Annotated in this window: 190 protein-coding genes, 5 tRNA genes and 2 rRNA genes (1 of these 197 running past the window's edge); 90 read left to right on the top strand and 107 right to left on the bottom strand. The window is 42.4% G+C overall.

The genetic code is table 11. The annotated features are described in order from the left end of the window. Nucleotides 1-71 precede the first annotated feature (71 nt). The 4 genes from F946_RS04280 to F946_RS04265 all read right to left on the bottom strand — a co-directional run bounded on the left by F946_RS04280 (nt 72) and on the right by F946_RS04265 (nt 5,167). Nucleotides 72-2,965 (bottom strand): 23S ribosomal RNA (locus tag F946_RS04280). 382 nt (nt 2,966-3,347) lie between these two features. Continuing rightward, nucleotides 3,348-3,423: transfer RNA gene (locus tag F946_RS04275), tRNA-Ala, on the bottom strand. Nucleotides 3,424-3,491: 68 nt separating this feature from the next. Beyond that, nucleotides 3,492-3,568: transfer RNA gene (locus F946_RS04270), tRNA-Ile, on the bottom strand. A 61-nt stretch (nt 3,569-3,629) separates the two neighbouring features. Continuing rightward, nucleotides 3,630-5,167, bottom strand: a 16S ribosomal RNA gene (locus tag F946_RS04265). Together the 16S and 23S rRNA genes with 2 tRNA genes alongside form the textbook arrangement of a ribosomal RNA operon. 549 nt (nt 5,168-5,716) lie before the next feature. Here F946_RS04265 and F946_RS04260 point away from each other — a divergent pair. The 5 genes from F946_RS04260 to F946_RS04240 all read left to right on the top strand — a co-directional run bounded on the left by F946_RS04260 (nt 5,717) and on the right by F946_RS04240 (nt 9,937). Further along, nucleotides 5,717-6,622, top strand: coding sequence for an MlaA family lipoprotein (locus F946_RS04260; protein ID WP_004979229.1), 906 nt, complete (start codon nt 5,717-5,719; stop codon nt 6,620-6,622). Nucleotides 6,623-6,720: 98 nt separating this feature from the next. After that, nucleotides 6,721-7,689, top strand: a complete 969-nt coding sequence (gene gigA, locus F946_RS04255) for an RsbU family protein phosphatase GigA (RefSeq protein WP_004692240.1) — start codon at nt 6,721-6,723, stop codon at nt 7,687-7,689. Nucleotides 7,690-7,801: 112 nt separating this feature from the next. Continuing rightward, the gene (gene gigB, locus F946_RS04250) at nt 7,802-8,323 is read left to right on the top strand and encodes an anti-anti-sigma factor GigB (RefSeq protein ID WP_004979226.1); all 522 of its coding nucleotides are present in this window, start codon (nt 7,802-7,804) and stop codon (nt 8,321-8,323) included. 23 nt (nt 8,324-8,346) lie between these two features. Beyond that, a complete protein-coding gene (locus F946_RS04245; protein ID WP_004979224.1) occupies nt 8,347-9,171 on the top strand; it encodes a carbon-nitrogen hydrolase family protein in 825 nt (274 codons plus the stop codon). Between the two features lie 340 nt (nt 9,172-9,511). Next, a complete protein-coding gene (locus F946_RS04240) occupies nt 9,512-9,937 on the top strand; it encodes an organic hydroperoxide resistance protein (protein WP_004979220.1) in 426 nt (141 codons plus the stop codon). Nucleotides 9,938-9,980: 43 nt separating this feature from the next. Here the strand turns inward: F946_RS04240 and F946_RS04235 are convergent, their stop codons facing one another. After that, nucleotides 9,981-10,559 (bottom strand): hypothetical protein, encoded by a 579-nt coding sequence (locus tag F946_RS04235; RefSeq protein WP_035326390.1) that lies wholly within the window; start codon nt 10,557-10,559, stop codon nt 9,981-9,983. Between the two features lie 117 nt (nt 10,560-10,676). Then, a complete protein-coding gene (gspE, locus tag F946_RS04230) occupies nt 10,677-12,164 on the bottom strand; it encodes a type II secretion system ATPase GspE (protein ID WP_004979214.1) in 1,488 nt (495 codons plus the stop codon). A gap of 114 nt (nt 12,165-12,278) precedes the next feature. Between gspE and F946_RS04225 the strand changes: the two genes are divergently transcribed. Together F946_RS04225 and F946_RS04220 are read left to right on the top strand one after the other, a co-directional pair. Next, the gene (locus F946_RS04225; protein WP_017396988.1) at nt 12,279-13,091 is read left to right on the top strand and encodes a hypothetical protein; all 813 of its coding nucleotides are present in this window, start codon (nt 12,279-12,281) and stop codon (nt 13,089-13,091) included. Between the two features lie 9 nt (nt 13,092-13,100). Beyond that, the gene (locus F946_RS04220; RefSeq protein ID WP_004692251.1) at nt 13,101-14,024 is read left to right on the top strand and encodes a mechanosensitive ion channel family protein; all 924 of its coding nucleotides are present in this window, start codon (nt 13,101-13,103) and stop codon (nt 14,022-14,024) included. Nucleotides 14,025-14,072: 48 nt separating this feature from the next. On the opposite strand, the gene F946_RS04215 is transcribed toward F946_RS04220, so the two are convergent. Continuing rightward, the gene (locus F946_RS04215) at nt 14,073-16,769 is read right to left on the bottom strand and encodes a DUF2339 domain-containing protein (RefSeq protein ID WP_004979211.1); all 2,697 of its coding nucleotides are present in this window, start codon (nt 16,767-16,769) and stop codon (nt 14,073-14,075) included. Between the two features lie 162 nt (nt 16,770-16,931). On the opposite strand from F946_RS04215, the gene polA reads away from it, so the two are divergent. Continuing rightward, entirely contained in the window at nt 16,932-19,697 is a 2,766-nt protein-coding gene (polA, locus tag F946_RS04210) for a DNA polymerase I (RefSeq protein WP_004979208.1), read from the top strand. A gap of 141 nt (nt 19,698-19,838) precedes the next feature. Here polA and F946_RS04205 read toward each other — a convergent pair whose 3' ends face one another. The 5 genes from F946_RS04205 to ppx are packed head-to-tail and all read right to left on the bottom strand — an operon-like array spanning nt 19,839 to nt 24,954. Further along, nucleotides 19,839-20,408: a YggT family protein gene (locus F946_RS04205; protein WP_004979206.1), complete on the bottom strand. Its 570-nt coding sequence runs from the start codon at nt 20,406-20,408 to the stop codon at nt 19,839-19,841. A 25-nt stretch (nt 20,409-20,433) separates the two neighbouring features. Next, nucleotides 20,434-21,264 carry a pyrroline-5-carboxylate reductase gene (gene proC / locus F946_RS04200; RefSeq protein ID WP_004692257.1) on the bottom strand — a complete coding sequence of 277 codons (831 nt, stop codon included), beginning with the start codon at nt 21,262-21,264 and terminating at the stop codon, nt 20,434-20,436. 28 nt (nt 21,265-21,292) lie between these two features. Then, on the bottom strand, nt 21,293-22,639 hold the full coding sequence (gene tilS / locus F946_RS04195) for a tRNA lysidine(34) synthetase TilS (protein WP_080632287.1): 1,347 nt from the start codon (nt 22,637-22,639) through the stop codon (nt 21,293-21,295). Beyond that, the gene (locus F946_RS04190; RefSeq protein WP_004979202.1) at nt 22,576-23,400 is read right to left on the bottom strand and encodes an acetyl-CoA carboxylase carboxyltransferase subunit alpha; all 825 of its coding nucleotides are present in this window, start codon (nt 23,398-23,400) and stop codon (nt 22,576-22,578) included. Before F946_RS04190 ends, tilS begins: the two co-directional genes overlap by 64 nt. Nucleotides 23,401-23,430: 30 nt before the next feature. Then, nucleotides 23,431-24,954, bottom strand: a complete 1,524-nt coding sequence (ppx, locus tag F946_RS04185) for an exopolyphosphatase (RefSeq protein WP_004692262.1) — start codon at nt 24,952-24,954, stop codon at nt 23,431-23,433. A 263-nt stretch (nt 24,955-25,217) separates the two neighbouring features. Here ppx and trxA point away from each other — a divergent pair, with 263 nt between their 5' ends. The 3 genes from trxA to F946_RS04170 all read left to right on the top strand — a co-directional run bounded on the left by trxA (nt 25,218) and on the right by F946_RS04170 (nt 27,812). After that, the gene (gene trxA, locus F946_RS04180) at nt 25,218-25,544 is read left to right on the top strand and encodes a thioredoxin (protein ID WP_004692264.1); all 327 of its coding nucleotides are present in this window, start codon (nt 25,218-25,220) and stop codon (nt 25,542-25,544) included. Between the two features lie 330 nt (nt 25,545-25,874). Beyond that, entirely contained in the window at nt 25,875-27,143 is a 1,269-nt protein-coding gene (gene rho, locus F946_RS04175; protein ID WP_004692266.1) for a transcription termination factor Rho, read from the top strand. 411 nt (nt 27,144-27,554) lie between these two features. Beyond that, complete coding sequence (locus F946_RS04170; protein ID WP_004979199.1) at nt 27,555-27,812, top strand: hypothetical protein; 258 nt, start codon at nt 27,555-27,557, stop codon at nt 27,810-27,812. Between the two features lie 142 nt (nt 27,813-27,954). Here F946_RS04170 and F946_RS04165 read toward each other — a convergent pair whose 3' ends face one another. From F946_RS04165 to pheS, 3 genes are all read right to left on the bottom strand, one after another. After that, on the bottom strand, nt 27,955-28,251 hold the full coding sequence (locus tag F946_RS04165) for an integration host factor subunit alpha (RefSeq protein ID WP_004649746.1): 297 nt from the start codon (nt 28,249-28,251) through the stop codon (nt 27,955-27,957). Further along, nucleotides 28,248-30,629 carry a phenylalanine--tRNA ligase subunit beta gene (gene pheT / locus F946_RS04160; protein WP_004979196.1) on the bottom strand — a complete coding sequence of 794 codons (2,382 nt, stop codon included), beginning with the start codon at nt 30,627-30,629 and terminating at the stop codon, nt 28,248-28,250. The genes F946_RS04165 and pheT overlap by 4 nt, the downstream gene beginning before the upstream one ends. A 132-nt stretch (nt 30,630-30,761) precedes the next feature. Further along, on the bottom strand, nt 30,762-31,742 hold the full coding sequence (gene pheS, locus F946_RS04155; protein WP_004979194.1) for a phenylalanine--tRNA ligase subunit alpha: 981 nt from the start codon (nt 31,740-31,742) through the stop codon (nt 30,762-30,764). 157 nt (nt 31,743-31,899) lie between these two features. Between pheS and F946_RS04150 the strand changes: the two genes are divergently transcribed. Then, entirely contained in the window at nt 31,900-32,916 is a 1,017-nt protein-coding gene (locus F946_RS04150) for a hypothetical protein (protein ID WP_004979192.1), read from the top strand. A gap of 61 nt (nt 32,917-32,977) precedes the next feature. Here the strand turns inward: F946_RS04150 and F946_RS04145 are convergent, their stop codons facing one another. Further along, complete coding sequence (locus F946_RS04145; RefSeq protein WP_004692273.1) at nt 32,978-33,190, bottom strand: KOW domain-containing RNA-binding protein; 213 nt, start codon at nt 33,188-33,190, stop codon at nt 32,978-32,980. Nucleotides 33,191-33,319: 129 nt separating this feature from the next. Beyond that, nucleotides 33,320-33,871: a P-loop NTPase family protein gene (locus F946_RS04140; protein ID WP_035326386.1), complete on the bottom strand. Its 552-nt coding sequence runs from the start codon at nt 33,869-33,871 to the stop codon at nt 33,320-33,322. 192 nt (nt 33,872-34,063) lie between these two features. Between F946_RS04140 and F946_RS04135 the strand changes: the two genes are divergently transcribed. Next, entirely contained in the window at nt 34,064-35,272 is a 1,209-nt protein-coding gene (locus F946_RS04135; RefSeq protein WP_004979188.1) for a hypothetical protein, read from the top strand. Between the two features lie 29 nt (nt 35,273-35,301). On the opposite strand, the gene rplT is transcribed toward F946_RS04135, so the two are convergent. Further along, complete coding sequence (gene rplT / locus F946_RS04130) at nt 35,302-35,661, bottom strand: 50S ribosomal protein L20 (RefSeq protein WP_004692276.1); 360 nt, start codon at nt 35,659-35,661, stop codon at nt 35,302-35,304. Between the two features lie 11 nt (nt 35,662-35,672). Further along, a complete protein-coding gene (gene rpmI / locus F946_RS04125; protein WP_004278281.1) occupies nt 35,673-35,867 on the bottom strand; it encodes a 50S ribosomal protein L35 in 195 nt (64 codons plus the stop codon). 221 nt (nt 35,868-36,088) lie between these two features. Between rpmI and F946_RS04120 the strand changes: the two genes are divergently transcribed. Continuing rightward, nucleotides 36,089-37,342, top strand: coding sequence for an MFS transporter (locus F946_RS04120; protein WP_004979186.1), 1,254 nt, complete (start codon nt 36,089-36,091; stop codon nt 37,340-37,342). 104 nt (nt 37,343-37,446) lie between these two features. Then, nucleotides 37,447-38,178, top strand: coding sequence for an energy transducer TonB (locus F946_RS04115; RefSeq protein ID WP_004979184.1), 732 nt, complete (start codon nt 37,447-37,449; stop codon nt 38,176-38,178). A gap of 112 nt (nt 38,179-38,290) precedes the next feature. On the opposite strand, the gene F946_RS04110 is transcribed toward F946_RS04115, so the two are convergent. From F946_RS04110 to F946_RS04100, 3 genes are all read right to left on the bottom strand, one after another. Next, on the bottom strand, nt 38,291-38,719 hold the full coding sequence (locus F946_RS04110) for a YqaA family protein (RefSeq protein WP_004979182.1): 429 nt from the start codon (nt 38,717-38,719) through the stop codon (nt 38,291-38,293). A 1-nt stretch (nt 38,720) separates the two neighbouring features. Beyond that, nucleotides 38,721-39,014, bottom strand: a complete 294-nt coding sequence (locus F946_RS04105) for a hypothetical protein (RefSeq protein WP_004979180.1) — start codon at nt 39,012-39,014, stop codon at nt 38,721-38,723. A 115-nt stretch (nt 39,015-39,129) separates the two neighbouring features. Then, the gene (locus F946_RS04100; protein WP_004692287.1) at nt 39,130-39,750 is read right to left on the bottom strand and encodes a glutathione S-transferase family protein; all 621 of its coding nucleotides are present in this window, start codon (nt 39,748-39,750) and stop codon (nt 39,130-39,132) included. A 324-nt stretch (nt 39,751-40,074) separates the two neighbouring features. Between F946_RS04100 and F946_RS04095 the strand changes: the two genes are divergently transcribed. Next, the gene (locus tag F946_RS04095) at nt 40,075-40,527 is read left to right on the top strand and encodes an Hsp20 family protein (protein WP_004692288.1); all 453 of its coding nucleotides are present in this window, start codon (nt 40,075-40,077) and stop codon (nt 40,525-40,527) included. Nucleotides 40,528-40,578: 51 nt separating this feature from the next. On the opposite strand, the gene F946_RS16970 is transcribed toward F946_RS04095, so the two are convergent. From F946_RS16970 to thrS, 3 genes are all read right to left on the bottom strand, one after another. Next, nucleotides 40,579-41,816, bottom strand: a protein-coding gene (locus F946_RS16970) for an IS3 family transposase (RefSeq protein ID WP_155118239.1) whose coding sequence is annotated in 2 segments (ribosomal slippage) — nt 40,579-41,480 and nt 41,480-41,816 — 1,239 coding nt in all. Because the reading frame shifts where the segments join, the coding sequence is not laid out codon by codon here. 102 nt (nt 41,817-41,918) lie between these two features. After that, nucleotides 41,919-42,470 (bottom strand): translation initiation factor IF-3, encoded by a 552-nt coding sequence (gene infC, locus F946_RS04080; protein ID WP_078425166.1) that lies wholly within the window; start codon nt 42,468-42,470, stop codon nt 41,919-41,921. A gap of 5 nt (nt 42,471-42,475) precedes the next feature. Beyond that, nucleotides 42,476-44,398, bottom strand: coding sequence for a threonine--tRNA ligase (gene thrS, locus F946_RS04075; RefSeq protein ID WP_004979172.1), 1,923 nt, complete (start codon nt 44,396-44,398; stop codon nt 42,476-42,478). Nucleotides 44,399-44,909: 511 nt separating this feature from the next. Between thrS and F946_RS04070 the strand changes: the two genes are divergently transcribed. After that, a complete protein-coding gene (locus F946_RS04070) occupies nt 44,910-46,553 on the top strand; it encodes an acyl-CoA synthetase (RefSeq protein WP_004979170.1) in 1,644 nt (547 codons plus the stop codon). Nucleotides 46,554-46,630: 77 nt separating this feature from the next. On the opposite strand, the gene yjgA is transcribed toward F946_RS04070, so the two are convergent. The 9 genes from yjgA to mazG form a co-directional block, all read right to left on the bottom strand. Next, a complete protein-coding gene (gene yjgA / locus F946_RS04065; protein ID WP_004979168.1) occupies nt 46,631-47,164 on the bottom strand; it encodes a ribosome biogenesis factor YjgA in 534 nt (177 codons plus the stop codon). Between the two features lie 2 nt (nt 47,165-47,166). After that, on the bottom strand, nt 47,167-47,436 hold the full coding sequence (locus F946_RS04060; RefSeq protein WP_010325935.1) for an HPr family phosphocarrier protein: 270 nt from the start codon (nt 47,434-47,436) through the stop codon (nt 47,167-47,169). Continuing rightward, entirely contained in the window at nt 47,433-48,284 is an 852-nt protein-coding gene (rapZ, locus tag F946_RS04055) for an RNase adapter RapZ (protein WP_004979166.1), read from the bottom strand. Before rapZ ends, F946_RS04060 begins: the two co-directional genes overlap by 4 nt. Nucleotides 48,285-48,310: 26 nt before the next feature. Next, nucleotides 48,311-49,153 carry a pantoate--beta-alanine ligase gene (gene panC, locus F946_RS04050; protein WP_004979164.1) on the bottom strand — a complete coding sequence of 281 codons (843 nt, stop codon included), beginning with the start codon at nt 49,151-49,153 and terminating at the stop codon, nt 48,311-48,313. A 3-nt stretch (nt 49,154-49,156) separates the two neighbouring features. Next, the gene (gene panB / locus F946_RS04045; protein ID WP_004692301.1) at nt 49,157-49,966 is read right to left on the bottom strand and encodes a 3-methyl-2-oxobutanoate hydroxymethyltransferase; all 810 of its coding nucleotides are present in this window, start codon (nt 49,964-49,966) and stop codon (nt 49,157-49,159) included. 36 nt (nt 49,967-50,002) lie between these two features. Beyond that, nucleotides 50,003-50,491 carry a 2-amino-4-hydroxy-6-hydroxymethyldihydropteridine diphosphokinase gene (gene folK / locus F946_RS04040; RefSeq protein WP_004979161.1) on the bottom strand — a complete coding sequence of 163 codons (489 nt, stop codon included), beginning with the start codon at nt 50,489-50,491 and terminating at the stop codon, nt 50,003-50,005. After that, nucleotides 50,488-51,957 carry a polynucleotide adenylyltransferase PcnB gene (gene pcnB, locus F946_RS04035; protein ID WP_004979159.1) on the bottom strand — a complete coding sequence of 490 codons (1,470 nt, stop codon included), beginning with the start codon at nt 51,955-51,957 and terminating at the stop codon, nt 50,488-50,490. The genes folK and pcnB overlap by 4 nt, the downstream gene beginning before the upstream one ends. A gap of 136 nt (nt 51,958-52,093) precedes the next feature. Further along, nucleotides 52,094-52,492 (bottom strand): ComEA family DNA-binding protein, encoded by a 399-nt coding sequence (locus F946_RS04030; RefSeq protein WP_004979155.1) that lies wholly within the window; start codon nt 52,490-52,492, stop codon nt 52,094-52,096. A gap of 18 nt (nt 52,493-52,510) precedes the next feature. Beyond that, nucleotides 52,511-53,272 carry a nucleoside triphosphate pyrophosphohydrolase gene (gene mazG / locus F946_RS04025; protein ID WP_004979152.1) on the bottom strand — a complete coding sequence of 254 codons (762 nt, stop codon included), beginning with the start codon at nt 53,270-53,272 and terminating at the stop codon, nt 52,511-52,513. Between the two features lie 117 nt (nt 53,273-53,389). Here mazG and F946_RS04020 point away from each other — a divergent pair, with 117 nt between their 5' ends. Next, the gene (locus tag F946_RS04020; RefSeq protein WP_004979150.1) at nt 53,390-54,157 is read left to right on the top strand and encodes an SDR family oxidoreductase; all 768 of its coding nucleotides are present in this window, start codon (nt 53,390-53,392) and stop codon (nt 54,155-54,157) included. A gap of 39 nt (nt 54,158-54,196) precedes the next feature. On the opposite strand, the gene F946_RS04015 is transcribed toward F946_RS04020, so the two are convergent. Genes F946_RS04015 through cysM form a run of 4 tightly spaced genes read right to left on the bottom strand, consistent with a single transcriptional unit; the run spans nt 54,197 to nt 59,705 of the window. Next, the gene (locus F946_RS04015; protein ID WP_004979149.1) at nt 54,197-56,503 is read right to left on the bottom strand and encodes a RelA/SpoT family protein; all 2,307 of its coding nucleotides are present in this window, start codon (nt 56,501-56,503) and stop codon (nt 54,197-54,199) included. Nucleotides 56,504-56,536: 33 nt separating this feature from the next. Continuing rightward, nucleotides 56,537-57,925 carry a 23S rRNA (uracil(1939)-C(5))-methyltransferase RlmD gene (gene rlmD / locus F946_RS04010; protein WP_004979146.1) on the bottom strand — a complete coding sequence of 463 codons (1,389 nt, stop codon included), beginning with the start codon at nt 57,923-57,925 and terminating at the stop codon, nt 56,537-56,539. Between the two features lie 6 nt (nt 57,926-57,931). After that, complete coding sequence (locus F946_RS04005) at nt 57,932-58,753, bottom strand: 3'-5' exonuclease (protein WP_004979145.1); 822 nt, start codon at nt 58,751-58,753, stop codon at nt 57,932-57,934. A 22-nt stretch (nt 58,754-58,775) separates the two neighbouring features. Then, nucleotides 58,776-59,705 carry a cysteine synthase CysM gene (cysM, locus tag F946_RS04000; protein WP_004979143.1) on the bottom strand — a complete coding sequence of 310 codons (930 nt, stop codon included), beginning with the start codon at nt 59,703-59,705 and terminating at the stop codon, nt 58,776-58,778. Nucleotides 59,706-59,858: 153 nt separating this feature from the next. On the opposite strand from cysM, the gene F946_RS03995 reads away from it, so the two are divergent. The 5 genes from F946_RS03995 (at nt 59,859) to rsfS (ending at nt 65,773) form a co-directional block, all read left to right on the top strand. Further along, nucleotides 59,859-62,672 carry a GacS-like sensor histidine kinase gene (locus F946_RS03995; RefSeq protein ID WP_004979141.1) on the top strand — a complete coding sequence of 938 codons (2,814 nt, stop codon included), beginning with the start codon at nt 59,859-59,861 and terminating at the stop codon, nt 62,670-62,672. A 112-nt stretch (nt 62,673-62,784) separates the two neighbouring features. Next, the gene (locus F946_RS03990) at nt 62,785-63,573 is read left to right on the top strand and encodes a crotonase/enoyl-CoA hydratase family protein (protein WP_004692317.1); all 789 of its coding nucleotides are present in this window, start codon (nt 62,785-62,787) and stop codon (nt 63,571-63,573) included. 34 nt (nt 63,574-63,607) lie between these two features. Continuing rightward, nucleotides 63,608-64,483: an NAD(P)-dependent oxidoreductase gene (locus F946_RS03985; protein WP_004979139.1), complete on the top strand. Its 876-nt coding sequence runs from the start codon at nt 63,608-63,610 to the stop codon at nt 64,481-64,483. Between the two features lie 15 nt (nt 64,484-64,498). Then, nucleotides 64,499-65,293, top strand: a complete 795-nt coding sequence (locus F946_RS03980; RefSeq protein WP_004979138.1) for a hydroxypyruvate isomerase family protein — start codon at nt 64,499-64,501, stop codon at nt 65,291-65,293. A gap of 75 nt (nt 65,294-65,368) precedes the next feature. Further along, nucleotides 65,369-65,773: a ribosome silencing factor gene (gene rsfS / locus F946_RS03975; protein ID WP_004692321.1), complete on the top strand. Its 405-nt coding sequence runs from the start codon at nt 65,369-65,371 to the stop codon at nt 65,771-65,773. A 47-nt stretch (nt 65,774-65,820) separates the two neighbouring features. Here rsfS and F946_RS03970 read toward each other — a convergent pair whose 3' ends face one another. The 6 genes from F946_RS03970 to F946_RS03945 all read right to left on the bottom strand — a co-directional run bounded on the left by F946_RS03970 (nt 65,821) and on the right by F946_RS03945 (nt 71,688). Further along, nucleotides 65,821-66,429, bottom strand: coding sequence for a hypothetical protein (locus F946_RS03970; RefSeq protein ID WP_004979137.1), 609 nt, complete (start codon nt 66,427-66,429; stop codon nt 65,821-65,823). Nucleotides 66,430-66,445: 16 nt separating this feature from the next. Further along, nucleotides 66,446-67,783 (bottom strand): ammonium transporter, encoded by a 1,338-nt coding sequence (locus F946_RS03965; RefSeq protein ID WP_004979136.1) that lies wholly within the window; start codon nt 67,781-67,783, stop codon nt 66,446-66,448. A 185-nt stretch (nt 67,784-67,968) separates the two neighbouring features. Continuing rightward, nucleotides 67,969-68,670, bottom strand: a complete 702-nt coding sequence (locus F946_RS03960) for an XAC2610-related protein (RefSeq protein WP_004979135.1) — start codon at nt 68,668-68,670, stop codon at nt 67,969-67,971. A gap of 97 nt (nt 68,671-68,767) precedes the next feature. Continuing rightward, the gene (locus tag F946_RS03955) at nt 68,768-70,222 is read right to left on the bottom strand and encodes an NAD(P)(+) transhydrogenase (Re/Si-specific) subunit beta (protein WP_004979129.1); all 1,455 of its coding nucleotides are present in this window, start codon (nt 70,220-70,222) and stop codon (nt 68,768-68,770) included. A 3-nt stretch (nt 70,223-70,225) separates the two neighbouring features. Then, nucleotides 70,226-70,549, bottom strand: a complete 324-nt coding sequence (locus F946_RS03950; protein WP_004692331.1) for a proton-translocating transhydrogenase family protein — start codon at nt 70,547-70,549, stop codon at nt 70,226-70,228. Between the two features lie 11 nt (nt 70,550-70,560). Then, entirely contained in the window at nt 70,561-71,688 is a 1,128-nt protein-coding gene (locus F946_RS03945; protein ID WP_004979125.1) for an NAD(P) transhydrogenase subunit alpha, read from the bottom strand. A 1,065-nt stretch (nt 71,689-72,753) separates the two neighbouring features. Between F946_RS03945 and F946_RS03940 the strand changes: the two genes are divergently transcribed. Next, nucleotides 72,754-73,944 carry an MFS transporter gene (locus tag F946_RS03940; protein ID WP_004979124.1) on the top strand — a complete coding sequence of 397 codons (1,191 nt, stop codon included), beginning with the start codon at nt 72,754-72,756 and terminating at the stop codon, nt 73,942-73,944. 61 nt (nt 73,945-74,005) lie between these two features. Here F946_RS03940 and F946_RS03935 read toward each other — a convergent pair whose 3' ends face one another. Then, entirely contained in the window at nt 74,006-74,650 is a 645-nt protein-coding gene (locus F946_RS03935) for a HEPN domain-containing protein (RefSeq protein ID WP_004979121.1), read from the bottom strand. A gap of 537 nt (nt 74,651-75,187) precedes the next feature. Between F946_RS03935 and dusA the strand changes: the two genes are divergently transcribed. Further along, the gene (gene dusA / locus F946_RS03930) at nt 75,188-76,204 is read left to right on the top strand and encodes a tRNA dihydrouridine(20/20a) synthase DusA (protein WP_004979119.1); all 1,017 of its coding nucleotides are present in this window, start codon (nt 75,188-75,190) and stop codon (nt 76,202-76,204) included. A 76-nt stretch (nt 76,205-76,280) separates the two neighbouring features. On the opposite strand, the gene F946_RS03925 is transcribed toward dusA, so the two are convergent. From F946_RS03925 to F946_RS03870, 12 genes are all read right to left on the bottom strand, one after another. Next, nucleotides 76,281-77,171 carry a LysR family transcriptional regulator gene (locus F946_RS03925; RefSeq protein WP_004979118.1) on the bottom strand — a complete coding sequence of 297 codons (891 nt, stop codon included), beginning with the start codon at nt 77,169-77,171 and terminating at the stop codon, nt 76,281-76,283. Nucleotides 77,172-77,514: 343 nt separating this feature from the next. Beyond that, nucleotides 77,515-78,024 carry a hypothetical protein gene (locus F946_RS03920; protein ID WP_004979114.1) on the bottom strand — a complete coding sequence of 170 codons (510 nt, stop codon included), beginning with the start codon at nt 78,022-78,024 and terminating at the stop codon, nt 77,515-77,517. A gap of 64 nt (nt 78,025-78,088) precedes the next feature. Further along, nucleotides 78,089-79,198 carry a DUF695 domain-containing protein gene (locus F946_RS03915; RefSeq protein WP_004979111.1) on the bottom strand — a complete coding sequence of 370 codons (1,110 nt, stop codon included), beginning with the start codon at nt 79,196-79,198 and terminating at the stop codon, nt 78,089-78,091. A gap of 99 nt (nt 79,199-79,297) precedes the next feature. After that, nucleotides 79,298-80,065 carry a tRNA threonylcarbamoyladenosine dehydratase gene (locus F946_RS03910; RefSeq protein WP_004979109.1) on the bottom strand — a complete coding sequence of 256 codons (768 nt, stop codon included), beginning with the start codon at nt 80,063-80,065 and terminating at the stop codon, nt 79,298-79,300. A gap of 114 nt (nt 80,066-80,179) precedes the next feature. Then, complete coding sequence (acnA, locus tag F946_RS03905) at nt 80,180-82,933, bottom strand: aconitate hydratase AcnA (RefSeq protein WP_004979107.1); 2,754 nt, start codon at nt 82,931-82,933, stop codon at nt 80,180-80,182. Nucleotides 82,934-83,060: 127 nt separating this feature from the next. After that, nucleotides 83,061-83,876, bottom strand: a complete 816-nt coding sequence (locus F946_RS03900) for a TatD family hydrolase (RefSeq protein WP_171065383.1) — start codon at nt 83,874-83,876, stop codon at nt 83,061-83,063. Nucleotides 83,877-83,888: 12 nt separating this feature from the next. After that, nucleotides 83,889-84,839, bottom strand: coding sequence for an RsiV family protein (locus tag F946_RS03895; RefSeq protein WP_004979103.1), 951 nt, complete (start codon nt 84,837-84,839; stop codon nt 83,889-83,891). A 47-nt stretch (nt 84,840-84,886) separates the two neighbouring features. After that, the gene (locus tag F946_RS03890; RefSeq protein ID WP_004979100.1) at nt 84,887-85,705 is read right to left on the bottom strand and encodes a hypothetical protein; all 819 of its coding nucleotides are present in this window, start codon (nt 85,703-85,705) and stop codon (nt 84,887-84,889) included. Between the two features lie 90 nt (nt 85,706-85,795). Next, nucleotides 85,796-87,385, bottom strand: coding sequence for a peptide chain release factor 3 (locus F946_RS03885; RefSeq protein WP_004979098.1), 1,590 nt, complete (start codon nt 87,383-87,385; stop codon nt 85,796-85,798). 380 nt (nt 87,386-87,765) lie between these two features. Continuing rightward, nucleotides 87,766-88,272: a hypothetical protein gene (locus tag F946_RS03880; RefSeq protein ID WP_004979097.1), complete on the bottom strand. Its 507-nt coding sequence runs from the start codon at nt 88,270-88,272 to the stop codon at nt 87,766-87,768. A 224-nt stretch (nt 88,273-88,496) separates the two neighbouring features. Continuing rightward, complete coding sequence (locus F946_RS03875) at nt 88,497-90,575, bottom strand: bifunctional diguanylate cyclase/phosphodiesterase (RefSeq protein WP_004979095.1); 2,079 nt, start codon at nt 90,573-90,575, stop codon at nt 88,497-88,499. 263 nt (nt 90,576-90,838) lie between these two features. Then, nucleotides 90,839-93,034, bottom strand: a complete 2,196-nt coding sequence (locus F946_RS03870) for a carboxy terminal-processing peptidase (RefSeq protein ID WP_004979093.1) — start codon at nt 93,032-93,034, stop codon at nt 90,839-90,841. A 241-nt stretch (nt 93,035-93,275) separates the two neighbouring features. On the opposite strand from F946_RS03870, the gene nagZ reads away from it, so the two are divergent. Next, on the top strand, nt 93,276-94,292 hold the full coding sequence (nagZ, locus tag F946_RS03865; RefSeq protein WP_004979091.1) for a beta-N-acetylhexosaminidase: 1,017 nt from the start codon (nt 93,276-93,278) through the stop codon (nt 94,290-94,292). Nucleotides 94,293-94,450: 158 nt separating this feature from the next. Further along, the gene (locus F946_RS03860; RefSeq protein ID WP_004979089.1) at nt 94,451-95,326 is read left to right on the top strand and encodes a class I SAM-dependent methyltransferase; all 876 of its coding nucleotides are present in this window, start codon (nt 94,451-94,453) and stop codon (nt 95,324-95,326) included. A 58-nt stretch (nt 95,327-95,384) separates the two neighbouring features. Here F946_RS03860 and F946_RS03855 read toward each other — a convergent pair whose 3' ends face one another. Further along, nucleotides 95,385-96,716, bottom strand: coding sequence for an alpha/beta fold hydrolase (locus F946_RS03855; RefSeq protein ID WP_004979086.1), 1,332 nt, complete (start codon nt 96,714-96,716; stop codon nt 95,385-95,387). A gap of 307 nt (nt 96,717-97,023) precedes the next feature. Here F946_RS03855 and F946_RS03850 point away from each other — a divergent pair, with 307 nt between their 5' ends. The 3 genes from F946_RS03850 (at nt 97,024) to pta (ending at nt 102,311) form a co-directional block, all read left to right on the top strand. Beyond that, entirely contained in the window at nt 97,024-98,289 is a 1,266-nt protein-coding gene (locus F946_RS03850) for a glutamate-5-semialdehyde dehydrogenase (RefSeq protein WP_004979082.1), read from the top strand. 607 nt (nt 98,290-98,896) lie between these two features. Next, entirely contained in the window at nt 98,897-100,114 is a 1,218-nt protein-coding gene (locus F946_RS03845) for an acetate/propionate family kinase (protein WP_004979078.1), read from the top strand. 55 nt (nt 100,115-100,169) lie between these two features. Next, nucleotides 100,170-102,311, top strand: a complete 2,142-nt coding sequence (pta, locus tag F946_RS03840; RefSeq protein WP_004979077.1) for a phosphate acetyltransferase — start codon at nt 100,170-100,172, stop codon at nt 102,309-102,311. Between the two features lie 151 nt (nt 102,312-102,462). Here the strand turns inward: pta and F946_RS17360 are convergent, their stop codons facing one another. Then, nucleotides 102,463-102,765 (bottom strand): hypothetical protein, encoded by a 303-nt coding sequence (locus F946_RS17360; RefSeq protein ID WP_227556924.1) that lies wholly within the window; start codon nt 102,763-102,765, stop codon nt 102,463-102,465. Nucleotides 102,766-102,987: 222 nt separating this feature from the next. Between F946_RS17360 and F946_RS03830 the strand changes: the two genes are divergently transcribed. Continuing rightward, nucleotides 102,988-104,001: a hypothetical protein gene (locus tag F946_RS03830; RefSeq protein WP_004979072.1), complete on the top strand. Its 1,014-nt coding sequence runs from the start codon at nt 102,988-102,990 to the stop codon at nt 103,999-104,001. 55 nt (nt 104,002-104,056) lie between these two features. Here F946_RS03830 and F946_RS03825 read toward each other — a convergent pair whose 3' ends face one another. Then, entirely contained in the window at nt 104,057-104,566 is a 510-nt protein-coding gene (locus F946_RS03825) for a DinB family protein (protein ID WP_004979069.1), read from the bottom strand. A 111-nt stretch (nt 104,567-104,677) separates the two neighbouring features. Then, nucleotides 104,678-105,583, bottom strand: a complete 906-nt coding sequence (locus tag F946_RS03820; RefSeq protein ID WP_004979067.1) for a DMT family transporter — start codon at nt 105,581-105,583, stop codon at nt 104,678-104,680. A gap of 179 nt (nt 105,584-105,762) precedes the next feature. Here F946_RS03820 and F946_RS03815 point away from each other — a divergent pair, with 179 nt between their 5' ends. Next, nucleotides 105,763-106,632, top strand: a complete 870-nt coding sequence (locus F946_RS03815) for a helix-turn-helix transcriptional regulator (protein ID WP_035326410.1) — start codon at nt 105,763-105,765, stop codon at nt 106,630-106,632. A gap of 22 nt (nt 106,633-106,654) precedes the next feature. Here the strand turns inward: F946_RS03815 and F946_RS03810 are convergent, their stop codons facing one another. Continuing rightward, entirely contained in the window at nt 106,655-106,960 is a 306-nt protein-coding gene (locus tag F946_RS03810; RefSeq protein WP_004979064.1) for a hypothetical protein, read from the bottom strand. Nucleotides 106,961-107,609: 649 nt separating this feature from the next. On the opposite strand from F946_RS03810, the gene F946_RS03805 reads away from it, so the two are divergent. Together F946_RS03805 and F946_RS03800 are read left to right on the top strand one after the other, a co-directional pair. Beyond that, entirely contained in the window at nt 107,610-109,136 is a 1,527-nt protein-coding gene (locus F946_RS03805) for a fumarate hydratase (protein WP_004692421.1), read from the top strand. Nucleotides 109,137-109,239: 103 nt separating this feature from the next. Next, a complete protein-coding gene (locus F946_RS03800) occupies nt 109,240-109,788 on the top strand; it encodes a DUF2059 domain-containing protein (RefSeq protein WP_004979061.1) in 549 nt (182 codons plus the stop codon). Between the two features lie 5 nt (nt 109,789-109,793). Here F946_RS03800 and F946_RS03795 read toward each other — a convergent pair whose 3' ends face one another. From F946_RS03795 to tig, 4 genes are all read right to left on the bottom strand, one after another. After that, nucleotides 109,794-110,510 (bottom strand): DUF2846 domain-containing protein, encoded by a 717-nt coding sequence (locus F946_RS03795; protein WP_004979059.1) that lies wholly within the window; start codon nt 110,508-110,510, stop codon nt 109,794-109,796. Between the two features lie 158 nt (nt 110,511-110,668). Then, nucleotides 110,669-111,979 (bottom strand): ATP-dependent protease ATP-binding subunit ClpX, encoded by a 1,311-nt coding sequence (gene clpX, locus F946_RS03790; RefSeq protein ID WP_004979056.1) that lies wholly within the window; start codon nt 111,977-111,979, stop codon nt 110,669-110,671. Between the two features lie 28 nt (nt 111,980-112,007). Beyond that, the gene (gene clpP / locus F946_RS03785; protein ID WP_004692427.1) at nt 112,008-112,613 is read right to left on the bottom strand and encodes an ATP-dependent Clp endopeptidase proteolytic subunit ClpP; all 606 of its coding nucleotides are present in this window, start codon (nt 112,611-112,613) and stop codon (nt 112,008-112,010) included. A gap of 192 nt (nt 112,614-112,805) precedes the next feature. Then, on the bottom strand, nt 112,806-114,137 hold the full coding sequence (gene tig / locus F946_RS03780) for a trigger factor (RefSeq protein WP_004979052.1): 1,332 nt from the start codon (nt 114,135-114,137) through the stop codon (nt 112,806-112,808). Nucleotides 114,138-114,410: 273 nt separating this feature from the next. Between tig and F946_RS03775 the strand changes: the two genes are divergently transcribed. The 9 genes from F946_RS03775 to rdgB all read left to right on the top strand — a co-directional run bounded on the left by F946_RS03775 (nt 114,411) and on the right by rdgB (nt 125,920). Next, entirely contained in the window at nt 114,411-116,606 is a 2,196-nt protein-coding gene (locus F946_RS03775; protein ID WP_004979051.1) for a TonB-dependent receptor domain-containing protein, read from the top strand. A 334-nt stretch (nt 116,607-116,940) separates the two neighbouring features. Further along, nucleotides 116,941-119,241 carry a TonB-dependent receptor gene (locus tag F946_RS03770; protein ID WP_004979049.1) on the top strand — a complete coding sequence of 767 codons (2,301 nt, stop codon included), beginning with the start codon at nt 116,941-116,943 and terminating at the stop codon, nt 119,239-119,241. Between the two features lie 100 nt (nt 119,242-119,341). Further along, a complete protein-coding gene (locus tag F946_RS03765) occupies nt 119,342-120,025 on the top strand; it encodes a Fe2+-dependent dioxygenase (RefSeq protein ID WP_004979045.1) in 684 nt (227 codons plus the stop codon). A gap of 425 nt (nt 120,026-120,450) precedes the next feature. Continuing rightward, nucleotides 120,451-122,148 (top strand): 2-isopropylmalate synthase, encoded by a 1,698-nt coding sequence (leuA, locus tag F946_RS03760; protein ID WP_004979043.1) that lies wholly within the window; start codon nt 120,451-120,453, stop codon nt 122,146-122,148. A gap of 101 nt (nt 122,149-122,249) precedes the next feature. Further along, nucleotides 122,250-123,407 carry a homoserine O-succinyltransferase MetX gene (metX, locus tag F946_RS03755; protein WP_004979041.1) on the top strand — a complete coding sequence of 386 codons (1,158 nt, stop codon included), beginning with the start codon at nt 122,250-122,252 and terminating at the stop codon, nt 123,405-123,407. Further along, entirely contained in the window at nt 123,407-124,000 is a 594-nt protein-coding gene (gene metW / locus F946_RS03750; protein WP_004979039.1) for a methionine biosynthesis protein MetW, read from the top strand. The genes metX and metW overlap by 1 nt, the downstream gene beginning before the upstream one ends. Then, nucleotides 123,997-124,587, top strand: a complete 591-nt coding sequence (locus F946_RS03745; protein ID WP_004692440.1) for a tetratricopeptide repeat protein — start codon at nt 123,997-123,999, stop codon at nt 124,585-124,587. The genes metW and F946_RS03745 overlap by 4 nt, the downstream gene beginning before the upstream one ends. A gap of 78 nt (nt 124,588-124,665) precedes the next feature. Further along, entirely contained in the window at nt 124,666-125,166 is a 501-nt protein-coding gene (locus tag F946_RS03740) for a hypothetical protein (RefSeq protein WP_004979036.1), read from the top strand. Nucleotides 125,167-125,299: 133 nt separating this feature from the next. After that, nucleotides 125,300-125,920 (top strand): RdgB/HAM1 family non-canonical purine NTP pyrophosphatase, encoded by a 621-nt coding sequence (rdgB, locus tag F946_RS03735; RefSeq protein ID WP_035326407.1) that lies wholly within the window; start codon nt 125,300-125,302, stop codon nt 125,918-125,920. A 120-nt stretch (nt 125,921-126,040) separates the two neighbouring features. On the opposite strand, the gene F946_RS03730 is transcribed toward rdgB, so the two are convergent. Continuing rightward, entirely contained in the window at nt 126,041-126,925 is an 885-nt protein-coding gene (locus F946_RS03730) for an AEC family transporter (protein ID WP_004979032.1), read from the bottom strand. Nucleotides 126,926-127,084: 159 nt separating this feature from the next. On the opposite strand from F946_RS03730, the gene tatA reads away from it, so the two are divergent. From tatA to F946_RS03710, 4 genes are all read left to right on the top strand, one after another. Then, nucleotides 127,085-127,306, top strand: coding sequence for a Sec-independent protein translocase subunit TatA (tatA, locus tag F946_RS03725; protein WP_004979030.1), 222 nt, complete (start codon nt 127,085-127,087; stop codon nt 127,304-127,306). Nucleotides 127,307-127,323: 17 nt separating this feature from the next. Then, complete coding sequence (tatB, locus tag F946_RS03720; protein WP_004979029.1) at nt 127,324-127,782, top strand: Sec-independent protein translocase protein TatB; 459 nt, start codon at nt 127,324-127,326, stop codon at nt 127,780-127,782. Next, on the top strand, nt 127,779-128,558 hold the full coding sequence (gene tatC / locus F946_RS03715) for a twin-arginine translocase subunit TatC (protein ID WP_004979026.1): 780 nt from the start codon (nt 127,779-127,781) through the stop codon (nt 128,556-128,558). The genes tatB and tatC overlap by 4 nt, the downstream gene beginning before the upstream one ends. Before the next feature lie 172 nt (nt 128,559-128,730). Then, the gene (locus F946_RS03710) at nt 128,731-131,040 is read left to right on the top strand and encodes a PhoX family protein (RefSeq protein ID WP_004979024.1); all 2,310 of its coding nucleotides are present in this window, start codon (nt 128,731-128,733) and stop codon (nt 131,038-131,040) included. 40 nt (nt 131,041-131,080) lie between these two features. Here the strand turns inward: F946_RS03710 and F946_RS03705 are convergent, their stop codons facing one another. Beyond that, nucleotides 131,081-131,863: an NRDE family protein gene (locus tag F946_RS03705; protein WP_004979023.1), complete on the bottom strand. Its 783-nt coding sequence runs from the start codon at nt 131,861-131,863 to the stop codon at nt 131,081-131,083. A 93-nt stretch (nt 131,864-131,956) separates the two neighbouring features. Between F946_RS03705 and lgt the strand changes: the two genes are divergently transcribed. The 3 genes from lgt to F946_RS03690 all read left to right on the top strand — a co-directional run bounded on the left by lgt (nt 131,957) and on the right by F946_RS03690 (nt 133,625). Then, entirely contained in the window at nt 131,957-132,769 is an 813-nt protein-coding gene (gene lgt / locus F946_RS03700) for a prolipoprotein diacylglyceryl transferase (RefSeq protein WP_004979021.1), read from the top strand. Between the two features lie 100 nt (nt 132,770-132,869). After that, nucleotides 132,870-133,253 (top strand): AzlD domain-containing protein, encoded by a 384-nt coding sequence (locus F946_RS03695; protein WP_004979018.1) that lies wholly within the window; start codon nt 132,870-132,872, stop codon nt 133,251-133,253. A gap of 3 nt (nt 133,254-133,256) precedes the next feature. Continuing rightward, entirely contained in the window at nt 133,257-133,625 is a 369-nt protein-coding gene (locus tag F946_RS03690; RefSeq protein WP_004979017.1) for a hypothetical protein, read from the top strand. A 39-nt stretch (nt 133,626-133,664) separates the two neighbouring features. Here F946_RS03690 and F946_RS03685 read toward each other — a convergent pair whose 3' ends face one another. Further along, entirely contained in the window at nt 133,665-134,174 is a 510-nt protein-coding gene (locus tag F946_RS03685) for a hypothetical protein (protein WP_004979016.1), read from the bottom strand. A 497-nt stretch (nt 134,175-134,671) separates the two neighbouring features. Between F946_RS03685 and thyA the strand changes: the two genes are divergently transcribed. The 5 genes from thyA to msrA all read left to right on the top strand — a co-directional run bounded on the left by thyA (nt 134,672) and on the right by msrA (nt 138,418). Beyond that, on the top strand, nt 134,672-135,514 hold the full coding sequence (gene thyA / locus F946_RS03680; RefSeq protein ID WP_004979013.1) for a thymidylate synthase: 843 nt from the start codon (nt 134,672-134,674) through the stop codon (nt 135,512-135,514). A gap of 116 nt (nt 135,515-135,630) precedes the next feature. Further along, a complete protein-coding gene (locus F946_RS03675; protein ID WP_004979012.1) occupies nt 135,631-136,143 on the top strand; it encodes a dihydrofolate reductase in 513 nt (170 codons plus the stop codon). A 26-nt stretch (nt 136,144-136,169) separates the two neighbouring features. Beyond that, nucleotides 136,170-137,222: an Lnb N-terminal periplasmic domain-containing protein gene (locus tag F946_RS03670; protein ID WP_035326376.1), complete on the top strand. Its 1,053-nt coding sequence runs from the start codon at nt 136,170-136,172 to the stop codon at nt 137,220-137,222. A gap of 95 nt (nt 137,223-137,317) precedes the next feature. Next, nucleotides 137,318-137,776 carry an META domain-containing protein gene (locus F946_RS03665; protein ID WP_004979008.1) on the top strand — a complete coding sequence of 153 codons (459 nt, stop codon included), beginning with the start codon at nt 137,318-137,320 and terminating at the stop codon, nt 137,774-137,776. 114 nt (nt 137,777-137,890) lie between these two features. Then, nucleotides 137,891-138,418: a peptide-methionine (S)-S-oxide reductase MsrA gene (gene msrA, locus F946_RS03660; protein WP_004692472.1), complete on the top strand. Its 528-nt coding sequence runs from the start codon at nt 137,891-137,893 to the stop codon at nt 138,416-138,418. A gap of 57 nt (nt 138,419-138,475) precedes the next feature. Here msrA and F946_RS03655 read toward each other — a convergent pair whose 3' ends face one another. The 5 genes from F946_RS03655 to F946_RS03635 all read right to left on the bottom strand — a co-directional run bounded on the left by F946_RS03655 (nt 138,476) and on the right by F946_RS03635 (nt 142,145). After that, nucleotides 138,476-138,880 carry an ExbD/TolR family protein gene (locus tag F946_RS03655; RefSeq protein ID WP_004692473.1) on the bottom strand — a complete coding sequence of 135 codons (405 nt, stop codon included), beginning with the start codon at nt 138,878-138,880 and terminating at the stop codon, nt 138,476-138,478. Continuing rightward, nucleotides 138,880-139,503: a MotA/TolQ/ExbB proton channel family protein gene (locus tag F946_RS03650; RefSeq protein ID WP_004692475.1), complete on the bottom strand. Its 624-nt coding sequence runs from the start codon at nt 139,501-139,503 to the stop codon at nt 138,880-138,882. The genes F946_RS03655 and F946_RS03650 overlap by 1 nt, the downstream gene beginning before the upstream one ends. A gap of 19 nt (nt 139,504-139,522) precedes the next feature. Continuing rightward, nucleotides 139,523-140,290 (bottom strand): energy transducer TonB, encoded by a 768-nt coding sequence (locus F946_RS03645; protein WP_004979003.1) that lies wholly within the window; start codon nt 140,288-140,290, stop codon nt 139,523-139,525. Between the two features lie 215 nt (nt 140,291-140,505). Beyond that, on the bottom strand, nt 140,506-141,372 hold the full coding sequence (gene purU, locus F946_RS03640) for a formyltetrahydrofolate deformylase (RefSeq protein WP_004692478.1): 867 nt from the start codon (nt 141,370-141,372) through the stop codon (nt 140,506-140,508). A gap of 71 nt (nt 141,373-141,443) precedes the next feature. Continuing rightward, nucleotides 141,444-142,145, bottom strand: a complete 702-nt coding sequence (locus F946_RS03635; protein ID WP_005400842.1) for a TetR/AcrR family transcriptional regulator — start codon at nt 142,143-142,145, stop codon at nt 141,444-141,446. Between the two features lie 116 nt (nt 142,146-142,261). On the opposite strand from F946_RS03635, the gene F946_RS03630 reads away from it, so the two are divergent. The 4 genes from F946_RS03630 (at nt 142,262) to F946_RS03615 (ending at nt 146,133) form a co-directional block, all read left to right on the top strand. Further along, the gene (locus tag F946_RS03630; RefSeq protein ID WP_004979000.1) at nt 142,262-143,710 is read left to right on the top strand and encodes a coniferyl aldehyde dehydrogenase; all 1,449 of its coding nucleotides are present in this window, start codon (nt 142,262-142,264) and stop codon (nt 143,708-143,710) included. A 159-nt stretch (nt 143,711-143,869) separates the two neighbouring features. Then, complete coding sequence (gene rpmB, locus F946_RS03625) at nt 143,870-144,106, top strand: 50S ribosomal protein L28 (protein WP_000048256.1); 237 nt, start codon at nt 143,870-143,872, stop codon at nt 144,104-144,106. A gap of 12 nt (nt 144,107-144,118) precedes the next feature. After that, nucleotides 144,119-144,274: a 50S ribosomal protein L33 gene (rpmG, locus tag F946_RS03620; RefSeq protein WP_003654787.1), complete on the top strand. Its 156-nt coding sequence runs from the start codon at nt 144,119-144,121 to the stop codon at nt 144,272-144,274. 143 nt (nt 144,275-144,417) lie between these two features. Next, a complete protein-coding gene (locus tag F946_RS03615; RefSeq protein ID WP_004978997.1) occupies nt 144,418-146,133 on the top strand; it encodes a cation:proton antiporter in 1,716 nt (571 codons plus the stop codon). Between the two features lie 57 nt (nt 146,134-146,190). On the opposite strand, the gene F946_RS03610 is transcribed toward F946_RS03615, so the two are convergent. From F946_RS03610 to F946_RS03585, 6 genes are all read right to left on the bottom strand, one after another. Further along, on the bottom strand, nt 146,191-146,469 hold the full coding sequence (locus F946_RS03610; protein WP_004692486.1) for a hypothetical protein: 279 nt from the start codon (nt 146,467-146,469) through the stop codon (nt 146,191-146,193). 105 nt (nt 146,470-146,574) lie between these two features. Next, nucleotides 146,575-147,078: a DUF6586 family protein gene (locus F946_RS03605; protein ID WP_004978994.1), complete on the bottom strand. Its 504-nt coding sequence runs from the start codon at nt 147,076-147,078 to the stop codon at nt 146,575-146,577. A 75-nt stretch (nt 147,079-147,153) separates the two neighbouring features. After that, nucleotides 147,154-147,543 (bottom strand): ASCH domain-containing protein, encoded by a 390-nt coding sequence (locus tag F946_RS03600; RefSeq protein ID WP_004978992.1) that lies wholly within the window; start codon nt 147,541-147,543, stop codon nt 147,154-147,156. Between the two features lie 13 nt (nt 147,544-147,556). After that, entirely contained in the window at nt 147,557-147,817 is a 261-nt protein-coding gene (locus F946_RS03595) for an RNA recognition motif domain-containing protein (protein ID WP_004692489.1), read from the bottom strand. Nucleotides 147,818-147,915: 98 nt separating this feature from the next. Continuing rightward, nucleotides 147,916-149,904 (bottom strand): ATP-dependent helicase, encoded by a 1,989-nt coding sequence (locus F946_RS03590; RefSeq protein WP_004978988.1) that lies wholly within the window; start codon nt 149,902-149,904, stop codon nt 147,916-147,918. 149 nt (nt 149,905-150,053) lie between these two features. Further along, a complete protein-coding gene (locus F946_RS03585) occupies nt 150,054-151,214 on the bottom strand; it encodes a glycerate kinase (RefSeq protein WP_171065379.1) in 1,161 nt (386 codons plus the stop codon). A 302-nt stretch (nt 151,215-151,516) separates the two neighbouring features. Between F946_RS03585 and F946_RS03580 the strand changes: the two genes are divergently transcribed. Further along, complete coding sequence (locus F946_RS03580; protein WP_004978980.1) at nt 151,517-151,966, top strand: carboxymuconolactone decarboxylase family protein; 450 nt, start codon at nt 151,517-151,519, stop codon at nt 151,964-151,966. Between the two features lie 85 nt (nt 151,967-152,051). Here the strand turns inward: F946_RS03580 and F946_RS03575 are convergent, their stop codons facing one another. From F946_RS03575 to F946_RS03545, 7 genes are all read right to left on the bottom strand, one after another. Then, nucleotides 152,052-152,621: an HdeD family acid-resistance protein gene (locus tag F946_RS03575; protein WP_004978978.1), complete on the bottom strand. Its 570-nt coding sequence runs from the start codon at nt 152,619-152,621 to the stop codon at nt 152,052-152,054. A gap of 119 nt (nt 152,622-152,740) precedes the next feature. Further along, a complete protein-coding gene (locus F946_RS03570; RefSeq protein WP_004978976.1) occupies nt 152,741-153,499 on the bottom strand; it encodes a hypothetical protein in 759 nt (252 codons plus the stop codon). A 47-nt stretch (nt 153,500-153,546) separates the two neighbouring features. Continuing rightward, complete coding sequence (locus F946_RS03565; RefSeq protein ID WP_004978974.1) at nt 153,547-153,993, bottom strand: NUDIX hydrolase; 447 nt, start codon at nt 153,991-153,993, stop codon at nt 153,547-153,549. Nucleotides 153,994-154,089: 96 nt separating this feature from the next. Beyond that, nucleotides 154,090-156,732 (bottom strand): type I DNA topoisomerase, encoded by a 2,643-nt coding sequence (gene topA, locus F946_RS03560; RefSeq protein WP_004978972.1) that lies wholly within the window; start codon nt 156,730-156,732, stop codon nt 154,090-154,092. 36 nt (nt 156,733-156,768) lie between these two features. After that, entirely contained in the window at nt 156,769-157,218 is a 450-nt protein-coding gene (locus F946_RS03555; protein ID WP_004692510.1) for an ammonium transporter, read from the bottom strand. A gap of 70 nt (nt 157,219-157,288) precedes the next feature. After that, nucleotides 157,289-158,278, bottom strand: coding sequence for a hypothetical protein (locus tag F946_RS03550; protein WP_004978970.1), 990 nt, complete (start codon nt 158,276-158,278; stop codon nt 157,289-157,291). 178 nt (nt 158,279-158,456) lie between these two features. Then, a complete protein-coding gene (locus tag F946_RS03545) occupies nt 158,457-158,702 on the bottom strand; it encodes a SlyX family protein (protein ID WP_004692513.1) in 246 nt (81 codons plus the stop codon). A 35-nt stretch (nt 158,703-158,737) separates the two neighbouring features. Here F946_RS03545 and F946_RS03540 point away from each other — a divergent pair, with 35 nt between their 5' ends. Continuing rightward, complete coding sequence (locus F946_RS03540) at nt 158,738-160,624, top strand: ATP-binding cassette domain-containing protein (protein ID WP_004978967.1); 1,887 nt, start codon at nt 158,738-158,740, stop codon at nt 160,622-160,624. Nucleotides 160,625-160,725: 101 nt separating this feature from the next. On the opposite strand, the gene F946_RS03535 is transcribed toward F946_RS03540, so the two are convergent. Beyond that, nucleotides 160,726-161,601 carry a DUF2971 domain-containing protein gene (locus F946_RS03535; protein ID WP_004978964.1) on the bottom strand — a complete coding sequence of 292 codons (876 nt, stop codon included), beginning with the start codon at nt 161,599-161,601 and terminating at the stop codon, nt 160,726-160,728. A gap of 288 nt (nt 161,602-161,889) precedes the next feature. On the opposite strand from F946_RS03535, the gene F946_RS03530 reads away from it, so the two are divergent. Beyond that, a complete protein-coding gene (locus F946_RS03530; protein ID WP_004978961.1) occupies nt 161,890-162,828 on the top strand; it encodes an LpxL/LpxP family acyltransferase in 939 nt (312 codons plus the stop codon). Between the two features lie 288 nt (nt 162,829-163,116). Here F946_RS03530 and F946_RS03525 read toward each other — a convergent pair whose 3' ends face one another. After that, a complete protein-coding gene (locus F946_RS03525) occupies nt 163,117-164,226 on the bottom strand; it encodes an endonuclease/exonuclease/phosphatase family protein (protein ID WP_004978959.1) in 1,110 nt (369 codons plus the stop codon). A 185-nt stretch (nt 164,227-164,411) separates the two neighbouring features. Here F946_RS03525 and asd point away from each other — a divergent pair, with 185 nt between their 5' ends. From asd to truA, 5 genes are all read left to right on the top strand, one after another. Then, complete coding sequence (gene asd / locus F946_RS03520; RefSeq protein WP_004692521.1) at nt 164,412-165,530, top strand: aspartate-semialdehyde dehydrogenase; 1,119 nt, start codon at nt 164,412-164,414, stop codon at nt 165,528-165,530. Nucleotides 165,531-165,671: 141 nt separating this feature from the next. Further along, nucleotides 165,672-167,039, top strand: coding sequence for a FimV/HubP-related protein (locus tag F946_RS03515; RefSeq protein WP_004978956.1), 1,368 nt, complete (start codon nt 165,672-165,674; stop codon nt 167,037-167,039). A 65-nt stretch (nt 167,040-167,104) separates the two neighbouring features. Then, nucleotides 167,105-168,409: a hypothetical protein gene (locus F946_RS03510; protein ID WP_004978952.1), complete on the top strand. Its 1,305-nt coding sequence runs from the start codon at nt 167,105-167,107 to the stop codon at nt 168,407-168,409. Between the two features lie 49 nt (nt 168,410-168,458). Next, nucleotides 168,459-169,427: an asparaginase gene (locus tag F946_RS03505; RefSeq protein ID WP_004978950.1), complete on the top strand. Its 969-nt coding sequence runs from the start codon at nt 168,459-168,461 to the stop codon at nt 169,425-169,427. Between the two features lie 12 nt (nt 169,428-169,439). Next, nucleotides 169,440-170,237 (top strand): tRNA pseudouridine(38-40) synthase TruA, encoded by a 798-nt coding sequence (gene truA, locus F946_RS03500; RefSeq protein ID WP_004978946.1) that lies wholly within the window; start codon nt 169,440-169,442, stop codon nt 170,235-170,237. A gap of 55 nt (nt 170,238-170,292) precedes the next feature. Here the strand turns inward: truA and F946_RS03495 are convergent, their stop codons facing one another. Beyond that, entirely contained in the window at nt 170,293-171,300 is a 1,008-nt protein-coding gene (locus F946_RS03495) for an AraC family transcriptional regulator (protein ID WP_004692528.1), read from the bottom strand. A gap of 230 nt (nt 171,301-171,530) precedes the next feature. Between F946_RS03495 and infA the strand changes: the two genes are divergently transcribed. The 3 genes from infA (at nt 171,531) to F946_RS03480 (ending at nt 172,829) form a co-directional block, all read left to right on the top strand. Next, a complete protein-coding gene (gene infA, locus F946_RS03490) occupies nt 171,531-171,752 on the top strand; it encodes a translation initiation factor IF-1 (protein ID WP_004692529.1) in 222 nt (73 codons plus the stop codon). Between the two features lie 156 nt (nt 171,753-171,908). Then, nucleotides 171,909-172,283 (top strand): hypothetical protein, encoded by a 375-nt coding sequence (locus F946_RS03485; protein ID WP_228128098.1) that lies wholly within the window; start codon nt 171,909-171,911, stop codon nt 172,281-172,283. Between the two features lie 117 nt (nt 172,284-172,400). Continuing rightward, entirely contained in the window at nt 172,401-172,829 is a 429-nt protein-coding gene (locus tag F946_RS03480) for a hypothetical protein (RefSeq protein WP_004978939.1), read from the top strand. 54 nt (nt 172,830-172,883) lie between these two features. Here F946_RS03480 and leuB read toward each other — a convergent pair whose 3' ends face one another. From leuB to leuC, 4 genes are all read right to left on the bottom strand, one after another. Further along, nucleotides 172,884-173,963 (bottom strand): 3-isopropylmalate dehydrogenase, encoded by a 1,080-nt coding sequence (leuB, locus tag F946_RS03475; protein ID WP_004692535.1) that lies wholly within the window; start codon nt 173,961-173,963, stop codon nt 172,884-172,886. A 37-nt stretch (nt 173,964-174,000) separates the two neighbouring features. Then, nucleotides 174,001-174,561: a hypothetical protein gene (locus F946_RS03470; protein WP_004978936.1), complete on the bottom strand. Its 561-nt coding sequence runs from the start codon at nt 174,559-174,561 to the stop codon at nt 174,001-174,003. A gap of 99 nt (nt 174,562-174,660) precedes the next feature. Beyond that, nucleotides 174,661-175,311, bottom strand: coding sequence for a 3-isopropylmalate dehydratase small subunit (gene leuD / locus F946_RS03465; RefSeq protein WP_004692538.1), 651 nt, complete (start codon nt 175,309-175,311; stop codon nt 174,661-174,663). 21 nt (nt 175,312-175,332) lie between these two features. Then, nucleotides 175,333-176,766, bottom strand: coding sequence for a 3-isopropylmalate dehydratase large subunit (gene leuC, locus F946_RS03460; protein ID WP_004978933.1), 1,434 nt, complete (start codon nt 176,764-176,766; stop codon nt 175,333-175,335). A 500-nt stretch (nt 176,767-177,266) separates the two neighbouring features. Between leuC and F946_RS03455 the strand changes: the two genes are divergently transcribed. Together F946_RS03455 and F946_RS03450 are read left to right on the top strand one after the other, a co-directional pair. Further along, nucleotides 177,267-177,503 carry a DUF2061 domain-containing protein gene (locus F946_RS03455; protein WP_004692541.1) on the top strand — a complete coding sequence of 79 codons (237 nt, stop codon included), beginning with the start codon at nt 177,267-177,269 and terminating at the stop codon, nt 177,501-177,503. 159 nt (nt 177,504-177,662) lie between these two features. After that, nucleotides 177,663-178,520 carry a LysR family transcriptional regulator gene (locus F946_RS03450; RefSeq protein WP_004692542.1) on the top strand — a complete coding sequence of 286 codons (858 nt, stop codon included), beginning with the start codon at nt 177,663-177,665 and terminating at the stop codon, nt 178,518-178,520. A 58-nt stretch (nt 178,521-178,578) separates the two neighbouring features. Here F946_RS03450 and F946_RS03445 read toward each other — a convergent pair whose 3' ends face one another. The 3 genes from F946_RS03445 to F946_RS03435 form a co-directional block, all read right to left on the bottom strand. Continuing rightward, on the bottom strand, nt 178,579-179,085 hold the full coding sequence (locus F946_RS03445; RefSeq protein WP_004978930.1) for a DUF2628 domain-containing protein: 507 nt from the start codon (nt 179,083-179,085) through the stop codon (nt 178,579-178,581). Nucleotides 179,086-179,155: 70 nt separating this feature from the next. Beyond that, nucleotides 179,156-179,401 (bottom strand): DUF2789 family protein, encoded by a 246-nt coding sequence (locus tag F946_RS03440; RefSeq protein ID WP_004978928.1) that lies wholly within the window; start codon nt 179,399-179,401, stop codon nt 179,156-179,158. A 212-nt stretch (nt 179,402-179,613) separates the two neighbouring features. Further along, on the bottom strand, nt 179,614-180,264 hold the full coding sequence (locus F946_RS03435; RefSeq protein WP_004692545.1) for an HAD family hydrolase: 651 nt from the start codon (nt 180,262-180,264) through the stop codon (nt 179,614-179,616). Between the two features lie 182 nt (nt 180,265-180,446). On the opposite strand from F946_RS03435, the gene F946_RS03430 reads away from it, so the two are divergent. Together F946_RS03430 and ptsP are read left to right on the top strand one after the other, a co-directional pair. Then, nucleotides 180,447-180,929 (top strand): RNA pyrophosphohydrolase, encoded by a 483-nt coding sequence (locus F946_RS03430; protein WP_004692547.1) that lies wholly within the window; start codon nt 180,447-180,449, stop codon nt 180,927-180,929. Between the two features lie 81 nt (nt 180,930-181,010). Next, nucleotides 181,011-183,308, top strand: a complete 2,298-nt coding sequence (gene ptsP, locus F946_RS03425) for a phosphoenolpyruvate--protein phosphotransferase (protein ID WP_004978924.1) — start codon at nt 181,011-181,013, stop codon at nt 183,306-183,308. Nucleotides 183,309-183,314: 6 nt separating this feature from the next. On the opposite strand, the gene F946_RS03420 is transcribed toward ptsP, so the two are convergent. Continuing rightward, nucleotides 183,315-183,503, bottom strand: a complete 189-nt coding sequence (locus F946_RS03420) for a DUF7230 family protein (RefSeq protein WP_004978921.1) — start codon at nt 183,501-183,503, stop codon at nt 183,315-183,317. 189 nt (nt 183,504-183,692) lie between these two features. After that, nucleotides 183,693-184,307 carry a LysE family translocator gene (locus tag F946_RS03415; protein WP_004978919.1) on the bottom strand — a complete coding sequence of 205 codons (615 nt, stop codon included), beginning with the start codon at nt 184,305-184,307 and terminating at the stop codon, nt 183,693-183,695. 150 nt (nt 184,308-184,457) lie between these two features. Here F946_RS03415 and F946_RS03410 point away from each other — a divergent pair, with 150 nt between their 5' ends. Together F946_RS03410 and F946_RS03405 are read left to right on the top strand one after the other, a co-directional pair. Then, a complete protein-coding gene (locus tag F946_RS03410; protein ID WP_004978918.1) occupies nt 184,458-184,910 on the top strand; it encodes an Lrp/AsnC family transcriptional regulator in 453 nt (150 codons plus the stop codon). 282 nt (nt 184,911-185,192) lie between these two features. Then, nucleotides 185,193-186,329, top strand: coding sequence for a DUF389 domain-containing protein (locus F946_RS03405; RefSeq protein ID WP_004978915.1), 1,137 nt, complete (start codon nt 185,193-185,195; stop codon nt 186,327-186,329). Nucleotides 186,330-186,335: 6 nt separating this feature from the next. Here F946_RS03405 and F946_RS03400 read toward each other — a convergent pair whose 3' ends face one another. Continuing rightward, on the bottom strand, nt 186,336-187,988 hold the full coding sequence (locus F946_RS03400) for an acyl-CoA dehydrogenase family protein (RefSeq protein ID WP_004978910.1): 1,653 nt from the start codon (nt 187,986-187,988) through the stop codon (nt 186,336-186,338). A gap of 78 nt (nt 187,989-188,066) precedes the next feature. Between F946_RS03400 and F946_RS03395 the strand changes: the two genes are divergently transcribed. From F946_RS03395 to F946_RS03380, 4 genes are all read left to right on the top strand, one after another. Next, nucleotides 188,067-188,687, top strand: coding sequence for a TetR/AcrR family transcriptional regulator (locus tag F946_RS03395; protein ID WP_004978908.1), 621 nt, complete (start codon nt 188,067-188,069; stop codon nt 188,685-188,687). Nucleotides 188,688-188,881: 194 nt separating this feature from the next. Next, nucleotides 188,882-189,406, top strand: coding sequence for a PAAR domain-containing protein (locus F946_RS03390; protein ID WP_004978906.1), 525 nt, complete (start codon nt 188,882-188,884; stop codon nt 189,404-189,406). Continuing rightward, nucleotides 189,396-190,094, top strand: a complete 699-nt coding sequence (locus tag F946_RS03385) for a hypothetical protein (RefSeq protein ID WP_004692561.1) — start codon at nt 189,396-189,398, stop codon at nt 190,092-190,094. The genes F946_RS03390 and F946_RS03385 overlap by 11 nt, the downstream gene beginning before the upstream one ends. After that, nucleotides 190,091-190,492, top strand: a complete 402-nt coding sequence (locus tag F946_RS03380; RefSeq protein ID WP_335343051.1) for an NF045616 family extracytoplasmic (lipo)protein — start codon at nt 190,091-190,093, stop codon at nt 190,490-190,492. The genes F946_RS03385 and F946_RS03380 overlap by 4 nt, the downstream gene beginning before the upstream one ends. A 119-nt stretch (nt 190,493-190,611) precedes the next feature. Here the strand turns inward: F946_RS03380 and katG are convergent, their stop codons facing one another. From katG to F946_RS03365, 3 genes are all read right to left on the bottom strand, one after another. Next, nucleotides 190,612-192,804 carry a catalase/peroxidase HPI gene (gene katG / locus F946_RS03375; RefSeq protein WP_004978903.1) on the bottom strand — a complete coding sequence of 731 codons (2,193 nt, stop codon included), beginning with the start codon at nt 192,802-192,804 and terminating at the stop codon, nt 190,612-190,614. 434 nt (nt 192,805-193,238) lie between these two features. Next, on the bottom strand, nt 193,239-194,294 hold the full coding sequence (locus tag F946_RS03370) for an MBL fold metallo-hydrolase (RefSeq protein WP_004978902.1): 1,056 nt from the start codon (nt 194,292-194,294) through the stop codon (nt 193,239-193,241). 70 nt (nt 194,295-194,364) lie between these two features. Then, nucleotides 194,365-195,303, bottom strand: coding sequence for a cation diffusion facilitator family transporter (locus F946_RS03365; protein ID WP_004978899.1), 939 nt, complete (start codon nt 195,301-195,303; stop codon nt 194,365-194,367). 318 nt (nt 195,304-195,621) lie between these two features. Between F946_RS03365 and hcaR the strand changes: the two genes are divergently transcribed. Both hcaR and F946_RS03355 read left to right on the top strand, forming a co-directional pair. Then, the gene (hcaR, locus tag F946_RS03360) at nt 195,622-196,521 is read left to right on the top strand and encodes a DNA-binding transcriptional regulator HcaR (RefSeq protein WP_004978898.1); all 900 of its coding nucleotides are present in this window, start codon (nt 195,622-195,624) and stop codon (nt 196,519-196,521) included. A 302-nt stretch (nt 196,522-196,823) separates the two neighbouring features. Beyond that, nucleotides 196,824-197,501 (top strand): DUF1345 domain-containing protein, encoded by a 678-nt coding sequence (locus F946_RS03355; protein ID WP_004978896.1) that lies wholly within the window; start codon nt 196,824-196,826, stop codon nt 197,499-197,501. Between the two features lie 260 nt (nt 197,502-197,761). On the opposite strand, the gene F946_RS03350 is transcribed toward F946_RS03355, so the two are convergent. Both F946_RS03350 and F946_RS03345 read right to left on the bottom strand, forming a co-directional pair. Continuing rightward, nucleotides 197,762-198,430: an HAD-IA family hydrolase gene (locus F946_RS03350; protein ID WP_004978894.1), complete on the bottom strand. Its 669-nt coding sequence runs from the start codon at nt 198,428-198,430 to the stop codon at nt 197,762-197,764. A gap of 281 nt (nt 198,431-198,711) precedes the next feature. Beyond that, a complete protein-coding gene (locus F946_RS03345; RefSeq protein ID WP_004978892.1) occupies nt 198,712-199,650 on the bottom strand; it encodes an RluA family pseudouridine synthase in 939 nt (312 codons plus the stop codon). A 757-nt stretch (nt 199,651-200,407) separates the two neighbouring features. Here F946_RS03345 and F946_RS03340 point away from each other — a divergent pair. The 5 genes from F946_RS03340 to F946_RS03320 all read left to right on the top strand — a co-directional run bounded on the left by F946_RS03340 (nt 200,408) and on the right by F946_RS03320 (nt 206,381). After that, nucleotides 200,408-203,890 carry an Rne/Rng family ribonuclease gene (locus tag F946_RS03340; protein WP_004978890.1) on the top strand — a complete coding sequence of 1,161 codons (3,483 nt, stop codon included), beginning with the start codon at nt 200,408-200,410 and terminating at the stop codon, nt 203,888-203,890. A gap of 170 nt (nt 203,891-204,060) precedes the next feature. Continuing rightward, complete coding sequence (locus F946_RS03335) at nt 204,061-205,902, top strand: long-chain-acyl-CoA synthetase (RefSeq protein WP_004978889.1); 1,842 nt, start codon at nt 204,061-204,063, stop codon at nt 205,900-205,902. A gap of 130 nt (nt 205,903-206,032) precedes the next feature. Then, nucleotides 206,033-206,108 (top strand) — tRNA-Lys (locus F946_RS03330). A 19-nt stretch (nt 206,109-206,127) separates the two neighbouring features. After that, nucleotides 206,128-206,203: transfer RNA gene (locus tag F946_RS03325), tRNA-Lys, on the top strand. Nucleotides 206,204-206,305: 102 nt separating this feature from the next. Then, nucleotides 206,306-206,381: transfer RNA gene (locus tag F946_RS03320), tRNA-Lys, on the top strand. Nucleotides 206,382-206,524: 143 nt separating this feature from the next. On the opposite strand, the gene F946_RS03315 is transcribed toward F946_RS03320, so the two are convergent. After that, nucleotides 206,525-207,169: a hypothetical protein gene (locus tag F946_RS03315; RefSeq protein WP_004978888.1), complete on the bottom strand. Its 645-nt coding sequence runs from the start codon at nt 207,167-207,169 to the stop codon at nt 206,525-206,527. Between the two features lie 281 nt (nt 207,170-207,450). Between F946_RS03315 and F946_RS03310 the strand changes: the two genes are divergently transcribed. Beyond that, nucleotides 207,451-207,726: a PspC domain-containing protein gene (locus tag F946_RS03310; RefSeq protein WP_004692583.1), complete on the top strand. Its 276-nt coding sequence runs from the start codon at nt 207,451-207,453 to the stop codon at nt 207,724-207,726. Nucleotides 207,727-207,822: 96 nt separating this feature from the next. On the opposite strand, the gene F946_RS03305 is transcribed toward F946_RS03310, so the two are convergent. After that, the gene (locus F946_RS03305; RefSeq protein ID WP_035326371.1) at nt 207,823-208,920 is read right to left on the bottom strand and encodes an HPP family protein; all 1,098 of its coding nucleotides are present in this window, start codon (nt 208,918-208,920) and stop codon (nt 207,823-207,825) included. A 232-nt stretch (nt 208,921-209,152) separates the two neighbouring features. On the opposite strand from F946_RS03305, the gene F946_RS03300 reads away from it, so the two are divergent. Further along, nucleotides 209,153-209,917, top strand: a complete 765-nt coding sequence (locus F946_RS03300) for a sulfite exporter TauE/SafE family protein (RefSeq protein WP_004978883.1) — start codon at nt 209,153-209,155, stop codon at nt 209,915-209,917. 99 nt (nt 209,918-210,016) lie between these two features. Next, nucleotides 210,017-210,305, top strand: the beginning of a protein-coding gene (locus F946_RS03295; RefSeq protein WP_004978881.1) for an SLC13 family permease. The gene runs 1,127 nt beyond the window's last position; 289 of the gene's 1,416 nt are visible here — the first part of the coding sequence; its start codon is at nt 210,017-210,019; its stop codon lies beyond the right edge, outside the window.

Below are 210,305 nucleotides of genomic sequence, written 5' to 3'. Positions count from 1 at the left end.
TATCTAGCTTTATAACTAAATCAAGTTGTTTGCAGTGATTTGAACCACAACACCAACTGTTTGGGTGTTGTATAGTCAAGCCTCACGAGCAATTAGTATTGGTCAGCTTCACATATCACTATGCTTCCACATCCAACCTATCAACGTCGTAGTCTTCAACGGCTCTTTAGAGGACATAAAGTCCTAGGGAAATCTTATCTTGAGGTAGGCTTCCCGCTTAGATGCTTTCAGCGGTTATCCCTTCCGAACATAGCTACCCGGCGATGCGACTGGCGTCACAACCGGTACACCAGAGGTTCGTCCACTCTGGTCCTCTCGTACTAGGAGCAGATCCTCTCAAATTTCCAACGCCCACGGTAGATAGGGACCGAACTGTCTCACGACGTTCTAAACCCAGCTCGCGTACCTCTTTAAATGGCGAACAGCCATACCCTTGGGACCTGCTTCAGCCCCAGGATGAGATGAGCCGACATCGAGGTGCCAAACACCGCCGTCGATATGAACTCTTGGGCGGTATCAGCCTGTTATCCCCAGAGTACCTTTTATCCGTTGAGCGATGGCCCTTCCATACAGAACCACCGGATCACTAAGACCTACTTTCGTACCTGCTCGACTTGTGGGTCTCGCAGTTAAGCGCGCTTTTGCCTTTATACTCTACGCGTGATTTCCGACCACGCTGAGCGCACCTTCGTACTCCTCCGTTACTCTTTAGGAGGAGACCGCCCCAGTCAAACTACCCACCAGACATGGTCCTCGTCCCGGATAACGGGACAGAGTTAGAACCTCAATATTACCAGGGTGGTATTTCAAGATTGGCTCCACCGAAACTAGCGTCTCGGTTTCAAAGCCTCCCACCTATCCTACACAAGTAAGATCAAAGTTCAATGTCAAGCTGCAGTAAAGGTTCACGGGGTCTTTCCGTCTAGCCGCGGGTACACCGCATCTTCACGGCGAATTCGATTTCACTGAGTCTCTGCTGGAGACAGCGCCCCCATCATTATGCCATTCGTGCAGGTCGGAACTTACCCGACAAGGAATTTCGCTACCTTAGGACCGTTATAGTTACGGCCGCCGTTTACTGGGGCTTCGATCAAGAGCTTCGCTTACGCTAACCCCATCAATTAACCTTCCAGCACCGGGCAGGCATCACACCCTATACGTCCACTTTCGTGTTTGCAGAGTGCTATGTTTTTAATAAACAGTTGCAGGGGCCTGGTTTCTGTGGCTGCCAATAGCTCAAGGAGTAAATCCTATCACCGTCGGCAGCGTACCTTCTCCCGAAGTTACGGTACCATTTTGCCTAGTTCCTTCAGCAGAGTTCTCTCAAGCGCTTTGGTCTACTCGACCTGACCACCTGTGTCGGTTTCGGGTACGATTCCTATGTAACTGAAGCTTAGAGACTTTTCCTGGAAGCATGGTATCAGCCACTTCACTGTACAAGTACAGCTTGCTATCAGTTCTCAGCATAGAGTACCCCGGATTTGCCTAAGATACATGCCTACAACCTTCCACCTGGACAACCAACGCCAGGCTGACTTAACCTTCTCCGTCCTCTCATCGCATTACATAGAAGTATTGGAATATTAACCAATTTCCCATCGACTACGCCTCTCGGCCTCGCCTTAGGGGTCGACTCACCCAGCCCCGATTAACGTTGGACTGGAACCCTTGGTCTTTCAGCGTGCGAGTTTTTCACTCGCATTGTCGTTACTCACGTCAGCATTCGCACTTCTGATACCTCCAGCATACTTCTCAATACACCTTCATCGGCTTACAGAACGCTCCCCTACCACTTGCAATAAATTGCAAATCCGCAGCTTCGGCATATAGTTTTAGCCCCGTTACATCTTCCGCGCAGGCCGACTCGACTAGTGAGCTATTACGCTTTCTTTAAAGGGTGGCTGCTTCTAAGCCAACCTCCTAGCTGTCTATGCCTTCCCACATCGTTTCCCACTTAACTATAATTTTGGGGCCTTAGCTGGCGGTCTGGATTGTTTTCCTCTTGACTACGGACGTTAGCACCCGCAGTCTGTCTCCCGGATAGTACTCATTGGTATTCGGAGTTTGCATCGGTTTGGTAAGTCGGGATGACCCCCTAGCCGAAACAGTGCTCTACCCCCAATGGTATTCGTCCGAGGCGCTACCTAAATAGCTTTCGGGGAGAACCAGCTATCACCGAGTTTGATTAGCCTTTCACCCCTATCCACAAGTCATCCCCTGGCTTTTCAACGACAGTGGGTTCGGTCCTCCAGTTAGTGTTACCCAACCTTCAACCTGCTCATGGATAGATCACCCGGTTTCGGGTCTACACCCAGCAACTAAACGCCCTATTAAGACTCGATTTCTCTACGGCTCCCCTATGCGGTTAACCTTGCTACTGAATGTAAGTCGCTGACCCATTATACAAAAGGTACGCAGTCACCGAACAAGTCGGCTCCCACTGCTTGTATGCATGCGGTTTCAGGATCTATTTCACTCCCCTCACAGGGGTTCTTTTCGCCTTTCCCTCACGGTACTGGTTCACTATCGGTCAGTCAGGAGTATTTAGCCTTGGAGGATGGTCCCCCCATATTCAGACAAGGTTTCACGTGCCCCGCCCTACTCGACATCATCATATAAGCCCTTTCGTGTACAGGACTATCACCCACTATGGTTGCACTTCCCAGAGCATTCCACTAGAACTTATATGACTTAATGGGCTTTTCCCCGTTCGCTCGCCGCTACTGAGGGAATCTCAATTGATTTCTTTTCCTAAGGGTACTGAGATGTTTCACTTCCCCTCGTTCGCCTCGTATGACTATGTATTCATCATACGATACCTGCCTTATGACAGGTGGGTTTCCCCATTCAGAAATCTCCGGATCACAGGATATTTGCCGCCTCCCCGGAGCTTATCGCAGGCTATTACGTCTTTCATCGCCTCTGACTGCCAAGGCATCCACCACATGCACTTAATTACTTGACTATACAACCCCAAACAGTCGATCGTTCCTACAAGTGAGAACGTTCAACATTACAGTTTGAAGTACTGTGCACTTAAGCACCGTACAGCTTCAATTCAATTCACATACCAAAACGCTTGATTCAGTTAATTTCGCTAGTAACTCATTTCATTCAACGTTAACAATTGCTTGTTAAGTTAACTAAAACGAGTATGAACAAATTATTTCAACTCAAATATATTCTGTTAATGATTTTTCCAGCCTTCGTCAGGTCAGGAAACTGTGATAAATCACAGAAGTTAATAAGTTATCTACTTACTAATTTCTGTAATCCAACCTATCTGCGCGAAGCATAGCTTCTTGCTTAAATTTCAAGGAAAAGCATGCTTTTCTTGTCTTGAAATTTGGTGGAGACTAGGAGAGTCGAACTCCTGACCTCCTGCGTGCAAAGCAGGCGCTCTACCAACTAAGCTAAGTCCCCAGCTTATCAATAAGTCAATGTCTCTGCTTTTCTGTATTCAGCATTTAATAATGCTTGTTAGTCAGATTTGGTGGGTCTGACAAGACTTGAACTTGTGACCCCACGCTTATCAAGCGTGTGCTCTAACCAACTGAGCTACAGACCCTCAGATACATCGTCATGAAGAACAACTTGTTGTGGATTCTTACCAATCGTCAATCTTTCGTTAAGGAGGTGATCCAGCCGCAGGTTCCCCTACGGCTACCTTGTTACGACTTCACCCCAGTCATCGGCCACACCGTGGTAAGCGTCCTCCTTGCGGTTAGACTACCTACTTCTGGTGCAACAAATTCCCATGGTGTGACGGGCGGTGTGTACAAGGCCCGGGAACGTATTCACCGCGGCATTCTGATCCGCGATTACTAGCGATTCCGACTTCATGGAGTCGAGTTGCAGACTCCAATCCGGACTACGATCGGCTTTTTGAGATTAGCATCCTATCGCTAGGTAGCAACCCTTTGTACCGACCATTGTAGCACGTGTGTAGCCCTGGTCGTAAGGGCCATGATGACTTGACGTCGTCCCCGCCTTCCTCCAGTTTGTCACTGGCAGTATCCTTAAAGTTCCCGGCTTAACCCGCTGGCAAATAAGGAAAAGGGTTGCGCTCGTTGCGGGACTTAACCCAACATCTCACGACACGAGCTGACGACAGCCATGCAGCACCTGTATGTAAGTTCCCGAAGGCACCAATCCATCTCTGGAAAGTTCTTACTATGTCAAGACCAGGTAAGGTTCTTCGCGTTGCATCGAATTAAACCACATGCTCCACCGCTTGTGCGGGCCCCCGTCAATTCATTTGAGTTTTAGTCTTGCGACCGTACTCCCCAGGCGGTCTACTTATCGCGTTAGCTGCGCCACTAAAGCCTCAAAGGCCCCAACGGCTAGTAGACATCGTTTACGGCATGGACTACCAGGGTATCTAATCCTGTTTGCTCCCCATGCTTTCGTACCTCAGCGTCAGTATTAGGCCAGATGGCTGCCTTCGCCATCGGTATTCCTCCAGATCTCTACGCATTTCACCGCTACACCTGGAATTCTACCATCCTCTCCCATACTCTAGCTTCCCAGTATCGAATGCAATTCCTAAGTTAAGCTCAGGGATTTCACATCCGACTTAAAAAGCCGCCTACGCACGCTTTACGCCCAGTAAATCCGATTAACGCTCGCACCCTCTGTATTACCGCGGCTGCTGGCACAGAGTTAGCCGGTGCTTATTCTGCGAGTAACGTCCACTATCCAAGAGTATTAATCTCGGTAGCCTCCTCCTCGCTTAAAGTGCTTTACAACCAAAAGGCCTTCTTCACACACGCGGCATGGCTGGATCAGGCTTTCGCCCATTGTCCAATATTCCCCACTGCTGCCTCCCGTAGGAGTCTGGGCCGTGTCTCAGTCCCAGTGTGGCGGATCATCCTCTCAGACCCGCTACAGATCGTCGCCTTGGTAGGCCTTTACCCCACCAACTAGCTAATCTGACTTAGGCTCATCTATTAGCGCAAGGTCCGAAGATCCCCTGCTTTCCCCCGTAGGGCGTATGCGGTATTAGCATTCCTTTCGGAATGTTGTCCCCCACTAATAGGCAGATTCCTAAGCATTACTCACCCGTCCGCCGCTAGGAAATGTAGCAAGCTACATCTCCCCGCTCGACTTGCATGTGTTAAGCCTGCCGCCAGCGTTCAATCTGAGCCATGATCAAACTCTTCAGTTAAAAATCATTAGTAGCTTATGGCTACAAATCTTGGCTCATCAATTTTCTGACAAATATTTCTCAAATAAACTTCGAGTAATTTTTACCTTCAATCAATGAAATATTTTCGATCGATCAATCAGTAAAAATCCACACAAGTTGTTCTTCATAATCTCTTAATGATCTTCTTGCTGATTCGTCATCAGCAAGCTAGGTCGGCTATACTACTCTCTTTCAAGAAGAAGTCAACTGGTTTTGTTAATTATTTTTAAACTTATTCAAGACTTCCAGATTCTACCGCTTGGGCTAAATCCTTGTTTCTCAACAAGTTTTAATCAACATCACCGCCGATGGATGTGCATTCTACAGCATTTCTAATCCAACACAACCCCCTTTATTCAATTATTTATAAAAAAACTTCCAACTGTTTACTTATTCAGCAAAATAACACTTTTTTACTAACATTTCTTAAAATTTGATTTAACAATGAGCAATAAAGAGCTGTTAATATAGTTAAAAGATTATTTTTTTAATTCACCTGCTGATTATAAAGTTCCGGAACTCTTTTATATGCAACACATTCGCCACTTATGTGCTGGTCTACTCTTTGTAGGCTTTACAACATTTGCATTTGCTGAAGATGTAGCGCCTACAGCTGCCAGCGAAATAGATACCAGTGCTGATCCGCAAACAGCCCAATCTTCTTCTTCGCTTAAAGAATTAAAGAATATTAAAGCAAAAGATTTAAAAGTAGATGCCAATGCGGCACAACCTGATAATGTAAAAGATCCACTTCAACCTTTAAATAGACAAATTTTTGCCGTCAATGATGCTTTAGACCGTGCGATCGTTCGCCCAATTGCGGTGGAATATAAAGAAAAGATCCCTTCACCGATTCGTGACTCTTATAGTGGCTTCCGTAAAAACCTCGGTGAACCTTGGAATGCGGTAAACCAACTTATACAAGGTCGTCCTGGCCGCGCCGCAAAAACTTTAGGTCGATTTACCATTAATACGGTAACTACTTTAGGTTTTGCAGATCCTGCTTCGCGTTTAGGTTTAGAAACTGAAGATGAAAACTTTGGTACGACTCTCGGCTATTGGGGGGTTCCATCTGGCCCATACCTAGTACTTCCTGTTTTTGGGCCAAGTACTTTCCGTGATGGCTTTGGCTTGGTTATTGACGGCTATGCACGCCCACAAAGATACATATTAGAAGATGAAGAAGGCCTGTATTGGGCGGAACAGACTTTACGTGGTATTGATGTGCGATCACAACTGATTGATATTGAGGGTGCAATTCAAGGCGATAAATATTCTTCAATACGTGATATTTACTTACAACGTAAAAACTTCATTATTGCTGAGAAAAAAGGCCAAGAAGCGGAAGGGATGTTTATTGATGATCTTGGCGATGATGATTCATCTAACTCTCCATCAACCAATGAATCGCATCAAATGTTAGATACGGAATAACAATGTATTGCGGCTAGAGTTGAATTTTTTTTCTCTAGCTGTAATTTGCTTGTTATAGTAAGGCAATAGCTTAATGCTAAGGATAAGCCATTTTTTTTATGTATTTCATTCAACCCTCTCGCCATATTCCATATTTAGAACAGGTGCTAGACACACTACCAAGTGTGCAAATGATTCGCATAGAAGACATTGATCTTTATGACCCGACTATTATTGCTATTGCCGATATCCAAGATTATTTAGATTATAAATGGACACTGCCCACCATTGTCCTTGCCTTTGAAAATGAAGGTAGTGCTTTAGCTCAAGCTTGGGAACTCGGTGCTTTAGCAGGTTGGATGTGGAATAAACTCCCCAGTAACCCTCAACAATCCTTACTCAAAATTGATGCACAATATAAACGTAATCAAGATAGTCGAGATCTGCCTTCCGCAGCAGAGTTACAAAAGCGACTTTTACCAAATCCTATAGAACTCCAAAATTACACCGTTGAAACATTTTTTCAGCCTTCTGCTTATTTGTCTGGAGACTGGTTTGATTATTGGAAAATTAGCGATAAAGAAGTGATGTTCTATTTGGCTGATGTATCCGGTCACGGGGTCACCAGTAGCTTATTAACCTCTTGGATGGCGGCTTTTCATGGTCGTGCCAAAACACCGCGTGAACTCATTAAGAAACTTAATGGCATGTTGGTTCAAGAGAATATTGAAAAGCATATCACCATGATTGCAGGGATTTTAAACCTCGAAACCCATCAACTTCGTTGGTCGAGCGCAGGACATTACCCCCCCGCAATTATCTTCGAGCCGAATCAAGCTCCCAAAATATTACATACCAGTAGTTTTCCTTTGGGCCTTACTGAAGAGCTAGAAGTTGAAGAGCATGAATGTGTGCTCAATCGTCATGCCCGCTTCATTATTTGCTCCGATGGTGCACTCGAACCCTTCAATGGTGGACTGAATGATCAGTTCACACAATTGGTCTATCATTTGCAAAATCAATCCTTTGAAGCACCAGAACATGTTGCAGACGATATTGCCATTTTAAGTTTACGTCGAATGAATTAATTAAATTATCAATAACTTATTACAATATCCTATCTTCTAAGACTGTTAGATACTTGAGTAAGTATTTGCCCTATGGGATAATTTCCTATCCTTCTCTGCAAATGGCATTTATATGTCAACAGGTCATGTTGAATATGCAAGCTTGAATGGAACGCATATTTTTAAGCTTATTGGCGAAGTGCGTGCCCAATCTTGTATTAGTCTAGACAAACTTTTAAACCGTATTGAACAACAGTCAAATGTTGTTGGTGCAATCGTAGATTTAACTCAAACTACATTCATCGACAGCACGGTGTTAGGCATTTTGGCAAAGTTAGGCTTAAAGCTTAAACAGATCCATAATATCCAAGCTGTCATGTTGTCCACCAACTCTGATATCACTACCTTAGCCAACAGTATGGGGCTAGGGCAGGTTTTTGTGATTTTAAACTACTGTGGCGATCCAAATGTTTGTACCCTCGAACTGATGGAAGAGCACATTACGCATCGTAATATGTTAAACACGGTACTAGATGCACATAAGACTTTGATGAAACTGAATCAAAGTAATCAAAATATGTTTGAACCTTTGGTCAAACAGTTGCAAAAAGAACAAGACAGCCTCGATCAAGTGTCACAGCAACAAAACGCATAACAACAAATTTTGTAGGCCCATTTATGACTTTACTTTCTGTTGTACAGATGAACTCTCAAAATGACATCGAAGCAAACTTCCTTGTCATTGAGTCTCTCATTCAACAAAGTAAAGCAAATTGTGCTGAACTTATTGTGTTCCCCGAAAACTTCGTTTGTTTTGCCGCAGGTAAACAACGTGAGACCGCAGCACAGTTTGAAGACATTCAAAAGCGTTTAGAAAATCTTGCTCATCAATATCAGATCTGGATCGTTGCCGGTACTCTCCCATGCCCGTTCCGTCCAGATGGTTCTGTTATTGAGGATGGTCGTGTTCGTACTGTCAGTCTTTGCATTAGCCCTGAACGGACCGAAGCACGTTATGACAAAATTCATTTGTTTGACGTACAAGTTAGCGATGCTGTGGGTGGCTACCAAGAATCTAAGTTTTTTGAACCTGGTACTGATGTCGTTGTGGCAAAAACACCTTTTGGTAATATTGGCTTAATGGTTTGCTATGACTTACGCTTTCCTGAACTGGCTTTAACTTTACGCGCGCGTGGAGCAAATATTTTGACTGCTCCTGCTGCATTTACCTACACCACTGGGCAAATGCACTGGCAGTTATTATTACAAGCCCGTGCGATGGATAGCCAAAGCATCGTGTTAGGCGCCGCACAACAAGGCTGGCATGGTGAAAAGAGACAAACTTGGGGACATGCAGCGGCAACCAACAGCCGTGGTCAAGTTTTGGATTTGATTCTTAACCCGGGCGCACAGTTGATTACGGTACCTTTTGACTTGGCAGAACAAGCTCAAATTCGTGAAAGTATGCCGTTGATGCAACATCGGAAATTAGTACAGTTTTAATCAAGCCGTGATCTTTTAAGACAACTTCATTCTTCGCACAAAACCTCATGATGATTCGCTGCTGCTCTTTCATTGAGTAGCTTTAGCACACTAAATGCATGAATCTATCCCCCTTTTTAAATTGATAAAGTTTCCGTGCTTTCAGTTCTTGTTCACATCAACAAGCCCGATTGAGAATTTTTTAAAAAACAATAATAGGCATTCATATCATTGATTTTTAATTAATTAAACCTTCAACCTAATCGTAAGCACACTCTGTATAAATTTACAAAAACACTGCTTATTCTTTCTGCAATTTAGGACAGGATAAGGACTCAAATACAATATTCAGGGAATCACAATGTCTTTAGAAAAAGTAGTTTATACAGCACATGCTAAAGCGACAGGTGGCCGTGATGGTCGCGCAACCTCTTCTGATGGAATTTTAGATGTAAAACTCACCGTTCCTAAAGAAATGGGCGGCGCAGGTGGTGGAACCAACCCTGAACAGCTTTTTGCCGCAGGTTATTCTGCATGTTTTCTAGGTGCAATGAAGTTTGTTGCTAACCGTGACCAATTAAAAATTACACCTGATGTTTATATCGAAGGTGATGTAGGTATTGGCCCGATTCCAACAGGCTTTGGTATTCAAGTGACCTTGAACATTCATTTAGAAGGTTTAGAGCAAGCAGAAGCGCAAAAATTAGTGGATTCAGCACATATTGTTTGTCCTTATTCAAATGCAACGCGTGGCAATATTGATGTGACGTTGAATGTAATTGTTTAAGTCATCTCTTCTATCCTAAAGTCATAGCTTTGGGATAGAGATTTCATAACTTACAAGGATTTGGAAATATCTTTTTAAATTTCTTTTGATCATCGATTTCATCTGCCAGCAAAATCAAATTTCCTTTTTGATCAAAATAAGAAGTGCCTTGGAACACCGTGTATTGGGCAATATCAAAAATAGGGACATTTTGAAAAATAGGGTGCTGAGTACTGATCAAAGTATGTCTTTTTTTCGAATTTAATTGGCGAGCTGTGATTTTATTGTGTTTAGAATCAGTTTCAATTAAACAATTACTCTTCGTATCAATAGCGATAAATTCTTGAGTCGCATCATCTTCTTGTTTATTTCTAGATAGAAAACTATGAGCTTGACATGGGCTACCACATGACATTTGAACATGATAATAACTTTGATTTAAACGCTCAATGTTTGGTGATTTCATACCGCCATAAACTTTTTCCTTCTTGCCATTGGTATTTCTAATGACATCACATGACCACTCCATTTCATCATGGCATTTTTTATAAACATTAAAAGTTTCATCTTTTGCAAAACTGAGAGGAGTAAAAAATACCATACCACTCAACACACCAAACAAGGCTAAGGATTTATTCATCATTATAAAGTTCTTTATTTTCATTCTAAAAGTAAAACGGACGCTGCCATACAAACACATCAGGTAATTTCAGGATAATACAACTACACGCATAACCCGTATCTACTAGTCGATATTCTATTATTCAGCCGCTTCATTGGTCACACGCAATACTTCTTCCAACGTAGTCTTCCCTGCCAACACTTTACGCAAACCATCATCACGAATAGAGCCTGAGTATTGTCGTGCATAACTTTCTAATTCATATTCAGCAGCATTGCCATGAACTAAACGACGCATTTGATCATCCACAGCGACAATTTCATAAATTGCCGTCCGTCCCGTAAAACCCGTATGTGAACAACGTTCACAGCCATTCGGTTGAGGTAACTGAAGTTCTGTTTTTGGATTCAAATGCTGAAACAGTTGTGTTTCAAAAGTATCGGCTTCATGCCATGTCACACAATGACTACATAAGGTGCGCACTAAACGCTGTGCAATGACACCAATCAAAGAACTCGACAGCAAAAACGGCTCAATGCCCATGTCTTTTAAACGGGTCACCGCACCAATGGCCGTATTGGTATGCAGTGTGGATAAAACCAAATGCCCTGTGAGCGATGCTTGTACCGCAATTTCAGCCGTTTCCAAGTCACGTATTTCACCCACCATGACTACATCAGGGTCTTGACGCAGCATGGCCTTTAAGGCTCTCGCAAAAGTCATATCGACTTTGGTGTTGACTTGTGTCTGTCCAATCCCTTCCAGTTGATATTCAATCGGGTCTTCTGCGGTCAAAATATTTTTCGAACCATCATTAAGGTCTGAAAGCGCTGCATAAAGTGTCGTGGTTTTACCCGAACCTGTTGGCCCAGTGACCAAAATAATCCCGTGTGGTCGATGCACCAATTGGGTTAAACGCTCATAGTCAGGTTTCAATAAGCCCAAATGGGTCATGTTCAAACGACCGGCTTGTTTATCTAATAAACGCATCACCACACGCTCGCCATGTGATGATGGCAAAGTCGATACACGCACATCCACTTCACGACCGGCTAAACGCAGTGAAATACGCCCATCTTGCGGAATCCGTTTTTCGGCAATATCCAGTTTTGCCATAACTTTAATACGAGATACTAATAACGGTGCGAGTTCACGGCGGGGTTGAACAATTTCACGTAATTGCCCATCCACTCGTAAACGCACCGATAGTTTCTTTTCAAAAGCTTCAATATGAATATCGGAGGCGCCAACACGAATGGCTTCAGACAATAATGCATTAATCAAACGAACAATTGGGGCATCATCTTCTTGATCCATCAGATCTTCAGCTTCAGGCACTTGGTCAGCTAAACTGAGTAAATCGGGATGATCTTCTAAACCAGCGGCCACTTGTTGTGATTCGCCACTGTCCCCTGCATAGCTACTGCTTAAAAGCTGGTGAAATTCTTCATCACTACACAGTTGATGTTGTGCTGCCACACCTAAAAAACGACGTGCCTCTTGCAAAGCCAACAACGGGGTACTTTCACGGCGCACAATAAAAGCTTGATCACCTTCGTAACGCAACAGCACGCCATGACGCTTCGCAAAACTATAGGGAATTTGTAATTGTTTAAGCACTTGCATCTTAAAATTATAATAATGATGAAAAATATTATTTTGAGTGTACTCTAAGCATATGACAGCGTGAAGTCTGTTTTTCACTGATTTGCAATATAAGGAAATGTGCTGTTGCCTAATATGAATGAACTGTTTGAATCGGATAGCCCCAATTTAAAATGGTGGGGGGAATACAACTTTGAGTTGAATCAAGCCCGTGCGTGGCAGTTCGGCTCATTACTTTTTCGCCTCACCCGCGGTCTACAAGAATGGCGTTTAGAGTTCCATCGTCCTCAAGTTCAGTATGACTATGAGCAAAAATGGCATGCGATAGAAGACCCTCATTTCGCCTTTCCACAACCCGTTGAAATTAAACGCTACATGTTTAAAAACACTCACCATACGATCCAACTGATGCCACGTTTGGCCGATCGTTCAGTGGTGATTAAACCTGTCGATCCGATTTATATTCCAGCTGGTCAGCGCGGCACGCTGTATATCAGCACCCCGTTATGGATTTCGGGCTTTATTGAAGGTCAGCGAGATCCCCTATTTGATATTCCTGTGATTTTACCCAAAGAAACTTGGTTTGGGCCAAACCACCGTACAGGTGAAATTGCCTACGCTACAGCTGTCGATGGTCGAACTGAATTGCATCAACTCAAACCACGTGCATTTCGTGCAGTGACGCCCATTGAGTTCCACAACACCAGCCATTTACAACTGCGTTTTGACCGCATGAATGTGCCTGTTTCCGCCCTGCCTTTATTTTATAGTGAAAGTACGGATCGACTTTGGACATCGCAAATTAAAGTCTTGCATGAAGGCGCCGATCGACCACCGCGAATCCGTATCGAAAACCGTACGCCTCCTCATGCAGGCAAAGTGATTTATGTACATCCACCTCGCTCTTCGGCGAGTGCGTTATTTAATATGTTTGATTCATTCTTCTAAGGGGGAAATATGCCAAACTCAAATATTCCCCAAGAAATTACCAGTAGCCTAAAAGGCATTTTCACCAACATCAATACAGAACGATTAACAGAAATCTTAATTGCCTTAGTGCTGTGTTTTGTTGGTTTTCTCTTGGCACGTCTGGTTTCAAATACATTTATCCGAACCATTGGCACCAAGTTTAACGCCCACCAACGGTTGGTCTGGCGTCGTGGTATTTTTTACTTTATTTTCCTAATTTTTGTGATGGCTAGCCTCAAAGAAGCTGGTTTTAAACTCAGTGTATTTTTAGGTGCCGCAGGTATTTTGACGGTTGCTTTGGGTTTTGCCTCACAAACCTCTGCATCCAACTTAATCAGTGGTTTGTTCCTAATTGGTGAAGGTTCTTTTGAAATTGGTGACACCATTTCAATCACCCTTATTCGCGGCAATACCATTGAAGGTGAAGTCATTTCAATTGACCTCCTCTCGGTTAAGTTACTCACTCAGGACAACATTTATGTACGACTACCGAATGAACAACTGATTCGAGCCCCAGTTCATAACCTCTCTAAGTTTCCAATACGGCGTATTCCCATCACCCTAGCGATTAACTTTCATGAGAACATCATTAAAGTACGTGAAGTGCTGATTGATGTCGCCAATAAATATCCTTTGGTGCTTGCAGACCCTAAACCTGCCGTCACCGTCACCGCCTTTCGTGAGTCTTCTATTGAACTACTGTTTGCTGTGTGGTGTCAGCAAGAACACTTTTTACAAGTGCGCGATGAAATGCAGGAACGTATTCGTAATGGTTTCTTGGATAACCAAATCGAAATTCCTGTGCCGAAAATGGGCTTTGTCGATCATCCGCTTTCGCGTCCTTTATCCAATGAAGAAATTGATCAATATGCCAATGCACAAGCCTTGAAACGAGAACCGAACATCAAGTAAATCGTCTCAGCTCCTTATATAAATCCAGACATAAGGAGCTGAACTTGTTTAATTGGTCTTTTCCTCAAGTTCAGGCATCGGCGCAATATACGCAATCACCAACATCACCAAACCCGCGCCTAAAAATGAAATCACGCGAGTGATTGTCCCTATATGAGATAAGTCAAACAAGACTAATTTCAATGTCACCAATACCAAAATACAGCCACCAAAAATCCAAAGTGAGCGCAAATTACGCTTGGTTGCTGTCAGCATGCAAATGAAGGCCAAACTGACCCAAAGCAAAGTAAAGCTGAGTTGCACCAAGGCGTTTTGCCACATTTGCCAGTCATTATAGGGTGTTGCAAAATAGACATGCAGCGCACGTAGCACCACATAACTACTGAGCCAGAGTAGACTCGACATCATCAAAATAGCACCCAGACTTTTTTCCAAACCCGCTTTCATTTGTAAATTCAGCATCCAAATGAAACCGATCAGCATCGCAATACTGACCAAGTCAAATGGGTTGAAAATGGGTAACCAGTATCCTGCAAAAGCTTGTTGGCTAAAGATCTGAGAACACACGATCCAAAACAACATGAGCACTAAGGTGTTGCGTGCCCGCCAAAACTGTCTCCATCGCGTTTGAGTCGGTTGTGTATAGCACCATGCAGCAAAGGCCAGCGGTAAAATGACCATGCTCAAATACGGCATACTTGGAATGAGAGTTAAGCTGGTCAGCGCCAAACTCAGTAAAGTACCCAAACTCACCCACTCCTGCTCATCCTCCACACCCTGTAACGGGCGAAGCCACAGCAACGTGAGTAATCCACTCGTTAAAGCAAACAATAGACGGTCTAAACCAGACTGCCACATAATGATGCCATCATGGCTCAGGTCAACCAAGAAAATGAAGGCAATTGCATACAGCGGAATCAGGCCAATCCATTTGGGTAATAGCCATGACCAACTGGCTTTGCGGTAGAGCAACCATTCATTCAGCACTGTATATAAAAGCACGATGATCAGTAGCGCCATCGTCACCTGACTTTTACTGTCGATTTTATCCAAAAGTAGGATAAACAACATGCTGGTTGCTGAAAGCAGTTGTAAGCAAAAAAAGGCAATGGTGGCAAAAGACAACTGTTGTCTAAAGCGCTCTACACTGTTGGCAACGGCAACCACAGCAAAATAACTCAGACACAGCGCCCAATAGACTTCCGTTGGAAAACGATTGAGCTCCACCACATAGTACAGACTTGAGAGCCCTGCCACGGCCAATAAGCCCATCGCCAAATAACGACTCAGGGCGGAATTTCGATATAAGGCATACATAAAGATCAGTGCACCCTCAACACTCCACCCCACCACACCCCACTGATCAGGCAGCAAAATAGGGGGAATCAGCGCCAAGAAAACCAAGGTCAAACTGAGATAACTTTGTGCAATCAACTCAACACTGTGGGATCTTTTTAGCAGTTGATAAAGCATGGCATAGAGCGCTGCAAAGCCTAGACTAAAGTCTGCCTGCCAAATTGTTTCCTCAAAATACATCACATACAAAAAAGCAAAAGCAACAATGGGGGCAGCAAAAATCAAAGCCACATCCAAGATCGGTTTTAACTTAAACTGAGTTAAATCCTCACGCGCCAACAGTTGACTATAACGAAAACTCAACCAAATAAAGACCGCACTATGTGCCAAAACCAACACGGCTAGCATGCCTCGCTCAGGCGCTTTACCCTGGTAAAAGGCATAAGCGCCACCTACGACCACAGTCATTATAAAAGCAATTTGATTGAGGACTTTCCATGGTCTTAACGTGCTTAAAACCGCGACCGCAATATTGATAACCAAATAGTAGGCCACCAGCTCTATCGCAGTGGCATTCCGTACAGGTAAAGTAAAAGGCGCCAAATAAGCAATGATCATCGCCATCAACGCCAGCTCAATCGACTGCTGTTTTAAACTGAGCCAAAGTGTAATCGCCATCACCACCACAAAGCACAGGCTCGCAGTCGCTAAACTTGCAATCACACCGTTGTAGTAAGCAAAAAACAAAGTCAAAAATAAGCCTGACAGTCCAAGTGCTTCCAAAGCCAAAGCAAAACTGCGGTTCTTTTGTAGGAGTGCGCAACCAAAGACTACAACACCTACACTTACAGCAGCAACGAGGCTAAGCTTTACCGCGAGACTCAACTGCCAATGTTCGGTGGCAAAGCGTAATAATAAAATAAGCCCAATCAGCAGTATCACAATCGCAACTTTTAAGACAGGATTGCCCTGCCAAAACCAGCGTTTCACTTGCTCACTGAGACTTAAATCATCTGTGTTGTTTAGAGTAGTGGGTAAAGAGGGAGAATTTTCAGATTCTGTGAATCGGTCAGATATCACCTGATGTGGCTGTGCTTGCACGGATAACAATAGATATTCTAGGCGACGTAACCAACGAAAGAAAAAGAACAACCAACCACTGATACCCAATCCAATGAGTCCGCCCCATTGCCCCACCATACCGATCAAAATGACGAAAGCAGCAAGGTAAAGCGGCACTTTTGACGTTGGCTGAAAAGCAATGCCCCGTTGTTCCGCCAAGGTCATACTAGGGTTTTCAATGCTATCAACATAGTGCATAACACTCATGATCAAAGCAATTCCACACAATGCACTCAACAGCGGTACAGCCAAAAACCATGCTGCAATAGCAACAATTGTGAGCCCCATTAACCACATCATGCGAATTTCACGCTGTCCAGTTTGCATCCGTTCTCGATCTCTTTTTCTCATCTTCAAATAATACATCAGCTTGTGGTACATCTTTAAGCGGATAACCGTAACCATCTATGCCAATCGGTACATCAATACACTTTGTTCTGCATCAAAATCACGTACAATAAACGGGTTATTTGGATAAGGAATCTTGCAATGCCACCATTTGTCTTGGTCGATGGCTCATACTTTTTATTTCGTGCTTTTCATGCTTTGCCACCGCTCACCACGTCAACTGGCTTACATACCAATGCAATTCGTGGGGCAATTTCTGCCATCCAAAAACTGATGCGTCGTACCCAGCCAACACATATGGCAGTCATTTTTGATACGCCAGAACCAACTTTTCGTCATGTGCTATCGCCGATTTATAAAGGTGACCGCCCAAGTATGCCTGAAGAATTATCAGAACAAATTCCATACTTGCATGCCTTAATTCGTGCTTTAGGTATCCCCTTATACATGCTGCCAGGTGCAGAAGCAGATGACATCATCGGGACTTTAGCCAAACGTGCGGAAGCCGCAGGACAGCAAGTGCTGATCTCCACAGGCGATAAAGACATGGCACAGTTGGTAACCGATAAAGTCACCTTAGAAGACAGCTTTAAAGACAAGCCCATGGATGTGAATGGTGTGTTTGAAAAGTTTGGGGTGTGGCCAAACCAAATTATTGATTATCTGACCTTAATGGGCGATGCCTCTGACGGCATTATGGGTGTTCCAGGTGTTGGCGCCAAAACTGCGGCAAAACTGTTAACAGAATACGGCTCAATTGGTGGCATTTTAGAAAATGTCGATAAAATTAAAGGCAAAGTCGGTCAAAACATCAAAGAACATGCCGATGGAATTGCTCTCGATCATCAACTGGCAAGTATTGTCTGCGACTTAGAGACAGGACTGACCTTTGACGATCTCAAACTCCAAGATCCGAATACCGAAGCCTTGCGTTCACTGTATACAGAACTTGAATTCCGTCAACAGTTGCAATCACTCGATCATCCAAACAATCCCAATAGTGCAACCTACAAACAAGCGACGCAACACATTGCTAAATCAGCGCAGTCTGAAACCGTCATCAATACAGAAGATCAGGCCGTTCAAAGCAGTGTCGATGACCAACTGGGTCAAGCGAACTACCATACTGTGCTCAGTGCAGAACAGTGGGCATCATTATTCAAACGCTTAAGTACAGAAAAACGTTTTGCCTTTGATACTGAAACCACCAGTTTAGACTATCGCGTTGCGCAAATTGTTGGGTTTTCTGTCGCATTTGATGCTCAAGATGCATATTATGTTCCACTTGCGCATGATTATGAAAATGCACCTGTGCAGTTAGATCGTGAACAGATCTTGGCGCAAATTAAACCTATTTTAGAAGATGAGTCGGTTCAAAAAATTGGTCATCATTTGAAATACGATGCGCATGTCTTAGAAAATCATGCCATTGAGCTAAAAGGCTGGTATTTCGATACCATGTTGGCATCTTATGTACTCAATGCCGTGGCGACTCGTCACGGGATGGACGACGTTTCACGCCTCTACCTCAGCCACTTAACCACTACTTTTGAACAAGTGGCAGGTAAAGGTGCAAAACAGAAAACCTTTAACCAAATTGAGATCGAAACTGCTGCTCACTATGCTGCGGAAGATGCCCATGTGACCTATCGACTGTTTGAAGTGCTCGATGCCAAACTGCAAAAGCACCCTGAACTGGTCAATATTTTACACAATGTCGAAATGCCAGTTGCCCGTGTCCTGACCATCATGGAAGAAAACGGCATTGAGCTCGACTTAAGCTTCCTTGACCAACTCGGTGTTGAGTTTGCCAATACCATGGCCAATCTTGAAAGCCAGATTACCGAACTGGCGGGACAAAGTTTCAATGTCAGCTCTCCGAAGCAAGTCGGTGAAATTCTGTTTGATAAACTCGGACTTAAGGGCGGCAAAAAAACCGCAACAGGTCAGTACAGTACCTCTGAAAGCGTTTTAGAGAAAATTGACCACCCGATTACCGAGCTGATTTTAGACTATCGCGGTTTATCCAAACTAAAAAGCACCTATACCGATGGCTTATTAAAACAAGCCAACAGTAATACCCATCGTGTACATACTAGTTACCACCAAGCACTGACCGCAACTGGTCGTCTGTCTTCGACCGACCCAAACTTACAGAATATTCCTGTGCGTGAGGAAATTGGCCGTCAAATTCGTAAAGCCTTTATTGCACCACAAGGTCGCGTATTATTGGCAGCCGATTATTCACAAATTGAACTGCGTTTAATGGCGCATTTCTCACAAGATGAAGCCTTGGTCGATGCTTTTAATCATGGGCAAGATGTACACCGTCGTACAGCGGCTGAAGTATTAGGTGTCGCACTTGAAGATGTTACTTCAGACCAACGTCGTCAGGCCAAAGCCGTCAACTTCGGTCTACTCTACGGCATGTCTGAGTTTGGCTTAACCCGTCAACTCGGTTTTAGCCGTGAAGAATCGCGTGGCTATATTGCGAAATACTTCCAGCGTTATCCGGGCGTGCTCGACTATATGGAACGTACCCGCCAAATTGCACGTGAACAAGGTTTTGTCGAAACCATTTTAGGCCGTCGCTTGTATACGCCCGATATTATGGCAAGCAATAAAATGATCAAACAAGCGGCTGAACGTGCCGCAATTAATGCACCGCTGCAAGGTTCTGCTGCGGACATTATTAAAATGGCGATGATTGCAGTTGATCAAATGCTGCCTAAAGATCAAGCCAAAATGCTACTACAAGTACACGATGAATTGGTTTTTGAAGTCGATGAAAGTATTGCAGATGAATTGGCTCCAAAACTGGCAAACGTGATGCAATCCGTCTTGCAAATTTCTGTGCCACTGTTGGTTGAAGTCGGCAAAGGTCGAAACTGGGATGAAGCCCACTAAAACATTTGCACCTTCCTCCTCCTAGGAGGAAGGCTGGGATGGAGGTCATTTGCCTCCTAGAAGAAATATCAACATCTACACCTAAAAGTTTCAACCACAAAAAAGGACTCGCAATCGAGTCCTTTTTTATTCACTACAATCTTATAAACCAGTGAGCAGGACAATCGCCACTTCATTCATAATCATTTCAGCAATATACAGCGCCAAGAACGCCACGATTGGAGAAAGATCAATCATCCCCATATTGGGCAATAAACGGCGAAACGGTGCCAATAATGGTTCTGCAAGTTCTTGAATCACTTCGATATAAGGCGAGCGTGACTGCGTAAACATCACGACCCAACTTAAAATAATCGTTGCAAAAATCAGGTAACGACAGAAACGAATCAAGTCCTGAATCATGGTCACAAAAGTTAAAATGACCAAATGCACAGGACTATTCGGCATCGCTCCAGAGAGATACATGACGCCAAAAATTTTCAGTAAGTACAATAAAACCAAAAGCACTAAAGCCGCTAAGTTAACGCGGCCTTTCGCTACATTTGGAAAAATACGACCAAACATATCCACAATTTTTGTGGCTTTTACGGTCGACATCACCACTGGGTTATAAAAGTTAACCGCTGCCAACTGCATGAGAAAGCGGAAGAACACCAGTAAAATTGCAACGTTAATAATGATGCCAAAAATTAGCGCAGAGTTTGCACCCATACTTGAACTTTCCTAAATAAAACGATTATTTGCTACTTTCACTCAGCTCTTGAGCAAGTTCCTGACTGCGCTTTTGAGCAGCAGCCAATGCAGCTTGGATATTTTGTGAAATTTGTGCACGATCAAACACTTCAAGTGCCGCTTGGGTTGTACCATTCGGTGAAGTGACATTTTTACGCAATTCAGCTGGTGTATTTGAGCTCGTGATTGCCATTTGTGCCGCACCCAATGCAGTTTGCAACGTCAATGCGGTTGCCACTTTTTCATCTAAACCGAGGTTTTTACCTGCACGGATCATGCTTTCCATCATATAGAAAAAATACGCAGGACCTGAACCAGACACCGCAGTCACAGCATCAATTTGCGCTTCCTCGCCTACCCATAAGGTCAAGCCTGTTGCAGCAAGTACTTGGCTCGCCAAATCACGGTCTTCTTTATCTACAGCCTCAGTGGCATATAAACCATGCGCACCTGTTTGTACTAAAGCAGGCGTATTTGGCATCACACGAACAATACGATTACTGCCAGCTAATGCAGCAATCGTTGCAATTTCAGCACCCGCAACAATCGAAATAATCAACTTACCGTCAAACAAACCGTTTAATGGTTTTAAAACATTGGCTAAAACTTGAGGTTTAACCGCTAAGACCACGACATCGGCTTCACGAATAGCAGATGCGTTATCCTCAGTCACCACCAAGTCTTTTTCAGCCAATAAATGACGAACTTGTTCAACAGGATCAGAAACCGTAATGCGAGTTGAAGGTAAACCACGTGAAATCAAGCCACCAATGAGGGCTTGAGCCATGTTACCACCGCCGATAAAACAAATATTACGATTCAACACTGCGCTCATGATTATTTCTCTATCCTGAATTTTTTAACTAAGCGATTAAATTTGGTTGCCATCCACCCACTTCACAATAAGCCGACTCGACCAACCAAAATCCTTTAGGCGTAAAAACACCAAGCATAACATTATCTATGCTTAATATTTGTATTGTATGACGTTGCCACGGAAAAATTTGTGCGCTCTGAATGGCTTTTTTCAACGGCCAAGCCCCAACACGCCCATACAAATGCAATTTTTCTCCACCTAAACGTGGTTTTATCTGTAAAGGCTGCTCTAATAATGCAGAGGACAGTCCATATTTTTGTGTTTCAATCCGATATTGCCCTGAAGCCAATACATAAGCTTGATCTAAACTAAACCGTTGCTCAATTGACTCAATCGTCTGACATTCTTCCGCCAAATACTCTGCTTTACTGACACGAAAGAGCTGTTGTTGATAGCGTACATAATAATATTGGTTCCAATGCAATGCGGCTTGAGCATCCACTTTGGATTCAATCACTTCATCAAACAAGCGTTGCACCATATCAAAAGCGGGGCGATATAAATCCTCACCTTTCATCCAAGCGGACAGTAACTGTCGCTGTCTCGGTGCAGATAACTGACGGAATGGGGTTAAATTTAAAACCGTAACATTGCCACAACTGGCCCAGTCTTGCGCCAATACATCGGCTAAAATCGTTTCGGCATCTTGCATCAAATAACTGGTGCGTGCCAAAGCTTGCTGCATTTTCGGAAAGCGTTGTTCTAAGATTGGCCACAATTCAGCTCGGCACCATGCCCGATCATAACTGGTATCAAAATTGGTTTGGTCTTGAATATTTCTCAGCTGCATCTCAGCAGCCCACAGCTCAATTTGCTGTCTGGACAAAGCCAATAGAGGGCGCCAAATTGTAAATTGCTCTCGTATGTCGATGCCCTGCATGGCGGTTAGTCCATGAATCCCCGCACCAGAGAGTAAACGGAGTAAAACGGTTTCGGCTTGATCTTGTTGATGATGGGCGAGAACTAAAATTTCATTGGCAAGAAGATGCTTCTGAAAGGCCGCATAACGTGCACTACGCGCTTGGCTTTCTACATTGCCTGTATCAACATCCACTGCTTGAATCACACATGGGACATCAAGGACATAACATTGTTCTTGAACAAAGCTACCCCACTGCGGACTAACATCCTGCAATTGATGATCAATATAGATGGCGCGAATGCGCTTGGGAAATAAATGAGACATCAAATGGAGTAGCAGCATGGAATCCATGCCACCACTACATCCGATTAAAAAATGAGGCTGTTCAGGCGTATCCTGAAACTCAGTTAAGACACTAGCCCTAAATTGTCGCTGCCAAACTTCATTAAACGTTGGTAACGTGCTTCGCATCGTTCATTCGCATCCATTGGTTGCAACTCAGCCAATGCATCTTTTAAAACGGTTTTTAAAGCATGCATGACTTGTTCTGGGTTGAGATGAGCGCCTTCACCTTCATCGACCACATATTCAACAATACCAATTTTCTGTAATTTTTCAGCAGTCAATGCCAAAGCTTCGCTGGCTTGCTCTGCTTTTTCAGCTGTTTTCCATAAAATAGACGCACAGCCTTCAGGTGAAATGACTGAATAAATACTATGGGATAACATCACCACACGGTCAGCCACACCAATACCCAGTGCACCACCTGAACCGCCTTCACCAAGTACGGTTGCAATGACAGGCACTTTCAGGTTTGAAAGTTGTGCCAAAGATGTTGCAATTGCTTCAGCCTGACCACGTTCTTCTGCACCCACACCTGGATATGCACCCATGGTGTCAATAAAGGTAAAGACGGGTAGATTAAAACGTTCAGCCATATCGAGTAAACGTTGTGATTTACGGTAACCTTCTGGGTTACTCATACCAAAGTTATGTTGTAACTTTTCACGCGTACTACGACCACGGTGTTGACCCACAATCATGACTGGCTGACCATCAAAGCGAGCTAATCCACCGATCATTGCACCATCATCACCAAATAAGCGATCACCATGCAAAGCATCAAATTCGGTAAAAATTTCACTCACATAATCTAAAAATTGCGGACGCTCAGGATGACGTGCAATTTGAACCGTCGTCCATGCTTTGGATTGCGCAGCTTTATTCTTCATAGCTCAACCATAAATCCCTAATTGACCAATTTATTCATCGACAAATTGTTCTGATTGGATATCCAGCTCAACATCCCAATGCTTAAATTGCGCTTGCTCATCATGCAAGTCTGCAACCAGCAAAGGCCATTGCGCGGCATTACCAGAAACACTCAGCTGCCATTGTTGCGCATTGCCTACTGTTAATTCAATGGCAGGAAGCATCTGATCGCTACGACTATGATTGAGTAAAACTGCGAGGCGAAGTAACAAACACAGATAGACTAATTTGTTGCCACCGACCTTCATCACATCAACACGTGCGTCACTGCGCAGCTTACGACGGTGATGGGCCACCAAATGCGATAGATGGTTTTGATCGATTTGCGAGAAGCCCGCAATGTCTGAATGTTGCAATAAATATGCACCATGACGATGGTAGCCCGCATGACTAATCGCTAAACCAATTTCATGCAGATAAGCTGCACGACGCAGTAAATCACTGTCTTCTGTGGTTAATTTTAGTGAATCCGCCACACCATCAAACAAATGCTGAGCCATGTTCACGACCCGTTCAGCTTGTTTTGGATCGGCGTTATAACGACCCATTAACGCTTGTACAGAACGATCTCGAATATCTTCATGTTGAAAACGTCCCAGCAAGTCATACATCACCCCTTCGCGTAGGGCACCATCCGAATACACCAATTTATCCAGTTCAAGTACATCAAAAATGGCATACAAAATAGCGATTCCGGCTGGCAAAACTGCTCGACGGTCTTCTTTCAGACCATCAAATTCCATCTCAGCGACGTGTTTATATTTGAGCAATTTTTCTTTGAGCTTATCTAAACCGTCACGAGTGAGCTCTTCTTTTTCATTACTCCAGCCCATATTCACGGTAATTTGACGACACGCTTTGATGGTTCCACTCGAACCGACCACCGTATCCCAACCCGCTTCTTTATAGGTATTGGCAATTCCAGATAGCTCCTTACGTGCTGCAACCACGGCTTTATCAAAACTTTTTTGGTTAATTTCACCATCAACAAAGAAGGCTTTGGTAAATGCTACACAGCCCATTTGTAAAGATTCGGTATGAATGGGCTCAAATTCTTCACCAATAATCAGCTCTGTTGAACCCCCACCAATATCGATCACTAGCCGGCGCCCACTGTTTACCATGGTATGAGATACACCCAAATAAATCAGACGAGCCTCTTCGCGACCTGCAATAATTTCGATGTGCTTCGGCAAAATTTCTGCCGCTTTTTGAATAAATTCATGTCCATTTTTAGCTTGGCGTAGCGCATTGGTTGCCACAATTCTTAAACGATTCGGCTGAACCGAACCTAAACGTCCGACAAACCGAGATAAGCAGGCCAAACCACGTTGCTGTGCGGCTTCTGTTAAGTTTTTATTTTCATCTAAACCCGCTGCTAACTGTACTTTTTCTGACATTGACGCAACTTTTTTCACTTCGCCATGGTCCACTCGAGCAATTGCTAAGTGGAAGCTGTTCGACCCCATATCGATGGCAGCAAGTAACTCTTCATCAATCAAAAAATCAGACATGATTTAATATAAACCTATACAGAATTGTGCTTAGATTAATTCACCTCCATGCAATTTAAAAGCCATTTGTGGTCAGAAATTGACGATCTTTTAAAATTTCGGCATATATGACAATTGTGTTACACGATCAGTAACATCGTGAGCTTCAATTAGACAAATTCAAACTAAAGGTTGAAAATTTAGTAATCCATCTACTCAGTGATAGCAGGCTATGACATACTATTAGCCATAAAACTATCCAAAAATTGAAACTGGAGCTATCCATGTCTGGCAATATCGTAAATACAACTGATACAAACTTCGACGCTGATGTACTTCAATCAGACGTTCCTGTGCTTGTTGACTTCTGGGCAGGCTGGTGTGCGCCATGTAAAGCAATTGCACCTGTATTAGAAGTATTGGCGAACGAATACGAAGGTAAAGTGAAGATTGTTAAAGTTGACGTGACTTCTTGCGAAGCAACGGCTGTGAACTATAACATCCGTAACATCCCTGCATTACTTATGTTCAAAAATGGTGAAGTTGTTGCTCAACAAGTGGGCGCTGCACCAAAATCGAAATTGACTGCTTTCATTGAAGAAAACATTTAAGCATCCATTTAGATTGAAAATGAAATACGCTGTCTAAACAACAGCGTATTTTTTTCGGCTATAAATTGACAAGTCTGTCTTTCTCTCTTATATTGCATGATCAAGAGATAAAGGATTATTCAATCCTGTCATTTTCTTAAAAGACACAACACATAAGATCGCCGCTCGGCAATACAAATTGTTTTGACACGTTTCTCTTCAAACAATGAATCAGTCCTCTGAATTGTTATAGTTCAAATACAATTGCGTTACTTCATTGCATGTCTGCGGCTAAATGTTGCTTCCTTTTCATCCTGTAATTTAGAATTTTTGATTCTTATCTGACCTCCTATGAATTTAACCGAACTCAAGAAAAAACCGATTGGCGAACTCATCAAAATTGCTGAATTTATGGGCCTCGAAGGAATGGCTCGTAACCGTAAGCAAGACATTATTTTTGCCATCTTAAAGCGCCATGCGATGAATGGCGAAGAGATCTTTGGGGATGGCGTTTTGGAAATTCTGTCAGATGGCTTCGGCTTCTTACGCTCTGCAGCGGGTTCTTACCTTGCAGGCCCAGATGACATTTATGTTAGCCCATCTCAAATTCGTCGTTTCAATCTACGTACTGGTGACACCATTACGGGAACCATTCGCCCACCCAAAGAAGGCGAACGTTACTTTGCACTGTTAAAAGTGAACCAAATTAACTACGACACTCCAGAAAACTCACGTAACAAAATCTTGTTTGAAAACTTAACACCACTTTTCCCAACCGAGCAATTGGTGATGGAACTTGGTAACGGGACGACAGAAGATTTAACCGCACGTGTAGTTGACTTGGTTGCACCTATCGGTAAAGGCCAACGTTCAATTATCGTAGCACCGCCAAAAGCGGGTAAAACCATGTTGTTACAAAACATCGCTCAGTCGATTGTGCGCAACAACCCTGAGTGCTTCCTGATCGTTCTTCTCATTGACGAACGTCCTGAAGAAGTGACGGAAATGGAACGTACAGTTCGTGGTGAAGTCATTGCGTCAACGTTTGATGAATCTCCTGCTCGTCACGTTCAAGTGGCTGAAATGGTGATTGAAAAAGCAAAACGTTTGGTTGAGCACAAGAAAGACGTTGTGATTCTACTCGACTCCATTACCCGTTTAGCACGTGCTTACAACACGGTTGTTCCTTCATCTGGTAAGGTTTTAACTGGTGGTGTGGATGCACATGCACTAGAACGCCCTAAGCGTTTCTTCGGTGCAGCACGTAATATTGAAGAAGGTGGCTCACTAACCATCATTTCTACAGCCCTGATTGAAACTGGCAGTAAAATGGATGAAGTGATCTACGAAGAATTTAAAGGTACAGGTAACCAAGAAATTACACTGGATCGCCGTATTGCGGAAAAACGTGTCTTCCCTGCGATGAATATCAAAAAGTCTGGCACCCGTCGCGAAGAGCGTCTAATGTCTGAAGACAATCTACGTAAGGTTTGGATTTTACGTAAACTACTTCATACCCAAGATGAACTTGCAGCAATGGAGTTCTTACTTGATCGTATGAAAGAAACTAAAACCAACGATGATTTCTTTGATCAAATGAAGCGTAAAGCGACCAGTTGATCCGACCTGCTTCACCTAAAAAGGCTGTCTTAACGACAGCCTTTTTATTTGGTTGACTTAGCTTACACAAAGCAACATTTCATCCGATTCTCTGTAAACTTATTTGCAAGTTTTTGATAAACAAAAATTTGAAATAAAAAATCTTCATCTTTTTAAATGTTTATTCAGCACTTCTCCAATACAAACCTCATCATTGATTGTTATTTTCTGTTAAAAAAGCCCTGTTTTTAGACCTTTTTTATCACTTTTTTCATCCCAGCTAGTAGCAATTCAAAATGCGCAGTGATAGCATATTTGCAGACCAGTTAGGCTGCTCCTGCATTGTTAGTCCCTAGCAAAATTAGGAACAATAAAAGCATACAACAGACTAACGTCGGTTTTTTTTAATCTCATATTTTAGAGAGTGATGCCATGTTATTCAAAAAAATCGCTATTGCTGCTGCAGTTGCTACTACTTTAGCTTTCGTTGGCTGTGCTAAGAAAGAAGAAGCTCCTGCTGCTGCTGCTGCATCTGAAGTTGCTGCTGCATCTGAAGCTGTTCAAGCTGCTTCTGAAGTTGCTGTAGATGCTGCTGCTGCTGCTTCTGAAGCTACTGTTGCTGCTTCTGAAGCTACTGCTGCTGCTTCTGAAGCTACTGTTGCTGCTGCTTCTGAAGCTAAAGCTCACTAATCTCTTAGAGATTAGTCAAAAAGAGAGCCCGTGGCTCTCTTTTTTTATGCTCAAATTTTACCAAAAAACAAAGCTCTACTATTTGGCAAGAATTGAATCAGCCAAACGATCACCCAAAATTCTAAGCAAAAAAAAAAGCAGATCAATCGATCTGCTCATTTCCCACACGCTGGCGGAATTTCTGCCCTGCGCGGAAGGTCACTACACGGCGTGCAGAAATCGGAATTTCTTCACCCGTTTTCGGGTTACGACCTGGACGTTGACGTTTATCACGCAACTCGAAGTTACCGAAACCAGAAAGTTTAACTTGCTCACCAGAGATTAGCGCTTGGCTAATCTCGTCAAAGAACAACTCGACCATTTGCTTAGCTTCACGACGGTTTAAACTCGTGAGCTCACTTAGATGGTCAGCCATTTCCGCTTTTGTTAATGCTGTCATGAAGCCCTCAATGTCGCCTGATAAGTGTTTTCCAACACTTGTAAAATATGATCCATACCGGATTTAATTTCAGCATCTTCGAGCGTACGTGATGGGTGTTGCCAAAGAAGTGCAAATGCCAATGAGCGCTTACCGTCTTCAACGCCTTGCCCAGTGTACACATCGAACAACCAAGTCGAGTCTAAAAGCTCACCACCTGTTTTTTCGATAAGTTGCTGAATTTCACTTACATTTATCTTATCACTAATTAAAAGCGCAATATCACGTCTAACCGACGGAAAACGTGATAATTCTGTAAAATTAGATACATAAGTTTGCAAAACAGCCGATTGATCAAGTTCAGCCACCCAAGTTGTGCTCAAATCCAGCGCATCTTCTAAAGATGGATGTAATCGACCAAAGTAACCAATAGATTGGCCATCGACTAAAATCTCAGCAGACTGTCCTGGATGCAACCAGCTACGCTCAGAACGAACATAGTCTACTTGCACACGACCTGCTGCCAATACCTCTTCAATTTCACCTTTGAAATCAAAGAAATCCATAGCTTGAGGTTTAGCATGCCAAGTTTCTGAAGTTTTTGCACCTGTTGCAATCACTGCAAGGGTAGGAATTTGTTTCAAATCATGAATAGATTCAGCGTCTTGATAGTCAAAACGTAAACCTAGTTCAAAGAAACGTACACGGCTTTGTTGGCGGTTTACGTTGTATTGCACACACGGAATCAAACTAGAAAGCAGTGTTGAACGCATCACCGCTAAATCGCTTGAAATTGGGTTAGCCAAAGCCAAAGGATTCACAGCCGCATTGAGTTGCTTCTCAAGCTTTAAATCTGCAAAGCTAAAGCTAATTGCTTCTTGATAACTCAAAGTCACGAGAGTTTGACGCAGCTGAGTCATTTCAAATTGGTCTTGATATTGCGCCAATTTCGCTTCAATTTTTGGCAAACTGATTTGAATATTGTCATAACCATGAATACGCGCAACTTCTTCAATCAGGTCTTGGTAGATCGCCATATCATAACGGTGTGAAGGCGGTACTACAGACCACTGACCTTCTGCTTTAACCGTCACAGCACAACCTAAACGGGTTAAGGCATCCGCAATAAATGCAGCATCTACACGATAACCGAGCAATTGATCCACTTGTGCTTGTTCTAGCTCAATCGCTTCACGCTTCGGTAAAACATCTGCTTGTTCCGCAGTCGTAATCGGACCGAACTCACCACCCGCCAATTCTGCAATCAATTGTGATGCGCGGTACATCGCGAGCATTGGGAGTTCAAAATCCACGCCACGTTCATAACGCTGCGATGCGTCGGTATGCAAACCAAAGCTACGGGCACGACCTGCAATTGCTAATGGGGCAAAGAATGCAGACTCTAAGAAAATGTCTTGGGTTTCATCGGTAACAGATGAAGACAAGCCACCCATGATGCCTGCAATCGCTAATGCTTTTTCATCATCCGCAATCACCATGACTTTTTCATTGAGCTCAACTTCTTGTTCATTCAGTAGAACCAATTTCTCCGCCGTATTCGCTTGACGAACTTGGACTGAACCTTGAATTTTTGCTGCATCAAAAGCATGAAGCGGTTGACCCAACTCCATCAGTACATAGTTTGTAATATCAACCAAAATACTATGCTGGCGAATCCCTGAGCGAACCAAAGCACGTTCCATCCATTCTGGGGTTGCGGCTTTGGTATTCACGTTTTTAATCACACGACCCAAATAGCGCGGGCAGCCTTCAGTGCTCACCACAACTTTTTTCTCATCAGCAATGGTCGCAGCAACGGCATTAATTTCAGGTGCAGTCACAGTCAGTTGGTTAATTACCCCAATTTCACGGGCAATACCACGAATGCTGAAACAGTCACCACGGTTTGGCGTGATGCTGATATCAATCACATGATCATCAAGCTGTAAGTATTCACGAATATCCGTACCTACTGGTGCATCAACGGGTAACTCTAAAAGACCATCAATTTTATCTTCTAGATCAATTTCAGATGCACCACACAGCATACCTTGTGATTCAATGCCACGAAGTTTGCCTTTCTTGATTTTGAAATCACCTGGAAGCACAGCACCAATGGTTGCCACAGGGGCTTTCATACCGACTTGTACGTTTGGTGCACCACAAACAATTTGTAAAGGATCGCCTGAACCAATATTCACTGTGGTCACACGTAAACGGTCTGCATCGGGATGCTGCTCTACAGTCAACACTTCACCAACAACCACACCAGTGAACGTTTTTGCCGCAGGCGATAAATCATCGACCTCTAAACCCAACATGGTCAGTTGATCAGATAAAGTATTGCTATCAACGGCTGGGTTAACCCATGTACGCAACCAATTTTCGCTAATTTTCATTTTGTTAAAAACCTATAAATCTAAATTTTTGAATCCCCCTCTAACTCCCTCTTTTGGAAAAGAAGGAGAACCCCGAGTCATCACAAACAACTCCTCTCCTTCAAGGAGAGGTAGGGAGAGGTATAAATCTGTTTAAGCAAATTGGCGTAAGAAACGCACATCGTTTTGGTAGAACATACGTAAGTCATTGATGCCATAACGAAGCATCGCAAAACGTTCCACACCCAGACCGAAAGCAAAGCCTTTGTATTTTTCAGGATCAATCCCTGCTGCCTGCAAGACATTTGGATGCACCATGCCACAACCAAGCACTTCTAACCATTTACCACGTTCATCCATAATATCCACCTCAGCACTTGGCTCTGTGAATGGGAAATAAGATGGGCGAAAACGTACTTTTAAATCTTTTTCAAAGAATTCATTTAATAGATTGACCAATAAACCTTTCAGTTCTGCAAAGCTTGTATTTTCAGCCACATACAAACCTTCAATTTGATGGAACATTGGCGAATGCGTTTGGTCAGAGTCACAGCGGTATACACGCCCCGGGCACACAATACGAATCGGGGGTTGCTGGGTTTCCATGGTACGAATCTGTACACCCGAAGTATGGGTACGTAGCAAATGTGTCGCATCGAAATAGAAAGTATCGTGCATTGCACGCGCAGGGTGATGCCCTGGAATATTTAAAGCTTCAAAGTTGTGATAGTCATCTTCAACTTCAGGGCCAGTTTCAATCACAAAACCCGCTTTGGTAAAGAACTGACAAATACGCTCTTGTACTTGAGTAACGGGGTGAATACTACCAATCGTTTGACCACGACCCGGTAAAGTAATATCCACCGTTTCACTTGCAAGTTTTTGCGCCAACGCTGCTTGTTGTAATTGTGTTTGGCGTTCAGTTAAAGCACCGGTAATCGCTTCACGGACTGCATGAATTTGCGCACCAAAATTTTTACGCTCTTCAGGGTCCATTTTACCTAAAGCTTTTGATTGCTCAGCGAGCTGGCTTTTCTTACCCGTAAACTGCACTCGTACTTGATCGAGTGTAGCAAGGTCCTCTGCTGCTGCAATCGCAGCAAGCGCTTCAGTGGTCAGGGCTTCCAGTGACATAGTAACTCTCAAAGCAACAATTTATAAAATTAATAAAACCCCATATTCTATCAGTTTTTAAGCACGTTGATGAAGCTCTACGATCAGGAAAATTTGTTTAGTACATGGTTTTATAAACAGGTTAAGATAGTGTCATCACAGAAGAGAACAACAAACGATGTCGCTTGATCCTATTTGGCAACAACAACTTACTTTAGTTACTTATGGCAATGAATATTTGCGCCACAACCTAAGTTTCCAACGTTGGTTAGAACATGCCATTTTTGACCGACATTGCTTTCAGTTTCGTGATCTGAATAGCCAACATTTACTGGCTCAGCATTTTCAGGTCTGGCTTGAAGCCTTAAAAAAACAAGGGGTCAAACAGCTCAGTCTGCATAGCTCAACATTGCTAGCAGATGAAAAGAACCCCAACCCAAATATTGAACTGCTTGCTACACCACATATTATTGTGAGCCATCAAGCACAGCAAAAAACTGCTTGGATTTTTGGTAAAGAACTGGCTGAGTGGTACAGCGCTGAACACGATTTTATAATTCCAAAAGCACAACAAAGCTCAATCCGTAGCGAAAATTTATGGCGTTTTGAACTGAATCACAAACTCAGCAAACGCATTGAAGCGGATTTACAAACGCCGAAATGGGATGAAATCGAGAACTTTACCGAACAAGAACTATTTAGTGCGCCATTTGCACAAGATTTAGTAGAGCCAGAGACGGCAAACTTACCTTACTATGGGCAACAAGATGCCACAGATGCAGTCCACCGTCTCGCTCTTTTACCAACAGATTACGCTGCTGATTATGCACACCAAACGCTGTATCGTTTAGATACACTATCAGCATTTATCCAAACTAAAATTCAACATCCTTATAATGCAGAAGGCCAAGTACTCACGCCAGATGAGCTATTGAACTTACGTCATTTTGAGCAAAAGATTGATGATTTAAGTACCAAGTTTATCGTAAAAGTGGCCAATCACTATCAAACCGCGCAGCTCACACCCAAAGACACAACTACACCACTGGATGCACGTAATCATCCAACACCTAAATTAAGTGCGATAGAGAGCAGGCCTCATGAAATACACCATAAATCGGGGAAAACTGGGGTGTTTGCTTTAATCGTGATTACGATTTTGATCTGCCTAGTTGGCTATTATTTTGGCTTATAAGTTATTACCGAGATATCTAAGCGCTCCTCTCAATGAGCGCTTTTTTATGGATTCAATTTCTTTAGGCAGTAATTAGAAGATTGAAGGGCCGAATCTTGATTTGTACCTTATGCTGATTGGCATGTTGATTAATATAATGATTAACCGAAACAACCTCCCCCTCTAGCTCCGCATCAGGTCCATACATAATTTTGACTGACTCACCTTTTCTGGGAATCATTTGTAATTCCACCGTGATACTTCCCTGTCCCATTCCAGTAATTTCTGCAAGCATATCCCGCTCCTTTTCTTTTTAATCTTTTTATTTATTAGGCATCGACCACCTTTGAGATTAAAGCAGATTTATGTAACTAAAGCTTAGAGGTTCATCTTAATCGCTGAGTATGCACTGCTATTCTCTGATTTAAACGCTAAGCTTTTCAACAGCCAACTGATCTAAAAAATGACTCACCTGCTTCGGTGTCTTTAAATGAATCCACTGTATATGTTGATATTCAGGCATCTGCATCATTTTTAGGTATTTCTGTCGGTTTTTAGCATGTGTTTTAATCATCCACCAAATAATCGAGTCCCGACCAAACATCCGCAGCAAACTTTCCCGATTATTCGAGTTTTCCCATAAATCCTGTTGTGCCCATGCCCGCTGAACCGCACGCTTCACAGAACGGTAAAGGTTGACTGGAAAAGGTAAGTCCAACCAAATGACAGTATCAATTTCCGCCCATTTCACAGGAATGGCGCGGGTATAGTTACCATCGATCACATAGCCCTGTGTCGCCTTCTGTACTTCTGCCTCAATCTTGGCAAAGAACACCTCATCGGGACATTCTTGCCAGTCATCAAGCCAAAATAGATTATCCAACTCGATATAATGCAAATCTAACTTTTCGGCCAAAGCTCTGGAAAATGTAGATTTGCCTGTAGCAGAAGTTCCTACAACATTGATTCTTTTCATAACCATCTACCAAGACTCGAAAAGAGTTAAAAAAACTATATCTAGAAGTTTCAATACTTAAAACATTATTAGCAATAAAATTACAATTAAAGTAATAGCCTAAAAACGTAAACACCGATATTCTCTGCACCGACAAAACAATAATTTTTAGTATTTATTCAATTAGTAAAATATAGTTATCGGAATTAAAAAGTGTACCTAAATAGAGCTTATCGCCAAATTGCATTTGTGAGTTATGGAAATGAATATTTAAATGGTGCGGTTGATACAGAGATCCTAGATAGGCATCCATTATTATTCAACCATTTTCCAATATTACGTGATACTAAATACGGTACGCTTTTATGCGGTTCTGCTTCACATCTCTTAAGTAGGTTACAAGAATCCGGAGCCATAAAACTGAGTTTACATGTTGCTCAAGACTTGCATATGGAACTCAATGACTCTTCGATTTTTTATTTTTCAACCGATGAAGAAAGTTTCTGTATTGTTGTGCATTATCCTCATAATGAATATAAAGTTTTAATCCATAGCGATGAAACACCAACATGGCAAAGTTTTGATGAACATGGAAACAAAGATTTTTATAATTATTCCAATTATTACCAAAATGTAGAGGCATACACGTTACACCACCCATCCCCTCAAGCAATTTCTACTATAGAACAAGACTTAAAGCCAATCAATTGGGATACTTTTTTTAAAGACACAGAAGCACGTCTTTATTTTAATGATATGGCAAAACAATATGGCAGTTATCCAATTCCATTAGATATCAAAAATTGCTATGTCGGCGATTTATTCAATGATTCTATAAAAGAGCAGTATCCGATATTTCCATTCACTATCCGAAAAAATTACGTTTCGAATTTGATAGAAAATACAGCTTTATTAGAACAGCAATATTCCGCTGCATCACATTCAAAAAATGAATATTCCGATTATATTCAAATGAATAATAACGAAAGGGATACTTTTTCAGCAGCCTATAATCAACTGACCCTACTCCGCCCACTAATCTTTAAACACTGTGCAAATCAATATCAGTTTTCAGACATTAAAAATTGTAATTACTTGTCCAATATTCCAGAAACAACAAAAAATTCTTCTTTTTCTATTGAAAAAAATACCGTTCAAATTCGGACATCTAACGATGTAGTAGAAAACACCGCACACCTAAAAGACATAGAACATCAAGTAGAAACAAAGTGCGTAGCTGTAAGCTCTTTTAATTTATTCAAAATCATGAAATTTTTATGGCACATCATTTGGTGTTACTGTGCATTGTGGACTTTGGCTTTCTATTCCGTATCATGGGGAAATACTTTTATACTAACGATTGCATTTTTATATGCACTTTATAAAAGCATCATTCATTCAAACAATAAAAAAGACCGCTAAAAAGCGGTCTTTCTTTAAGTCTTAAAGACTTATGCAGCTAATGCATCTTTAGCTTTAGAAGCTAAAGCAGCAAATGCAACTGCGTCATGCATAGCGATGTCAGCAAGTACGCGACGGTCGATAATCACTTGAGCTTTTTTCAAGCCAGCGATCATACGGCTGTACGATAAACCATTTAGACGAGCACCAGCATTAATACGCGCAATCCATAGAGCACGGAATTGACGTTTTTTCTGACGACGGTCACGGTAAGCGTATTGACCCGCTTTGATTACTGCTTGGAACGCTACGCGATATACGCGTGAACGAGCGCCGTAGTAACCTTTAGCACGAGCAAGAATTTTTTTATGACGGCGATGAGCCTGTACACCACGTTTTACACGAGCCATTTATAATCTCCTTAGATGTATGGGCACATACGACGAACTGAAGCAACGTCACTCACGTGAACCATTACACAGCCGCGTAATTGACGAATACGCTTAGCAGATTTTTTGGTCAAAATGTGGCGTTTGAACGCTTGTTTACGCTTGAAACCGTTAGCAGTAGCTTTAAAACGCTTAGCTGCACCACGGCGAGTTTTCATCTTAGGCATAACAACCTCTTTTGAACACCTGTTCGGAACGTTTGCACCATTGCAAAACGACCTGCAGGTAAGGGAGCGAATATTCTAATCGAACTTTGTCTAAAACAAAAGCAAATAATCAACAATAAAAGCAAGCTTAGTTTATTTCCCGATAAGCTTTAAGCGATGAATTTATAACCGTGGTTTAGTCCAAGTCGTATAATGCCTCATCCATTCCATACTGTACCCTTATGAACGCTACACAGGATGCTTTTGCCGCACTTCGATACCGAGACTTCTCTATTGTTACGCTCAATCAATTTTGTCTGACGCTTGCCATTTTAATTCAGGAAATTATTGTGGCGTATTCTTTGTATAAAATTACCAAAGATCCTCTCACTTTAGGCTTGATTGGTCTGGCAGAAGCAATCCCCTTTATTGCGCTCTCCTTATGGGGTGGTTATTTTGCAGATCGCTTTAATAAGCAAACCATCATGAAAATCTGCTTATTCTTTGCCATTCCTCTGCCCTTGATTTTATGGGGGTTATTTCATGCTTATACCTTAAAGCAAATTGAACTCTCCACCCTGTCATGGGGTGTCTATGCCGTGATCTTTGGCCTAGGAACAATTCGGGGGTTCTATAATCCATCTGCAACATCACTCAAACCCTTTTTAATTCCACGAGACATTTATGCCAATGGCGCCACATGGACCACCATTGGTTGGCAAAGCGGGGTGATTATTGGGCCGATGCTCGGTGGATTTATGCTGGCATTTTTAGGCCGTGAAACCAGTTTAATTAGTGTAGCGGTACTGCTCAGCCTATGCTTCTTACTCGTCAATCTTTTAAGCAAACGCACTTTTCCTAAAATTGAAACGAAACGTGTACTACAAAGTTTAGGTGTAGGTCTTCGCTTTATTGCTAAAACTAAAATCGTCCTCTGGGCCATCTCACTCGACTTAGTTTCAGTGCTGTTCGGCGGTGTGATCGCTTTACTCCCGATCTTTGCTGAAGATATTTTGAAAATTGGGCCTGAAGGATTGGGCTATTTACGGGCAGCACCATCGATTGGTGCACTCATCACCATGATTGCGCTGACGCGTTTTCCGCCCACCCGACATGCATGGCGCAATATGCTGCTTGCTGTTGCAGGTTTTGGCCTATTCACCTTATTGTTCGCTTACTCAAACTACCTCTGGTTGTCTTTGTTTGCTCTTGCTATGACGGGTGCATGTGACAGTATTTCAGTGGTAATTCGTCAGACCATTTTACAAATTTATCCTCCTGAGAATATGCGAGGCCGTGTTGCAGCGGTAAATGGCATGTTTGTGTCGAGTAGTAATGAACTGGGAGCATTTGAGTCAGGTCTTGCAGCAAAATATTTAGGCCCTGTGATTGCAACGGTTTTTGGCGGCAGCATGACGCTCTTGGTGGTCGCACTCAGTTGGGCTAAAACCAAAGACTTATTTGGTGTAGACATCACCCAAGCCGAGCAAAAATAGTTTTAATTTAACAATATAACTTGCGAGTCTTTCTAATTCAGGAAATACTCGCAACAATTATTTAAGTCATGCGCACTGGATGCGTTATAAAAGAAATCGATCATATGAAACCACTCTTCTTGCTCGCATTATCTACACTGCCCTTTCATCTCAGTCATGCAGCTCAGCCACCATTAGAACTCACCATTCAAAAAAGTTCAGCTCAATCGGCGCATTTGACCACGCGTATTCAATGGGTAGATTTTCCCAAACCCCAATATAAAAATAGTGATTTAAACCAACAAAACCGTGCAGCGATTATTCGTGTGTATGCAGATGAAACAGGTGATGTGACCAAAGCGACAGTCCAAGAAACGACTGGAATCAAAGCTTTAGATGAAAAGCTGGTAAATGCCGTGCTTCAAGCCAAAGTAAAACCGTTTATAGAAGACGACACCGCTTTAGCTGTCATTGGTTATCAAGTTTTTAATTTAAACTTAACTCCAGATGATGTCGAAGCATGTAACTATAGCTTTGACTCAAAGAACTGGCGTGCGCAACAACAGCAGCAAAAAGTGCCTTTTCAATATCAGGCTCAACCTACGCTTGCGCTAGATTCAACGCAGTTGAATGGTCATGACCGTCAAATTAAATTTAGCTTTAAAGCCGATAAACACGGCAACATCAAGAAGCCTAAAATTATCAAAGGTTCAGGTATTTACGCGCTTGATCAACAAGTTTTACAAGCCGTTGCAAATAGCAGAGTCAGTGTTAAACGCACAGCAAGCACACTGTGGATCTATAAGAAATCTAAATTTAAAGATGCGATTGAATTCGATCTGAATGCTTGTCGTTAAAAATTTAGCGTGACACGAGTTCTCACTCACTCGTGTCATCTCTCTATATAAACTTTAAACCCATTCAGCACATATAAGCATGTGGCCAGTCGCTCTCAGTACTTGAAAATAATTAGAACTGACTAAACATCCAATATACAAAAAGATAGCGTCCGATTTTCGCAATACTCACCATCACGACAAAACGAACAAAGTTTTCTTTGAGTAATCCTGCAATGAGGGTAATCGGATCACCAATAACGGGCACCCAACTGAGCAATAAAGACCAAAAACCATATTTTTGATAAATGCCCTGCGCCTGCAACATCTTTTGCTCTGAGACGGGAAACCATTTGTTATTTTTGTATTGCTCAACTTTCAAGCCGAGCCACCAATTCACACAGCTACCTAAAATATTGCCTAGGCTGGCAACAGCAACCAACAACCACACTGAATACTGCGTCTGAGCCAACAATCCCACCAAGACTGCTTCTGACTGTAAGGGTAGCAGTGTCGCCGCCCCAAAGGCAGAAAGGAAAAGTAGTCCTAAGGCCCACATCATTTTATGATTTTAAACCCAGCTTTTTCTTGGTTGAGCTATAAGCAAAACTTGACCAGATCAATGCCAGAATCAACAAAAACCAACGTGACCATGAATACTTATCAGCAATCGGTTCAATTGCAGCGCGGAGTACCACCTGATCTTTGGTATTCAGCAGTTCAATGATTTTTTGAATGTGTACCGCTTCAGCTACAAATAGCACCAAACATCCTGCAATCCCCACAATAATACTGAGATAGATTTTAGGATTCGCTTCAATAATGCGGGTTAAATTGAGGAAAAACTCTTTTTTCATTACGCTGATGTCCAAACAACCTTTCAACAAAAAAGCCACCCATCGGTGGCTTTAAAGAATGGCTTATACCTTGAAGGCGCTAAGCTTAACACAGTTCAAGTCAGCGCTTCTGTAACTAATTCACTTGAAGCGCCAACGCACGCTGAACCGCGGGGCGCGCTTGAATACGCTCCATATAAGCCTTCACATTTGGATAGTCATTTATGTCAATTTGCTGCCACTCATAACGCAGAATCCATGGGAAAATTGCCATATCCGCTATCGAATACTCTCCAGCCACATAGTTTTGACCAAAAAGTTGCTTATCTAGTACACCATACAAGCGCTTGGTTTCATTGACATAGCGTTCAGTTGCATATGCAATACGTTCGGGAGCAAATTTACTAAAGTGATGGTTCTGTCCAAGCATTGGACCAAAACCACCCATTTGCCACATCAACCACTGCTCAACTTCAACACGAGACTGTTCATCGCTTGGATAAAACTGTCCTGTTTTACGCCCTAAATACTGCAAAATCGCTCCTGACTCAAACACAGAAATGGCTTCACCTTTAGGACCATCTTGATCCACAATCGCAGGGATTTTATTGTTGGGTGAAATGCGTAGAAAGTCGGGTTGAAACTGATCATTTTCTAAAATATTGATGGGAAAGACTTGATACTCCAAACCCATCTCTTCTAATGCGATGCTAATTTTATGTCCGTTGGGTGTTCCCCAATAGTACAAATCGATCATGTGGTTATCCTGTTACTTTTCTCGTTTTAGTTCATATTGTCGAGGTTTGATACTGTTTATAACATGATTCCAGCCTAGAAACATTAGGTTAAACTGAAATTGAAATCTTAAAATATGCATGACTAGCTTCATATAAATAGAATAATTATCAACCAAAGAGAATTTTTTAAAAAACCTTATTTTTTAATCTTGAAATTTTATAGAGCATCCAAATATTAAAAGTACAGCAAACATCCACACCAATTATTGCTGTGACAACCATGCTAATCGAGTCGCATAGGTTGCTTATTTATATCACTTTTCCTAATAGTGGAGGTTTTATCAATGAGTAATTTAAGCTTAATGCCATTATTCCGTCGTAGTATCGGTTTTGACCGTTTAAACGATTTGTTTGATCATGCAATGCTCAGTGAAGCACCACATTATCCTGCGTACAATATTGAAAAAGTCGGTGATGATCACTACCGCATTGTCGTAGCTGCGACTGGTTTTAACCAAGATGAGCTCGCGATCGATTTAGAGAATCAGGTACTTAATATTTCAGGTCAACATGCTGATCAGACCAAAGACAATCATGCTGAGTTCTTGCATAAAGGCATCACACAGCGCTCATTTAAATTATCTTTACGTTTAGATGAACACATTGAAGTACAAGAGGCCAATTATGAAAATGGTTTACTCACCATCCAGCTACGACGGATTGTTCCAGAAGAAAAAGCGCCATGCCGAATTCCAATCGGACAAAAGAAATTAACAACTGAAAACACTTCGGCATAGTCAATCTGTCTTGTCCTGAAATAGATTGACAGTATTCCACTTCAAACCGAGTTAAGCAATTAGCTCGGTTTTAGTTTGCTCATACATCTGATTCGGGGTGTTCATATTTAAACTTAAATGTGGTCTATAGTAATTATAAATCATGATAGATTCCGTAATTAAGTGATCTAACTCCTTCATGGTTTGACATCGTGTAGTTAAAAACTCCTGCTTTAATATTCCATTAATCCGCTCTGCTAATGCATTTTGATATGAGAAACACTGTTTCGCAAGGTATCCATCTGTCATGGAAGGACATATCCCATAATGGCGCAATGCCGATTGATATAGCTCAGAGCAATACTGAGAGCCTCTGTCTGAATGATGAATCATCCTAGTCGCTCGATCCGTCACATGCTGCATCGCCATATGTAGAGCCTGCATAACATTCTCCGCACGCATATCATTCGATAACTTATAACCTTTAATCTGACGGGTATAAGCATCTGTCACCAATGATAAATAATGTACGCCTTCAGCACTCTCAACATAAGTAATATCACTAACAAAGACTTCGTTGGCTTGCACTGCTGAATAATCCTTTAATAAATTTGGATGCTTCTTCATCCAATGCTTGCTATCCGTAGTTTTTGTATAGCGACGCTTGGGGCGAATCAATAAATTATGCTCTTTCAATATTTTAAATAACTGATCCCGTCCACACTTTAAACCACGCTGCAACAATTTGCCTTTAATAAGCCAATACAACTTACGTGTTCCGATACTTGGCATGAGACAACGATATTCCATAACCAACTCAAGTATTTTTTCAGTTGCTTGTGCAGTCATTTGAGCACGTTTTTCTGCTTGATAATAAGCTTGTCGGGTGATTCCCAACCACTGACAATAACGTGAAACGCTTAGTCCTCTTTGGCTTTGCCAATCTTTGAAACGTGCTCGGTATACTTTTTTCCAAGATCAGCCCCACATTCTTTATCAATGTGATAAATCACATCCTGAATAAATTCAGTTTTAAGCTTTTCTGCGGCTAACTGCTTTTCTAATTGGCGGATTCGTTGTTGGGGTGTTAATTGGCGTTTAGAAGAAGGCGGCATATTCGAAGTCCAGTCCTGTTGTCCGTGCTTGCGTAACCATACCAGCACAGTTGATCTTCCTTGAATACCATATTTTGCCTGAGCTTGTTTATAAGTAATTTGCCCTTTTTCTACTTCATGTACAACCATCATTTTAAAGGCAAAGCTATAATCACCTTGTGTACGTTTAACTCTTTGTTCTCGTTCATGTTCCATAAAATAAGCCTCTTAAAGGTGTAAACTTATTTCAGGACGGGACAATCAACAAAATAAAAAAAGCACTGCATAGGCAGTGCTTTTTTTAAGATCAATGGATCATTACTTTTTCTTTTTAGGACCAAGCAACATACCCATTTGACGACCTTCCATTTTCGGTGCTTGTTCAACTACGCCCAAGTCAGCCACATCTGCTTCAACTTTTTGAAGTTGAGCCAAACCAAGCTGTTGGTGCGCCATTTCACGACCACGGAAACGAAGAGTAATTTTTACTTTGTTGCCTTCTTCAAGGAACTTAGTGATTGCACGTAGTTTTACGTTGTAATCACCAACATCAGTACCCGGGCGGAGTTTGATTTCTTTCACCTGTACTTGATGCTGTTTTTTCTTCGCTTCTTTCTGCTTTTGCTTTAGATCAAACAAATGCTTGTTGAAGTCCATGATTTTACAAACAGGCGGTTCAGCGTTTGCTACGATCTCAACAAGATCAAGCTCAACACTTTCAGCAGCGCGTAATGCTTCTGCCAAGCTAACAATACCTTTTTGCTCACCATTTTCGTCTACAAGACGGACTTCTTTCGCACGAATTTCATCATTCAAAGCAGGACGGTTTGATTTGTTACCGCCCTGTTGATTACGGTCAGGCTGTTTAATCGCTGTTACTCCACAATGTACCGGCCGCGTTCGGCAACGGCTGCTTTTACTAGGTCAACGAAAGCGTCGATTGACATAGTACCCAAATTTGTTCCAGAGCGGGTACGCACGTTCACTGTACCTTCCTCTACCTCACGGTCCCCAAGTACCAGTAAGTAAGGAATACGCTCTAATGTACGTTCACGAATCTTAAAGCCGATTTTCTCATTTCTCAAGTCTGAAATCGCACGGAGACCGTTTTCTTTAAGTTTAGCGACGACTGACTCACATGCTTCCGCTTGTGAATCGGTAATGTTCATCACACATGCTTGAATTGGTGTTAACCAAGGTGGCATAAAGCCCGCATAGTGTTCGATTAGTATACCAATAAAACGTTCAAAACTGCCAAGTATTGCACGGTGCAACATTACAGGTTGATCACGATCATTGTCTTCAGTGACATATGACGCATCTAAACGTTCTGGCAAATTGAAGTCACATTGGATTGTACCACATTGCCATACACGGCCTAAGCAGTCTTTCAGTGAGAATTCAATTTTCGGACCATAGAATGCGCCTTCACCTGGTTGAAGTTCCCACTCCAAACCAGCAGCATCTAAAGCATCTGCTAAAGATTTTTCAGCCATATCCCAAAGTGCATCATCACCCACACGTTTTTCTGGACGTGTAGACAACTTCATTTGCACGTCTTCGAAACCGAAGTCTTTATACACATCTAAAGTCAGTTGAATGAAGTCAGCCACTTCTTGACCAATTTGCTCTTTGGTACAGAAAATGTGTGCATCATCTTGCGTAAAACCACGAACACGCATAATGCCGTGCAGTGAACCCGATGGTTCGTTACGGTGACAAGAACCGAACTCAGCCAAACGAATTGGCAAATCACGGTATGATTTTAAACCTTGGTTGAACACTTGTACGTGACAAGGACAGTTCATTGGTTTAATTGCATAGTTACGGCTTTCTGAATGCGTCGTGAACATGCCATCAGCATAGTTAGCAGCATGGCCTGATTTTTCCCAAAGCGTGAAATCAACCACTTGTGGGGTACGAATTTCGAGGTAGCTATTATCTTGTTGTACTTTGCGCATGTATTGTTCAAGTACTTGATAAATGGTCCAACCGTTTGGATGCCAGAACACCATACCTGGTGCTTCTTCTTGCATATGGAACAGGTCTAAAGCTTTACCAATTTTACGGTGGTCACGCTTTTCAGCTTCTTCAATACGTTTGATATACGCTGCAAGCTGTTTTTTGTCTGCCCACGCTGTACCATAAATACGTTGTAACTGTTCATTCTTCGCATCGCCGCGCCAATAAGCGCCTGACATTTTAGTCAGCTTGAATGCTTTTAAAAATTTAGTATTGGGCACGTGTGGACCACGGCACATATCCAAATAATCTTGATGGTAGTACAAGCCCATTTCTGTTTCTTCAGGCATGTCTGCAATCAAGCGTAATTTATAATCTTCACCACGCGCTGTGAATTCTGCAATCACCTCATCACGTGGTGTCATTTTTTTGATGACATCATAGTCTTGATCGATGAGCTTTTTCATACGCTCTTCAATGGCTAGCATGTCTTCTGGCGTAAATGGCTTTGCGCTAAAAATATCGTAATAGAAGCCATCTTCAATGACAGGACCAATCACCATTTTCGCTTCAGGGAACAATTGCTTAACCGCATGTCCCACCAAGTGAGCGCAAGAGTGACGAATGATTTCGACACCTTCTTCGTCTTTAGGCGTAATAATTTGAAGGCTGGCATCCGTGGTAATCAAGTCAGATGCATCAACTAAACGACCATCGACTTTTCCTGCAACTGTATTTTTCGCAAGACCCGGACCGATGCTCAGTGCAACGTCCATCACAGATACAGCTTGATCAAATTGTTTTTGATCGCCATTTGGCAAAGTGATAATTGGCATAAAAAATCCTTAAGGAGTGATGCCCCGTACCATGGAGCATATCACCGCGAGATTATGATCGAGGTAAAACCTCAAAAGATAAAAACGGTGGATAAATAAAATCAGTCGAATTTTACACGTGTTATCCACAGGATTAAACCTTTTCCCCTATAAAATTCACGTTTCAGCGCATTTTGAATTTATTTGCCAGTCCCACAGCATCACTAAAATGAGGGAATTGATGTGCCGCAATCCTTATCGCTACATTTTATAATGACTCTATCGGTCACTTTTTATTGAACAATACAGCAACACAAGCATACACATTTTGCTTAAAAAGCAGGCTAAAATCTAACTAAAAGGGTTTATATCGCACAGAATCCATAGATTCAGTTTAGATAAACTAAACAAAAAAAATTCAATAAATTCATCTAAAAAGAGCAACTCGACTAAAGCATAAATGCAAGATGGCTGAAAAATGCATATCTTTTAATCAATGGAAAAAATAATACCAAATTCAGGAGTGATCAACATGGTGAGTGCGTATGATGAGTTACCAAGAACCCCCGCAAACTTTGTGGCTTTGTCACCATTACGTTATTTAGAACGAGCTGCTTATATTTACCCTCATCAAGATGCCATCATTCATGGGCACCGCCATATTTCATGGCGTGAAACTTACCTTCGCTGTCGCCAATTTGCCTCACAGTTACAAAAATTGGGAATCACAAAGAACGATACTGTCTCTGTTTTGCTGCCCAATGTCCCTGCAATGATCGAAGCACATTTTGCAGTCCCAATGGCAGGTGCTGTGCTCAACACATTGAACACGCGCTTAGATGCCAAAACCATCGCATTTATGCTTGATCATGCAGAAACCAAAGTCTTATTGGTGGATCCAGAGTTTGCATCGGTTGCACAAGAGGCTTTGGCTTTAGTCAAGCGTGACATTTTTGTGATTGATGTAGATGATGCTGAGTACGAAAACTGTTTTGCAGCCCCGATTGGGCAAATCGAGTATGAAGACTGGTTAACCGAAGGTGATGAAAACTTTGAGTGGCATTTACCTCAAGATGAATGGGATGCCATTAGCTTAAATTACACCTCGGGAACAACAGGTAACCCAAAAGGGGTGGTCTATCATCACCGCGGGGCTTATATCAATGCAGCCAGTAATATCATTGCTTGTGGCATGACACCTCGTGCGACCTACTTGTGGACCCTCCCCCTGTTTCACTGCAACGGTTGGTGCTTTGCATGGACCATGGCAGCCAATGGCGGCACCAACATCTGTTTACGTAAAATTGACCCTGAACTCATTTTTAAACTCATCGCTGAACACAAAGTCGATTATTTCTGCGGTGCGCCGATTGTGTTATCAATGCTGATCAATACTCCAGAAGAGCAACGAATTCACTTTGAGCATCGCGTTGAAGTGATGGTGGCAGGTGCTGCGCCTCCTGCTGCAATCATTGAAGGCATGCGTCATATTGGCATCAATGTCACCCATGTCTATGGCCTCACTGAAACCTATGGCCCTTCTGCGCTTTGTGCCTCTCAAGCGGGTTGGTCTGACTTATCGATTCAAGAACAAGCACAACTGCACTCACGCCAAGGTGTTCCGTACCCACTGCAAGACGGTATGAAAGTGCTGGATCCAGATACCATGCAACCTGTCCCGCATGATGGTCAGACCATGGGTGAAATTATGTTCCGAGGTAACATTGTGATGAAAGGTTATCTCAAAAACCCTGAAGCCACGGCAGAAGCCTTTGCAGGTGGTTGGTTTCATACAGGCGATCTTGCAGTCTGCCAACCCGATGGCTATGCCAAAATTACTGACCGCTCTAAAGATGTCATTATTTCTGGAGGTGAAAATATCTCATCACTAGAAGTTGAAGAAATCCTCTATCAACATCCTGCTATTTTAACGGCTGCGGTGGTCGCGAAACCCGATCCTCGCTGGCAAGAAGTGCCCTGTGCATTTATTGAGCTCAAAGCAGGTAAAGAAATCACACCTGAGGAAATCATTGAATTCTGTAAGCAACATCTGGCACGTTTTAAAGTACCGAAAGATGTAGTGATTACAGAAATTCCAAAAACGTCGACAGGCAAGTTACAGAAATTTGTTCTACGCGATTGGGCCAAAGAGCGTGCAACGGGCGAGTTTAGCTAAACATTCAGCAGTCTATACAAGCAAATATTCTCAAAAAAAAGCGACCGTTAAGGTCGCTTTTTTTATGTCTAAATGACTTAATTATCTGAAATTAAAGCCACTTGCTGGATGTAGTTAAACAACTTCAAACGTGAAGCTTTAAGTTGTTCTTCATCAGCCTGCTGTTTGATATCACGGTGAATACGCAATACATGCTGACGAATGGTATGACGTTCCGCGGCATTATAAGTTTTGGAAAACTCATTAATGACCACATCACCATCTTTGATCATACGATCAACCCAACGCTGTAATTGAGCAGTTTTTTTCGCGCCTTGTTGCGGTGTCAAATAAGACAAAATCACCGTTTCATCTTCATTACGCAACAACTTCCCAATGCGTAAAAATTGGCGACGACGAGCTTCATTTGATGTAATTAGTTTCACATCCAAAAGGGCTTCAATCAAACGCTCTTCAACAGGTAAGTTTTGAATTTGTTTAGTGTTCAACTCTGCAAGTTGAGAACCCAAAGATGCCATACGTTGTACGGCTTTTTTCTGTTCAGTTTTACTTGCACGTCCTTCTAAAGATTCAAAGTCTTCTTCAGTAAAACTATGCGGTCGACGTGCCACGATTAATCTGCCTCGTAAAATTTTGCTGCAAATAGTGCCTGAATCTCAGATAAAGCTTGTTCTTCATCTGCGCCTTCAAGCACCAAGCGTAAAGTGGTGCCCTTTCCTGCGCCTAGCATCAGGAGGGACATAATATTTTTGGCATCCACCAATTTGTCTCCTTTTCCAATTTGAATTGAAGAACGGAATTTGGTGGTCACTTCAATGAGCTTGCCAGATGCACGCGCATGTAACCCTAGTTTATTAATTACGTCAACAGTTGTGTCAATCATGCCCAGTGCTTCATTTCTCGATGGAGGACCTGAATAGACCATTTTGCCTCAAGGGCCTTTTTTAGTCTATCCACAATATATACAGAGCGATGCTGCCCACCCGTACAACCAATTGACACGGTCATATAGTGACGATGCCCTTCAGCAAAAGCTGGTAACCATTTATCTAAAAACTTATAAACATCTTGGAACATTTCGTGGGTTTGCTCACTTTGTTCCAAAAATTTTTGCACAGGGGCATCTAGTCCAGAATACTTCCGCAGTTCTAAATCCCAATGGGGATTGGGTAAATGTCGAACATCAAACACATAGTCAGCATCTAACGGAATACCATGTTTAAAGCCGAAAGACTGCAAAATCAAAATCAGGTTATCCGACTGACCCAACTTTGACAGCAAGGTATGCTTTAAGTCGTGCACACTTTTATCGGTGGTATCAATATGCACGGTTGAGCGCAAATTAATCGGCAATAAAAGGGTTTTCTCTTCTTGAATACACTGGTTCAAACTTTGAAAGCGTGTCGCCAACGGATGCGGACGACGTGAAGCACTAAAGCGCGCAATCAGTTCTTGGTCACGCGTGGTCAAATAAATAATATCGACCGTACCATGCCTTTGCAATTGTTCAAACACCAAGTCGAATTCTTGCAAATCTGCACGTGTACTGCGTACATCCACACCAAGCGCCAACTGCTCAAGATTATTTTCCCGATCCAGCTTGGCAACAATTTCTGGAAGTAAGGCCAAAGGCAAATTATCAATACAGTAATAACCTAGGTCTTCCAACACTTGTAATGCAGAGGATTTACCTGAACCAGACTGTCCTGTAACAATTAAAATGCGCTTCATCTTAATCCTTTGAGAGGTGAGCTTGACTAAATATGTTTCACTTTCAAGTTATCAATTAAACGAGTTGCCCCGAGTTTTGCCGCAACAAAAAGCACCACATCTTGGTCAAACGCATCCAATTTCTGCAATGCAGGTGTGCGTGCTTCCACATAATCCACAACAAAACCAGCCTGTGTCAATGTCGCCTTTATATTTGCTAACACATCAGCTAAAGCGGTACCAGTTTGTAGCGACTGTTCTGCCGCTTTTAAGCTTTGATAAATGGTCGGTGCCTTTTGACGGTTTTCTTCGCTTAAATAACCATTACGGGAACTTAAAGCCAAACCATCTTCAGCACGTGCAATTGCCACACCCATCACTTCAAGCGGCATATTCAAATCGCGAACAAACTGACGAATCACAGCCAACTGTTGATAGTCTTTTTCACCAAAGAAAGCAAAATTAGGTTGCACAATATTGAACAATTTCGTCACCACAACGGCGACACCATCAAAATGACCTGGGCGTTGTAGACCACACAAATCATTGGTGATATCTGAAACAGTAATATTGGTTAAACGTGGACTGTTGCCATACATTTGCTCAACCGATGGTGCAAACACGATGTCACAACCAACCTCGGCCAACAAGCGCTGATCTTGTTCCAAAGTGCGTGGGTAACTGTCAAAATCTTCATTGGGTCCAAATTGAATAGGATTCACAAAAATGCTGACTACAACCACATCACAGAGTTTTTTCGCTTCGCGCACAAGGTTCAAATGCCCCTGATGCAAGTTCCCCATGGTCGGGACGAAACCAATACTTTTTCGAGCCGTTCGCGCAGGGTTCAATGATGCTGATAGGCCTTGGATCGTGGTTTCAGTTTTCATGTTTTACAGCTCGACTTGGAATGTTTGTTCTTTTGCAGGGAATGAGCTATCAAGCACCGCTGCATGGTATGCCTTGAACGCATCCAAAATCGCCGTTTCCCCTGCTTGTTCTTTCATAAAGTTACGCACAAATTTTGCAACACGACCAAAAGTCAGTCCAAGCATGTCTTGTACCACTAAGACTTGACCATCGGTATCCACACCTGCGCCAATGCCAATGACAGGTACATGTGGGAACAACTCACTAATTTCTTTCCCGAGCTGCGCAGGCACACACTCTAATAACAGCACCGCAGCACCCGCATCAACCACCGCTTGGCAGTCCGCAATTAATTGGTCTGCCGCTTCACGTGTGCGTGCTTGTAATTTATAGCCACCAAACACATGTACAGACTGTGGGGTTAAACCTAAGTGTACACATACAGGAATACCGTTGCGTGTCAAAACCTGAACCGTTTCAGCCAGCCATGCTCCACCTTCGACTTTGACCATTTGCGCGCCCGCTTGCATCACTACTTTTGAGCTTTGCAAAGCATCATTTAAGGTGGCATAGCTCATAAAAGGTAAGTCAGTCATGATCAAGGCATGCTGGTTACCACGGCGTACAGCTGCGGTATGGTAAGCCATATCTTCAACTGTAACAGGCAAAGTGGAATCACGACCTTGAATGGCCATACCTAGCGAATCGCCAATTAAAATGGTATCAATTTCAGCAAGTTCCATTGCCTTTGCCATACTTGCATCATAGCAAGTCAGGCAGGAAAATTTGCGACCTTCTGCTTTAAATTTTCTTAAGTCATTTAAACTAATCATCAAACTATTCCTTTCAACATCTTTAGCTCGGCTAAATTAAATCTTTGCCCAATTGCCTGCATCCAGCACGCTCAACGTGGGTTGTTGTACAACAGGCAACTGTTTCAACGCAATACCATCAATGTGTAAATTGGGGTCTAAATCCAGCAATGGAATCAACACAAAATCACGCTCCATCACACCGACATGTGGCACAGTTAAGCGTTCATGCTGAATTTTCTCTTCTGCATAGATCAGTAAATCTAAATCTAAAGTACGTTCACCCCAATGGCGTAAACGTACACGTCCCGACTCTTGTTCAAAACGTTGCAATTCATCCAGCAAGGCCAACGGCGCCAAGTTTGTGCTGAGTTGCACCACGGCATTTAAATAATTGGGTTGGTCTTGCGGCCCCATCGGTGGGCTTTGATACAGCTTGGAGATCTTCACATCGCCAAGACTGGCCAACTTGTGCACCGCTTCAGTCAAAATCACTTTAGAGTCGCCTAAGTTGCTACCTAGACCAATGTACGTGACGATGCTCATTGTGTCGGCCCAAAAATCACGCTGCTTAAATCACGCTGAACACGTTTACGTTTTAAAATTGGGTGGTCTGCACCAATCTCTGTCGAGCTATGACCTGCTCCCGTACCAATCTGGGTACGAGCTTCAGCGTGTTGCTTCGGTTTACGTGCACGACGACTGCGCGATTCTTGCTCTTGCACCAAAGGCTCAATTTCATGACTTACCGTTTTAGCAATTGCTGCTTCTTCAGCACTTGCTTTACCGCTGCGACGTGATTTTGCACGTTGGCGGTTATATTGGCTGATAGCACGTTCTTTTTCATCGGTGCTCATCAACTGATAGGCATCCCACCACTGTCCCATGCCGAGCGTACCCTCATCACCGGATTTTTCGCGAAGCAACAAGAAGTCAAAGCCTGCACGGAAACGTGCATGGCTAGATAAGGCTTGAATTTGCTGTGCTTTCGGGTTGAGTAGTCGAGTTTGCATTTCCCACACCTCACGAATGAAGGTTTCAGCAAAACGTGGAATAATGGTCCGCGTGGCTTGGCGTTTTAATACATCAAGTCCCGCTTGCGCACGAGCTTCAGCCGCAACCACACCTTTACTGCTATAAAACTCACAACGCTCTAAGAACGGCTGCCATAACAACACCGCATAGAAAAATGCAGGGTTGATGGTTTTGCCCACTTGAATGCGCTGATCGGTATTTTTAGCGGCACGTTCAATAAATGGTGTGATATTCGGTTGGATATCTGCAAATAACTGCTTCCAAATGCCGAAATCGATCAACATTGGCAGCACACGATTTAAATGCCCCATCGTGAACAGCTTCTGAGATTCATCATATAAACGGTGCGGCGATACATCACGCAGTAACTGCGTCATTTCCAAGGTAAAAACGTCAAGAATTTGCTGATCAATTGAGAAACCTAATTTTGCAGCAAAACGTAATGTCCGCAGCATTCGCACAGGATCTTCTTCAAAACGCGTTTGTGCATCGCCCAGTAGACGTAAGGTTTTATTTTTAATGTCATCCACAGCATGACAGAAATCTAAGACAACGCCCTTACGTGGCTGATAGTACATCGCATTAATTGAAAAGTCGCGGCGGGCAAAGTCTTGCTCAATCGTACCCCAATTGTTATCACGCAAAATCATGCCTTGTGCAGAGGTGACTTCTTTCTTCGGCGGTGCACGGAAAGTTGCAACTTCAACCAACTCACGACCTGAATAGACATGAGCCAGCTCAAAACGGCGCCCGATAATACGGCAACGTCGTCCGAAAACTTCTTTTACCTGTGACGGTGTTGCATTCGTCACTGCATCAAAATCTTTGGGATTTAGGCCAAGCATCATGTCGCGGACACCGCCACCGACGATATACGCTTCATAGCCTGCCTTAGTTAATGCATCGATCACATCTAAAATGTAAGAAGGTAATTGAGCGGTTGATAAACCACATTTTGACGCGCGCAAAGTTTGCAAAAGCCGCTGTCTCCTACGCCTAAACGTAAAATTCTAAGATGACGCTAATCATATATCTAACACAATCAAAGGGCAATTTGATTATCGAAAGCAAAGCAGGATTCTGATCAATTCACCAATAAATGACACCGCTTTTTCACAAGCCCAAACGGGTTTTATTTTTTGCAAAAATTGCCGGTCCAATCCCGCGCACCTGTTGTAGCTCATCTATACTCTTAAATGGCCCTTGTTTCTGGCGATAGGCCACAATTGCCTGTGCCTTTTTTAGACCCACACCCTGAAGTTGCTGTAATTGATCAACACTGGCTTGATTTAAACTAATTTTATTTGTGCTCGACACAGGTTGAGCCTGAACAGGAGACACAGCACGTTTCACGCTTTTAGGAGCTTGAATACGATCATCCCACGCCTGCTGCTCTGCTTTCCAGTTCAGGTAGTTCTGATCAAAAGACTGCGCATAACCACTGGGTATCCAAGCCAGTAAACTCAGTAACAACAACGCAATGATCAACAAACTTACTTTTATTTTTATCAATTCAAGCCACCATTTTTATTATTTCAGTTGTAATTTGGCTTGCTCCCACAGTTGATCCATTTCTTCTAAGGACATCTGCTCAATCTTTTTTTGTTGTTGCAAAGCTTGATCTTCAATGAAAGCAAAACGAGTACGAAATTTATGAATCGTACTCAAAAGCGACATTTCGCTTGAGACGCCCAGTTTACGTCCAACATTGATCATTGAAAATAAACAATCGCCAAATTCATCTGCTATTTCATCGGAATTTTGCTGTTGAACCGCATCTTTCAGTTCAGCTAATTCTTCTTCAAGCTTGGTATAAGCACCGGCTACATCAGGAAAGTCAAAACCGATTTGTGCTGCATTTTTTTGAATCTGTTCCGCTTGTTGTAAGGCTGGACCATGTTTGATGCTGTCTAATCGTGACTGTGCCTTACCTTGTTTTTCCTGTTGTTTAATTTGCTTCCAAAGCTCGCCCACATCTTCGGCAGACAAAGCTGAAAACTGCTGTGCTTGAAAAACATGGGGATGACGACGAACCAGTTTTTCTGTGATGGCATGGACCACATCTTGAAAATTAAAAGCCCCTTGCTCGGCATACATCTGTGACTGGAACACCACCTGTAGCAGTAAATCACCCAACTCATCGCGCACCTCATCAGCTTTACCTGAACGCACAGCGGCTTCAACTTCATAAGCCTCTTCAATGGCATAGCGGGTTAAGCTTTCTGGGGTTTGTTGTTGATCCCATGGACATTTTTCACGTAATTCACGCATCACGTTCAGCAATTGTTCCATGTTTATCTCTCTTCAAAAATCATATTGATAAAATTACATTATGACGGCATTCATTTGTTATGCTCAATCCAATCACAACAATAACATCAAGAAAAAAAGCAACAAGGAGCCATTTCAATGCGCAGTATTTTGATTAGCGGTGCAGCCCAAGGTATTGGTGCGGCCATCGCCCGTTTATTTTATGCACATCATTATAAAGTGGGAATTTACGACATCAATAGCGCTCAAGCCCAACAGTTGGCAGCTAGCCTCGGCCCAAATGCCAAAGCAGGACAACTCGATGTTTCCAACTATCAAGACTGGCAAACGGCTTTAGCCGAGTTTGTCGCATGGGCGGGCGAGCTCAATATCTTGGTCAATAATGCAGGAATTCTATTCTCAGGGCCTTTTGAACGAACAGAGATCAGCGCACATCACAAAACTATCTCGATCAATGTCAATGGTGTACTGAATGGCTGTCATGCTGCATTGCCCTACCTCAAACAAGCGAATTTTTCCCGCATCATCAATCTTTCTTCAGCTTCAGCCATCTATGGTCAAGCCGATTTAGTCTCGTACTCGGCCAGTAAGTTTGCGGTACGCGGCATCACCGAAGGCTTAGATACCGAATGGCAAAAATATGGCATTCGCGTATTAGATGTCATGCCGTTATTTGTACAAACTGCCATGGTGCAAGAGATGCAAGCGAAGAGTATTCAAAACATGGGAGTACACTTAACTGCAGAAGATGTAGCGCACCACGTTTTTCAACGTGCTGTTGCAAAAGATACGGCACTCACTGCAACCCATCAAGCCTTGGGTGCCAAAGCCAAGCTTTTATTTCAACTGAGTAAAATCAGTCCTCAATTTCTCAATCGCCTGACCAATTTGTACCTTTCCAAATAAAAAGAGCCTGCAATTGCAGGCTCTTTCTTTTCAATTCGCTTAGTTACCTTGCACCAAACGACGCGCACTAATAATGCCTGGTTGTTGCTCTAACCGCGCCAACAGTTTTGATAATTGTGATAAACCTTTAACTTCAATCAACAATTTCATATTGGCAATACCGTCTGCTTCAGAGATGGTGTTGACCTGACGAATATTGATTTGATCGGAGAAAATCACTTGGGTCAAATCTTTAAGCAAACCACGGCGATCATAAGCTTCCACCACAATTTGTACACTCTGACCACGCGTTGGCTGCATTTCCCAATCGGCTTCTACTGCACGCTCCGGTTCATTTTGAATCATGCGTAAGTAGTCAGGACACGCCACTTTGTGAATACTCACCCCACGGTTCAAGGTGATATAACCCGCAATTGACTCACCATGCACAGGCTGACAACACTGCGCCACATGCAGCTCAACGTTATCTAAACCATCAATCAGAATGCCATGCGCTGACAAGGTATGACTAGCACGTGGATTCAAAGTTGGCTTCAGCACCAGTTCAGGTTCGTCCTGATCCAAATGCATATGGCGGTTCACCTGATTGATCAAGGCATGCAGACTAATGTCACCATTGACCAGTGCAATCAGAATATCTTCACCTGCTTTGACATTAAAATGATTGCAGTAATCATTCAAATCAATACTTTTTGGATGGATTGCTAAACGTGAAAGCTCTTTGTTGAGCAGGTCACGGCCCACTTCCAAGTTTTTGCTGCGGTCTTGTTGTCTAAACCAATGGCGCAGCTTGTCACGCGCACGTGCCGTCTTGATATAACCTAAAGAGTTCACCAACCAATCACGGTTTGGCTCACGGTCTTTCTTGGTTAAAATCTCAACTTGCTCACCCGTTTTTAAGGTATAAGTCAGCGGAACATAACGCTGATTCACCCGCGCGGCATAACACTTGTTACCAACTTGAGTATGCACATGATAAGCAAAGTCGAGTACGGTCGAACCACGTGGGAGCTCTTTAATATCGCCATCACGGCTAAATACATAAATCTTTTCAAAGTCTTCAAAATCTTGAATTTGCTCAAAATTTTCAGAGTCCTCATCCGACTTATGTACATTCGCATCATTGCGCTCTTGATAGTGTTCAAGTACTGCACGCAATGAATGTAAACGATGGTTAAAAGAGCGATCGGTATTCTTACCGCCTTCTTTATAGTTAAAGTGCGAACACACCCCGAGCTCTGCTTCTTCATGCATGCTCTTGGTACGAATCTGAACTTCAAGTGACTTGTTTTCCGCAATCACAGCCGTATGCAGTGAGCGGTAACCATTGGCTTTCGGATTGGTAATATAGTCATCAAACTGATGCGGAATATGCCGCCAAATTTGATGCACAATCCCCAACGAGTGATAGCACTCAGGTACGGTTTTAACCAAGACTCGAACGGCACGAATGTCATACAGCTGATCGAAGCTCAGGTTCTTACTTTTCATTTTTCGATAAATCGAATAAATGTGTTTTACCCTGCCGCTAATTTCAGCTTCAATGCCATGCTCGTTCAAAGATGCACGCAATGTATCAATCACAAACTGAATATATTGCTCACGCTCCAGTCGCTTTTCATTCAGCAGCGTCGCAATTTCTTTATAGCGATCGGGTGCTAAATAGCGAAAGGCTAAATCTTCCAGTTCCCACTTTAACTGCGCAATCCCTAAACGGTGTGCCAGAGGTGAGTAAATGGTTAAGATTTCTCGTGCTACACGCTCTTGACGTTCTTTAGATGAAGTCGCCAATTCACGCAGTGCATAAGTTCTCTCAGCCAATTTGATCAATACAACGCGCACGTCTTCCGTCACCGAAATCAACATTTTATAAATGCCGTTTAAGTGCTCGCGCTGATTGTTATTAAAGTGATCTTCGAGGCGTTTATTCTGCTCAATGAGGTCAGACAACTTACCCATAGCCAAAGTGCCTTTGACCAGTGCATGCACTTGTTCGCCAAAATGCTCTTGTACTTCCGCCAATGGAATCACGCCTTCGCGTACACCACGATAGAGCATCGCAGCAGCCAAGGTGTCTTCATCGACATGTAAATGGGCCAGAATATCCGCCATTTCAATACCGGTATAAAAGGTATTGGAACGATGATTAACCGTGGTTTCTAACTCTTTTTGTAAAGTCAAATTGGCAACTTCTTCGAGTTGCTCAAGCTTCGCATCATCTAATATGCTTCGAACACGATCTAACCATTCAGCCAAATCATGTTGAGCTTGTTCGGCATGCTCTACAGTCGCCTCCTGAGACAACTCATTGAGTCGCCCAGGTAGTTGCTCACGTACTGTGACCATACCCTTCTCCTACACTTTTACGCTTCATATTCTTTAATCGTTTATCTCATTATCTTTTTCAAACAATGCTATCGACTCAACGTGACCTGTGTGGGTAAACATGTCCATCACACCGGCTTTGACTAATCGATAACCCTGCTGTACCAACAGCCCCGCATCCCTTGCGAGTGTCGCTGGATTACACGACACGTAAACGATTCTTTTTGCACCAAAGTTAGGCATATAATGCATTATTTCCTCTGCACCTGCACGTGGAGGATCTATCAATAATGCATCAAATCCTTGATTTGCCCAAGAATGATGCGAGAAATCTTTTGTTAAATCTTGTGAAAAGAACTTCAACTGGTCAAGAGCATTACGTTCCGCATTTTCTGCACCACGTTGAACCATTTCTTCACTGCCTTCAACACCAACCACTTGTCCTGTTTCACCCACGCATCGAGCCAAAGGCAAAGAGAAATTTCCTAGACCACAGAACAAATCGAGAACACGTTCTCCTTGTTTTAAATCTAGCAAGTCACATGCCAATTTCACCATTTGCGAGTTAATGGTTGAGTTTACTTGAGTAAAGTCGTGTGGGTTAAATCCAAATGCCACATCAAAATCATTTAAACGATAATGTAAACGCATCTCTGCATGTTCATCATCCATACGCTTTAGACTGTCTGGGCCTGCAGCTTGTAAATACAACTGCCACCCTCTGTCTAACGCAAATTGTTTTAATCGGTTGACATCCTCTGTGTTTAATTTTTCAGTATGTCGCACCGTGAGGGCGATGTCACAATCCCCCATGGCCAATTCTATATGACCAATGACTGCTTTGGCTGTTAGACTTTGGAGTAACTGCTTCAAGCGTGTGATTGAACCAAACTCTTGATCTAATACCAAACAGCGATCAATTGAAGTCAGTTTATTGGTTTGACGCTCTCGAAAACCCACGACCAATTGATCTTTGTGCGGCAAATAACGCACCCCAATGCGCGCTTTACGGCGGTAGTCTTCACGTAAAGAGCGCAAAGGTGGCAACCATTCTTCAGGTTGAATCCCCGCAAAATGCTGCAAATGCGATTTAAGCACTTCTTGCTTTAAACGAATTTGTTCATCGGGATGAATGTGCTGCATATTACAGCCACCACAGCTTTTAAAATGCGGGCACTTCGGCTCAACACGAAAAGTAGAGGCTTCACTAAGGAGTTGAATAGCATCTGCTTCCTCTAAGCGCTTTACCGCATGGGTAATCTGCGCTTTGACCGTTTCACCCGGCAACGCATAGCTAATAAAGACTTTTTTCCCCTGCTTGTCTGCGGGGTGGTCTGGATGCGAACCATAGTGCGCTATGCCGCGTCCTTCATGCGAAAGTGACTCAACCTGAAAAATATAACTGGGCTGTTGAGTTGGACGAGGTTTGGCTCTATGTTTCATGTGTACCTAAAGATGGGAAGGAGAAAAATCGGCAGCGGTAAAAGCCGTCTGCTGTGAGGTCTCGCGCCACACCGACAAAAAGTCTTGATGCTGCGGTTGAGCCTGTAAAAACTGGATGGTTTGATCGATAAAGTGACGGTGGTCTTGAGCTAACAATTGCCCTTTGAGCAAGAGCCAACGCAAATACACCAACCATGTATTTAGCACATCACCTTCACAATAACTGGTGAGTTTGAGCCATTCCTGAGCCCGAACATATTCAGGTACATGATACGCCCCATCGCCTCGTTTACCGGGATACCCCAATAAATGGGCAACATCATCTAGCTTTTGGAAATGACGTCCATTAAACATTGCCATCACATCCATCAGGTCGATGTGACGCTGATGATAACGGTTCTGATAGTTATTATAGCGCTTTTGTGTGTCAATTTCGCCCTGATCGAACAAAGCAGGTGCAGTTAAACCATGATACATAGCACGAAGCATGATTACAGGTAAGTCAAACTGAGCACCATTCCAACTCACTAAAGTCGGTAAACGCTTATCAAATATAGATAAAAACTTACTGAGAATTTCTGCTTCCGAATATTGTTCACGGCTAAAAGAAAAGAGTTTCATCTGGCCTTGGTCATCCAGCCATAAGCCTGAAATACACACAATTTCATGCAAAGCCAAACGCTGAAAATCCATGCCTGACTCTTGGCGACGCAACTTGGTCAGTGCCACCTCCAAATCAGCCTCAGGCAAATCTAAACCATATAAATGCGCCCCCGATCTCAAATCAGTCATGGTTTCAATATCAAAGGTGAGAACAGGTAAACGCATAGCAGGACTCTCTTTTATTGTTTTATTCAGGATCGACTACAGAGAAAAGACCCGTCGATAAATAACGGTCACCACGGTCACAAATAATGCACGCAATTACAGCACCAGGGTTTTCTTCAGCAATTTTAATTGATGCCCACACCGCACCCCCTGAAGAAGTTCCCGCACTTACACCTTCTTTTTGCGCCAATTTACGCATGGTTTTTTCCGCTTCAATTTGCGGAATATCAATAATTTGATCAATCCGACTGCGGTCAAAAATCGTTGGTAAATATTCTTCAGGCCAGCGGCGAATCCCTGCGATACTTGAACCATCCGATGGCTGTAGGCCAATAATTTGAATGTTGGGGTTCATCTCTTTGAGATATTTAGAGACCCCCATAATGGTACCTGTAGTACCCATTGAACTCACAAAGTGAGTGATTTTGCCACCTGTTTGCTGCCAAAGTTCAGGCCCAGTCGTTAAATAATGTGCTTCAACATTATCAGGATTACCAAACTGATTGAGTACGTACCCTTTGCCTTCTTCTTGCATTTGCAAAGCCAAATCACGTGCACCTTCCATGCCCTGTTCTTTGGTCACTTCAATCAGTTCCGCGCCATAAGCACGCATGGCATCTTTACGCTCTTGGCTCATGTTGTTGGGCATAATCAGTTTCATCTGATAGCCACGCATCGCAGCAACCATCGCCAATGCAATGCCGGTATTTCCACTGGTCGCTTCAATCAAGGTATCGCCCGGCTGGATTTGCCCTCGCTTTTCCGCTTGCATAATCATGTTATACGCGGGACGGTCCTTGACAGAACCTGCGGGGTTGTTGCCTTCTAACTTTGCCAATACTGTTGCTTGAGTGTGACTTGCCAGACGCTGTAAACGCACCAGTGGAGTTTTTCCGACATAGTGATCTAACAAAAATTCGTCTGCTTGAAAATCAGTGGATGTAGTACTCATTCTTTGCACCTTGATCGAGGTGCGCCTATTGTATGGAAAAATGCCAGTCCCTGCACCCATTTAGCGTGCTTTTTCGTGAAAGTGATTAAAGCACCATCGATTTTTTATAAAGCGTGCTACACTTCAAAGCATAGGGAATAAATCACTTGCACCATGTCAAATATCAATAAAAAATTATTTAATCGTCTGCACTTAAACCATGCTTATGGACAGCTCATTGCACTTATTTTCGTGCCGATTATGATTTTGGCCTGTGTAGGTGCATTACTGGTTATTACCGAAACTTCAAATGCCGCCAAAGCTCAGCAGCGACAAATGGCGATTGCGATTTTAACGCGCTACCAGCTGGATGCAGAAGCAGCAATCAATTTGGTGAATGCCTCCCCTTGGCAGTATGAAAATGCACGTTATTTGATGCAAAAGATGTTAGATGAAAAACATCTGATTCGTGCCGCAATTATTGATGACAAAGGCAATAACAAACTTAGCATTGGCTACCAAGACCAAGCGCCGTGGCCTGCGCTGAAAAAAAATACTGATTTTTTTGGCCCAATGAATTTTAAAGGCAATACGGTATATGGTTTGCCCATCAACCAATTTACAGGCACGCCTGCGCAGTTGGTAGTTGAATTAGATAACCAGCCCTTACAAATTGCCCGTTATCGCGTGTTGATCGTGTTGATTGCGACAGGTCTGTTGACACTCTTATTGCTTTTACTCTGTTTAAATTTCTACTCGCGTCGCTGGATTGCGCCGATGTATGAAATTCGCATGCAGCTGCAACGTTTAAATGCCGACACCCTCGATCAACACATGCTGATTAACAGTACCGGTGAATTACGCTTACTACAGCGCGATATTGCCAATGTGGTGAAACGCCTGCATTTTAGTTTTTTAGAATTGAAAGAACACACTGAGCAGACGGAAGACGATTTGCGTCGAACCCTTGACACTTTAGAAGTGCAAAACATCACCTATCGTCAAGCGCGTGACCAAGCCATTTCAGCAAGTCAGTCCAAGTCAGTGTTCTTGGCCAATATCAGCCATGAACTGCGCACGCCACTGAACAGTATTGATGGTTTTATTCACCTGTTACTGCGTCAAGACAACCTCAACAATGATCAAAATCTGTATTTACAAACCATCCGAAAATCATCTGCACACTTACTGGCACTGATTAATGATGTTTTAGATTTTTCAAAAATTGATGCAGGTAAACTAGAACTCGATACTGCAACTTTTGATCTAGAAGAAGCAATTTTTGATGTTATGGATATGCTGTCTCCTCTTGCTGCACAAAAGCATATCGATATGGCCTTTTACTATGCCGACAATGTGCCAAAGCATGTGGTTGGAGATGCCCTACGCTTCAAACAAATTTTAACCAACCTAATTTCCAATGCCATTAAGTTTACTCCTGATGGCGAGATCATCGTCCGCGCAAGAATGGAACAAGATGATATTGGACAGTGCCTATTGCACTTTAGTGTACAAGACAGCGGCATCGGACTCAGTGGAACCGACCGTAAAAAACTGTTTGAGTCTTTCTCGCAAGGCGATGCTTCAGTCACACGTCAATTTGGCGGTACAGGTCTGGGCTTAGCGATTTCCAAACAGCTGGTGCATTTGATGCAGGGGCAAATTGGATTTGAGGACAACCAAGAACGCGCGCCCACCGAAAAAGGTTCCACCTTCTGGTTTACAGCCATGTTTATGGTCAATGAAGAAGATGAGTACGTTGAGCATCCTCAGTTTAGCGATATGCAAGTGGTCTCGTATTTGGCACATCCTGCAACGGCCAATATTCTGCGTCATTATCTTGAAGACTATGCTGTGGAACACATCGAATCGAGTTCAATTTTAGACTTGTTCAGCCACCTCAACAGACTGCCTCAAGATGTGGAAAATACATGGTTAATTGTTGATCACAGTGGTGATACCGAAGCCTTATTAAAAGAAATTCGTCAGCGTTATAGCGGTAACCTTGCGGTTTATGGCTACCAGATGTCACTCGATTTGACCACGCTGAATGAGTATCGCGCACGACCATTATACCAACCACTCAGTCGGAGTGCTTTGATTCAATTACTCAGCAATCAACCGCTATTTGAAGAAGATGAAATGGAGTCCTTCAATGGTCAAGGCTTACATATTTTAGCGGTGGATGACCATCTCCCTAACCTGATTGTCCTTGAAGCCCTGCTGGGCGAATTGAATGTCAAGACAACAAAAGCTTTAAGCGGTCAACAAGCCTTAGAGATTTTACAAGAGCGTGCTGAACACGACAGCAAAGCTTTTGATTTGGTATTTATGGATATTCAAATGCCTGTCATGTCGGGGGTCGATACCACACGTGCCATTCGTGCGCTGGAGTCAACCATTGAAAACCATAAACGTTTGCCCATCATTGCCCTCACCGCACATGCATTGGCCGATGAAAAGCAAAAACTACTGCAAGTCGGCATGGATGACTATGTCACCAAACCAATTCAAATTGATCAGATTATTCAAATCCTGACCCATTGGACCACTGATCGCTTCAATAAAGGCTCACCCATTGAAAAAGCTATCGTGATTGAAGCACTCGATCCTAAGGTGCTCGACTGGCAGCAAAGCTTACAGTTAGCAGCCAATAAAGAAGATTTAGCGGTCGACTTATTGCGTATGTTAATGGACAGTTTTGATACTGAGTTGCATGAAATGAAGCAATTGATTGAAATGGAAGATTTCCCACAATTGGAGCATGTGTTACACCGTCTGTATGGTGCAACACGCTATGTCGGTGTACCCAACTTACAAGAAGCAACAGGGACATTTGAACAATTTGTTTCAACCTTACGTAAAGAGCGTCGTAAAGCAGATGAACAGTTTGTTCAAGAAACCATCAAGCGTTTCAATGAACTCAAAGTCGTGATTGAACAAGTACAACATGCGGCACAGCAAATTTTAATCAAACATAGCCCATAAACTTTCAAAAGAGCATGATACCAAAGACAAGTTGCGACGTGACTCTTGGTGTCATTTATCCGCACGGGAGCTATGCTATGCTCCGTGCGAGCAAAAAATAAGAGTTCTCATCATGGCTTTACTTCGCATTGAAAACAAAAACGGCATTGCCACTGTTTCACTTAACCGTCCAGATAAACGCAATGCGATGAGTTTCGACCTGTTGCGCGAGTTGGTTAAAACTGCTGAAAAAATTAAAAAAGACCGCAGCATTCGTTGTGTCATCCTCACTGGTGAAGCGCAAGTCTTTAGTGCAGGCATTGATCTTGCTGATTTGAACAATCCGAAGAATCGCGCCTATGCCGCATGGGAGCTGATTAAACCGGGACAAAGTCTATTTCAAAAAGCCTTCCTAATTTGGCAAGAACTGCCTGTTCCTGTGATTGCCGCGATTGAAGGATTTTGCTTTGGCGCTGGTATGCAACTGGCTTTAGCGGCAGACATTCGTGTCGCACACCCTGCAACCAAAATGTCGATTATGGAAAGCCGTTGGGGACTGGTTCCAGATATGGGACTGACGCGTTCTTTGAAAGGTTTGATCGGACTAGATCTTGCCAAAGAATTAACGCTTACGGCACGTATTTTCGATGCAACTTATGCCAAAGAAATTGGCTTAGTCACACATCTCGATGAATCACCGCTTGCTAAAGCTCAAGCCATTGCAGAAGAAATGTTACAACGCTCACCAGATGCACTTATGGCCTCAAAATATGTGCTGGATGCCATGCAGCATGAGCCTAAAAAATCCTTACGTTTGGAAAAAATTTGGCAGCTCAAATTACTGTTAGGGAAAAACAGCCAAATCGCACGTAAGAAAGATAAACAACCCGACGTGCAGTATCTACCACGCCAATACAAATAACAGTATTTAAGCACTGACAATCAAAGAGGGTTCCATGAGTTTCGATCGACACACTAAAATTGCATTTCTCGGCATGGGACTCATGGGCAGCCGTATGGCCACCCGCTTACTTCAAGCAGGTTTCGAAGTCGCTGTATGGAACCGTACCCGCAGTGCCTGCGATGCACTCATTGATTTGGGGGCGACAGACTTAGCGCTACAGAATATTGCTGAATATCCTATAGTCCTAACCTGTTTAGCCGACGACAAAGCTGCACTCAGCGTTTATGAACGAATCGAACCATTTTTGACGGCGAAGCAAGTGATCATCGACTTTTCCAGTCTTTCGGTGGAGCAGACCCTGAGTCTTGCAGCACGTACCGAACAAAAACAGGTGCAATGGATCGACTCACCTGTTTCGGGAGGGACTGTCGGTGCAGAACAAGGTACGCTGGTCATCTTTGCTGGTGGCGATGCACAGACGATTCAAGACTTGTCTTTGATTTATAATATCTTGTCGCAACGTGTCACCTGTATGGGCAACACTGGAACAGGACAAGCCACCAAAATTTGTAATCAACTGATTGTGGCAGCCAATAGCACTCTGATTGCAGAAGCGGTTGCTTTAGCAGCCAAAGCTGGCGTGGACACTCGCTTACTTGCACCTGCGCTTGCAGGCGGTTTTGCCGATTCGAAACCCTTTCAAATTTTAAGTCCACGTATGGCGACTCACCTGTTTGAGCCCGTACAGTGGAAAGTTCAAACCCTGTCTAAAGACTTGAACAATGCTTTGCAGCTTGCTGCGCAGCACCAACTCGACATTCCTGTTGCAGCGCGAGCACTTCAGCAATTGCAAGCACACCAACAACAAGGCTATGCTGAAGCTGATCTTGCCTCAGTCATCTTACAAGTAGAACAAAAAGCCAAATAAAATTAGGAGAAAATCATGACCAAACTTGCTGTAAATTTATCCATGATTTTTACCGAAGTGCCGCTACTTGAGCGTTTTGCTTTAGCTCAAACCGCTGGCTTTAAACATGTGGAAATCCAATTTCCCTACGAACTCAGCATTGAACAAATTCAAACTCAGCTTATGCTTCATGACTTAAGTCTCTGCCTGATTAACGTTCCTGCGGGCGACTTAATGACCGGTGGAAATGGACTCGCAGGTGTCCCCGGCAAAGAGCTAGAGTTTCATCACGCTCTTCAGTTAGCAGTGCAATATGCCAGCGCACTCAAAGTGCCAAGTGTGAATATCCTTGCTGGCAAACAACCCCTAGATGCAGACCTACTGCCCTGTTTAAATACCTTGTCCAAAAACCTGAAACTGGCCTGCCATATATTCAGTGAACATGACATTCAACCTGTCTTTGAAATGATCAACGGCACGGATATGCCACGCTTCTTAGTACAAAATATTGCCCAAGCACAGGAAATGTTAGAAGCAGTACAACACCCTACACTTAAAATGCAATACGACTGCTATCACATGGCCATGATGGGTGAAGATGTGTTGCAAGGGCTACAAGAAAATATTCAAGCTATTGGTCACATCCAATTTGCAGACTGTCCGGGGCGGCATGAACCAGATACTGCACAAATTATGTATGCAAATATTTTTGAATGGCTACAACACAGCAGTTATGACGGTTTTATTGCGGCTGAATATCGACCAAAAACTGTTTCAACTCAGTCCTTTGCATGGAAGGCAAAATACTTTGCTGCACATCCTCAAAGTTGAACCATTGCGGATTTGAAATTTTCGCCTAAAAACGCTATATTATAAGATGAGTTATTGTCCGGAAAAATTCCCTTTATGAATTTAGAACCATCGCCCAGCGCTTCTAATTCTCACGATTTCGCAATGAATACCCAAGCTGCCGACGTACAAGCTTGCTTAAAAGTTGTACATGAAGCCCTTGAAGATGTAAAAGCAAAAGATATTTTAGCGATTGATGTCAGCCTAATCAGCAACGTCGCTGATGCAATTGTGATTGCAAGCGGTACATCAACGCGTCACATCAAAGCACTTGCTGATAACGTTGCTGAAGAAGCACGTAAAGCAGGTTTTCGCCCTCTCGGTGTCGAAGGCGAACGTGATGCAGAATGGATCTTAATTGATCTTGGCTTTGTTGTTGTGCACGTGATGTTGCCAACAGCGCGTCGTTTCTACGATCTAGAAAGCCTTTGGCGTGCAGCCCCAGAAGAAACTGTAGCCTAATATGAAAAGAGCGACCTGAAGGTCGCTTTTTTTATGTCTCATTTTATTTAAATTAAGCGATGCATATCGACCATTGGGTAACGCTCTTTCACTTGGCGCTTCACATGGGCATAGAGTTGATCTGCTTTTGCTGGACCATAAAATTCACAATAATTTTCATAACAGACCGTCAAGACCTGCGCATATTGAGTCATGGGCAAAGCTTCAAGTACTGCTCGATCATCCAAGGCCTGATATCTATCAATCACAATGGATAAAGCATCTAACTGCGTTTTCACCTCACGCTCAAACTCCTGCACATCAACGGCTTTGACTGCTTGACAGATATTTTGCATAAAAAATGTCAATGCATCGAGTAACGCTGCTCCCCCTTGTTCGCTTTTCGATGCTTTTGCAGAGGGATTCAACAACACTTGTTTTTCAACTTGGGCCATCTCTGCCAAGACATTTTTGAGCATGTCTTTTCGGAAGTAACGTAATTCCTCTGTGGTGCAAATTTCACTCAAAAAACGATTCAGGACAAAGGAGGGTTGATCACCATATTTCGCTTCCCAGTGATTCAATACTTGCTCTAAAGGTGTTCCTTGTAAGTACTGACTCAGTCCACGTTCGATCGCTTGGCGTTTTTGTAAAATAGTCAATGTTTCAGTCGACATGAGCTATCCTCTTTCATTAATGACGTTTGGTCATATCATCAGTTTCAAACGTCACATCACGCTGAAACTCGGGATAAGACAGTTCTGCATGTTCGGTATAGTCCAAGCCACGTTGTTCATGTTGTTTACTCACCCGCAAACCACCAAGAACGAGGTCCAAGACTTTAAAGACGATCAATGCCACACCAAAACCCCACGCAAAGGCTGTCAAAATCCCCAAGCCTTGTACCGCAATGATCCCCGCATTAAACATATTGTTTTCAAAAAACAAACCCGCTGCCAATGTGCCCCATGCCCCACAAAAACCATGTACAGTCACCGCATCGACCACATCATCCAAGCGGAGTTTTTCCATCACCACTGGTAAAATACTGACCAGCACACCTGCAACCGCACCACTGATAATGGCATACACTGGACTCATGGTTGCACAGCCCGCCGTAATTGCAACCAGTCCACCCAAGGAGGCATTAATGGTGCCGCGCATTAAAATCGCTTTACCACGTATTAGGGTATAAACCATATAGGCAACTGCCGAAGCACACGCCGCCAAATGCGTATTCAAGGCAATCCGCCCAATACTCACATCCGCCTTCACGGTAGAGGCCGTATTAAAACCAAACCATGCCAACCATAGAACAAAACCGCCTAGCGCCACCAACGGTAAATTATGCCCTGCCAAATAATGGACCTGTCCATTGCGCCCAAACCGCCCTAAACGGGGTCCCAGCACGATAATTCCAGCTAAGGCCACCCATCCACCGATCGAATGCACCACTGTTGAACCAGCAAAGTCGATAAAGCCCATAGCTTTTAGCCAACCTTCGCCATCAAATAAGCTCCCCCAAGCCCATGCACCAAAAATCGGGTAGATCAAGCCACTGACCACCGCAGCACTCACGATATACGCCACAAAGTGAATCCGCTCAGCCATCGCCCCACTGGCAATCGTCGTGGCGGTGGCAGCAAACATCATTTGAAAGAACAAGAGGTTCCAGTGCCAGTCATCCATGGCATTGGGTGCAAAATGCGAGGTCCCTATCCAACCACTCGAATTGACACCAAACATCAAACCAAAGCCAATCAACCAAAAGACCAGGCCCCCTAAACACGCATCCATATAGTTTTTCATGAGTACATTAATGGTGTTTTTAGAGCGCACCGAACCACTTTCAATCAGGGCAAAACCTGCTTGCATGAAAAATACCAAGATGCCACCCAGCACCACCCAGACACTGTCAAGCGACAGGCGAATTTCTTGAATATTTTGAGCCTGTGTTGGCAGGGACTCTGCGGCAAAACTGGGTAAGGCAATACAGCACACAAAGAAGAGTAAGTATTTTATTTTTTTCATGAATAATCCCCCAAAGATTATTCATCTCAATTGCAAAATCAATGCCAGTGTATCAACACCTTATAGATATTTAAAAATGATCTATGTTCGCCCATATAAACGGAGCGATTTAAACAAGGTGAAAAAACGATACACCATACAAGAAGTCAAAATGAATTTATAAGCTAATTGCTAAAATATGGCTTTTAGTTTTTATAGTACTCATCCACAGCATAATAGTGGACCTTCTCTATCCATCGACCACGATTCAGCGTTCGCTCTGTCACTTTAACCTTTCCCGCTTGAACTGTTGCATCTTCAATAAACTCTTTCACTAAACTCAAGCCGTGTTTAGGAATCACGATATATTCCGAACGGATGTGATAACAACACCCACTTTTATTGAAGGTTAAGATTCTTTTTTGTTTTGGATCGACCTCAAACATGCCCAAATTTTCATGGGTTAAGGCCGACAACTCCTCACTCAGAACAAATTTATTCTTGGTTCGATGAAAGACATAAATATCGTAGGTTGGCCCGCCATAGGCACCATAGTTACCATTACGGATGGCCATATCCTCACTCCCGTCAAAGTTAAAGTCAGCAAAAATTAATGCGCTTTGCTCTCCATAAAGCTGTACGACATTAACAGACGGTTTGTCAGTTTCGTCCAGATCCATCGTCAATTCAGCCGAGGAAAAATGCTGAAAGTGCTGTGTTGTCCCTTTTAGGTAAAGATCAATATTGGCTTGTCCATCACAGCTACTGTCCGTACAGTTCCTCGTCATTTTTACATCATAGTGCTTCGATGCATTTTTTATTTCGAAGACTTGAGCCTGAGTAGTTTGACTCAAAACGAACACACCAAATATCAACAGCAGCTGACACGAGATCTGATTTATGTTCATATTGTTTTCTTATTGAAAAGTTAAACATCATCTTAGCAAAAGCTGCAAACATAAAAAAACCACCCGAAGGTGGTCTTTATACAATCTAATAAGAGGATTAGTGTCCACCACCATTGATTGCTTTAGTCATGTCTTCAACCACTTTCTTCGCATCACCGAAGATCATCATAGTTTTTTCGTTATAGAACAAATCGTTGTCTAGACCTGCATAACCTGTCGCCATAGAACGTTTGATGACCATAATGGTACGTGCTTTATGTGCTTCAAGAATTGGCATGCCATAAATTGGAGATGTTGGATCGTCTTTCGCTGCAGGGTTGACCACGTCATTCGCACCAATCACAAGCACCACATCTGTTGCAGGGAAGTCAGAGTTAATCTCATCCATCTCTAAGATGTCTTCATAAGCCACGTCTGCTTCAGCCAAAAGTACGTTCATGTGACCCGGCATACGACCAGCAACTGGGTGAATGGCGAAGCGCACTTTTACACCCTGTTCTTTTAGGATTTCACACAGTTCTTTCACCGCATTTTGTGCACGACCTTGTGCCATACCATAACCCGGTACGATCACAACGCTGTCTGCATTTGACATCAAGAAGCCTGCGTCATCTGCTGAACCAGAACGATGGTTACGCTGTGCTTGTTCGCCTTTGTCTGCAGAAGCTACCGCAGTTCCACCCATTGCACCACCAAACAAAACGTTGATGATTGAACGGTTCATGGCTTTACACATAATGTAAGACAGAATCGCACCTGAAGAACCCACCAGAGAACCAGCAACGATCAACATATTGTTTTCAAGTGTGAAACCAATACCTGCTGCTGCCCAACCAGAGAAGGAGTTCAATAGCGATACCACCACTGGCATATCACCGCCGCCGACTGGTGCAATCCACACCCAACCGAATGCAAGTGCCAGTGCAGTCATAGCCCAGAATGCATTCATGTTGCCTGTTGTGAAGAAGTACACACCACATGCCAACATTGCAAGGAAAATCAGCGCTTGTAAAGGTTTAACCCATGCACCAGAAATGGTTTTTGCCCATTTTTTCGCAGCCAACTTACCATAAGCAAATACAGACGCTGTAAAGGTAATCGCTCCGACGAAACAGCCCACGAACAATTCAAATAAATGAACCTTGCTCATGTGTGCATGTTGCACACCCGCAGCAGTTAATGCAGTTTCATTTTGTGCAAATAAAGCAGTCAGTTGGTTGTTATGTAGAATTGCAGCGATTGCAATTAATACCGCAGCCAAGCCCACCAATGAGTGCATTAAAGCAACAGTTTCAGGCATCTGCGTCATAGGTACAGTACGCGCACGGGCAATACCCACAATAGCACCCAGCACCATCGCACCGCCAATCATCCAAATCACAGGATGATCTGCCACAAAGAAGGTGGTCACTACAGCAATCGCCATTGCGATCATGCCGTAACGGTTACCTTGAATTGCCGTCTTCGGGCCAGACAAACCACGTAAAGTTAAGATAAAGAGGACAGCACCAATCAGGTAGAACCAATCCGCATAGTCTCGAATAAATTCCATATATTAGCCCTCTTTTTTCTTTTGCTTTGGCTTGAACATTTCAAGCATGCGAGCAGTTACTGCGAAGCCACCAAAAATATTGATACTTGCTAAGAACACCGCAATCGCACCTAAAATGCTCACCACATTCACACTTTGGAATGCAACATTCGCATCAACACCAATTGCAGGAATCCCCACCGTTTGAATCATTGCGCCCACCACGATGATCGATGACAACGCATTGGTTACTGCCATAAGCGGTGTATGTAGTGCTGGCGTAACGCCCCACACGACGTAGTAACCTACAAAGATGGCAAGGACGAAAATTGTAATTGTTTCAACCATGATCTATCTCCTTAACCACGCTTCAGCAGTACTTGACCGCCATGAGTTACTAGAAGGGCTTTTTGAATTTCTTCTTCAGGATTGATAGCAAAGTTTTTCTCTGCATCAAATAAAGTATCTAAGAAGTTCAAGACATTTCGTGCATACAAAGCAGAAGCTTCAGTTGAAACTGTAGAAGGAATGTTTGGAATACCTAAAATGGTTACGCCGTTGTCAGTCACAACATTTTCACCATTCTTAGAACCTTCAACGTTACCGCCTGTTTCAACCGCCATATCGAGGATGATTGAACCTGGTTTCATTTTGGCAACTGTTTCCGCCTTAATCAGACGTGGTGCATTACGACCTGGTAAAAGTGCAGTGGTAATCACGATGTCAGCATTCGATACAGCTTTATCTACAATGATGGCTTGATCGCGGATATAGTCTTCACCCGGCATCCAGCCATAACCATTTTTCGCAGCATCGGCTGCTTTTTGCTGTTCTTCCGCTGACATAGGTACGTCTAACCATTTGCCACCCAAAGACTCCACCTGATCTTTCGCCGTCGGACGTAAATCCGTTGCTTCAACCACAGCACCCAAACGTTTTGCTGTCGCAATCGCTTGTAGACCTGCAACACCGACCCCCATGATCACGACACGTGCGGGTTTTACAGTACCCGCAGCCGTCATCAACATTGGGAACATGCGCTGGTACTCAGCCGCAGCAAGAAGCACTGACTTGTAACCTGATAAGTTGGCTTGTGAAGATAATACGTCCATGTTCTGCGCACGAGATAAAGTCCGTGGCAGTAGCTCCAAAGCAAATGCAGACACTTGTTGTGATGCAAATTGATCAAGCTCCGTATTACGGTACGGGTCAAACATGGCAATAACCGATGTATTTGGCGCAAGCTTTTGAATTTCAGCACCCTGAGGAGCACGTACTTTCAAAATCATTTGGCTACCGGTATAGGCATCATCAGTCAGCGTAGCACCGACTTGCTCATAAGCACTGTCGATATAAGCAGCTTTCACACCTGCTCTACGTTCAATCACTACACTATGACCAGCACTGATCAACTTTTTTACCGTTTCTGGCGTTGCGGCTACACGATTTTCACCGACGACAGTTTCGGCTGGAATTCCGATCTGCATGAGCGTCCCTCAAGCTAGTTTTTCTTAAAGTAAACATTACCCATTAGGCAATGTTTTCTCACAGGATGTTCTTATGAATTTTTGGATTCTAATGAAACTTTTTTAAAATACCACCCACTATTTATTTAATAAATACCCATATACTGAACTGGTGATTCATAAAAAATATTGAGTGATATCTCGTTTATTTGCTTTGAATCCGCTTAAAAATTGATTTATTTCTATTCAAATTCTGAACTACAGATCCTTTCACACTAAAATTTGCACTTTTTTTGCACAAAACCAAGTCCTTTAATTCCGCAGTATTGATCTTTTTGACCAATTCAAGAATATGGACCGCCACGTTCACGTTAACCCGAACCTGTCATTCATCGAGCTTTGCCATCTCCTGTCGCGCAAACTTTGCAGGCATTGACTTGAATGACAGTTTTGCCCCATTTGCAAAAGCTTAGAATTGGCCTGTTCCTATTTTTCATCGATCAAAAATGCCAATGCTCAAAATTCAGTCCAACTGAAACGTGTATTTGAAATGGATCATATAAAAATACGAGGAGGGATTGATCACGTTTAAGTAGATCTGAAACGAGGAACGACCAACAAAAATATTTTTTTCATATTTTATGAGATGATAATGGCGTGCATTGACACACTAGGCTTAAGTAAAAATGCACCATAATTGAGCAAAAATACTTTAAATAGATGAATATTTCAGTAATTTGACCCAAATACTTGATGTGCTTTATGAGCAAAAATGATCGAATGCAACAATTTCATACAAATTAGACGGGTACGTTCAGAATTTTTTAAAGATTTTTATCATTTTTTTGACAGGAAATTCTAAATATCATTATTTTTTGATTGTATTAGACGAAAATGCTCTCCTAAGAACAGGTCATGCTATTTTCTATGTCTTCATCTTCTACTCATTTTTTATGCAGTCTTTTCTCGCCTGTTTTGGGCTTTTGACCCAGCTTCGTATACAATTTCTGAAACGATGCATCTATTTAGCTCAAGCACGATGTAAACGTCTTTCTGAAAAAAATATTTCCTCATCAAAGGCTCATTATGAATACTTCTTTCGACATCAGTCGAGACAAATCTCTGCTCTGGCTGATGGCAATTGTCTGCGGCTTATGTGCAGGGGCAAACTATTATTGCCAGCCTTTGATTTCCTCTATTCAGCAAAGCTTTCAAGCACCAGAAGAACAAGTGGCTTTGACCGTGACCTTTGCTCAAGTTTCCTATGCTTTGGGTTTACTGTTCATTGTGCCCTTAGGCGACATGCTGAACAAAGCCAAACTGATTCCATTACTGATGTTTGGAGCATCTGCTGGACTGTTTATCTGTGCGACATCCACCAACTTATCGATGCTCTGGCTGGGTACCATTATTACGGGACTCTTTTCTGTCGCAGCACAAGTGCTGATTCCTTTGGCCACGATGGCAGTCAAACCTGAAAAAACGGGAGAAGTGGTCGGTTTCCTTATGAGTGGCTTATTGGTCGGGATCTTACTCTCGACCAGTGTGGCTGGATTACTCTCCGACTTATGGCACTGGAAAATGATTTATGTGCTGAGTGGCATCGCCATGTTTGCTTTGGCCCTTCTGATGAAAGGAAAACTGCCTCAACTACCAAAACTCAAAATCACCTATTTCGACATTTTCAAGTCAATGGGGAGTCTGCTACAACAAGAGCCTCGTTTGGTGTTTCGCTCCATCACAGGTGGATTTGCTTTTGCAGCCATGAGCATGCTGTTTTCAACAATTGCCTTACTGTTAACCTCTGAGCCATTTCAACTTTCCGATGTTTTAGTCGGAGTGGTAACTTTGGTCGGTGTATTTGGGGCACTCTCCACTCAGTGGATTGGTAAATGGGCCGATCGCGGCCATACCCTGCTTTTGACTTGGGTCGGCTGTGGGACTTTAGCCCTCAGTTGGGCCTTCCTATACTTAGGTGGAAGTTCACTCATCAGCTACATCATCGGTTATGCACTGATTAACTTAGGACTTGCAACTACACATAGTTGTAACCAAAACGTGATTTTCCGTTTACGCCCCGATGCGAAGTCTCGGGTGAACTCCATCTATATGACCTTATATTTTATTGGCGGCGCGTGTGGCTCAGCGCTGGGTGTCTATGCATGGCATCACGGCGGCTGGAGCAGTACGTGTTTAGTCGGTATTACACTGGTGATAATGGCGGGTGTCTTTGCTCTGCTGGATACCCTGTACAGCAAAAGACATGGTATTGCTTAACCCTCAAAAAGGCAGTTGACTGAGTAAACTGTCTTTTTATTTGAACACTTCATTTTTAGCACTAACTGACCTGAGCCACTGGGTAAAAAGGTTTGCCCAAATCGAGACTATCGGCATTATCCAAAGCTATGTACAAAAATGCGGGGAGCAAAGCCGATAAAATTTGACAGCCATCTTGTAGCTGCTTGCGGTTCAATGAACTCTTATAGGTTGAACCACCATGCATCAGTTGATTTCTCAAGGTATATAAACGGTTAAACAGTACAAGTAAAATATCGACCGAATGCTTCTGCTGTAGCGCTTTCGCCACTTTCTTCTTTTCCTGTTCAAGCTGAGCCTTACAGACATCTAAACCAATTTTCTTATTTTGATAGTCCCAATACCCTTGATAGGTGTATTGGTTATCTAAGAGCATACGAATGGGTTGACTAAATTTGTCCCATAAAATGCTATAAATTCTATGATCGGCATCATGCTGGCAAATTAAATGTAAGAACTGACGTAAACTCTGTTTGTCCTGACTTTGACCCAAGTCTTGTGCATATATCGCATTGAAAGAAATCCAGAGGCTGATAAATTGCAAATCGGGATCATGATCGAGCAGGAATGCTTGCTTTAACCAACTCAGCCCACGATGTATTCTCAGATTAAACTCATCACTCTGTTGTACTTTTTTAGTTTTAAAAATTTCTTCTAAAAGCAACATCGGCTTTTCCTATACTTTATTCTTCTATGTATTCAACATACTGAATGATTAAGCTAAATTCAATTCAATCCTGCTAGGACATAGTGATTGATAAATCCCGCTAGTTCAGTGTGAATGTTCTATCGAAAAAAAACATTCTGTTTTCTATATTTCAATGTATCTAATGAATATTGGCTGCTCCTCTTACCATTAATTATAAGTTCTAAGCTTGATAAAAGCAGATAATACCTCTCAATGAATGTATTCCATTTTTGTGATAGTATTGCGTGCTATCGGAAATACCTGAATAAAAATGAAGCATCGAGTTTCATTTTTCGTCCACTCCCAAAGATCCTCCTATCGGTAATGAATGCATTTCAGCTCATTACATTGTGCTGTATCGTGCTCAATAAATGGATTGACGCTTTGGCTTTGCGACATCTGATTTTCATGTAATTTCCCACATATTTCTTTGCACCGCTTCTGCTCCAATACATATGTTAACTATGTCTTTGCCGCCAAAGCTGATAAACACTGATCAAGAGTCTGATTTTTTTAATGAATACTGACAAAAACATTGAAACCCCTCAATCTCCACGTATCAGTGTTGCACCGATGATGGATTGGACGACCAAAGATTATCGTTTCTTTGCCCGCTTATTTAACCCGAATGTCATCCTTTATACCGAAATGGTGACCACTGGCGCGATTCTGTTTGGCGGTGCAAATCGCCATCTCGACTATAACAATGAAGAGCACCCGATTGTGCTACAACTCGGTGGCTCAAATCCTAAAGACTTAGCCACTTGTACCAAAATGGCACAAGACTGGGGTTATGATGAAGTCAATTTAAATGTCGGCTGTCCAAGCGACCGTGTACAAAATAATAAAATCGGGGCCTGCCTCATGGCAGAACCTGACCTCGTCGCTGAATGTATTGCTGAAATGCAAAATGCCGTGGAGATTCCAGTCACGGTAAAGCACCGTATCGGGATTGATGACATGCATTCTTATGAAGAAATGCTACATTTTGTCGATACAGTTGCGAAAACGGGCTGCAATAATTTTATCGTACACGCACGTATTGCCTTGCTTCAGGGGCTTTCTCCGAAAGAAAACCGTGACGTTCCCCCACTGCGTTATGAAGATGTCTACCGTTTAAAGCAAGAACGTCCAAATCTATTGATTGAGATTAATGGCGGAATCAAAACCTTTGCAGAAACGCAAGAGCATCTCAAACATGTTGATGGTGTGATGATTGGTCGTGAGGCCTATCATAATCCCTATCTTTTGGCTGAACTTGGTCAATTATGGAATTTGGATCTGCCTGATCGTTTTGAAATTATCGACCAAATGCTGCCGTATATTGCAAAGCGTATGCAAGAAGGGGCACCATTGTCGATTATCACTCGTCACATTCTAGGCTTATTCCAAAATCTTCCAGGTGCACGTAAGTGGCGTCAGGCTTTAAGTGGTGGTAATGCAAAAAGTTTTGCTGATGTCGAAAATGCGATTATCAACATTAAAGATGCAATGCAACGCACTGAAGATTATTTAAAAGAACAGTCGGTCTAATCGCAATTGAATATTTACATCATTCAAAAATTTTGCGCCATGCCAATCTGTTGAATCCAACGATGATCTGTACAGATCATCGTTGCAAACGCTGCAGCAAATATTCAGCACTTTTCTGTATCACCTGATCTGCATTTTTACGCCACGCCATCACCACATCGGACAAACTATTTTCAGCCTCCAGAGGAACTAGCCTCACCTGCTCCGGCAAAATCTCTGTAAATTCTTCAGGGACAATACAAAGCCCAATATCAGCAGCAACCAGCTGAAGTTGGGATACTTTACGGGACTGGATAGGCGCTTGCTTTGGAGTAAAACCCGCATTGAGGCAAAGGTTTGAAACTAAATAACTCAGCCCACCTCGTTCAGCATGTGGTGTCGAGACAAAACTTTCATGTCTTAACTGCTGAATTTTGATAATTTTCTCTGTGGCTAAAATATGACGTGGGTGCAAGGCTACATATAATGGCTCATGATAAAGCTTTGCCACCTGTAACTCATCAAAGTGATTTAAAACAGGTGGACGAATAAAACCGACGTCAATATTACCCGTCTTGAGCGCTAGAACCTGATCTTCTGAAGATAAAGTATTGAGTTCAAAATGGACCCCGAGATGCCTTGAGGCTTGATCAAATACTTTGACTTTTTCCAAGCTCATTATAATAGTACTTGAGTGTGCAATTTTAATGAGTCGATTTTTTCCATTTGCAATATCTTTAGAGTTTTTAATAATATGTTCTAAATTCAGTACATTATTCTTAAGCTGAATATAGAAAAACTGCCCCGCTTTAGTCAGCTTTATTTTTTTATCAACCCGATCAAAAATTTCAAAGCCAACTTCCTCTTCTAAAAGCTTGATCTGTCGACTCAAAGCTGATTGAGCAATAAATAACTTTTCAGAAGCCGCGATAAAACCGCCCTCTTCGACAATTTTAATCAAATAATTAAATTGCTTGAGTGTTGCCATTATCATCTCAAAATTAGATCAACCCTTATTTATTCTATATTAGATTAGATCATTTAATTTAACTAGACTTTACTTAAAGAAGCTTAGATATGAGAAAGATCATGGGAATATCCAAACAAATATTGGTGTTAATCTGTATTCTCAGCACCTTGGTTTTACTCCATCTTTATGATGGTTTTATCAAGAAACAAACGGGGAAAAATAAGCATCCAATCGAATTGACATCCTTAGAAGACTGATTAGCGCAATACTTAGGTCATACTCATTATGCTTTCCACACGTTAATTCTCAGTTGCTCATGATCTCTGCTGAGTCAATCGAAATATAGTATTTCAAAAATAGGTTATTCACGTATGCAAGATTTCACTAAAGCACGCTTGTCTATATTGGTAACACATTTGATTGTTTCAGATTTAAAATCATAATGATAGGAAATATATTTTCCTGTAATAAGCTCACTGACGAAGGGTTCTTTTCTAAAATAAGCCGTGGTTATACAGTGGTGTAAATCAGGCTTAGCATTGACTTTGATCTGTTCAACAAATTGACTTTGCTGACGAATTTGATCCTGTAATTTTAAAATACGATTCATATTTTGAAATTCTACAGATTGAGCAATCTGTTGTATATTTTTAAAATGACAAGCTTTCATTATATCATCATGATACTGATGCATTGACCAAACCAATAATGACTGTATATCACTCATCATTTCTTTGGCTTCATTGACCTGTTTTAAAACATAAAAATGACGAACGGTTGAATAAATAGCATATACAACGCCACAACTCAAAATGATCCCTAAAGCCACTATTTTAAAATCAAGTTTGAAACGCTCAGAAAAATGAGTCATGGAGTTGCTTTATCCCGTTATATTTTAAAAGTGCTTCAGGCGAACTCTTCTTTTAAATAAGAGCTTAACTGGTAAATTTACTCAGAGCACGCCAGTATTTGTCTTTAAACAAACTGACCTCTATTTCAAAGTTGCCTTTATATTTTTCAATCACTTGATCAATAACCTTGGATGGTTTTCTAAACTCTTTACACGCAAAATATATAGTTCTTAAGTGATTACCCGTTTCACGACCTATATTTAAATAGCCATCCACATCCTTAAGCTCTTGTAATAATGAATCTTCTATCAAATCCATCAGTTCATAATCTGTAGACGTAGGCATACCATTTGAATGCTGACCATCATAGGAGATTTCTATCAGCATCATCCACGGATGCGAAGCTTTTTGATCCCATGTTAAAAGTGTGCGATTTAAAGTCGCCAGCAACGGTACACCTTCATTGGTTTCACCTTCCAAACTGACAAATTCATCGGCATCCGTATTTGAACGGGTAATTTTGTCTAATCTTGAAATTTCACTACTTTTTAAAATTAAAATGTTTTTGAGCAAGTGAATCGGTAGCAATTCGTTTTCGGCATCTTGCTTAGACTGGACAGAAACATTGTCCAATTTGGTGACCGCATCATACTCGCCCAAATAGTTATCGAGAAAAATATACACAGCCTGTAAAAACGCATCGTTTTCAGCTGCATTATATTTATCATGTACCACGACCAGATCAATCTCATCGGGATACTCGGCTTGCTGATTAAAATAAAAAGACAAAGTCTGCTGACTAAACTCATAGCCATGCATATTAATCCCGACTTGATGAATATCGCTTTCAGGTTTAAGCGCAGTGAACTTCCACCCTGCAATCTCAGGTGCAGCTGCAATCAGCTCTTCCACAAAAACAATATTTGGAATGATGCCATCGGGGGTAAGAATTAATTCAGCTGTTTGTGAAGTTAACATGCCCGTCAGAAAAAAGATGCCGCTATGGACTTTTTCCAGTTCAGGCATCAGTTGATCAAAGAAATCTCGCTCGATTTCAGTTTTACTGCCTTGATTCACAATGTGGTGAAAATGCTGTTGATGCTGCTGAAACCATTGCCAAAATGCAGTATATGCATTTTCATTCGCAGGCGTTTTTTGTTTTTGAGAACCCCATAATTTTTTTAAAAAGCTCATTTTTCTTTTCTCTTTTTTCTATTGATTTCAATATTTTTTGTGGTCTATGGACTGTATCAATATATCGATGTATACAGTCCAATTAAACCTAAAACAGTCTTATTGTTTCGCTTTCATTCCATCTAATTTTTTCAGCACTTCCGCCACTGCCACCATCGCAAAGCTTGAAGTCACCACCACCGCAGAACCATAGCCACCACAGCGTAGGCCTGCACTTGGACACACATCTGCACTGGAAAATGGATTATCAATCGAATAGACACAGCTAATGCCGAACTTTTCTTTTGGTTTTTTACAAATCCCCATGCCACGCAACTGGGTTCGAAGCTTTGCCAACATGGGATCTTGTTCGGTTTTAGACAAATCAGCCACTCGGATTTTCAATGGGTCGAGCTTACCACCCGCTCCCCCTGAAACAATCAATGGGATCTTATTAAAACGACAGTGCAACATCAGTGCTAATTTAGCTTTGACGTCATCAATACAATCTAAAATTAAGTCTGGTCGATGTTCTAAAATTTCTTTGACGTTTTCTGGGGTTAAATAGTCATCGATCAAATTGATTTTGATTCGTGGATTGATGGATCGACAACGCTCGGCCATCACTTCAATTTTTTCATGTCCCAAGGTTGAACTCATGGCTGGCAGTTGACGGTTAATATTCGAAGCCGCAATCGAGTCCATATCAACCAGTGTTAATTCGCCAATGCCTGTACGTGCTAAAGCCTCTACTGCCCACGAACCTACACCACCAATTCCAATCACCATCACATGACTTTTTTCATAATATGAAAAGGCCTCGTCTCCATAAATTTTGGCTACACCAGCAAAACGGCGGTCATATTCATCATGTTGCAGATCAGTCATGCGTACATCTATATCGGTAAAATCGTGTTCATTTTACCTGAATACGACCTTGGATTGAATGTATCGCTACAAACAATAAAGCCCTGCTACTGACAGGGCTTTATTTCATTGAGATTAGGCTGCAATTAAATTACGCAGTACATAATGCAAAATGCCGCCAGCTTTAAAGTATTCCACCTCATTCAAGGTATCAATACGGCACAACACTTTGAACTGGATTTGGCTGCCATCTTCTCGAAGCACCTGAATTTCCAAAGTTTGATGCGGCTGGATATCATCCGACAGTCCATGAATCGAAAGCACTTCACGACCTGTCAAATTTAAGGATTGGCGCGTTTGTTCATCGACAAATTGCAATGGCAATACTCCCATACCAACCAGATTCGAACGATGAATGCGTTCAAAACTTTCGGCAATCACCGCTTTAACCCCCAATAAGTTCGTGCCTTTGGCAGCCCAGTCACGTGATGAGCCTGTACCATACTCTTTCCCAGCAATAATGATTAACGGCGTATGTTGCTGCTGATAAAGCATAGAAGCATCATAAATCGGCAAGGTTTCTCCTGTTGGAATATAGATCGTGTTCCCACCTTCTTCACCGCCGAGCATTTCATTCTTAATGCGGATATTGGCAAAAGTGCCTCGCATCATCACCTCATGGTTCCCACGTCGAGACCCGTAAGAGTTGAAGTCTTTGGGTTCAACCCCTTGCTGTTGCAAATAGCATCCTGCGGGGCTGTCTTTCTTGATATTACCCGCTGGGGAAATATGATCGGTGGTGACCGAGTCTCCAAGCACAGCCAAAATACGTGCCTGTTCAATATTGGTAATCGGTTTCGGTGGCTGACCAATCTCTTCAAAAAATGGCGGATGGCGAATATAGGTTGAATTCTCTTGCCAAGCATAGGTCTGACTTTGAGGAATCTGAATCGCCTGCCATGCTGCATCACCATCAAATACTGCGGCATATTCTTTATGGAACATCGCGGTATTCACGCTCTGTAGCGCATGATCAATTTCAGCCTGACTCGGCCAAATATCTTTCAAGTAAACCGCTTGCCCATCTTTGCCTAGACCAATCGGTTGCGTGGTCAGATCTGTACGGATATTGCCCGCCACACCATAAGCCACCACCAAAGGCGGCGAAGCCAACCAGTTGGTTTTCACCAAAGGATGCACACGCCCTTCAAAGTTACGGTTGCCTGAAAGCACTGAAGCAACATTCAGATCATGGCACTGAATGGCTTCTTCAATGGGTTCAGGCAGTGGTCCAGAGTTACCGATACACGTGGTACAACCATAGCCAACAAGGTTATAACCCAACTCATCCAAATACGATGTTAAACCTGCCGCAGCCAAATAATCGGTCACCACTTTAGAACCGGGCGCAAGCGAACTTTTCACCCACGGTTTACGCTGTAGACCTTTTTCAATGGCTTTTTTGGCAAGAAGTCCTGCAGCCAACATTACACTTGGGTTTGAGGTATTGGTACATGAGGTAATGGCTGAAATCACCACATCACCATGATTCAATGGATAGGACTTTCCATCAATAGTGCAAGATGGCTCCTCATGCGGTAGATTGGCTTTTTTAGCTTCAACAGCTGTGCCACCACCTTCATTTTCTAAACGCTCTTTGGCTTCTTTGGCTGGCTTGAGATTTAGTTCCATCAAGTCATGAAAAGTTTTAGGTACATCTGACAGCAAAACACGATCTTGCGGACGTTTAGGGCCTGCCAAACTGGCCTGCACTGTACTCATGTCCAAGCTCAAAGTATCGGTAAAAACGGGTTCATCACCTGCATTTCGCCATAATCCCTGCGCTTTACTATACGCTTCAACCAAATCAATCCGTTGTTGCTCACGACCTGTCAACGCTAAATAGGCCAAGGTCACATCATCAATCGGGAAGAAACCACAGGTTGCACCATATTCAGGGGCCATATTGGCAATAGTTGCGCGGTCAGCCAAAGGCAAGTCGGCCAAACCATCGCCATAGAATTCAACAAATTTACCAACCACACCTTTTTGGCGTAGCATTTGTGTGATGGTTAAAACCAAATCCGTTGCGGTAATACCTTCATTGAGTTTTCCTGTGAGTTTGAAACCGATCACTTCAGGAATCAACATGGATACAGGCTGCCCGAGCATCGCCGCTTCAGCTTCAATCCCGCCAACACCCCAGCCCAGCACGCCTAAGCCATTGATCATGGTGGTATGTGAATCTGTTCCCACCAAGGTATCAGGGAACGCAAAAGTTTGTCTCTCATCCTCCCCTAGCCATACCGCTTGAGCCAGATACTCTAAATTGACTTGGTGGCAAATTCCTGTACCGGGCGGGACAACGCTAAAGTTATTAAAAGCTGATTGTCCCCAGCGTAGGAATTGATAACGCTCACCATTGCGTTGCATTTCAATTTCGACATTTTCAGCAAAGGCATCTTTATCCGCAAAATGATCGACCATCACGGAATGGTCAATCACCAAATCGACAGGGGACAAAGGATTAATCAAATTCGGATCGCCACCCGCTTGTGCCATTGCGGCACGCATGGCAGCCAAGTCAACCACAGCAGGAACCCCTGTGAAATCCTGCATCAACACACGTGCAGGCCGATATTGAATTTCCTGATCAGAGCTTCTGGTTTTTTGCCAATCGACTAGGGCTTGAATATGCTCTACTTTTACACTTTTTTGATCTTCAAAACGGAGTAAATTTTCGAGTAAGACCTTTAAAGACTTGGGTAAATGATCAATATTACCCAATGTTTGGGCGGCTTGAGGGAGGTTAAAAATTTGATAGGATTTTTCACCCACCGTGAGTGTTTGTAATGCATTGAAACTATTGATTTTGCTATATCTGGCCATTCGGTTGCCCTCCCAGTATTGGCGAATTTATTTATTATGATGTTCTTTCTTTAATGTAAGCCTGTTTAGAAAAGAATGTGTTCCCTTTTGGTTATCTTATTTTTATCGAGATTATTGTCTTATTCTTCTAAAATTTTAAATGCAACGCAGCCAATGAGTTCTGCCAGAGTTGAGTTGCTAACGACCGCTCAGACTGATCCAGTGTCTGTGCGAGACTCACCAAAACATAAGGTAAATTCATCGGCGTATTGCGAGTGCGATGCTCGGTCGATGTTTGACAACACAACGGCGTCATATCTGGACAGTCCGTTTCAATCACCAAATGTTCACTACCAAGTACTTGCACCACTTGATGCAATTTTTTGGCATTTGGATTGGTGATTTGCCCTGTCACCCCAATTTTAAAACCGAGTTTGACCAAGGCCTTGGCTTCTTCCACCCCACCACTAAAGGCATGAGCGATACCACCGAATTTAAATTTTTGGGCTTTTAAAATGGCAATACTTTCTGCATGTGCTTTGCGAATGTGCAATAACACAGGTTTTTGATATTGCTTAGCAAGTTCCAGTTGTTCAGAAAAATAAGATTGCTGCTTGGCGAAAAGTGCAGGCTGTTTATGTTGCTTTAAAAAGGTGTCTAAACCAATTTCACCCACAGCTACGCAGTCCTGCTGCTGCAAAACCTGCTCTAAACGTTGTAAGTGTTCAGTCTGATGCTGTTCGATATAAAACGGATGTAAACCAGGGGCAAGATAAGAGCACGGAACATTCTTCCAGCTTTTTAATTGCTGATGGGTCTGAATCAGCGCATCAAATCGTGATTCCAAGAAACCAATTAAGACGAGTGCATCGACCCCAACACGTTTTGCTTGCTCGGCCAAATGTTGACGATCAGTATCAAAATCGGCAACATCAAAATGAGTATGGGTATCAAACAGAGGCAAGCTCATGCTTGATTAGCTCTTGGCTTCTGAAGCAGCCTGTACGCTCTGTTTGGCTTTGGGTAAATACTCAGGCTTTAAAATTTTCTGGAGTTGATCATAGCCAAGAGTTAAGCGCGGTAAACCCACCACATAAGGGCCAATTTCATACTCGCCATATTGCAAAATCAGACCTTCAGTGCCCAAGTAATAATTGTTACTCAAGCTAAACTTCCACGCTTGCTCATATTCATCGACATTGGTCGCTAACTTAGAGTCGACGACCCAAGCACGAAAGGCTTCATGCGCTACTCTATTTAACGCCGCCTTCTGATTCGGCAACAATAGATCATCCAGACTCACCAGCTTTTGCTGCTTCAAGTCAAAATTATAATAATGCTGTGATGATGAACCATGTGCACCGCCTAAGTAGCTGCTGGTGTTCAACACCACCGTGGCCAAAGGATCTTTGGCATTTAGAATTTTCGGCTTAATCATCAAACTAATTTGATGATTCGAACTTAAGGCTTTCAACTCTTGATCTAAACCCAGAAAAGCAGCCAAATAAGGTTGAACTTGTTTCTCTAGTTTCAGTTTAGGCGTGAGGACTTGGCCCACTACCGCAGGTTCAGAACTTGCCGCCACAGCACTTGATGCCTCGGTAGCAGAACTGCTATGCATAGGCGAAATATCAATAATCTGCGATAAATCTTTCACAATTTGTTGATCAATAAAATCATCAATAAACGCTTGATTACTTTGCAAACGATCAATGTTTAATTCTGGGCAAGCATTGCCATCACATTCAGGTAATTCGAATTGTAATTTTTCGGTGTCACCGACCAGCTTTAAGGCTGTTTCTATCTCTGAAGCCGCTGTGGTTTGCGTTGCAGGAGTTTGAGGCTCTTTATCTTTTGGTTGGCAGGCTGTCAAACTGATTGCAGCTGCAAGTACGCTGATTGTAAATATTGTTTTGCTTTTTAACATAAATAACCTATTACCTTGTGAAGCCAGCTCTTGCTTTGGCCAATGCACTAAAACAACTGGGTATAGACATCGGCTTTTAATACCTGTTGAGTTTGTGCTTTCGTCAAATAAATATCAAGCTGTGTCCCATCTTTTACAATCTCATGAGTCCGATAATGTAAACCGATGCCCTCTTGGTCAAAAAACCAATCTGCTTGCCCCCAGTACAACTTCGCTGGTGCAGATTTTCTCACGTCAGGTTCTTGTTTCTTCAACCAGTCTTGATACGCTTTTTGCACCAACACATTCATCGCCAGTTGCTGTTTCGGGTGAATTAAATCTAATAATGCCACCGCTTTTTGGTTTTTACGATCCGCAACAAAGAAATAATAACGTTCCTTAACATTTACATTCTCTTGATTGGTATCAACCCCAATTTGCATGAGCACAAACTGATTGCGCTGATACGGTATACGGGTATACATCGCCAAGCTATAAGCCTTGTTACCTTTAAATTCGGCTTGCCATGTATCCGACTTTTTCACATAGGCATTAATGGCTTGCTGTAAGTTCATGTCTTGTTTTAAGCCAATTTGATCTTGAATCACTCGAGCCTGACTTTTGGCAATCCATTGGTTTAACCACGGATCTGCCGTTGTTAGACTTTGCAGATCTAATTCAATACAATTCTTGGTTTCACAAAATGGCTGTGCAATATCAGCCGCTTGTTGCTGAATATTTAAATACGGTAAGACCTCAGCCTGCTCTGTTTTAAATACCGAGCCTTTGGCATCTGCATCTGTCTCAGATTGTTTAGAGGAGTCACATGCCGTCAATAAGACAGTCAAACTCACCAATGTTGTATAAATAGCCTGTTTCTGCAACATGCGTCTTCCATGAAATTCATGATTAAAATAAAGTATCTTGCATAATAAAACAGCTTCACGAAGAAGCTGTTTTATTTTTTAACATCCCGATTAGTGTTCGCGGGTATTGCGGAACACGATGTCTGGATAGCGCTCTTGCATCAGTTGTAAGTTCACACGACTCGGTGCCAAATAGGTCAAGTGACCACCACCATCTACCGATAGTTGATCATGTGCTTTTTTCTTAAATTCATTGAATTTTTTGTCATCATCACATGACACCCAGCGCACAGTGTTAATGCTCACAGGCTCGTAGACGCAGTCGACTTTGTATTCTTCTTTCAAACGGTATGCCACCACTTCAAACTGAAGCACACCTACCGCACCGACAATCAAGTCATTGCTATTTTGCGGCATGAAGACCTGTGTTGCACCTTCTTCTGAAAGTTCTTTTAAGCCTTTTTGTAACTGCTTCGATTTCAATGGATCTTTCAAACGTACACGGCGGAACATTTCAGGGGCGAAGTGCGGGATGCCCGTAAATTGCAATTTTTCACCTGAGGTAAAAGTATCACCAATTTGAATCGTACCGTGGTTATGTAAACCAATAATGTCGCCCGGCCATGCTTCTTCTAGATGCTGACGATCACCAGCTAAAAAAGTCAAAGCATCACTAATACGCACATCTTTATCTAGACGCACATGCTTCATTTTCAAACCTTTTTCATATTTGCCTGAACAAATACGCATAAAGGCAATACGGTCACGGTGTTTCGGGTCCATATTGGCTTGAATTTTAAAAACAAAGCCAGTAAAACCCTCTTCAGTTGCTTCAACCAAACGATTTTCTGTTGGGTGTGCTTTAGGTTCAGGCGCATAGTTGCTAAATGCATCTAACACATGGTCTACACCAAAGTTACCTAATGCTGTACCAAACAATACAGGCGTTTGACGACCCGCAAGGAACTCTGTGCGGTCTAAAGGCTCATTGGCCATTTGCACCAACTCTAGAGACTCTTCAAATGCCGCCCAAGCCAGCTCACCGACTTTTTCACGTAAGTCTGGATAGTCATAACCATCACGGACTTCGATTTCGGTAATGGTTGAACCAAAACCTGCTTTATACACATAAAACTTTTCTTCGATCAGGTTAAACACCCCAGCGAAGTCACGACCTGTACCAAGCGGCCAAGTGATCGGCACACATTTGATTTTGAGAACGTTTTCAATTTCATCCAACAGCTCTAAAGGCTCACGGATTTCACGGTCCATTTTGTTCACAAATGAAATGATCGGTGTGTCACGCATACGACACACTTCCATCAGTTTCACAGTACGATCTTCGACACCTTTTGCACCATCGATCACCATCAAAGCTGAATCGACCGCCGTTAAGGTACGATACGTATCTTCAGAGAAGTCTTCGTGTCCCGGCGTATCCAGCAGGTTGATCATCTTGTCTTTAAATGGAAACTGCATTACAGAGGTGGTGATCGAAATACCACGTTCTTTTTCCATTTCCATCCAGTCCGAAGTGGCAGCACGGTCCGATTTACGGCTTTTCACCATACCTGCAATCTGAATGGCCTGTCCCCACAACAGTAATTTTTCTGTCATGGTGGTCTTACCAGCATCGGGGTGGGAAATAATAGCAAAAGTCCTACGAGCCGCGACTTCTTTCGCCAATTGATCTTTAAACATAAGAGAAATCTTCAATAGGTACACGGTGTTGTACACAACTTATGGATGTGTATCCAACCCGTAAAGTGATAACTTAAAATTGGCGCAATTGTAGCAGATTTATGAATGAGATTTTATTGATAATTTTCCCTTAACCCATCAGCTTAGTACATCGCATTCGTCGTCCATTCGGATGCTTTCCCGCTCTAGTAGTGGGTAAGAATAGAACGCTAGTGCTATCAGCTACAACCTAGATGTACAGAAACATGCTTGATCCGATCTGAACGTACACTTAATCACGCTGTACCCAATGACAACTTGGGGCAACACTTCCGTTGCCCCTCATACATCAAGCATTATTTTGTCTTGTTTAAGCCTAATCTGAGGTCATTTTATAAACTTCATTCAAACTCTGGATATACGAAACTATATTTCCCTGTTTTTATACGTTCTACTATAGCAAAAGGGGGCATAACCACACCTATTTCTGCTTTACGGTTTTCTCCCTCTAGATTTCCAACATATGTAAATTCATCATCATTAATGTGCCATACAACCCAATTATGAGAAATTTTTATTGGTTCTTCCCCTACCATAACACCATAATCATCTGTGTCTCTGAATAATATTGTAGAAGTTCCACCCACATCAGATATGTTTCCAACTTTTTCCCAAAGATTCATTTTTATGCCAAACTTAGTGACACAATGCGCATAAAAATCGATATCATCATTAACGATATCCAATAACGTAGGAGTTGCATGGATAGGGTACACTTTTTTAAATGCTCTGATCACATCACTATTTAATTGTGTTAAATCAAAAGCAATGAGCTGGAAATATTTTTTCACCTCATTATCCAACTTTACAGAAAAAACATCACCAACCTTAGTCACTACTCTAACCATAATTATTTAATTCCAAATGTTCCCAATGTTTTGAACTGATTGAATTGAACAGCTTGGTATACGGACAACAGGACACTAAAACGAATAGATTCTAAAGAATACATAAAAAGCCGATATCACTAGATAGAGGATTTTGCGAACACTGCTTATTTTTTTATTAGACTCTCAACTGAATTAGATCACCATAAAAGCGATCAGCCATCAGCACAAATTGTAGATATCGCTTAATTGAAATAAGTTGATGATGTGTACTCAAACTCTTCTAAGCGCTTAACATCCATAGGCATACCCAACAAATAGCCTTGTAATTGCTGACAGCCTAACCGTGATAAAATTTCCATTTGCAGAGGACTTTCAACACCTTCTGCCGTCACGACTAAACCCAAACGAATCGCCAGATGAACAATACTTTCTAAGATCATTTCATCTTTTGAGCCAACGGTCAGCTCATGAATAAAACCACGATCAATCTTCAACTCATCCACAGGAAGATTTTTTAAATATAAAAAACTGGAATGTCCTGTCCCAAAGTCATCAATCGCCAAACGAATCCCCATTTCACGTAACCGCTGTAAGGTACGAATGCTGCCTTCGATATGGTGCATGGCCGTACTTTCAGTGATTTCAATAATTAAATGGTTTGGGTTGACTTTATATTTATCAAAAAGATGCTCAAGATTATTAAATAAATGCTTATGCTCAAACTGCACCGCTGATAAATTCACGGCAATCGGATACAGTTCAATTTTCTCTCGCTCCCAGATTTGCAGCTGTTTACACGCTTGCTCCAAAGCCCAATAGCCCATCTGGATAATCAGCCCCGTTTTCTCCGCGCCTTTAATAAACATATTCGGGGTCAGCAAGCCTAAAGTCGGATGCTTCCAGCGAATCAGCGCCTCGACTCCACAAATCCGTTGATCTTGAATGGTAAATTTAGGCTGGTAATACAAAACAAACTGTTGTTCTTCTACGGCTTTATATAAGTCATTGATCAGCTTAGTTTGGCTTTTCGCTTCTTGTTGGTCAAAACTGTAATTAAAAATAGAATAGGTATTTCGTCCCTGATATTTTGAGGTCAGCATCGCTGCATCGGCATTAATCAATAAATCTTGCAAATTACTACCATGTTCGGGATACATCGCAATACCAATACTGGCAGACACATTGATTTCTTTACCCGCAATCAAAAAGCTATCTTGAATCAACTCCAGCACGTGCTCCGCCATTTGGCACGCTTGCTCTGGAGTGGCCTGCTCCAGCACCATCAGAAACTCGTCCCCACCAATTCTGAGAATTTTTTCATTTTTACTTAAGTGGCGATGAATTCGTGTGGTCAGTTGAACCAATAATTGATCCCCAACATGATGCCCAAAGACATCATTTACGGCTTTAAAGCGGTCTAAATCGATATATAAAAAGGCAATGCTTTCATTGCGGAAGCGTTGATCTGTAAACAAAAAATGGGCGTATTCCGCCAAATACAATCGATTGGGCAGCTTGGTTAAATTATCCTGTACCGCCTGATTTGCCAGCTCTTTATTGGCCAGAGAAAGTTGAATATTGCGCTCTTCTAAACGTTGTTCCAGCACCGCAACAACAAATGCTGCCACCAAAATCAAACAGGTAATAAAGATAACAACAAATAAAACGATGCTTTGACCTGCTTCAAGGGTCATCACCAGTTTATCACTATGGGTTGGATAGAACGAGACTGCAAGCATGCCCGTATAATGCATACTCACGATGGTCAAGGCCATCATCCCTGCAACATACCATTGGTACAACAGTTTCTTACTGACCGCACTTTTATATTTAAAGATCAGCCAAAAGGTTAAACCCGAGCCACTGATGGCAAGCAAAATAGAGAAAACTGTCAGCAAGGGATTGTAAACACTCTGATAGCCCTCAATAATCAGCCCCATCATGCCAGTATAATGCATGCCCGAAATACCAAGCCCCATCAATACCGACCCCAAAACCAATCTTAAAAAAGGTAAGGTCTGACGCGTGGTCAACCAAATTGAAAAAACAGATGCAATAAAAGCAATAAAAAAAGAAAGAATTGTCAGTGCAGGGTCAAAATAACTATGCGTCGGCAAATCACAAGCCAACATACCCACAAAATGCATGGCCCAAATGGCACAGCCTAAGAAAAAACTACTGAGTAAAATGAGCACTGTTTGAAATTTTTTACGCCAAGTACGAAATAATAAGCGTTCGGTCGACACTGCAAAAAAACACGCCAACAATGCCACAACAATTGAACCTAATACCAAACTAAAATCGTAATGCACATGCATCATATAAAATGTCCGTATTAATTTCTCTTTTTCTTCATTTATATCCTTTTTATCAAAGGCGAAAAGCATTACTACCCGATTAAGAATCTTATACAAACAGGTTCAGGTCAAGAAAAAATCACAGAGATATCATTAGAATTTATAGATTTATTTTACCTAGCAGATTGCTTTAGCAGCATGCCAATCCCACATTTGTGTTTTGAATCACAATTTAAATAAAAAGCCAGTCGAAACTGGCTTTTTAATACATTGCATCAGAGATTAAACTATTTTGCAGTACCTTTTTGCAACTTGGCATAATCTAATAAGACATTTGCAGATTCAGTCACAAATGCTTCCTCTTCAGGCAATGCAGGACGTTGATTCGCTTTCATTTTAGCGCGTGCTTCAACCAAAGCTTCCATAGAAGCTTGATAGCTTTCCCAGTTTGCATAAGGCTTTTGTCCTGCAATCTGACGGCGCTTGTTTTCCGAGTCTAAAGTCTGTTTTTCCAGTGCCAACAATTCAGCTTTACGTTGATCAATATCTAAAACTACACGTTTTTGATCTTCGGTCTTTTTCGAGATGTCTTTACGCTGTTCAAGATAGTTAAACTGCGGGTCGACTTTAACGCGTGCTTGCGACAGCTCACCTAAACGTTTTACATACGGTGCAATGCTGCCTTCACGTTTAAACGGTGCGGTTGGAATGGTGTCCCATTCAAGCGCATTTTTCGCTTTACGCTCACCAAACTCTTCATTGTAAATATCTACCAATTTCACGTCTGGAATTACGCCTTTGTTTTGCGTACTGCCACCCGTTACACGGTAAAACTTACGTTGCGTTAGTGTCGCTTGACCATGCGCCAAGTTATCGAGCTGAACTTGTGCTGTTCCTTTACCTGTGGTGGTGCTACCAATCACAATGCCACGTTCATAGTCTTGAATCGCAGCAGAATAAATTTCGCTTGCAGACGCAGATGCTAAATTCACCATCACTGCCAGTGGACCTGCATAGGTCTGTGCACCATTGTCATCGTCTTCGAAAACGCTCAAATTGCCGTTACCATCTCGAATTTGCACCACAGGACCTGACTTAATCACCTGTCCAAGCATACGCGCCACTTCTTCAAGTGATCCCCCTGGGTTATTACGTAAGTCGATAATAATCCCTGATACATTCTTGGCCGCTAAAGTTTTCAGCGCATTGTTGGTATCTTCAGATACAGAACGATATTCTGTGCCCGCACGACGTGCACGATAGTTCAAATAGAAAGACGGAATTTCAATCACACCAAAGGTGTATTGTTGTCCATCACGCGTTACATTCACGGTACGTGAACGTACTCCTGCATCTTCTTCTTGAATGACGTCACGGGTAATGGTCACATTACGCGCTTGGCTCATCGGTGCACCTGAACCGAGTAAGCGTATGGTAACTTTGGTACCACGTTTACCACGGATTAAACCCACAATTTCATTGCTCGGCCAACCGATGACATCCACCATTTTTTCGCCATCTTGTGCCACACCAATGATGCGGTCACCCGACTTCACCTGTCCAGACTTGCTTGCAGGACCACCTTCCACAATGGTTTCGATTTTGGTGTAGTCTTCATTGCCCCGTTCAGGTCGAATTGACACCCCAATCCCTTCAAGTTGCAAAGTCGTCTGACGGTTCAATTCCATTGCATCGACAGGCGGGAAATAGTTACTGTGTGGATCATAGGTAAGCGTCATTGCATTGAGTGTTTTGTCTAACACATCATCGCTTTTCACTCGTGAAATACGTTCTAACTGGCGCGTATAACGCTTGGTTAAAGTCTGTACTGGGGTTAAATCTTCCGAGCTAGTGAGATCTTGTCCATTGGCCAATTCTGGGTTGGCTTTAAGCGCTTTTTGCTTCGCTAACTCTTCTTCTTTGCTGATGGTCAAATTAATCAGCTGCGAAACCAACATTTTGTTCCAATGCTGACGCTGCGCCGCTTCATTGGCAAAATACGGTGCCTTTTCACGATCCGTTTCGATATAAACATTGGCTTGTTTTAAGTTCTGCGGCTTTTTCAGCTCATCCAGCATATAGGTATAAAACTGGGTCAAACGATCACGATACTGTGCATGAATCGCATACGGTCCACTTAAGTCACCTGCTTTTAAAGCCGCACCTAAGTTTGAGCCATATTTACGCTTATAACTCTCTACTTCAGAGGCAAGAAACAGCGAATGGTCTGGATCTAAACTGTCCAGATAGAAATCGAGAATACGCGCCGATGTTTTCGCATCTAAACGTTGATTGAGATAATGTTGACGGTCAACCAAGGTCGCCAGTTGACGAGACACCAAAGCCTGCTCCTGCGACGGAACAATAGCTTGTTTGGTTACAGCGGTAGTTTCAGTCGCTGCAATGGCTTCATTAATGGCATGGGTGAAAAAGAATCCACCCGTTGCAATTGCAACCGCACAAGCAATGGTTTGAAGTTTCATAAATAATTCTTAGTTCCTTGGTTTTTGACCAAAATTACAATGTCATTTTTCGACATGAATTGAGAATATTCAAAATCTTAAACAACTTAATCTGTTTATGTCGTGTAGTTTTATCATAATCTGTGCTGACAAAATGTAGCAAATCATTGCAAAATTCGGGTATTGTTTTCGACGACCTGTTTCGCTCTCATTTCAGAGCCAAAACAGTCACTGACCAAAAAATCAAATACGGACACCCAATATGATTGGCGCATTGATGCTCGACATCGCAGGCACAGAACTTACTCAAGAAGATATTGCACTATTACAAGCACCGCAAGTCGGTGGCATGATTTTATTTGGACGAAATATTGAGTCTCCTGCACAAGTTCGCGCCCTAACCGACCATATGCGCCGAATTCGTCCTGATATTTTGATTGCTGTCGATCAAGAAGGCGGACGCGTTCAACGCTTAAAACAGGGCTTTAGCCTACTTCCAGCAATGGGTAAGTTTGGCGAGCTATTCTTAAGCGAACCTGAAAAAGCCTTAAGCTTGGCAGAACAATCTGGCTGGTTGATGGCGACAGAAGTGCTTGCCGTCGGTATCGACTTTAGCTTTGCCCCTGTACTCGACTTAAATGACATCAGTGATGTGATTGGTGACCGTGGCTTTGCCAAAAATATTCAAGACATCGTACCGCTGGCCAGTGCATTCCTAAAAGGGATGAAAGCCGCAGGCATGGCATCAACAGGCAAACATTTCCCCGGTCATGGTTCAGTCAAAGCAGACTCACATGTCGCAGCAGCCATCGACTCACGCACGTATGATGAAATTTATGCCAAAGATATGCAGACTTTTATCAAACTGATGCCGCAGTTGGATGCACTCATGCCTGCCCATGTGATTTATAACCAAGTCGATCCAAACCCAGCAGGTTTTTCACCGTATTGGATTCAAACCGTTCTACGTCAACAACTGGGCTTTGATGGTGTCTTATTCTCAGATGATTTAAGCATGCAAGCCGCATGTGTTGCGGGTGGTGCAGATGCACGCATTCAAGCTGCACTCCATGCTGGCTGTGACATGGGGCTGGTATGTAATGATCGAGCAGCCGCATGCGTGGCCTTGGAGGGGATCAACCAACTGGCGCTGCCAAACCAAGCTCGCTTAGAACGCATGCGTGGTCAGATTCCAAATATCAGCGTTCAGTCGAAGCTGTATTTAGGTGAAAATTGGGCCAAAGTACGCGACCAAGTGGAACTGTTTAGATTAAGTTAAGCACTTCATCTTTGACCATTTCAACCGCGATATTTCGGACAAAGGGACATCACAAGATGTCCTTTTTTCATTATGATAAACTTAAAATAAATCAACAGGCTTGCTCTGCATTGCCCAAACAACAATGCTAAAACAACAAAATATCAGGTACGGATACCATGACAGATGCTTTATCGGCTCATCGCCACATCTCTTTTACTGCGCACTATACAGGCTATATTTGGTATAGCATGGGCATCTCACATCCTGTATTTGCCACCCGCAAAGGGAAGTTACTGGCCAAACTGGTGCATCCACTCGAAAGTTGGGCCGAAAAACACGTCGGTGGCAGCATGCGCACGACCTTAAAACAGCGTCATCAAATGATTGATGACCACCTCAGCGCGCTGATCCAACAGTACCCAAACTTACAAGTTTTAGAAATTGCCAGTGGTCTGTCCCCACGCGGCTGGAGCTTTCGCCAACAGTATCCTGAGATTGACTATCGTGAACTCGACTTACCGGACATGGCACAAATGAAAACTCAGGCCTTAAAACAGATCGATCAGACCAGTCCTGCGGTTCTCTCTGCCGACTTATTTAGTGCAGATTTTTCCCGTGCTTTTGAGGTGTTTGACCCAAACCGCCCCTTGGTGGTGGTTAGTGAAGGTTTGATCAACTACTTTAGCAAAGACATGCTTGCTCAACTGCTACAGGGCATTGTCCAATACGGACAGCAGTTTGATCAGCTATATTATCTCACTGACCTCTACCCTGAACCTGTGAAAAATAAGCTGGCTAACTTTATTTGGAGCAGTAGCAAGCTTTTAAAATGGATGTCCCGTAGCGCCTTTGGCTTTCACTTTATCAGCCCACCTGAAGCCACTCAGTTTTTCAAACAAGCGGGCTTCCATACTGTTAACGTTCACCAACCCACTTTAGCCTTCAATAGTACTCAGGCCGATACTTCAAACTTAGATCAGCAGGACCACTTAGGCGACTTGGTCTGGTTGATACATAGCCAATGGCAAAAGCCCAATCAACCCGAGCAATAAACTTAGTCCCCATAAAAAAACAGCGATGACACGCTGTTTTTTTATTTTTAAATTTCAATTAACTCACGGCTTCGAGCAACGTCTGTTCTTGTTTCTGACGCCCCACAAAGCGAAGCAGTCGCTCCGCGAGTTCAAAACTGCCATGTTTAAATAAGGCACGAATATACGGTCCATCTTCCGAGAAAATTAAACATTCAATCTGAAACTCGCCTTCTTCATCGCTCAAGTGTAAAGCTAAATCACGCGGATATTTAGCCGCCACAGCAGCTAAGTCTGACTCAAAGCGTAAAAGTACCCCAAAGTAGTTCAAATCCACCACTTCTGTCGCAATCACCAAATCCGAATGACGATAGTTTAAGAAGGTTTCAGGGTGTTGAATCTGAACCCGCTCTTCACCGCGGCGCTCCATATCCAGCATTTGTGCTCGACTAAAGGGAATAATCCCGTCTAAGTGTTGAATGGACTCGTCCTTCAGAAACGTCGCAAACAAGTGCATGGTTTCTTTACGGCGTTGTAGCTGTGGCACATGGTCTGCATTGGCAATTTGTGCATATTCCATGTCAGGACATTGCAACGCAAAGTTGGCATTTTCATGTGGCAAGGTAAAACTGTCATATTGGCCACAGGCCACCAAAACTTTGCACTGTGGAATCGGCACATCGGTGAGGCGAAGCAAACGATTACAGTTGATTTCATAGCGCTCTTGTTCTGTTGCAGTAAACTCCGCCATCTGTCTGAAGAACAAACGTTTGGCTGTGGGTGACATTTTGGTTTTATCCATTTTGGCATGATTGACCAAATACAAAATCACGGCCTGACCAAACTCATCCATGCGTTGTTCACGCATTAAATGTAACGATTCCTCCAGCAACATCCGCCAGCTTTTACGGGTCTTTTGCATCACACCCATTAAAATCATACGGTCAATCAGCTCTGGTCGTTGATTGGCTAGACAAGACGCCACAACTGAGCCCAGTGACATGCCCATCACTGAAACTTTGTCTAATCCTTCAATGTCTAACCAAACACCGAGCATTTTCGCGAGATCACCCAGTTCTAATGTTCCTGCAGACAAGCCCGTATCGATATTACGAATTTGTTGATTGGCACCCATTGAAGGCAAATCAATCAGGACAATCGGACCGGCATCGAGCAGTTGTTCAACACAGTATTTGTAGGAATTAAAGTTTTGAAACGCTCCACCAATAATCACGATAGGCGTGCGATGGAATGACTCTGGCCGAGCAATCGCCATGTATTCGACTTTCCAGCCCTCAATCCATGTGGTTCGTGCAGGTTCTTTAAAGCTGTTACGATGGTAAACATCAAAAAAACCTAAGCGTAAATTCGCGTCATCCAGCTCGGCATCCCTTTGAATCATAGAATTCATGTTCCTTCCCTCTACTCTTGCCTGTACTTTTTGTTTTGCAAGAAATGCACGATCACGCCTGTCAACGACAACAGGGTGTTCAGTGTTGTAATAATTATGCAAGGACTTCTATGTCCTAAAATTCATTCTATACAGAGCACTGTTTTACACGCAACAGATTGTGCAACCGCTCATCATGTTTTAGATAAAAAACAATTTCAAAATATGTATAAGTCCGCCTCTACACTGGATTTTTCATGTAGAGACTATGCGGTCGAGTGTTAGGCTGTTACTATCTTCTGTGAAATTTCTAAGTGATCAAACCGCTATGCAAGAGTCGATTGAACAATATATGCAAACGGTAGGACAGCAAGCACGTCAAGCTTCTCGTATTTTGGCGCGTGCCTCTACCGAAACTAAAAACAACGCTTTGTCAGCTATTTATACTGCTTTAGTCAACAGTGAGCCCACTATTTTAGCGGCGAACCAAGCAGATATGAACAAAGCGCACAGCAACAACTTAGACAGTGCTTTACTTGATCGCTTAGAACTGTCTCCCGCACGCTTTAAAGGCATGTTGCAAGGCTTAAAAGATGTGATTGGCCTCAAAGATCCTGTTGGTGAAATCACCGACATGGCCTATCGTCCGTCAGGAATCCAGCTTGGTAAGATGCGCGTTCCTTTAGGCGTGGTTGGCATGATTTACGAGTCTCGCCCAAATGTGACTTTAGAAGCCGCATCTTTAGCACTAAAGTCTGGTAATGCCATTATTTTACGTGGTGGTTCTGAAGCACTCGAGTCCAATAAAGCCATTGCTGAAGCCATTCAACGCGGTTTAAAACTGGCGGGTTTACCTGAACATGCGGTTCAAGTCATTAACACCGCAGACCGAGCAGCCGTGGGGCAACTGATTACACTCACCGAATTTGTCGATGTGATTGTTCCACGTGGAGGCAAAGGCCTGATTGAACGTATCAGCAATGAAGCCCGTGTCCCTGTGATTAAACACTTGGATGGGAACTGTCACGTTTATGTTGAAGCACAAGCTGACCTACAAAAAGCCCTACCGATTGCGCTCAATGCAAAAACTCACCGTTACGGCGTATGTAATGCAATGGAAACTTTGCTGGTCGATGAAAAAGTCGCAGATGAGTTTTTACCGCGTGTCGCTGAGCTCTACACTGAAAAGCAAGTGGAGTTACGCGGCTGTGCTGAAACTCAGCGCATTTTAGGTGCGACAGTCAAAACGGCGACAGAAGAAGATTGGTACACCGAATACCTCGGTCCAATTTTAGCGGTGAAGGTAGTGTCTGGTATGGAAGAAGCGATTGAGCATATCAACAAATATGGCTCACACCATACCGATTCGATCATTACAGAAAACTACTCTCTAGCCCGCGAGTTCTTGGCCGCTGTGGATTCGAGTTCTGTCATGATCAATGCCTCGACCCGTTTTGCCGATGGTTTTGAATATGGCTTAGGTGCAGAAATTGGCATCTCAACTGATAAAATCCATGCCCGTGGCCCAGTCGGCTTAGAAGGCCTGACTTCACAAAAATGGATTGTGTTTGGTGATGGTCAAATTCGCCAATAACTCATCCGGCACATTTTAAATATCTATGTTCAGCTCTTTCCAGAGGGCTGAACATTTTTTATATCTGAACGCCCTCTGCAAGCACTCAAAACAAAAGCATGATCATCATAAGATGCAGGCGTATTTTACTGCCCCCCTATCGGCTGTTGTTTTGACTTTAGATCCCTCTTTTCACATAAAGGCGTTTACCAACTCAATCAGTGCCATTTCAATGCAAATAATTAAAATCTAGAGGAAATCATGCTTTTTTGATGGTCACATTGATTGTGCATGTGATTATGTGTGGGTCTAAAATGAAATATCAAAAATAAACAGGAAAGCCACAATATATTCAGCTCTTTTCAGCGGATAGCGTGTTATTTTTAAAGGGTTGGAGCTGATGAATAATTCAGCATCATTTCATGAATAAATGAAAATCATGAACCGATAAATTTTAATTATTATTCATCAGACGGTCGATAGTGCTTAAGTCTAATCACCTAAAGTCTATCTAGGACTAAAAAAATACACATGATACAACATAAAAAATGATCAAGATTGCATAAGAACGTACTGCATGAAGATCAGTTCTAGGACGGATAATTCAATTAGAATCAGGTATTAAAACGTGTCTACATCAGTATTAGTAATTAACTGCGGATCTTCATCAATCAAATATGCGCTCGTTTCTGAACGTCGTGAAGATCGTATTTTCGGTTTAGCTGAGAACTTAGGTTCTGCTGACGCTCGCATCAAAGGCATTACGGCGGGTGGTCAACCCCTTGAATTGTCTATTCCACATGCCGATCATGAGAAAGCATTGGAAACCATCTTAGAACGCCTTTCACATTATAACCCTCAAGCCATTGGTCACCGCGTGGTACACGGCGGTACATTGACCAAAGCTGAGCTTTTAACAGAAGAAATTGTCGAACGCATTCGTGCAGCAACACCACTAGCACCACTACACAACCCTGCGCACTTGGTTGGGATTGACGCCACTATGCGTTTATTCCCAGAGCTACCACAAGTGGCTGTATTTGATACGGCATTCCACCAAACCATGCCTGCACATGCTTACCGCTACGCTGTGCCAAAGTTCTTATACACTGAGCACAATGTACGTCGCTATGGCTTCCATGGTACAAGCCATGCTTATGTGTCTGAACGCGGTTCTGAACTGGCAGGTAGCTTCAAGCAAGGGGGCTGGTTAACCGCACACTTGGGTAATGGTAGCTCTACTTGTGCCATTTGGAATGGACAAAGTGTAGACACTTCAATGGGCTTAACTCCACTTGAAGGTGTCGTGATGGGCACACGCAGTGGTGATGTCGATCCAAGCTTACATAGTTTCCTTGCCAACAACCTAGGCTGGGACATTTATAAAATTGATAAAATGTTGAATAGCCAATCGGGCTTACTCGGGTTGTCTGATCTATCAAATGACATGCGTACTTTGATTGAAGCCTCTGAACAAGGCAATGAAGATGCGACTTTAGCCATTGAAGTGTTCTGCTATCGCCTCGCAAAATCATTGGCCGCACTGAGCTGTGGTCTACCACGTCTTGATGGCTTATTCTTCACGGGTGGCATTGGTGAGAACTCGGCATATATTCGTGAAAAAACAGTCGCTTTCCTACCGCACTTTGGTTTTAACTTGAGTAAAGAAGCCAATGACAGTTTAAAACGTGGTACCGAAGGTCGTATTGATACAGGTACAGGCCCTCAAATTTGGGTTGTGCCGACCGATGAAGAAGGCCGTATTGCCAAAGAAACTGCATCCGTGGCCGATGAGGTGATTCAAACTGCTGCAAAAAAGTCTGAAGACAATGTAGCGATCGCTTAAGCGATCGTTACATTCACTCAAGTCTGTTTTAAATTCTTGTATGACGAATAAATATATGAAAACAATTTTACTTGTGCCCACTGGGGAAGGCGTCGGCTTAACATCTGCGTGTCTGGGTTTGGTTTATGCGCTGGAATGCCAAGGTGTTAAAGCTGGATTTTTAAAACCTTTTTCTCAAGAACTAACCACAGGTGCAGACCGTACCACAGCGCTCTATCACCATGTTTCAAAAAATGAAACCGTTGAACCGATTAGCTATCACACCATTTTGCAACAACTCAGTGCGGGTGAAAATGATGAGCTACTTGAAGATGCGGTGCGTTTGCACCGTGCTATTGCGCGTAAGCATGACCTGATCATTGTTGAAGGTTTAGTCCCGAATAGCCAAGATTCTTTTGCTTCTGAACTAAATGCACAACTTGCGCAAGCACTCGATGCCAAAGTTATTATTGTCAGCAATGCAGACATTAATAAACCGAGCGCGACGGCTGAAAAAGTCGATAGCCAACTACGCTACTTTGGGGGTGCAAGTTCAGAGCGAACCGCGGGCGTGTTATTGATGCGCACCAAAGGCTTGCCCGATGACTCAGCACACATTCCAGTGACGTTTGACCCAAGTCTGCGTTTAATCAGCGATACCAATAAATTTATTATTGAGCTCCAAAAGACCCATCCAAAGCTCGGATCAGACAAACTCCCTGTAATCGGCTTGGTTCCATTTAGCAACACGCTCAGTGTACCGCGTATGTCTGACTTGGCTTCACACATTCAGGCGGAATGGATCAATCAAGGCGACGCGACTCAACGTCGTGTGTTGCATAGCAGTTTGATTGCATCAAACATTGAACATGAACTACATAAGTTTGTCGCAGGCGAGCTCATCATCAGTGCATCAGATCGTATCGATGTGCTTTTGGCATCCAGCTTAGCCAGCAGTAACGGTATTCCATTGGCAGGTTTGGTACTGACTGAACACCATACGCCAAACGAGCAAGTGCTTGCGTTCTGCCAAACAGCGATTAAACAAGGCTTACCAATTTTACATACAGCGCTCAGCACGTTCGACACGGCGCAGAGCTTAGCCAATCTCAGCAATGAAATTCCGGTCGATGATACTGAACGCGCTGAGCAAGTCACTCGTTTTGTGTCGAGCCATATCAATGAAGAATGGCTAAAGGTAATGTTGAATGGCTCGTACCAACCTCGTCTCTCACCTTCGGCTTTCCGCCATGAATTGGTACAAAAGTCGATTGCTGCGAAGAAGCGGATTGTCCTCCCTGAAGGCGATGAGCCACGTACAGTTCAAGCTGCGGCCATTTGCCAATCTCGTGGCATTGCACACTGTATCTTATTGGCGAAACCTGAAGCTGTCGTAGAAGTGGCAAAAGCACGTGGCATCGAGCTTCCACATGACTTAGAAATTATCGATCCAGATTTGATTCGTGAAAACTATGTCGAAAAAATGGTGGAACTGCGTAAAGGCAAACTGAACGAGCTACAAGCGCGTGAACAGCTGCAAGACACTGTCGTTCTAGGCACCATGATGTTGGCACTCGATCAAGTCGACGGTTTGGTCTCAGGCGCAATACATACTACAGCCAATACTGTACGCCCTGCCTTCCAACTGATTAAAACAGCGCCTGAGTACTCACTGGTCTCTTCCGTGTTCTTTATGCTGTTACCCGATGAAGTCTATGTCTATGGCGACTGTGCAATTAACCCAGACCCAAATGCCGAAGAGCTCGCTGAAATTGCGATTCAATCGGCTGACTCAGCGAAGGCCTTCGGTTTAGACCCACGTATTGCGATGATTTCATACTCAACAGGTACCTCTGGTGCTGGAGCTGAAGTTGAGAAAGTCGCTGAGGCAACACGTATAGCGAAAGAACGTCGTCCTGATCTGTTGATTGATGGCCCACTTCAGTACGATGCAGCATCGGTTGAAAGTGTCGGACGCTCGAAAGCACCTGATTCTAAAGTTGCAGGTCGTGCCAATGTGTTTATTTTCCCTGACTTAAACACAGGAAACACGACTTATAAGGCCGTACAACGCTCTGCTAATGTGGTAAGCGTCGGCCCAATGTTGCAAGGTTTGAACAAACCTGTAAATGACTTGTCTCGTGGTGCTTTGGTGGATGACATCGTGTTTACGATTGCACTCACTGCAATTCAAGCAGAACAGCAAGCAACAGCGTAAAGTAATTTGAGCGGATCAAAACCATCCAACGGAAAAGTTGGGTGGTTTTTTATTTTAAAAGCGCTGTATTCAATGAAATAAACGTTTAGAAAAAAACGTACACCTTCACAATTATTTATCAATATCTTAGGCTAAAAATCTACTTATTCACTTAGAATAACAACCCAATAAAAAAGAGGAGTACACCTAAAATTGGAATGTAAATCCAGTTTTTTCTTATCCATTGATTGATCTTAAAATCAATAATCCATCCACGGTCACCTTTCCTCATCATCTCTTGATACTGGTCATTTGATTTTTTTGATAAAGGAAATAAATTTGCTGTGTAAATGGGAAGTAATAATCCACCAACTATCAATAAACAACCAACTATTGAAAGAAATGAAAGCTCCATTATTTTCTTCTCTTGAACTATTTTAAAATGTAATTTTGCGATTGCTACTGTAATCAGCACACGATGTGAAACCATTTTTCACTAAATACAAATTCGTCACTCTCCAGCATATACAATTGAACTGAGTGTAGTACCACCTAATCGTATAGCCTCTCAAACATTCGACTAATGTATATTTACAAGCATAGCCCAAACACAGATAAAACAGTAAGACTTTACTTTTCAGACACTTAAACAATATACTCAAGAGATATAATTAAATTCTAAATCATTGGTCTCATAATGAATAAAAAATTGCTTCCAATTCTAATAGTGACAACATTTTCACTGACAGCATGTAATGAATCTAAGCAGCACCAAACACCGCCAGACTCAACCACAACATATACAAACTTAAGCACAGCAAATCCAACTGACATTAAAGCGGATCTTGATGCCCTAGATCAGATTTCGAATAAAAACTCTCAGGCCATTTTGAACGCACAAGATGCACTTAAAGCGGCTCGTCAAAATAAAGAAGTCGATACCATCCCCGCCCTGCTAGAACAACTGAAAACCCATTCTCTTGCGTTTAATACTGCACTAGATGCAACAAACTTCAAAAGCCAAGAAGGTGCTGCGTTACGTGAGAAATTTAAGCAAGTCCATTTACTTGGTGTGGAACTGGCACAAGAAAATACTAAAAGTCCACCACAGATGCAGCGTATAACAGCACTTGAAGCAGAAATCAGCGTCATACAACAAAGCTCTATCAGTGAAATGAGAGCCTTACAACACATGATTTACCCTCAACTGAATTCAGGGGCATTAAACAACACGCGACAACAGGTAAAATCAGACCCTGAGCTCAATGTTACGGCTCATACCCCACCCCATAGCACCTCACATCTGAGTCAAGATAATGCTGCAGACATCAAACATGACCTTATTGCGCTCTGGGCACAATCAAGTGCAGCCACCAAACAAGAAGCAGAAAACTCAAGGTGGGAGATAAAACATGCGATGGAAAAAAAAGATCTTCGTGCTCTGAAAACTGCAATTGAAAAATCAAACAAACGCATTCAAAGTCTGAATCAAAATTACGACGCTGTGTCTCTCAAAAGCTCGGAAGTTGCCGCAGCCCGTGAGAAGCTCATAAAAAACAATAATCTTCAAATTGAAATGGGTAATATTATCTTATCCAGCTCGCCAGATAGACAAAAGTTTGAGGAGTTGCAAAAGAAACGATCCAATTCTCAAAAAATGGTTGAGATTGAGATGGAAGCACTTTGGATTAAAGCCAATACAGCATCATGATGAGGGCATCGTATCAGCTCGATTCCATTATTTTACAAAACCAACCGCAGCTCTCTTAAACGGGCAGATTTTCTTCTATCAACATATATACCATGTCAATCTCTGGGCATGGATAACCCATTGAAGTTAAAGCCGCTGTCACTTGCCCTCTGTGATGCGTTCCATGATTAAACACATGCAATAATGTAGCAGCATAGGGCAGACTCATTTCTTGTCCAGCTGATGTTTTGTACTGTAAATCATGTCCAAATTTTTCCACATCAACATGTTTTAAAAAATCTATCCAGTTGTAAGCCCTGCTCTCTAACTCAAACATGAGTTTATCTTTATTCCTTTCTACGATGGTATTTAACTTCAATGTAGGAGATGATTTCGATGAGAACCGAGGAAACCATAGATAATGCTCACCAACAAGCAAGTGATTCAACGTTCCAGAAATACTTTTGAAGAAAAGTCCGCATTCAGCATTGAAATCTTCATCAGAGACATTTTTTAAAACTTGGTTTAATTTTTGAGTAGACCACACGTTGTAACGAGCGAATAATTCAAACGTTTTTAAATCCATTTATAAAGCCCTGCATGAAGTTCTCTAAAATGAGCATAATACAAAGGATGAAAAACAACTAAATATTTCCTTTATAAGGCAAAATAACTTTTTTTATTTTCTTGCGCACACCTAACTTCGCTTCAACATTTGACTGAATTTCAACTTGGGCGCTTGAATAAAGAAAATTGCATTACCACATAAAATCAAAATCACCCCAATGACCGCATTGATATGCCATTGATACCCTTCCCAGATGGTCGAAATCACCAAAGCCACCAAAGGAAATAACAAAGTACTATAAGCTGCCTTGCCTGCACCAATCCGTCCAACCAAATAGAAGTAGGCGGTAAAGCCAATCACTGAACCAAAAATAGCCAAATACAATAAAGCACTCACTGCACTGAATTCCATAGCAGGGAAAAACTCGTCTTGTTTAAATCCAGCAATCAATGCCATCAGAATTGAACCGTACAACATGCCATAAACATTGGTGGTGAAAATATCCAGACCTTGTTTTTGATGGCGCGCACTAATCATATTGCCCAGTGAAAAACCATAGGTTCCCAACACACAAAGACCAATCCCCATCAGCGTATGATTGTTTAAGGTACTCCCCACCACATCATGCCAAAATAAGGCGATGATCCCCAATCCACCCAACAAAGCCGCAGGATAAAAACGTGTAGACACCTGTTGTCCAAAGAACAGTTTAGCGTTGAGGGTATTAAAAATTACCGCCATCGAAAAAATAACAGCCTCCAAACCGCTGCTGATATATTGAACCGCATAATAGAAACAAACAAAGTTAAAACCAAAAATACAGCATGCTTGCAACATACAAAATAGATGGTCTTTTACAGCCAGCTTTTGCAGTTTTCGGCACAACACAACAAAAGTAAACAACACCAGAGCCGAAATAAAGAAGCGCCAAAACACGGCTACATTGGTCGATATTCCACTTTGTTGTTGCAGACTTATCGCAATCCATGTCGTTCCCCAAATCACCACCACCAAAGCATATAACAGCGCATTCATACTCTTTAAACCAAACTCAAACCACTCACGCTATTGTGCTTGGTTTAGGTTTCTCATTTCTTGCACCTTCTTGTGGTCACTATCATAAACTTGTGATTTTTTACTGATTTTCGGATATAGATGACAAAATGAAATCAAAGTCCTACACTAAATCTTCCATTTGGCACTGCGTATAGATGATGAAATATCAGATTCTAGATCAATTACAACAACATAAAGCTCAACTCCTCGACTCGGTCGAACTGGGTTCGGGCATGCAGTTGGCCATGTGGCAAAACAACCAAGACCGCGTCAGTGTTTGTAGTAACCACCATACCCTTAGTATGTACATTCAAGGGGGATATCACAGTTATCAAAAGACAGCTCAAGGTTGGCATAATGGCGGTGGGCCAGATCATATGTGCTTGATGCCACAGGATTTTGAATCCACTTGGGATCTGCGCGACCCTCTGACTTTTGTGCATTTGTACTATACTGAACAACATTTACAACGCGTCGCCGAACAGGTGTGGGATCGTGAGCCAAGCCAAATTATTTTAAATCCACAAAGTTTCGTGGCCGACCCACAGATTGCGATGATCTATCGACATTTTTTACTCAATGGGGCTTGGCAGAACAGAGAAAATCACTTGCAGATGAGTACTGCCACAACGCTTCTGCTCAACCATCTAATTAAAAATTATAGCCATACCGAATGGCAAGTCCCTGAAGTCAAAGGTGGGCTGTCCCCGTATACCCTGAAGCAGTTATTAGAATGGATTGATCAGCATATTCAGCAAAGCTTGACCTTATCAGATTTGGCCGAGCAAACTCAGCTCAGTGAATATCATTTTGCCCATATGTTTAAGCAATCCATGCACATGCCACCGCACCAATATGTGATGCAACGTCGACTTGAACTGGCACACCAAGCTCTACAGCACACATCTGCCAATATGACCGACATTTCGGAACAGTATGGATTTAGCTCCAGCAGCCATTTCAGTCATCGCTTTAAAAAGTACTTTGGCTACTCTCCATCCCAAATGCGGAAAAGTGAGAAAAATTAGATCGGATAAACTCACATTCAGCTTATTTATCTAACATCAAAATAAAGCTCATCATTAAACTCGACATTAAAAAACCGAAAAAAGCACTCATCAAATAAGCTTTCCGACGCTCTTGAGCAGATTGGCTCAGGACTTGATGGCGCATTTCCATATGTTGCTTTTCTTCAAAAATCGTCATCTCGACATCGTTTTTAGGCGGAGCTTTTTTCAAAAGCAAAGGCGACATTGCAAGCATCATGCAGTAAAAATTAAATTTAAATATATCTTCGACAATGACATTGCCTGCATGCTTTTGAGCCATTAAATAAAACAGGAAAATAGACCACAAGAAAAAGCATCCGATAAATAGCAAGGCTGAAGTCGAGGAATAGTATTTCATTGTATTTTTTTAAGATTTGAAACTGGAATTTTAAGGCGTTAAACAATTTTTAGCTAGTTGAAGATTTGAAGATTTGAAGATTTGAAGATTTGAAGATTTGAAGATTTGAAGATTTGAAGATTTGAAGATTTGAAGATTTGAAGATTTGAAGAGAGCTTAAAACAAAAAAAAGAAGATAAAGCTTAAGCCTGATCTTCTTTTTGACCGTACATCCAAGTCGCTGCGATATATACACAAAAGCCCGCAGCCATCACTAAACCTGTCAACATGTTCGATGTCCTATTGTTTGATGAATGCATTATGCGAAAGTTTTATGACAACTTTATGACAGTGCTGTCATATTTCGAAGATTATTATTTTTACAATAAATTCAACACCTTAAACAATAAATCATATTTATAATTCAAATTTAGACATGAAATATTTCATTAAATTTAGATATTTTTGTCATATTTACCACCGTTTATAACCTCATTTTCTCATCAATTTTGTTCAACTATTAAACTTTCGCCCAAAGCCTTCGCAAAACATCCACAACCTCGGCATTTTGTCTTATAATTTAGCCCGCTAGCTATCAGCCCGCTCAAGAGATATTTGTATGACCACTATTATCAAGCAAGATGATTTGATCACATCGGTCAAAGACGCGCTTCAGTTCATTTCTTACTATCACCCACAAGACTTCATCCAAGCGATGAGCCGTGCGTATGATCGTGAAGAGAACAAAGCCGCGAAGGATGCGATCGCACAAATCTTAATTAACTCGCGTATGTGCGCAGAGGGTCACCGCCCAATCTGTCAAGATACAGGTATCGTCAACGTATTCGTTGAAGTGGGCATGGATGTTAAATTTGATTTAACTATGAGCTTAGACGATGCAATCAACGAAGGTGTACGTCAGGGTTACTTAGAAAACTCAAACGTACTGCGTGCTTCTGTATTGGCTGACCCTGCTTTTGGTCGTAAAAACACCAAAGACAACACCCCTGCTGTGATCTACCACAAACTTGTTCCAGGCAACAAAGTGGATATTACCGTTGCGGCAAAAGGTGGCGGTTCAGAAAACAAATCTAAACTGGCTATGTTAAACCCATCAGACTCAATCGTGGATTGGGTACTAAAAACTGTTCCAACCATGGGTGCAGGCTGGTGTCCACCAGGTATGTTGGGTATTGGTATTGGTGGTACTGCTGAAAAAGCCATGATGCTTGCGAAAGAATCGCTCATGGAAGAAATCAACATGGACGAATTACTTCGTCGTGGCCCTGAAAATAAAATCGAAGAACTTCGTATGGAAATCTTCGAAAAAGTAAACGCACTGGGTATTGGCGCGCAAGGCCTAGGCGGCTTAACCACAGTTCTAGACATTAAAATTAAAGATTACCCATGTCACGCTGCGGGCAAACCAGTAGGCATGATTCCAAACTGTGCAGCGACTCGTCACGCACACTTCCAACTTGATGGTACAGGTGTTGCACACATTCAAGCACCAAAACTTGAAGACTACCCGTCTGTAACTTGGGATTCATCAACCTCTAAGCGTGTTGACCTCGACACCATTACCCAAGAAGAAATGAACGCTTGGCAACCAGGCGACACCTTACTTCTAAACGGTACAATTTATACGGGACGTGATGCTGCACACAAACGCATGGTAGACATGCTAAACAATGGTGAAGAACTTCCTGTCGACTTAAAAGGTAAATTCATTTACTACGTGGGCCCTGTAGATCCAGTCGGTGATGAAGTGGTTGGTCCTGCTGGCCCAACAACAGCAACACGTATGGACAAGTTCACACGCCAAGTACTTGAAGCAACAGGTATGTTCGGTATGATCGGTAAAGCGGACCGTGGTCCTGCAGCGGTTGAAGCAATCAAAGACAATAAAGCGACTTACTTGATGGCAGTGGGCGGCGCAGCTTACCTTGTGTCTAAAGCAATTCGTGAAGCTGAAGTGGTTGCTTTTGCTGACTTAGGTATGGAAGCGATTTACAAATTTGTAGTGAAAGACATGCCTGTATCGGTAGCAGTTGATGTGAATGGTACGTCTATTCACGCAACAGCACCAAAAATCTGGCAAGCGAAAATTGGTAAAATTCCAGTAGTCGATGCTGCAGCGGGCTAAAACTTAAGTTTTACTTTTTTGGATACCTTTAACATGCTAAGGTCATGTTAAGGGTATTTTTTTACCTACTTTTATAGACTTAATCAAAAGATATAGACCAACAATGAAAAAATTAAATCACATCCTTTGCGGTATTACCTTATGTGTCCTTAGCACAGCGTCTTTTGCCAAACCAGCGACCGAAGCATCGGTAGAAAAGGCGCTTAAACTAGGTGATATTAAAGGCACTTTAGCGCAGTCTCAGCAAGAAATGCGCCCCGTTTATGACCAACAAGCCGAAGAAATTATTAAGAATATTTTTAAAACATCAACACTCAATGCTGAACAACAAAAAGCAGCCAAGCAAATTGCTGAAATCACGGCATCATTTAGCAGTAAATTGATTTCAGATCCTAAATTTATGCAAATGCTTAAAAATGTATATATGCAGACCTTTACCGAAGAGGAAGTGTTGGCCAACATTCAGTTCCTCAAAACGCCTCTAGGCCAGTCTATCAATAAAAAAAGCAGTAAAATGATGAGTGAAATCATGCGTAATAGCATCGCCATGTCTGCTGAAATGATGCAAGATCCGGCTATTCAGCTAGAAATGAATCGTCAAATTGAAAAGACCCTGACACCATTATTTGAACAAGCAAAAAAAGTACAATAGCTTACTTACCAGGTTAAAGGATTCCACAGCTTAAAGGGCTTCATCAGCTGAACATCTTCACTTGGGTCATATTTGGCAGGTTTAAGTTTTTGCGCTTTCTTTCGTAACTCACCCGTGTGTTGATCTTCCGCGACAAAGTTGTAGCTGTTCGACTTTAACTGGGTAAATGCAATCTCTTGAATCGCAATTTTTTCAGGGATAACCGCTAAAGGCCCCGAAACATCACGGCGTGTGGATAAGTTCTCTTCATCATACTTGATGAAATAAGACTGCCCCGCTTCTACGCTAAAATCGATATATTTCGGCTTTTGAAAATGGTTAATGCCCAAAGGCCGACTACTCGATAAACGATAAGTCCCTGCGGGCAGTTCGACCCAATAGTAATGATTGTTCAGCAGGCTTGGAATGCGTTCTTTATTGATAAATAAACTCGACGCAACAATTTCTTGTCGGTTCCACTTAGAGTCTGGACGATACAGATAAACCATCGCGGCTTGTTCATGCTGGGGTTGGACACGCTGAAAACGCTGTCCTAATTTTTGGTTGACCCATCCACCTACGCTAAACACTCCAATGCGATACTGTTCGACCATACCTGGATCGTGTTCAAAATCAATCTCATGACTGAGGGTTGATGTTAATTCAGGTTGTTCAACTGTCGCTTTTCCATGACAACCCAATAAAATTAAACTGCTTAAAAGCGTAATCGTCATTGCACGCATGACTATTCCTCACGACGTATTTTTATTTTGATACTGAATTTTTAGTTTTAATCTAGGCATCCCAGCCTATTGATGCAGAGTAGCATTCCCTCTTTTTTTTGAATATAAAAAAACGTGTGAAAACACTCGATTTTCACACGTTTCAGATGAATAACAACTTAAGCGGACTTTGAATTAATCACTTTTAAATCAACTTTAGCTGCATCTTTCTGTTCGATTCTTGGTAAACGTTCTGGCTTAAATAATGGTGCAGCCTTGCCGTTAATCACGTCTTCATTCACCACAACCGTGCCAACATCGGTACGACTTGGTAAATCATACATGGTTTCAAGCAGCGTATTTTCTAAAATAGAACGTAAGCCACGTGCACCCGTATTGCGGTCTAAGGCTTTTTTCGCCACAGCGCGTAGTGCTGAGTCTTCAAAAACTAGATCAACGTTTTCCATATCAAACAAATGTTGATATTGACGTGTCAGTGCATTCTTCGGTTCAGTCAGAATTTGCATCAAGGCTTCTTCATCTAACTCTTCCAAAGTCGCAATTACAGGCAAACGACCAATAAATTCTGGAATCAGACCAAATTTCACCAAATCTGTCGCTTCAACTTGACGGAACAAATCAGACAATTTCTTGCCTTCATCTTTCTTCTTCACTTCAGCCGTGAAGCCGATTCCACCTTTTTCTTGGCGCTGTTGTACGATTTTCTCAAGACCCGAGAATGCCCCACCACAGATGAACAAGATATTTGAAGTATCAATTTGAATGAATTCTTGCTGCGGATGCTTACGACCACCTTGAGGTGGAATAGATGCAACCGTGCCTTCGATCATTTTCAGTAACGCTTGTTGTACACCTTCACCCGACACATCACGCGTGATCGATGGGTTTTCAGACTTACGAGTAATCTTGTCGATTTCGTCGATATAGATAATACCTTTTTGCGCTTTTTCTACATCGTAGTCTGCTTTTTGTAGAAGCTTTTGTACAATGTTTTCAACATCTTCACCGACATAGCCGGCTTCGGTAAGTGTCGTTGCATCAGCCATAGCAAAAGGAACATCTAGAAGACGTGCCATCGTTTGCGCAAGCAAGGTTTTACCCGAACCTGTTGGTCCTACTAATAAGATATTACTTTTCGCAATTTCAACAGCATCGTCGTGTTTATGTCCACCATGTGTCGCTTTAAGACGTTTATAGTGGTTATAGACAGCAACTGACAAGGTTTTCTTTGCCACATCTTGACCAATGACATATTGATCTAGTGCCGCACGAATCTCGTGAGGTTTAGGCAAGGGTTTTGCAGCCCAGTCACCCGACTCAACTTGTTGACTGGTTTGCACCAAGTCTAAGCATACGTCCACACATTCATTACAGATGTACGCGTCCTCGCCTGCAATCAGTTTCCCAACTTCAGACTGCGTTTTACCGCAAAATGAACAATGCTTTTGTCCTTGAGGATGTTCGGACATATTCACTCCAATTCTAAACTTTTAAAACTTATGGACGTTTAGATAACACTTCGTCCACGAGACCATATTCTTTTGCAGCTTGCGCTGTCATAAAGTTATCACGGTCAGTATCACGTGCCACAGTTTCATAGTCTTGACCACTGTGCTCTGCCATTAAACGGTTTAAACGTTCTTTAATGAACAGAATTTCACGTGCATGAATTTCAATATCAGATGCCTGACCACGGAAACCGCCTAACGGTTGGTGGATCATGACACGGGCATTTTCAAGGCAATAACGTTTACCTTTCGCGCCTGCATTCAGCAAGAAAGCACCCATTGATGCTGCTTGCCCCATACAGTAAGTCACAACATCTGGTTTAATAAATTGCATGGTATCGTAAATCGCCATACCCGCAGTCACTGAACCACCTGGTGAGTTAATGTAAAGATGAATATCTTTATCTGGATTTTCCGCTTCTAAAAACAACATTTGCGCGACAATCAAATTCGCCATGTTATCTTCAACTTCACCAGTCATAAAAATAACGCGTTCACGCAAAAGACGTGAATAAATGTCAAATGAACGTTCACCGCGAGATGACTGTTCTACAACCATTGGAACTAAGGCATTATCGATAGTTGGAATATACATACGTTTACTTATTCCTAAATTTTTTGTTACTCAACTCATAGTCACAATATGAGGGATAATTGCTGAAAATGCAAAATATTCCCAAGTAAATAACAGATATTTTTTGCATAAGCTTTGTGAACGCAAGGCCTTTTACAAACCTAAATCACAATAAAAAAGGCGCTCAAAGCGCCTTTTTTACTTTAGCTAAACTTAGCCTTGTTGACGAGCTTGTTGCTCTTTCAATAAGTCTTCGTAGCTTACAGCAGTATCTGTTACTTTAGCAGACGCTAAGATGTGATCAACCACTTGGTCTTCTAACACAACAGCTTCGATTTGCGAACGTTGTTGTTTGTCATTTTTGAAGTATTCGATCACTTCAGCTGGATCTTCATAAGAAGAAGCCATGTCTTCGATGTAAGCATCAACACGTGCTTGATCTACTTCAATTTTAGCATCAGCTAAAACTTTGCTTACCAGTACGCCTAATTTTACAGATTTTTCAGCTTGTTCTTTGAACAATTCATCTGGAAGCATGCTTGAGTCAAATGCTTTCGCACCTTGAGCACCAAACTGCTGAGTGAACTGTTGAATCATTTGTTGACGTTGACGGTCAACTTCTTGAGCAACCATAGACGCAGGAAGTTCAACTTCGTTTGCAGCTACAAGTGCATCAAAAGCTGCACCTTTCACTTGATTACGCAAACCATTTTTCACTTCACGTTCCATGTTTTTACGAACGTCAGCTTTTAACTTCTCAATGCCTTCTTCTTCAGTTAAACCAAAGATTTTAAGGAATTCAGCATCAACTTCTGGAAGTTTTTGTTTTTCAACAAGCTTCACAGTAATTTTGAATTGAGCTGATTTACCAGCAAGGTTTTCAGCTTGGTAATCTTCAGGGAAAGTTACATCGATAACTTTCTCTTCGCCTTTCTTCATACCAACGATGCCGTCTTCGAAACCAGGGATCATACGACCTGAACCTAAAACAAGTTTAAAGTCTTCTGCAGAACCGCCTTCAAACTTTTCACCGTCTACTGAACCTTCAAAGTCGAAAGTTACTTGCATGTCTTTTTTAGCCATGCCTTTCGTTTCAGCCCAAGAAGCACGTTGCTTCTGAAGGTTTTCGATCATTTGATCAACATCTTTGTCGTTTACTTCAGATGCTTTACGTTCAACTTCTAAACCATCAAATTTCACGTTAACTTCTGGATAAACTTCAACAGTCGCTTCGTATACAAGCGCGTCGTCTTTTAATTCAGATTTTTCAATGTTTGGCATGCCAACAGCATTGATTTTTTCTTGTTGGATCGCTTCAAATACTGTGTCACGAATAATGTCGCTTACGACTTCTTGGTAGATACCCGCGCCATATTCACGACGAACAACATTTACTGGCACTTTACCTGGACGGAAGCCGTTGATCTTCACAGTTTTAGCAGTGCGTTTTAAGCGAGCTTCGAACTGCTCGTTAACACGGCTCGTCGGTACAGATACATTTAAACGACGGGTAACACCCGAAACCGCTTCAGAAGTTACTTGCATGGCTTCCTCAATCTTTTGGTAAGAACAATTTTAAAAAGTGCCACATTATATGACAACATTGAACGATATACAAAACACCCGATTGAAACCACATATTTTTTTCTTCATTTATCGTTTTTTATTTTGAATATTTTTAAATCCCTACTGATTAAGCGCAAAGTATTATATTTTTTATGGCTTTTTGTTGCAAATGATAAATATTACCATTAATATTTGCATCAACTTTGATCATTTTTTTCAATTTTTTTCTCGTCCATCATTGGAACTCTAGTTATGAGTAAGTTTAATCTACACCCTCTTTCATTGGCATTGCTTGGGGCAATCACCACTCCTGTTTTCGCAGAAACAACAACTGAAGATTCATCTACCCATCAGCTTTCCACTATTGTGGTTTCAGCTGCGGGTTTTGAACAAGATATTAAAAATGCACCAGCTTCAATTAGCGTGGTTACGAAAGAAGATATTGAAAAGAAAAATGCAACCAGCATTGCAGACCTATTAGCAGATGTACCAGGTATCGATATTCGTAATGGAATCGGTAAAACTTCTGGCTTGAATATTAGCATGCGTGGTTTAGACAATAACTATAGTCTGATTTTAATTGATGGTCGTCGTCAAACGACTTCTTCAGATGTCACACCAAATGGTTTTGGTGAATCCTCAAATGGCTTTTTACCACCTTTATCATCGATTGAGCGTATTGAAGTCATTCGTGGACCAATGGCAACTCGTTATGGCTCAGAAGCCATGGGTGGTGTCATCAATATTATTACCAAAAAAATTAGTAATGAATGGAATGGCAATGTCACTATCGGTGGCAATGTCATGGAGCATGGCAGCGAAGCAGACTCATGGAAAACCAGTGTTGTTGTAAATGGTCCAATTATTCAAGATAAACTTGGAATACAACTACGTGGCTCTTATTTAGACCGTCAAAAATCTGAACGTATTCCTGGAACGTCAGGTCGTGATCCACGTCCAAGCGAAGCAGACATCTATGATATTGGCGGAAAACTTTCATTTAAACTCAATGATCAAAACAGTTTCTGGATAGACGGTTTCCACTCAAGCCAAACCTATAAAAATGATGATAACCGCTTAGGAACACAAGACTGGACCAGCATCCCTAGAGGAGCGACAGGACTTGGTGCGACAGGTTATAAAGATGAACTTGAGTTTAAACGTGATCAAATTTCTGCTGGTCACGATGGTGATTATAGTTTTGGTCAATGGACTTCATATGTGAGTCAAACTAAAACTGAAACTCTCGGTCGAACTATTCCGTTTAGAACCTTCCAAAACAATGTAGGTGAAGGCGCAGATCGTACTTTAGAAAATACTGACTTTGTGGCCGACTCTCATGTTGTTCTACCCATTGCAAATCATAAATTAACACTTGGTGCTGAATATAAAGAAGCTAAAATTGCGGATGACATTGCAGGATTTGGCTCAACCTTTAAAAAAGACTCTTTTTCGGTATACGCAGAAGATGAATGGCGTATTCTTGATAATTTAGGATTTACACTTGGTGGTCGTTATGAAGATCACTCTGGCTTCGGTGGTCAGTTCAGCCCACGCGCATACCTTGTATGGAACACAACCGACCAACTTACTTTTAAAGGTGGTGTGAGTACTGGCTACAAGGCACCATCCGCAAAACAGCTACATGACGGTGTGATTAGTGTTTCTGGTCAGGGGACATCTTTTGGAATTGGTTCACCAGATTTAGAACCAGAAGAATCTACCAACTATGAACTTGGTTTTAATTATAACAATGGTAATTTAGACCTTACCACTACTGCATTCTTCAATAAAATTGAAAATCTGATTACTGAAGGGCCAGATTTATTAAACTGTTATTCCGCAACAAATCCAAATCGACCAGATTGTGTAAGTTACGGTTCACATATTACTCAAGATACATTTACACAAAATATAAATGCGAATGAAGCCGAAACTAAAGGTGTTGAGCTTAGCTTAAAATATACCATCATTCCTGAATGGGATATCAAAGCAGCATATACCTACATGGAATCAGAAATTACCAAAGGTGAAAATAAAGGTTCTTACCTGAATAACGTGCCTAAAAATGCCTTTAATATGACGTCAACTTGGCATATTAATGAATCCTTGGATCTATGGTTACAACATGAATATAAATCAGAACGTAAGCGCTACAGTACCGTTCAAACAGCAGGTGATTCAGCGATTATTTACAATGCAACGAACAATAAATTAAAGGGTTACAATCTTTTCAATCTGGGTGCCAGCTATGTTGTGAATGATCAGCTCCGTTTTAATGGCGCAGTCAATAACTTGCTAGATAAAGATTTTACAAGCAATGGCACTTATATTGATGCCAATAATAATCCTGCATCTTATTACGATTACATGGTTATTGGTTCAAGCATGTCTGGTACATACCTACCTGGTCGTAACCTTTGGTTATCTGTTTCTTACGACTTCTAAAATTGCAGTATAGAGAACCCTGCTCCGGCAGGGTTTTCTTCGTACTTAGCTAATATAGAACCAACATAATTTATACATACTCAATTGAGAAACACCTTCAAACTTAGCTTAAAAATAATGGATTCTAAATTCCAATAATATTATAAAAATACAATCTAATTTTCCAATTCAAATAAAAATCAAAAACTTAAATTCAATTCATTACATTATTACATTTATTTTTTCTACACAAATATATCTAAGCATCGACAATTCCAATGTAATAGTTATGCTACAAAAAATAAGAATCATTATTATTCGCATACTAATTTACAACGCTAGAACTAGATTCGTTATGGCCTTCATCAAAACACGTAAAAAGCTGGTTTCTTCAGCAATCGCTTCAACACTCTCTGTGGTTGCAGTCAATGCTGTTGCGCAAGATCAAATCGTGCAATTAGAAACAATTCACACGGAAGCGGCAGCAGAACAAAGTTTGAAAGTAGACAAATCTGCAAACAGCAAGTTCGTTGCTCCCCTACTTGACACTCCAAAATCTGTTTCTGTTCTTTCTCAAAAATTACTAAAAGAAACCAATTCAAATACTCTATTAGAAGCATTACGTTATGAGCCAGGTATCACTTTAGGTGCTGGTGAAGGTGGAACACCATTTACGGATATGCCTTATATTCGTGGATATAGCGGCCAATCATCTATTTATGTCGATGGAGTCCGCAATACGACATCACAAAGTCGAGATATGTTCGCAATCGAACAAGTTGAAGTTATTAAAGGCTCTTCTTCTGCTCTTGGCGGTGGTGGCAGCGTCGGCGGAAGTATCAACCTCATTCCTAAAGTGGCTCATGAAGGCGATACTTACCAAGGTAGCGTACAAGGTGGCACGGATAACTATCGCCACATTCAACTCGATGCGAATAAAGATTTCGGCAACGGAATGGCTGGCCGCGTTGTAGTCATGGGTCATGAAAATGAAAAAGCAGGACAACATGACGGTGCTGAATATGCTCGTGCAGGTATCGCAACAAGTCTAGCTTTTGGTCTAGGTTCTGATACGCGGGGCTCTGTCGGTTATTACTATTTACGTAGCAATGATGAACCAGATGCGGGTATCCCATTTAATAATGCAAACCCAAGCAGCCCACCAGCTGGCGTAACTGTGACACCAGGTGACGGTCGACCAGTCAGTGTTAAACCAGGCACATACTATGGTTGGAAAGCGCGTGATTTTGATAAGCGTGAAAATCAAATTGCAACATTTAAGTTAGAACATGATCTTAATGAAGATTTGACGCTATCTAACATTGCTACTTATAACAAATCTAAATCTGATTATGTTTATACCAATGCCGATGACTCAAAAGGGAACATCTATAGAGGAACTGTCGCGCGCCGTGCACTCACACGTATTTTAGACACAGATGCATATAGCGACCAACTTTCTTTAAGAGGCAAATTCAATACAGGTTCATTAAAGCATTCATTTAATGTAGGAACTGAATGGAGTTTACAAGAAACCGATCAAGGAATGCATACGTTTACCAATGCAGCAGGCCAAACAACCTCTACTATTTTAACGTCTAATATCAACTCATGTAATTCAACTGCTGCAGCTCTCAATGGCTGGTGTACTAGTCTAAACAACCCAGGCAATGGTCTCTTTACCGATACTATGGGCAGCATTAAAGGACAGTCTACTACGCGTAGTGAAACGATGTCTGTATATGCCTTAGACAGTATCGAATTCAATCCTCAATGGCTCTTAAACTTAGGTGTACGTTGGGACAAATTTGAAACTGAGAAAAAATATAATAAGGATGTCTACGGAACAACTGCTGGTGCTTACAACTCAACAATCAGTATTCCTAAAGGCACAAAATACGAAAGTGACTCAGACTTTTTCACCTATCAAGCAGGCCTAGTCTACAAACCAACTGAAAATGGTAGTATTTACACCAGTTTTGCAACTTCTGCGAACCCTGTTGGCGTATTGGCTGAAGGTGACAGCAGTGACAATGCCCTAGGCACCACTGATATTATTAACAACCTTAAACCTGAAGAAGCACGTACCTTCGAGATTGGCACAAAGTGGGATTTATTTAATAATCGTGCGAATTTAACTGCTGCTATTTTCCGTACTGAGAAACAGAATACACGTATCCAAATTGACTCGACGACGACTGCAAATGCAGGGGAAAGTAAAGTTGATGGATTTGAAGTAAGCTTAAACGGTAAAATTACCGACAAGTGGGAAGTAGCTACAGGTTATAGCTATCTAGATAGCGAAATCACTAAAGCTGCTTACAATGCAATTGCTCAGGAAGGTAAACCACTTCCATTTGTGGCGAAAAACAGTGCAACGTTATGGTCAACATACCGAGTATTACCAAAGTTAACATTGGGTGCTGGTGCTGAATACCGTGATCAGGTTTATGTAAATACAACTGCACCTAAGTTTTTACCGACTTACACCATTTACAATGCAATGGCGAAATACGATGTAAATCGTAATGTAAATGTTCAATTAAATGTGAATAACATTTCTGACAAACAATACTTTACCAGTGCACATGCAGCACACTATGCATTTGAAGGTAATGGCCGTAATGCGGTATTGGCAATCAACTTCAAATACTAAGTTTGATTTCCATAAAAACTTTATGGAAATTATCTAACTTAAACTAAAATAGCCTCTCTATGAGGCTATTTTTATAACCATCAAATCAAGGATGTTCTCTGTGATTCACCATATTCCAAATGTATTATCAAAAGAGCAAGTAGCTGAGTTTCGTCAATTGATGGAAACAGCAGACTGGGTTGGAGGAAAAGTGACTGCAGGAACTCTATCTGCCTCGGTCAAACAAAATCAACAACTCTCCGAACAAGATCCGTTAACACATCATTTAAGTGATTTAGTCATTCAAGCCATTTGGAAACACCCCGTTTTTCAAGCTGCGGCTCTCCCACATCAAATTATTCCACCACTTTTTAACCGTTATGATGAACATGAAAGCTTTGGTTTTCATGTCGACAACTCTATTCGCCTAATTCGTGGTACAGCTCAACAACTCCGAACTGATCTTTCTTGCACACTATTCTTGAGCGAACCTGAAGAATATGACGGTGGTGATTTGGTCATTGAAGACACCTATGGATATCACGAAGTTAAATTACCCGCAGGCGATGTTGTACTATACCCTTCTACTAGTTTACATGAAGTTAGTAGCATAACTCGCGGTACACGTTTCGCCTCTTTCTTTTGGGTACAAAGCTTGATTCGTGAAGATCAAAAAAGGCATATGTTATTCAATTTAGATGAAAGTATTCGTCAACTCCGAGTAGATCATGGGGATACTTATCCTGAAGTCGTGAAACTCACCAATATCTATCACAACCTCATACGGATGTGGTCTGAATTGTAAATTTTACTGTGAATTGAGTGTAAGCTCTTTGATCTATCCAAACAGATATGGTTATCGAGCTCTCATAACCTCTTCAAAAACGCGAATGAAATAAACCAAATTCGTAAAATGAAGAAAAAGATTAAACACATCTCAAAAATACACGGAAATATTTCCCCTATATATCAAATTAAAGGGAAATATTTTTTCAGATACGACTAAAAGCCATAAAAAAAGAAAAATCTTTTCGGCCGAACTGGATTAAACTCTTAAATATAACGTTACAAGGTTACTCACGGTAAATCTAAGTCGTATCAAATATTTACGTTTACAAACACCCTGAAGACTCCCTTGTAAATAGAGACCATAGACACAATCTATATAAATAGTAGGTTGCTTTTTATTACCCACTCAATTGCAACCCGTACTATGTAAGGAGTTACCTCATGATGTTGGCTGATCCAAGTAAAAAATATCGTCGCATGTATCAACGTGTTGACTTGCCAGACCGTCAATGGCCAAACAACGAAATTACAAAAGCGCCTATTTGGATGAGTACTGACCTGCGTGATGGTAACCAAGCGATTTTTGAACCGATGGACATGGAACAAAAATTTAAAATGTTCCAAATGTTGGTGAAAATTGGATTCAAGAATATTGAAATCGGTTTCCCTTCAGCCTCTCAAATTGACTTTGACTTTACCCGTAAATTGATCGAAGAAAATCACATTCCAGATGATGTGTATATCGAAGTTTTAGTTCAAGCACGTGATCATTTGATCCAACGTACTTTTGAGTCATTAGCGGGCGCAAAACGTGCCATCGTACATATTTATAATTCAAATGCTCCCACTTTCCGCCAAAAAGTCTTAAATGTCGATGTTGCAGGTGCGAAGCAATTGGCCGTTAATGCAGCCAGCAAAGTCAAAGAATATGCAGCGCAATATCCTGAAACGGAGTGGGTGTTCCAGTACAGCCCAGAGTGTTTCTCTGCAACCGAATTAGAGGTTGCAAAAGACGTGTGTGATGCAGTTACCGAAATTTGGGAAGCATCGCCAACCAATAAAGTGATTTTAAACTTACCTGCTACGGTTGAAGTTTCGACACCGAATGTTTATGCAGACCAAGTTGAATGGATGCACCGCAATATCGCCCGTCGTGATGGCGTGATTATCTCTGTGCACTGTCACAACGATCGTGGCTGTGGGATTGCTGCATCAGAATTGGCCATTATGGCCGGTGCAGACCGTGTCGAAGGTTGTGTGTTTGGTAATGGCGAACGTACTGGTAACGTCGACGTTGCTGCGATTGCTTTGAATATGTACTCTCAAGGTGTTGCGCCAAACTTAGATTTTTCAAATATCAATGAAATCATTGCAACGGTAGAAGAATGTACAGGTTTACCTGTTCACCCTCGCCACCCATATGCAGGTGATTTGGTCTTCACCGCATTCTCTGGTTCGCATCAAGACGCCATTAAAAAAGGGTTTGAGTTCCAAAAGAACGAAGAAATTTGGGATATGCCATACTTACCCATCGACCCGAAAGACTTGGGCCGCGACTATGATGCTGTGATTCGCGTCAATTCACAGTCAGGTAAAGGTGGTATTGCTTACTTGTTAGAAGCAAATTACAACGTAGTATTACCACGTCGTATCCAAATTGAATTCTCTCAAACCGTACAAAAACGTACCGATGAAGAAGGCACTGAAATTACCGCACAAGAAATTTGGAAATTGTTCAAAGAAACTTATGTAGACACCAAAGATACGCATTACTCGACTAAGAACTACCGTTTGTATGACAACAACGGCAAACAAGTGGTTGAGCTTGAAGTTGAAGTGAATGGTGAAACTCAGCAATTACGTGGCGAAGGTAACGGTCCAATCTCTGCAATGTTGGATGCGTTACAATTACCAATCGACGTCTTGAGCTACGAAGAGCGTGGTATTAGCTCTGGGGCAAATGCAAAAGCCTTGGCTTTGGTTGAGTTACAAGTCAAAGGAACGGGGAAATCAGCCTTCGGTGCAGGTATTCACGACAACATTGTGACCTCATCGATTGAAGCTATTATTGCATGTACCAACCGCTTAATTGATCAAGGTGTGTTAAGCACAGATCAAGTGATTGCTGCTGCGGTATAAGTATTAGCAATAATAATTAGCACTAAAATGACTTTAGAAGGATACCCTCAAGTGGTATCCTTTTGTTTATTAATCCCAAAGATTTAAGGCGAATTATTCCTGTGTCTTTTCCTGCTGACTCCGTGGGTATCGTTAGTCCACAAAAGTTTACTTTTGAAGAGCCCTTAGAGCTCGAATGCGGTCGTATTCTCCCTCGTTATGAACTGATGGTTGAAACCTATGGTGAGCTCAATGCAGATAAATCCAATGCGATTTTAATTTGCCATGCGCTATCGGGTCATCATCATGCTGCGGGTTATCATCATGCTGACGATAAAAAACCGGGTTGGTGGGATGCTTGTATTGGCCCAGGCAAAGCGATTGATACTTCAAAGTTTTTCGTGGTTGCACTGAACAATATTGGGGGCTGTAGCGGTTCAACAGGGCCAACTTCGCCAAACCCTGAAAATGATAACCGTCCTTATGGTCCTGACTTTCCTTTAGTCACCGTCCGTGACTGGGTTAAAACCCAAGCCATTTTATCCGATCATCTGGGCATTCGAGTCTGGAGTGCGGTGATTGGTGGTTCGCTGGGTGGTATGCAAGCCTTGCAATGGTCAGTTGATTATCCTGATCGTTTGCAAAAATGTGTGATTATTGCCAGTGCGCCGAAACTGTCTGCTCAGAATATTGCCTTTAACGAAGTCGCACGACAGTCAATTTTGTCTGATCCAGACTTCCATGATGGTCGCTATCTTGAAAATGACAGCTATCCAAAACGTGGCCTAATTTTGGCACGTATGGTCGGTCATATTACCTACCTGTCTGAAGAAGCCATGAAACAAAAATTTGGCCGCGACTTAAAGTCAGGCAAATTTATGTACGGTTTCGATGTCGAATTCCAAGTCGAAAGCTATTTGCGCTATCAAGGTGAACAATTTAGCCGTAACTTTGATGCCAACACTTATCTGATTATGACCAAAGCTTTGGATTATTTTGATCCTTCACGTGAGTATGAGCAGTCTTTAGTTAAAGCCATGTCACAGACCAAATGTCAGTTCCTTGTGGTGTCCTTTACCACCGACTGGCGTTTTACCCCGCAACGTTCACAAGAAATTGTGGATGCGTTGATCACCAACCACAAACCGGTGAGCTATTTAGATATCGACGCTGAACAAGGCCATGACTCATTCCTGTTCCCGATTCCTTTGTATGTAAAAGCATTACGTGCATTTTTGGGTGGTTCTGAACACCTTCAAGCAACTCAGGAGGCTGTGTAATGCGTATTGATCATCAACTGGCAGAAAAATGGATCAAACCTGATTCTAGCGTACTCGATTTAGGTTGTGGTGACGGTGAATTACTGGCCCATATGAGTAAAAAGCACAATATTCGCGCATATGGACTGGAAATTGATCAAGAAAAGATTGCAATTGCAGTCGGTCGCGGGTTAAATATTATCCAACAAGACTTAAACTTGGGTTTAAGCCGCTTTGCAGACCAGTCTTTTGACTATGTCGTTATGGCACAAGCCTTGCAAGCGGTAGATGCACCAGATGTTTTATTACGTGATATGGTGCGCGTAGGGAAACAGGCGATCATTACTTTTCCTAACTTTGCCCATTGGAAGACCCGTTCTTTCTTGGCACTGAAAGGAATGATGCCCGTTTCTGAAGCTTTGCCGTACATGTGGTATAACACACCCAATATCCACTTATGTACTTTCCGTGATTTTGAAGCACTTTGTGCGGAAAATAACATCAGAATTATTAATCGACTCGCTGTAAATGGGGATCAACAAGATAGTTTACTCAGTAAACGTCTCCCGAATTTGTTTGGTGAAGTCGCAATTTATCGAGTGAGCGCTCTATGAAAAAACTATTCTTAAGCACGACACTACTGGTTGGACTTTTGAGCATTCAGGCTCATGCAGATTATGTTTCCCCAACCACTTCTGTTGCGAGTCAAGCTGCACAATATTCTGTTATGGATATCAATAGCTTAATTAAAGCGGCAAAAGCAGGTCAGCCTGCTGCGCAGTTCTATCTTGCAACCAAGTATCAACAAGGTAAAGACATCTCTGCAGATGAACGACAGGCCTTTGCTTGGTACAAAGCAGCTGCAGATCAAGGTCTTTCGGCAGCTCAGCTAAATGTTGGCCGTATGCTTGCAGATGGCCTAGGCACTAAAAAAGATGAATCTTTAGCACGTCAATACTTTGAAAAAGCAGCCAGCCGTGGTGATAACCGCGCAAGCTTTAATTTAGCAATGATGGAAGAACAAAAGAAAAACTACATGGGTGCTTATCAATGGTATGAGCTTTCAACTCGTGATGGCATGCTCGACAATAAAGTGATTACACTTTCTGAAGGCAAGAAAACAGCCTTGGCGGCAAACTTAACACAAGATCAAATTCGTCAAGCACGTGACCGTGCAGATAAATGGATTCAAGCTCAATAAGCTGAATGTTAAAGATAGAAGAGCCGACTTGTGATAGTCGGTTTTTTATATCAAAGATAACTAAAACTTTTTGATATTATGATTGATTACTCTTATTTAGATACACTGATTAACGATTGTGAAATAGCAAAGCAATCAAAACCTATAAACACCTATATTTATTCAAGTAATGAAGATCTAGAAACCTTTTTCATTCTTCACAGAAAAGAGCTAATACAAGAAGATATTTTTGCAATTTATATTATTAAAGAAATCAATGGTAATTCAGAAGAAACGCGTTTCAAATTCGAACAGTTTAAACATAATAAAGAAATAGCTTGCCCAAAACTCAACCACAACCCTTCTGATGTTTTGTATGTAGGTTCTTCCTCGAAGAACGTGATAAACCGCTTAAAACAGCATATTTTAGGTGCTCATAGTAAAACCTACGCTTTAAGATTGGTAAACTGGTTTCAAGGCGAATACGAAATTGAAATTCGAACATATAAAGTCGCTTCAAATATATTACAGCTAATTGAAGACAATTTATCTCATAACTTACATCCAGCATTTGGAAAAACAGGAGGAAATAATAAATAGTTTGAAATAGAACAAAATGTAAATTTAAAGAATTATTCTCCTAATGAGTCCTAAACATAACGACTCAACACTATCCTATTCTAATGAAAAACCCTAAAATCCAACTTAATCTATGCTAGTTTCAAAAACAGATATGTCTACACAAAATTGGTTATCCCAAGGCACGTTAGTCCTCGCAAGCAATAACAAAGGTAAAATTGCGGAATTTGAAAAATTATTTGCAGAACTCAACTTACCTGTTGAAGTGATTGCTCAAGGTAAATTGAATATTGAAGATGCCATTGAAGATGGTCTGAGCTTTGTCGAAAATGCGATTATTAAAGCACGTCATGCTTCTAAAATTTCAGGAAAACCAGCCATTGCAGATGACTCTGGGATTTGCATCCCTATTTTAGATGGTGCACCGGGGATTTACTCTGCGCGTTATGCAGGTGAACACGGCGATGATGCTGCCAATAACCAAAAATTATTAGCTGAACTCAAGCCCCTGCGTAAAGACGGTCAATCGATTGAAGGCATGTTTGTATGCGTTTTAGCGTTAGTACAACATGCCGATGATCCTCTTCCGCAAATTTTTCAAGGTATTTGGAAAGGTGAAGTACTGGAGGCTGCACGTGGTGAAAATGGTTTTGGTTATGACCCGCTATTCTGGTTACCCGAGCTAGGGCTTTCAAGTGCAGAAATGAGCAAAGAAGAAAAAAATAAAATCAGCCATCGTGGTCAGGCGATGCAACTGTTTAAAGCCAGTTTATAATAATAAAAATTGAAATGCGCAATGTCTTCTCCCTTTGGGGAGAATGGTGGCGAAAGATTTTCGATACTCCCCTCTATCGCCCTTGCGCAGCACTACACATCTCCAGCTAAAAGTGAGTGCTTAGATCACAGCAAATACATGCAGCAATAAACCATAGATACTCACCACGACACAGCTGATGATTGTACCTGAAGCAATGTATTTTGCCGACGTGCCTGTACCCTGATAATACGTTTCCAAAGCCACAATATTGGCTGCTGGCGGTAAACAAAATAATAAGAACATGACCCCAATATATTGTTCAATATTAGGAATAGCGAGATAACGATAACTCAGCCCGCACAACACCGCGCCACATGCTAATTTTAACAAAGCAGTCTGACTACTTTCCCACAGGTCCGCTTTCTCAACTTTGGTGTGCCTCAACCACATGCCCAATACACACATGCCAGAGAAGCTCATACCAAATTTGGCTGCACTATAAACCACATCAATCAGATCATGCTGTGACCAATGTTGCACCCCAACGGAACGAAAAATAACAGCCAGAATCAAAGCAATCATGGGTGGAGCACAGAGCACTTTTTTTAAAATAAATGAAAAAGGTAACGGTGTTTGGCTCACAGCCGTAACTGCCCAGAGATTGCCAAAAATAGAGCCACCGATGTATAGCGCCACCATTGCTGGACTAATTTTTGTGCCAAACAACGCAATCGCAAAAGGAAAGCCTAGCCATGCCATATTGACATAACTAAAACATAGGGCGCTTAATTTATTCTCTGAAAAATAGAGGAAAAAGTAAAATAAGAGCACTGCCACTACAAAACTGAATAACATCAGACTAAAGCTACCAGCCTGATAAAACACCATGTTGTAGACAATAACAATCGGAATAAAGCAACGTGCTAAAAGACTTGAAAAGCCTGTTTTCAACCGTGTTGCCAATGGGGTGGATGCAAGCAATAAACCACTAAGAAAGGCCAACAGAGGGAGCAGCAAAGTCACTTCAATATCCTTGAAATTTCACCGAATCATCATAACACTGCTTTTTCTCAAAATCAGTGCGAAGCGATCGTTTTGTCTTGAAATTGAAACATCATCGTCACCGCAATGTCACACAAGCCTGTTGATATAGGGAAAACGAAAAATGATGAGGATCTACCCATGGCGGGACTATCAATTTGGCACGTACTGATTTTTGCAATTGTGGTTATTCTTCTTTTTGGTACAGCCAAACTTAAGAACTTAGGTAAAGATGTCGGCGGTGCCGTGAAAGACTTTAAAAAATCAATCCGTGATGAGGACGCTGAAGCAGCTCAACTCAATGAACCACGCACCTTAGAACATCAAAATAGCAACACAAGCAACTCAACCGTCAAACATTAAGTCATTGGAGTTTTGCGATGCTCAATATCGGCATGACAGAGCTTTTGGTGTTTGGCATTATCGCACTATTGGTTCTTGGACCAGAGAAATTACCTGAAGCAGCGCGCTTTGCGGGCAAGTGGTATGGCAAAGTCAAACGCATGGTCAGTAATGTGCAAAATGACATTGACCGTGAGCTACGGATGTCTGAATTACGTGAACAAATGCAAAATGAAATGAAGCGAATTCAGGAGCTTGAACAAAAGATGCAAGCTCAAATGCAACACATACAACAACAAAATATTTTGGCAAATGAAAAGCACCAAGAAACTGCCATACTCGATAATAAAAATATCTCCCATACTTATCAGTATGTGAATCAAAAGGCACCTGTATTACTGACACTTCAACCTATGAAACAAAAGTCATCTGTAGATTCGGTACCTTATTTAGGCTGTGTTCAAAATAGCTTTGAACCGATGCGGGAGGCTGTATGAAATCTAACAACTTAAGCCCTGTAGTGACTCGAGATTCAGAGCAACTGCTGCTTGAAGAAATGCCGATTACTAAGCACTTGATCATCTTAAGAGGTCATTTATTTAAAATCGTCGGTTTAATTCTCATTTTGTTTTTTTGTTTATTGCCTTTTGCCAATCATAGCTACCAAATGCTATCTGAACCCTTACGAGCACAACTTCCAGTTAGCTCATCTATGATTGCAACGGATGTTACTGCCACCTTCATGGCACCATTTAAACTGAACTTTTTTGTGGCTCTCATGCTGGCCATGCCTTTTATCATTTATCAGCTTTGGGCTTTTGTAAAACCTGCGCTATACGAAAAAGAAAAATCGCTCGCAACGCCTCTTTTGATTGGTAGTATTGCTTTGTTTTATGCTGGTGTGGCTTTCGCTTATTTCATTGCACTGCCATCCATTTTGCACTTTTTTATCAGTGTTTCCCCTGACACTGTGGCCCCAATGACAGACATCAACAGCTATCTCAGCTTCTGTCTAAAACTATTTTTGGTTTTTGGCTTAACATTTGAAATTCCTATTGTTACCTTGATACTCATCTTGATTGGGGTGGTGAGCACACAACAATTGGTTGAAAAACGAAAATTCATTATTGTCGGCTGTTTTTTTGTTGCAATGTTTGTGACTCCACCTGATGCTCTTTCGATGATTATGCTCGCGATACCGATGTGGCTTTTATTTGAGATTGGTCTCTTTTTTGGAAAATTGATTGAAAAAAAGCGAGCTGCTGAAGCTTAAGCTCCCCGATTGAAAACAATGAGCAGGCAAAATTGCCTGCTTTTTTTATGGCTAAATGTGCTACCGATCATTTCATGTTTTTGACATATAAACTTCACCACGCGGTCATATTGACGCTTTACCTTGTTTGTAACTTTCTAAAAACGACCAAGCAAAGACGCTAGGAAAAGACATGACATATCAAACGCCTTATCACGAAGATCAAGAACTCGATAACAACAACTCAAGCAATATGCATTTTCGCGATATTTTAGAAAAACACATTTCACGCCGTAGCTTAATTAAGAAAACAACAAGTGGAGCTGCTGCATTAGCATTAGCATCAAGCTTAACAGCCTGTGGAGATGATGATAATTCTACAAACAATGAAACAACTCCTCCAACCGATCAAAATGTACGACCACAGAAATTAACATTTACCCCAGTAGATAAAAATTTAAATGACTGGGTTACAGTGCCTGAAGGCTATACAGCAACTGTACTCTATGCAATGGGCGATTCGATTAACCCAGCATATGCAGCATGGGATGATCAAAATGTCCCTTCTGGTCCGAGTTTCCAATTCCGTTCAGGCGATTGCCATGATGGTATGAGTTTTTTTGGTTTAAACAACTCAACTGGCCGTTATGATTCGACTTCGTCAGAACAAGGTCTTTTGGTGATGAATCATGAATACATCAATCCGACATTCCTACATCCTAAAGGGCCAACTAAACCCAATGGCCGACGTCCTGAAGATGAAGTAATCCGCGAAGTTAATGCACATGGGGTTTCTGTCGTTCATATCAAGAAAGATAAGACGAATCAGAAAGTTGAAATTGTACAAAATTCTATTTTCAATCGTCGTATTACAGGCTCAACAATCATGGACTTTAATGGTCCAGTTACAGGTCACCCCTTACTCGCAACACAATATTCACCTGTGGGTCTCAAAACTCGCGGCACACACAACAACTGTGGTAATGGCTATACACCTTGGGGTACATATTTAACCACAGAAGAGAATTTTATCGGATATTTTAAACGTTCAGGTACCGATGAATATGCAGGTCGCTCGGACAAAGAAAAAATTGCACTCAAACGCTACGGTTTAGGTTTAAGCATCGATTATCTTTACGAAAAAAATGTAGATGGCACACCTAAAAAAGATGAGAAAGGGCAAATTATTTATATTCTTGATGGTTCAGGAAATAAAATTCCGAATAAAGATGCGCAAAACCGTACTGCTTATTTGGATACAAACTCGCGCTATGCTTGGGAAACAGCCATTGGTGCAGTTGAATCACAAGATTTATATGATCGCTGGGATGCTTCCATTAAAGGTGTAACGACTGCACAAGATTTCCGTAATGGTCCGAACACCTTTGGCTGGATTGTTGAAATTGACCCATTTGATGGTCGTCAAAATCCTGTGAAACGTACTGCACTAGGACGTTTTGCACATGAGGACTGTCGAGCAAGCCGTGCGATTGAAGGTCAACCATTTGCCTTCTACATGGGAGATGACTCTCGTGGCGAATACATTTATAAATTTGTCTCGGATGCAACTTGGGACCCAAAAGACGTTAACACGGGTTACCGAGCAGGTGACAAATACATGAACAATGGCAAGTTCTATGTGGCTCAATTTAATGATGACGGTACAGGACAATGGGTTGAATTAGCTTATGGGAAAAATGGCTTAAATGAACAAAACGTCATTTATCCATTTAACTCCCAAGCTGAAGTGCTCACATTTGCTCGTTTAGCAGGTGATACCGTCGGTGCAACTAAAATGGATCGTCCAGAATGGGTCGCAGTTAACCCAGAAAATGGCGAAGTCTATGTTACGCTGACCAACAACTCAAACCGTGGTACAGCATATACCACCGATGCAGCGAATCCACGTAACTATAGCGACCCAGAAGGCGGTAAAGGCAATGTCAACGGTCATATCATTCGCTTCAAAGAGGAAAACTCAGCGGCAGAGACCTTTGAATGGGATATTTACTTATTTGGTGCTGAAGCTGCGATGGCAGAAAACATTAACCTCTCAGGTTTAAATGATAACAACGACCTGTCATCGCCAGATGGGATGTGGTTTGACCCACGGGGCGTGCTGTGGATTCAAACCGATGATGGCGCTTATACAGACACAACCAACTGTATGATGCTTGCAGCCTTACCGGGTCAAGTGGGTGATGGTGGCGTTACAACAACTTCTAGTAACCAGACCACCCTTATGGGAGCTAAAGTCACAGATGAATACTTACGTCGCTTCTTAACAGGCCCTGCAGAATGTGAAATTACAGGAGTGACCATGACGCCTGACCACAAAGCCATTTTCATTAATGTGCAACATCCGGGTGAAGACTCTAAGAGCTACGATGCGCCAACCAGTCACTGGCCTGCAAGCCAAACAGATCGTGCAAATAAAACGGCTCGTCCTCGTTCAGCAACAGTGGTTATTACACGTAATGATGGCGGTGTGATCGCAGGTTAAGCAAAAAAACGTAGTAAATGCCGACTTATGTCGGCATCTTTTATGGTTTAAAGAATACCGCCTGTTCCGTGATTTTTCCTTTGAACTCACCCTGCTGCTGCTTTTCCAGCCAAGACCATTGTTCATGGGTCATGCGCAGGAAGTTAGAACAGCGTGTCCCATAAATAGGGCTTTGAATAAAGGTCGAAGACAATAACTCTTCCATATCCTGACTAATGCCAGTTTGCGGCAATAAGTCTGTAATAATCTTGCGCTCATCCTCCAAAATATTCCAAGCTGTCGTCTCTAATTCGCTTTGTAAGATGTTGGATTGTTGCAACATCGGTAAGAACTCTTGGGTAAAGCGCTTACGTAAATGTTTGGTTTTTTCCCAATGTTCCGTCATCAAACCATTCGACACCACATACACGCCTTTCGGAAGAACCTGTGGTGCTTCACCACGATTGCTCATATAGACCGCCTGATGCCGATCCCCCATAAAAAGATTAAAGCCCGCATAGTCACATTGTTTTTTCTCTAAGTCTTGAGCAAAACGAATCGGGGTTTGTTCAGACTCTAAAAAGGATTGAATCAAATGTCCACGAGACGTTGGATAGCTAGTTTGATCCTTTCCATCGCGAAAGTTGGTTAAAACGGCCCAACGTCCTGTTGGCGTTATACCCATCCATGTGCCGCCAGACTGCAAATCTTGCCCTGCAATAATCGGACTATTTTCCCATTGCTTTAAATGGCTCGAAGGGCGCTGATAGAACTCATCTCGATTTGAAATCAAACACAATGGCATCTCATCCAAGACCTGCCATGCTATTGCCACAATACACATAAACGATACTCATCATCTTTACACATTGAATGTACAACATTTTTCATCTCTTTCAGCTAAAATCTGTTCAAAACATAATGACTAGGAATATGCATGCTGACCTATCCAAATATTGACCCCGTCGCAATAGCACTTGGCCCTTTACAAGTTCATTGGTACGGACTGATGTATTTATTGGCCTTTTTGTTTGCTTGGGGACTTGCAAGCTACCGCGCGAAAGAACGAGGTTGGACACCGGACATGGTCTCCGATTTGATCTTTTATGGCGCTCTAGGTGTGGTTATTGGTGGTCGTGTCGGTTACGTCTTCTTTTATGGCTTTGAGCAATTCCTTGCCAACCCTATTTGGCTATTCCAAGTCTGGACAGGCGGAATGAGTTTCCACGGCGGCTTCTTGGGTGTAATGCTTGCCATGCTGTTCTGGTGCAAGAAATACAAAATGACTTGGTTCCAAACCCTCGACTTTATTGCACCATGTGTCCCTACAGGGCTCATGTTTGGTCGTATTGGTAACTTCATTGGCGGAGAGCTTTACGGTCGCCCAGTTGCAGACCCAAACTTTGCACTGGGTATGATTTTCCCAACTGACCCGCTACAGCTGATTCGCCATCCTTCTCAGCTCTATCAAGCCTTTTTTGAAGGATTACTGTTGTTCATCGTGCTGTGGTGGTTCAGTTCAAAGCCACGTCCTCGTATGGCAGTTTCAGCGTTATTCCTGATCGGTTATGGTATGGCCCGCTTCATCGTCGAGTTCTTCCGTGAGCCTGACAACGGACAGCTGTTCATCGCATGGATGAGTAAAGGCCAATTCCTCAGTCTGCCAATGATTTTGGTCGGTGCGTGGATGATGTGGTATGCCTATCAAAAGAAAATCTATGATTGGGGTCCACAAAAAAATAATGGCTAATCCGATGAGCGGATTAAATATTGGGGGCATCATTGCTCCCTTTTTTAGGACCAAATTATGCTAAAGTGACATATGTTTGGTTTTTAAATACATCACTCCCATGCTCGAATTTTGGTTTAATCCCTCAATTTCTATTCTTAAAAAATTACTTATTTTTATCGCAATTGCTGTTGTAACAGGTGTGTTGTATTGGATGGAACCCCTGAGCCTCAATGCCATTTTAATGTTCTTGGGTACTGGGATTGTTTTTCTGATTTGTCGTTACTGCAAAATTCATTTTGCGGCCAAGAACCCTACAGGCTTTCTATATCGTCTACTGACTTGGATTCCTATTGCCCTACTCTTGGCGCTGATTTTTATGAATATTAAAGATGGTGAGCTGCTGATTCCAGGTGCACAAGGGATTGGTTTTATGGCGCTGGGGATTTGCCTATTTTCCCCCCTATCTCTTTTGCATAACAATACTCAGCCTGAGTCCAAATAAACCATGTTGAACTTTTGGTATTCTGAACGCTGTAGCCGTCAAATTAAACTCATCGTTTGTATTGCCACTTGCGTGATGATTTTTATGGCAGCACAAGTTCAACAGCTTGGCACAATCTTTATTGGTTTGAGTCTAGTGATTGGCATTGCAACGCATCTGCTACGTGGTGTGCAATTGAAGATTGCTCAGGACAATCCGTATCGGGAAGGCTTTTCGCGTTTGGTTATTTTTCTGCCCCTAATTGCCCTGATTTGTTTGCTGGGCTATCTACCCGCGCAAGATAAAATTGCGCTGGCGCTTCAGTGTATCGGCTTTAGTGGGATTGGTTTATTTTTAGTATCGATTCACGCACAACGTGAAAAAAGAATTTAATCGGGATGCGGAGTTGCTCTACATCCCGTCAACATCTGCTTAATCCATTCTATAATAGCTGTAGTTCACATTTTGGTTACGGTAAACCGCATAACCACTTTGTTTAAAATCAGAAACCCAACCATTGCCTGAATAAGCGGCAATATGTCCATAACGGTTTTTTGCAGTACGGTCGATAATATAAATATCGCCTTTTTTAGGCTGATCAAAAGACAAATTGATTTTACGATAACCAATGCTGGTTAAGGTCTTACCCCAATCTGCCGCAGCGACAGGATGGCTCTTGAAGCGTGCACCCGCAGACTCTAAGCCAATGCGAATACTTTTAGCACATTTTTGGGTGCTGGTTTGACGGGTAATATTTCTTAAAAAGCCTGTAAATTTTTCAATATCCACACGCTGATGGTTACTAATAGCCCTTTCTCGTGCCTGCTTCGAGCTTAAAATATCCGAAGCGGTAACATTTCGCTCTGACTGAGAACGTATTATGATATTGGTTTGCGCAGGCACATAGACGTCATTCATATTTACGTTTTGATCATAAGGCATACTAAAACCAACTCTCCTCCCAATCATTAGGGGTGTGCAACTTTTCGAGTTCGAAATACTAACCGCTCAGCATTGAACTTTCATGTCGTAAATGTAATATTTTTTTTCAAAATAAAACACAACCTTTCTAAAGTTTTCTTTTCTCTGTACTTTTTTAAACTTAAATTAACTAAAAAAATTTACCCCTTACCTAAGTCCTTTTTCGGCTTAAGCTCAAATGTTTCACCATCGGCTAACGAAGTCCTTAAATATGGAATGGATTGCCCATCTAAACGGCTGCTTATTTAGATCCAATTCAACTCAATTATTTCAGTTTAAATCCTGTACAAAACCACTTTACAAGCACCGAAAATAAATAAAAATAGTCCCGACAACAGAAAATTGAAGCATAAAAAACAGTGGGCAATGCGGCTAAGCCCTATGCTGCCAAAGTTCCATCCTTGCTAAAAAACAGCTAGAATGCGCATAAGCAATCACCCCCAACATATGAGAGAAATATGCGTCAATATTTGGCCCTTTTACAACACATCCTCGACAACGGTGGCGACAAAGGCGACCGTACTGGTACAGGAACGCGGTCTGTCTTTGGTCATCAAATGCGCTTTGATCTTTCTCAAGGCTTCCCTTTATTAACCACTAAAAAAGTTCACTTTCGTTCAATCGTGATTGAACTGTTGTGGTTCTTAAAAGGCGACACCAATGTGCAATATTTACAGGGCAACAAAGTCAGTATTTGGGATGAATGGTCAACCGCAGAACAAACTGCGCGTTTTGGTCGCCCAGAAGGTGAACTGGGGCCGGTGTATGGACATCAATGGCGTAATTTCGGTGCAACCAAAAAAGCCGATGGTTTGTATGAAAATGATGGTTTTGACCAAATTGCTTGGTTAGTCAATGAAATTAAAACCAATCCGAACTCACGCCGTCTGATTGTATCGGGTTGGAATCCACAAGAAGCTGGGCAAGTTGCTCTTCCTCCGTGCCACACTCTATTCCAGTTCTTTGTCCATAACGGCAAACTGTCTTGTCAGCTCTATCAGCGCAGTGCCGATGTATTTTTAGGTGTGCCTTTTAATATTGCCAGTTATGCGCTACTCACCCATATGATCGCGCAAGTCTGCGGTTTAGGCGTGGGTGACTTTGTCTGGACGGGTGGTGATACGCATTTATATGCCAACCATTTTGAGCAAGCAAAGCTTCAGTTAAGCCGTGAACCTTTAGGGCTGTGCCAACTGAAACTCAATCCAGCGGTTAAAGATATTTTCGACTTTAAATTTGAAGATATCGAAATCGTGGGTTATGAATCACATCCCGGGATTAAAGCACCTGTTGCTGTTTAAAGTAGATCAAGTCCAATTCAATCTCGCATTGAATCAGCGGGATTAAGGTTTACTAATAGATATTCTTCCTCTCCTTGAGGAAGAGTAAGAAATATGACCCAACATTTGAGCGCGTTATGGCCTTTCAAAACTTAGAAGTTGTACATGTAGTGGCAATGGATCAGCAACGCTGTATAGGTAAAGGCAATGACCTACCTTGGCATATTTCAGCCGATCTAAAACACTTCAAAGCCATCACCCAAGGTGGTGTAGTCATCATGGGCCGTAAAACGCTGGAATCGATGGGCCGTACATTACCCAAGCGTGTCAATTGGGTCATTACTCGCGACACTTCTTGGGCTTTTGACGGTACAAAGGTGGCTTACAGCATCGAAGAAGCTTTAGCGCAAGCTGTTGCCGATGTTCAAGCTTCAGAAAAACCTGACAGTATTTTTATCATTGGTGGCGGTGAAATTTTTAAACAGACCATCGACATTGCGGACCGTTTAGAACTCACGCATGTTGAACTCGATGTGCAAGGTGATGCGCATTACCCTGCCATTCCAGCAGCATTTAAAAAAGTGGCGTCAGAACAACATATTGATGACAAAACCGGAATTGCTTTTGAGTTCGCAACCTATCAAAAATAAAACATATTCTTTTTGCTAAAAGCACGATGCACAACATGATCAAAATAGAATTTTGGCGGACACTGGGCTTTGGGTTACTCCACACCCTGTTTAGTATTTTTGTCTTGTTCAGTTCAATTTGGCTGTGTTTTGCATTGTGGATTCAAGAGCCTTTGGGCTGGTTGGTCAGCCGTATTTTTATTGGGATCTGGATTGCTTTTGCGCTCAGCATTTTAGGCATCTATATCACCCAAAGCTTTTTTGGTCGTCGCCTCGATATCGTTCTTTATCTCCTTGGCTTTTTACTGGCTTTGTCTTGGTATTTTAGTTTAGATGCTCGCCAAGACCGCGACTGGCAACCTGAAGTAGCAAAAATCTTGCATTATGAAAAACAAGGCGACCATGTCACCCTTCATAATGTCCGCAATTTCACATGGCACCCTGACGGCTCCTATACTGAACATTGGGATACCCGCTCTTTCAATCTGAATCAAATCACTGGGGTCAATATCATTACCTCATACTGGATGGGGCCGCAAATTGCACATACTTTGGTCAGTTTTGATTTTGCCAATACCGCACCGCTGACCTTTTCCATTGAAATTCGCAAAGAGAAAAATGAAGAATTTTCAGCGATTGGTGGTTTTTTTAGAAAATATGAGCTGAGTTTAGTGGCCTCAGATGAGCATGATATTGTGTATACCCGCAGCAATATTCGTCATGAACAAGTCTATTTCTTTCCTGTTCGCCTCGGACAGGCTGAAAGTAAAGCACTGTTTATAGAGTATTTACATAAGGCAGACGAGCTCGCCAAGCATCCTAAGTGGTATAACACCCTCACCAGTAATTGCACCACCTTGGTGTTTGATATGGTTCAAGCCGTTTCACATGACGCTTTACCAACCGACTATCGTATTTTAGCTTCAGGTTATTTGCCGAATTATTTGTATAATTTAGGCGCGATTAGCCCACAGTGGGATATGAAAACATGGTATCAAAAAGCCTATATCAACCCACGTGTAAGCAAAGAAACAGAGTTAACCAGTCGTGAGTATTCACAGCTCATTCGTCAGGGCCTACCCGTTGACCAAACTCGCTAAGGTCTGCAACGAAAAGCTGCAAGTTAAAACTGGCAATCAACGACAAAATTTGCTTTGATAGTTCAGATGATACATCACAATAAGAGTCTGATCCCATGTTAAAAAAACTGATTGCAAGCAGTCTTTTAGCGAGTAGCTTAATCATGACTGGCTGCCAAACGACACCACCTCCATCCGATACCATTGAAATGGCCAACGTTCAACAACTCCAGCAACGGACTTGGATTTTGACGCAAATGGGCAATACCGAAATTAAAACAGCACCCAATGAACGTAATATTCCAAGCCTTCAGTTTTCAGCTGATAACCGCATCAGTGGTGCAGATGGCTGTAACCGCATTATGGGCAGTTATACCGTCGGACGCGATACGCTCACCTTGAGCCAGCTCGCAACCACCCGAATGGCCTGTATCAATAACAGTGCTGTCCCGCAACAATTCCAAGAAGCGCTGGCAAAAGTGACGCATTACCAAGTATTTGGTAAAACTCTGAAACTGCTCGATCGACATGGTAATTTGCTGCTACAGTTTGGCTCTGCCATTCAACCACGTTAAATTGTTTCTATAAAAAGCCTGTAATCACAGGTTTTTTTAATCTGTAACAGACAACATTGTACTGAACCAATCTGCCCTTATATAAACAGATATAAACACAATTAGGATTTTAAAATGCAACAAGCACTCTTTGGTGGTGGATGTTTTTGGTGTGTAGAAGCGGTTTATTTAGAGCTTCAGGGCATACATAAAGTGACCAGTGGTTATGCAGGTGGAGATACCGATAACCCGACGTATGAAGATATTTGTCGTGGCGATACCAACCACGCCGAAGTTATTTTAGTTGATTTTGATGAAACTCAAATTAGCTATGCTCAGCTGCTCGATGTGTTTTTTGCCACTCATGATCCGACGACACTCAACCGTCAAGGCAATGATGTCGGCACCCAGTATCGTTCAGTCATTTACTATTTTAATGATGCGCAACGTGCTGACGCAGAACAAGCCATTGCCGACTTAAAAGCAGAAGGTCTCGATATTGTGACCGAACTCAGTCCTGTACCAACGTTCTATTCGGCTGAAAACTATCACCAAAACTTTTACGCTCGCAACCCATCTCAAGGCTATTGCAACTTTGCCATTCCGCCAAAACTGATGAAGCTGCGCTCTAAGTTTCAGGCTTTATTGAAAGACAGTAAATAACTCAATAATTCACCATAAAAAAAGCGACTTCAAGAGTCGCTTTTTTTTAACATCAACTTAGTTATCGCTTACGAAAGCAATATCCGCCAGTCCAGCTTCACTCGCACGAGACATGACTTGTGCGACCATATCGTAACGAGATTCTTTATCTGCACGAAGTTGAACCGTTGGCTTGGTTTCCAACTCACCCGCTTCATTAAAACGCGTTTGTAGTTCTTCCAAGCTAATCACTTGATTATCCCAAGCCACTTCGCCTTTTGCATTAATGCTCACCGTAATGGCTTTAGGTGGAGGATCTACAATATCAGCCGTCGTTTTTGGTAAAGTTAATGGAATTGATGGATTGGCAACGGTCGCTGTCACCAAGAAGATGATCATCAAAACCAGCATAATATCGATCAGCGGAATGAGGTTCATCTCATTCATGCCAGCATCGTTATCGTCACCCAATTGAAAAGCCATTAAGCTTGACCTCCAACTAAACCTTGTTGAGTCGCTTTACTTTCTACTGCAGCAGGTGCTGAGTCTTGTTGCAACATGGTATCAATGAGCAAGCCGTGTGCTTGGTCTTGAAGCTCATGTGCCAAAGTACGGTTTACACGTGCACAGATGTTATACGCTAACACCGCAGGAATCGCGACAGCCAAACCTAAACCCGTCATGATCAATGCTTCACCCACAGGAGTTGCAACTTGCGCTAAGCCTGCTTGACCACTTTTACCAACAGCAACAAGGGCATGGAAAATTCCCCATACTGTACCGAACAAACCAACGAACGGTGCAAGCGATGCAATCGTGCCTAGAACTGAAACACCTTTCTCAGCATTCGCTTTTTCAGCAGAAATTTGACGAAGGAGTGCTTGTTCTGCAACGGCTTTACGTTGTTCAAAGTTCAAGACAGCAAACTTTGATTTTAACTTAGCTAAAGCTTGTGAAAGTTGAGCATAAGCTTGTTGTTTCAATTGACGTGTACCCATGATACGTAAAACAAAGATGGTCCACGTTGCAATCGACATTGCCAACAAGATGAAATACAGTGTTTTACTGACTGCATCAGCATGTTGCCAATAAACTGAAAAGTTCATACTCGAACTCCTGATAAAGTTAGCGTTTTGTATTCAATTCTAAATCAAATGGTTGCTCAGCCCGAATTGGATAAGCCACACCATTTTCTTTATAAGGTTTAAATTTAGCGCCTTTGACAGCTCTTAAAATCCTTTCATCTAAAGCAGGCACACCACTTGAGCGCGTAATACGGGCATTCACAATCGACCCTTTTTCATTCGCCTCAATCAGCACCACAACTCGACGATTTTCGCCTTGTAAATCTTGATTACTATAAACTGGTTTTGGGGAGCGGCTCCATTGCACACCTGAACCACCAATCGACACCGACTTAGGTGAAGTATCAGCTGGTGCAGCCTGAGTAACAAGTTTCGCTTGCTCTGGTTGCACGACAGGTTTTTCGACTTTTTTCTCTGTAATCGTCGTGGTGACTGTCGGTTTTACTGGAGTTTCGGTTGGTTTAACAACCGGTTTAACCACTTCTGCTTTTTTAACTTGTTGAACCTTTTCTACCTTTTTCGGTGGGGTCGGTTGTGGTTTTTCCACAATCTTCACTTCCTTCGGCTTAGTCGGTTCCTTTTTCGGTTCTTCCTTCGGCTTAGGCGGTAGCGGTTTTGGTGGTTCTTGAATTTTAACGAAGCGAACCTTCAATGGTTCTTTTTCAATCGGTTTGAGTTCAGGAGCTTTCATGTGGTTCACTGCCCACAATACGCCCATATGGCCCACGACAACCGCGATCAAAGCAGCAAGAACTTTCTTTTTCATCGGGTTGGGAGTCTGCATAGGAGAAATAACTGTTGAACTCATTAAAATCGGTGACCTAATTTAAGCGAAGTGGCCACTGGGTTGGTTTCCACTATAACGCTTATCGGTTAGTACAATAAAGTAGCGCAATGATAAATGAGAAGTGTTTTCATTTGCAACTATTAATTTGTCACTTTTTATGGTTTTTTCTAATCGTACTCAAACAAAAAAGGCATACTTAATGCATGCCTTTTTCAGTCTTGCTTGCAACCAATTTTTTATTGGAAAACGACTGTTTTGTTACCATCAACAATAATACGGTCTTCTAAGTGCCACTTCACTGCACGTGCCAAGACATTACGTTCAACATCCTGACCCAATTCACGTAATTGATCAACCGTAAAATCATGGTTCACACGCTCTACATCTTGCTCAATGATCGGACCTTGATCCAGATCCGCTGTGACATAGTGTGCAGTTGCGCCAATGAGTTTCACACCTTTTTCATGCGCTTGCTTGTATGGGTTTGCGCCAACAAAAGCCGGTAGGAATGAATGGTGAATGTTGATCACTTTCATTTCCCACTTTTCGACAAATGCTTCATCTAGAATTTGCATATAACGCGCAAGTACCAATAAATCATTGCCTTGCATTAATTCATCAATTTCAGCATAAGCTTCGCGTTTGTTGTCCTTCGTTACAGGGACAACTTCAAACGGAATGCCAAAGTTCTCAACCGCTTCACGTAAAGTTTCATGGTTAGAAATCACTTTGGTAATTTCGCACGGCAAACCACCACGCGCATGACGCCATAACAGCTCAAGTAAGGCGTGGTCTACTTTAGACACTAGAATCCCGACTTTTTTCACGTCGCTGACCAGCGCCAAACGCCATTGCATTTCATAACGCTCTGCTACATTTGCAGCAAAAGTTTGAGTGATGCTTTCTTTACGAGACTGTAAATTGTCTAGTTCAAACTCAACACGCATAAAGTAACGTCCGCCCTGAGCTTCAGTCGCGTATTGATCAAGCGCAGTAATATTCGCGCCTTGATGATACAAAAAGCTCGATACAGCTTGCACGATCCCTGGCTTATCTTCACAAGTAATCAGTAAACGTGCTGTGTTAGCAGTTGTCATATTCATGTCAGTTTAAATCAGTAAAATGAAAATCAAGCCGAGTATTCTAGCGCTTTTTACTCAGCTGTCAAAACACCTTATGGCTTATCATCCGATTTAAATGACGCCAAGCTCGAAAACAGTTCAGATGGCCCCATCGTATCCAACAAGCGCTCATACGTCTCTCGACTTTCACCACGCAAATAGGCCCCTTCTAAGAACACCATTTGACGGAGAGCCTGCCAAACCCACTTTTCTTCTAATGTATTGGAGTCAGTGATATGACCCGACATATAAAGGAAGTTGGTCCAGTTGGTCAGTACAATCCATAAATTGATAATCAGGGCTTCAATTTCAGACGACGTCATTTGCATTAAGCCTGCATCAACAAAGGCCTGATAGATTTTTTGCCCTTGCTGCATTACCTGCCCTGCAAAACGTGGATACATCTTGCGGAAGTCTTCATTGTTTTCAACCAAATGATAGACATCACGGTGTAAAAAGCGATAAGCCCACAACTGGCTGCTCAGCACCTGAAAATAACGAATTTTATCATTGGCATCTAACAGACGGTCATCTGGCAAAGCCAGCATCTGTAGCGTTTCGCCTTGATACTGTTCCATGAGCTCTTTGATAATTTCACTTTTATTGCGAAAGTGATAATACAAATTGCCCGGACTCATATTCAATTCAGCTGCAATATGATTGGTCGTAACAGAACGTTCTCCACGCTCGTTAAAAAGCTGCAAACTGAGTTGCAAAATACGTTCTTTGGTTTTCAACGTTTTAGTTTGAGACATCCTAAAATAACCATTCATTCAGTGCATTAGAAGACTAACACATAAAGTAACTTGACTAATTAGAGCAATTACTCTAAAAATTAAACATAAATTGAAATTTGAAATGGTAGTGCGGCATGAACAGTCAAACAAAAACAACTTCATTGACACCACATTCTTATGATATTCAGCACCTACATGATGTGCTTGAACAGCAAAAGCACGCTTATTTACGTTATCCATTGCCAACAGCAAAAGAGCGTATCGACCGTTTGGCACGACTTAAGCGTATCTTAGTTAAGTATCAAGATCAATTTGCAGAGGCAATTAATCAAGACTACGGCAACCGTTCCACCAGTGAAACTAAAATTGGGGAATTACTTACCTGCCTTGAACACATCAAATATTATAGCAAGCATTTAACCACGTGGATGAAACCCTCGAAACGTCACGTTTCAATCATTCACCAACCGGCTAAAGCATGGGTGCAATATCAACCTTTAGGTGTGATCGGCATTATTACCCCATGGAACTATCCTTTATTACTCTCGATTGGCCCCCTGATTTGTGCTTTGGCAGCAGGCAACCATGCCATGATCAAAATTTCCAGTTCATCGGGTAACTTTGGTCGCATTCTTGAAAAAGCACTCTCCGAAGCCTTTCCTCAAGAGTTAGTTTCCGTGACCAATGGTGGTGGTGCAATTTCAGATGCCTTTTGTCGTCTGGCTTTTGACAAACTGATTTTCACAGGTTCAACCAATGTCGGTAAAACCGTTATGGCTGCTGCGGCAGAGAACCTCGTTCCACTAATCCTCGAACTTGGCGGAAAATCCCCGGTATTAGTACATCCTTCTATTCATTTACGGGATGTTGCGCAGCGGATTGCTGCAGGTAAACTGTGGAATGCGGGTCAAACCTGTGTGGCACCCGACTATATGTTCTTGCCTAAAGGTAAAACTGCCGAGTTCATTGAGCACTTCCGCGAGTGTGTGGAAGAGATGTATCCCGACATTCTGCATAATCCAGACTACACCTCGATTATTAATGACCGCCAATACAACCGCTTGCAAGGTTATCTTGAAAATGCACGTGAGCATGGAGCGCAGGTGGTTGAAATCAACCCAGCCCATGAAACCTTCTCCGATACACGTAAAGTGCCCCCTACACTGTTAACTGGGGTCACGCCTGACATGCGTATTATGCAAGAGGAAATCTTTGGACCACTGCTACCGATCATGGAATATGATCAAATAGACGATGTTATCGAGTTTATTAATAGCCGTCCGCGTCCACTTGCATTATACTACTTCGACTTTGATCAGGCGCGTGCAGATTATGTCGCACAGCGTACTCATTCAGGGCATTTCGGACAAAACACGGTTTTGACCCATGTCGCACAAGACGATTTACCATTTGGTGGCGTTGGTGCATCAGGTATGGGGAAATATCATGGTCCAGAAGGTTTCTTCAGTTTGTCGCATGAACGGTCAGTGATGTCGAATCCCAAGTTATATAGCTTGAAATTCATTCTCCCACCGTTCAACAAACCAATTCACAAGTTGATTTCAAAGACCCTTCTTCGCTAAATGATCAAGGCATGACCTATCGCACGGGTTCATGCCTAGTTTTAATGAAAATCGCTTGTCTTTTAAGCGCATTTTTGGTATAAAACGCCCCTTGAATGATTTCATCCGTTTACTTAATAACTAGCGCACAATCGGTGCTGTCTAGCAATGGAGTTCACCATGTCTAAGGTTTGCCAAGTTACCGGCAAGCGTCCAGTCGTTGGCAACAACGTCTCGCACGCCAATAACAAAACCAAACGCCGGTTCGAGCCGAACCTGCATCACCACCGTTTCTGGTTAGAAAGCGAAAAACGTTTCGTACGTCTTCGTCTAACTACAAAAGGTATGCGTATTATCGACAAATTGGGTATCGAGAAGGTTGTTGCTGACCTACGTGCTCAAGGTCAAAAGATCTAAGGAGTCTGAACCATGCGTGATAAAATTCGCCTAGTTTCTACTGCTGGTACAGGTTATTTCTATACCACAACTAAGAACAAACGTACTATGCCGGAAAAAATGGAAATCAAAAAATTTGATCCAAAAATTCGTCAACACGTAATCTTCAAAGAAGCTAAAATTAAATAATTTTAGTTTTTTGAAAAAAACGACCTGCTTTAGGTCGTTTTTTTTGCTTTTTTTTCGTTCGACTTGTTAAACTTTTAATCTCTTTTGGCACCTTTTGTGCTTTGCTTCTTTTTCACCCTTAACTTTTGCTTAAGGAGTTTTTAGTGCCTCATGACGTAGATCTCATTATATTACTTGCTGTCGGTTTTGGGCTTGCGCTCATTTTCGGCTATCTTGCCGTACGCTTACGCCTTCCCCCACTCATTGGTTATCTGATCGCGGGTATCATTATTAGCCCCAATACTCCCGGTATTGTCGCAGACATTCATTTGGCGAACCAATTGGCTGAACTTGGGGTCATGTTCCTCATGTTTGGTGTGGGCATGCATTTTTCCCTCAATGACTTATTACAAGTTCGACGCATTGCATTGCCTGGTGCTATTTTACAGATTGCTGTCGCGACCCTGCTCGGAATAGGCGTCAGTATGATCTGGGGGTGGAGTTTTGGCTCTGCTTTGGTCTTCGGCTTAAGCCTGTCTTGTGCCAGTACAGTGGTATTACTCAAAGCACTGGGAGACCGTGGTCTACTCAATTCGGTCAACGGTAAAATTGCCGTAGGCTGGCTCTTGGTTGAAGATCTGGTCATGGTCTTGGTGTTGGTACTCTTACCCGCAACAGCAGCTCTACTCGGTGGAGAAGCCCTTGCAGGCGGTGCTGATGACAACATTTGGCTTACCTTAGGCATTACCTTACTTAAAGTAGTAGGCTTCATCGCTTTTATGCTGATCATCGGGAAACGTCTTGTTCCAATGATCATGCAATTTGTTGCTCGACTTGGTTCACGTGAACTGTTTACCTTAACCGTGGTGGCTGCTGCGGTCTCAATCGCCTTTGGCGCGTACAAAATTTTCGGTGTTTCCATGGCGCTGGGCGCTTTCTTTGCCGGGATGGTCGTTAAAGAGTCTGACTTTAGCCACCGTGCCGAAGAAGAAACCCTCCCTCTACGTGAAATTTTTGCCATTTTGTTCTTTGTTGCAGTGGGCATGTTATTTGACCCACGCATCTTAGTGGAACAACCTGTGCATGTGCTTGCAGTCGTTGCAATTATTATGGTCGGCAAAACCATTGCCGCTATGGCACTGGTGCTCTTTTTCCGCTACCCCATCAATACGGCACTCACCGTCGGTGCTTCACTGGCACAAATTGGTGAGTTTTCCTTCATCTTAGCCACACTCGGGGTTTCACTTAAACTCTTGTCCCTAGAAGGGCAAAATCTAATTTTGGCAGGAGCACTCATCTCCATCACCTTAAACAGTTTTGTGTTCTCCGCAATTGAGCCTGTACAACGTTGGATTCGCGAACGCTCGCATCTAGCACGCTTACTGGAGCGTAGTGGTGACCCACTGGCAATGCTGCCTGATGAAGTTTCACAAGACTACTTACGTGATCAAGTAGTGATTGTTGGACATGGTGAAGTGGGGCGTCGCATTACCAAACAATTGATGGCTGAAGACATTAAAGTGGTGATTGCGGAAGAAAACCGTGAAATTGTAGAAAACCTGCGTGAAAAAGGCATTGCGGCTGTTTCTGGGATGGCGACAGACCCTGGCGTACTGATTCAAGCCCATATTCAACATGCGCGCCTGTTGGTACTTTCCCCGATGGATATTTTAGATATTCATAAAATCGTGGATATTGCCAAAACCCTCAATCCTGAGATTCAGGTCTTAGTATGTGCAGAAAGTAAAGAAGAAGCCGAAGTGATTCGTCGCGATCAAATTGGTGAAGTTTATTTTGCAAAAGAGGAAATGGCGAAAAATATGAGCAATCATATTTTAAATCAAATTCAGATTGCACATCATCAAGCACCCACCCACTAAGGAACCAACACTGGATACAAAAAAACGCACTGTTCAGTGCGTTTTTTCTTATTCGACTTAGCTGAAGAACTGTGGCTTTTCATCCACCACTTCCGCTTGCCACTCGCCCACTTGTTTTTCAAGTAAGCCGTATAAAGCCGCTTGCACCATCTGCTGAGCAACGACAGTTGTCTGGTCGCCCAATAATGCTTTGAGCTCTTCATTAAACTGGATCGTGACTAAAGGTGCACTCTCCGAACCTGCGTTACGTAGTGCGAGCTCACCACCTTCAAGTTGAACCAATTCTAAAATGGCTTCTTGATTTCCAAATAATTCTTTCAATTGTTCTATAGACATATTTCCTCCATGTTCAACATGGTGGCAAAGGCAGTTGCACTTTGCTTCGCTTAGACTTATTGATATAAGGACAAATTTTCAAACTTCAAGCGCTGGTCATCGCTTTTAGAATTCAACCATCTCATTCCGAAAGCCATCGATCAACGCCGTTAAGTCTCGATGCCACTCACGTAAAATTTTGGTATCGGGTAACCATGCCTGAGGGGTTTGAGTGACTTTGATGATCAGATTGGATGAAGTTTCTGACTCAGGTTCAGGTGTACTTGGCTCTGGCGCATACTGACACAAGCGATAAGCACGTTTTAACTCTGCAATGAAACCTTCTTTCGACAGTTGTTGCATTACAGTCACTTCAGGCGAGACTTGGCCCTTAGCTGCCATATGCTCTTCTATGGACTTCAAGGTCGGGGTAAAGTCATTTAAGCGGTAGTAACGGACCAACTCTTGTAGAAACGCAAGCACCGCACCATGCAAGTGAAACACAGCAGCCTCACGGTAAGCCTGAGCTTGTTGCACATGATCAATTTGTTCTGCTTGTTGACATGAAAGTCGAGCAAAGTAGAGTTTTTGGTTAGTGCGATCAGCATGGTAACGGGCAACACGAGTCATGAAGGGTGTTCCTAAGTTTTGGCGTTTATAACAATTCTAAGAGTAATCTTTCTATACAGCAGCGCATAATAAGAATTATGCATGATCTATTTCAATAAAATAAATCTTTCTTTTTGCTATGACAGGAATCGAAATATGGATTGGACGCACATTTGTGAGTACCCAAGCCCAATATCCCTTTTCCCAATATGATGCCATCGCCGAATCAAGCTCGTCTTCTCTCCATGAGTGAATCGACTCAACATCAACCATAGCAACAGCATACCCCAACTCTTCATCGTCCTCGTGGGTTAAATAGTGCTTATTTTCCACAATAATCAAATCTTTGAGTGGCAATTGCTCTGGTCGCCAAGAACGGATCTCTAAGGTTTTATTTCCTTGAGAGATTTGTCGTCCCATCGGCACAACAATCGATAAAGCTGGATAGATTTTTTTCACTTTATCCCATAAAAAAGGAGCATCCATTGCTCCTTTTTACTTATGCTTCTGGCTTCTCAGGCTTATCTTCCGCCTGTTTGACGCGAATACCAGTGCCATGCAAACGTAGTGTATTAAGCCCTTTAATGGCTTTAATCGCTTCACGTGCATGCGGCATTTCAACAAAAGCAAAACCTTTCGATTTCCCTGTTGCTGCATCAAGGATTAAATTACATGATGCAACTGTGCCGTATTGCTTAAATAATTCAAGCAGTTCAGCTTCAGCCACTGTACGCTCTAAATTACGAACTAAAATTTTCATCTTACAACCTTCAAAAATAGGCAAAATCATCAAAAAGCAATCGCCTACGCTACTTTCTGAACATTGCACAACAAATACCACAATGTAATCTGTTTAGTTTAATCGAGATTAATCCCAAAATCTAAATTAATCGATTGGCGCTCAATTAAAGCACTCTTTACGGTTTGCTGACGAGGCTTATGATGGGTTTCCATGCTACACAAATTTCGGGTCAGATCATTCAAAAAATAACTTTCGACTTTGCGCCCTTGTTCATCAATCACGTCTCGCGCCCACAGACTTAAATTTTGCTTGGTTAAAATCAGCTCATTCTGCGCACGGGTCAGCGCCACATACAAGACCCGACGCTCTTCTTCGACATCATTAAAATCACCTTGGGCACGTGCATGTGGATATTGCCCTGGGGTGACATTGACCACATAACAGACCTTTTGCTCTGTACCTTTGGCCGAGTGAATGGTAATCAGAGTGACGACATCACTATCGGACTGGCGTTCGATTTCAGAAATCGACACAGGATCAAGCACATATTCCTCTAGAAACTCACTCAATTGGGTATGTTTAGAAGCCAATTGTTTAACCAATTCAAAGTCACCTTGGCGTCTGTTCCAGTCTTTTTTATAATTTTCTGCCAATTGTGCTTCAATCGCTTGAATACCCAAACCAACGCAAGCCTGTACTTCCTGTTTCAGTACCGTCATTTGCTTCATGATCAACACAGTTTCAGCAGGTATGCGCCCAAATTTCTCTAATTTATCAAAGATCAAATCAAACTCAGGCTCCAGTAAAAGTTGCTGTGCAAGACGGCTTGCACCCACATCCCCCACCCCATTCCACAAAGTGAGAAAACGCATCCATGCAATATCATCTAGAGGATTGGCAATCACGCGTAGCAAGCTCAGTAAATCTTTCACATGTGCGGTTTCAAGCAGTTTCATGCCCCCAATAAAGCGATAGGGGACATTGCCTGCAATACATGCCGCCTCAATATGCCGTGCTGCAAAGCTGGAACGCACCAAAACCATATGATCCGACCATTTACTGCCTTGTAAGTAATGGCGCTCTTTAATGTCAATCGCAATCCATTTTGCTTCATCAAACTCATTTGGGAAAATATGCATGCGGGGCTTCACACCCTCACCCCGATGAGCATCTAGGCGTTTGTTATATTGAATCTCAGATTGATCGAGCAGCCAATTGGAGAAGTCTAAAATTTCTTGGGTTGAACGATAGTTTTGCTCCAATTTAAACACCTGAGCATTCGGCACACGGTCTTTAAAATGGTGAATATTTTCAAAATCTGCGCCACGGAAACCATAAATCGACTGTGCATCATCACCCACGCAGAACAGGCTCACTTTGTCTTTAAGGGGCTCAAGCAAGGCCCACTGCAAAGGATTGGTGTCCTGCATTTCATCGACCAGCATGTGTTTGCAGAGCGATGCCACATAGTCGGCTAAACCGTCTGACTGGTCGAGTGCTGAGGCCACGATCGCAAGAATATCGTCATAATCTAAAAAACTACGGGCACGCTTGCGTGTCTCGTACTCTTTCATGATTTCCGCAATTTGATCTTTAAAAGCCAAATGCTCAGGATGCTGTTTTTCTAAGGCATCACTCAACTTTTGACGCGTATTTCGTGCAAAAGAATACAGATCACACAGTTCTTGCGGTTTAGGCAGTTGATTCGGATTTTTCTTGTCATCTTTTCCACGAATCAGACGAAACATCATCAGCTGATCATCACGATCAATAATTGAAAACTGCTCTAAACCAAAGGCTTTCGGTACACGGCGCAGCAGATACATACAAAAAGTATGAAAAGTAGAAGCACGCAGCCCTTTTGCCTGCTCACCTAAAGCCAGCTCCACTCGCGCCACGATCTCACTGGCTGAACGACGAGTAAAGGTTAAAATCTGAATTTGGTTGGCAGGAATCCCTTGATCAATCAAGTATGCAGCACGTGCCACAATGGTTTTCGTCTTGCCACAGCCAGCCCCTGCGAGCACCAGACTGTGTTGCGACTCAGTCGTGGCAGCTTGTTTTTGTTGCGGGTTTAATTCATCAATTAGACTGGCTAAACTCATAATCACTCATCAATTCGTGGATGCTACTAGTTTAACAAATCTATGACTTCAATATGAGGCTACAGCAATGATTATCCATTTCTATCTAAAATACACCTTCAGATCTATGGCCCAGACCTTATGCTCAAATCGCTTGCTGCCTCAAAAAATTAAAACTCACCTTGCTCAGTATGATTTAAAAGCAAAAGTCGAGTGATGTCCTCACAGCTGTTTTGCAAATTCTGCTCTGCGTTTTTCAATGCTGTTGCTAAATCACAGTCAGGTTCATTGATCGAAACAATTTGACTAAACCCTTCATCAAATAATGCCTCAACATCCTCTCCGACACGTCCAGCAAAGGCAATCACTGGTTTATTCAACTGCTTGGCTAACTGAGCCACTGCCCACGGCGTTTTGCCAAACTTGGTTTGGAAGTCGATACTTCCTTCACCAGTAAAGACATAATCGGCTTGCTTTATTTTCTCCGCCAGTTGAGTTTGCTCAATCACCCACGTCGCGCCAGACTGAAGCATAGCGCCTGTAAAAGCCATTAGACCAAAACCTAGCCCACCTGCGGCGCCTGCCCCTGCAACATTACGTATCTGTAGATTAAGCTGTGTTTCCACCACATCGGCAAAATGACTCAAATTTCGATCCAACTTCTCAATCATCTCTGCGCTCGCCCCTTTTTGCGAGCCAAACACATGCGATGCACCCTGTGCTCCACACAGCGGATTAGTGACATCGGAGGCAATTAAAACTTGAATCTTTTGCAAGCGTGGGTCTAAAGCCTGCATATCAATCCGTTTAATATCTCGTAAATGACCACCACCAACGGGCACGTCCCGCCCTTGTGTATCTAAAAAGCGTACTCCAAGCGCCTGTGCCATACCACTACCTGCATCATTAGTGACACTGCCTCCAAGAGCCAAAATGATTTTGGACACGCCTAGATCCAATGCATGCCGAATCATTTGCCCCGTTCCCAAAGTTGTGGTCAGCAATGGATTTCGCTGTGCGGGCTCAAGCAGATGAATACCATTGGCTTTGGCCATTTCAATAACAGCCGTTTGCCCGCCATCAAATAAACCCCAATACGTTTTCACTCGTTGTGATGGCAAGGGCCCTGTCACCTCACATTCGACTTTTTGGCCAGCTAAAGATGTTAATAAAGCATCGACTGTGCCTTCGCCGCCATCGGCCATAGGCACATGTATACATACAGCATTAGGAATTATGTTTTGAATTCCACGCTGCATCGCCGCACAGGCCTGTTCTGCTGTCATACTTTCTTTGAATGAATCGGGCGCTAAAATAAAAGTTGTCATCATCCATAATTTTTTTAGAAAATTTAATTTATTAATAACACGATTTATAAATTTCCCGCCCGCATTTTTCTCTTTTCATTGTCCTTGGCACAGTTCGTTATCATTGAAGTTGAGTACATTTCGATAAAGTTAAAATAGCCTCAATGATTTTTTAATTTTAAACATAGAAGAGCTTTACTGTGCTGTCACCAAAACGACTACCATAGTTCATTTGGTTTTAATGCATAAATTAAACAAAGTGCGAATCAATTAGCCGATAAAATCATCATTAAACATTCAACGCTCTTTAAAAAAATAGGTGATGTATGGAACGAATTAACTTGGGAAAAGCCGTACCTGAACTCTATAAAACAGTATTAGAACTCGAAAACTTATCCATGCAAAAAGTCCAACAAGCAGGTCTTGAGATTGGGTTTTCACACTTGCTGAAACTAAGAGCCTCACAGATTAACCAATGTGCATTCTGTGTGCGTATGCATACACAAGATGCCATGAAAGCAGGTGAATCAATCGAACGGATTGCCCTCATCAGTGCATGGCAAGAAAGTGAATATTTTTCCGAAAAAGAACGCGCCGCGCTGATTTTAATTGAAGAAATCACACTCATTGCTCAGCAGCATTTCCCCGATTCGGCGTATCAAGAAGCAGCAAGAATCTTATCCGATGCAGAAATTGCCACTATTGAATGGATCGCGATTGTGATTAACACGTGGAATCGTATTGCGATTTCAAGTCAATATGCCGTCAATCCATAAGCATGCCATTCAGCTTTACACATGATATAAAGCACACGAAAAAAGGGAGCCTGCATGAGGCTCCCTTTTATTTTTTAAGAATGCTTTATTCAGATTGGCTTGCTGGTGGAATCTGCTTAATGGCTGCCGCTAGAGTCAGATAATTAATCCCTTGGAATAAAATATCAAAAGCAAGGAATAAGCCCAGCACCCAAAATGGGGCATCTGGTGTGGTTAAAATCATAATGCCTGCCAGCAGAGTTAAAACACCAGAAAAAAGTGTCCAACCCCAACCTTGGAATGCTCGAAATAATATTGCATTAAAGATACGAATGACCCCTGCAATAATCAAGAAAACCGCTAAAACACTGGTCAAGACAATGGCTGTTTTCACAGGTGTAGTAAATGCGTAATAGCCCGCAACCAAATACAACACACCAAACAAAGCCCATAGCCAGCGGAAGCCACCCTCAAAAATCTTAAAGGCTGCGATGAAGTGTAGAACACCACCTATCATCATTAACACGCCAAAGATAAACACCACAGATAATGTTGCAAAAGGCAAAGCGGCCAAAAGGACGAAACCAAACAACACCAATAAAATCCCTAAACCCAAATACCATTTACGATTTTCATGGAGTTGATGGCGAACTAAATCATTACCGACTGTTTTCATCTTCTTCTCAAGTTTGATTTTCGTTCACTTGGTTTTAACATGTTTTGCAGCGAACTTGTAGGTTTGAGTTTATCCACACAATCAATCCATGCTGTGGATAAACTCAACATTATCCACAGTTACTTTTTCCACCCAATTTCAATCGCAGTGATCTCATTCACCAATGTTTCATCAATCGATTCAGGCATTTTACTCTGTGTTTGTGAGGTTGGAATGTGCCCAGCCATTAATTCAGCTTTGGTTTGAGGGAACAGCGGTTGTTGATTTGGATAAGCATAACCCGCAGGATACATCGGCTGTCCTGTGGCTAAGTCGTATTTATCACTAGCACCAAAGGCATGTAAAAGCTCATGTGCAAGCACGACTTTGTTTTGCTCGGTTTGCTTGTTAGATGCAAATAAATTCACTGAACCGATGCGACCTTTTTGCAAAGCTGTCGAGTGTTTCAGCTCTTTAGTCAGTGCTGGGTCATAATAGTTCAAATACAAAGTAACAGTTGGTGCACCATCTGAACCTTGATGGTTTTTCCATGCATAATAACGGAACTTTAAACTCCACAAGACCGTATCCAATAAACTTGCCTGTTCAGGTACTTTCGGCGGTAGCTGTTTGAGTTCGCGCCCCAGTTGGAAGTAAATCGCAATCGGTTGGCCGCGATATGTCGCCGACATCTGCTCTAAATAACCCTGTACCCCTTTTAAGTTTGCAGGCGTCAATTGCTGTATATATTGCTGAGTTGTACCTTGTCCATCAGCATTAACTGGATGGAGTGATACAATAATAGGCTTGCTCCAATCTTGGTTCTGATCCCGATAAGCGTTCAAAGCAACCACCAATAAAATCAGCAGCAAGATTAAAATACGAAGTTTTTTCCACATCTTTGATCCCCAATTTTTAATAATTTTTTATCACAATGATCAGCACATTACGTAATTTCTAAATGTATTATAGGTTGTTGTAATACAAAGTTTTCCCAAATAAAGTCGTATAATTTTCTTTGATTTGAAAATACAGCTACAGTTTTAGCTTCAGATAAGCTGCACCATCGATATTCAGTATGTTCATGATTCAATAGAACAGATTGGTTTTCAGCACAGAAGCCAACAAATACGGGAATCATTTCAATCACATTCAAGTGTGGCTCATAAAACTGCTCGATGTAATCTGCACTAAATAAACGTTGAGGCTGAATGGCTGTTTCTTCTTTGATTTCGCGAAGTATCGCTTGGCTGGCTGTCTCCTTTTCTTCAACCTTTCCTGCGACATGGCACCAATAATCACCTTTAACACGCTTCATCAATAACAGTTTAATTTCACCCTCAATTTTTGACAGTAAAACAGCAGATACAACAACAGAGCGAATAGGAATCATACCTTAACCAGAATCTTTTTTTATTTATCGCTGTGCATCATATAAAAAATGCCCACCAAAGTGAGCATTTCTTGATTATTTCTAAGCAATTAAAACTTAAGCTTCAACCCATTTTCCGTCATTGAACACCAATGACCATTTGGTTTGCTTACCTTCAGGCGTTTCCGAACCAATATATTGCGCTTGATTCTTACGGCTAAATTTCACCAAAGTTGGATTTCCTTCAGGGTCAACATCAGGTGCTTGCAAAATAAACTGATACTTCGGATCGAGCTGATCGGCAACACTACGAAGTTCCGAAACTTTTGGTGCACGTGTTTCACGTACTTTCGGGAACTTACTTGCTGCCAAGAATAAACCGGCCGCCCCATCACGTAATACAAAAAAGTCATCATGCTTAGTTGAACGTAAATGTTCCATCTTAATCGGGTCTACACGCGGAGGTGCAGGCTGACCACTTTTTAAGACTTTACGTGTGTTATCACAGCTTGAGCAAGCAAAATAAGGACCAAAACGACCCGTCTTCAGCTGCATTTCCCCGTCACACTTATCACATGGAATGGTTGGGCCATCATAACCTTTGATTTTGAACTCACCTTCTTCAAGCTCAAAACCAGCACAGTCTGGGTTATTACCACAAACATGTAGCTTACGACCACCATCGATCACATAACTGTCCATCGCAGTTTCACAGATTGGACAGCGTTTTTTCGACATCAAATCTGCTGTTTCTGCTGCATCATCATCAGAAAGTGCGGCAAGTGATTCAACAGGCGTTAAGTTCAACGTGCCTTTACAACGCTCTTTCGGCGGTAAGTTATAGCCAGAACACCCTAAGAAGACACCTGTGGTTCCCGTACGAATCTGCATTGGGCGGTCACATTCTTTACAGTGAACTGCTCCCACCTCTACTGGTTGATTGCGGCGCATGCCGCCTTCACCTTGCGCATTGGTCAGGCGTTTTTTAAAGTCGCCATAGAAACTGTCAAGCAACTCTTTCCAATTGCGTTCGCCATCAGCCACTTTATCGAGCTGACCTTCTAAGTCCGCGGTAAAGTCATAGTTCATGAGGTTATTGAAACTTTCATCTAAACGATCAGTAACAATCTCACCCATTTTTTCAGCAAATAGACGACGGTTTTCCAGTTTGACATAACCACGGTCTTGAATGGTCGAGATAATCGCCGCATAGGTCGATGGACGACCAATGCCCTTTTTCTCAAGCTCTTTCACCAATGACGCTTCAGTAAAACGTGCAGGTGGCTTGGTAAAGTGTTGCGATGGATCTAATTTTTCAAGCGTCAGGATTTCACCCACTTTCACCGCAGGCAATAACACATCATCGTCCGACTTGTTTTGACCACGGACTTTAGTGAAACCGTCAAAGACTAAGGTGCGACCTTTGGCTTTAAGTTCAACACCGTTGGCATCCACTAAAATAGTCGATGACAAGTATTCTGCTGGTGTCATTTGACACGCGACGAATTGACGCCAGATCAAATCATACAAACGTTGTGCATCACGTTCCACACCCACCAAACTGTCGCCTTTTAACGCCACATTCGATGGACGAATCGCTTCGTGGGCTTCTTGTGCACCGGCTTTGTTACCATAGCGGTTCGGCTTAGCAGGCAGATATTTCGCACCAAACTCGGTCTCAATATGATGACGTACCATATTCACCGCATCGTCACTCAAAAAGGTCGAGTCGGTACGCATATAGGTAATAAAACCCGCTTCATACAAACGCTGCGCCAACATCATGGTTTTCTTCACAGAAAAACCCAGACGTGTACTGGCTGCTTGTTGTAAAGTCGAGGTGATATACGGCGCGCTCGGATTCACCTTGGTCGGTTTATCTTCACGTGCTGAAACTTTGTAATCTGCGTCTTTAATGAGCTTTAGTAAAGCATCGGTATCGGCTTTATTACGTAGCTTTAAGGCTTTACCTGCTTGTTTGACGGCTTCTAAACGAATCTCATCGGTCTGAGACTTAGTGTCTGCAAAAACTTGCCAGTATTCTTCGGGAATAAACGCACGAATTTCACGCTCACGCTCAACCACCAGTTTAACTGCGACAGACTGAACACGACCTGCCGATAAACCACGAGCAATTTTTTCCCAAAGTAAGGGCGAAATCATAAAGCCGACAACACGGTCTAAAAAGCGGCGTGCTTGTTGTGCATTAACTTTATCGATATCAAGGCGTGCTGGATGCTTAAATGCATCTTGAATGGCATTTTTGGTGATTTCGTTGAACACCACACGTTGATAACGTGAGTCATCGCCACCAATCACTTCTTTTAAATGCCAAGCAATTGCTTCTCCTTCACGGTCCAAGTCCGTTGCGAGATAGACCTCGTCAACTTGCGAAGCAAGCTTTTTCAGTTCAGCAACCACATGCTCTTTGCCTGGAAGCACTTCATAATGTGCTTTCCAGTCATGCTCAGGATCAACCCCCATACGATTGACCAGTGCATTTTGTGCTTTTTCAGCTTTCTGAGCATCGGTCAGTTTGGTTCGTGTTGCTGGCTTCTTTTCTGCAGTCTTACTAGAACCACCTGTAGGTAAATCACGCACGTGACCCACAGACGACTTCACAATGTAATTCGAGCCTAAATATTTATTGATTGTTTTCGCTTTTGCAGGCGACTCCACAATCACTAAAGCACGCTTTTTCCCAGCCTCAGGAGAATCTGCTGTAGTACTTTTGGATGTGGACCGAGGAGCTTTCGCCATATTAACCGTTAATCCTGTTTCAATGGGTCTGTAAAATTAAAGTTCAGCCAAAGACTGTAAATATGCTTTCATGGCATCTAACTGGGTTGCTCTTAAGTCAGAATGCTCATCCCAATAGAGTCCCACGCAGTTTGCTTGCATATCAATAGCATAAATACCCTTTAATTCAATGGGTAAATGTTTAAACTTGTCATCACCTGTAATGAGCTCAAGCTGTTGATCAACAACGCGAGCGCGCATTAAAGGTAGGCGTGCTTCTGGAATCAGGACACTGTAGTACGCCACCATACTGGCCCGGTTTTCCGAAGCCATTGGTATTTTCGTCCAGTCAGGTGCAGCGACTAAACGCGGGTGTAAACCCATCTTGCGCGCTTTATCACGCATTTCACCTAAAGCTTTCTCTCTTGGACTTACACGAAGTCCAAAAATCGAGCCGAGGATGAATAAGATGATAAATCCGACAACCCAAATTCCAGTATTTTCCATAGCACAACCTTTTTATTCCTTTATTAGAGTTGCATAAGCACAATATAAAACGCAAGTTTGAACGATAAAATTAATTTAAGAACATTTCATGACTATATAGAACTTCATGTCCATTCCAGTAAATATAGCCTTTATCGAGTAACTCTTTCAGTAACATACGCACATCAGACTTCGGAAACATTTGCTCAAGCAAATCACGTAGTGCATAGATATCTTTGGGTTTATTGGTTTTTAACTCGCGCAGTTTTCGTGCGACCTCAAGCTGTACAGGGTCAATCTGTGCAAAGTTTTTAAACAACTCTTGTTGCGGGGACTGCTTATCTGTAGTTGGTTCAAGCACATCTACTACACTGTCTTTTTGCAATTGCTGTAGCGCTTGCTGCATGCTTTGCGGCTGTGAAATTGGGTCTTGTTCATCTAAATTCAGTGCCAACCACTGCTTCAACACTTTTTTACGAAAGCGAATTTGCTCATCATAGCGTTTGATGATTTTAAGATTAATCAACATCCCCACCACCCGCTGCGTCTTTTCAGGCACGAGTTGCAAAATATTACTTATTGAATTTTTTAGACCGTCCAATGTGTTCGGCTTACCTGATATTTTCCCCAAAGCATCACAATATTTTTTGACCATTTTTAAATAAGGCTGATTTTTGATGCTGTCTAAACTGGGAAGATGACGTTGACTTGGTAACACTTCAGACTGAATGAGGATCAAATTGCTCTGAATATGCGAAGATTGCATTAAGTCCAAAAGTATCTCTGCTGTATTGACCGCAGAGATAATTTCAACCTGCGTTTCTGGCTCAAGCAAAGCCATTAACTGCCCCACCACCACGGCATATTCGAACTCTTTTTGCTCGGCTTTGGGCGTGTCTAAAATCACCACTTGACCACTACTGATCCAAGCAGCCAGTTCCGTCAAATCTTGCAATGCATACTCAAATTGACCTTGGCAATGAAACAAATACAAAGTCGGATAATGCTCCACAATCTCGCGCAACAATTTAGCCGTCGGAACATTATTTTCAAGGTCAAGAAGAACAACTTTTTGAGTCATAGGACAGTTTTTATGGGATGCACCAGAAAGCGGGTATTAGAGTAGGAACTGCATCAAAGGTCAAATGATTTCGTCAGTCAAATCGAGCTTTGAGTTGGGTAAAACAAAAAAGAGACAAGACTCAGCAATATCCATAACCCACATCACAGCATTTTTTAGCCCAAGACAGCAAATGAACTTAATAATGTGGCGGACGATCAGCCATCGGGTCAAATGTCGCAATTCCATCGGACAAATCTGAAGATTCAACACGTTGATACAAAATTTGCATTTGTTTTTTTAAATCAGCAATTTCCAGCCCTTGAATCACCAATTGTTCATTGAGCTGTTCAACTAAATCATCTAAAAATGCAATTCGGACTTGCAAATCTTCAATGGGTGCGGACAATGGCGCTTGATTATCAATATTTTGTTGTTTAGACACTTCAAGTCCTCATTTGAGATTTTTCAGGAAACATTATGGCCTATATTACTTTAAGGGATGTCCAACTTGCGTTTGGTGGACCTGCCTTGCTCGACGGCGCGAACTTTTCATTGGAGCGCGGTGAACGAGTGTGTTTAATTGGTCGTAATGGTGAAGGTAAGTCTACTTTACTTAAACTGATCGAGGGAAGTTTATTACCCGATTCTGGTGAAGTTTCTCTGCAAAACGGCATCACCATTTCCATGTTGGCGCAAGATGTGCCGATGGACTCGGGTAAAGTGGCGGATATCGTGGCAGACGGCGCAGGTGAAGCCGCAGATGTGCTCAGAGCCTATCATGAAGCCAGTGATGCTTGTGTATTGGGTGATATGGATGCATGCGACCGTATGGGTAACTTGCAACATAAAATGGATATGTTAGATGGCTGGGCTTTAGAAACCAAAGTCAATTCCATTTTAAGCAAAATGGGCCTAGACCCAGATGCTGATTTGGCTGATTTATCGGGTGGTCGTAAGCGTCGTGTGCTGCTTGCTCGTGCACTCCTCACCCAACCCGATGTACTATTACTGGACGAACCAACCAACCATTTGGACGTTGAAAGTATTGAATGGTTAGAAAAATTTCTACTCGATCAAAATAATTTAACTTTACTGTTCATCTCGCATGACCGTTCATTTGTTGACAGTATTGCAACTCGTATTGTAGAGCTCGACCGTGGCACTTTGCGCAGTTACGAGGGTAACTATTCACGCTACCTCGAACTAAAAGCAATGCAGATGGAAGCAGAAGAAAAGCAAAATGCTCTTTTTGATAAGCGCTTAGCTGAAGAAGAAGTATGGATTCGCCAAGGGATTAAAGCCCGTCGTACCCGTAACGAAGGTCGTGTTCGTGCCCTAAAAGAATTACGTGAACAATCGAAAGCACGCCGTTCACAACAAGGCAAAGTCAGCATGGCGACGCAAGATGCCAATCGCTCAGGTAAATTGGTCTTCGATATTGAACATCTCAGTGTGGCTTTTGGCAATCAAGAACCTATTATCAAAGACTTCTCTGCATTGGTGCTTCGTGGCGATCGTATTGGTCTCGTCGGTGATAACGGTGTCGGTAAAACTACGCTCATCAAAGCTATTTTGGGTGAGATTGAGCATGGCGGATCAGTCAAAACAGGTACACAGCTTGAAGTGGCTTATTTTGACCAATTACGTAATGCACTTGATCTTGAAAAATCGGTGAAGGATAACGTCTCTGAAGGTTCAGATTTTGTCGATGTCAATGGTAACCGTCGCCACATCTACAGCTATTTACAAGATTTCTTATTCTCACCAGAACGTGCACGTACCCCAGTAAAAGCCTTGTCAGGCGGTGAACGCAACCGTATCTTACTTGCAAAATTATTGCTTAAGCCATCCAACTTAATCGTGATGGATGAGCCGACCAATGACTTAGATATGGTGACTTTAGAGCTTCTTGAAGAAATGCTCGGTGGCTACAAAGGTACATTGTTGTTGATCTCGCATGACCGTGCCTTTATGGACAATGTCGTCACATCAACTTGGGTGTTTGATGGTAAAGGTCATATTGATGAATACATTGGTGGTTATCAAGATTATCTTGAACAGCGTCCAGATGACAAAGTCGTCGATCAAAAAAGTGATGTGAAAAAAGCACTTGCAAAAGCAGATGCTGCGCCTAAAAAAGCCAAACTCAGCTATAAAGATCAGCGTGCGCTTGAACAACTACCTGCCGAAATGGAAGCGCTGGAGAAAGAGCAAGCTGAAATCAATGCATTACTCGCAGATGGTTCATTATTTATTTCAAATGCAGACAAGGCAATGACCTTATCGAATCGTTTGACTGAAATTGATGAGCTATTGCTGGAAAAACTGGAACGTTGGGAAGAACTGGAAAATTTAACCAAATAATTTTTCATAAGCTCCATAAAAAACTCCGCGCAATCCGGAGTTTTTTATGGAAATGTATTATTTTTTAAGAACAGATTTATATCAGCTATGATTCATTTTGATCAACCCATAGTAGGGAATAGAAAGTCTTTCAATGTTTTTGTTTTTCTGTCTAATATCGGATGATCTTTTACAACTATTCTAAAACTATTTAGTTTCAATGATGCTTGATAAACTTTTACATCTTGTTTGAACTCTTTATTAAAAAATGAAATTGCAGCTATTATTTCCTTCTTATTTAGATCTTCTTCCTCTAATTTTGCTCCTAAAATCACAGATGAAATATATTCAGGAGGTATTATTTTTAATAGTGAATTAAAGTTATTAGGGTCATAATCATGAGCTAGTGTTCTGAATTCATTTTCATATTGCCAATCTTTGGATTTTACTAAATATTGATTTGTTACAAAATCTAGCATTACTTTAGCATCATCAAAAAAATTAGACGGATTTAACATTGCTAATGACAATTTAGGAAATTCGTTTTGGTATTTCACTGGTTGCACATTAAACGCTGTATGTACCCACTCTATGGTCGGATGTGGAATCTTAAATTCAACTAAAAAACCTGTGTGACTTTGGGCATAATGCGACCACATCAACATATTCAAAGGATTATTATTAAAACAAGTTACAGATAAATTAGACTTAATGCTTTTAGAAAACCGTTTTTGTAATTCTTCATGATTCGATTGCGGGATGTCATCAAATTCTATCGATGCCATGCAGTCATAAGGATCATTAAAACTGTCTGGATGTGTAAATTTAAGTTGAAGTTTTCTAAATAAATTGAGGACATATAGATTTGGATCAAAGCTTAAATGCTTATATAAATAATAATATTGATCATCACACTTTATATCAACAAATTGATTTTGGTATTCATCTGTTGAAGTTTCTTGCATTGTAGCAAGTAAGATATTTTCTAAATTCACCATTCTACACTAACGTTTTTACAAAGGATTAAGAAGAAATCAAAGATATGCAATCTATTATATTAAGATATAGAGTTAAAGAAATATCTTAATATATAGCTTTGAGAGTAAACAACATTTGAGCAAGTCAAAAACTAAAATAGACCTTACAAAATTTACTTTCAACATAAAATAGCAAAGGAAATAATGCTAAAAGCATATGAGCTGTTTGGAAGGCAACTTCATTTCATCCTTTAAAACTCGCTTCATGCTAAACTCGAAACATTCTTTTTTCAGCCTTTATCGCAATTTATGAGTTCGAAGCCAGACTATCAACCCGGTGAATTTCAGTGGTCTTTTCTGCATCCCAAATATTGGGGCGTTTGGATTGGTATCGTCTTTCTCATGATATTGGCGATTCTTCCATGGGCAATTCAACACCGACTGGCAACCCTCTTAGGCAATCTCAGTTTTAAATATCTGAAGTCGCGACGTAAAACTACCGTTCGTAATCTGGAAGTGTGTTTCCCTGAATGGTCAGCCCAAGAAGTCCTTGAAAATGCACGTCTGGTTTTTGTCGATCAAATGCTGGGGGTCTTTGAAACGCTAAATGCGTGGTACAGCCCAAAGTGGTTTACTGGCCGTGTCAGCATTGAAGGTTTAGAACATATTCAAAAAGCACAGGCAGAAGGCAAAGGTGCACTGCTTTTAGGAACCCACTCTACTTTGCTCGATGCGGGTGGTTATCTATGCGCGCAGTATTTTGAACCGGATGTGGTGTATCGCCCACAAAATAATCCGTTGCTGGATATGCTCATCTACCGCTCCCGTGCCACCATTTATGCACATCAAATTGATCATGATGACATGCGTGGTTTGGTCCGCAACTTAAAAAATGGCCATGCCATTTGGTATAGTCCAGATCAAGACTTTGGTTTAAAACAAGGTGTTATGGCACCTTTTTTTGGCGTTCCCGCAGCGACCGTTACAGCACATCGTCGCTTATTGAAAATGACCAAGGCTGCGGCTATCCCTCTGTATTTTTATCGTGATGGGGACATTAAAAACCCACAATACAAAGTGTTGATTGAACCTGCGGTGGAAAACTTACCCAGCGAAGATGAAGTCGATGATGCGACACGCGTGAATCAAATTATTGAAAATCAACTCCGTATTGCTCCGACTCAATATATGTGGTTCCACCGTCGCTTTAAAACTCGCCCTGCAGGCTATGACAAGATTTATTCTTAACAAAAAAGGGCTGCTTAAAAAGTAGAACCCGAGTTCTGCGTCCTGCAAAACTCGGGTACATGAGGTTGTGCTTTCAACGTTATTCTTGTTTTATTCGGTGGCATTCCATACCTACATCATATCCATGATGATTTCCATCAGCTTCAACTTCCATACTGGGATGATCCATTCCCGCTCCATCTGCTGATGAGACTAGAATACGGGGATACCAAATGACTAACCATTCGTCAGATTCCCAAATCCCTGTAAGCCATATCCTACAGTGATGAAATCCGAGCGCCCCTATATTTACTGGTAATCTTTGGCAATTTTATCTGTCACCTGCTTACCTTCTCGTTCCGCTTTCTCAATTCCATCTTCAATCGCCTCCTGCGCTTCTTGCTCATCGGCTTCGGTTTGCTCTAGCTCTTCTTGTGCTTGCTCAAACACCCGACCAGTTTGAAGCACCACATATACAGGGAAATGATCTGAACCAATATGTGGTAAACGCTGCATCTGCACTAAGGCAAAATCCGTACTGTGAAAAACATGATCCAGTGACCAGCGCAGTAAGGGATAGTCGGCATGAAAAGTATTGACAAAATGCCGTCCGACGCGGGGGTCTAGCAGCCCACTGATCCGTTGAAAAAGTCGTGTCGTACGCGACCACGCCACATCATTCAAATCCCCCATCACAATGCAGCTCTCATCCAAATCTTTAATCTGATCCCCGACTATCAATAATTCAGCATCACGTAAAGTAGAGTCTTTGGCTTCGGTCGGACTTGGTGGTTTCGGGTGTAAGCAGTACAGTTGCACTGGCTGTCCTGATCTTAAAATGACTGTGGCATGAATCGAAGGAATTTCATCGCTCAAAATAAACTTAACTTCAATATCTTTAAGCGCTAAACGACTGTACAAATGCATGCCATACAGATTATCTAAAGGCACTGCAACCCGATAGGGATAGTCATCTTCCAGCTCACTCAAGGCTTGTTGCCAATGTGCATCCGACTCTAAAGTCAAAATCAAGTCCGGTTGATGCTGACGAATCTGTTGCAGCAATAAGTGATATTGTGTATTGGGCGTTAGTACATTCGACACAATTAAAGAAATCTGGCATTCTGGCTGTAACTCTGTTTTGGCAACCGTTTTCACCTGCTTTTTCCACACAAAGGTATAAGGCAACACCATTTTGAGTTGGTACGCTACTGCCGCAATTAACCCCAGCAAAATGACTTCACGCACCCAATTCCAAGGTGCATCCCAAATCAACATCAAGATAAATGCAATCAACCCCAATGCCAAAATCTGTAAGCGTGGAAAATCTGCGCCTCGAAACCACCATTCATCTCGAGGAATCAGTGACCAGAAGCTTAACCAAATCACAACACATGCCAGCAACTCAACCCAGATCATAGATACCCACTCTTATATTCTTAATTTTTTGTAGATTCATAAATTAATATCAATTTTGCATGTAACATAAACAAGATATATTGCACAATATATTTGCTGTTTTCATTGTGTAGTGCTTGCAGTTAAGCGCTCTTTTGATACACTCGAATCCCCTTTTAATTTTTAACGCACCGAGGCAAAGTGACATGAAAGTAGGTCTGGTCGGTTGGCGCGGGATGGTTGGTTCCGTCCTTATGCAACGTATGGTTGAAGAGAATGATTTTGCTCATTTTGAGCCATTTTATTTCTCTACCAGTAATGCAGGCGGTGAAGCGCCTGCGTTTGGCGGTAAAACTGCCCCAGCACTTATGGATGCATCAGACATTAACAGTCTGAAGCAAATGGATGTCATTATTACCTGCCAAGGCGGCGACTATACCTCAGAAGTTTTCCCGAAGCTCAAAGCAGAAAACTGGACAGGCTATTGGATTGATGCGGCATCTACACTTCGTATGGAAGATGAAGCCATCATCGTACTTGACCCTGTCAACATGAACGTGATTAAAGATGGTTTAGTGAACGGCACCAAAACATTCGTGGGCGGTAACTGTACAGTTTCACTGATGCTGATGGGCTTAGGCGGTTTATTCCAAAACAATTTAGTGGAATGGGCAACCTCGATGACTTATCAAGCAGCATCGGGTGCTGGTGCGCAAAATATGCGTGAACTGATCTCTGGTATGGGCTATTTGTACAACAACACCAAAGATTTGTTAGATGACCCACGCTCCCCAATTCTAGATATTGACTCTAAAATTGCGGAATTACAACGTGGCGAAGGTTTCCCTTCAGCAAACTTCGGCGTGCCATTAGCAGGCTCACTCATTCCTTATATCGACAAACAATTAGACAGCGGTCAGTCGAAAGAAGAATGGAAAGGTCAAGTTGAAACCAACAAGATCTTGGGCAACCAGCAAATCGTTCCGATTGACGGTCATTGTGTGCGTATTGGTGCGATGCGTTGTCACTCTCAAGCTTTAACATTAAAGCTGAAGAAAGACGTGCCTCTCGATGAAATCGAAGATATGTTACGTAGCGCAAACCAATGGGCAAAAGTGGTTCCAAATACCCGTGAAGCGTCTATGACTGACTTAACACCTGTGGCTGTAACAGGCACATTAACAGTTCCTGTTGGTCGTCTACGCAAATTGAATATGGGCAAAGAGTACTTAGGTGCTTTCACTGTCGGTGATCAATTGCTTTGGGGTGCTGCGGAACCCTTACGTCGTATGCTCCGTATCCTGATTGACTACAAAAATACTTAAGCATTTACCCGCTAAAGTATTAAGCCGATCACACTTGATCGGCTTTTTTTTGTAACCCTGATGTTAACGTTTTACAAATAACACACAACTCGCTAATCTATAATTTTCGCTTTGCGATCTGTGACCGAGCTAAAGATTAAGATGACCGTAAATAACAAATTAAAGATAGCCATTTTAGCCATTATTGCTTCGCAAAATGTGAATGCGATCACTGTTGATCCTATTCAAATTCAGTCTGCACCTGGGGAACTGTTGTATGCAGAATTGAACTTTCACGATGCCGATCCGAATGCTCCCATTCAAGCCAGTCTAGCCAGCGCAGAAGATTTGATGTCTCTTGGTGTCATGCATCAGCCGCCCAGTAATCTGAACTTTTTTACCCGTCGTACCAGTGCCAGTACCGGTGTGATTACGATTACCTCTTCACGTCCTTTAACGGAAGCAGAACTGAACATTGTCGTCAAAATCAAAGAAGGCAATGCGGCACGACTACAACATATTAAAACAGCCAATAAACGCTCGGCAGCACTTCAAGCCCGCGCGAATAATAATGAAAAAGCCTTAAAACCGGTAGTGATTGTCAACGAAAAAGATATTGCACTGAACTTACCTGTCAGCACACAATTCAATAGCTTAAAAACAACAGCTACGCCGACGACAAATACAACACCCCTCAAACTCAATAACCATACCCCACCAAGCATGAGTGCGACCGCTATTTCGGCGCCAACGCAAGTTATTTCAGTAGCCTCTACACAAATTGCTGCAGCCGCTCAAACACCAGCTCCACGGGTTGAACCTATTACTCAAGCAAAAAAATCGGCAGATCCGTTGGTGCAAAAGTATGCCGATTCAGTTCAAAAATCAGATACACCTATTTCAGCACAGGCTAACCCTCAAGCCACTTCATCGACAGCAAAAACAACACCTGCTGCCCCTGCAACTACTGCACGCCAAGCCGCACCTCAAAGTGCCCATGTAGTTCGGTCGAATGAATCTCTATGGGGCATTGCATCGCGTATTGCTGCTGAAGAAAACCGTCCTGTCGGTGAAGTCATGCAACAAATTAAAGCCAAGAATGAACATGCCTTTATTCAAGGGGACGTAAACCGCTTACGTCGTGGTGCCAATCTCAATTTAACAGGTCTACAAACGGCAAAATCAGAGCAGAAAGTCTCCGTTTCATCACTTCCAAAACAAAGCTCACAGCAATCTGGCAAGGCGAAATACCGCCTCAATCAAGCCGAGATGAGTTTGGTTGCAGAGAAAGAGCAAGATTCAAGCCACGGTTCTGCCAAGAAGTCGACAGAAAAGAATCAAACATCAAACGAGTTGTCATTAAAAGTTATGACATCCCGTGAAAAAACCGTTAAATTACAGAGAAACGTAACACAATTAGAAGTGGCACTTAATCAGAAAGATCAGAGAATTCAATTACTAAACGCTCGTCTTGCACAATTGCAACAACAATTGAAAGCACAACAAACTGAGAAAAAGCCAACACACTAAAGTGTTATTTTGATTATTTGATTTTGGATGAACTTGCACAAAGACAAGTTCAAAAGGGGTAAAACATGCTTATTTATGTGATTCCATTTATCTTACTATTGGTTGTTGCCATAGTCTTAAAAAAGCGTGAGGCGAGTAAAGAAGCAGAACCAAAAACTCAAAAAGCGGTTGCTGCAAAAAACAAAGCCAAAAAAACCAGTTCGTCTAAAAAATCCCCACAACAAACTCAAGTTGTTGAAGATGTTGTCGCTAAAAAAGCCACGACACCACTCGCTACAGATCTACGTAATAAAATTGAAGGTCAAATTCGCGACCGCAATTTCTTCTCAGCTGAAGCACAAATCAACCAAGCCCTAAATAAAGACAATTCACAACACGAATTATATTTACTGCTGCTCGATATTCACTTGCTCCAGAAAGACGAGTTTGCCATCAGCCAATTGCTGAATCATTTACGTTCTTTAGAACTGGATGATATTTTGGCGCAAGCAGAAGCCAAAAAATCGGATTACGAACAATTAAATCAAAATACTAGCCATGATACGATTGAGTTTAAACCAACTGAAATTGCACCATCTGCACCAAAACCTGTAGTAGAAGTAACCAATACTGCTGACTTTGATGCCCTGATGTCATCAAACAATCCCGCTCCTGTGCAGGCTTCTGTTGTTGAACCTGTTCAAGACATTAAACCGCTTGATTTTGATACCTCAGCATTTACCACCACGACACCTGCTCAACCTGAACCGAGCATCGAAGTTCAAAGCTTAGAATTTGATATCTCTAGTTTAAATACACCAACAGCAGAACCAGCCAAACCTGCTGAAGAACTTAAACCGCTCGATTTCGGTTCACTCTCTTTAGAAAGCACGCCTGCCCAACCAGCAGAAACTGCTGCAGCCGACATCCAACCTTTAGATTTTTCGTTCAATCTTGACACAGCAGCTACAACAGCGCCAGAAGTAGAAACTTCACCGCATGCTGCAGATGAGCGTCCTGAATTTACATTTGATTTTTCAAGCGAATCCACGGCTGAAGCTGCAAAAGACATCCCTGCTTTTTCTTTCAATACGGTGAGCCCAAGTGAAGCGATAGTAGAAGAAACACCAGCAGTTGTTACGCCAAGCCCCAGTTTTAGTCTAGAGTCTAATGCGCCTGCCAATACGACGGATCAAAGCGATCCTCTGGTGCAGTCTTTCCCTCAACTGAGCGAAGTCAATGAAATACACTTAAACCTTGAATTGGCTGAGCAATACATTCAACTCGGCGCTTTCGAAGCTGCACGTGAAATTTTGGTTGAACAAGAACCAAATTACTCTACGGAACAACGTCAGCAAGTAGAACAGTTGCTGAGTCGCATAGCATCCTAAGCCATTTCGTTTTAAACTAAAGCAGTCATCACCGACTGCTTTTTTTATAATGAAAAAAATTGCGCTTATCTATATGGGTGGAACCTTTGGCTGTATTGGCGAACCCTTACAACCAATGCCTGCCGAAGACTTTATTCCCAAGCTCACACATGTCTTGCCGATTCATCTCGACATTGAATGTTTTATTGCACCTGTCATTAAAGACAGTAGCGCCTGTACGGCTGAAGACTGGTTATTGCTGATTCAGCTGATTCAACAATTACAACTGAAACAATTCCAGCATTTTGTCGTGATTCATGGCACAGATACCTTAAGCTATGCCAGTGCTGTCGCTGCACACTTTATCGCAGACTCCGCACGTGTGGTTTTCACAGGTAGCCAATATCCATTGCTTAATGTACAAGGCACAGATACGCGTGAATTTAGCGATGCCATTAGTAATTTGAATTTTGCCTTAGATGCCGTGGCGAAACATCCTGTCGGAGTGTATCTGGCTTTTCATCAACAGGTATTGCATGCGCAAACCGCGTTAAAACGACATACCACAGAACTGGATGCTTTTACAGGCGTCATGGCTGAACAGCCGATTCCACATAGCTTAAAAACACACATTGTACAAACAGGTGATGTAGAACAATCCCACCAGTTCAATTGCCTCAATCTGATGATGCAACCTGTTGCCTTAGCGCAACAATTGCAGAATTTGAAAAACCTGCTTACAGCCCCACCACATTTCCTCATTTTACAGGGTTTTGGAACGGGTAATTTAGCCGTAAATGCTGAGCTGATTGCACTTTTCGATGAATTTTACGCACAAGGCTGTGTTGTTATCTTAAGCACCCAAGTCCCTTTCGGGCGTACTGATCAGCGCTACGCAGTTGCCGCGTGGACAACCCAAGCCAAAATAATTGTCAGTGATTGCCTCGGGCATGCAGATCTGTATGCCAAAGCCCTCAAAATGTATTTACAATACCCCACTGCTGAAGCACGCTTCAGCCATTGGCATGATTTGGGTTAATTTGAGGTACATATGCAACGTTTTGCGATCGGCATTGAGTTTTGTGGAACACACTATCGTGGTTGGCAAACCCAGCAAACAGGTGTGATCAGCGTACAAGAGACGATTGAACAAGTACTCTCTAAAATTGCCAATGAACCGATTAGCTTACATGGTGCAGGTCGTACCGATGCTGGCGTTCATGCCACCAATATGGTGGCGCATTTTGATAGTTCTGCACTTCGTTCAGAGCGCAGTTGGTTAATGGGCTGCAACAGCCAACTGCCAAAAGATATCTCGATCCAGTGGATCAAAGCGATGGATCAAGACTTTCATGCACGCTTCAAAGCGCAGGCACGTCGTTATCGTTATGTCGTCTATAACCACCCGCAACGCCCTGCTCTTATGCATAAACAAGTCACACATGCCTATTATGCGCTAGATGTAGCGAAGATGATGCAAGCTGCTCAAAAGTTCGAAGGTACGCATAATTTTGAAAGCTTCCGTGCAGCCGCATGCCAATCCAATCAACCTGTGCGCCATGTCAGCCATTGTCGCTTGATTCAACATGGTCCATATTTGGTCCTCGACATTCAGGCTGATGGCTTCTTGCACCATATGGTCCGTAATATCATGGGCTGCTTACTGGAAATTGGTCAAGGTCTGTATGAAGTCGAGCATATTGAGGCTATTTTCGCAGCAGAAGACCGCAAAGCCGCAGGCATTACAGCCCCTCCTGATGGGCTATATTTCATTCATGCCGACTATCCAGCGCAGTTTGAGCTACCAAAGCGGCCGCTTGGACCGCACTGGCTCAATATGCCTGAATAATTTATTTTTGAATCCTCCCCCGCCTGCTTTTTTAAAGGAGGTTAGGAGGAATTTCTTAACGCTGCTTACGCTTGCGATATTCCACTGGGGTTTCATTGGTCCAGCGTTTAAATGCACGATAGAAGGTACTTGGCTCAGAAAAGCCCGTCAAATACACGATACGCTCTACACTTTCAGCCGTATTGGCCAAAAGTTTTTTCGCCAAACGGCAGCGATAATCAGACAAAATTTGCTGAAAGCTGGTATTCGCCTCACTAAGCTGTGTGCGTAAACGCCTTGGGGTAATACTGAGCTGTGAAGCCACTGTTTCAAGTGTGGTTTCGCCACTTTCTAGGGTTGAACCTATCGCGCGACGCACTTCACCCACCAAATCATAACGGGCTAATTCTTGAAGTTTTTCAATCGCTAACTGCTCATGCAGTTGTAATAATTCAGGTTCCGCCTGCCACAACGGATAAGCCAAAATACTTGGGTCAAAATATAAGCGGGTTTCTTTTTGCCCTAGACTAACAGGGCACTCATATACGCGGAAATACTCATCATCAAACGCGCCTTTACTGAAGTTAAAATCAATATAGATCGGTTCAAAGCGCCCTTCAGTAATAAATTTAAAGAACCGTAAAATACCAGACATCGCACATTCAGAAAAATGTCGATTGACCAAATTTTCAGCCCAAGGTTGTTCCCCATTGGTCAAATAACACCGGTCATCTTCAACCACCAACTTGGCATGAAAGGCATCACTGATCAAGCGCTGATAAGCCAAAGCACGCTTCAATCCCTCACCGAAGTTTTCGGATGAAATAAACAAATGCTCAATCACTTGGCCACGGTATAAAGGCAGATTTTCACCCAAATGTAGACCGATGTCTGGATCTCGGCTCACCTCTTCTGCCGCCACCCAAAAAGCGTATTGTGCGCTCAAAGGCGTACGCTCATTGGTTTCCATCTGATTTAATGCAACACCAGCCTTTGTTAAAATCTCTTCTGTTGGCAACCCTGAACGACGAATCGCTTGGTAGCCTAATCGCAATACAACCGATGCATCCGTTAGCTGACCCACGCTAGAACCTTCCTTGTATGTTCTTCATTTATACATAAAACATTAAAATTAGATTAACTGCGATTGACCGAACTGACAACAACTTATACAGTTTTTTTGTTGAAAATATTTATTCCGCTTGTTCGCTTATTTTACTGACAGATGATCAGGCAACCGCCCATTCCGCCTTGTTTTATGCAAAAAAATTGACTATAATTTGCGCCTTTCCAATTTATTCATTCAGGTAGGCTATGGCCAATAAAGAGGAACTCATCGAGTTCGAAGGCGTTGTCACCGAGACGCTTCCTAATACTATGTTTCGTGTACGTTTAGAAAACGGTCATGAAGTGATTGCTCACATCTCTGGTAAAATGCGTAAACACTATATTCGTATTTTGACTGGCGACAGTGTTAAAGTAGAAATGACACCTTATGATTTGTCTAAGGGTCGTATCACTTATCGTGCGCGCTAAGTTTTAGCGAAGCGAAAAAGCCACTTTTTAAGTGGCTTTTTTAATGTCTGCGCTCAGACTAAACGTTATACATCGACTATATTTAAACCAACAATCAAACTATAATTAAATGCAATAACAACCTAATACGCCAAAACAATAATGAAAATGACTACAATGAAGCGAGCTATTTTACTGTTCCCAATACTCTGTGTTGCTTGTGCCACAACAAGCCAAACGCAGCTCAACCAAACCTTACAACACTACATCGGACAATCGTCAGATCAAGTTCAAAATCAACTCAACCTCAATAGCATGGGCTATAAAGTACTCGGTGCTCCTGTACATACCCCCGAGAAACTAACCTACACCCTGCTACGCAATATGCCTATTCCGATGGGCACTCCCAATCTTGGGACTAGTGTCAGTATGGGTGCGCCCATTCCAACACCTTCCAGCGGTAGCCTGAATATTGAAATGAAATGCAAAATTGAGTTCAGACTGCATGATGATCTTGTGGAATCTATTCACTACATCGGCAAAGCATGTTAACAGCTATGTTATGTTGAACCATCTATATACCGTTTATCTCAAATTACTCGAAGCATACTCAAACGAACGTTCAGATATACAATACTAAAAGGGTCTTTCTCTGCTTAGGGGATGATCATGAAGCCCTTTATTGTCAGTTTCTTTAGTTCCATCTGCTTTCTACTGCTTCAAGCTTGTGGCAGTTCTCCAACGCAACACCAGACCGTCGTTTCACCCGCTAAAATTGCGCTCCCTGACTATTTAGAACAATATATCGGTCAAGATGTATCGAGCATTCGGCGCGAACTCAACTTACGTCAACTCGGTTATGAAACCTTAGGTGCGCCGATTCAAACACCAAACCAACTGAGTTACACCATTGTCAGACGGATTCAAATTCCAACCCCTATGCCCACTATGCGTAGCGACAGCAGTGTCGGTGCGATTCCTATTCCCACACATACACCATTTTATGATGTTCAGTTAGAGTGCCAAGTCCACTTCTGGTTAAAAGATAGTATTGCGCAATCAATTCAATATCGGGGTAAAGCTTGCAAAGGTTATTAAATCTTGAGCATAAAAAAACGCAGCGGATGGCTGCGTTTTCAAATTATTTTTGGCTTAGTTCAGTGCAGCCACAACCGCCTGCCCCATTTCCGCAGTACCTACTTTGCTCATGCCTTCAGACATGATATCAGCGGTACGCAAGCCTTGATCTAGGACATTGCCTACTGCATCTTCAATCGCTTGAGCAGCAGCTTCTTCACGGAAGGTATAACGCAACATCATAGCCACTGAAAGAATAGTGGCTAATGGGTTGGCAATATTTTGTCCTGCGATATCAGGCGCCGAACCATGGCATGGCTCATACATCCCTTTCGCATTTTCATCTAAGGATGCTGATGGCAACATCCCAATTGAACCTGTCAACATCGCGGCTTCATCAGACAAGATGTCACCAAATAAGTTACCTGTCACAATCACGTCAAACTGTTTAGGCGCGCGCACCAATTGCATTGCAGCATTATCGACATACATATGCGATAAGTTAATGTTTGGATAGTCAGCTTCTTTCATCGCCGTTACGGTTTGCTTCCAAAGCTCCGTCACTTCAAGGACGTTGGCTTTATCAACAGAACAAACTTTACCACCACGTAAACTGGCCATTTCAAAAGCCACTTTCGCAATACGCTTAATTTCAGACTCAGCATAAACGTCGGTGTTAAAGCCTTGTTTTTCACCATTCTCAAGTTCACGAATACCACGTGGCTGACCGAAGTAAATCCCGCCTGTTAATTCACGAACGATGAGAATATCAAGACCCGCTACAATTTCAGGCTTTAAGCTTGATGCATCTGCCAATTGCGGATATAAAATAGCTGGACGTAAGTTCGCGAATAAGTTTAATTCACTACGAATTTTTAACAAACCACGCTCTGGACGAATCGAACGCTCAATGTTGTCCCACTTCGGACCACCCACCGCACCAAGTAAAATCGCGTCTGCATTTTTGGCTTGTACTGCGGTCACATCTGGATAAGGTGAACCGTGTGCATCAATGGCAGCCCCACCGAGTAGGCCCTGTTCCCACGTTAAACCTAAATTGAATTGATCATTGACTCGTGTAAGTACCTGCTCTGCGGCTTTTACAATTTCAGGACCAATGCCGTCACCAGCCAAAATCAAAATATGTTTAGACATGAAATATTCCATTGTTGGTGAGTTCTAACTCACACGATTAAAGTTTTTGTTCTACAAACTCGCCCAAGCCATTTAAGACATTGTAAGGTTTGCAAAAACGACGAATTGTTCTTTGGTTTTGCTTTAAATCGACACACAAAGGGTCAGGTGCAGACATATTCAACAAGCTTCCCTGATGTCGACTTCGCGCACGGAACATTCTAAAGGTGTAGCGTTCCGCAGGCTTAAACCGATGAATCACATGCAGCGTTTCAGCACGATCGACCGAAACAGGATAGAAGCGAATCACCAGTTCATGTTGCCCCGCTGGCACTGACAGAAACAAGGCATTCGCTTCATTCAAATCATCTCGTTTTAGACGCACGACCTTCTCTCGAATGGCCTCACGGCTGACACGATGATTTTCTGCATCCACAATTTTGATCTGATTCCATCGTTCAAATTCGCAGCTCACCGTACCAGTACAGTAAAGCTGTGCATTATTTTTACTCGCTGGGGTATCCTGAATCCGCTTTATGCTTGCCGTATTCATGCTTTGGCAGGCAGTTAATGTTCCCACCAACGCCAGTAGAGCGATACGACTGTAACTCGTCACCATTGTTCAAGCCCAACCTTTACCAGTAGCAAAACGTTTAAAATTCTTTTGCTCGATATTAACAAGAGATGGCCCCAAGCACTAGATGCATCGAATTTTCAATTAAGCATGAATTTCAGCAAACACCCACGGACGTGATGCTTTGGTCTTTTCTTCATAGGCTTTGATGTCATCTGCAACCTGTAAAGTTAACCCAATATCATCCAAACCATTTAACAAACAGTGCTTACGAAACGGATCGACTTCAAATGTGAAGGCTTCACCCGATGGTGTACGCACTTCTTGCGCATCCAAATCAATCGTCAACTGATAGCCTTCTGTTGCTGCACATTCTTTGAAAAGTTGGTCAACAATCTCTTCAGACAAAATCACAGGTAACATGCCATTTTTGAAACTATTATTAAAGAAAATGTCGGCATAGCTGGGTGCAATCACAGTACGGAAACCATATTCTTCCAATGCCCAAGGCGCATGTTCACGGCTTGAACCACAACCAAAGTTCGCACGAGAAATTAAGATGCTTGCACCTTGGTAACGTGGCTGATTCAATGCAAAATCAGGGTTTTTAGGACGTTTAGAATTGTCTTGTCCTAAAAAACCTTCATCTAAATAACGCAACTCATCAAATAAGTTTTCACCAAAACCCGTGCGCTTAATGGATTTCAAAAACTGTTTTGGAATGATCAAGTCTGTATCGACATTGGCACGGTCTAAAGGTGCAACGATACCCTGTTCAACGGTATATTTTTTCATGTCTATGCTCCCAAGCCCGAATTAAAATGAACGCACATCAACAAAATGACCTGCAATCGCTGCTGCGGCTGCCATTGCTGGACTCACCAAATGCGTACGACCACCATTGCCCTGACGACCTTCGAAGTTACGGTTAGAGGTCGATGCACAGTGCTCACCGGGTTGTAATTTGTCTGCATTCATGGCTAAACACATTGAACAACCTGGCTCACGCCATTCAAAACCTGCTTCAATCAAAACTTTGTCTAAGCCTTCAGCTTCGGCTTGCGCTTTGACTAAACCAGACCCTGGAACCACCATGGCTTGTTTAATGGTACTTGCCACTTTTTTGCCTTTGGCCACTTCAGCCGCGGCACGAATATCTTCAATGCGAGAGTTGGTACATGAACCAATAAAGACACGGTCTAACTGAATATCTGCCAACGCCTGACCTGCGGTTAAACCCATGTAGTTATAAGCACGCGTCCAATCATTGCGTTGCACTTCATCTTTGGCTTGTTCTAAAGTTGGTACAGCTTGAGTCACTGGAATCACCATTTCAGGCGATGTGCCCCAAGACACTTGTGGCTCAATCTCTTCACCTTGCAATACAACTACAGTATCAAAATGCGCATCTGCATCCGAATGTAAGGTATTCCAATATGCAACAGCAGCATCCCACTGTGCGCCTTGTGGTGCATATGGACGGTCTTTGACATAGGCAATGGTTTTGTCATCGACAGCAACCATACCTACACGTGCACCGCCTTCAATCGCCATATTACACACCGTCATACGACCTTCAATCGACATATCACGGAACACTCGACCACCAAACTCGATGGCATGACCTGTACCACCCGCAGTACCAATTTTACCAATGATGGCTAAAACCACATCTTTCGGTGTTACGCCCTGACCCAATTGACCATCAACACGCACCAACATGTTTTTCATCTTCTTTTGAACCAAGCATTGGGTTGCCAATACATGCTCCACTTCAGATGTACCAATCCCGTGTGCTAAACAGCCAAATGCGCCATGTGTTGCCGTATGAGAGTCTCCACACACCACCGTCATACCCGGTAAAGTCAAACCTTGCTCAGGCCCGACCACGTGTGCAATCCCTTGACGCACATCATTAATGTCAAACTGCACCACATTAAAGGTTTTACAGTTGTCGTCTAAGGTCTGAACTTGGATACGTGAAGTATCATCTTCAATACCTGCGATTCCTTCTGAACGCTCTTTGGTCGATGTTGGAACGTTATGATCAGGGGTTGCCACATTCGCACTTAAACGCCATGGTTTACGACCCGCAAGTTGTAAACCTTCAAAGGCTTGCGGAGAAGTCACTTCATGTAATAAATGACGGTCGATATAGAGTAAAGCCGAGCCATCGTCGCGTTGTTTTACTAAGTGGTCATCCCACAATTTGTCATACAATGTTTTTGCTTGTTGGTTTTCGCCTGCCATGTCGATTGACTCCACTGGACTGGGTAATTCTTTCATTAAAATCGATTATAACGACGATTTCACATAAATCTAATTTATCATTTTTATTAATTTAAAAACTTTTTGGAATTATTTTAAATTTATACCTCTTTGTTTCAATCCCTTTGATTACAAGCCCTCACCGCTGGTTTTAATTCAAGCCCTATACGCCTATTTCTCAAACTGTTGTAGGCCTCACAGTATATTTCCCTGCTCAGCGATGCAAGGCTTATCTCCCCTATTTAGACCAATACTTTTGAAGCTCGCTTCGTTGATGTGAATAGAAAGACAGCGACCTATGCATAGACTAAAAGAGTGAAATCTACAGAAGCTTGTTTTCTCAAGTCAAACATGCCAAACAATCTACTGCATCGCCTTGCATTCAAAAACCCAATCACGAGCAATCAAAATTTCATTTTGACTTTATTAATGATAATAATTACTATTTACAAATGAAAGGCATTATTGAGAGGGTATTTATTATGGCGAACATTCAGAAATTTGTAGCGAACAATCAGCGCATATTCAAAAAAACCCTAAGCTATTACATCATGCACATTACTGTGGCCATGATTGTGGCTTACTTTGTCACAGGTAACTTATGGATGGCGGTCACCCTCAGCTTATTAGAACCAACCGTTCAAGCCTTCGCATTCTTTTTCCATGAACGTATTTGGGAGAAAAAGAACCGTACCACCGAAGAAAATATTCCCGCTTAAGCCTTTATATCAAGCACCCTCTCAACTCTCCAAAGATCACATCAAGTGATCTTTTTTTATTTCAGTCCAGACCAAATAACCTACTATTAATTTTAAAGATCGCAATTCATATAAAATTATTTTATAATTTAATTATACTTTCATAACTAGATTATCCTTATGAATCTTGCAGCCTTCGAAGCTTTTGTAAAAGTCATGGAAACCGGCTCTATTTCTTTAGCCGCAGATCAGCTCTTCATTACGCAACCTGCTGTAACCAAACGTATTCATAGTTTAGAAGAATATTTTGGTGTGAAACTGTTTGAGTCTGCGGGTCGTGGTGTACAAGCCACGCATGCCGCACATTCACTGCTGCCTAAAGTTAAAAACTGGCTCAATGAACTGGGTGACATTCACCATACCTTGAGTCATGAACAAGGCATGGTCCAAGGCAAACTCAAAATTGGCACCAGTCACCATATTGGTTTGCATCACTTGCCGAGCCATTTACGCAGCTATGTGCAAAGCTTTCCAAATGTCACCTTAGATGTGCACTTTGTCGATTCTGAGCAAGCACATGAAAAAGTACTGGCGGGTGATTTGGAGCTGGCTTTTTTAACGCTTCCACCCAAACTCGATGAGCGTTTGCAGTACGTCACCATTTGGGAAGATCCTTTAGTTTTTGTAGCAGCACCGTTTCATCCGCTAGCACAAATGCAAAACCTACAACTCGAAGACCTGATTCAATACCCAAGTTTATTGCCTGCATCACAAACCTATACCAGCCAAATCACCTTGGCAGAGTTTGAAAAACAAGGGCTGAAACCTAAAATCACCATGAGTAATAATCCACTCGAGTCGATTCGTATGTTGGCATCGATTGGACTGGGTTGGTCAGTGCTTCCAAAAACGATGATTAACCAAGACCTACAGCAGTTGAATGTGAAGTTCGAAATGAACCGTCAACTCGGTATGGTTTGGCATCCGGGCAGAACCCAATCTCGTGCGGTGCAAGAGCTGATTGCAATGATGAACTAAGCTTTACAAGCATTAAAAAACCATCCACAAGGATGGTTTTTTATTTTGCGCGAGCGAATTAAGAAGCACTTATAGCCAATGCAACCAGCCCAAGCCACATCACCAGCAAGATCGAACCTGCTATGAGATTTGTACCACCGCGATTTTCTAATTCAGTATGGACGCTTCCACTTCCCAACTGGTGAATCTTGGCAATCTGCTGATCGACATGATACTTGTACAAGGTATTCCCAAACATTCCAAAGGCTACGGCCAAGCCGATATTTGCACCAGAACTTTCAATCCCTAAAATTATTTCAACCATCCCTATGACCACAATCAAACCAATGGACATAAAGCCATAACTGTACATTTTTCGATAAAATAACCAGACCACACCTAAGAAAAATGCGGCAATATTAAAGCCTGCATATTGTTTCTTTGGCGTGATTTTTTCAAATTGAGCTTGATAGTAAGACTCATATTTCAAACCGACAAACAGGGCACGATCTTGTTCTAGTTGATTAACTGAAGCGACATGTTCTAAAGATGTAGAGTCAGGAAAAGTTTGATGATCGAGAGACATAAATTTCTACTTTTATCTTATTTTTATCAAGAGAGGCAAAGCTTCGACGCTCAGCCTCTTTAAGCTCAGTTTATTTTTGAATCAGTGAATCTTCATGCAGGGATTCATTCAGCTGATCTACAATAATAGCCCACTCACCGTCCGATTTAATTTTTTCTGCCAAAAACTGACGTTGTGCTTCAGTCCAATACTCTGCATCAACAATCGTGGTTTGTGCGTTGAGCTGATGCGTTACAATAAACAACGCGATGGCCTCTTCACTCGCATCTAAACCGAGTTGCTCAAACAGGTGGGTCATTCTTGGTCGTACACTCATATTTTTCTCCACGCTTATGTTCTAATTTTTCATAGTCAAAATAGTTTTAGCCAAGGTTCAACATAGCATATTTGGTTAATTTTCCAAGATCAGCCCACCTCTAGCCCGATATTTTATTATCGCTTTACGCACTTTTCATTTTTTACGTCGATGCCTTTCAAATAAAAAAGACTGCCCGAAAGCAGCCTTTTTAAACAACGAAAGACAGATACTTAAATCGACCAGTCTTGGATTTCCCATGCCTGCTCTTTAGCCAATGCTTCTAGGCGATCATCTGGATTGACGGCAATGGCATGGTCAGCATATTCAAGTAAAAAGCGATCATTGATGGAGTCTGAATACGCCCAAGACTCGCTGACATCACGCCCTGCAAGCCATTGATCTAAACGCGTCAATTTGCCTTTTTGGTAGCACGGCGTGTTGATCACTTTGCCCGTGTATTTACCCTCAACCACTTCAGCATTGGTCGCAATAATTTCACTAATCCCAAATTCACGAAAAATCGGTGCCGTTATAAAATCAGAGGTTGCGGTAATGCCAACCAAAGCATGTCCAGCATCGCGGTGTTTTTCAATGGCTGCAAAACCTTCAGGACGCATTTGCGGGCGAATCACTTTGTGCATGAACAGTTCATGCAGTTCAGTCAGGTAGGCATTGTCATGTTGAGTCAAAAATTCAAACACAAATTCATTATAAGCAATCGGGTCGAGCTGCCCTGCTTTGTAGTCTTCATAAAATTTATCGTTCATGGCGCGATGACGAACTGGGTCGACCAAGCCTTCATTCACCAAAAACTCTCCCCAAGAATGATCTGAATCGGTGTTTAACAAGGTGTGATCGAGATCAAATAGCGCCAATTTCATGAAAATACTCGTAAAAACTGAAATTTAAGAAAAAATTTGTAAATCTATCTCCGCTAGTCGATAGAAATTCGTTAAGATCATAGCAATTTTAACATTTTTAAACTTTGCTTTTTTCGAGTTGGATACAGAAATAAAAATCCCCGATCGCAAAGTCATAAATTACACAATATTTAGGTAGCCAAATGATCGATTCGGAAGGTTTCCGACCCAATGTCGGGATCATTTTGGCAAACGAGTTTGGACAAGTTTTATGGGCAAAACGCATTGGACACAATGCTTGGCAATTTCCACAAGGAGGTATCCAATATGGAGAAACCCCTGAACAGGCACTTTATCGTGAGCTGAGAGAAGAAGTTGGCTTACTGCCCGAACACGTCCAAATTGTAGCGCAAACTAAAGGTTGGCTGCGTTATCGTTTGCCGCACCGATACATTCGTACAGATTCCGATCCCGTATGTATTGGACAAAAACAAAAGTGGTTTTTACTCAAACTCACTGCTCCCGCTCAGAACATTCGTTTGAATTTGTCTGATCCGCCTGAGTTTGACCAATGGCAGTGGGTCAGTTATTGGTACCCGCTGGGGCAAGTTGTGAATTTTAAACGCGATGTATACCGCAAAGCGATGGTGGAGCTGTGCAATCAGCTCCCTCAAAAAAAGCCTTAAAAAATCTAGACGTCCTACAGATTTTTTAAGGATCTCTTGTTATAAATAAGTTGGACGCACATTATTTTTGGAGTAGACGCGATGTCGAATATGCAACTGGATACCCTTCGACGCATTGTACAAGAAATCAATGCGTCCACCAGTTTGCATGAATCACTCGACATTATGGTCAACCATGTGGCGGAAGCCATGCATGTTGATGTTTGCTCCATCTATTTACTCGACGAACGCAATCAACGTTATTTGTTGATGGCATCGAAAGGTTTGAACCCTGATTCGGTCGGCCATGTTTCACTGCATACCAGTGAAGGCTTGGTTGGTTTGGTGGGTCAGCGTGAAGAAATCGTTAACCTTGACAATGCACCGAAACATGAACGTTTTATGTACTTACCTGAAACAGGTGAGGAAATTTATAACTCGTTCCTCGGTGTACCCGTCATGTACCGCCGTAAAGTCATGGGCGTGCTCGTGGTGCAAAACAAAGAGTCGCAAGACTTTAGTGAAGCTGCGGAATCATTCCTCGTCACGCTCTGTGCTCAGCTTTCAGGGGTCATTGCGCATGCGCATGCGGTGGGCAATATCGATGTATTTCGTAAACCCAGCAATCTACCTGCCTACAAAACCTTCCAAGGTGTCCCAGGTTCAGGTGGAATTGCATTAGGGCGTGCCGTCATTCTCTATCCCCCTGCGGATTTGGCGGCTGTCCCTGACCGTGAAGCCGATGACATCAGTGAAGAATTAGAGCTGCTGGATCGTGCCCTCACCTCAGTGCGTGATGAAATCAAATCACTTGATGACAAAATGCAAGATGCCCTCATGGCGGAAGAGCGCGCCCTGTTTAGCGTGTTCTTACGCATGTTGGATGAAAATGCGCTACCAGCGGAAATTAAAGAACAAATTCGTGATGGGAACTGGGCACAAGGTGCGGTGCGTATCGTCATCGATAATCACATCGATCTGTTTGAACAGATGGAAGATGACTATCTCCGTGAACGTGCCGCGGACTTAAAAGATCTCGGGCGACGGATTTTGGCCTATTTGCAAGAAGCCGACTCCAGCCACCGTGAACTTACCGATGAAAGTATTCTGATTGGAGAAGAAATCTCAACCGCAGCCTTGGTTGAACTGCCAGTCGATAAAATTGCAGCCATCGTAACTACCGAAGGCGCCATGAACTCACATATGGTGATTGTAGCGCGCGCACTCGGTATTCCAACCGTTGTTGGTGTCACTGAACTGCCAATTAATACCCTCGATGATGTGGAAATGATAGTCGATGCGCACCAAGGGCGTGTGTTCATTAATCCACCTCGCCGTTTACGTAGTCGCTATAAAGAAATTCAAAAAGAAGAAGAACTGATTGCCAAAGATTTAAAACAGTATGAAACTAAAGATGCCATCACCCCTGATGGTGTCGCAGTCAAACTGTTCGTCAATACTGGCTTGATGATTGATGTGGTCCGTGGTGTACAACGCGGTGCCAAAGGTGTTGGTCTATATCGCTCTGAAATTCCGTTCATGCTGCGTGATCGCTTCCCGGGTGAAGAAGAACAGCGTGCGATTTATCGTCAACAGTTGAGCCACTTCGCCAACAAACCTGTGGTGATGCGTACCCTCGATATCGGTGCAGATAAGGACTTGCCTTATTTTTCAATTGAGGAAGAAAACTCCGCATTGGGCTGGCGCGGCATTCGCTTTACGCTCGACCACCCTGAAATTTTTTCTTCACAAATTCGTGCCATGCTCAAAGCCAGTATTGGTCTCAACAACCTACATATTCTACTGCCGATGGTAACCAGTGTCAGCGAAGTAGAAGAAGCGTTGTATTTACTGGAGCGTGACTGGGTCGCGGTACAAGAAGAAGAACAGGTCAAAATCACCAAACCGAAAATCGGGATCATGGTCGAAGTACCAAGTGTCTTATTGCAGATTGAAGAGTTTGCCGAGTTGGTTGACTTTTTCTCGGTGGGTTCAAACGACTTGACACAATACTTACTGGCCGTTGACCGTAATAATCCACGGGTTGCCAATGTCTATTCACATTTCCACCCTGCGGTTTTACGTGCACTCACCCGCTTAGTCAAAGAGTGTCATAAGTACAACAAACCAGTCAGTATTTGTGGGGAAATGGCGGGCGATCCTTTGTCTGCGATCTTACTGATGGCGATGGGCTTCAATACCCTATCAATGAGCTCAAGTAACATTCTGCGTGTACGCAAAGCCATTTGTCATGTCCCAATGCCAGATGCGGTCGAATTGTTAGAGCGTGCCTTGAAAATGAGTAATCCACTCATTGTGAAAAGTCAGATGGAATATTATTTTAAAACCCATGGTTTGGCCGATATGGTCAAATCCGCAACACGTATTGTGACGGCTTAAAGGTCTTTAAACCCAAAGAACGGACATTAAAAAAGGGAGATAATCATCTGAATATCTCCCTTTTTTGTGCTTGTCATAGCCTCGTTTTGCATTTTTCTTTCGGTCTACAAAGACTTGGCTTTGGTTGACTTCATGCATATGTTTAGCCACGAAGTTGTGAATCACAACTTTTGGCTCAGCTTTCTTCTTTGCCATTTTTTTCACCTTATTGATGTGATCATCTCGCTGATGATGCAGTAGAAATTTTACGCCTTTTTGAACGTATTACAAGCGATTTTGGCTAGGCCTATGTCCCCCAACTCATGCGCTATTTTTCAATTCAGTTTCAGGTCAAAGCAATGCTTTATTTTGCACTGCCTTTGATCCATATGCTTAAAATATCGCTTAGACATAAAACTGTTCTAACAATAAAATCATCGCAATCAACATCATCAATGCCCCTGACACTCGACTGACCACCCTAGCAGCCTGTGGGCGTGTGCCCAAAACTTTTTGCGCACTAAATCCAACCAAGAAATAAACAGCCGCGCAACTCATGAGGTGAATCCCCGCCAATAAAACAATTTGAGAGGTGGGCGACAAAGCCGCTTGCGGGTCGATAAAGGGCGGCAATAAAGCCAAAAATAACAGCAGGACTTTCGGGTTTAAGCCACTCAAGTAAACGCCTCGAATGTACCATGATTTTGAAGATGCGATGGCAACCTGATCACTGCTAATACTCGCAGGACGCATCGACAGACTCAGCCCCATCCACAGCAAATAAACAGCGCCAATACCGGTCAGCACTTGAAGCAATACGGGCTGACTGGTTACCAATGTGCCCACACCCGCCGCAACAATGAGTGCCGCCATCAAATGGCCAGTTAATAAACCTGTCACCGCAGGCAAGACTCTTTTACCCTGTATCCCCGACGAAATGGCATAGGCCCAATCTATACCGGGTGTCATCACAAACAGGATGGAAACTCCCCAAAATGCAATCAAAATATTCAGCGACATCCCTTTCCTCTCTTATCCATCATCGTTTTTGAGCTTTGACCCAGGCAAAAATGATCTGCATCAAATAATTTTGAAAGGATATCCTTTAGGCTCTAAAATGTGCTTTCAAATATTTGTGCAATAACGCCTAAAAAGGGGAAATTCTTCCACATGGATAAAATTGATAAGAAGATTCTTGCTGAGCTGCAAGCCGATGGTCGTTTATCTGTTACGGAGTTGGCGCATAAGGTAGGGCTTAGCCTCTCTCCCTGTCACCGCAGAGTCAAAGCCTTAGAAGATTCAGGTATTATCAAAGGCTATCGCGCACAGTTGGATATTTCCCAACTCGGCTTGAATTTCTCCACCATTGTTTTCGTGACGCTCAAAAATGGCGATAAAGATTCGGTGCAGAGTCTTGAAGAAGCGATTCTAAAAGTTCCTCAAATTGTGAAAGCGCAGCGACTTTTTGGTGACCCCGACTACTTGCTGCATGTCGTGACCTACGACTTGGAAAGTTATCAAAAACTCTATGATGAGCACTTGTCAGCACTGCCGAATGTACAACGTCTCATCTCCACCATGGTAATGAAAAATATTATTTCCAATCGTAGCGTCTTGTTCTAACAAGACTATGCTCTAGGGTCAGCTAAATACCTGTAATTGATCTATCTTTTTCTGAATGGCCTCGCGATTTCAAGAAAATCTGTCCTGCTCGGTGCTAAAAAGTCCTTGTTAATGAATGATGTTCAGCAAAATCGAGAAGCCTCGTTTCAATAAAAAGAAAGTGGCTAGAACATATTCTAAATTGAAGCGTGAATCATATTATTTCTCACCATTTTTTTGTTTGCTTCCCTTGATAAAAGCGCTAGATTAAATCTTAATCACATACAAAATAAGAGCATCATCATGCCACTCGAAAAAGACAAAGATGCAACCATTGTGGTCAAAGATACGCCTGACCAAGAAAAGTATGAGTTTCTAAAAGAAAAAATTCGTTATAAGCAGGCCTTGCGCGAAAACTCCAAAAAAATTGACCACCAAAAAGTCCGATTAAACATCCAAGCGGATGCACTGCCAAGCAAAACCTTTTTTATTATGAATGCCTTGGCTGCTGTCATAGCAGGCTATGGACTACTGTCCAACTCGGCTGCGGTAGTGATTGGCGCGATGTTGGTTGCCATGATGCTGGGGCCGATTTCAGGCATTGCCTTGGCTTTAATTGATAACCGATGGCTGCTGTTTAAAACCGCGTTGTCGACCTTGTTACTTGGCGTTGCAATGATTTATAGCATTGGGATCATTTTAGGGCTGGTGAACTATGACCTGCCTATGACCAATGAAATTTTATCTCGCACGCAGCCAACCATTTTGGATTTGATGATTGCTTTAGCAGGAGGTGCCGCAGGTGCTTTTGCCTCAGTATCCCCTCGCCTATCTGTGGCCGTAGTGGGCGTCGCCGTTGCGACAGCCTTAGTTCCACCCTTGGTGGCCAGCGGGATTTTATTTGCACATATGGAATGGAAAAACTCAGCCAATGCGTTTTTACTGGCAGTGACCAACATCTTCGCCATTCAGATTAGCTCATCTTTAGTCCTTTGGATTGCAGGCTTTAGACGGGGTTCGACCGAAGAAGTGCAGAGTAGTGTCAAAGAATTTCTCAAACGTAATGCTGTTAGCCTAATGTTCTTGGCACTTTTAGGGATTTATCTCTCCTTTAACTTTTATTCTATGCTCCATGCTCGCCTGTATGAGAGCGGCAATGAAAATATCATCAGTACGGCGTTAAATCACGATAATAATATTATTGATACCATCCAATACGATAAAAGAGATGATTTCACTTTAGTCCGTGTCTCTATCCGTGGAGATATTCCGCCTAGCCCAGCGCAAATTGCAGCACTCAATCAAAAGCTATTGCCAGACTTGAACGATAACCCAAGCATTGTTCAAGTCCGCTTTATTCCGATTGATATTATTCAGGCTGAAGACAGCCCCAACATCAAACTCGAACAAGATGAAGCACAAAAGCTTTCCGTACAATAAAGAGCTTTAAGCTACAAATGCTCTATGCAGTAGTCGTTCTACGTCGGGTTGTTTCATCTCAAGCATCCCGACAACCCGACCATGAAATGGACTATAACGGCTTTGAATAAAGCCATCAGCCACATAGTCTGGTGCATGCCGTTTCAGCAGGACTGCTTGTGCCAAAATCACTAAACGGCTGACCAAACTGCGCCCCATAAATTGTAGTTCTTCAGGTGTCTGTTGGAACAACTGAAATAGATTTTGCAGCTCTTGTTTCAACTGTTCATCTTGCATAGCCGTGGTAGCCAAATCTTGAAACAGGATTTCAATCGACTCTACATCACGGCTGATAGCACGCAGCACATCCAAACACATGACATTGCCTGAGCCTTCCCAAATGGTATTGACTGGGGCTTCTTTGAAAATACGCGCCATGATGCCGTTGTCGACATAGCCATTGCCGCCAAAAACCTCCATCATTTCCCCTGTCAGCTCAACCGCACGTTTGCATATCCAGAACTTCGACGCTGGGGTCATAATACGTTTCCACGCCACAGACAGCGCATCATCCGTTTCATAGCAGTGTGCCAAGTGGAAACTGAGTTGCATTGCCGCTTCCGTTTCTAAGACTAAATCTGCCAGTAGGGCGCGCATCAGTGGTTGTTCAACCAGAAGCTTACCAAAGGCTTTACGCTGACGGGTATAGGCAATGCATTGCACCAAGGCTTGTCTGAGCATGGCAGTACTGCCCACTGAGCAGGTTAAACGGGTGTAATTCGCCATTTCTATAATGGTGGGAATACCGCGCCCAGCGTCCCCAATCATAATACCCCACGCCTCTTTAAATTCGACTTCCGAGCTGGAGTTACTACGATTGCCCACTTTTTCTTTTAACCGTTGAATATGGATCGGATTCTTGGTTCCATCCTCTAGCCAGCGCGGCACAAAGAAACACGCCAAACCATCTTGTTCCGTCTTTGCCACCACCAAATGTGCATCACACATCGGTGCAGAAAAAAACCATTTGTGTCCTGTGAGTAAATAAGCTTGTCCGCGCCCCGACTCTGCGATTGGTACAGCCATGGTTTCATTGGCACGCACATCTGAACCACCTTGCTTTTCGGTCATGCCCATGCCCAGCCAAATCGATTTTTTTTGACTGATCGGCACATCACGTTCATCATATTCGGTTGAAAGTAACTTATCGCCGATTTTGGCCCACAGTTCAGGTTCGCGTTGAATCAGTGGAATACTGCCTAAGGTCATCGAATTTGGACATAAGTTTCCGCATTCCACTTGCCCTGCCAAATAAAAACGCGCTGCCCACTCGACCCATTTTGAGGATGAATTGGGATGATTAAACGGATGTGCATGAGTATCGAACTGACGATTTAACCCCATCCATTTATGCCATGCAGGATGAAACTCGATAAAGTCTTTACGGCGTCCGCGCGCATCGAAGGCGTGTAAAATAGGCGTATGCCTATTGGCGAGCTCAGCATAGTCATAATATTCCGCTGAACCAACAACTTCCCCCATCGCTGTGAGTCTTGCCTGATCCAGACTGCCATAACGAGTGAGAATTTCTTGTAAAACGGTATCAGTTTCAAACAGGTTGTAATTTTCTAGTTCATCAAACTGATTACTAATTTGATGGGTCATCCATGCCGTATTCATATCATTTTGCTCTTGTTATGCTGTGCTTTTCATTTCAGTATAGAGAAAAATTGAGTCTGCCATGTTCAGCTTTGTGCTATGAAGAATCCCGAGATCCAAGTCCGCCGCAGGCCGCGCCAATCGCGAGCCAAACTCACCCAAGAAGCTTTGCAAGAAAGTTTTGTTCGGCTTTTGCATGAGCGCCATGCACACGAAATTACCATTCGGGAAATTACCGATGTCGCGGGTGTCGGTTTGGGTACCTTTTATGAGTACTTTTCAAAGAAGGAAGATTTGGTTGCATTGACCATTCATCAGCATGTGAAAACTAATGCGGAGCAGCTAAAAAGTTATGCACAAAGGCTGATGGAGTTATCCACAAAATTAACTTTTGAGGACTATTTACAGCAAATTATTCACTTTCAGCTTGAGCAGATTCAGGCTCGACAGTTTCTTTGGGCACAGACTTTTTTGCTGGAACGGCAGATTTCAAATATTGAAAGTTACCGTAAAAGCTATGCCATGATGGTACAAATGTGGCGCAGCATTTTAGAGCCGTCTATACAAGATGATGAACAGCTCAAGCATATGGCTTTAAATATGCAACGAGTGTGTTATGGCTTTGTGTCGCAGACTTTGCTGGTTGAGCCTGAGTTTGAGGAGTGGAAGGAACTTGAAAAGGATATTGTTCAAAGTTTAGGAAAACTTAAGTTTGAATAAAAATAGGCGTTCTATTCATTTTTGCGCTTACATTTAAGTTTTAAATAGTTGATATATATAACAATATTAAAATTAGGATCGTGTAAGCCCTATAATCTAAAATGGAATCAATATTTCAGGGTATTCCTTGGAATTTTGTATCATTTAATTCTTATGGTTTAATAACAATATCGTTAAAAAATTATAAAAAATAAATGAAAGCATTAATCACAGTAGGTTGTAAAACAGATCATGGTGAAATCATTGTTTTAGGTGACTCATCTTTTTTAGTCGAAGGTAAGGCAGTACATCTTGATGGTATGACTCATTTTTGTCCTAAATGTAAAGTTCAATCACGTGCAATAGCTTCTAATCAAGGTTTTATGATCGTGGGTGGAAAAAGCATTGTTGCTGTTGGTGATACCTCTAGTTGTGGATCAAAATATTTAAAAATTTCTGATTTAGCTGTGATGAGTAGTGGGGCTAGTAGTCCAAAAATTGTATCTAATAATACTAATAGTTTTGTAGCTGAACCTAATTTTAAATACGGACAAAAATTTGTACTACAGGATGAGTTAACAGGAGAACCTTTAGCTAATGTATGTTATGAAATATACATGAATGGTGAAACTTTCCACGGTAAAACGGATAAAGAAGGGTTTACTCATTTTATTACTAGTGAAACAGAAGAAGAACTAGAAATAAGAATAATTTTAGAGGATCATGAACATGGCGAATAGAGTAACAGGCAGAGGAAATCCTAAAAATACTGTTTTAAAGAGTATAACTTCTAAATTACAAAAAATAGATGCAGAGATGAAAAATCAAGCTGCTACTATTATTAAAGTCGGAAGTAAAAGACAGTTAACTTCTGGTGAAATAGCTATGTCTCGCCTGATTTTTAAAGATGCAATTGATTACTCTAAGGTCTGGATACATTTAGGTGGCTTAATACATACAAAAACAGGTAATGCCATGACGCCTGCTGGGGAAATCTATTTACCGAAAGATGATTACTTAAAAACACCTGACTATAGCAAAGCTACAGGTGAAAACCGTCATTGGTTTATTCATGAAATGGTACATGTTTGGCAATATCAAATGGGGACATCAACTGGTTGGCTTGGGATAAAACAATTATGTAAAGGAGGATATACTTCGGAGGTCAATTCTGTTGACTCGGACAATGAGTTAGAAGCCTATGACACGGACTTAGGAGGTCGAGATTTAAATAAAAAATTTCAAGATTTTAACTTTGAACAACAAGGTAGAATTATTGAGTTTTGGTTTGATGCTTGTTATTTACAAAAAGTTAATCCCAAACGGGATCATCATCAAAAAAGTTTACAATTATTAGGCTATGTTGAGAAAATATTAAGAGATTTTTTACTTAACCCCTCAAATAAAAATTTATTACCGAAATCGTGATTATGAAAAAAATAATATATAGTTTTGTAGCAATGGTGCTTATAGGTTGTAATCAGCAGAGTCGAGATCTTAATACAAAAATTATTAATGATAATTTATGTCTTTTCACGAATGAATCTAAAGATTATGGAAAAGATAATTTTCTAGTTCATTTTGCAAAAATTGACTTTTCTAAAGAATATCAAAGTGAATATGAAAAATCTTACTCAAAAACAGACTTACCTATTAGTGAAAAAAATTGTATAGCTATCCCATTAGATAAGTTAGAAAAAAATTTAGCTTATACAATTACTTTAAGCACTATTAATAAGTCATTTAACTCTCAAATTTGTATTTTAGAAAATAACAGCGGTATTAGTATTAAACAGGTAGAGGCTGGAAAAAGCACATGTGAATAACTCCTATCGCATTAATCCACTTTAAAATTAACATAATTCACGCCATACAAAATTTAATAATATCAATATATTGCAATCTAAAAAACCGTCCTAAAGGACGGTTTTTTATTTCAATTAAACTACTTGACGTCAAAACGGTCAGCATTCATTACTTTCACCCAAGCTGCAACAAAGTCTTTTACAAACTTCTCTTTGTTGTCATCTTGCGCATACACTTCTGCATATGAACGTAAAATCGAGTTTGAACCAAACACTAAATCTACACGTGTCGCCGTCCATTTGGTTGCCCCTGTCGCACGGTCTACAATTTCATAACGGTTTTTACCCACGGGTTTCCAGTTATATTTCATATCCGTTAAGTTCACAAAGAAGTCATTGCTGAGTACACCCACACGAGCCGTCAACATGCCTTCTGGTGTACCTGCATAGTTTGTGCCGAGTACACGCATACCACCAACCAACACCGTCATTTCAGGCGCAGTTAAACCGAGTAATTGTGCACGGTCTAACAACATTTCTTCAGGCTGTACGCTGTAATCTTCTTTGACCCAATTACGGAAACCATCATGTTTCGGGAGTAAATCTTCAAAAGAATAGACATCTGTTTGCTCTTGAGTCGCATCGCCTCGGCCTGCAAGGAACGGAACTTTGATATTCACACCCGCAGCATGCGCCGCTTTTTCAACAGCTGCCGTACCGCCCAATACAATCAAGTCTGCAATGCTGACTTTTTTCGCCAGACTCGCCTGAATTTCTTCAAGCTTCGCCAAAACTTTGGCTAAACGCTCAGGCTCATTGCCCACCCAGTCTTTTTGTGGTGCAAGACGGATACGTGCACCATTGGCACCACCACGGTAGTCTGAACTACGGAAAGTCCGCGCACTATCCCAAGCAGTATTAATCAATTCAACCGAAGTTAAACCGCTATTTAGCAACTTCGCTTTTAAGTCTTCAATTTCAGCTTCAGACAAAACATAATCGACCGATGGAATTGGGTCTTGCCAGATCAGATCATCATTCGGCACATCTGCGCCTAAGTAGCGGGATTTTGGTCCCATGTCACGGTGAGTGAGCTTGTACCAAGCACGCGCAAACACTTCAGACAAGTAAGCTGGATCTGCATAAAAACGCTCTGAAATTTTACGGTATTCAGGGTCCATTTTGAGTGCCATATCGGCATCAGTCATCATTGGGTTACGGCGAACGTTGGGGTTATGCGCATCAACAGGTTTGTCTTCCTCTTTGATGTTAATCGGTTCCCATTGTTTCGCACCCGCAGGACTGGTGGTTTTTTCCCATTCATAAGTGAACAGCAGATAGAAAAACTCGTTATCCCATTTGGTCGGGTGTGTGGTCCAGGCCCCTTCTAAACCACTGACCATGGTGTTCGCACCATTGCCTGTACCTTCAGAGTTATGCCAACCGAGACCTTGAAACTCCACGTCTGCGCCTTCGACATCTGCCCCTAAGTTTTCAGCTTTACCATTCCCGTGCGCTTTACCTACGGTGTGACCACCCGCAGTGAGTGCTACGGTTTCTTCATCATCCATGCCCATACGGTCAAAAGTGACACGCATGTCTTGTGCGGTACGAAGTGGATCTTGGACGCCATCAACCCCTTCTGGATTGACGTAGATTAAACCCATTTGTACCGCTGCTAATGGATTTTCAAGCGATTTACGTTCTTGGTCATTGGCATAGCGGTTTGCCGTTGGTGCTAACCATTGACGCTCTTCGCCCCAATAAATGTCTTTTTCGGGTGCCCAAATATCTAGACGACCACCACCGAAACCAAAGGTTTTCAGACCTGCTTCTTCATAAGCTACGGTCCCTGCAAGAACGATTAAATCGCCCCATGAAATTTTGTTGCCATATTTACGTTTGACTGGCCAAAGTAGGCGACGGCCTTTATCGGTGTTGACGTTATCAGGCCAACTGTTGAGGGGTGCAAAGCGTTGGTTCCCTGTGTTTGCACCGCCACGTCCATCTTGTTTACGGTAAGAACCCGCCAAGTGCCATGCGGTACGTACAAACATCCCAATGTAGCTGCCGTAATCAGATGGCCACCATTCTTGGCTGCTGTTGATAAGTTCACGAAGATCTTGTTTCACCGCTTCTAAATCCAATGATTTGAATGCGGCTGCATAGTCAAAATCAGGATCCATCGGGTTGGTTTTTTTATCGTGTTGCGACAAGATGTCGAGATTGAGCGCATTGGGCCACCAATCAGAATTATTGGTGCTGGCTAAACTCGTTTGTCCACCATCTTTTTGGTGAAATGGACAACCTGATGCTTGCATATTCTGTGTCATGTCGAGCTCCAAATTTGATCATCAAATTATGATTATCATGAACCGTTTAAAGTAATTATTACTGTTCTAACATAGCCCCTTTTGATGACAATCTAAAGCGAGTTTTACGAATAAAAACAATCGGATTATTCTATGTAAATATTTAAGAAAGAAAGAATTTTAGCTTTTCAATAAGATAAGATCCGACGAAAAAATAGCAGCAAGGAAAGCTTTTGATGCGAGGTTGATGGGCATTTTCAATTGAGCTTATCGATCAAAACTCAGACAAGCCTTACTAGCAATGAGCGCGGCTCAGATTGAGCCAAAATTAAACAAAAAAAGAGGCATACTTTCGGTTTTTAGATTTTTTTTGAAAGATATTTTGGTGATGTCCTTATGGTCTCGGTGATGACTGTTTTGCCAGCCATCACCTGATCTTATACTTAAAGCGTTCATTACACGCTTAAACGTCGACCTTCTCTTAAACAGACAAACGGATTCATCAGCTTTGAGCTATTTTTCATCGCCACTTTTAAGTCAATTTCAGGTTGTTCACGACTTTCATCGGTCAGCTGAAAGGTGCGATAGTGAATGGCCATCGAGCATTTGGCATGCAGGTCTTTATGCGCTTGAAAGGCATCTTGCGGATTCATATGCATATAGCGCATCAGCTCACGCGGTTCATACGCCCCGATGGGCAGTAATGCAATTCGCGGTGCACCAAAACGTTGATGCAGCTCTTTAAAGTGCGGTGAATAACCTGTATCTCCCGCAAAATAAGCATAGTCAGCGCCACAGTGAATATTAAACCCACCCCATAACGCACGGTTTTGATCGCGCAGCCCACGGCCAGAACCATGCTGTGCTGGGGTATAGACCAGTTTTAAATCATGCAGACGCGCCGACTGCCACCAATCCATTTCCAATACTTGTAAGTGCTTGGGTAAATACCATCCATTGCCTAGCCCTGTGTAAATTGGCATGGCGAAACGCTCATACAACCAGTTCAGACTGGCAATATCCATATGGTCGTAGTGGTTATGGCTCAAAAGCACGGCATGGATGGTCGGTAAATCTTCCAAGGCAATGCCAGCAGGCATAACACGGCGTGGACCTCGCCCTTGCTTCGGACTGACATGTTCAGCCCACACAGGATCGGTCAATAAGTTATAGGGCCCAATTTGGAGTAATACCGTGGCATGACCCACAAACCAAACCTGCCAATCATTTAAATCGGCATGAGGCCGATCTTGTGGCAGGCTTTTTTTATCGGCATGAAAGTGCGCATACTCTTGTGCCAAATCCACATTCCATGTCGAGGATTTACGCTTAATCAACCATTTCAGCAAGTCACCTCGGCTACGGCCCTCAGGTCGACGAACCGAATTGACAAAGCGAGTCCCGTTATAATGGTCGGAGTGTAGAAACTGAAATTCGGGCTGCCGCCATGTATGGGACATGGTATTTTCAGTCGGAATTTGATAATGGAGTTCAGTTGATTTTGGCTTCATTTAACGTCGTTATCTTTATTGCAATACACCAGTAACAGGACCAGTTTTGAAAACTGACCTCTACCTTAACCTATTCCAAGCGTCCTTGCATTCGCTCTAACCACACTTTTTTTGATTGCGGCTTCACAAAGAGTGCCACAATCTCTGGATGATTTTGTTTAATTTTTGCTTCAATGCGATTGACGCATGCTTCTATCTCATCGGTAGTGAGGTGATCTTCAAATTCTACACTCAACGAGGCCAAAACCTGTTTGGCGCCCATTTGCTCGGTCAGTAAGCCGTTGGCCGACAGTACACCTTCATCGTCTTGGGCAATTTTTAAGATATTTTGCCGTACATGCAGGTCTGCGGTTTCCCCAAGCAGCAAACCTTTGGTTTCTCGAGCCAGTAGAAAAGCAGATACCGCCAAAACCAGCCCAATCAGGATGGATGCCACCCCATCCAGTGCAGGCATATTTAAACGATGTGCCAAATAAATACCGAGAAAGGCAATCAATAGACCAATTAATGCAGCGGAATCTTCAAACAAAACGGTAAACGTGGTGGGGTCTTTACTGCGTCGAAAGGCCTCAAAATAACCTTGCTGACCTTTCGCCTTACGAAACACTTTCAGGGCAACACACCATGAAGTCCCCTCACTGACAAATGCAAAGCCAAGCACAACATAATTGATGGTCGGATTTAAAATCGGTTCAGGGTGCAAAATGTGCATGATCCCATTATACATAGACACCAGTGCCCCTAAGGCAAAGACCATGAGAGATACAATGAAGGCCCAAAAATACAGCTCTCGTCCGTAGCCAAAAGGATGATTAAAATTGGCAGGTTTATTTGACTTCTTCAGTCCATATAACAGTAAAATTTCGTTTAAGGTATCCACAACAGAGTGAATGGCTTCACTCAACATGGCAGAGCTGTTGGTCAAATAAGCCGCAATAAACTTTACCAGCGCAATGGCTAAATTACCCAACAGCGCGGCATAGACCACCAGTTTATTTGAATCTGCCATATCGATTTTTAGCCCATATGTTCAATTAAATTATATTTATGTTTTTATCATATCCAATTTCAGCAAAACGCAATTGTATTTTTATGTAGTTCACCTCTCCTGATTTTCAGGTGATTGGTATGAACTATTTTTAGTATTTAATTAATACCTTTTAGCAATTATTAAACCGGTTATTTCATATACGAAAGTCTCAAAAATCAACCCAAGATCATTTATTTTCTAAATAATTGAATCATCTTCACGTCATCATTGTTTATCGATTATACTTTACCGCAGTCATGGTAAGACATTTTTTGGATTAGTCAGTGGGTTATTTATATGGAACTTAGACACCTTCGCTATTTCATTACTGTTGCTGAAGAACTGAACTTTAGTAAAGCAGCACTGAAACTTTATACCGCTCAACCTTCATTAAGTCAGCAAATCAAAGACCTTGAGGAAGATGTCGGTGTGCAGTTATTGTATCGAACCAAGCGAAAAGTTGAACTCACGGAAGAAGGCGCTGTTTTCCTTGAACAAGCACGTCTCACCTTGGCTCAGGCAGACAAAGCGGTCACTATGGCACGCCAAGTGTCACAGGCCAAACAGCAGATGCTCCGCATTGGTTTTGTCCCTGTGGCGGAAATGAAAATCTTTCCTTATGTACTGCCCAATTTACGAGTACAAAACCCAGAGTTAAAAATTGAGTTGTTCAGTATGAACAATACTGAGCAACTACGTTTGCTAAAAAAAGGGGAGTTGGACATTAGCTTTACACGAAATAATGTCCATAGTGATGAAATTGAAAGCCAGTTTGTACTGCGTGAACCACTCATTTTCCTGTTGCCGACAGATCATCCTTTGGCCAAATATGAGCGAATCCCTGTTGAAGCATTAAATGGCATTGATTTTATTATTCCCGCAGCCGAGCAGTCACAGACTTTACACCAGACCATTTTAGAATTTGCCAAAGCCCACAATATTGAATTTAACATTGTGCAAAAAGCTGACAACATCCTATTCAATATCAACGCGATTGGCTTGGGGCTCGGCTGTACAATTTTACCCGGTTACATTGCGCCACTTAGCATGAACAACACTGTAATTCGTCCACTTGAGGTTGAGCTGCCGTATTTGGATCTGTATGTGAACTACCGTAAAAATAACAGCTCACTGGCAGTGACTAAATTTTTAGAATTACTGACTCGGGTATTTTATTTGGATATTAACCGCGAATAAATCCGCAGTGAGTCCTAATTATTCATCCCATTCGGCGCGCCACTGTTTTCTGAATAAATAGCTACGCGCCTTTCTCATAGAACTATACGCTGTAAGACAAGCGTATTTTCACCCTTTTGTTTTTCAGCGATGTCGATGACATCTCGCTTTTTCATTTGTATTCTTTTTAAGCTAGGATAGGCTAAGAAAAACAGGCTTTTGTCAGGTTCCCTACAACTGAAGTCCAAATACAAACTGATGCTGAGGTAGAAAATACAACTTTAGCTGCACGAAAAAAAAATAAAATGAAGAAGGAGAAAATTATGCCGATGCCCACTTTGCAGCGTTTAAAAACAGCAATGAAATTTCGCCCCTTCTTTTTCATTAGTTTTTTGCTAACTGCTGTTTTTTATACGCTGCTGAATACATTTACCGACTGGTCTTGGTCGACCAATTTATTGATCAGTTGGAATATTGCCGTCTCAAGTTATTTAATCAAAACCATGACCACCCTGTGGTCTGTTGACCATCGGCACATTCTGCAACATGCACAGCAGCAAGATGCCAGTAAATGGATCATTCTACTGTTAGTCATCCTGACTTTGCTCATGTGCTTAATTGCGATTGTATTGGAATTGACTCATCTTCCGAATGACCCAACCATCAAATATGGGCACTTAGCGCTGTCCTTACTCACCATTATTAGCGCATGGTTCTTTATGCATACCGTATTTGCCATTCATTATGCGCATGACTATTATCTGGCTCTCGCAGACCAACAAGATGCAGGCTTAGACTTTCCCAAAACGGCTCAACCGACCTATCCCGACTTTTTATATTTTAGTTATGTGATTGGCACTTCTGCACAAACCGCGGATGTTTCCATTACCTCACGTTCGATGCGTATTCTCAATATTCTGCACATTATTTTAGCTTATGGTTTTAATACCTCTATTCTCGCTATTAGCATCAATGTTGCGGCAGGTTTTATCACGCTCTAAGTACCCTGTTTTTCATTTTTTTGTCATCCGCTCAAATGACAACCATCCAATATAAAGACGATGATTGAAGTCCTTTCGACGAAACCTCACAAAAAAAGCTCCCAATGAAAGAGCTTTTTCAAATCAGAAATCCAACAATTCAATCAACCGTTCATTCGCCTTAAAACATACTAAAGACAAAAGATTTGAAGATGATCGACCTAAAACTGGCAGGCTCACTCAGACCATCTTCCACAGGCTATATATTTAGACGACTCAAGTTAAATCACTTGTTTAAGGTCAACATATTGCAATAAATGCTGCTGCAAGCTCGACACATCATCCGCGATGGCCAAAGGCTGATATTGTCTGAGCGTTTCAGGTGTATGCACCCCATAGCTCACCCCGATTCTCGGCATGGCAATATTACGCGCCATTTCTAGGTCATAACTGGTATCACCGACCATAATCGCGCGTTCAGCAGACACACCCGTTTCAGCTAAAATTTCTTCCAACATCAAAGGATGCGGTTTGGACTTGGTTTCACTTGCAGCACGTGTTGTCACAAATAGTGCTTGGCTCTGTGTTTGTACCAATACTCGATCTAAGCCTTTACGACTTTTACCTGTCGCCACTGCCAACTGTAAACCCGCTTCACGTAAGCCATTCAACATATCGGCTACGCCGTCGAACCAAATATCGCCTTTCGAGTTCGCCACATAATGCTCGGCATAGCATTGCAGAATCTCTGTATGTAGCTCAGGCACTTGAGGAAATAATCGCTGCGCGACTTCTGGCAAACCTAAACCAATAATACTTTTTGCTGCATCAGCAGTTAAAGGTTGTTCAAATTGCTGCGCAGCAAACAATAAACTCGCCACAATCTGCCCCACTGAATCAAATAAAGTCCCATCCCAATCAAAGATAATCAGTTCTACAGGTTCGTGCATGTTTTTCTCTTTGTTTAATCCAGTCTAAATATTTAACTCAAAATGAAAGTTTGATACGCGAAAATGTCATCCGCAATTGTTCGAGGCAAAACAATTTTGAATAAATAAAGTTTTTGCAATCTATCAATCAAAAGTTGCTACTAAACGAGTTTTACGGATGGCAATGGTTTTGCCTACTTTTGCCCAAACAAAAGTAGGTCGAACCGAAGGTTAAATCCAAACATGTATACCCAAATGAATAGATTTCTCATTTCGCTCAGAATACATTTTCAAGTTTAGACTTAATCCTTCTTCTGCGCTCTTAACTGCGCCACAATACTCTGCATATCTTCAGGCAAAGGCGCTTCAATCGGCGCATAACCTGGGATGTCTAAACGCATTGCATGTAGACATAAACGACGCGGTTTCGGTCCTTTATATTCTGTTTCATGACCATATTTATCATCACCGACCAGTGGATGACCAATGCTTAAACCATGCACACGAATTTGATGGGTACGCCCTGAAAGTGGCGATGCATAAACTAAGGTTGCATGCATAAAACGTTCAGCCACATTCCACTGCGTTTTAGACTCTTTACCTTCACTTGACACACGCACACGACGTTCACCATTCGCCAGTTCATAACGGTGCAAAGGCGCATCAATTAACTGCTTGTCTAAACTCACCACACCTTTGACTACAGCAGCGTAAGTTTTCTTAATTTTGTGTTCACGCAACATGTCTTGTAAGCTTTTTAACACACTACGCTTTTTAGAAATCATCACCAAACCTGAGGTATCACGGTCAATACGATGAATCAGTTCTAAATATTTTTTACCTGTTGCCGCACGTAATCCTTCAATCAGACCATAAGCCACACCACTGCCGCCATGTACGGCAATGCCAAATGGCTTATTGACGACCATCAAGCCCTCATCTTCATACACCACACGGCTGAGTAAACTCTGTGCTACTTTGTCAGAAACAGGTGCCGCATTTTCATCTTTTTGTTCATAGCGAATCGGAGCCACACGAATCTGATCACCAATAGACAACTTAGTTTCTGCTTTTATACGCTTTTTATTCACGCGAACCTGACCTTCACGAATCAGGCGATAAATACGACTTTTAGGCACACCTTTTAAACGGCTAAATAAAAAGTTATCAATCCGTTGCCCTGCTTGATGCTCGTCCACTTCAAACCACGTCACGTTTTGCCATTGTTGGGTAGAATTCATACAGTTACTGCGACCTAAAAAATACGGAATTTGAATAAAAAATGACCATTTAGGCTATGCTTTACACAAGAAAGACTAGCTTAGCCCATAGGCAGATGGTACAAGGTTTGATATAGTCAGCGCACGGATACCACCATAAGTGAGTCAAAAGCTTAATCATTTCAATTTTAAATTGAATAGTTAAGAAAATAACTCAACTCAGCTTGGAACGGTCCCAAAAGAATTATGCCGACGCCGAAGGCTTATTATATCGGCAAAACAGCAAACTGTTAGGTTTAATTGTGCATCTGCACATAAATCAGTTTGCCCCAAAAAAATATGTGACCAACGAAGGTTGGTTTTTAAACGTAAACTGATATACATCAGATTAGTCGCTCCCTGATGTCGTATTCAGGCCACAGCGTTGATGCATATGGATCTGTTCAGTTGTAAAGGTACGATGATAATTCCGTATCAAGACACCCTATCCAAAAAGAAGGGTTGCTCTTCGAGCAAATGTGACAGTGAAAGTTACTTACATCCAATGCACCGCTTGTCCGCCAGTGAAACGCGCAGGAGACTTTAATCGTTTAAAGATTGAAGCCGTATTGCCATCATCAATATGTGAATCAAAACCGAAGCCGATCAAAAAGGCAGGTAATAAAACTCAGACCACAATCGGTTTATTTGAGATCTGAGCAAAATTGGTCCGTGATGTTTGATGTTCGCTACGTGTTTAGCGATAGTTTGCTGTGTATCACTATTAGGTGTTACACCCATGAAACGTATGTTGATTAATGCAACACATGCAGAAGAGATTCGCGTTGCACTTGTCACTGGGCAGCGTCTTTACGATTTTGACTTAGAAAATCGTACCCGTGAACAAAAAAAATCCAATATCTATAAAGGTCACGTGACTCGCGTTGAGCCTTCTTTAGAAGCCGTCTTTGTTGAATATGGTGCGGGACGTCAAGGCTTCTTGTCTATGCGTGAAATCGCAAATTCATATTACCAAGCAGACCCTCGCCAAACTTCAAACATTCGCGAATTGATTACTGAAGGCACAGAGCTTTTGGTTCAAGTTGAAAAAGAAGAACGTGGCAACAAAGGCGCTGCCCTTTCTACCTTCATTTCTTTAGCTGGTCGCTATTTGGTACTTATGCCAAATAACCCGAAAGGTGGTGGTATTAGCCGTCAAATTTCAGGTTCAGTACGTGAAGAATTGAAAGAAATGTTGGCGTCGTTAAATATACCTCGTGGCATGAGCGTGATTGTACGTACTGCGGGTATTGGCCGTTCTCAAGAAGAATTACAACTCGACCTACAGCACTTACTTGATCTTTGGGCTCAAATCCAAAACACAGCAAGTTCTGGTCCATCACCAATGTTGGTGCATCAAGAAGCAGGCGTGGTGACGCGTGCGATTCGTGACTATTTACGTGATGATGTTGCTGAGATCTTAATTGATTCAGAGCAAGCCTATAACGAGGCCTATAACTTCGTAAAAGCAGTCATGCCTCGTCAAATCGAAAAGCTAAAAACTTATACGCTAAATGAACCATTATTTGCGCATTTTGGTATCGAAAGCCAAATTCAAACAGCTTATGAACGTGAAGTTAAACTTCCTTCAGGTGGTTCAATCGTTATTGACCAAACCGAAGCATTAGTGTCAATCGACATCAACTCTGCAAAATCAACCCGTGGTAGCGACGTTGAAGATACAGCGCTCAATACCAACCTTGAAGCAGCAGAAGAAATTGCACGTCAACTGCGTTTACGTGACATTGGTGGTTTGGTCGTGATCGACTTTATCGACATGACCAAAGACCGCAACCAACGTATGGTTGAGGCCAAACTTCGCGAAGCAACACAAAGCGACCGTGCCCGTATCCAATTCGGTCAATTGTCTCGTTTTGGCTTAATGGAAATGAGCCGTCAACGTCTACGTCCTTCACTTGAAGAAGCAACAGGTTATGTCTGCCCGCGCTGTCATGGCACAGGTATGGTTCGTGACTTGCGTTCATTATCGCTTTCAATCATGCGTAAAGTAGAAGAAATTGCGCTGCGTGAACGTCATGGGGAAGTTCAAGTACAGGTTCCTGTTGAAATTGCAGCATTCTTATTGAATGAAAAGCGTCACACATTGGTTTACCTCGAACAAACTTCAGGTGTTCGTGTGACTGTACTTCCGCACCCACACTTAGAAACCCCACATTACGAAATTTCGTATAACCCTGAAGGCTTTGCACCAACCAGCTATGAACGCACAGAAGCAACACGTTCAAGCGAAAAAGAGTTGGGTTACGAGTCATCAGAATGGCATTTAGATGGTGCAGATCATGTGCATCAACATGCCGCTCCTGCGCCTGTACAACAAGAAAAAGGCAACAAAAAACCTCGTAACAACGCGCCACAACAACAAGTTGCGCAACAAGCCCCTGCCCAAACTGCACCTTCAAGCAGCCCATGTGCATGGTTAGAAAACTTGTTTGTACAAAAACAAGCCGCGACTGTCGATCAATCACGCTCTGCAAATAATGCTGCTGCTGCCATTGAGCAAATGGTAAATGGCGGTGCAGTGAGCCGTGGTCAGTTTGGTCAAGTTGGCACGCCTGCTGTGGCACCTGTCGCGCCAAGCAACAATGTCTACATGAGCGCTGCACCTGTTCATGCCAAATCTGAACACCGTGAAGATAAGCATGTAGAGAAAGAAGAACGCGGCACACGCCACAACAAAAAGCGCCCTAATAAGCACAAAGAGTCACGTGAGCAAAATGCGCAACATGACAACCAAGTTCATGAAGAAATTGTGCAGGTCTCTCGTCAAGATCAACAGCGCCAAGATCGTTATGAACAACGTCCTGAACGCAATGAACCACAACGCCAAGACCGTCATGAACAACGTACTGAGCGCGGTGAACAACAACGTCAAGACCGTCCAGAGCGCAGTGAACAGCAACGTCAAGAACCGCGTGAAAACAAGCGTTCATCACGTCGCCAACACGGTGAGCAACAGCAAAACACTGATGTTCAAAACGAACAGCAAAATGCAATGCCACGTCGTGACCGTCGTAACCAACCTCGTCCAGAACGCCCAAATCGCCACCGCGACCCAAGTGTACTGAATGAGCAAGCCACTGAAACAGCGCCAGCCGTGGTTCAAGAACCTCAAGTTAAAGTTGAATTGATTGAAGCACCGCGTCAAGAAATGATCACAACAGCCCATGTGGTCAATGTCGATCAAGCGCAAAGTGAAATCGTGGCATTAACTCCGCCTGCACACACTGCAACCGAAACCAAGCCTCAGCAAGCGGCTGTTGCGAAAGCAGAAGTTGAAGTAAAAGCTGAGAAAGTGGTACAGGAGAAAGCAACTGAAGTTGTAGCAGAACCTGCTGAACAAGAAGCAGAGCAAAAACCACGTGAAAGCGTAAAACGTGCCAGCAATGACCCACGCCAACGCCGTCGCCAACAACGCGCTGCACACACACAGCAAACTGCAACACCTAAACTCACACCTTCACAGGTGCCAACTTTAGGTCAGTACACCATCAGCAGCTTGATTCGCCATGTCTATGGTGAAGACTGTTCAGTGCTGATTGAGCAGTTTGGTTTAATTCCAACCTTCAACCGTGCCCTTCAGAAATTTACTGAAGAGTATGCAGCAACGTTAAGCAAAACTGTGACAACGCCTGCTGTTGAAGCAGAGAAAAAACCGGTCACCCGTGATGTTGAAATCACAAAAGCGCAGCCTGAAGCAGAGCCAGTTCCAGTATTGGACCTGACACCGCCTGCACCTGTGTCTGAACAACGTGTTGCAAATGACCCGCGTGAACGTCGTCGTTTAGCTAAACTTGCTGCTGAACAAGCCAAACAAGCACGCGAAACAACACCTGTTGCTGAATCGTCAGCGCCTGAAACTGTAGTTGTTGCAGAAACGCCTGCTTCTGAAGCTGCACCCACTGTAACTCCAGAGGAAAGCGAACCTGTTCTTGCGAAAGAAAGCGAAGCACCCGTTACCGTTGAAAGCAGTGAAGTGAAAAGCTCGGCTGATGTAGCTGCGGTTGAAGAAGTGGAGGTTGTTGTTGCTCCGGTTCAAGCCAAAGCGCCTAGAGCGTCAAAGCAAGCTGAAAAAGCAGAAGTGACTGAAACTGTAGCGGAAACAGCTGCGGACGAGTCGGATAAATCAGACTCGGACAAGCCAGTTCGCCCACGTCGCCCACGTGGTCGTCCACCGAAAAAAGCGAGCCCGACTGAGTCGTAATTCGCCCTAGAGTTGTAAATTTTAAAAACCTAGTCATGTCAGTGGCTAGGTTTTTTTGTTATTTTCGTCAGATTAGGTTGATTGCACTAGACCGAAACGATTAAAAGAACAAGTGTAGAAACTGAGCACTATTCAAACGCATTGGATTGCATAAAATAATTAGGATTCATATGAGCCAACACCCATCACATGACCTCATTGGTATTACCGACGTTGCAGCAAAACTTCCTCAATTCATCAGTAAAGTTCCCAACTTACTCAGTGGATTAAAACAAGCATATTTACGGACCCCAAACACCCCAGCAGGTCTCGGGATTGCTTTTGAAAAAGCAGTGAAGCGCAACCCTCACGGTATGGCCTTGCTTTTTGAAGATCAAAAATTTAGTTACCAAGCCCTCAACGAATGGGCAAACCAAATTGGGCATTATTTTTTATCCATTGGAGCAAAAAAGGGTGATGTCATCACAGTGATGATTGAAAACCGTCCTGAATTGGTTGCAACCGTGATTGCACTTGCCAAAATTGGCGTTACTGCGGCTTTAGTCAATACCTCGCAAGTCGGTAAAGTGCTGGCGCATAGTATTAATCTGGTCAAACCCATTGCAGTCATCGTGGGTGAAGAATGTCGTGCCGCAGTTGATGAAATCCGTCATGATCTAAATCTCTCTGCGGATCGTTTCTATTGGTTTGCCGACCAAGAAACCCAAAAAGATGCAGGCCTTGCGCCAAAAGGTTTCAGTAATCTTGCTGAAAAAATTAATGCCTTTGCCAAGTTCAACACCCCAACCACACACAGTGTGCTGGGTAAAGATGGCTTGTTTTATATTTATACCTCAGGCACAACCGGTCTACCTAAAGCCGTTATTTTCACGCATAGCCGCTGGACATTGGCTTATGGAACCTACGGGCACGTACTCAACCTCGACAAAGACGATGTGATGTATGTCACCTTGCCGCTGTACCATGCAACAGGTATTGTGGTGTGTTGGTGTGGCGTGATTGCAGGTGCTGGCACCTTGGCTTTACGCCGTAAATACTCCACTTCTGCTTTTTGGAAAGATGTGCAAAAGTTCGATGCCTCTGCCATAGGCTATGTGGGTGAGTTATGTCGCTACCTCATGGATGCATCACCTTCAGATTTAGAAAAAGGCCACCGTGTCACCAAAATGATCGGCAATGGCATGCGTCCGAATATTTGGGACAAATTCAAACAGCGGTTTGGTATTGAAGAAATTTTAGAGCTTTATGCATCGAGTGAAGGCAATGTCGGCTTTAGCAATGTATTTAACTTTGACAACACTGTCGGTTTTTCACCCACGCCTTATGCCATTATCCAGTTTGATAAAGAAAAAAATGCGCCTGTTTATGATGCCAAAGGTGGCTGTATCAAGGTCAAAAAAGGCGAAGTTGGTTTATTGATTGGTAAAATTACCCGCCGCTCCCCTTTTGATGGCTATACCGACCCTGAAAAAAATAAATCAGTGATTCTTAAAGATGTCTTCAAGTCCGGCGATGCTTATTTCAACACAGGGGACTTAGTCCGCGACATTGGTTTCCGTCATGCCCAATTCGTCGACCGCTTAGGCGATACCTTCCGCTGGAAAGGCGAAAATGTGTCCACGACTGAAGTTGAAAACATGGTTAGTGAATATGACAAAATCACCGAAGCTGTAGTATATGGTGTTGAAATTCCGAACACCAATGGTCGTGCGGGAATGGCTGCGATTACACTGGCAGATGGCGCTGAACTGAATGAGCAGGATTTAGCTCAAATGCTCGTGAGCTTTAAAAAATGCCTCCCTGCCTATGCTGTACCCGTTTTCTTACGCGTACAAAAGCAAGTTGAAACTACAGGAACATTTAAATACCAAAAGAACAAGCTCAAAGCACAAGCCTTTGACCCGAAAAAAACGGATGAACGTTTGCTGGTCCTGTTACCCAACAGCAGTGCATATGCAGATTTAACGCAACAAGTCTTTGATAACATTCAAGCCTATCAATATCGCTTCTAAACTCGAATTGCTTGTTTTTTAGCTACCTAATCGCAAATTTGTTGTATTTATAATCAAACATCAACAAGTTTGCGATTTTTTACTTGCGCTCGATGCATATCTTGCTACAATACGCTCCATCAAATGATATGGGTCGTTAGCTCAGCTGGTAGAGCAGCGGACTTTTAATCCGTTGGTCCCGCGTTCGAATCGCGGACGACCCACCATTCCTTTGATACCCTTGATGGGTCGTTAGCTCAGCTGGTAGAGCAGCGGACTTTTAATCCGTTGGTCCCGCGTTCGAATCGCGGACGACCCACCATCTTTCTTGTAAAATCTAATTTTACAAACCTGCTCAGGTTCGAATGCTTTAAAAATTTCTTTTTTAAACTTTCAGCGAATATTCTTTCGCACACCTTGCTCAGGGTCGTTAGCTCAGCTGGTAGAGCAGCGGACTTTTAATCCGTTGGTCCCGCGTTCGAATCGCGGACGACCCACCATTTATTTAAATCCTCTTTAATTGCATTGATATGACATTTATTTAGCGACACGCTATTTAAGTCATAAAATTCGCACGCTGTTCATTTCTTCACTATTATTATTCTTCAGTCTTATTCTGTTGCTTTGCCCAATTCCATTTTAACTATGAATTAGGCTCACGCTTTAATGTATACGCACGCTCTAATTTCGGAAAACCTCGTGCATACAATTTTTGGTTAGTGGCATCTAGATTATTACTTTTATCCAAATCCATTTGCAGCGTTTGCGAATCCACCACGCGATAATAAAAATTAATCCCCTCTTTACGATGGACAATCAGCTCTGTTCGCTCTTTATTCATGGTCCACGTATCACGGCGATAATTTAAGTTTGAAAAGCCAGGGCGTTGTTTTTCCGAAAAGACTTTGCCTAAGCGTACAATGCTGCGATGCACCGTACCATCAGGTAAAAAATTGAGAATAAAATCAGCCTTCCCTGTTTCACAAGGGAAAAAATAACCATCACATTGAATTTGTGTGCGATAACGCCCAATAAACTGCTGTTCACCAATATCAAGCGTGCGAGGTGCATACTCCGAATCATCTTGCATGGTTGCCCGCCCTGCCACCTCAGTCAGCTTCTTCCCCGACTCAGCCGTAACAGCAGCATCCTCTACCGTGCTATTTTCATGTTGTTGTGACGCCTCCGACAGCCCACCATCACAGCCAGCTAACGATACACCAATTAGCGCCACCGCTCCTTGCAGTAATGCGCCAATCAAACCCTGATGTCTTCGCTTCAACTTCATTCCACACTCACTTCCTGCACGTGATTAATCTCCATAACCATCACGAATATTCCATCCTGACCCCTAGTGTTTTCTCGGATTCAAATGACTTGCTGACTTTAAGCAGCTGGCTCAACGCCAAATAGAGCACATTTTAGTCCTGATCAAAACCCCAGCTTTTATCTCTTTACATAACTTTACTTTTTAATTAGCTCCGTCACCTTTAAAAACTTAATTCCATCTCCATTTTTAAAATATGAGTGCATAAAGCCACTTAGATTTTAAATTTTAAGGAGACCTAGATGGCCAATGTTGGTTTATATCGCTCAAACCGCTCAAACATGATTGCTGGTGTGATGGGTGGTATTGCTGAACGTTTTGGTTGGAACGCAAATTTACTTCGTATTGTTTTCATCACCATTTCACTGTTAAGTGCAGCATTTCCCGGAATTTTGGTTTACCTGATTCTTTGGTTGGTGATGCCGAAACAAAAAGACCAAATCGAGCATTCTCCACAGGCTCGATCTGGTTATAGCAATACGATGCGTACCGTTAATCCAGATCATCGCAACCCATAAGCGCGCATCTTTCGTCTCAAAAAAGTTTCTTTTTATGCTACGACAACTTCCCCCAAAGTGTCGTAGCTTTTTTTTTGCCTACGACACTCACATAAATTAGTGATGTTGTAACAGACGATATAATGCTGCAATCATATCGGCACGGCTAATGATGCCGACCAAAGCTTTATTTTCAACCACAGGAATATAGTTAAAAGAACGTTCAACAAAGTACGGGATCAAATCTTGTAGTTCTTGATCCGGCTGTACCGTGACCACCTGACGTTTCATAATGTGCTTGACTTGATCTTGCCAAGAGGTACGCAAATCCGTTGCCTTTTGGAACCACTCGACCACTTCATATAAAGCTAAGGTACCGCATATCTGTTCCGCTCGATTTAACACAGGTAAACTCATTAGATTGACCTGTTTAAATTTTTCCACAGCGACTTGAATGTCTTCATCTTCATATAAACAGAGGACATCTTTACTCATAATGTCCCGACAGCGTAGGTCTATATGAAAGCGAGTATCTGCCTGCGCTTGGGCTTTTAAAATCAGTTTTTGTAAATCATATTCACTGATGTCGAGTAACTGTGTTTCTTGGGCTAAAACTTGATGAATATCTTCAGGTTGAATGGTTACCTTCTGGGTTGGGGTCGGGTCGGTGCTACGCGTGTTGACTTGCGCCACAGTTGGGTATTGCTTCCCGAGCAATCGGTTGAACACTATCGCAATCACGAGAAGCAGGATCGAGTTAAGTAGAACAGGATAAAACACAAATTGATACCCTAACTCGTGTACCGTCTCACCTCCCAGCACCGCTGTAATTGCCACAGCACCACTTGGTGGATGCAAAGAATCTGTCGTCATCATCAAAATAATCGACAAAGCCACAGCAACACTAAATGCTTCTGTTAAGTTGGAAATATAGAGTGCGCAGGTCACCCCAATGACGGCTGCAATCGTATTCCCAATCACAATATTCCATGGCTGAGCCAAAGGACTGGCTGGTACGGCAAAAAGCAACACCGAGGACGCACCCATCGGGGCGATATACCATGCATTGATCCCGCCTAGCAGCCACCAACTTAATAATGAAGACAAAGCTAAACCAATTAAAGCCCCCATGCCACAGAGCATTCTTTCCTTTAGCGGTAACACTTTAAAATTTGGTTTTAGCTGGTTGAGCCATGCAAGTGGAGAATAAATCACAATCTGCCTATCATTGCTATTTTTTAGGTGTCGCAAATTATAAAACCTGTACACCAAAAAGGTGTATTCATTTTATATCTTTTAATTATCACTAAAACCGTTTTATCTCAAATATATCCACTGGGACAGTGGATATACACCTCCAACATATTCGTGAAACTGAGCATTTACCTCATCACACTATTCAGCTTATGGTAGAACAGCACCAGAACAACACGGAAGATGTAAAAGAATGACACAATTAGAATGGTTCTCACTGTTCATTTGCGCTCTTGCTGCAGTATTGCATGGTTTATGTGGTTTTGGCTTTCCGATGATGAGCACAGCAGCACTCTCCATACAATATCCCATGCAGACAGCAGTAGCACTGGTTGTCTTACCATGTTTAGCGCTAAATCTTGTGATGTTAAGAGCAGATAAAACCCGTAGCATCAAACAGAGCTTAGCGCACTATATCCAGCAGTATTGGCCACTTATTTTAAGCAGTTTGATCGCCAGTTTTATTGGGGTAAAAATTTTACTGATGCTGAGTGAAGCTTTTCTCAAACTATCATTGGCGTTGATTCTTTCTATTTACCTTGCGGATCAATTCCGCTCACAGCCTATGAACATTCAACCTACGACTTTAAATATGCTGATATTTGGCAGTTTAGCAGGAGTCATTGGCGGTGCAACCAATGCAATGGCTCCTTTTTTAATGATGTACCTTTTAAGCTCAAAACACCAAAAAATAGACATTATTATCATCAGTAACTTGTGCTTTATTGTCAGTAAATTGATTCAAATGGTTCTGCTATTTCCACATCTAGGTCACTTCGACACCAAGCAAAATCAGCTGTTAATTCTTTTACTCATCATAGCCTTAGCCGGTGTGTACATTGGTGAGCGTATCAGACGTTATCTGTCTCAGGAAAAATTTAAAAGATTGATTTTAGGGATCTTAGCCTTACTTGCGCTCAGCTCATTTTGGCAAGCTCTGCAACTGATTAATGCTTAGTTTTCACCTACACTCTTTGCACATGAATGAATAATTCAACAATCCACATTTTTGTGATTAAAATACATCCATAATAATTCAACATCAGGGAATAGAAGAATGAGTCAAGTTCCAAATCTTGCAACGCCCACCAACATGATGCCCAAAGGCTTAATGAAAGGCTGGATTGTTATTTTTATTGCGACCCTTGTGTCTTTAGGGCTTTATCAAATTTTACCCTACGACAACAACGCCAATAAAGGCTTAGCGCTGTTGGTCTTCATTGGGATTTTATGGCTCACTGAGGCCATTCATATTACCATTACAGCGCTACTCATTCCTGTATTGGCTGTCTTTATTGGTATGCCTATGGATAAAGCTGGTGAGCTGGTTCCCATTACCACGCAGG

Source organism: Acinetobacter johnsonii ANC 3681, from assembly GCF_000368805.1.
GTDB lineage: Bacteria > Pseudomonadota > Gammaproteobacteria > Pseudomonadales > Moraxellaceae > Acinetobacter > Acinetobacter johnsonii.
This window is presented reverse-complemented; position numbering and strand designations above follow the sequence as displayed.

Excerpts from the sequence above, each read along its gene's own strand:
- F946_RS04260 (WP_004979229.1), top strand. The coding sequence starts at position 5,717 with ATGCAACACATTCGCCACTTATGTGCTGGTCTACTCTTTGTAGGCTTT.
- gigA (WP_004692240.1), top strand. The coding sequence starts at position 6,721 with ATGTATTTCATTCAACCCTCTCGCCATATTCCATATTTAGAACAGGTG.
- gigB (WP_004979226.1), top strand. The coding sequence starts at position 7,802 with ATGTCAACAGGTCATGTTGAATATGCAAGCTTGAATGGAACGCATATT.
- F946_RS04245 (WP_004979224.1), top strand. The coding sequence starts at position 8,347 with ATGACTTTACTTTCTGTTGTACAGATGAACTCTCAAAATGACATCGAA.
- F946_RS04240 (WP_004979220.1), top strand. The coding sequence starts at position 9,512 with ATGTCTTTAGAAAAAGTAGTTTATACAGCACATGCTAAAGCGACAGGT.
- F946_RS04235 (WP_035326390.1), bottom strand. The coding sequence starts at position 10,559 with ATGATGAATAAATCCTTAGCCTTGTTTGGTGTGTTGAGTGGTATGGTA.
- gspE (WP_004979214.1), bottom strand. The coding sequence starts at position 12,164 with ATGCAAGTGCTTAAACAATTACAAATTCCCTATAGTTTTGCGAAGCGT.
- F946_RS04225 (WP_017396988.1), top strand. The coding sequence starts at position 12,279 with ATGAATGAACTGTTTGAATCGGATAGCCCCAATTTAAAATGGTGGGGG.
- F946_RS04220 (WP_004692251.1), top strand. The coding sequence starts at position 13,101 with ATGCCAAACTCAAATATTCCCCAAGAAATTACCAGTAGCCTAAAAGGC.
- F946_RS04215 (WP_004979211.1), bottom strand. The coding sequence starts at position 16,769 with ATGCAAACTGGACAGCGTGAAATTCGCATGATGTGGTTAATGGGGCTC.
- polA (WP_004979208.1), top strand. The coding sequence starts at position 16,932 with ATGCCACCATTTGTCTTGGTCGATGGCTCATACTTTTTATTTCGTGCT.
- F946_RS04205 (WP_004979206.1), bottom strand. The coding sequence starts at position 20,408 with ATGGGTGCAAACTCTGCGCTAATTTTTGGCATCATTATTAACGTTGCA.
- proC (WP_004692257.1), bottom strand. The coding sequence starts at position 21,264 with ATGAGCGCAGTGTTGAATCGTAATATTTGTTTTATCGGCGGTGGTAAC.
- tilS (WP_080632287.1), bottom strand. The coding sequence starts at position 22,639 with ATGCGAAGCACGTTACCAACGTTTAATGAAGTTTGGCAGCGACAATTT.
- F946_RS04190 (WP_004979202.1), bottom strand. The coding sequence starts at position 23,400 with ATGAAGAATAAAGCTGCGCAATCCAAAGCATGGACGACGGTTCAAATT.
- ppx (WP_004692262.1), bottom strand. The coding sequence starts at position 24,954 with ATGTCTGATTTTTTGATTGATGAAGAGTTACTTGCTGCCATCGATATG.
- trxA (WP_004692264.1), top strand. The coding sequence starts at position 25,218 with ATGTCTGGCAATATCGTAAATACAACTGATACAAACTTCGACGCTGAT.
- rho (WP_004692266.1), top strand. The coding sequence starts at position 25,875 with ATGAATTTAACCGAACTCAAGAAAAAACCGATTGGCGAACTCATCAAA.
- F946_RS04170 (WP_004979199.1), top strand. The coding sequence starts at position 27,555 with ATGTTATTCAAAAAAATCGCTATTGCTGCTGCAGTTGCTACTACTTTA.
- F946_RS04165 (WP_004649746.1), bottom strand. The coding sequence starts at position 28,251 with ATGACAGCATTAACAAAAGCGGAAATGGCTGACCATCTAAGTGAGCTC.
- pheT (WP_004979196.1), bottom strand. The coding sequence starts at position 30,629 with ATGAAAATTAGCGAAAATTGGTTGCGTACATGGGTTAACCCAGCCGTT.
- pheS (WP_004979194.1), bottom strand. The coding sequence starts at position 31,742 with ATGTCACTGGAAGCCCTGACCACTGAAGCGCTTGCTGCGATTGCAGCA.
- F946_RS04150 (WP_004979192.1), top strand. The coding sequence starts at position 31,900 with ATGTCGCTTGATCCTATTTGGCAACAACAACTTACTTTAGTTACTTAT.
- F946_RS04145 (WP_004692273.1), bottom strand. The coding sequence starts at position 33,190 with ATGCTTGCAGAAATTACTGGAATGGGACAGGGAAGTATCACGGTGGAA.
- F946_RS04140 (WP_035326386.1), bottom strand. The coding sequence starts at position 33,871 with ATGAAAAGAATCAATGTTGTAGGAACTTCTGCTACAGGCAAATCTACA.
- rplT (WP_004692276.1), bottom strand. The coding sequence starts at position 35,661 with ATGGCTCGTGTAAAACGTGGTGTACAGGCTCATCGCCGTCATAAAAAA.
- rpmI (WP_004278281.1), bottom strand. The coding sequence starts at position 35,867 with ATGCCTAAGATGAAAACTCGCCGTGGTGCAGCTAAGCGTTTTAAAGCT.
- F946_RS04120 (WP_004979186.1), top strand. The coding sequence starts at position 36,089 with ATGAACGCTACACAGGATGCTTTTGCCGCACTTCGATACCGAGACTTC.
- F946_RS04115 (WP_004979184.1), top strand. The coding sequence starts at position 37,447 with ATGAAACCACTCTTCTTGCTCGCATTATCTACACTGCCCTTTCATCTC.
- F946_RS04110 (WP_004979182.1), bottom strand. The coding sequence starts at position 38,719 with ATGATGTGGGCCTTAGGACTACTTTTCCTTTCTGCCTTTGGGGCGGCG.
- F946_RS04105 (WP_004979180.1), bottom strand. The coding sequence starts at position 39,014 with ATGAAAAAAGAGTTTTTCCTCAATTTAACCCGCATTATTGAAGCGAAT.
- F946_RS04100 (WP_004692287.1), bottom strand. The coding sequence starts at position 39,750 with ATGATCGATTTGTACTATTGGGGAACACCCAACGGACATAAAATTAGC.
- F946_RS04095 (WP_004692288.1), top strand. The coding sequence starts at position 40,075 with ATGAGTAATTTAAGCTTAATGCCATTATTCCGTCGTAGTATCGGTTTT.
- thrS (WP_004979172.1), bottom strand. The coding sequence starts at position 44,398 with ATGCCAATTATCACTTTGCCAAATGGCGATCAAAAACAATTTGATCAA.
- F946_RS04070 (WP_004979170.1), top strand. The coding sequence starts at position 44,910 with ATGGTGAGTGCGTATGATGAGTTACCAAGAACCCCCGCAAACTTTGTG.
- F946_RS04060 (WP_010325935.1), bottom strand. The coding sequence starts at position 47,436 with ATGATTGACACAACTGTTGACGTAATTAATAAACTAGGGTTACATGCG.
- rapZ (WP_004979166.1), bottom strand. The coding sequence starts at position 48,284 with ATGAAGCGCATTTTAATTGTTACAGGACAGTCTGGTTCAGGTAAATCC.
- panC (WP_004979164.1), bottom strand. The coding sequence starts at position 49,153 with ATGAAAACTGAAACCACGATCCAAGGCCTATCAGCATCATTGAACCCT.
- panB (WP_004692301.1), bottom strand. The coding sequence starts at position 49,966 with ATGATTAGTTTAAATGACTTAAGAAAATTTAAAGCAGAAGGTCGCAAA.
- folK (WP_004979161.1), bottom strand. The coding sequence starts at position 50,491 with ATGAGCATCGTCACGTACATTGGTCTAGGTAGCAACTTAGGCGACTCT.
- mazG (WP_004979152.1), bottom strand. The coding sequence starts at position 53,272 with ATGGAACAATTGCTGAACGTGATGCGTGAATTACGTGAAAAATGTCCA.
- F946_RS04020 (WP_004979150.1), top strand. The coding sequence starts at position 53,390 with ATGCGCAGTATTTTGATTAGCGGTGCAGCCCAAGGTATTGGTGCGGCC.
- F946_RS04015 (WP_004979149.1), bottom strand. The coding sequence starts at position 56,503 with ATGGTCACAGTACGTGAGCAACTACCTGGGCGACTCAATGAGTTGTCT.
- rlmD (WP_004979146.1), bottom strand. The coding sequence starts at position 57,925 with ATGAAACATAGAGCCAAACCTCGTCCAACTCAACAGCCCAGTTATATT.
- F946_RS04005 (WP_004979145.1), bottom strand. The coding sequence starts at position 58,753 with ATGCGTTTACCTGTTCTCACCTTTGATATTGAAACCATGACTGATTTG.
- cysM (WP_004979143.1), bottom strand. The coding sequence starts at position 59,705 with ATGAGTACTACATCCACTGATTTTCAAGCAGACGAATTTTTGTTAGAT.
- F946_RS03995 (WP_004979141.1), top strand. The coding sequence starts at position 59,859 with ATGTCAAATATCAATAAAAAATTATTTAATCGTCTGCACTTAAACCAT.
- F946_RS03990 (WP_004692317.1), top strand. The coding sequence starts at position 62,785 with ATGGCTTTACTTCGCATTGAAAACAAAAACGGCATTGCCACTGTTTCA.
- F946_RS03985 (WP_004979139.1), top strand. The coding sequence starts at position 63,608 with ATGAGTTTCGATCGACACACTAAAATTGCATTTCTCGGCATGGGACTC.
- F946_RS03980 (WP_004979138.1), top strand. The coding sequence starts at position 64,499 with ATGACCAAACTTGCTGTAAATTTATCCATGATTTTTACCGAAGTGCCG.
- rsfS (WP_004692321.1), top strand. The coding sequence starts at position 65,369 with ATGAATTTAGAACCATCGCCCAGCGCTTCTAATTCTCACGATTTCGCA.
- F946_RS03970 (WP_004979137.1), bottom strand. The coding sequence starts at position 66,429 with ATGTCGACTGAAACATTGACTATTTTACAAAAACGCCAAGCGATCGAA.
- F946_RS03965 (WP_004979136.1), bottom strand. The coding sequence starts at position 67,783 with ATGAAAAAAATAAAATACTTACTCTTCTTTGTGTGCTGTATTGCCTTA.
- F946_RS03960 (WP_004979135.1), bottom strand. The coding sequence starts at position 68,670 with ATGAACATAAATCAGATCTCGTGTCAGCTGCTGTTGATATTTGGTGTG.
- F946_RS03955 (WP_004979129.1), bottom strand. The coding sequence starts at position 70,222 with ATGGAATTTATTCGAGACTATGCGGATTGGTTCTACCTGATTGGTGCT.
- F946_RS03950 (WP_004692331.1), bottom strand. The coding sequence starts at position 70,549 with ATGGTTGAAACAATTACAATTTTCGTCCTTGCCATCTTTGTAGGTTAC.
- F946_RS03945 (WP_004979125.1), bottom strand. The coding sequence starts at position 71,688 with ATGCAGATCGGAATTCCAGCCGAAACTGTCGTCGGTGAAAATCGTGTA.
- F946_RS03940 (WP_004979124.1), top strand. The coding sequence starts at position 72,754 with ATGAATACTTCTTTCGACATCAGTCGAGACAAATCTCTGCTCTGGCTG.
- F946_RS03935 (WP_004979121.1), bottom strand. The coding sequence starts at position 74,650 with ATGTTGCTTTTAGAAGAAATTTTTAAAACTAAAAAAGTACAACAGAGT.
- dusA (WP_004979119.1), top strand. The coding sequence starts at position 75,188 with ATGAATACTGACAAAAACATTGAAACCCCTCAATCTCCACGTATCAGT.
- F946_RS03925 (WP_004979118.1), bottom strand. The coding sequence starts at position 77,171 with ATGGCAACACTCAAGCAATTTAATTATTTGATTAAAATTGTCGAAGAG.
- F946_RS03920 (WP_004979114.1), bottom strand. The coding sequence starts at position 78,024 with ATGACTCATTTTTCTGAGCGTTTCAAACTTGATTTTAAAATAGTGGCT.
- F946_RS03915 (WP_004979111.1), bottom strand. The coding sequence starts at position 79,198 with ATGAGCTTTTTAAAAAAATTATGGGGTTCTCAAAAACAAAAAACGCCT.
- F946_RS03910 (WP_004979109.1), bottom strand. The coding sequence starts at position 80,065 with ATGACTGATCTGCAACATGATGAATATGACCGCCGTTTTGCTGGTGTA.
- acnA (WP_004979107.1), bottom strand. The coding sequence starts at position 82,933 with ATGGCCAGATATAGCAAAATCAATAGTTTCAATGCATTACAAACACTC.
- F946_RS03895 (WP_004979103.1), bottom strand. The coding sequence starts at position 84,839 with ATGTTAAAAAGCAAAACAATATTTACAATCAGCGTACTTGCAGCTGCA.
- F946_RS03890 (WP_004979100.1), bottom strand. The coding sequence starts at position 85,705 with ATGTTGCAGAAACAGGCTATTTATACAACATTGGTGAGTTTGACTGTC.
- F946_RS03885 (WP_004979098.1), bottom strand. The coding sequence starts at position 87,385 with ATGTTTAAAGATCAATTGGCGAAAGAAGTCGCGGCTCGTAGGACTTTT.
- F946_RS03880 (WP_004979097.1), bottom strand. The coding sequence starts at position 88,272 with ATGGTTAGAGTAGTGACTAAGGTTGGTGATGTTTTTTCTGTAAAGTTG.
- F946_RS03875 (WP_004979095.1), bottom strand. The coding sequence starts at position 90,575 with ATGATGCATGTGCATTACGATTTTAGTTTGGTATTAGGTTCAATTGTT.
- F946_RS03870 (WP_004979093.1), bottom strand. The coding sequence starts at position 93,034 with ATGAAACTTCAAACCATTGCTTGTGCGGTTGCAATTGCAACGGGTGGA.
- nagZ (WP_004979091.1), top strand. The coding sequence starts at position 93,276 with ATGATTGGCGCATTGATGCTCGACATCGCAGGCACAGAACTTACTCAA.
- F946_RS03860 (WP_004979089.1), top strand. The coding sequence starts at position 94,451 with ATGACAGATGCTTTATCGGCTCATCGCCACATCTCTTTTACTGCGCAC.
- F946_RS03855 (WP_004979086.1), bottom strand. The coding sequence starts at position 96,716 with ATGAATTCTATGATTCAAAGGGATGCCGAGCTGGATGACGCGAATTTA.
- F946_RS03850 (WP_004979082.1), top strand. The coding sequence starts at position 97,024 with ATGCAAGAGTCGATTGAACAATATATGCAAACGGTAGGACAGCAAGCA.
- pta (WP_004979077.1), top strand. The coding sequence starts at position 100,170 with ATGAAAACAATTTTACTTGTGCCCACTGGGGAAGGCGTCGGCTTAACA.
- F946_RS03830 (WP_004979072.1), top strand. The coding sequence starts at position 102,988 with ATGAATAAAAAATTGCTTCCAATTCTAATAGTGACAACATTTTCACTG.
- F946_RS03825 (WP_004979069.1), bottom strand. The coding sequence starts at position 104,566 with ATGGATTTAAAAACGTTTGAATTATTCGCTCGTTACAACGTGTGGTCT.
- F946_RS03820 (WP_004979067.1), bottom strand. The coding sequence starts at position 105,583 with ATGAATGCGCTGTTATATGCTTTGGTGGTGGTGATTTGGGGAACGACA.
- F946_RS03815 (WP_035326410.1), top strand. The coding sequence starts at position 105,763 with ATGAAATATCAGATTCTAGATCAATTACAACAACATAAAGCTCAACTC.
- F946_RS03805 (WP_004692421.1), top strand. The coding sequence starts at position 107,610 with ATGACCACTATTATCAAGCAAGATGATTTGATCACATCGGTCAAAGAC.
- F946_RS03800 (WP_004979061.1), top strand. The coding sequence starts at position 109,240 with ATGAAAAAATTAAATCACATCCTTTGCGGTATTACCTTATGTGTCCTT.
- F946_RS03795 (WP_004979059.1), bottom strand. The coding sequence starts at position 110,510 with ATGCGTGCAATGACGATTACGCTTTTAAGCAGTTTAATTTTATTGGGT.
- clpX (WP_004979056.1), bottom strand. The coding sequence starts at position 111,979 with ATGTCCGAACATCCTCAAGGACAAAAGCATTGTTCATTTTGCGGTAAA.
- clpP (WP_004692427.1), bottom strand. The coding sequence starts at position 112,613 with ATGTATATTCCAACTATCGATAATGCCTTAGTTCCAATGGTTGTAGAA.
- tig (WP_004979052.1), bottom strand. The coding sequence starts at position 114,137 with ATGCAAGTAACTTCTGAAGCGGTTTCGGGTGTTACCCGTCGTTTAAAT.
- F946_RS03775 (WP_004979051.1), top strand. The coding sequence starts at position 114,411 with ATGAGTAAGTTTAATCTACACCCTCTTTCATTGGCATTGCTTGGGGCA.
- F946_RS03770 (WP_004979049.1), top strand. The coding sequence starts at position 116,941 with ATGGCCTTCATCAAAACACGTAAAAAGCTGGTTTCTTCAGCAATCGCT.
- leuA (WP_004979043.1), top strand. The coding sequence starts at position 120,451 with ATGATGTTGGCTGATCCAAGTAAAAAATATCGTCGCATGTATCAACGT.
- metW (WP_004979039.1), top strand. The coding sequence starts at position 123,407 with ATGCGTATTGATCATCAACTGGCAGAAAAATGGATCAAACCTGATTCT.
- F946_RS03745 (WP_004692440.1), top strand. The coding sequence starts at position 123,997 with ATGAAAAAACTATTCTTAAGCACGACACTACTGGTTGGACTTTTGAGC.
- F946_RS03740 (WP_004979036.1), top strand. The coding sequence starts at position 124,666 with ATGATTGATTACTCTTATTTAGATACACTGATTAACGATTGTGAAATA.
- rdgB (WP_035326407.1), top strand. The coding sequence starts at position 125,300 with ATGTCTACACAAAATTGGTTATCCCAAGGCACGTTAGTCCTCGCAAGC.
- tatA (WP_004979030.1), top strand. The coding sequence starts at position 127,085 with ATGGCGGGACTATCAATTTGGCACGTACTGATTTTTGCAATTGTGGTT.
- tatB (WP_004979029.1), top strand. The coding sequence starts at position 127,324 with ATGCTCAATATCGGCATGACAGAGCTTTTGGTGTTTGGCATTATCGCA.
- tatC (WP_004979026.1), top strand. The coding sequence starts at position 127,779 with ATGAAATCTAACAACTTAAGCCCTGTAGTGACTCGAGATTCAGAGCAA.
- F946_RS03710 (WP_004979024.1), top strand. The coding sequence starts at position 128,731 with ATGACATATCAAACGCCTTATCACGAAGATCAAGAACTCGATAACAAC.
- F946_RS03705 (WP_004979023.1), bottom strand. The coding sequence starts at position 131,863 with ATGTGTATTGTGGCAATAGCATGGCAGGTCTTGGATGAGATGCCATTG.
- lgt (WP_004979021.1), top strand. The coding sequence starts at position 131,957 with ATGCTGACCTATCCAAATATTGACCCCGTCGCAATAGCACTTGGCCCT.
- F946_RS03695 (WP_004979018.1), top strand. The coding sequence starts at position 132,870 with ATGCTCGAATTTTGGTTTAATCCCTCAATTTCTATTCTTAAAAAATTA.
- F946_RS03690 (WP_004979017.1), top strand. The coding sequence starts at position 133,257 with ATGTTGAACTTTTGGTATTCTGAACGCTGTAGCCGTCAAATTAAACTC.
- F946_RS03685 (WP_004979016.1), bottom strand. The coding sequence starts at position 134,174 with ATGCCTTATGATCAAAACGTAAATATGAATGACGTCTATGTGCCTGCG.
- thyA (WP_004979013.1), top strand. The coding sequence starts at position 134,672 with ATGCGTCAATATTTGGCCCTTTTACAACACATCCTCGACAACGGTGGC.
- F946_RS03675 (WP_004979012.1), top strand. The coding sequence starts at position 135,631 with ATGGCCTTTCAAAACTTAGAAGTTGTACATGTAGTGGCAATGGATCAG.
- F946_RS03670 (WP_035326376.1), top strand. The coding sequence starts at position 136,170 with ATGCACAACATGATCAAAATAGAATTTTGGCGGACACTGGGCTTTGGG.
- F946_RS03665 (WP_004979008.1), top strand. The coding sequence starts at position 137,318 with ATGTTAAAAAAACTGATTGCAAGCAGTCTTTTAGCGAGTAGCTTAATC.
- msrA (WP_004692472.1), top strand. The coding sequence starts at position 137,891 with ATGCAACAAGCACTCTTTGGTGGTGGATGTTTTTGGTGTGTAGAAGCG.
- F946_RS03655 (WP_004692473.1), bottom strand. The coding sequence starts at position 138,880 with ATGGCTTTTCAATTGGGTGACGATAACGATGCTGGCATGAATGAGATG.
- F946_RS03650 (WP_004692475.1), bottom strand. The coding sequence starts at position 139,503 with ATGAACTTTTCAGTTTATTGGCAACATGCTGATGCAGTCAGTAAAACA.
- F946_RS03645 (WP_004979003.1), bottom strand. The coding sequence starts at position 140,290 with ATGAGTTCAACAGTTATTTCTCCTATGCAGACTCCCAACCCGATGAAA.
- purU (WP_004692478.1), bottom strand. The coding sequence starts at position 141,372 with ATGAATATGACAACTGCTAACACAGCACGTTTACTGATTACTTGTGAA.
- F946_RS03635 (WP_005400842.1), bottom strand. The coding sequence starts at position 142,145 with ATGTCTCAAACTAAAACGTTGAAAACCAAAGAACGTATTTTGCAACTC.
- F946_RS03630 (WP_004979000.1), top strand. The coding sequence starts at position 142,262 with ATGAACAGTCAAACAAAAACAACTTCATTGACACCACATTCTTATGAT.
- rpmB (WP_000048256.1), top strand. The coding sequence starts at position 143,870 with ATGTCTAAGGTTTGCCAAGTTACCGGCAAGCGTCCAGTCGTTGGCAAC.
- rpmG (WP_003654787.1), top strand. The coding sequence starts at position 144,119 with ATGCGTGATAAAATTCGCCTAGTTTCTACTGCTGGTACAGGTTATTTC.
- F946_RS03610 (WP_004692486.1), bottom strand. The coding sequence starts at position 146,469 with ATGTCTATAGAACAATTGAAAGAATTATTTGGAAATCAAGAAGCCATT.
- F946_RS03605 (WP_004978994.1), bottom strand. The coding sequence starts at position 147,078 with ATGACTCGTGTTGCCCGTTACCATGCTGATCGCACTAACCAAAAACTC.
- F946_RS03600 (WP_004978992.1), bottom strand. The coding sequence starts at position 147,543 with ATGGATGCTCCTTTTTTATGGGATAAAGTGAAAAAAATCTATCCAGCT.
- F946_RS03595 (WP_004692489.1), bottom strand. The coding sequence starts at position 147,817 with ATGAAAATTTTAGTTCGTAATTTAGAGCGTACAGTGGCTGAAGCTGAA.
- F946_RS03590 (WP_004978988.1), bottom strand. The coding sequence starts at position 149,904 with ATGAGTTTAGCCAGTCTAATTGATGAATTAAACCCGCAACAAAAACAA.
- F946_RS03585 (WP_171065379.1), bottom strand. The coding sequence starts at position 151,214 with ATGATGACAACTTTTATTTTAGCGCCCGATTCATTCAAAGAAAGTATG.
- F946_RS03580 (WP_004978980.1), top strand. The coding sequence starts at position 151,517 with ATGGAACGAATTAACTTGGGAAAAGCCGTACCTGAACTCTATAAAACA.
- F946_RS03575 (WP_004978978.1), bottom strand. The coding sequence starts at position 152,621 with ATGAAAACAGTCGGTAATGATTTAGTTCGCCATCAACTCCATGAAAAT.
- F946_RS03570 (WP_004978976.1), bottom strand. The coding sequence starts at position 153,499 with ATGTGGAAAAAACTTCGTATTTTAATCTTGCTGCTGATTTTATTGGTG.
- F946_RS03565 (WP_004978974.1), bottom strand. The coding sequence starts at position 153,993 with ATGATTCCTATTCGCTCTGTTGTTGTATCTGCTGTTTTACTGTCAAAA.
- topA (WP_004978972.1), bottom strand. The coding sequence starts at position 156,732 with ATGGCGAAAGCTCCTCGGTCCACATCCAAAAGTACTACAGCAGATTCT.
- F946_RS03555 (WP_004692510.1), bottom strand. The coding sequence starts at position 157,218 with ATGGAAAATACTGGAATTTGGGTTGTCGGATTTATCATCTTATTCATC.
- F946_RS03550 (WP_004978970.1), bottom strand. The coding sequence starts at position 158,278 with ATGACTCAAAAAGTTGTTCTTCTTGACCTTGAAAATAATGTTCCGACG.
- F946_RS03540 (WP_004978967.1), top strand. The coding sequence starts at position 158,738 with ATGGCCTATATTACTTTAAGGGATGTCCAACTTGCGTTTGGTGGACCT.
- F946_RS03535 (WP_004978964.1), bottom strand. The coding sequence starts at position 161,601 with ATGGTGAATTTAGAAAATATCTTACTTGCTACAATGCAAGAAACTTCA.
- F946_RS03530 (WP_004978961.1), top strand. The coding sequence starts at position 161,890 with ATGAGTTCGAAGCCAGACTATCAACCCGGTGAATTTCAGTGGTCTTTT.
- F946_RS03525 (WP_004978959.1), bottom strand. The coding sequence starts at position 164,226 with ATGATCTGGGTTGAGTTGCTGGCATGTGTTGTGATTTGGTTAAGCTTC.
- asd (WP_004692521.1), top strand. The coding sequence starts at position 164,412 with ATGAAAGTAGGTCTGGTCGGTTGGCGCGGGATGGTTGGTTCCGTCCTT.
- F946_RS03515 (WP_004978956.1), top strand. The coding sequence starts at position 165,672 with ATGACCGTAAATAACAAATTAAAGATAGCCATTTTAGCCATTATTGCT.
- F946_RS03510 (WP_004978952.1), top strand. The coding sequence starts at position 167,105 with ATGCTTATTTATGTGATTCCATTTATCTTACTATTGGTTGTTGCCATA.
- F946_RS03505 (WP_004978950.1), top strand. The coding sequence starts at position 168,459 with ATGAAAAAAATTGCGCTTATCTATATGGGTGGAACCTTTGGCTGTATT.
- truA (WP_004978946.1), top strand. The coding sequence starts at position 169,440 with ATGCAACGTTTTGCGATCGGCATTGAGTTTTGTGGAACACACTATCGT.
- infA (WP_004692529.1), top strand. The coding sequence starts at position 171,531 with ATGGCCAATAAAGAGGAACTCATCGAGTTCGAAGGCGTTGTCACCGAG.
- F946_RS03485 (WP_228128098.1), top strand. The coding sequence starts at position 171,909 with ATGAAGCGAGCTATTTTACTGTTCCCAATACTCTGTGTTGCTTGTGCC.
- F946_RS03480 (WP_004978939.1), top strand. The coding sequence starts at position 172,401 with ATGAAGCCCTTTATTGTCAGTTTCTTTAGTTCCATCTGCTTTCTACTG.
- leuB (WP_004692535.1), bottom strand. The coding sequence starts at position 173,963 with ATGTCTAAACATATTTTGATTTTGGCTGGTGACGGCATTGGTCCTGAA.
- F946_RS03470 (WP_004978936.1), bottom strand. The coding sequence starts at position 174,561 with ATGGTGACGAGTTACAGTCGTATCGCTCTACTGGCGTTGGTGGGAACA.
- leuD (WP_004692538.1), bottom strand. The coding sequence starts at position 175,311 with ATGAAAAAATATACCGTTGAACAGGGTATCGTTGCACCTTTAGACCGT.
- leuC (WP_004978933.1), bottom strand. The coding sequence starts at position 176,766 with ATGGCAGGCGAAAACCAACAAGCAAAAACATTGTATGACAAATTGTGG.
- F946_RS03455 (WP_004692541.1), top strand. The coding sequence starts at position 177,267 with ATGGCGAACATTCAGAAATTTGTAGCGAACAATCAGCGCATATTCAAA.
- F946_RS03450 (WP_004692542.1), top strand. The coding sequence starts at position 177,663 with ATGAATCTTGCAGCCTTCGAAGCTTTTGTAAAAGTCATGGAAACCGGC.
- F946_RS03445 (WP_004978930.1), bottom strand. The coding sequence starts at position 179,085 with ATGTCTCTCGATCATCAAACTTTTCCTGACTCTACATCTTTAGAACAT.
- F946_RS03440 (WP_004978928.1), bottom strand. The coding sequence starts at position 179,401 with ATGAGTGTACGACCAAGAATGACCCACCTGTTTGAGCAACTCGGTTTA.
- F946_RS03435 (WP_004692545.1), bottom strand. The coding sequence starts at position 180,264 with ATGAAATTGGCGCTATTTGATCTCGATCACACCTTGTTAAACACCGAT.
- F946_RS03430 (WP_004692547.1), top strand. The coding sequence starts at position 180,447 with ATGATCGATTCGGAAGGTTTCCGACCCAATGTCGGGATCATTTTGGCA.
- ptsP (WP_004978924.1), top strand. The coding sequence starts at position 181,011 with ATGTCGAATATGCAACTGGATACCCTTCGACGCATTGTACAAGAAATC.
- F946_RS03420 (WP_004978921.1), bottom strand. The coding sequence starts at position 183,503 with ATGGCAAAGAAGAAAGCTGAGCCAAAAGTTGTGATTCACAACTTCGTG.
- F946_RS03415 (WP_004978919.1), bottom strand. The coding sequence starts at position 184,307 with ATGTCGCTGAATATTTTGATTGCATTTTGGGGAGTTTCCATCCTGTTT.
- F946_RS03410 (WP_004978918.1), top strand. The coding sequence starts at position 184,458 with ATGGATAAAATTGATAAGAAGATTCTTGCTGAGCTGCAAGCCGATGGT.
- F946_RS03405 (WP_004978915.1), top strand. The coding sequence starts at position 185,193 with ATGCCACTCGAAAAAGACAAAGATGCAACCATTGTGGTCAAAGATACG.
- F946_RS03400 (WP_004978910.1), bottom strand. The coding sequence starts at position 187,988 with ATGAATACGGCATGGATGACCCATCAAATTAGTAATCAGTTTGATGAA.
- F946_RS03395 (WP_004978908.1), top strand. The coding sequence starts at position 188,067 with ATGAAGAATCCCGAGATCCAAGTCCGCCGCAGGCCGCGCCAATCGCGA.
- F946_RS03390 (WP_004978906.1), top strand. The coding sequence starts at position 188,882 with ATGAAAGCATTAATCACAGTAGGTTGTAAAACAGATCATGGTGAAATC.
- F946_RS03385 (WP_004692561.1), top strand. The coding sequence starts at position 189,396 with ATGGCGAATAGAGTAACAGGCAGAGGAAATCCTAAAAATACTGTTTTA.
- katG (WP_004978903.1), bottom strand. The coding sequence starts at position 192,804 with ATGACACAGAATATGCAAGCATCAGGTTGTCCATTTCACCAAAAAGAT.
- F946_RS03370 (WP_004978902.1), bottom strand. The coding sequence starts at position 194,294 with ATGAAGCCAAAATCAACTGAACTCCATTATCAAATTCCGACTGAAAAT.
- F946_RS03365 (WP_004978899.1), bottom strand. The coding sequence starts at position 195,303 with ATGGCAGATTCAAATAAACTGGTGGTCTATGCCGCGCTGTTGGGTAAT.
- hcaR (WP_004978898.1), top strand. The coding sequence starts at position 195,622 with ATGGAACTTAGACACCTTCGCTATTTCATTACTGTTGCTGAAGAACTG.
- F946_RS03355 (WP_004978896.1), top strand. The coding sequence starts at position 196,824 with ATGCCGATGCCCACTTTGCAGCGTTTAAAAACAGCAATGAAATTTCGC.
- F946_RS03350 (WP_004978894.1), bottom strand. The coding sequence starts at position 198,430 with ATGCACGAACCTGTAGAACTGATTATCTTTGATTGGGATGGGACTTTA.
- F946_RS03345 (WP_004978892.1), bottom strand. The coding sequence starts at position 199,650 with ATGAATTCTACCCAACAATGGCAAAACGTGACGTGGTTTGAAGTGGAC.
- F946_RS03340 (WP_004978890.1), top strand. The coding sequence starts at position 200,408 with ATGAAACGTATGTTGATTAATGCAACACATGCAGAAGAGATTCGCGTT.
- F946_RS03335 (WP_004978889.1), top strand. The coding sequence starts at position 204,061 with ATGAGCCAACACCCATCACATGACCTCATTGGTATTACCGACGTTGCA.
- F946_RS03315 (WP_004978888.1), bottom strand. The coding sequence starts at position 207,169 with ATGAAGTTGAAGCGAAGACATCAGGGTTTGATTGGCGCATTACTGCAA.
- F946_RS03310 (WP_004692583.1), top strand. The coding sequence starts at position 207,451 with ATGGCCAATGTTGGTTTATATCGCTCAAACCGCTCAAACATGATTGCT.
- F946_RS03300 (WP_004978883.1), top strand. The coding sequence starts at position 209,153 with ATGACACAATTAGAATGGTTCTCACTGTTCATTTGCGCTCTTGCTGCA.